General features: G+C 37.5%; 204 protein-coding genes, 8 pseudogenes and 1 riboswitch (2 of these 213 cut by a window edge). Of the genes and pseudogenes, 79 read left to right on the forward strand and 133 right to left on the reverse strand.

The window, feature by feature from the left end; genetic code table 11:
• The 7 genes from rseP to rimO form a co-directional block, all read right to left on the reverse strand.
• Positions 1–1028, reverse strand: partial view of an RIP metalloprotease RseP gene (rseP, locus tag CSB87_RS01685; protein ID WP_004886881.1) — the 5' portion only. Its footprint begins 328 nt before the window's first position; only the first 1028 of its 1356 coding nucleotides appear in the window; the start codon lies at positions 1026–1028; the stop codon falls past the left edge of the window.
• Position 1029: 1 nt separating this feature from the next.
• Positions 1030–2226, reverse strand: a complete 1197-nt coding sequence (gene ispC / locus CSB87_RS01690; protein ID WP_004708403.1) for a 1-deoxy-D-xylulose-5-phosphate reductoisomerase — start codon at positions 2224–2226, stop codon at positions 1030–1032.
• Positions 2227–3051, reverse strand: coding sequence for a phosphatidate cytidylyltransferase (locus CSB87_RS01695; protein ID WP_002049666.1), 825 nt, complete (start codon positions 3049–3051; stop codon positions 2227–2229).
• Positions 3051–3803 (reverse strand): polyprenyl diphosphate synthase, encoded by a 753-nt coding sequence (gene uppS / locus CSB87_RS01700; RefSeq protein WP_004708401.1) that lies wholly within the window; start codon positions 3801–3803, stop codon positions 3051–3053. The genes CSB87_RS01695 and uppS overlap by 1 nt, the downstream gene beginning before the upstream one ends.
• A gap of 4 nt (positions 3804–3807) precedes the next feature.
• Complete coding sequence (gene frr / locus CSB87_RS01705; RefSeq protein ID WP_002049637.1) at positions 3808–4362, reverse strand: ribosome recycling factor; 555 nt, start codon at positions 4360–4362, stop codon at positions 3808–3810.
• 85 nt (positions 4363–4447) lie between these two features.
• A complete protein-coding gene (gene pyrH / locus CSB87_RS01710) occupies positions 4448–5176 on the reverse strand; it encodes a UMP kinase (protein ID WP_000852257.1) in 729 nt (242 codons plus the stop codon).
• Positions 5177–5227: 51 nt separating this feature from the next.
• Positions 5228–6571: a 30S ribosomal protein S12 methylthiotransferase RimO gene (gene rimO, locus CSB87_RS01715; RefSeq protein ID WP_000856678.1), complete on the reverse strand. Its 1344-nt coding sequence runs from the start codon at positions 6569–6571 to the stop codon at positions 5228–5230.
• Positions 6572–6912: 341 nt separating this feature from the next.
• Here rimO and glnL point away from each other — a divergent pair, with 341 nt between their 5' ends.
• The 5 genes from glnL (at position 6913) to CSB87_RS01745 (ending at position 12183) form a co-directional block, all read left to right on the forward strand.
• Positions 6913–8022, forward strand: a complete 1110-nt coding sequence (glnL, locus tag CSB87_RS01725) for a nitrogen regulation protein NR(II) (RefSeq protein ID WP_002049598.1) — start codon at positions 6913–6915, stop codon at positions 8020–8022.
• Entirely contained in the window at positions 8009–9502 is a 1494-nt protein-coding gene (glnG, locus tag CSB87_RS01730) for a nitrogen regulation protein NR(I) (RefSeq protein WP_004708399.1), read from the forward strand. Before glnL ends, glnG begins: the two co-directional genes overlap by 14 nt.
• Before the next feature lie 276 nt (positions 9503–9778).
• On the forward strand, positions 9779–10432 hold the full coding sequence (gene adeN, locus CSB87_RS01735) for a multidrug efflux transcriptional repressor AdeN (RefSeq protein ID WP_004708396.1): 654 nt from the start codon (positions 9779–9781) through the stop codon (positions 10430–10432).
• A gap of 113 nt (positions 10433–10545) precedes the next feature.
• Entirely contained in the window at positions 10546–11466 is a 921-nt protein-coding gene (gene argF, locus CSB87_RS01740; protein WP_004708394.1) for an ornithine carbamoyltransferase, read from the forward strand.
• 192 nt (positions 11467–11658) lie between these two features.
• A complete protein-coding gene (locus CSB87_RS01745) occupies positions 11659–12183 on the forward strand; it encodes a protein tyrosine phosphatase family protein (RefSeq protein WP_004886872.1) in 525 nt (174 codons plus the stop codon).
• Here CSB87_RS01745 and ispF read toward each other — a convergent pair.
• Positions 12180–12662, reverse strand: coding sequence for a 2-C-methyl-D-erythritol 2,4-cyclodiphosphate synthase (ispF, locus tag CSB87_RS01750; protein WP_002049661.1), 483 nt, complete (start codon positions 12660–12662; stop codon positions 12180–12182). The two genes, CSB87_RS01745 and ispF, sit on opposite strands and share 4 nt — an antisense overlap.
• 103 nt (positions 12663–12765) lie before the next feature.
• On the opposite strand from ispF, the gene CSB87_RS01755 reads away from it, so the two are divergent.
• A complete protein-coding gene (locus CSB87_RS01755) occupies positions 12766–13410 on the forward strand; it encodes a hypothetical protein (protein ID WP_004708391.1) in 645 nt (214 codons plus the stop codon).
• A 47-nt stretch (positions 13411–13457) separates the two neighbouring features.
• Here CSB87_RS01755 and CSB87_RS01760 read toward each other — a convergent pair whose 3' ends face one another.
• Entirely contained in the window at positions 13458–14702 is a 1245-nt protein-coding gene (locus tag CSB87_RS01760; RefSeq protein ID WP_004886869.1) for a D-amino acid dehydrogenase, read from the reverse strand.
• A gap of 177 nt (positions 14703–14879) precedes the next feature.
• Positions 14880–14967: riboswitch (glycine riboswitch) on the reverse strand.
• Between the two features lie 146 nt (positions 14968–15113).
• Positions 15114–15605, reverse strand: a complete 492-nt coding sequence (locus CSB87_RS01765) for a hypothetical protein (RefSeq protein ID WP_004708388.1) — start codon at positions 15603–15605, stop codon at positions 15114–15116.
• Between the two features lie 312 nt (positions 15606–15917).
• On the opposite strand from CSB87_RS01765, the gene CSB87_RS01775 reads away from it, so the two are divergent.
• A complete protein-coding gene (locus tag CSB87_RS01775; protein WP_004886865.1) occupies positions 15918–16379 on the forward strand; it encodes a hypothetical protein in 462 nt (153 codons plus the stop codon).
• 182 nt (positions 16380–16561) lie between these two features.
• The gene (locus tag CSB87_RS01780; protein ID WP_004886862.1) at positions 16562–16858 is read left to right on the forward strand and encodes a hypothetical protein; all 297 of its coding nucleotides are present in this window, start codon (positions 16562–16564) and stop codon (positions 16856–16858) included.
• A gap of 117 nt (positions 16859–16975) precedes the next feature.
• Here the strand turns inward: CSB87_RS01780 and fumC are convergent, their stop codons facing one another.
• Both fumC and galE read right to left on the reverse strand, forming a co-directional pair.
• The gene (gene fumC, locus CSB87_RS01785) at positions 16976–18370 is read right to left on the reverse strand and encodes a class II fumarate hydratase (RefSeq protein WP_004708382.1); all 1395 of its coding nucleotides are present in this window, start codon (positions 18368–18370) and stop codon (positions 16976–16978) included.
• A gap of 114 nt (positions 18371–18484) precedes the next feature.
• Positions 18485–19492 carry a UDP-glucose 4-epimerase GalE gene (gene galE, locus CSB87_RS01790; protein ID WP_004886857.1) on the reverse strand — a complete coding sequence of 336 codons (1008 nt, stop codon included), beginning with the start codon at positions 19490–19492 and terminating at the stop codon, positions 18485–18487.
• Between the two features lie 65 nt (positions 19493–19557).
• On the opposite strand from galE, the gene tusD reads away from it, so the two are divergent.
• The 4 genes from tusD to CSB87_RS01810 are packed head-to-tail and all read left to right on the forward strand — an operon-like array spanning position 19558 to position 20954.
• On the forward strand, positions 19558–19926 hold the full coding sequence (tusD, locus tag CSB87_RS01795) for a sulfurtransferase complex subunit TusD (protein WP_000105718.1): 369 nt from the start codon (positions 19558–19560) through the stop codon (positions 19924–19926).
• Positions 19927–19970: 44 nt separating this feature from the next.
• A complete protein-coding gene (locus CSB87_RS01800; protein WP_004886854.1) occupies positions 19971–20321 on the forward strand; it encodes a hypothetical protein in 351 nt (116 codons plus the stop codon).
• A 17-nt stretch (positions 20322–20338) separates the two neighbouring features.
• Positions 20339–20623 (forward strand): hypothetical protein, encoded by a 285-nt coding sequence (locus CSB87_RS01805; protein WP_004886852.1) that lies wholly within the window; start codon positions 20339–20341, stop codon positions 20621–20623.
• A gap of 19 nt (positions 20624–20642) precedes the next feature.
• The gene (locus tag CSB87_RS01810) at positions 20643–20954 is read left to right on the forward strand and encodes a TusE/DsrC/DsvC family sulfur relay protein (RefSeq protein WP_001047539.1); all 312 of its coding nucleotides are present in this window, start codon (positions 20643–20645) and stop codon (positions 20952–20954) included.
• Between the two features lie 4 nt (positions 20955–20958).
• Here the strand turns inward: CSB87_RS01810 and CSB87_RS01815 are convergent, their stop codons facing one another.
• Positions 20959–21822: a DMT family transporter gene (locus CSB87_RS01815; protein WP_004886847.1), complete on the reverse strand. Its 864-nt coding sequence runs from the start codon at positions 21820–21822 to the stop codon at positions 20959–20961.
• 121 nt (positions 21823–21943) lie between these two features.
• On the opposite strand from CSB87_RS01815, the gene CSB87_RS01820 reads away from it, so the two are divergent.
• Entirely contained in the window at positions 21944–23338 is a 1395-nt protein-coding gene (locus tag CSB87_RS01820; RefSeq protein WP_025466830.1) for a PLP-dependent aminotransferase family protein, read from the forward strand.
• A gap of 10 nt (positions 23339–23348) precedes the next feature.
• On the opposite strand, the gene CSB87_RS01825 is transcribed toward CSB87_RS01820, so the two are convergent.
• From CSB87_RS01825 to CSB87_RS01880, 12 genes are all read right to left on the reverse strand, one after another.
• Positions 23349–23831: a winged helix-turn-helix transcriptional regulator gene (locus tag CSB87_RS01825; RefSeq protein ID WP_004886841.1), complete on the reverse strand. Its 483-nt coding sequence runs from the start codon at positions 23829–23831 to the stop codon at positions 23349–23351.
• Between the two features lie 209 nt (positions 23832–24040).
• A complete protein-coding gene (locus tag CSB87_RS01830) occupies positions 24041–25276 on the reverse strand; it encodes a molybdopterin molybdotransferase MoeA (RefSeq protein WP_004886838.1) in 1236 nt (411 codons plus the stop codon).
• Entirely contained in the window at positions 25276–26199 is a 924-nt protein-coding gene (gene moaCB, locus CSB87_RS01835) for a bifunctional molybdenum cofactor biosynthesis protein MoaC/MoaB (RefSeq protein WP_004886834.1), read from the reverse strand. The genes CSB87_RS01830 and moaCB overlap by 1 nt, the downstream gene beginning before the upstream one ends.
• Before the next feature lie 23 nt (positions 26200–26222).
• Positions 26223–26711 carry a molybdenum cofactor biosynthesis protein MoaE gene (locus CSB87_RS01840; protein ID WP_004886830.1) on the reverse strand — a complete coding sequence of 163 codons (489 nt, stop codon included), beginning with the start codon at positions 26709–26711 and terminating at the stop codon, positions 26223–26225.
• A 3-nt stretch (positions 26712–26714) separates the two neighbouring features.
• Positions 26715–26969, reverse strand: coding sequence for a MoaD/ThiS family protein (locus tag CSB87_RS01845; protein WP_001187656.1), 255 nt, complete (start codon positions 26967–26969; stop codon positions 26715–26717).
• Complete coding sequence (moaA, locus tag CSB87_RS01850) at positions 26970–28010, reverse strand: GTP 3',8-cyclase MoaA (protein WP_079377781.1); 1041 nt, start codon at positions 28008–28010, stop codon at positions 26970–26972. It abuts the gene before it with no gap.
• Positions 28011–28239: 229 nt separating this feature from the next.
• Complete coding sequence (locus CSB87_RS01855) at positions 28240–30513, reverse strand: molybdopterin-dependent oxidoreductase (RefSeq protein ID WP_004886823.1); 2274 nt, start codon at positions 30511–30513, stop codon at positions 28240–28242.
• 150 nt (positions 30514–30663) lie between these two features.
• Positions 30664–31293, reverse strand: a complete 630-nt coding sequence (gene mobA / locus CSB87_RS01860) for a molybdenum cofactor guanylyltransferase (RefSeq protein WP_004886820.1) — start codon at positions 31291–31293, stop codon at positions 30664–30666.
• Positions 31290–34070: a nitrate reductase gene (locus tag CSB87_RS01865; RefSeq protein WP_004886817.1), complete on the reverse strand. Its 2781-nt coding sequence runs from the start codon at positions 34068–34070 to the stop codon at positions 31290–31292. The genes mobA and CSB87_RS01865 overlap by 4 nt, the downstream gene beginning before the upstream one ends.
• 18 nt (positions 34071–34088) lie before the next feature.
• On the reverse strand, positions 34089–35711 hold the full coding sequence (gene nirD, locus CSB87_RS01870; RefSeq protein WP_004886815.1) for a nitrite reductase small subunit NirD: 1623 nt from the start codon (positions 35709–35711) through the stop codon (positions 34089–34091).
• A gap of 12 nt (positions 35712–35723) precedes the next feature.
• Positions 35724–38270 carry a nitrite reductase large subunit NirB gene (nirB, locus tag CSB87_RS01875; RefSeq protein ID WP_004886812.1) on the reverse strand — a complete coding sequence of 849 codons (2547 nt, stop codon included), beginning with the start codon at positions 38268–38270 and terminating at the stop codon, positions 35724–35726.
• 11 nt (positions 38271–38281) lie between these two features.
• A complete protein-coding gene (locus tag CSB87_RS01880; RefSeq protein ID WP_006581338.1) occupies positions 38282–38623 on the reverse strand; it encodes a hypothetical protein in 342 nt (113 codons plus the stop codon).
• Positions 38624–39007: 384 nt separating this feature from the next.
• Here CSB87_RS01880 and CSB87_RS01885 point away from each other — a divergent pair, with 384 nt between their 5' ends.
• Positions 39008–39598: an ANTAR domain-containing response regulator gene (locus CSB87_RS01885; RefSeq protein WP_004886807.1), complete on the forward strand. Its 591-nt coding sequence runs from the start codon at positions 39008–39010 to the stop codon at positions 39596–39598.
• The gene (locus CSB87_RS01890) at positions 39599–40609 is read left to right on the forward strand and encodes an ABC transporter substrate-binding protein (RefSeq protein WP_004886803.1); all 1011 of its coding nucleotides are present in this window, start codon (positions 39599–39601) and stop codon (positions 40607–40609) included.
• A gap of 14 nt (positions 40610–40623) precedes the next feature.
• Here the strand turns inward: CSB87_RS01890 and CSB87_RS01895 are convergent.
• A pseudogene (locus CSB87_RS01895) lies at positions 40624–40724 on the reverse strand (hypothetical protein).
• A gap of 219 nt (positions 40725–40943) precedes the next feature.
• Between CSB87_RS01895 and CSB87_RS01900 the strand changes: the two are divergent.
• From CSB87_RS01900 to accC, 4 genes are all read left to right on the forward strand, one after another.
• Positions 40944–42272, forward strand: coding sequence for a Y-family DNA polymerase (locus tag CSB87_RS01900; protein ID WP_006581337.1), 1329 nt, complete (start codon positions 40944–40946; stop codon positions 42270–42272).
• Between the two features lie 235 nt (positions 42273–42507).
• Entirely contained in the window at positions 42508–42963 is a 456-nt protein-coding gene (aroQ, locus tag CSB87_RS01905; protein WP_000099412.1) for a type II 3-dehydroquinate dehydratase, read from the forward strand.
• Positions 42964–42980: 17 nt separating this feature from the next.
• Positions 42981–43400 carry an acetyl-CoA carboxylase biotin carboxyl carrier protein gene (accB, locus tag CSB87_RS01910; RefSeq protein WP_000354611.1) on the forward strand — a complete coding sequence of 140 codons (420 nt, stop codon included), beginning with the start codon at positions 42981–42983 and terminating at the stop codon, positions 43398–43400.
• Positions 43401–43416: 16 nt separating this feature from the next.
• A complete protein-coding gene (accC, locus tag CSB87_RS01915) occupies positions 43417–44787 on the forward strand; it encodes an acetyl-CoA carboxylase biotin carboxylase subunit (RefSeq protein ID WP_002049609.1) in 1371 nt (456 codons plus the stop codon).
• Between the two features lie 54 nt (positions 44788–44841).
• On the opposite strand, the gene CSB87_RS01920 is transcribed toward accC, so the two are convergent.
• Together CSB87_RS01920 and CSB87_RS01925 are read right to left on the reverse strand one after the other, a co-directional pair.
• Positions 44842–45345, reverse strand: a complete 504-nt coding sequence (locus CSB87_RS01920) for a hypothetical protein (protein WP_002049607.1) — start codon at positions 45343–45345, stop codon at positions 44842–44844.
• Between the two features lie 147 nt (positions 45346–45492).
• A complete protein-coding gene (locus tag CSB87_RS01925) occupies positions 45493–46656 on the reverse strand; it encodes an MFS transporter (RefSeq protein ID WP_079377036.1) in 1164 nt (387 codons plus the stop codon).
• A 510-nt stretch (positions 46657–47166) separates the two neighbouring features.
• Between CSB87_RS01925 and CSB87_RS01930 the strand changes: the two genes are divergently transcribed.
• From CSB87_RS01930 to CSB87_RS01965, 8 genes are all read left to right on the forward strand, one after another.
• A complete protein-coding gene (locus CSB87_RS01930) occupies positions 47167–48015 on the forward strand; it encodes a hypothetical protein (protein ID WP_000698499.1) in 849 nt (282 codons plus the stop codon).
• Positions 48016–48031: 16 nt separating this feature from the next.
• Positions 48032–48667, forward strand: a complete 636-nt coding sequence (locus CSB87_RS01935) for an SOS response-associated peptidase family protein (RefSeq protein WP_000332602.1) — start codon at positions 48032–48034, stop codon at positions 48665–48667.
• A 141-nt stretch (positions 48668–48808) separates the two neighbouring features.
• Entirely contained in the window at positions 48809–49309 is a 501-nt protein-coding gene (locus tag CSB87_RS01940) for a LexA family protein (RefSeq protein ID WP_000022553.1), read from the forward strand.
• Positions 49306–50604, forward strand: coding sequence for a Y-family DNA polymerase (locus tag CSB87_RS01945; RefSeq protein ID WP_001216087.1), 1299 nt, complete (start codon positions 49306–49308; stop codon positions 50602–50604). The genes CSB87_RS01940 and CSB87_RS01945 overlap by 4 nt, the downstream gene beginning before the upstream one ends.
• A gap of 153 nt (positions 50605–50757) precedes the next feature.
• Positions 50758–51456, forward strand: a complete 699-nt coding sequence (locus tag CSB87_RS01950) for a hypothetical protein (RefSeq protein WP_001085100.1) — start codon at positions 50758–50760, stop codon at positions 51454–51456.
• A gap of 189 nt (positions 51457–51645) precedes the next feature.
• Complete coding sequence (locus CSB87_RS01955; RefSeq protein ID WP_000235276.1) at positions 51646–52488, forward strand: PAAR domain-containing protein; 843 nt, start codon at positions 51646–51648, stop codon at positions 52486–52488.
• Positions 52485–53126: a hypothetical protein gene (locus tag CSB87_RS01960; protein WP_001232738.1), complete on the forward strand. Its 642-nt coding sequence runs from the start codon at positions 52485–52487 to the stop codon at positions 53124–53126. Before CSB87_RS01955 ends, CSB87_RS01960 begins: the two co-directional genes overlap by 4 nt.
• Before the next feature lie 87 nt (positions 53127–53213).
• A complete protein-coding gene (locus CSB87_RS01965; RefSeq protein WP_000343018.1) occupies positions 53214–54422 on the forward strand; it encodes an IS256-like element ISAba26 family transposase in 1209 nt (402 codons plus the stop codon).
• 157 nt (positions 54423–54579) lie between these two features.
• Here the strand turns inward: CSB87_RS01965 and CSB87_RS01970 are convergent, their stop codons facing one another.
• From CSB87_RS01970 to CSB87_RS02020, 11 genes are all read right to left on the reverse strand, one after another.
• A complete protein-coding gene (locus CSB87_RS01970; RefSeq protein WP_000766538.1) occupies positions 54580–55350 on the reverse strand; it encodes a TIGR02594 family protein in 771 nt (256 codons plus the stop codon).
• Entirely contained in the window at positions 55347–55625 is a 279-nt protein-coding gene (locus CSB87_RS01975; RefSeq protein ID WP_001279706.1) for a holin, read from the reverse strand. Before CSB87_RS01975 ends, CSB87_RS01970 begins: the two co-directional genes overlap by 4 nt.
• A gap of 122 nt (positions 55626–55747) precedes the next feature.
• Positions 55748–55966, reverse strand: coding sequence for a hypothetical protein (locus CSB87_RS01980; protein WP_000887468.1), 219 nt, complete (start codon positions 55964–55966; stop codon positions 55748–55750).
• The gene (locus CSB87_RS01985; RefSeq protein WP_000627462.1) at positions 55959–56654 is read right to left on the reverse strand and encodes a hypothetical protein; all 696 of its coding nucleotides are present in this window, start codon (positions 56652–56654) and stop codon (positions 55959–55961) included. Before CSB87_RS01985 ends, CSB87_RS01980 begins: the two co-directional genes overlap by 8 nt.
• Positions 56654–57466, reverse strand: coding sequence for a hypothetical protein (locus tag CSB87_RS01990; RefSeq protein WP_000030333.1), 813 nt, complete (start codon positions 57464–57466; stop codon positions 56654–56656). Before CSB87_RS01990 ends, CSB87_RS01985 begins: the two co-directional genes overlap by 1 nt.
• Positions 57467–57562: 96 nt before the next feature.
• Positions 57563–58000, reverse strand: a complete 438-nt coding sequence (locus CSB87_RS01995; protein WP_001008603.1) for a hypothetical protein — start codon at positions 57998–58000, stop codon at positions 57563–57565.
• A 123-nt stretch (positions 58001–58123) separates the two neighbouring features.
• Positions 58124–61954 carry a DEAD/DEAH box helicase family protein gene (locus CSB87_RS02000; protein ID WP_031952617.1) on the reverse strand — a complete coding sequence of 1277 codons (3831 nt, stop codon included), beginning with the start codon at positions 61952–61954 and terminating at the stop codon, positions 58124–58126.
• Positions 61955–62029: 75 nt separating this feature from the next.
• Positions 62030–63541 carry a hypothetical protein gene (locus CSB87_RS02005; protein ID WP_009497412.1) on the reverse strand — a complete coding sequence of 504 codons (1512 nt, stop codon included), beginning with the start codon at positions 63539–63541 and terminating at the stop codon, positions 62030–62032.
• Entirely contained in the window at positions 63541–65493 is a 1953-nt protein-coding gene (locus tag CSB87_RS02010) for a hypothetical protein (RefSeq protein ID WP_009497410.1), read from the reverse strand. Before CSB87_RS02010 ends, CSB87_RS02005 begins: the two co-directional genes overlap by 1 nt.
• A gap of 73 nt (positions 65494–65566) precedes the next feature.
• Positions 65567–66220 carry a hypothetical protein gene (locus tag CSB87_RS02015; RefSeq protein WP_031952619.1) on the reverse strand — a complete coding sequence of 218 codons (654 nt, stop codon included), beginning with the start codon at positions 66218–66220 and terminating at the stop codon, positions 65567–65569.
• Positions 66220–67755, reverse strand: coding sequence for a hypothetical protein (locus CSB87_RS02020; protein WP_000098518.1), 1536 nt, complete (start codon positions 67753–67755; stop codon positions 66220–66222). Before CSB87_RS02020 ends, CSB87_RS02015 begins: the two co-directional genes overlap by 1 nt.
• A 159-nt stretch (positions 67756–67914) precedes the next feature.
• Here CSB87_RS02020 and CSB87_RS02025 point away from each other — a divergent pair, with 159 nt between their 5' ends.
• Positions 67915–68109, forward strand: a complete 195-nt coding sequence (locus tag CSB87_RS02025; RefSeq protein ID WP_031952627.1) for a hypothetical protein — start codon at positions 67915–67917, stop codon at positions 68107–68109.
• 52 nt (positions 68110–68161) lie between these two features.
• On the opposite strand, the gene CSB87_RS02030 is transcribed toward CSB87_RS02025, so the two are convergent.
• The 21 genes and pseudogenes from CSB87_RS02030 to CSB87_RS02135 all read right to left on the reverse strand — a co-directional run bounded on the left by CSB87_RS02030 (position 68162) and on the right by CSB87_RS02135 (position 89793).
• Entirely contained in the window at positions 68162–68824 is a 663-nt protein-coding gene (locus tag CSB87_RS02030) for a hypothetical protein (protein ID WP_031952629.1), read from the reverse strand.
• Positions 68824–69144: a hypothetical protein gene (locus CSB87_RS02035; RefSeq protein ID WP_031959198.1), complete on the reverse strand. Its 321-nt coding sequence runs from the start codon at positions 69142–69144 to the stop codon at positions 68824–68826. Before CSB87_RS02035 ends, CSB87_RS02030 begins: the two co-directional genes overlap by 1 nt.
• Before the next feature lie 44 nt (positions 69145–69188).
• Positions 69189–77354 (reverse strand): interleukin-like EMT inducer domain-containing protein, encoded by an 8166-nt coding sequence (locus tag CSB87_RS02045; protein WP_416224451.1) that lies wholly within the window; start codon positions 77352–77354, stop codon positions 69189–69191.
• A gap of 221 nt (positions 77355–77575) precedes the next feature.
• Positions 77576–78031 (reverse strand): annotated as a pseudogene (locus CSB87_RS20235) (tail tape measure protein); the annotation flags it as partial.
• An 82-nt stretch (positions 78032–78113) separates the two neighbouring features.
• A complete protein-coding gene (locus CSB87_RS02055) occupies positions 78114–78377 on the reverse strand; it encodes a hypothetical protein (RefSeq protein WP_000172662.1) in 264 nt (87 codons plus the stop codon).
• Positions 78378–78492: 115 nt separating this feature from the next.
• Entirely contained in the window at positions 78493–79329 is an 837-nt protein-coding gene (locus CSB87_RS02060; RefSeq protein ID WP_023060554.1) for a hypothetical protein, read from the reverse strand.
• 13 nt (positions 79330–79342) lie between these two features.
• Positions 79343–80029, reverse strand: a complete 687-nt coding sequence (locus CSB87_RS02065; protein WP_001085639.1) for a helix-turn-helix domain-containing protein — start codon at positions 80027–80029, stop codon at positions 79343–79345.
• The gene (locus tag CSB87_RS02070) at positions 80030–80719 is read right to left on the reverse strand and encodes a RusA family crossover junction endodeoxyribonuclease (protein WP_000592656.1); all 690 of its coding nucleotides are present in this window, start codon (positions 80717–80719) and stop codon (positions 80030–80032) included.
• A gap of 287 nt (positions 80720–81006) precedes the next feature.
• A protein-coding gene (locus CSB87_RS02075; RefSeq protein WP_085945698.1) for an IS3 family transposase occupies positions 81007–82166 on the reverse strand; the annotation gives its coding sequence in 2 pieces (ribosomal slippage) (positions 81007–81932 and positions 81932–82166; 1161 coding nt in all).
• A 424-nt stretch (positions 82167–82590) separates the two neighbouring features.
• Positions 82591–83124, reverse strand: a complete 534-nt coding sequence (locus CSB87_RS02080) for a hypothetical protein (protein WP_000991091.1) — start codon at positions 83122–83124, stop codon at positions 82591–82593.
• Positions 83121–83885, reverse strand: a complete 765-nt coding sequence (locus CSB87_RS02085; protein ID WP_000994862.1) for an ATP-binding protein — start codon at positions 83883–83885, stop codon at positions 83121–83123. The genes CSB87_RS02080 and CSB87_RS02085 overlap by 4 nt, the downstream gene beginning before the upstream one ends.
• Positions 83882–84925 carry a hypothetical protein gene (locus CSB87_RS02090; RefSeq protein WP_000124477.1) on the reverse strand — a complete coding sequence of 348 codons (1044 nt, stop codon included), beginning with the start codon at positions 84923–84925 and terminating at the stop codon, positions 83882–83884. Before CSB87_RS02090 ends, CSB87_RS02085 begins: the two co-directional genes overlap by 4 nt.
• A gap of 3 nt (positions 84926–84928) precedes the next feature.
• A pseudogene (locus CSB87_RS02095) lies at positions 84929–86407 on the reverse strand (DNA cytosine methyltransferase).
• Positions 86404–86790 (reverse strand): hypothetical protein, encoded by a 387-nt coding sequence (locus tag CSB87_RS02100; RefSeq protein WP_004708298.1) that lies wholly within the window; start codon positions 86788–86790, stop codon positions 86404–86406. The pseudogene CSB87_RS02095 and the gene CSB87_RS02100 overlap by 4 nt, the downstream one beginning before the upstream one ends.
• A gap of 5 nt (positions 86791–86795) precedes the next feature.
• Complete coding sequence (locus tag CSB87_RS02105) at positions 86796–87404, reverse strand: hypothetical protein (RefSeq protein ID WP_000078469.1); 609 nt, start codon at positions 87402–87404, stop codon at positions 86796–86798.
• Positions 87401–87940: an HNH endonuclease gene (locus tag CSB87_RS02110; protein ID WP_000817336.1), complete on the reverse strand. Its 540-nt coding sequence runs from the start codon at positions 87938–87940 to the stop codon at positions 87401–87403. Before CSB87_RS02110 ends, CSB87_RS02105 begins: the two co-directional genes overlap by 4 nt.
• Positions 87937–88554 (reverse strand): hypothetical protein, encoded by a 618-nt coding sequence (locus CSB87_RS02115; protein WP_000218435.1) that lies wholly within the window; start codon positions 88552–88554, stop codon positions 87937–87939. The genes CSB87_RS02110 and CSB87_RS02115 overlap by 4 nt, the downstream gene beginning before the upstream one ends.
• Positions 88551–89006: a hypothetical protein gene (locus tag CSB87_RS02120; RefSeq protein ID WP_000575726.1), complete on the reverse strand. Its 456-nt coding sequence runs from the start codon at positions 89004–89006 to the stop codon at positions 88551–88553. Before CSB87_RS02120 ends, CSB87_RS02115 begins: the two co-directional genes overlap by 4 nt.
• Complete coding sequence (locus tag CSB87_RS02125; protein WP_000200037.1) at positions 89003–89188, reverse strand: hypothetical protein; 186 nt, start codon at positions 89186–89188, stop codon at positions 89003–89005. The genes CSB87_RS02120 and CSB87_RS02125 overlap by 4 nt, the downstream gene beginning before the upstream one ends.
• Positions 89185–89385, reverse strand: coding sequence for a hypothetical protein (locus tag CSB87_RS02130; protein WP_000290738.1), 201 nt, complete (start codon positions 89383–89385; stop codon positions 89185–89187). Before CSB87_RS02130 ends, CSB87_RS02125 begins: the two co-directional genes overlap by 4 nt.
• A 33-nt stretch (positions 89386–89418) precedes the next feature.
• Complete coding sequence (locus CSB87_RS02135; RefSeq protein ID WP_000818521.1) at positions 89419–89793, reverse strand: hypothetical protein; 375 nt, start codon at positions 89791–89793, stop codon at positions 89419–89421.
• A gap of 7 nt (positions 89794–89800) precedes the next feature.
• Here CSB87_RS02135 and CSB87_RS02140 point away from each other — a divergent pair.
• The 3 genes and pseudogenes from CSB87_RS02140 to CSB87_RS02150 form a co-directional block, all read left to right on the forward strand.
• A pseudogene (locus tag CSB87_RS02140) lies at positions 89801–89941 on the forward strand (DNA-binding protein); the annotation flags it as partial.
• A 137-nt stretch (positions 89942–90078) separates the two neighbouring features.
• Positions 90079–90690, forward strand: coding sequence for a hypothetical protein (locus CSB87_RS02145; protein WP_000365984.1), 612 nt, complete (start codon positions 90079–90081; stop codon positions 90688–90690).
• Positions 90691–90726: 36 nt separating this feature from the next.
• Entirely contained in the window at positions 90727–91809 is a 1083-nt protein-coding gene (locus CSB87_RS02150; RefSeq protein WP_001099514.1) for an XRE family transcriptional regulator, read from the forward strand.
• An 11-nt stretch (positions 91810–91820) separates the two neighbouring features.
• On the opposite strand, the gene CSB87_RS02155 is transcribed toward CSB87_RS02150, so the two are convergent.
• Positions 91821–93083: a tyrosine-type recombinase/integrase gene (locus CSB87_RS02155; protein ID WP_031952659.1), complete on the reverse strand. Its 1263-nt coding sequence runs from the start codon at positions 93081–93083 to the stop codon at positions 91821–91823.
• 613 nt (positions 93084–93696) lie between these two features.
• On the opposite strand from CSB87_RS02155, the pseudogene CSB87_RS20240 reads away from it, so the two are divergent.
• A pseudogene (locus CSB87_RS20240) lies at positions 93697–93777 on the forward strand (hypothetical protein); the annotation flags it as partial.
• Here the strand turns inward: CSB87_RS20240 and CSB87_RS02160 are convergent.
• The 3 genes from CSB87_RS02160 to CSB87_RS02170 all read right to left on the reverse strand — a co-directional run bounded on the left by CSB87_RS02160 (position 93761) and on the right by CSB87_RS02170 (position 96059).
• Entirely contained in the window at positions 93761–94471 is a 711-nt protein-coding gene (locus CSB87_RS02160) for a molecular chaperone (protein ID WP_106105017.1), read from the reverse strand. The pseudogene CSB87_RS20240 and the gene CSB87_RS02160 sit on opposite strands and share 17 nt — an antisense overlap.
• 91 nt (positions 94472–94562) lie before the next feature.
• Positions 94563–95093, reverse strand: coding sequence for a spore coat U domain-containing protein (locus tag CSB87_RS02165; protein WP_031952669.1), 531 nt, complete (start codon positions 95091–95093; stop codon positions 94563–94565).
• Positions 95094–95627: 534 nt separating this feature from the next.
• Positions 95628–96059, reverse strand: coding sequence for a hypothetical protein (locus tag CSB87_RS02170; RefSeq protein WP_004886671.1), 432 nt, complete (start codon positions 96057–96059; stop codon positions 95628–95630).
• A gap of 525 nt (positions 96060–96584) precedes the next feature.
• Between CSB87_RS02170 and CSB87_RS02175 the strand changes: the two genes are divergently transcribed.
• From CSB87_RS02175 to CSB87_RS02190, 4 genes are all read left to right on the forward strand, one after another.
• Positions 96585–98258 (forward strand): FMN-binding glutamate synthase family protein, encoded by a 1674-nt coding sequence (locus CSB87_RS02175; protein WP_031952671.1) that lies wholly within the window; start codon positions 96585–96587, stop codon positions 98256–98258.
• Positions 98259–98468: 210 nt separating this feature from the next.
• On the forward strand, positions 98469–99524 hold the full coding sequence (locus CSB87_RS02180; protein WP_031952673.1) for a linear amide C-N hydrolase: 1056 nt from the start codon (positions 98469–98471) through the stop codon (positions 99522–99524).
• A 56-nt stretch (positions 99525–99580) separates the two neighbouring features.
• Positions 99581–100045 (forward strand): hypothetical protein, encoded by a 465-nt coding sequence (locus CSB87_RS02185; protein WP_079377783.1) that lies wholly within the window; start codon positions 99581–99583, stop codon positions 100043–100045.
• A 54-nt stretch (positions 100046–100099) separates the two neighbouring features.
• A protein-coding gene (locus tag CSB87_RS02190) for an IS3 family transposase (protein WP_085944219.1) occupies positions 100100–101244 on the forward strand; the annotation gives its coding sequence in 2 pieces (ribosomal slippage) (positions 100100–100364 and positions 100364–101244; 1146 coding nt in all).
• Positions 101245–101429: 185 nt separating this feature from the next.
• Here the strand turns inward: CSB87_RS02190 and CSB87_RS02195 are convergent.
• From CSB87_RS02195 to CSB87_RS02215, 5 genes are all read right to left on the reverse strand, one after another.
• On the reverse strand, positions 101430–102458 hold the full coding sequence (locus tag CSB87_RS02195) for an alpha/beta hydrolase (RefSeq protein ID WP_002052112.1): 1029 nt from the start codon (positions 102456–102458) through the stop codon (positions 101430–101432).
• The gene (locus CSB87_RS02200; RefSeq protein ID WP_106105018.1) at positions 102458–103588 is read right to left on the reverse strand and encodes a YdcF family protein; all 1131 of its coding nucleotides are present in this window, start codon (positions 103586–103588) and stop codon (positions 102458–102460) included. The genes CSB87_RS02195 and CSB87_RS02200 overlap by 1 nt, the downstream gene beginning before the upstream one ends.
• A gap of 4 nt (positions 103589–103592) precedes the next feature.
• Entirely contained in the window at positions 103593–104627 is a 1035-nt protein-coding gene (gene murB, locus CSB87_RS02205; protein ID WP_031952677.1) for a UDP-N-acetylmuramate dehydrogenase, read from the reverse strand.
• A 19-nt stretch (positions 104628–104646) separates the two neighbouring features.
• Entirely contained in the window at positions 104647–105150 is a 504-nt protein-coding gene (locus tag CSB87_RS02210; RefSeq protein WP_031952679.1) for a low molecular weight protein-tyrosine-phosphatase, read from the reverse strand.
• Between the two features lie 300 nt (positions 105151–105450).
• Entirely contained in the window at positions 105451–105678 is a 228-nt protein-coding gene (locus CSB87_RS02215) for a tautomerase family protein (protein ID WP_004886667.1), read from the reverse strand.
• Between the two features lie 62 nt (positions 105679–105740).
• Here CSB87_RS02215 and CSB87_RS02220 point away from each other — a divergent pair, with 62 nt between their 5' ends.
• Positions 105741–106214, forward strand: coding sequence for a winged helix-turn-helix transcriptional regulator (locus tag CSB87_RS02220; protein ID WP_002052120.1), 474 nt, complete (start codon positions 105741–105743; stop codon positions 106212–106214).
• A gap of 308 nt (positions 106215–106522) precedes the next feature.
• Here the strand turns inward: CSB87_RS02220 and CSB87_RS02225 are convergent.
• The 3 genes from CSB87_RS02225 to CSB87_RS02235 form a co-directional block, all read right to left on the reverse strand.
• Positions 106523–107667, reverse strand: a protein-coding gene (locus tag CSB87_RS02225; RefSeq protein ID WP_085944219.1) for an IS3 family transposase whose coding sequence is annotated in 2 segments (ribosomal slippage) — positions 106523–107403 and positions 107403–107667 — 1146 coding nt in all. Because the reading frame shifts where the segments join, the coding sequence is not laid out codon by codon here.
• Between the two features lie 54 nt (positions 107668–107721).
• A complete protein-coding gene (locus CSB87_RS02230; protein ID WP_106105019.1) occupies positions 107722–108243 on the reverse strand; it encodes a cysteine hydrolase family protein in 522 nt (173 codons plus the stop codon).
• Positions 108244–108524: 281 nt separating this feature from the next.
• Positions 108525–108884 carry a YcgJ family protein gene (locus tag CSB87_RS02235; protein WP_212752011.1) on the reverse strand — a complete coding sequence of 120 codons (360 nt, stop codon included), beginning with the start codon at positions 108882–108884 and terminating at the stop codon, positions 108525–108527.
• A 294-nt stretch (positions 108885–109178) separates the two neighbouring features.
• On the opposite strand from CSB87_RS02235, the gene CSB87_RS02240 reads away from it, so the two are divergent.
• Both CSB87_RS02240 and CSB87_RS02245 read left to right on the forward strand, forming a co-directional pair.
• The gene (locus CSB87_RS02240) at positions 109179–110336 is read left to right on the forward strand and encodes an iron-containing alcohol dehydrogenase (RefSeq protein WP_031952688.1); all 1158 of its coding nucleotides are present in this window, start codon (positions 109179–109181) and stop codon (positions 110334–110336) included.
• Complete coding sequence (locus tag CSB87_RS02245; protein WP_031952689.1) at positions 110336–110770, forward strand: acyl-CoA thioesterase; 435 nt, start codon at positions 110336–110338, stop codon at positions 110768–110770. The genes CSB87_RS02240 and CSB87_RS02245 overlap by 1 nt, the downstream gene beginning before the upstream one ends.
• Positions 110771–110819: 49 nt before the next feature.
• Here CSB87_RS02245 and CSB87_RS02250 read toward each other — a convergent pair whose 3' ends face one another.
• The 5 genes from CSB87_RS02250 to amvA form a co-directional block, all read right to left on the reverse strand.
• Positions 110820–113048, reverse strand: coding sequence for a phosphocholine-specific phospholipase C (locus CSB87_RS02250; RefSeq protein ID WP_031952690.1), 2229 nt, complete (start codon positions 113046–113048; stop codon positions 110820–110822).
• A gap of 325 nt (positions 113049–113373) precedes the next feature.
• Positions 113374–115527, reverse strand: a complete 2154-nt coding sequence (locus CSB87_RS02255) for a DNA polymerase III subunit gamma/tau (RefSeq protein WP_106105020.1) — start codon at positions 115525–115527, stop codon at positions 113374–113376.
• 123 nt (positions 115528–115650) lie between these two features.
• Positions 115651–116265: a metalloprotease secretion chaperone CpaB gene (cpaB, locus tag CSB87_RS02260; RefSeq protein ID WP_031952701.1), complete on the reverse strand. Its 615-nt coding sequence runs from the start codon at positions 116263–116265 to the stop codon at positions 115651–115653.
• A 22-nt stretch (positions 116266–116287) separates the two neighbouring features.
• A complete protein-coding gene (gene cpaA, locus CSB87_RS02265; protein ID WP_031952703.1) occupies positions 116288–118069 on the reverse strand; it encodes a metalloendopeptidase CpaA in 1782 nt (593 codons plus the stop codon).
• Positions 118070–118325: 256 nt separating this feature from the next.
• On the reverse strand, positions 118326–119804 hold the full coding sequence (gene amvA, locus CSB87_RS02270) for a multidrug efflux MFS transporter AmvA (protein WP_106105021.1): 1479 nt from the start codon (positions 119802–119804) through the stop codon (positions 118326–118328).
• 126 nt (positions 119805–119930) lie between these two features.
• Here amvA and CSB87_RS02275 point away from each other — a divergent pair, with 126 nt between their 5' ends.
• The gene (locus CSB87_RS02275) at positions 119931–120509 is read left to right on the forward strand and encodes a TetR family transcriptional regulator (protein WP_002053659.1); all 579 of its coding nucleotides are present in this window, start codon (positions 119931–119933) and stop codon (positions 120507–120509) included.
• Positions 120510–120562: 53 nt separating this feature from the next.
• On the opposite strand, the gene CSB87_RS02280 is transcribed toward CSB87_RS02275, so the two are convergent.
• From CSB87_RS02280 to CSB87_RS02290, 3 genes are all read right to left on the reverse strand, one after another.
• Positions 120563–121822: a serine hydrolase domain-containing protein gene (locus CSB87_RS02280; RefSeq protein ID WP_031952709.1), complete on the reverse strand. Its 1260-nt coding sequence runs from the start codon at positions 121820–121822 to the stop codon at positions 120563–120565.
• 71 nt (positions 121823–121893) lie between these two features.
• Positions 121894–122748, reverse strand: coding sequence for a MaoC family dehydratase (locus CSB87_RS02285; protein WP_031952710.1), 855 nt, complete (start codon positions 122746–122748; stop codon positions 121894–121896).
• A 74-nt stretch (positions 122749–122822) separates the two neighbouring features.
• On the reverse strand, positions 122823–124214 hold the full coding sequence (locus tag CSB87_RS02290) for a 3-oxoacyl-ACP reductase (protein WP_004886646.1): 1392 nt from the start codon (positions 124212–124214) through the stop codon (positions 122823–122825).
• A 235-nt stretch (positions 124215–124449) separates the two neighbouring features.
• Here CSB87_RS02290 and CSB87_RS02295 point away from each other — a divergent pair, with 235 nt between their 5' ends.
• Positions 124450–126018: an acetyl-CoA C-acetyltransferase gene (locus CSB87_RS02295; RefSeq protein ID WP_031952713.1), complete on the forward strand. Its 1569-nt coding sequence runs from the start codon at positions 124450–124452 to the stop codon at positions 126016–126018.
• Between the two features lie 67 nt (positions 126019–126085).
• On the opposite strand, the gene aceI is transcribed toward CSB87_RS02295, so the two are convergent.
• Positions 126086–126520 carry a chlorhexidine efflux PACE transporter AceI gene (gene aceI / locus CSB87_RS02300; protein ID WP_004701059.1) on the reverse strand — a complete coding sequence of 145 codons (435 nt, stop codon included), beginning with the start codon at positions 126518–126520 and terminating at the stop codon, positions 126086–126088.
• A gap of 90 nt (positions 126521–126610) precedes the next feature.
• Between aceI and CSB87_RS02305 the strand changes: the two genes are divergently transcribed.
• The 3 genes from CSB87_RS02305 to leuE all read left to right on the forward strand — a co-directional run bounded on the left by CSB87_RS02305 (position 126611) and on the right by leuE (position 129347).
• On the forward strand, positions 126611–127504 hold the full coding sequence (locus CSB87_RS02305) for a LysR family transcriptional regulator (RefSeq protein WP_031952717.1): 894 nt from the start codon (positions 126611–126613) through the stop codon (positions 127502–127504).
• Positions 127505–127634: 130 nt separating this feature from the next.
• The gene (gene tal / locus CSB87_RS02310) at positions 127635–128624 is read left to right on the forward strand and encodes a transaldolase (protein ID WP_005123786.1); all 990 of its coding nucleotides are present in this window, start codon (positions 127635–127637) and stop codon (positions 128622–128624) included.
• Between the two features lie 72 nt (positions 128625–128696).
• Positions 128697–129347, forward strand: a complete 651-nt coding sequence (leuE, locus tag CSB87_RS02315; RefSeq protein WP_031952719.1) for a leucine efflux protein LeuE — start codon at positions 128697–128699, stop codon at positions 129345–129347.
• 36 nt (positions 129348–129383) lie between these two features.
• On the opposite strand, the gene CSB87_RS02320 is transcribed toward leuE, so the two are convergent.
• Entirely contained in the window at positions 129384–129857 is a 474-nt protein-coding gene (locus tag CSB87_RS02320; protein ID WP_000344224.1) for an Lrp/AsnC family transcriptional regulator, read from the reverse strand.
• Positions 129858–130044: 187 nt separating this feature from the next.
• Between CSB87_RS02320 and CSB87_RS02325 the strand changes: the two genes are divergently transcribed.
• On the forward strand, positions 130045–131217 hold the full coding sequence (locus tag CSB87_RS02325) for a benzoate/H(+) symporter BenE family transporter (protein ID WP_004886636.1): 1173 nt from the start codon (positions 130045–130047) through the stop codon (positions 131215–131217).
• A gap of 73 nt (positions 131218–131290) precedes the next feature.
• On the opposite strand, the gene CSB87_RS02330 is transcribed toward CSB87_RS02325, so the two are convergent.
• From CSB87_RS02330 to CSB87_RS02345, 5 genes are all read right to left on the reverse strand, one after another.
• The gene (locus tag CSB87_RS02330) at positions 131291–132010 is read right to left on the reverse strand and encodes an MgtC/SapB family protein (RefSeq protein ID WP_002053619.1); all 720 of its coding nucleotides are present in this window, start codon (positions 132008–132010) and stop codon (positions 131291–131293) included.
• A 15-nt stretch (positions 132011–132025) separates the two neighbouring features.
• On the reverse strand, positions 132026–134782 hold the full coding sequence (mgtA, locus tag CSB87_RS02335; RefSeq protein WP_031952721.1) for a magnesium-translocating P-type ATPase: 2757 nt from the start codon (positions 134780–134782) through the stop codon (positions 132026–132028).
• A gap of 560 nt (positions 134783–135342) precedes the next feature.
• Positions 135343–135786 (reverse strand): RDD family protein, encoded by a 444-nt coding sequence (locus CSB87_RS02340; protein ID WP_002053613.1) that lies wholly within the window; start codon positions 135784–135786, stop codon positions 135343–135345.
• Between the two features lie 257 nt (positions 135787–136043).
• Entirely contained in the window at positions 136044–136217 is a 174-nt protein-coding gene (locus CSB87_RS20030; RefSeq protein ID WP_022575551.1) for a hypothetical protein, read from the reverse strand.
• 175 nt (positions 136218–136392) lie between these two features.
• Positions 136393–136620, reverse strand: coding sequence for a hypothetical protein (locus CSB87_RS02345; RefSeq protein WP_000774578.1), 228 nt, complete (start codon positions 136618–136620; stop codon positions 136393–136395).
• 288 nt (positions 136621–136908) lie between these two features.
• On the opposite strand from CSB87_RS02345, the gene CSB87_RS02350 reads away from it, so the two are divergent.
• Both CSB87_RS02350 and CSB87_RS02355 read left to right on the forward strand, forming a co-directional pair.
• Positions 136909–137352 carry a universal stress protein gene (locus CSB87_RS02350; RefSeq protein ID WP_002053669.1) on the forward strand — a complete coding sequence of 148 codons (444 nt, stop codon included), beginning with the start codon at positions 136909–136911 and terminating at the stop codon, positions 137350–137352.
• 262 nt (positions 137353–137614) lie between these two features.
• Positions 137615–139198: an ATP-binding cassette domain-containing protein gene (locus CSB87_RS02355; protein ID WP_031952724.1), complete on the forward strand. Its 1584-nt coding sequence runs from the start codon at positions 137615–137617 to the stop codon at positions 139196–139198.
• Positions 139199–139257: 59 nt separating this feature from the next.
• Here the strand turns inward: CSB87_RS02355 and CSB87_RS02360 are convergent, their stop codons facing one another.
• Complete coding sequence (locus CSB87_RS02360; RefSeq protein WP_002053610.1) at positions 139258–139692, reverse strand: hypothetical protein; 435 nt, start codon at positions 139690–139692, stop codon at positions 139258–139260.
• A gap of 382 nt (positions 139693–140074) precedes the next feature.
• Here CSB87_RS02360 and CSB87_RS02365 point away from each other — a divergent pair, with 382 nt between their 5' ends.
• The gene (locus CSB87_RS02365) at positions 140075–140776 is read left to right on the forward strand and encodes a hypothetical protein (RefSeq protein WP_031952726.1); all 702 of its coding nucleotides are present in this window, start codon (positions 140075–140077) and stop codon (positions 140774–140776) included.
• A gap of 44 nt (positions 140777–140820) precedes the next feature.
• Here CSB87_RS02365 and CSB87_RS02370 read toward each other — a convergent pair whose 3' ends face one another.
• Positions 140821–140952, reverse strand: a complete 132-nt coding sequence (locus CSB87_RS02370; RefSeq protein WP_002048661.1) for a hypothetical protein — start codon at positions 140950–140952, stop codon at positions 140821–140823.
• Between the two features lie 451 nt (positions 140953–141403).
• Here CSB87_RS02370 and CSB87_RS02375 point away from each other — a divergent pair.
• Positions 141404–142536, forward strand: a protein-coding gene (locus CSB87_RS02375) for an IS3 family transposase (RefSeq protein WP_223235881.1) whose coding sequence is annotated in 2 segments (ribosomal slippage) — positions 141404–141656 and positions 141656–142536 — 1134 coding nt in all. Because the reading frame shifts where the segments join, the coding sequence is not laid out codon by codon here.
• Positions 142537–142598: 62 nt separating this feature from the next.
• Here the strand turns inward: CSB87_RS02375 and CSB87_RS02380 are convergent.
• The 6 genes and pseudogenes from CSB87_RS02380 to CSB87_RS02405 all read right to left on the reverse strand — a co-directional run.
• Positions 142599–142853, reverse strand: a pseudogene (locus CSB87_RS02380) (hypothetical protein); the annotation flags it as partial.
• A 169-nt stretch (positions 142854–143022) separates the two neighbouring features.
• Positions 143023–143304, reverse strand: coding sequence for a hypothetical protein (locus CSB87_RS02385; protein ID WP_004708208.1), 282 nt, complete (start codon positions 143302–143304; stop codon positions 143023–143025).
• A gap of 159 nt (positions 143305–143463) precedes the next feature.
• The gene (locus tag CSB87_RS02390; protein ID WP_228131592.1) at positions 143464–143817 is read right to left on the reverse strand and encodes a hypothetical protein; all 354 of its coding nucleotides are present in this window, start codon (positions 143815–143817) and stop codon (positions 143464–143466) included.
• 182 nt (positions 143818–143999) lie between these two features.
• Positions 144000–144470, reverse strand: a complete 471-nt coding sequence (locus CSB87_RS02395; protein WP_004708205.1) for a hypothetical protein — start codon at positions 144468–144470, stop codon at positions 144000–144002.
• A 412-nt stretch (positions 144471–144882) separates the two neighbouring features.
• Positions 144883–145134, reverse strand: coding sequence for a hypothetical protein (locus CSB87_RS02400; RefSeq protein WP_002048677.1), 252 nt, complete (start codon positions 145132–145134; stop codon positions 144883–144885).
• A gap of 309 nt (positions 145135–145443) precedes the next feature.
• Positions 145444–146679, reverse strand: a complete 1236-nt coding sequence (locus CSB87_RS02405; RefSeq protein WP_002048675.1) for a mechanosensitive ion channel family protein — start codon at positions 146677–146679, stop codon at positions 145444–145446.
• Between the two features lie 605 nt (positions 146680–147284).
• On the opposite strand from CSB87_RS02405, the gene sbnA reads away from it, so the two are divergent.
• The 7 genes from sbnA (at position 147285) to CSB87_RS02440 (ending at position 158923) form a co-directional block, all read left to right on the forward strand.
• Complete coding sequence (sbnA, locus tag CSB87_RS02410) at positions 147285–148289, forward strand: 2,3-diaminopropionate biosynthesis protein SbnA (RefSeq protein WP_004886616.1); 1005 nt, start codon at positions 147285–147287, stop codon at positions 148287–148289.
• A gap of 21 nt (positions 148290–148310) precedes the next feature.
• Positions 148311–149324: a 2,3-diaminopropionate biosynthesis protein SbnB gene (sbnB, locus tag CSB87_RS02415; RefSeq protein ID WP_002048660.1), complete on the forward strand. Its 1014-nt coding sequence runs from the start codon at positions 148311–148313 to the stop codon at positions 149322–149324.
• A gap of 71 nt (positions 149325–149395) precedes the next feature.
• Positions 149396–151036 carry an IucA/IucC family protein gene (locus CSB87_RS02420; RefSeq protein ID WP_079377841.1) on the forward strand — a complete coding sequence of 547 codons (1641 nt, stop codon included), beginning with the start codon at positions 149396–149398 and terminating at the stop codon, positions 151034–151036.
• Positions 151037–151039: 3 nt separating this feature from the next.
• On the forward strand, positions 151040–152245 hold the full coding sequence (locus CSB87_RS02425) for an MFS transporter (RefSeq protein ID WP_004708197.1): 1206 nt from the start codon (positions 151040–151042) through the stop codon (positions 152243–152245).
• Positions 152242–155769 carry an IucA/IucC family protein gene (locus tag CSB87_RS02430; RefSeq protein ID WP_106105022.1) on the forward strand — a complete coding sequence of 1176 codons (3528 nt, stop codon included), beginning with the start codon at positions 152242–152244 and terminating at the stop codon, positions 155767–155769. The genes CSB87_RS02425 and CSB87_RS02430 overlap by 4 nt, the downstream gene beginning before the upstream one ends.
• Positions 155762–156535, forward strand: coding sequence for an HpcH/HpaI aldolase family protein (locus CSB87_RS02435; RefSeq protein ID WP_031952731.1), 774 nt, complete (start codon positions 155762–155764; stop codon positions 156533–156535). The genes CSB87_RS02430 and CSB87_RS02435 overlap by 8 nt, the downstream gene beginning before the upstream one ends.
• A 153-nt stretch (positions 156536–156688) precedes the next feature.
• A complete protein-coding gene (locus tag CSB87_RS02440) occupies positions 156689–158923 on the forward strand; it encodes a TonB-dependent receptor (RefSeq protein ID WP_031952734.1) in 2235 nt (744 codons plus the stop codon).
• A 65-nt stretch (positions 158924–158988) separates the two neighbouring features.
• On the opposite strand, the gene CSB87_RS02445 is transcribed toward CSB87_RS02440, so the two are convergent.
• Together CSB87_RS02445 and CSB87_RS02455 are read right to left on the reverse strand one after the other, a co-directional pair.
• Positions 158989–159543, reverse strand: coding sequence for a TetR/AcrR family transcriptional regulator (locus tag CSB87_RS02445; protein ID WP_031952736.1), 555 nt, complete (start codon positions 159541–159543; stop codon positions 158989–158991).
• A gap of 968 nt (positions 159544–160511) precedes the next feature.
• Entirely contained in the window at positions 160512–160850 is a 339-nt protein-coding gene (locus CSB87_RS02455) for a hypothetical protein (RefSeq protein WP_002048670.1), read from the reverse strand.
• A gap of 42 nt (positions 160851–160892) precedes the next feature.
• Here CSB87_RS02455 and CSB87_RS02460 point away from each other — a divergent pair.
• Positions 160893–161715, forward strand: a protein-coding gene (locus tag CSB87_RS02460) for an IS5-like element ISAba27 family transposase (RefSeq protein ID WP_076611894.1) whose coding sequence is annotated in 2 segments (ribosomal slippage) — positions 160893–161273 and positions 161275–161715 — 822 coding nt in all. Because the reading frame shifts where the segments join, the coding sequence is not laid out codon by codon here.
• Positions 161716–162393: 678 nt separating this feature from the next.
• Complete coding sequence (locus CSB87_RS02465) at positions 162394–162879, forward strand: Lrp/AsnC family transcriptional regulator (RefSeq protein ID WP_031944456.1); 486 nt, start codon at positions 162394–162396, stop codon at positions 162877–162879.
• Positions 162880–162907: 28 nt separating this feature from the next.
• Here CSB87_RS02465 and CSB87_RS02470 read toward each other — a convergent pair whose 3' ends face one another.
• From CSB87_RS02470 to pepN, 11 genes and pseudogenes are all read right to left on the reverse strand, one after another.
• Positions 162908–163465: a chorismate mutase gene (locus CSB87_RS02470; protein WP_031952738.1), complete on the reverse strand. Its 558-nt coding sequence runs from the start codon at positions 163463–163465 to the stop codon at positions 162908–162910.
• 78 nt (positions 163466–163543) lie between these two features.
• Positions 163544–164227 carry an SDR family NAD(P)-dependent oxidoreductase gene (locus tag CSB87_RS02475; protein WP_031952740.1) on the reverse strand — a complete coding sequence of 228 codons (684 nt, stop codon included), beginning with the start codon at positions 164225–164227 and terminating at the stop codon, positions 163544–163546.
• Between the two features lie 9 nt (positions 164228–164236).
• Complete coding sequence (locus tag CSB87_RS02480) at positions 164237–164998, reverse strand: SDR family NAD(P)-dependent oxidoreductase (RefSeq protein WP_031952742.1); 762 nt, start codon at positions 164996–164998, stop codon at positions 164237–164239.
• A 7-nt stretch (positions 164999–165005) separates the two neighbouring features.
• A complete protein-coding gene (locus tag CSB87_RS02485) occupies positions 165006–165692 on the reverse strand; it encodes a glutathione S-transferase family protein (protein ID WP_002049028.1) in 687 nt (228 codons plus the stop codon).
• 250 nt (positions 165693–165942) lie between these two features.
• A pseudogene (locus CSB87_RS02490) lies at positions 165943–166620 on the reverse strand (DUF4882 family protein); the annotation flags it as partial.
• Positions 166621–166679: 59 nt separating this feature from the next.
• Positions 166680–167812, reverse strand: a protein-coding gene (locus CSB87_RS02495; protein ID WP_223235881.1) for an IS3 family transposase whose coding sequence is annotated in 2 segments (ribosomal slippage) — positions 166680–167560 and positions 167560–167812 — 1134 coding nt in all. Because the reading frame shifts where the segments join, the coding sequence is not laid out codon by codon here.
• A 353-nt stretch (positions 167813–168165) separates the two neighbouring features.
• Positions 168166–169188, reverse strand: a complete 1023-nt coding sequence (locus tag CSB87_RS02505) for a spore coat U domain-containing protein (protein ID WP_031960006.1) — start codon at positions 169186–169188, stop codon at positions 168166–168168.
• Positions 169179–171638 (reverse strand): fimbria/pilus outer membrane usher protein, encoded by a 2460-nt coding sequence (locus CSB87_RS02510; protein ID WP_031952749.1) that lies wholly within the window; start codon positions 171636–171638, stop codon positions 169179–169181. The genes CSB87_RS02505 and CSB87_RS02510 overlap by 10 nt, the downstream gene beginning before the upstream one ends.
• Before the next feature lie 9 nt (positions 171639–171647).
• Positions 171648–172352 carry a molecular chaperone gene (locus CSB87_RS02515; RefSeq protein ID WP_031952751.1) on the reverse strand — a complete coding sequence of 235 codons (705 nt, stop codon included), beginning with the start codon at positions 172350–172352 and terminating at the stop codon, positions 171648–171650.
• Positions 172353–172426: 74 nt separating this feature from the next.
• Complete coding sequence (locus CSB87_RS02520) at positions 172427–172963, reverse strand: spore coat U domain-containing protein (RefSeq protein ID WP_209701231.1); 537 nt, start codon at positions 172961–172963, stop codon at positions 172427–172429.
• 536 nt (positions 172964–173499) lie between these two features.
• Positions 173500–176106 (reverse strand): aminopeptidase N, encoded by a 2607-nt coding sequence (pepN, locus tag CSB87_RS02525; RefSeq protein WP_004708165.1) that lies wholly within the window; start codon positions 176104–176106, stop codon positions 173500–173502.
• A gap of 319 nt (positions 176107–176425) precedes the next feature.
• On the opposite strand from pepN, the gene CSB87_RS02530 reads away from it, so the two are divergent.
• From CSB87_RS02530 to thiM, 3 genes are all read left to right on the forward strand, one after another.
• On the forward strand, positions 176426–176683 hold the full coding sequence (locus CSB87_RS02530) for a hypothetical protein (protein ID WP_000420541.1): 258 nt from the start codon (positions 176426–176428) through the stop codon (positions 176681–176683).
• A 151-nt stretch (positions 176684–176834) separates the two neighbouring features.
• A complete protein-coding gene (locus tag CSB87_RS02535) occupies positions 176835–177992 on the forward strand; it encodes a hypothetical protein (protein ID WP_031952753.1) in 1158 nt (385 codons plus the stop codon).
• A gap of 33 nt (positions 177993–178025) precedes the next feature.
• On the forward strand, positions 178026–178853 hold the full coding sequence (thiM, locus tag CSB87_RS02540) for a hydroxyethylthiazole kinase (RefSeq protein WP_031952755.1): 828 nt from the start codon (positions 178026–178028) through the stop codon (positions 178851–178853).
• Positions 178854–178881: 28 nt separating this feature from the next.
• Here thiM and CSB87_RS02545 read toward each other — a convergent pair whose 3' ends face one another.
• From CSB87_RS02545 to CSB87_RS02555, 3 genes are all read right to left on the reverse strand, one after another.
• Positions 178882–179733 carry an AraC family transcriptional regulator gene (locus CSB87_RS02545; protein ID WP_106105024.1) on the reverse strand — a complete coding sequence of 284 codons (852 nt, stop codon included), beginning with the start codon at positions 179731–179733 and terminating at the stop codon, positions 178882–178884.
• Positions 179734–179814: 81 nt separating this feature from the next.
• Complete coding sequence (locus tag CSB87_RS02550; protein WP_213065513.1) at positions 179815–180174, reverse strand: 5-carboxymethyl-2-hydroxymuconate Delta-isomerase; 360 nt, start codon at positions 180172–180174, stop codon at positions 179815–179817.
• A gap of 43 nt (positions 180175–180217) precedes the next feature.
• Entirely contained in the window at positions 180218–181930 is a 1713-nt protein-coding gene (locus CSB87_RS02555; protein ID WP_017393254.1) for an AAA family ATPase, read from the reverse strand.
• Positions 181931–182160: 230 nt separating this feature from the next.
• On the opposite strand from CSB87_RS02555, the gene mdh reads away from it, so the two are divergent.
• Both mdh and CSB87_RS02565 read left to right on the forward strand, forming a co-directional pair.
• Positions 182161–183333, forward strand: coding sequence for an iron-dependent methanol dehydrogenase (mdh, locus tag CSB87_RS02560; protein ID WP_002049024.1), 1173 nt, complete (start codon positions 182161–182163; stop codon positions 183331–183333).
• A gap of 194 nt (positions 183334–183527) precedes the next feature.
• Positions 183528–184496 (forward strand): alpha/beta hydrolase, encoded by a 969-nt coding sequence (locus tag CSB87_RS02565; protein WP_031952758.1) that lies wholly within the window; start codon positions 183528–183530, stop codon positions 184494–184496.
• On the opposite strand, the gene CSB87_RS02570 is transcribed toward CSB87_RS02565, so the two are convergent.
• A complete protein-coding gene (locus CSB87_RS02570; RefSeq protein ID WP_016804419.1) occupies positions 184493–185683 on the reverse strand; it encodes a helix-turn-helix domain-containing protein in 1191 nt (396 codons plus the stop codon). The two genes, CSB87_RS02565 and CSB87_RS02570, sit on opposite strands and share 4 nt — an antisense overlap.
• A gap of 141 nt (positions 185684–185824) precedes the next feature.
• Between CSB87_RS02570 and CSB87_RS02575 the strand changes: the two genes are divergently transcribed.
• The 5 genes from CSB87_RS02575 (at position 185825) to CSB87_RS02595 (ending at position 192107) form a co-directional block, all read left to right on the forward strand.
• Positions 185825–187336 (forward strand): aldehyde dehydrogenase family protein, encoded by a 1512-nt coding sequence (locus CSB87_RS02575; RefSeq protein ID WP_022575525.1) that lies wholly within the window; start codon positions 185825–185827, stop codon positions 187334–187336.
• 221 nt (positions 187337–187557) lie between these two features.
• Positions 187558–188994, forward strand: a complete 1437-nt coding sequence (eat, locus tag CSB87_RS02580) for an ethanolamine permease (RefSeq protein WP_031959717.1) — start codon at positions 187558–187560, stop codon at positions 188992–188994.
• A 14-nt stretch (positions 188995–189008) separates the two neighbouring features.
• Positions 189009–190394 (forward strand): ethanolamine ammonia-lyase subunit EutB, encoded by a 1386-nt coding sequence (locus CSB87_RS02585; protein WP_031952761.1) that lies wholly within the window; start codon positions 189009–189011, stop codon positions 190392–190394.
• Between the two features lie 10 nt (positions 190395–190404).
• Positions 190405–191220 carry an ethanolamine ammonia-lyase subunit EutC gene (gene eutC, locus CSB87_RS02590; protein WP_031952762.1) on the forward strand — a complete coding sequence of 272 codons (816 nt, stop codon included), beginning with the start codon at positions 190405–190407 and terminating at the stop codon, positions 191218–191220.
• Positions 191221–191384: 164 nt separating this feature from the next.
• Positions 191385–192107: a glutamine amidotransferase gene (locus CSB87_RS02595; RefSeq protein ID WP_002048996.1), complete on the forward strand. Its 723-nt coding sequence runs from the start codon at positions 191385–191387 to the stop codon at positions 192105–192107.
• 662 nt (positions 192108–192769) lie between these two features.
• On the opposite strand, the gene CSB87_RS02600 is transcribed toward CSB87_RS02595, so the two are convergent.
• Entirely contained in the window at positions 192770–194497 is a 1728-nt protein-coding gene (locus tag CSB87_RS02600) for a glutamine--tRNA ligase/YqeY domain fusion protein (protein ID WP_031952764.1), read from the reverse strand.
• A gap of 167 nt (positions 194498–194664) precedes the next feature.
• Here CSB87_RS02600 and CSB87_RS02605 point away from each other — a divergent pair, with 167 nt between their 5' ends.
• Together CSB87_RS02605 and CSB87_RS02610 are read left to right on the forward strand one after the other, a co-directional pair.
• Complete coding sequence (locus tag CSB87_RS02605) at positions 194665–195174, forward strand: peptidylprolyl isomerase (RefSeq protein WP_002049022.1); 510 nt, start codon at positions 194665–194667, stop codon at positions 195172–195174.
• 15 nt (positions 195175–195189) lie between these two features.
• Positions 195190–195909, forward strand: coding sequence for a UDP-2,3-diacylglucosamine diphosphatase (locus CSB87_RS02610; RefSeq protein ID WP_031952766.1), 720 nt, complete (start codon positions 195190–195192; stop codon positions 195907–195909).
• A 7-nt stretch (positions 195910–195916) separates the two neighbouring features.
• On the opposite strand, the gene CSB87_RS20035 is transcribed toward CSB87_RS02610, so the two are convergent.
• Positions 195917–196147 (reverse strand): hypothetical protein, encoded by a 231-nt coding sequence (locus tag CSB87_RS20035; RefSeq protein WP_031952768.1) that lies wholly within the window; start codon positions 196145–196147, stop codon positions 195917–195919.
• Positions 196148–196285: 138 nt separating this feature from the next.
• On the opposite strand from CSB87_RS20035, the gene nfsB reads away from it, so the two are divergent.
• The gene (gene nfsB / locus CSB87_RS02620; protein WP_002048986.1) at positions 196286–196939 is read left to right on the forward strand and encodes an oxygen-insensitive NAD(P)H nitroreductase; all 654 of its coding nucleotides are present in this window, start codon (positions 196286–196288) and stop codon (positions 196937–196939) included.
• A gap of 36 nt (positions 196940–196975) precedes the next feature.
• Here nfsB and CSB87_RS02625 read toward each other — a convergent pair whose 3' ends face one another.
• The 5 genes from CSB87_RS02625 to tsaE all read right to left on the reverse strand — a co-directional run bounded on the left by CSB87_RS02625 (position 196976) and on the right by tsaE (position 201936).
• The gene (locus CSB87_RS02625) at positions 196976–197833 is read right to left on the reverse strand and encodes a DMT family transporter (RefSeq protein WP_022575520.1); all 858 of its coding nucleotides are present in this window, start codon (positions 197831–197833) and stop codon (positions 196976–196978) included.
• A 129-nt stretch (positions 197834–197962) separates the two neighbouring features.
• The gene (hfq, locus tag CSB87_RS02630) at positions 197963–198469 is read right to left on the reverse strand and encodes an RNA chaperone Hfq (RefSeq protein WP_000033651.1); all 507 of its coding nucleotides are present in this window, start codon (positions 198467–198469) and stop codon (positions 197963–197965) included.
• A gap of 94 nt (positions 198470–198563) precedes the next feature.
• A complete protein-coding gene (gene miaA, locus CSB87_RS02635; RefSeq protein ID WP_031952771.1) occupies positions 198564–199508 on the reverse strand; it encodes a tRNA (adenosine(37)-N6)-dimethylallyltransferase MiaA in 945 nt (314 codons plus the stop codon).
• A gap of 6 nt (positions 199509–199514) precedes the next feature.
• Entirely contained in the window at positions 199515–201470 is a 1956-nt protein-coding gene (gene mutL / locus CSB87_RS02640; protein WP_031952773.1) for a DNA mismatch repair endonuclease MutL, read from the reverse strand.
• Positions 201463–201936 carry a tRNA (adenosine(37)-N6)-threonylcarbamoyltransferase complex ATPase subunit type 1 TsaE gene (tsaE, locus tag CSB87_RS02645; protein WP_002049012.1) on the reverse strand — a complete coding sequence of 158 codons (474 nt, stop codon included), beginning with the start codon at positions 201934–201936 and terminating at the stop codon, positions 201463–201465. Before tsaE ends, mutL begins: the two co-directional genes overlap by 8 nt.
• A 119-nt stretch (positions 201937–202055) precedes the next feature.
• On the opposite strand from tsaE, the gene CSB87_RS02650 reads away from it, so the two are divergent.
• From CSB87_RS02650 to CSB87_RS02660, 3 genes are all read left to right on the forward strand, one after another.
• A complete protein-coding gene (locus CSB87_RS02650) occupies positions 202056–202964 on the forward strand; it encodes a pseudouridine synthase (protein WP_213065514.1) in 909 nt (302 codons plus the stop codon).
• 111 nt (positions 202965–203075) lie between these two features.
• Entirely contained in the window at positions 203076–203384 is a 309-nt protein-coding gene (locus CSB87_RS02655; protein WP_002049033.1) for a type II toxin-antitoxin system RelB/DinJ family antitoxin, read from the forward strand.
• A gap of 97 nt (positions 203385–203481) precedes the next feature.
• Positions 203482–203925, forward strand: a complete 444-nt coding sequence (locus tag CSB87_RS02660; protein WP_002049009.1) for a GNAT family N-acetyltransferase — start codon at positions 203482–203484, stop codon at positions 203923–203925.
• Here the strand turns inward: CSB87_RS02660 and CSB87_RS02665 are convergent.
• Positions 203918–204622, reverse strand: a complete 705-nt coding sequence (locus CSB87_RS02665; protein ID WP_031952777.1) for a pseudouridine synthase — start codon at positions 204620–204622, stop codon at positions 203918–203920. The two genes, CSB87_RS02660 and CSB87_RS02665, sit on opposite strands and share 8 nt — an antisense overlap.
• A 100-nt stretch (positions 204623–204722) precedes the next feature.
• Positions 204723–204941, reverse strand: a complete 219-nt coding sequence (locus CSB87_RS02670; RefSeq protein WP_000351255.1) for a hypothetical protein — start codon at positions 204939–204941, stop codon at positions 204723–204725.
• A gap of 253 nt (positions 204942–205194) precedes the next feature.
• On the opposite strand from CSB87_RS02670, the gene CSB87_RS02675 reads away from it, so the two are divergent.
• Positions 205195–205647 carry a DUF441 domain-containing protein gene (locus CSB87_RS02675; protein WP_031952780.1) on the forward strand — a complete coding sequence of 151 codons (453 nt, stop codon included), beginning with the start codon at positions 205195–205197 and terminating at the stop codon, positions 205645–205647.
• Positions 205648–205709: 62 nt separating this feature from the next.
• Here the strand turns inward: CSB87_RS02675 and CSB87_RS02680 are convergent, their stop codons facing one another.
• Positions 205710–206630, reverse strand: a complete 921-nt coding sequence (locus tag CSB87_RS02680) for a LysR family transcriptional regulator (RefSeq protein ID WP_002048985.1) — start codon at positions 206628–206630, stop codon at positions 205710–205712.
• A 271-nt stretch (positions 206631–206901) separates the two neighbouring features.
• Positions 206902–207330, reverse strand: a complete 429-nt coding sequence (locus tag CSB87_RS02685) for a hypothetical protein (protein ID WP_004708124.1) — start codon at positions 207328–207330, stop codon at positions 206902–206904.
• A gap of 230 nt (positions 207331–207560) precedes the next feature.
• Here CSB87_RS02685 and CSB87_RS02690 point away from each other — a divergent pair, with 230 nt between their 5' ends.
• A complete protein-coding gene (locus CSB87_RS02690) occupies positions 207561–208760 on the forward strand; it encodes an MFS transporter (RefSeq protein WP_031952782.1) in 1200 nt (399 codons plus the stop codon).
• Positions 208761–208788: 28 nt separating this feature from the next.
• Here CSB87_RS02690 and CSB87_RS02695 read toward each other — a convergent pair whose 3' ends face one another.
• The 7 genes and pseudogenes from CSB87_RS02695 to CSB87_RS02725 all read right to left on the reverse strand — a co-directional run.
• On the reverse strand, positions 208789–209772 hold the full coding sequence (locus CSB87_RS02695) for an ion transporter (protein WP_031952784.1): 984 nt from the start codon (positions 209770–209772) through the stop codon (positions 208789–208791).
• 138 nt (positions 209773–209910) lie between these two features.
• On the reverse strand, positions 209911–210345 hold the full coding sequence (locus tag CSB87_RS02700; RefSeq protein ID WP_031952786.1) for a hypothetical protein: 435 nt from the start codon (positions 210343–210345) through the stop codon (positions 209911–209913).
• Positions 210346–210574: 229 nt separating this feature from the next.
• Positions 210575–213214 (reverse strand): bifunctional aconitate hydratase 2/2-methylisocitrate dehydratase, encoded by a 2640-nt coding sequence (locus CSB87_RS02705; protein WP_002049011.1) that lies wholly within the window; start codon positions 213212–213214, stop codon positions 210575–210577.
• Positions 213215–213471: 257 nt separating this feature from the next.
• Complete coding sequence (locus tag CSB87_RS02710) at positions 213472–213834, reverse strand: hypothetical protein (RefSeq protein WP_002048992.1); 363 nt, start codon at positions 213832–213834, stop codon at positions 213472–213474.
• A gap of 133 nt (positions 213835–213967) precedes the next feature.
• The gene (locus tag CSB87_RS02715; RefSeq protein ID WP_002049019.1) at positions 213968–215203 is read right to left on the reverse strand and encodes a lactonase family protein; all 1236 of its coding nucleotides are present in this window, start codon (positions 215201–215203) and stop codon (positions 213968–213970) included.
• 256 nt (positions 215204–215459) lie between these two features.
• Positions 215460–219965 (reverse strand): translocation/assembly module TamB domain-containing protein, encoded by a 4506-nt coding sequence (locus tag CSB87_RS02720; protein WP_031952788.1) that lies wholly within the window; start codon positions 219963–219965, stop codon positions 215460–215462.
• A 26-nt stretch (positions 219966–219991) separates the two neighbouring features.
• A pseudogene (locus tag CSB87_RS02725) lies at positions 219992–222451 on the reverse strand (autotransporter assembly complex protein TamA); the annotation flags it as partial.
• A gap of 432 nt (positions 222452–222883) precedes the next feature.
• Here CSB87_RS02725 and CSB87_RS02730 point away from each other — a divergent pair.
• Both CSB87_RS02730 and coq7 read left to right on the forward strand, forming a co-directional pair.
• A complete protein-coding gene (locus CSB87_RS02730) occupies positions 222884–224206 on the forward strand; it encodes an MFS transporter (protein ID WP_079377785.1) in 1323 nt (440 codons plus the stop codon).
• A gap of 3 nt (positions 224207–224209) precedes the next feature.
• Positions 224210–224845 carry a 2-polyprenyl-3-methyl-6-methoxy-1,4-benzoquinone monooxygenase gene (gene coq7 / locus CSB87_RS02735; protein WP_004708107.1) on the forward strand — a complete coding sequence of 212 codons (636 nt, stop codon included), beginning with the start codon at positions 224210–224212 and terminating at the stop codon, positions 224843–224845.
• Positions 224846–224889: 44 nt separating this feature from the next.
• Here coq7 and CSB87_RS02740 read toward each other — a convergent pair whose 3' ends face one another.
• Complete coding sequence (locus CSB87_RS02740) at positions 224890–225438, reverse strand: DUF2799 domain-containing protein (protein ID WP_031952794.1); 549 nt, start codon at positions 225436–225438, stop codon at positions 224890–224892.
• Between the two features lie 398 nt (positions 225439–225836).
• Between CSB87_RS02740 and CSB87_RS02745 the strand changes: the two genes are divergently transcribed.
• Positions 225837–227261 (forward strand): glutamine synthetase family protein, encoded by a 1425-nt coding sequence (locus CSB87_RS02745; protein ID WP_031959334.1) that lies wholly within the window; start codon positions 225837–225839, stop codon positions 227259–227261.
• A gap of 77 nt (positions 227262–227338) precedes the next feature.
• Here CSB87_RS02745 and CSB87_RS02750 read toward each other — a convergent pair whose 3' ends face one another.
• Complete coding sequence (locus CSB87_RS02750) at positions 227339–228055, reverse strand: response regulator (RefSeq protein WP_000625753.1); 717 nt, start codon at positions 228053–228055, stop codon at positions 227339–227341.
• An 11-nt stretch (positions 228056–228066) separates the two neighbouring features.
• On the reverse strand, positions 228067–230686 hold the 3' portion of the coding sequence (locus CSB87_RS02755) for a sensor histidine kinase (RefSeq protein ID WP_031952799.1). The gene runs 35 nt beyond the window's last position; 2620 of the gene's 2655 nt are visible here — the last part of the coding sequence; its start codon lies beyond the right edge, outside the window — the gene reads right to left on this strand; its stop codon occupies positions 228067–228069.

Consider the following 230686-nt stretch of genomic DNA (forward strand, 5'->3'; position numbering starts at 1 on the left):
AAAATCATGCTAGAGATTTGGCCAGTTTTATCAAGTGCCATTTCAAAAGCTTGTATTGGAGTATATTGAATTGTTTGCTTATATTCGTCAGGAATTGTAATTTTTCCAGCATCACTTTTTACACCAAGTACACCATTGACCTGTCCCATATTATCCCGCTTTCCTTGCGGCATAACTTGTAAATGTACTAATTGCTCATGGCGTAAAACATCAATATTAAGCAATTTTTCTGGAGAACGCTGTACGACTTCAACAACATCAAACCAATCTTTCATAGGCTGGCCATCAATCGCAACAATACGATCACCTACTTTCACTCCTTGACGAATAGCCGCACCATCTTCTGTTAAATCTGTTACCACAGCAGGAATTACAGGACGATAAGGCAAGAAGCCTAATATATCCAATGCAGATTCATTCTGGTTTTTTAAAAAATCTTTAATGGGTAAGACAAAATTTTTCTCTGTACCTGCACGATCAATATCGATATTTACAGTACCTGTCTCACCTACACGATCAATTAAAGCAAAATTTAGTTTTTCCCAAGTTGTAGTCTCTTTTCCATCAACAGCAATAATTTTGTCACCCACATGCAATTGGGCCTCTGCAGCTGGAGAATTTGGAATAATTTTACCAATTTTGGTATTTAATTGTTGTTGTGCTGGTAAAAACAAAACCCAAAAGAGAAGTACAGCAAAAATTAAGTTAATTAGTGGCCCTGCAGCAACAATAGCTATACGTTTCCATGGTTTTTGTCTATTAAAAGCATACGGTAGATCTTGTTCTGCGACATTACCTTCACGCTCGTCCAACATTTTGACGTAGCCACCTAAAGGTAAAGCAGAAAGCTGATACTTGATACCCGATTTTTTAGAGGTCCATTTCAATAAAGTTGGACCAAAACCAATTGAGTAAACTAATACTTTAACCCCAAGTTTGCGTGCAACCCAGTAATGGCCAAACTCATGAATTGCAATTAAAGGACCAAGTAAAAGAGCTGCTGCTGCAATCATAAAAAGCGCATTCATTTCAGCCTCCAATACTTGATATATATTTCTGAGCTATAGATCGAGCCACTTTATCTTTATCTAAAATGCACTCAATGCTTTCAGCTGCGGCATTCTCTAACTCTTGCAAAGTATGCTCTACCACTTGTGGAATATGTGTAAATCCAATCCTTTCCTTTAAGAATGCTTCAACAGCAATTTCATTTGCCGCATTCAAAATGGTAGGTGCCAAACCTCCTGCACGCATTGCTTGTCTTGCTAAATTTAATGCAGGAAATTTTTGGGTATCGGGCGCCTGAAAATTAAGTTGAGAATACTCAAATAAATCTAAAGCAGGAACACTTGTTTGTAAACGCTCAGGCCATGCTAATGCATGTGCAATTGGCGTACACATATCAGGATTACCCATTTGTGCTAATGTTGAACCATCAACATACTGCACCATAGAGTGAATAATACTTTGTGGATGAACAACAACTGTAACAAAATGTTCAGATATTGAAAATAAATGACACGCTTCAATTAACTCCAACCCTTTATTCATGAGAGTAGCCGAGTCAACTGAAATTTTTTGCCCCATTGACCAATTTGGATGTTTACATGCTTGTTGGGGTGTTACATGTTCCAACTGTTCCAAGGAATGATTTAAGAATGGGCCACCAGATGCTGTTAGCAATATTTGAGATACGCCTAGTTGTGGTTGTCCAGTTCTCTCAACTTGTAAATAGTTATGAGGTAATGACTGAAAAATGGCATTATGCTCTGAATCCACTGGTAATAATAATGCCTGATGATCACGAGCAGCTTGCATCATGATTTCACCAGACATAACCAATGCTTCTTTATTTGCAAGCAATACTCGTTTACCAGCTTTAACAGCTGCCAAAGTAGGCAACAGTCCCGCTGCCCCGACAATTGCTGCCATAACAATATCAACATCTGTATGTGATGCGATCTCAACCAGACCATCTTGCCCAATTAAAATATCAATACCTTGTATATTTTGTTGAGCAAATAAGGTGGTTAGTTCAACTATTTTCTGTTCAGGAACAACGACCACTTTAGGGCGGAACTGTTTGCAGATTTCAACAAGTTCAGAAATTCGACTATGTGCCGAAACTGCAAAGACTGAATACTTATCTGGATGTTGGCTTAAAATTTTTAATGTACTTTGCCCAATAGAACCAGTTACACCCAATATGCAAACAGATTGTGTCATCTATAAATCTACACCAATAAGCTTTAATATATACATTCCCGTTGCAAAAATCGGGGCTGCCGCGAGTAAAGAATCAATACGATCCAACACACCACCATGACCTGGCAAAACACGGCCAGAATCTTTAATACCAGCACGGCGTTTAATCATCGACTCAAATAGATCACCTAATACTGAACCGAATACTGTGACTAAAGATAAGATCAGGAATAAAAGTTGTTGAACCCAAGTTAAGTTTAAATATTGATATTGCACTACAAGCATTACAATAATTGTAGTGAGAATACCACCATATAAACCTTCTACTGATTTATTAGGGCTTACCGTAGGTGCCAATTTTCTCTTACCGAATTTACGACCTACGAAGTAAGCTCCACTATCTGCACCCCATACAAGCAAGAACAAATACATCAACCACCATGGTGAGCTTTGCCATACTACAAAAATTGCAGTCACTGCTGCACAGATAAGAATTAAACCAATGACATAAAGGGTCGCGTTATACCACCCATCAAATTCAGGAAAGGACTTAACCCAATATACACTAACGAGCCAAGTTAAAATTGAAGCAGACCATAGCAGTAATGCAATGTCGTGAAAGAACAAGGCAACGCCCGAAACAAAAGCAACAAGTAGACCATAACCCCATGCTTTAGGTTTTACTACGGCGCCAGCTTCATGAGGCATCAACTTATACCATTCATACCCCGCAACCGCTGCTGCTACAATCATAAGTACCAACATTGGATAATGTGATTGCGTAGCAAACATACAGCTTAAAACAACTGCAACAAGTACCAATGCGGTAACAATCCGCTCTAACATTATAATTTCTCGATTTTCTCTTGCTGAATTTGTTCAGATGTTTTACCGAAACGACGTTCACGCCCTGAAAAAACATTCAGTGCATGATCGAATTCCTCGACTGTAAATTCCGGCCACAAAGTATCCGTAAAATACAGTTCCGCATAAGCTGCTTGCCATAACAAGAAGTTAGATATACGGAAATCTCCACCTGTACGGATCAACAAGTCCACAGCTGGCAGATCGTTTAGACTGACATATTTTTCGAACAAATCAACATTTATTTGATCAGCGTCAATTTCACCACGTGAAACTGCTTGGGCAACTTGTTTAGCTGCATTTGCAATATCCCACATACCCCCATAGCTAATCGCAATGGTTAATGTCATGGTGTCATGATGTACTGTTTGTTGCTCTGCATCTTCCATTAAGGCAACTAAATGTGAAGGTAATCTAGAACGATCCCCTATAAAACGCAAAGCAATATTGAATTTCTTCATGCGAGGTATTTGCTCATGAATGGTTTCTTCAAGAAGCTTCATAAGCAGATCGACTTCATATTGTGGTCGATTCCAATTTTCACTCGAAAATGCAAAAACAGTTAAAGCACGGACACTAGTTTTTATACAATGTTCAACAATAGGATCAAGAATATTTTTACCTTCTCGATGCCCATCACCTTTTTGCATTTGATTTTTCTTTGCAAAGCGGTTGTTGCCATCCATAATGATGGCAACATGCTTAGGAAGATGATACTCTTCTGATTCGGTCATAAAATTAGACCTTCATCAATTCTGCTTCTTTCGCTGCAAGACGCTTATCTACTTCTGCAACATATTTATCAGTGATTTTTTGGATATCATCACCTGCACGACGCTCATCATCTTCAGAGATTTCTTTCTCTTTCAATAATGCTTTGATATCACCTAAAACATCACGACGAATGTTACGAATAGCAACTTTTGCATTTTCAGCTTCACTGCGTGCAACTTTCTGCATATCACGGCGTGTTTCTTCAGTTAAAGCTGGTAAAGGTACACGGATTGAATCAGCAGTAATTGGATTCAAACCTAAATCACTTTCACGAATTGCTTTATCAATTGCAGATACCATTGTACGTTCAAACGGTTGAACGATAAGCGTACGAGAATCTTCAACACCAACGTTCGCTACTTGGTTTAAAGGCACATCAGAACCATAGTAAGGAACCATTACCCCATTTAAAATTGATGGGTGTGCACGGCCGGTACGAACTTTAGCAAACCCTTGTTCCAAAGACTCAAGAGTTTTCATCATACGCTGTTCGCTGTCTTTTTTCAGATCGTTAATCATATGATCTTCCTTACTTATTTATTCAAGGATGTATATAACAAATTTAATTTAGCGCTAGTATAAAGAGCTTTGCGGCACACGTACATTATTTAGTAACGCGTGTACCCTCTTTTTCACCCATTACAACTGATAAAAGCGCACCAGATTTATTCATATCAAATACTTGCAATGGCACATTGTGGTCACGGCATAAGCAAATTGCTGTTAAATCCATAACACCTAACTTCTCATCTAACACCTGATCAAATGTTAAATGATCGTATTTCACTGCATCTTCATATTTGCTTGGATCTTTATTATAAACACCGTCTACTTTGGTTGCTTTCAAAATTAAATTTGCTTCAATTTCAATACCACGTAGACATGCTGCTGTATCAGTTGTAAAGAATGGGTTTCCTGTTCCCGCAACGAAAACACAGACCTCGCCTTGGCTTAAATGACGAATTGCATCACGACTTGAGTATGACTCTACAACAGTACCAATTGGTAGTGCAGACATAAGACGAGTTCTGATGTTACGACGCACCAATGCATCACGCATTGCCAAACCATTCATGACAGTCGCAAGCATACCCATTTGGTCACCTGTTACACGGCCAACCAAACCATCTTTTTGCAACTGGCTTCCACGATATAAGTTACCGCCACCAACAACGATACCTACTTGCACGCCCAAGCCTACCAAATGCGCAATAGAAAGTGACATCTGATCTAAAACTTGAGCATCAATACCCATATCTTTATTACCTGATAAAGCTTCACCAGATAATTTTAATAAAATTCGTGAATAACGGGGGCTGATTGTTTCCGCCATGATTTTGCTCCAAGACCTCTTAAACTGAATGCTTTTTGAATCGCGATTCGATTAGACCGATTTAATTTTAATTAACTTTGCAAATAAGTCGTATTCATCCGCATCGGTAATTTCGACTTCCAACATATCGCCTGGTTGAATCGTGCTCTTATCGATATCTTCTACAAAGACATTACCGTCAATTTCCGGGGCATCGGCATAAGAACGTGCAACAGCAACAGGATATTCATCTTCCAAACTATCGACTAATACAGTCATCGTTTGACCAATACGTTTTTGTAATTTGGCAGCAGATATTTGCTGCTGCACTTGCATAAAGCGCTCGTAACGCTCTTGCTTAATTTCTTCTGGCACATGATCTGGTAAATCATTTGCCGTAGCGCCTTCTACTGGTGAATAGGTAAAGCACCCTACACGATCAAGTTGAGCTTCAACCAACCAATCGAGCAAAATCTGGAAGTCTTCTTCAGTTTCGCCTGGAAAACCAACCACAAAAGTAGAACGGATTACAAGATCAGGGCATTTTTCACGCCATAATTTAATTTTTTCTAAAGTATTTTCACTATGTGCCGGACGTTTCATTAATTTAAGAACACGTGGGCTTGCATGTTGGAAAGGAATATCCAGATAAGGCAGGATTTTACCCTGAGCCATCAAATCGATTACTGCATCAACATGTGGATATGGATATACATAATGTAGACGAACCCAGATTCCAAGCTGTCCAAGTGCTTCACACATGTCAAAGAATTTGGTTTTTACAGGTTGGCCATTCCAGAAGTCCAGCTTATATTTAGTATCTACACCATAAGCTGAAGTATCTTGTGAAATAACCAAAATTTCTTTCACACCTGCGCGTTTTAATGCGGCAGCTTCTTCTAATACGCTACCAACCGGACGTGATACTAAATCACCGCGCATGCTTGGGATGATACAGAAGGTACAACGATGGTTACAGCCTTCAGATATTTTCAAATAAGCATAATGTTTAGGTGTTAAACGGATACCTTGCTCAGGAACAAGATCAATAAACGGATTATGTTTAGGCGGTGCTGGCACATATTCATGTACAGCTTCCATAACGTCCTGGTAAGCTGCTGCACCAGTGACTTTTAAAACATTAGGGTGCATTTGACGAATTTTATCTTCGTCTTTACCCAAACAACCTGTAACAATAACTCGGCCATTTTCACTCATGGCTTCGCCAATTGCATCTAACGATTCTTGTACTGCAGATTCAATAAAACCACAGGTATTAACAACAACTAAATCAGCACCATCATAATCTGATGCAACTTGATAACCTTCAGTCTTTAACTGAGTTAAAATTCGTTCAGAATCTACCAATGCCTTAGGACAACCTAAAGAAACAAAACCGACTTTGGGGGTCTTCATGAATCTGCGCTCCACTTGAATGCGCGTATTGTATGTCTTTTCTCGTCTCAAGCATAGGTGGAAACCCCACTCTTTGTGTAATGCACCAAAATACAACCAATATTTGCACCAAAACTCAATATTGCACCAAGTTGGATCATGATATCATTGGTATATACATCCATATTTTTGACCAAAAGATATTAAGAACGATTTTAGAGCGCTTTAACTACGCTTAAAACCTTAAAATAATCCATAAACAAAGTTGGCGTACATTTTGCATCATGCATGTTCTATAACGGTGAAAACCGATAACTAATGAAGATGCCATTGCGCCATTTTAAGACAGGAACGATTCGCTAATGGATCAACACACACCTATCGACTATCGCCTCTTGGTAGACAACTTAACTACTGCGATTTTACTAATCGATAGTAACTTTAATATTTTTTATTTAAATTCTGCTTGTGAAGCACTTTTTGACATTAGTTTGCTTCGCGCTTCTGGGCAACCGGTTTTAAATTTACTTCATGCCCCTGATGATACTTTTAATACACATGAAGCGTTACTCAATACTCTAAAAACAGGACAGCCTTATACACGTCGTGAAGCTGTAATTAATGTCAACTTTAAAGACTTACATGTTGATTATACGGTTTCACAGTTAAATGCAGGCAAAAGCTACCACCCGCTCTTACTTATTGAGCTAAATCCAATTGATCGGATGTTGAAAATTTCTAAAGAAGAAAACCTAATTCAACAACATCAGGTGGCTAGACAACTGGTTAGAGGTGTGGCTCATGAGATTAAAAATCCTCTGGCTGGTATCAGGGGTGCAACTCAGTTACTTGCTCGTAGTTTAAATGACGAGAGTTATGCTGAATTTACAGATGTCATTATTAATGAGGTAGACCGTCTCACCAATTTAGCAGACACTATGCTAGGTTCAAGACAACTGCCGAGTTATGAAAACGTAAATGTGCATGAACCTTTGGAACGTGTACGCTCTTTAATCGCAAATCAAACCAAGAAAAAAATCAAAATTACGCGTGACTATGATTTATCTTTACCGGATGTAAAAGCCGATCGAGATCAACTTATCCAAGTCATGCTCAATATTAGCGTTAATGCAATTCAAGCCATCACAGAAAATAAATCTTTTTTTATAGATCAAGAGCCTGAATTAATTTTACGTACCCGAATTCAACGTCTAGTCACTATTAATGGTGTACTCAATCGCTCTGCGGTACGAGTCGATATTGAGGACAATGGACCGGGTATTCCCGAAAGCATTTTAGAGTCTGTGTTTTATCCTTTGGTTACAGGACGAGCAAAAGGCACAGGCCTTGGCCTGAGTATTGCACAGAACATCATGCATCAACATAACGGAATGATTGAATGCCAATCAGTTCCTGGAAAAACAATGTTTAGCTTATATTTACCTTGGGAGTCAGACCGTGTCGCGAAATAAAATATGGGTTATTGATGACGATCGCGCCATGCGATGGGTACTTGAAAAGACCTTTAAAGAAGAAGGATTTGACGTCACCAATTTTGAAGAAGCTCAAACAGCACTCGAACGTTTACATCATGATGCGCCGGATGTCATCTTAACTGACATCCGTATGCCAGGCATTGATGGGTTAACTTTCTTATCTAAAGTAAAAAACTCTCATCCTGATTTGCCTGTGATCATTATGACAGCGCATTCGGACTTAGAGTCTGCTGTATCTAGCTATCAAACTGGTGCATTTGAGTATTTACCAAAACCGTTTGATATTGATGAAGCTTTAGCTTTAGTCAATCGAGCAATTTTACATATCAATAAATTGCAGCAACAAGAGGCTACAAAAACTGCTTCTCCGCTACAATCGACAGAAATTATTGGTGAATCTCCAGCTATGCAAGAGGTTTTCCGAGCAATTGGTCGCTTATCTCAGTCGCATATTACCGTTTTAATTAATGGTGAGTCAGGAACAGGTAAAGAATTAGTTGCACATGCTTTACATAAGCATTCACCACGCAGAGCCAAACCATTTATTGCTCTAAACATGGCAGCAATTCCGAAAGACTTAATTGAAACGGAATTATTTGGCCATGAAAAAGGTGCTTTTACTGGCGCTAATACTCAACATCAAGGTCGCTTTGAACAAGCCAATGGCGGCACTCTCTTCCTTGATGAAATTGGTGACATGCCATTTGAAACACAGACGCGATTACTACGTGTACTCGCAGATGGTGAGTTTTACCGCGTTGGCGGGCATATCCCTGTTAAAGTTGATGTTCGGATCGTAGCGGCAACACACCAAGATTTAGAAAAATTGGTAAATGAAGGTCGCTTCCGTGAAGACTTATACCACCGTCTAAATGTAATTCGTATTCATATTCCTAAGCTTGCACATCGAAGTGAAGATATTCCGATGTTAGCTCAACATTTCTTGGCTCGTGCTGGTAAAGAGTTAGGCGTAAGTCCAAAGATTTTACGTACCGAGACAACTGACTATATGCAGCAATTACCATGGCCCGGTAATGTTCGTCAGCTTGAAAATACCTGCCGCTGGTTAACCGTCATGATTACTGGCCGTGAGGTTTACCCAGAAGATTTACCTTCAGAACTTAAACAAGTTCCACTCCAAAAAAATAGTGAAGCTAGCCAACCTGCTCCATCTTTTGAGCGTATTTCTTTACATCATTGGGATGAGCTACTAAGTCAATGGGCAATTCAAAAACTCAAAAATGGCGAAATGAAGATTTTGGATATTGCTACACCAATGTTTGAGCGTACTTTAATTAATGCTGCACTACAGCAAACTCGTGGGCGCAAACGTCATGCAGCCGAGCTATTAGGTTGGGGTCGTAACACTCTAACCCGAAAGTTAAAAGAACTAGGTATGGATTCTGCTGATGACGATGATGAGGATGAACACAAAGTAACTTTGTCTGAAGCTTAATAATCATTCGTAAAAGAAAAAGCGACTAAATCTATTAGTCGCTTTTTCTTTATCTTGATTTACATTGAAAAGACATGGTTAAACTAAAATGTGAACATACAGTTACATCATTAAAAACCTTCAAAATATTTCACAAATACTTGTATTTTAAAATATTTATTCAAATTAAATTTTATATTGCTGTTTATCAAGCAACCTAAAAATATAGCGATGACCACCCTTAAAGATAGTTTTGTTATACTAGTTAAGCAGTATTAATTGTCGTTATTAAATTTTATGCATGATCCAGTCCTTGAGTCATATCCTCCTATATGTGACAAGCCTCAAACACGTCGCGGTGTAGAACGTCGTTTAGCACTATTGCTAAGCGCAACCGAACTGTTTTTGGAAAAAGGATATGATGCTGTCTCTTTAGATGACATCGTCAATCATGCTGGTGGTTCAAAAGCTTCTATTTATAAATACTTTGGTAATAAAGAAGGTTTATTTACTGCAATTTGCGATTACCGCCGTGAGATGTTCTTTAAAGATATTTGTATTGCATTTCAACCAGATCAGGCTTCTTTAAAAGAATACTTAATTCAAACTCTCATCCGTTTTTATAACCACATTATTCAACCTGAGCATATTGCTTTTTTACGTTTGGTTATTGAACAAACCCAGTGTAATGCAACTTTGAGCCAATATTTATACGAAAAATGCGCTCAAGACGTACAAAATACCATTGCTCAAGCACTACTTATTTCTCATCAAGCAGGTGAAATTACTTGTACCTCTCCCGATCACTCATCTCTCATGTATTTTGGGATTTTACGTGATATTGAGTGGCGTATGATTATGGGCATGCCACTACCAACCAATGAATATGAAGTAATTGATTATATTCATTATTGTGTAGAAATTTTCTTAAAAGGCCACCATAAAGTCTAATTCTTTTGCATTTTGAAATGCTTATAGTATAGTAGACTTCTTTTTTCCCACATCCACCCAGCCAACAACAGATAATTGTTGTATTTCAAAGACAATTATTATGGAGTAGCTACATGGCTTTAAGACATTTCCTGACTTTACGTGATCTATCTACATTAGAACTCCATCGCGTTTTACAGCGCGCAAGCGAACTAAAAAAAATGCAACAAAGCAATAAGGTGTATCAACCTTTTGTTGGTAAAGTATTGGGAATGATTTTTGAAAAATCGAGTACACGTACGCGTATTTCTTTTGAAGCCGGTATTAATCAATTTGGTGGTAGCGCTATCTTTTTATCACCTCGCGATACACAGCTAGGTCGCGGTGAACCTATCGAAGATTCAGCACGCGTTATTTCAAGTATGCTTGATATTGTGATGATTCGTACGTTTGGTCATGACATTGTTGAACGTTTTGCATCTTATTCAAAAGTTCCTGTGATTAATGGCCTAACTGATGACCACCACCCTTGTCAGCTACTCGCAGATTTACAAACTTACATTGAACATCGCGGTAGTATCGAAGGTAAAACCGTAGCGTGGATTGGTGATGGTAATAATATGTGTAACTCATATATTGAAGCTGCACATTTAATGGGTTTTAAATTAAAAATTGCTTCACCCAAAGGTTTTGAACCTAAACCTGAATTTTTAGCAGAATTTGGTCATTGCGTTGAGCTTTTTGATAATGCTGAAGATGCGGCTGTAAATGCTGACCTTATCGTTACAGATGTTTGGGCAAGCATGGGGCAAGAAGAAGAACAAAAATTACGTAAGAACGCATTTGCGGCTTTTCAGGTAAATGAAAAACTGATGAGTCTTGCACATCCAGATTGTTTATTTATGCATTGTTTACCAGCCCATCGCGGTGAAGAAATTTCAGAAACAATGCTTGATCATAAAAACTCTGTTGTATGGGATGAAGCTGAAAATCGTCTACATGCACAAAAAGCTTTAATGGAATTTTTATTGAATGAAAATTTAAAAAAAGCTTAATCTTGATATAAAAGCAGCACCTTTAAGGTGCTGTTTTTTTTACTTCTATAAAATACTTATTTTTCTAGTTTATTTTTTTAAAATTTTTCATGATGTTGCTGAATATATAAACAGTCTATATTTCAACTACACTCTAGAATCGTGTATAACATTCTACACAATAAGCCAAGCCTACTCTTGTAGAGTGCGATTATGACAACCCTTGAAGAATCACTATCTCAAATCCCTGCATTTTCAATTATTCATGAACATTTGTTTAGTTCAGCACAACCTTCTATTGAACAGCTTAAACTTATTAAAGAGTATGGTTGTAGTACCGTTATCAATTTAGCTTTGACAAACTCACCAGATTGTATTGAAAACGAAGATCGGGTTTGTCTTGAGTATGGTTTAAATTACATTCATATTCCAATTGACTGGGAAACACCATCTTCTGACCAATGCTTACTGGTTTTAGATTTAATTGATCATTTGGTTCAAAATGAAATTGTTTGGTTACATTGTGCCAAAAACAAACGCGTAAGCTGTCTTATGTATGTCTACAGACAATTTTATATGAATATGGACATGCCTACTTCCCAAGATTTACTGCACGAAATTTGGGAGCCAAATGAAACTTGGACAGGTCTTATCCATAGTATTACCTTACAGCTACAAGGCCGTAAGGCTACTTTAGAACTCCAGCAGTCTTTGCAACAAGCTGATGATTTAGTCTAATTAGAGATTAATACCGTCGCTGTTGCTAAAATTCCTTCTTGGCGACCAGTAAACCCGAGTTTTTCGGTAGTGGTCGCTTTGATGCTAATTTGATTTAAATCCACATTCAAAACATCCGCAATGCTTTGTCGCATCTCTAAATTATGTTTCGCTAATTTAGGACGTTCGCAGGCTACAGTAATATCAGCATTATTCAAACGATAACCACGGTCTAAGATTAGTTGATAAACGTGTTTTAGTAGTACACGACTATCTGCACCCTTAAACTCTGGATCGGTATCTGGAAAATGCTGACCAATATCTCCAAGCGCTAGTGCACCTAATAAAGCGTCACATAGTGCATGTAACACGACATCACCATCAGAATGTGCTTTCAGGCCATGCGTATGCGGAATCTGAATGCCAGCTAAAGTTACGAAGTTACCCTCTTCAAAGGCATGCACATCCATTCCTTGACCAATACGAATTTGAGCAACCATATAAACTCTTTCCTTCTATTATAAAAGCTTAAGAAATCTTGTATTCAACCGTTGTGTTTCGCTATAGTACACTTAGCAAAGTAGACTGAAAGTATAAGCGATCATGCCGTCGAATACTGATATGAATCAATTGAAAAGATTAAGTTTTGTCGTGACATTGAGTTGTTTATGCTCATCGCTTGTTTTTGCAGAATCCATTGACTGCTCCAACTCAAAATCAGAGCTCAAAATCTGTTCAAAAAACTTTAGCGAAGCACGAAAGCAACTTAATAACAAATATCTTTCTGCATACTTAGTTACAGATGCTCCATTACAGCTTCTACAAGATACTCAAACATTGTGGTTTAAACATACGCAACAATGTAAAACCAATTCATGTATTCAACAACAGTTTGACGTACGTGGTGATGATTTAAATTTTTATGCTTCACTTAAGCAAACCCTAACACAGCATTACCTTAAATTTGAAAATGGGCACATTGCAGCCCAACCTGTTCATTTACAAATCCATCAACTTGCTAAAGATAAAATCAAAATAGAAGGGTTAGCTTACCGTAATCCGAATAACCGAAAAGAAGCCCAAACTATTTCATTAATGGCTTATAGCTCTCCTGAGCAAAAAAGTGAAATTTTAGATAACGAGCATAATTGCAAATACAAATTTGATTTTCAAAAGGCCTTACTTGTTGTAAAGACTCAACAAAAAGGCTGTGAGCGATTTACTGGCGTTTATCGACTATATGATTAATTGATATAAAATAAAAAAAGCCAGTGCATCTACACTGGCTTTTCTTTTTAAGCTGGATATTTTTGCAGGATATCCTGACTCACCAAAACAGCTGTTGCTGCTGACAAAGTCCAACCTAAATGGCCATGCCCGGTATTATAAAAAACCCGTGATTGCTTAGACTGTTTCACTACAGGCAACATATTAGGCATCATTGGCCTTAAACCCGCCCAAGGCACAACATGCTCAGTTGAAATGTCAAAATTGCGGTTCACCCAATTAACCAAAGGCTGAATACGATCTGCACGAATGTCTCGATTGTAACCATTAAACTCAGCTGTACCTGCTATACGTAAACGGTCTTGTCCTAAACGAGAGGTTACAATTTTGGCACTCTCATCAAGCAAACTTACCCACGGCGCATTTTTAATGCTTTTCTCATCTTTCAATTGGACAGTAATCGAATAGCCTTTTACAGGATAAACATTTACACGCTCACCAATCATGTCAGCCAATTGATAACTTCCAACACCACCACAAACCACCAGAACATCACCTTCTAATTGAAAGCTATCTGTTGGGGAAAGATGCGGATGCTCAGCACTTGGCTGACAATTCAGTACGACTTTATCTATATGACACTTAATATCAGTAACTTCTAAGCCAAACTTATACTGCACCCCATATTGTTTAGTCTTTTCAGCTAAAGTGGTTGAATATTTATGAATATCTCCAGTTGCATCGCTTGGTGTGTAATAACCACCAAAGTACTCACCCGTTAAAGAAGGTTCGATTGACTTCATTTCCTCAGGTGAAACGGAGTAACGTTCTAAAGTCCCTTTATTCAAGACATCATTAACTCGCTTGGCAATATCATAGTCATCCTTAGTATGATACATATGAAGAATACCGCGTTTCTCCAAATCAAATTGAAGCTGCTCTTTTTCAGCGACTTCAAATAAGCGCTTACGAGCAAGCAATGCTAAACGAACAGTTTCTATCGTATTAGCCTCATAATTTTTAATATGAGATAAAAACTCAACTAACCAGCTATATTTGTGCAAACTAAAAGAAGGATTAAGTAATAGAGGAGCATCTTTTTTCCTCATCCATTTAAAACCTTTTATAACGGTCGCTTTCTGGTTCCAGACTTCTGCATTACAAGCAGATAATTGCCCTCCATTTGCAAATGATGTTTCCATAGCTGGATAAAGATGACGATCAATCACTGTGACTTGGTAACCTAATTGAGATAATTCATAGGCTGAAGTAACCCCTGTGATTCCTGCACCAATCACAATAACATGTGGCATAACAGACTCCTCTGAAATGCAAAAACATTTCATCAGTACAGCCCATCTGTCATTTGTACCTGAGAGTTTCGACCTAAATACTACCTTTTAGCATTTCGATCTTCCCCTTCGGTGAGTTTATGACTTATAAGTTTTTATTCTTCATGCTTATAAATCTTAAGCTGCTCTCCAGATTTTTTAATTATTACAGTCCTTTTGCCTGAGAGTTTCCGGGCCTGTTGCTCCTTCGGCGGGTTCTTAAGAACCTCTCTCCCGCAATAATTTTGTATTTATATAAGCAATGTATCTGCCACTTTTAAAAAAACGCATTCTTTTCTTGTAAACTTTTGTACAGCAATTCAATTAAATATGAAATTATTTGATTTAATTACAAAAAAAGGTGAATTATTTAAATTCACCTTTTGCCATTTATTAAAGCTTTCCTTCAAGCACTTGGTCTGAAACATGACCTTTCCACTGCTCTCTCAAGGTTGGTAAATAAAACTTCTCACCAATTGTGACCAACTCAGCATCAATGAGTGCATGAATTTCGTGCATAAAAATGTAATCTAAGGCAACTAAAGAGAGTTGATGATTTTTTTGCGCTACTTTTTTTCGCTTCACTTGAGCTTGTTTAATTAACTCATTTGCAAAATTTTTATCTTTATATGTGGTGATTGCATTTAAACGAAGCTCAATAACACCCCAACCGGCCAACAATTTTTTGAAAATTTCAAAATCTTTCGTCGTTGATTCCCAAGTGACATTTTCCAGATTATTATCTTCAGGCAAAACAGGTAACAGCAAATCACCAGTACTTGGAAAAATCTTTTTAAGATTTAACAGAAATTTAACAGGCTGATCACTCGGGTAATCATTAAACTGCACATGTTGTTCGGTATCTGTTAAATAAATCGAGAGCATTCAAAAATCCTTAGCTAAACAACTGTTTATTATGTGTTTAATTTCCATATCGCAAAATAAATAAAAATTAAAAACAATAGAAAAACAGGATAAGGTGGGCATTTTAACAATTATGGCAGCTTATTCAACTCTAAGTTGGTTTGATAAAGCTTAATCAAGAAATAATTACAACCTAGAAACTTGCAAATAAATCTCATACAACTTCAAAAATTTAAAAATGCATATATTTTAAATATATTATTTTTTAGTCTACTTTTAAATTTAATGTTATAATACATTGATTTACTCAATTTCATCTGGGCTTCCAAAGAAATGAATAGATCAAAATTAATTTTATTATTTTTAAGTATTAGTACTTTTTCTTCTTTGGTATTTTCTGAAACGATTACTTCCCCAATTAAACAAGAATTTTATGACCAAGAATCGAACCGCCATAGAAGTATGCTTGAGGTAAGTAACACTTCAAGTCATAAGTTTAGTGAATCACAACACAATTCTTTTCACTCCGATTCTAATAAGCAAAGAGTAGATTTTTTTGAAATTGCCAAACAATATCAAGATGAGAAATCACAAAATACCTACTCGCATTTTCCTGACCCGACAGTGAACATGAGCGATCATGAGCGAAGTCTCTACTATATTAGAAATCATGATGATATAAGCCTTAAAAGGGATATTCGTATTCAACAATATAGATCATTAAAACAGCAATACGATAAAGGAGTCATTTCCAATGATGAATACAAAGAGAAAGTTTATAAAATTTTAAAATAAGCTTTTATATTTTCTGAAGCCTTCTTTCTGATGGAAGGCTTCTATAATAGTTTTGATATAGATTGTTAAAAAAACTTTAAATAACAAAGATCCATAGTAAATAAGCAATAAAAATTAAACAGTTTTAACTGCTAAAAGACGCCAGACTATACAAATCTTCTCTACAAATAAAGGAGAGATCAATGAAGATCCGCGCTTCACGTACCTATTCAACTTATTCAAACCATTACTTTATTTCGAAAGAATATGAATGTAGCGTTATACCAGTAAAAGGAATGTGCTTTACTGATCTTGGTTTAACCGAAAATGGTGTGATTGAACCTGTAGAAATTAGTGAGGTCACTATAGACCCAGCCTCTAATTCTTATCATATTCTTTTAGCAAAAGATGCTCATGAATACACGAAAGAAGAACTAAAAAGAAAATTTGAAGAAATGAAAGTAAATGGTTGGGAATATATAGAAGATCTACTGATGTAGCTTTTATTCTCAATCTATAAGTTAAAGTTCTAGATTTAAGGTGTAAACATAATAGCCATCAGTAGTTTATCTGTACACTCAGTACAAAATGGCACTACTGATGGCTATATAGACTGCTTATTTACTATTTGGTGAAACCATTTTTTCAGGTTTAACGACCTCATCAAATTGTTCTGCTGTAACTAAACCAAGCTCAACAGCTACTTGTTTTAAAGTTTTATTCTCTTTATAAGCAGTTTTCGCCACTTTTGCAGAGTTTTCATAACCAATAACCGGATTCAATGCAGTAACCAGCATGAGAGAGTTATGCAAGAAGTGATCAATTTTGTCACGATTAGGCTCAATTCCTACTGCACAGTGGTCATTAAAGCTATTACACGCATCACCAAGAAGCTGAATAGATTGCAGTAAGTTATAAGCGATTACTGGCATAAATACATTAAGTTCGAAGTTACCCGAAGCACCAGCGACATTAATAGTCGTATCATTACCAAGCACTTGTGCAACCACCATAGTCATTGCTTCACTTTGGGTCGGGTTCACTTTACCCGGCATAATGCTTGAGCCTGGCTCATTTTCAGGAATGCGAATTTCACCAAAACCACAACGTGGTCCGCTTGCTAACCAACGAATATCGTTAGCAATTTTATTTAAGCTTACTGCTAAAGTTTTTAATGCACCTGATGCAAAAACAGCTGCATCACGTCCTGCAAGTGCTTCAAATTTATTAGGAGCAGTAACAAATGGCAAACCCGTTAAAGCTGCAAGCTGAGCTGCGGCTTTAACAGCATAGTCAGGATGAGCATTTAAACCAGTTCCTACCGCTGTACCACCCAATGGCAACTCATACAAACCACTTAAAGCTTGTTGTAAGCGTACTAAACCGTGCTCAAGCTGAGAAACATAACCGCTAAATTCTTGGCCAAGTGTTAGTGGCGTCGCATCTTGTAAGTGGGTACGGCCAATTTTGACAATCTCTTGAAATTCATCTGACTTCTTCTGCAAAGTCGCTTTAAGCTGCTCTACAGCTGGAATCAGTAATTCATTAATTTGCAAACTTGCCGCAACATGAATAGCCGTTGGAAATGAGTCATTAGTAGATTGTGCACGGTTAACATGATCATTTGGATGTACTGGCTTTTGTGCTCCGAGCGCTTGGCCTAGCTTTTGATTTGCAATATTTGCAATCACCTCATTACAGTTCATGTTACTTTGCGTACCAGAACCTGTTTGCCAAACTACGAGTGGAAACTGTGAGTCCCATTTCCCTGCAATCACTTCTTCGGCAGCACCTACAATGTACTGACTCAAATCTTGTGGTAACTGGCCCAACTCTGCATTGGTTATTGCCGCAGCTTTTTTTACCAAGCCCATCGCTCGAATCATGGCACGGGGTAAACGCTCCTGCCCGATTTTGAAGTTCTGTAAGCTACGTTGGGTTTGTGCTCCCCATAGCGCTTCATTTGGAACTTCAATCTCACCCATAGTGTCATGTTCAATTCGTGTTTGCATAGAAACCTCGGTTATGTGGCTAAAGAACTCACGGGCTGAAGCAATTTTTGCTTTGGCTAGTTAATTTTAATATCGTACTCAAGCATTTCATTATTGTAAATAAGAATCATTATCTTATCTTCCATTTAATGTATTTTGATAGAATCTCCACTCATCTTCAATCATTTGCTTTAAAGTTCGTTTCGGATTCCATTGTAATAAAGTTTTTGCTTTTCCTATATTTGCACCCAATTGAGCCAACTCTTCATGCTTATAAATTGCCGATTGCGTCGGAATTTCGGCTTGGGTAACCTGTGAAATTTCATCTAATAATTGACGAATCGATTGCACTTGCTCATGAGCAATATTAAAAGCTTCACAGCAATGGGTTTGATCGCGTAACCAATGTAAAGTTAAGCTTACTGCTTCACATACATCTAATACATGTAAAAAGCTACGTTCTACTGTATGGTCTTCGGTCGAAACCTGATCTTGTAATTCAATTAAATCACGCTGCATCGCTGCAACTTGTAATGCAAGCGGTACAATATTTTTAGGGAGCTGTGCAACATATTCACCTAATACACCATGCTCAAAAGCACCTACAATATTTGATAGGCGTAGGATTGCAATTTTCCATTCATGATCAATTTTATGAGTATCTCTAATGATTTCTTCAATCATCTGTTGAGATTTAATATATGGATTAGGATAAGCATAGTTGAAGTCTTCTGTTTCGCTTAACTGCAAACCAGATTTTCCATAGACTGCCAAGCTAGATAAATGGATAAAATGACGAACACCAGTACGCTGCATTGCACGTAACAGGCTCATAATGCAACTGACATTGTCATTGTAATATTCGAGCGGTTTTAAATTAGACTCTTCAATAGATTTAAAACCAGCTGTGTGAATAACTGCATCGATTGAGTACTGTTCAAATACTTTGTTCAATGCAGGTGTATTACGTACATCAAGTTTAACAAACGGAACGTACATACCAGAGATGTATTCTAACCGCTCAAGCGTTTGCAAGGTCGAGTTAGCCAAATTATCGACAATAACCACTTCTTGGCCTTGAGCCAATAGACTCAATGCAATGTGTGAACCGATAAAGCCTAAACCACCTGTCACTAAAATCATTGTATACTTACCTTTCTCTTAATGTATCTACGCCCATTTAGACGTATGACCATAGTGAATTCTCAATGAGTACATTACTACTAATAACCTCTGCTCCTACTTCGATCCATGCTTGGCATGCGCTAGGCCTTGCTCAGGCACTCAAAAGTAAAAATGAAGACTTTCGTGTATTCTTTTACCAAGATGGCGTTCAAGTTGCGAATGATTTTCAATGGGTTCCTGACGACCAGCGTAATTTAACGCATGAATGGCAAAAGCTCGCGATCCGACTTCCTGTCTGTGTCAGCGCAGCTCTTGCACGTGGGATTACCGATGCAGAAAATGCGAGTCGTCATCAACTTAGTCATCACAACCTAGCGAACAACTTTGAGTTGGTTGGACTAGGTGAACTTGCTGATGCAGTACAGTCAGCCTCTCGTCTTCTTCAATTCTAAGTTACTTTATTAACTTAGATTGTTGCTTTTAAAAGGTATATTGTGTGAAAACTGTACTCGTTATTTTGACCCAAGCCAATTTAACCAGCCTACAAGTCAATGAAAGCCTCGCCGCTACTATGGTTTTAGCAACCTTTGGCTCACCAGTCAAAGTATTATTAAAAGATGCGGCTCTTAGTCTTTTACAAAATGAACGTAACTTTGACCAATTGCAGCATGCATTTAAAATTGCTTCAAATATGGTAGATAGCTTTGAGTTTTATGACTTAAGCCCAATTCTTATTGAAGACAAAAATAAACAGCATCCTTTTGTTCAAAACAGTGAGCAGGAACTAGAATTTGTTCAGCTAGATACGAAACTCATCCAATCTTTCGATCATGTCTTATATTGGTAGATAAAGGTGTAATTTTAATGACGCAATCAACTCTTTATCTTGTGCAAGCTTCTTATCACCATACTCCTCGCATTATTGAAGAACTTGCAAAACTGTTCCATAAAGATGATCAACTTATTTTTATGGGTGACTCAACTGCTCAACTTACAGTAAGTATTTGTCAGCAGTTTGGCTCAGTTTCTTGCTTGTCTCATGAAAAAGATTTAATTGATGCAGAAACCTTGGCTCACGTTAAGGTATTGAACTATGACCAGTTTGCGGATCTGGTTTTACAATTTAATCGATGTATTTCTTTGAAATAATATAGTTAGGCTCATTTTTATGAATTTAGAATTAGATCAAGATGGTCATTTAGTCGACTATACGATTTGGAATCCCGAAGTAGCACAGGAACTCGCCAAATCTCTCGATCTTGAATTAACAGATTGGCATTTTGAAGTTTTAGCTGCGGTTCGCCAATTTTATCAGCAATTTGGGCATTCTCCTGCAACACGTCCTTTGATTAAGTTTTTAATGAAAACCGTAAGTCCAGATATTAATAATGCTGTTTTACAGCAAAAATTTAATACCGGTTTAGTTGCTCGCCATCTCAGTCGCTTAGCAGGTATTCCTAAACCGGCAAATTGTTTATAAATTTTTATGCGAATTTTTTAGCGGCAGCGACACATAAAATTGTTACTGCCGTTACCATTAACATCGACCAACTTACATGTTCATGTAATAAAAGTGCAGCAATCGCGAGTCCCATTAATGGTTGTAAAAGTTGTAGCTGGCTAATTGCAGCTATACCGCCTTGAGCAAGACCTTTGTACCAGAAAAAGAACCCGATGAGCATACTAAATAAAGATACGTAAACCAGTCCTGCTACCGCCGATGTAGATACATCTTGAAAGGAAACGGGCATATAAAAAAGAGTAGCGAGCAGCATAATCGGTAAAGCTAAAATAAGCGCCCAACAAATCACTTGCCATCCACCTATTTTTTTCGAAAGCACTCCACCTTCTGCATAGCCAAATCCACACAAAATAATTGCAATAAGCATGTATAAATCGCCAATGCCAAAAGATGCTTCACCGGACAAAAAGAACATATAGGTAAAAACAACTAAACTGCCTAAAATTGCAAATATCCAAAAAAATAAATTTGGTTTTTCTCCACCTCTCACTACTGCAAATATGGCAGTAGTGAGCGGTAGAACGCTAACAAAGACAATCGAGTGGGCTGCGTTCATATACTGCAAGGCAAGCGCCGTAAATAATGGAAACCCAACTACAACGCCTAAAGCCACAATAGCCAGCGGCCACCAGTCTTGTTTAGCAGGCTTTTTTTCCTTAAGTAAAAAGATAAGAATTAAGCCCAAGACTCCTGCAATGACAGCTCTTGCTGCTGTTAGAAAACCAGGCTCAAAACCTGTTACCGCAACACGGGTAGCGGGTAACGAGCCTGCAAAAATTGCAACGCCAATAAAACCATTTACCCAACCGTTCATAAACTTTTGCATATTATTCTCCGCAACTATACGAAGAATTTAAGCTGTGATATGGTGTCAAAACCAGATACAAAGCAGTACAATTTTAAAAAACTGTTATGTATAAATAAGCAGTACAGTAGAGATGATTAACGTGAACCAGACAAAAACAAAAATCGAACTTGTTATTTCACAGATTGAACAACAAATTAAGAATCGCTCTTTGACTCCGGGAACTCGACTCCCCTCTGTGCGCAAGCTGGCCAAAGATTTAGGTTTTTCAGTTTCTACGATTGTCGAAGCTTATGAACGATTAATTGCCCTAGGTAAAATTGAATCACGTAGTGGATCGGGCTTTTATGTAGTGGCACCACTTGCTCCTTTAGACTTAAGTGAATTAGGACCCAAACTAGATCGCTCAATAGATCCGTTATGGATTTCACGTCAGTCTTTAGAGGCAGAACCTGATGCGTTTAAGCCCGGTTGTGGTTGGTTACCTAATGACTGGATGCCACTTGAAAGTATTCGTAAGGCATTAAGATCTGTTACACGAAGTGAAGATGATAGTTTAATGGGTTATTCTTCACCGTTAGGGCTGCCCGTATTAAGAGATTTACTGGCTAGGCGAGCACAAAATAAAGGTATAGAGGCAAATCTCAATCAAGTTGTTCTAACCGATTCAGGCACTCAAGCTATTGATCTGGTTTGTCGTTTTTTACTTAAACCAGATGATGTAGTTCTAATTGATGACCCATGTTACTTTAATTTTCATGCTCTACTTAAAGTTCATCAAGTTAAAGTTATTGGTATTCCATACACTCCAAATGGCCCAGACTTAGAGGCATTTAAAGAAGCGATTGAGATCTATAATCCTCGGCTTTATATTACAAATTCAGGAATACATAACCCCACTGGCGCAACGCTTTCACTCTCGACAGCTCATCAATTACTGAAGTTGATTGATCAATCTAATTTAATTGTGATTGAAGACGATATATTCTCGGATTTTGAATATACTCCAGCTCCACGACTTGCAGCCCTAGACAACCTTTCACGCGTGATTTTTATTGGAAGTTTCTCTAAAACGCTTTCTGCCTCTATTCGCTGCGGCTACATTATTGCAAAACCAGAATGGATTGATCAGATTACCGATTTAAAAATTGCTACCAGTTTTTCTCACAATGGACTCTCAGCCAAGATTTTACACACAGCTTTAACCGATGGTTCATACCGTAAGCATTTAGATTTATTAAAAGTTCGTTTAGCTCAAGCCATGCAAGAAACAATCACGAAGCTCAAATCGATTGGGATAGAACCGTGGATTGAACCCAAGGCTGGAATTTTTGTGTGGTGTCGTCTACCAGAAGGTGTAGATGCAGCGAAGATTGCCCAGTTTTGTCTGAATCGGCAAGTGATTCTCGCCCCGGGTAATGCCTTTAGCCAAGCACAATCAGCAGGTCAATTTATCCGTTTTAATATTACTCAATCAAATCATGATTATATTTATAAGACTCTTGCAGAAGCACTTCTACAAGAGTCGTTAGGTTAGAGAACCGAGTTTAAGCCTGTTTTTGCTTTTGTTGCATATAAGCAAAATAGCCCGGCCCAGCCGAAACCTGAACTTGCTTTGCATGTAATGGCTCACGGCATACTGAACACACCATAACAGGTTCAAACTTATGTCCACATGTTTTGTGACGATATTCCAAAGGTTTACCTAAACCTTGATCCATCCATTTATCTGCCCAGTTCGCCATAGATAAGATAATTGGATAAAGCTCAAAGCCTTTATCCGTGAGACGATATTCAAAACGCTCCTGACGGTCAAAATAAGGTGCTTTTACTAAAATTTCGTATTCAACCAACCTTTTTAAGCGATCAGAAAGGACATGACGAGTGACACCTAATGATTTTTGAAAATCATCAAAACGGCGAATTCCCATAAAAGCATTACGTAATATTAACATCGTCCATCGATCACCAATCACTGATAGCATGCGGGCAACTGAACAAGGCTGATCACCGATGTCATCCCATTTCATCTTTATGCTTTCCTCAATATAAAACTGGCCTATTTGCCATATTATTTATACCCTAAACCACTTAATATGTTATATGCAATATAGAGCTTAGAAATAAGTTTTCAGTATATTTATAAAGCTTATTTTTTTAAAATAACAGTCACTAAAAATAGATATAAAATATAATTAATCCATCCGTATGGATTAATTATATTCAGCTTATTTATAAGTTAATTTGAAATAAAGATTCCCTTTAGCACAGTTCCTGATGCTAGTTTTGTACTCGCAGGAATACGGACTAGACAATTGGCTTGCATAAGATTACTCAGCATATGGGACTGCTGCTTGGCCAAACCTTTTACCCTAAGTTGTCCTGCATCAAAATAAGCATACATTCGTAAAAAACGCTCACGTGCATCTTCTTTTAAATCATGCTCTAAAATTGCGGTAAACCATTCTGGTCCGCGTCTATTGCCCTGCAATGCATCAAGCAAAGATTTTCCGTAAATTTGCATTGCGACATATACCGCAGCTGGATTGCCCGGTAAGCCTAACAAATAGCAAGAATGTTGGGTTTGTGAATTATGGTATTCGGCAAAGAATAAAGGTTTACCCGGTTTTTGTTTAACTTTCCAAAAGATTTGTTCAAACCCAACTTCGAAAGCACAGGGCCGTACAAAGTCGTAGTCTCCTACCGACACTCCGCCAGTCGTTATAACAACATCATGGCTGTCTTTTAGTTGATTAAAGTAATGGGTGACCTGCTCTGCTTCATCTGCTACGTGAATGAGTTCGATATCTAAACCATAATCTTCAAACCAAGCTTTTAGTAATGGGCCATTTGCATCAAAGACTTTACCTTCAGCTAGATCTTCTGCTGTTTCGGCAACTTCATCACCCGTGATCAAAACAGCGACTTTCGGTGCACGATAGACTTCAACGGTTTGCACACCCGCCATACTTAAAGCAGCCAAACTTCCAATATTCAAAAGTTGTCCTACTTGAGCAAGCAACTGCCCTTGCTGGATTTCCTCTCCGGTAAAGCGGATATCGGCTTGAGGACGTATATGTTCCGTTAAACAAATTTCTTGGGCCGAAATAACCGATACGATTTCTTGTCGAGCTACATGCGTTGTCCCTTCAGGAATTTTGCCGCCCGTAAATATACGAATTGCCTGACCTTCACCGAGTATATCATGACTCTCGCTTCCGGCACGAATCTCACCTGTGACTTGGAACTTTTGATTATTTAAATCTTCTGCATGGCTACAAAGTGCATAACCGTCAACTGCACTTTGAGAGAAACTTGGTAAATTAATTTCAGAGTAAATATCTTTGGCAAGATAACTACTTAGGCTATTTGTTAGAGTCTTTTGAATAGAGCTTAAGTTTTTAGGCTTATTAATAACTAAATCTAGCGCTTCATCTATACTGATTAATCCACGCTCAGCACCACAACCTGACATTATTCATAGCCTCCTGGATGTGGTAAATCACGGCAAACATCAAAAATATGGACTAATGCGGGTAAAATAGCGGCCATTGATTCGCTTGCGCCACCACGGCTTCCCGGTAATGTCACTACTAACGAACGGTCAATAAACCCTGCTACTCCGCGTGACATAGCAGCATATGGCGTGCGTTTTTGTCCAAATGAGCGAGCAGCTTCCATTAAGCCATCTAATTTACGTTCTAAAAGAGGCTCTAGCGTATCAACTGTAATGTCACGCTTACCAATTCCTGTCCCACCCACAGTCATAATACAAGCATACGATTTGGTGAGTTCTAAAACCAATTCTTTGAGATCATCTGCTTCATCGGGCAAAATTTGGTAATGGATCGGATCAAAGCCAGCTTCAGTTAAAGTTTCAACCACAGATTTTCCAGCAGTATCCGGCTTTCTACCCGCTGCTACGGTGTCTGACAAGACAATAACCGCAGCCGAAACAGGCTGACGCAATACCCGTTTAAAATGGGATTTTCCGCCTTTTTTCTTCAGTAGTTTACATTGATCCATCCAGAGTTCTTCTGGTTCACAATGAGGCTTTAACATGTCATAGATAGTTAAGCCTGCAAGGCTTGCCGCCGTTAAAGCTTCCATTTCTACGCCAGTTGGACCAATAGTTTCAACAACAGCAATAATTTTTACAAAGTCATTTTCCAATTCATATTCAACATCTGCCCGATAAATCGGTAACGGATGACATAGTGGAATTAGCTCATCAGTTCGTTTTGCTGCCAAAATTCCTGCAACACGTGCTGTTTTTAATGCATCACCTTTTTCCGTGTTTCCTTGTCTTAATAGTTCAATACAGGCGGGTGGTGCATATAAAATCGCTTGTGCTTCGGCAACACGATAACTTTCCGGCTTCATTCCTACGTTTTTCATTATTTATCCTAGTGTTACATATTTCAGTGTGAGTGCTCATGGCCGGCATGATGATGGTGATGTTTGTGGTCGTGCGGCGCATCCTTACGAATACAACAGCCCTCTACATAATGACTTGTGCCATCTGTAAAGAACTCTTCTTTAAAGACAGGCACTTCATGTTTTACCCGTTCGACTGCTTCCTCACATGCTTGAAAAGCTTCACGGCGATGGGCTGCATACACAATCGCAATAATGGCTGTTTCACCAACATCTAGATATCCAATTCGATGAACCACTCGCACATAAGATACCTGATACTTTTTCTCAATTTCTAGTTCAATTTCACGTATCATTTTTTCTGCAAGCGGTTTATAAGATGTATATTTCAGCGCCTTTACCGCTTTACCTTCGTGGTGATTACGAACCGTACCCATAAAAATATCGATACCGCCACATTCAGGAAAAGATTGAATCGGATCAAAAGTATCTAGGCTTAAAGCCTGCTCTTGTATTCTTGCAAACTCTTTCATGATTCATCCTCCAGCAACGGGTGATAATAAAACCAAAGTGCATGGCTCACTTAAGACAGTTTGTCTAGTTATGACATTATCACCAATTGCACATGCACATTTTTCCATGGCTTTTGTAGATTCCGGATGCAATAAAACAATTTCATCTAATACATCTTTAACCAAACTATGGTTAGGACAAACTAACAAAAGATTTTCAGGAAGCAATTTTTCAATTGCACCAAATGCTTCGACTTTAATTTGGATAGATTGTTGCATTTATCCCCCAAGCATATGCATGCTGATTTTACGGGTTTGTTGATGTTGTAAGGCATGGAAACCTTTTGCTTTATGCCAGATATAAGGATGAACCAAATTCTTTAAATTTTGGATATATATACCGTATTCTGGGCTATGTTGTTTGCTTACCAGTGCTTGAAGCTGAGGCTTAATATTTAAACCTTGCGGCGCAAATAAACAGTTATATAATTCGCCTTTTGCGGTAAGCCGTATACGGTCACATTGGTGGCAAAATGAATGCGTAATTGTGGAAATAATTCCTAAATGGTAGCTACCATTAATTAGATATTGACGCGCAGGCTCATGTTGCTGCTCGATCACTTGTACCGAATAATACGGTCGCAATACCTTTAAAATTTCAGCCTCGCTTACCACATCTTTATTTGACCAAAGTGCATCACCATCAAGCGGCATAAACTCGATAAAACGTAAAGGAATATGATTAGAAATTGACCACTTCACCATAGGTAAGATTTGATTATCATTTTTATCTTTCATTAATACGCAGTTAATTTTAAAAGGCAGTCCTTCATCTTTAGCAGCTTGAATACCCTCAAGAACCGGTTCTAACTTTTTCTTAGTGATCTCTTTAAATTGAATTGAATCAAGACTATCTAAACTAATGTTTAAATCATCTAATCCAGCGTCTTTTAGTTGTTTAGCGTATTTAGCAAGGTAATGACCATTTGTAGTCATCGATATACGTTTTAAACCTAATGCTTTTAAGGCCTGCAAATCACGAACAAAATGAACAATGCCTTGACGCATTAATGGTTCACCACCCGTAATGCGAATACTCTCGATACCTTGCTGCACCATAAAATGACAAAATTGAAAGAGCGCTTCAAAACTAAGCAAGTCCTGTTTATTTAACCATTCTGGATGCTCAGGCATGCAATATACACACTTAAAATTACAGCGATCAGTTACAGAAATTCGTAACTTACGCTTGATACGCCCATATTGATCTTGCAGAAGGCTTGGCGCATTTTCAGAGTGATATTGTTTCATCATTTGCACTCATATCGAGAACATTTCAAATCTTGCGAGCACCGATTATGAACAATCAAATACAAAAAATTGCATCTTAATAGTGCTTTGTTCTTTAATAGCAAAATTTGTTCCAGCTCTACTTATTTTCCATAATATTTAAATTTTTTATAGACTTTTCACCGCACTACCTTAAGAACAATTAAAAAATAAATCTCAAGTTAGCGCGGTAAAATCTATGTTTTACTTGATTCTATTTCTAACACTTTTCTAAACGGATGGGTACATATTTATGGTACGGCGTTTTCGACAATGGATCACAATGTTCAGCAGAAATAAGTAAGTTTAATTGTGGCCCAATCGGTTCTCCATTTTGAAAGCGCATACCGTAGCCATGTGGCAGTGACACAACACCTCTTCTCATCCCATCATCCAACTCAATAGTTACCTGAATTTCTCCATGTTGTGAGATACATTTAAGCTGCCCTCCTGTATCTACATTTAAGTGCCTTGCATCTTCGGGATGAATACGTAGTGCACCTTCTGCATCTACTTTTCGCCAAGCAGGGTCACGGTAAATTTGGTTGGCGTTGTAACTACGGCGTTCACCTGACAAAAGGATGAAAGGAAACTCTTCAACATTAACGTTATGGCTTTTCAAGCTTGCGAGTTCACTTAACATCTCGGGAATTGCAAGACGTATTTTCTTATCTTTATAAGCCACCAGTTTCCAGACTTCGTCATATTCATGTTGCGATAAAACCATACCTGAACGTTGCTTTAATATCTGCTCAAATAGTTTGACACCTTGTGTTAACGGATTACCTTTATAACCTGCACGGCGTACCGCTTTGGTATGTAAAACAGCATATTGAATAGATAGCGGCAGTAAAAAAGCAACTGAATCTGCAGAATTGCCAAGTCGTTTGCCAAGAGTTCGATAAATAATAGAAGCAGCAAAAGGGATATATTTTTTATGTCGTGCCAAGGTAAGTCCTAACGCCGACAAGTATGGTAAGTAGGCAGTTTTTTTCGAGTCGACCGCAGCTATTTTTTCTAAAACTGGGAAACTCTTCGGAATAGCATTCATCGCTTCCAGTAATCGAGTATAAATTTCGGCTTCCGGTAAAGTATTTGCTTGAGCAACCAATACGGGATGACGCAGGTGAAAACCATTCTTAGGAAATTCCAAGTTAAAACCGGTAAATTCCCATTTTTCAAACTGAGTATGAGCAGGCAAAATATAGTGTGCAAATCTCGCGGTTTCTGTCATCGCAACATCAACTACCACCAACAAATCTAATGCTTTAAAGGCTTCCTCAAAAGCTGGTGTATCAGGGTAAGTTAATAGTGGATTACAACTATCTACAAACACAGCACGAATTCGCTTTTCCCCTGCTTTTAAGATTTCATCGGGTAAAATATTAGGCGGGAAAAACCCGGAAATCGGGAACATTTTATGGTAAACGCTACGTCGATATTTTGGTTTTCTTTCATCCGTATCGGTCAAAATTGGAATAAACATGGTATGCAAATTATTGGTACCCTGTTTTCCAAAGTTCCCTGTCAGCAAGTATAAGAGCTTTTCTAAATAACCATTTAATGTTGTATTCAAAGTATGTTGAATACCTAAATCGATACGTACACAGCCTCTTTTTGCTTTGGCAAACTCTCGAACCACTTGATAAATCAAATCGATAGGTACATCAGCTTTAGCAATATAGTCTTCAATCGGGACATGGTTAAATGCAGCTTTTACTTCTTCAAACCCATGTGTGTGCTGCTCAATAAACGCTGCATCATAAAGCTTTTCTTTAATAATGATCGCAATCATGGCCGACATTAAAAAAGCATCTGTTCCCGGTTTTAGCTGTACGTGAATGTCTGCTTGTTTTGCCGTTTCGGTAACACGCGGGTCGAACACCACCATGGTTCGGTTCGGATCTTTTTTAATATGTTTTAGCGTGTCTCGTGCGTTAGGAATACCATGTGCCTGAAACGGGTTCGTCCCAATAAAAAGTACGTAATCTGCATGCTCAACATCTTCTGTCGTATGGCAAGCCTGACTACCGAACAGGCGGCCATTGAGCCAGAAATCACCTGTTTTTTCTTGGGCAAGTGAGTTATATGCATAATAACTTTTCATAGCCAGTAAAAGTTGTCGACCATAAGCTGCACCGAGGTGGTTACCCTGTCCACCGCCCCCAACCGAAGCAAAAGCAGTACCGCCAAATTTATCTCTAATCTGAACCAATTGATCAGCAATTTCTTGTATCGCCACATCCCAACTAATTTCTTGAAATGAGCCATCTGGTTGGCGTTTTAAAGGTGCGGTTAAACGGTCTGCATGTTTCTGGTAATGCTGTAATCTTGCGGCTTTTTGGCAAATGTAACCTTGAGAAAATGGATGCTCAGGATTACCTTTAATTTTGACAAATTGGTTATCTTTAATTTCTACGCTCAAACCGCAGTTTCTTGAACATAAAATACATGCGGTCACATCTGTTTTACTTTGCTGAGCTGCGTCCATCATTTTTCTGGCTCCGTTTATTTTTATACATCTGGCTAGAATGAAAACAACAAGTTCCAAAATAGAACTTAAATTCTAAACAGTCAATAACTCAAAATTTAAAAAATGATTTCAGATTATCAATGTAAATTTTAAATCGATATGATTGAAGTTCTAATTTGTCGAAAAAATCTCTTTAAATGCTTTAATTTGTTTGTATTGTTGAAGTTCATCTAAAGAATTAATGCTATGGAAAAATAAGTTTTGCTTTTGAAAAATGGCTACTTGTGCGTGTAAAAGTTTAAAGCAATTTTTTAAACTCAATTGTTGCTTATCAATTTGCTGCTCTAAAACCTCTAGACTTTCACGTTTTAACAAACAAAATGGGTATAAAGCATCTCCATTAATTGAAACGTAAGCTGCCTGGGCCTGTTTATTTTTGCGAAGTGCGCTGTGTAATTTCGCAACGACTTGCGTAGGTATGTAGGTCACATCACAAGGGATAAACAAAACATAATCTGCTTTTACATGTGACCATGCGCTTTTCATTCCCATGAGTGGGCCAAAAAAGCCTGCTGCATCATCTTGAAAACATTTAATATCAGGCACAATACTTTGATAAATCGAATAATCACGATGACTATTCACCCAAATTTCAGATACAGATGACTTTAATTTTTGATGAATTTTGAGTAGTTGTGTATCGCCATCGAATTGCTGCAACAGCTTATTTAAACCATTCATACGGCGGGCTTGTCCACCCGCCAGAATGACCAGATCAGTTACGGGATATCCCTTATTCACACTTCCACCTCTTGCTGGCAAGCTTTAATCAAGCCTCGGATTTCAGGTAAACATGAACCACAGTTTCCACCTGCTTTTAAACATGCAGTAACCTGTTTTTCATGGGTAATGTTTTGTGTTTTTATTGCTTCGATAATTTTATTCTTACCTACTTTAAAACAACTACACACCAAAGGCCCATCATTATTGGTAGCCGACATTGGCATACCTGCTAGTAAAGCTTTACGGTGCAAGGCGCTCAAACGTTCGCGTTTAAACAGACTTGCTACCCAGTCACGGTCTGGCAATAAATCTGGCGGTGCAATATATAGACTTGCAATTACAATGCCATCTTTCAAAATAACACTATGGCTCAGTTGTGAAGAAATATCTTCTATGCTTAACCATTCAAAGGTTTCATCGGCAAATGGCAAAAAGCTTTTCAGATTCTTTTGAGTATCATGAAAAGTTTGGCGGTCTGCAAGTTCATAGCGGCTGGTTTTCACCATTTTGACTTTGGTCCACCATGCACAGTGATGTAGCGATTCTTGAATATGAGAATCGTATCCTTCACGAATATAGAGCACACCTTGCCAAGTGGTATAGAACGGTTGAATAGTTACAGGCGTATGTTTGAACTCGGGCTCACCTGAAATTGCATCAACTTCTGGATTAACGACTTTACCAATACGGGCATCGGATGCGACCTGTTCAGTCCAGTGAATCGGTGCAAAAATTTGCCCACGACGGACACCTGATGAGAAGGTTACACGTAGTACACAACTGCCCCATTTCGAACGAACTTCTACTAAACCTTGATCACGTACACCAAACTTTAATGCATCACTTGGATGAATCTCACAGAATGGTTCAGCACGGTGACTGGTTAAATTTGGCGACAAACCAGTACGGGTCATGGTATGCCATTGATCGCGAATACGCCCCGTGTTCAAAATGAGCGGATAATCTTCTGAAATTGCATGTACCGGATTAATTGCAACAGTCGGAATTAGTTTTGCCTTGGTGTTTTTGTGACTAAACTGGCCCTTGCCAAACAGTTGTTGAACAGCTTTAGCGTCTTGATTTTTACTCCAGACTGGCCATTGCACTGGTTGCAGAACATCGTACTCAGCAGCACTTAGGTTCATTAAACCTTTTAAGTTGAAATAACGAAACGTATCAGTTTGCTCACGTGCTTCAATGTCCGCATTATCTTGTGCTGACAAAGCCGCATGTTCATTGAAAATATCAACAGCACTCGTAAAGTCAAAACCTTTAAAGCCTAATTTTTTCGCAACTTGGCTCACTGACCACCAATCTGCTTTTGCTTCACCCGGCGCAGGTAAAAAAGCACGTTGACGTGAAATACGACGCTCAGAGTTAGTAACGGTTCCGTCTTTTTCACCCCAACCTAAAGCTGGAAGCAAAATATCGGCGTAAGCCGTAGTATCCGTATCGGCACAGATATCTGACACAACGACCAATTCGCATTTTTCTAAAGCACGTTTCACCTGATCAGCATCTGGTAAACTTACCACCGGATTGGTTGCCATAATCCAGATGGCTTTAATTTTTCCAGCTTCAACAGCACGGAATAAATCAACTGCTTTTAAGCCAGCTTGAGTTGCAATAAATGGGCTGTCCCAAAAGATTTGCACTACTTTTTGGTGCAAGGGATTATCTAAATCCATATGGGCAGCCAGCATATTAGCTAAGCCACCCACTTCTCGGCCACCCATAGCATTGGGCTGGCCTGTCATTGAAAATGGTGCAGCGCCGAGCTTTCCAATTTTGCCTGTTAGTAAGTGACAGTTAATAATGCTGTTGGCTTTATTCACGCCCTGACTTGATTGATTCACACCCATTGAAAATAGCGTAATTACCTTTTCAGTCTGCGCAAATTTCTCAAAGAACTGTTGCATCTTATCGAGTGCAATTCCTGTACGCTTTGCCACATATTCCACATTAGTTTCTGGCTCGCTGCTTGCCAAAACCTCTTGCAAACCTTCGGTATAAGCATCAACAAAAGCCTGATCGGCATGACCATTTTGATATAAATATTGGAATAGACCGTTGAACAATGCGACATCTTGGCCCGGTAAAATCGGTAAATGTAAATCCGCTTGCTCACAAGTACTGGTAAAACGTGGGTCAATCACCACAATAAACATATCTGGATTGTGGCTTTTAGCCTGCATAATCCGTTGATACAGTACAGGATGGCACCATGCGGTATTGGAACCAACCAAAACCACCATGTCTGCATGTTCAAAATCTTCATAACTTGCAGGCACAATATCTTCACCGAAACTACGTTTGTGACCTGCCACCGCAGATGACATACAAAGCCGTGAGTTGGTATCGATATTTGCAGTGCCCAAATAGCCTTTTACAAACTTGTTCACCACATAATAGTCTTCAGTCAAAAGCTGACCTGAAACATAAAATGCAATGCTGTCACGACCATATTTGTCGATACAAGACTGGAATTTATCGGCAATTTTATTGATTGCTGCATCCCATGTCGTTACAGTCCGATGTGGCTTACGACCAAACATGGGTTGAAGTAGACGTGTTTCCAACCCCAAAGTATCCGCAAGACGGCTACCTTTAATACATAAGCGTCCAAAGTTGGAAGGATGCTCAGCATCCCCCTCAACTTGCACCACAGGTCCTTGAGGTTTTTGTTGGACGTTTACGCTAACACCGCAACCTACACCGCAATATGGACATGTTGTTTTGATTGTTTTTGCAACATGATCGGAGCTATCGACTTCAACGCTTGGAATACTATTCATAACTGCTCCTTTCCCTATTTAGCCTGCATTTTTTAATGCAAAATCTCGACCAAATAGCAGTTTATTTCTAAATGAAGAAACAGGGGTTTGGTCTGCAATTAACTCTGCATACCACATACCATCTTCAGTATCACCAAACAATACTGCACCGATTACTCGATCGCTTTGAATAATAATGCGTTTATAAATCTGGCGTTTTTCATCGTTCAGGATAATGTCTTCATAATCATCTTTCGGCTCAAAATTGCCCGCCGAGAATACATCGACACCACTGACTTTTAACTGAGTCGGTACAGTGGGTGCTTTAAAAGTTAAGCTGCCGTGCTCTGCTAAATGGGTCGCGCAAATAAAAGCTTGGCCCCATAGTGGCTCAACCAAACCAAAAGTTTGACCACGGTGTTCAATACACTCACCCACCGCGTAAATACTTGGGTCAAATGTTTGCATGGTGTCATTCACCAATACACCACGATTACAACGTAAACCAGCACTTTGTGCCAAAGCAATATTTGGACGAATGCCCACAGCGAATACCACAAGGTCAGCATCTAACACTGTGCCATCTTTCAAACGGATTTGCTTCACATGTCCGTTTTCATCACCAATTAACGCTTCTGTATTGGCTTCGGTAATAATATGAATACCTTTTTGTTCAATGCTATGACGTAATAACTGGCTCGCACGACCATCAAGTTGGCGTTCCATAATACGGTCCATCAAATGCAATACTGTGACATTCATACCGCGTTGTTTTAAACCATACGCCGCTTCTAAACCCAGCAAACCGCCACCAATCACGACTGCATTAGTTTTTGAATCGCAGTATTCAATCATGGTGTTAACGTCATAAATATCGCGGAAAGTTAACACACCTTTTAGGTCAACACCTTGAACTGGTGGAATAAATGGTGCCGAGCCTGTTGCCAGAATCAAACGGTCATAATCAACTGTCTTGCCTTTTTCGGTGTAAACCACTTTACGTGGGCGATCAATTTTTACGGCTTTATCACCGGCAATAAATTTAATGCTTTTATCGTCATACCACTTTGGTGGATGCAACATAATGTCTTCAATGGTTTTCTCACCCGATAAAACCGGAGACAACATAATACGGTTATAGTTACCCCATGGTTCTTCACCAATCACCGTAACTTCATAACGGTCTGGTGCCATATCAAGTAAATCTTCCAGACAACGCATCCCTGCCAAACCATTCCCGATCAGCACCAGTCTAAGTTTGTCTTGTGATACCCCTGTATTGGTAATATAAGTTTTTTGCGGCACCGCATTGATCCAAACACGGCCATCAACAATTTTGCTCGGGTAAACCGCCAATTTTTGGTCTTTATCTTCTAAACAACGGCCCGTAGCTAAACTGAAATGTTGTTTATAAATTGGTGATGCAACCACGCGTTCGCCTTGTAAATCACCAATAATCCCGCGACTCATCACATTTGCTAAGCTAAACGGATCTTTATTGCTTAGTACATAAACACGTTTTTCATGCCCCACACGGAAGATTGCAACCGCTTGACCGCTCACTAGCGCTCCTGCACCAGTGTTTGGAGTTAAATCATCGAGTGCACAAACGTCAATCCACTGATCATCAGGAAGCATATTTTTGTCTTGTACAATATTCATATAAGTTCCCCTTTATGCTTCAACCATTGGAATACGGTCTTCTGAACGTTCAGCTTCGGTTAATGGGCGGATTTGACCACGTTCAGTTGTAAATTGAATGTGCGGATCAGCTTGTTCATTCGCTCCTGCATTGATATAGGTTTGGAAGCGTTTACGAACTTCTGGGTTCTCGACAGCTGTACGCCATTCGTCTTGATATGTACCAATAATGTGTTCCATACGGCGCTCAAGCTCGGCGGCTAAACCAAGAGAGTCATCAACGATCACAGATTTAAGGTAGTCTAGACCGCCTTCCATGTTGTCACGCCATACACTGGTACGTTGTAAACGGTCTGCCGTTTGAATGTAGAACATAAAGAAACGGTCGATATAACGAATCAGTGTTTCTTTATCAAGGTCAGATGCAAGTAATTCTGCATGACGCGGTTTCATACCACCGTTACCACATACATAAAGGTTCCAACCCTTTTCAGTGGCAATCACGCCTACATCTTTACCTTGCGCTTCTGCACACTCACGTGTACAGCCAGACACTGCCATTTTCAATTTATGCGGTGAACGCAAACCTTTGTAGCGGTTTTCAAGTTCAATCGCTAAACCAACCGAGTTATCTACCCCGTAACGGCACCAAGTGCTACCCACACAAGATTTCACTGTACGTAACGACTTACCGTAGGCATGACCAGACTCGAAGCCCGCAGCATTTAACTCTTCCCAAATAAATGGAAGTTCATGAACTTGGGCACCAAACATATCAACACGTTGACCACCAGTAATTTTGGTGTATAAGTTATATTTCTTTGCAATTTGACCAATCGCAATTAAGCCATCCGGAGTGACTTCTCCACCTGCCATACGCGGTACAATTGAGTAAGAGCCATCTTTTTGAATGTTACCTAGGTAGTAGTCGTTACTGTCTTGCAAGCCTGCATGACTTGGCTTAAGTACGAAATCATTCCAGCAAGATGCCAAAATATTTGCTGCCGCTGGTTTACAAATATCACAACCTAAACCGTGCCCATGTTGATGAATCAAATCATCAAATGTCTTGATTTCATTGACACGGACCAAGTGATACAACTCTTGACGCGAGTACGGGAAGTGTTCGCAAATATGATTGTTAACAGTCACACCTTGACGTTGTAACTCTGACTTCAATACTTGAGTCACTAATGGTGCACAACCACCACATGCTGTTGCTGCTTTGGTGCATTTCTTTAATGCACCTAAAGAGGTCGAACCATCGCTAATTGCTTGGCAGATGTCTGCTTTTGATACGTTGTTACATGAACAAATGGTCGCGCTGTCTGGCAGTAAATCGACTCCGCTACCACCAGATTTTGCTGCTGATTGCTCAAAACCCAGCATAATTAAACTTTCAGGCACTTCCGGTAAAGCCAGACCATTCAACATCATTTGTAAAAGTTCGTTGTATTCTTTGGCATCGCCCACTAAAACCGCGCCAAGCAATTTGGTTTTGTCGGCATTTACAACAATCTTTTTATAAACCAGTGCATGTTCATCTGCATAGAAATAGCTTAATGCACCTGGGGTTATGGCATGTGCATCACCGACCGAAGCAACATCAACACCCATCAGTTTCAACTTGGTGCTCATGTCTGCGCCAGCGAAGCAATGACACTCTTCATCTAAAATATGTTTTGCTGCAATACGCGCCATGTCATAGCCCGGTGCAACCAAGCCATAAATTTTATTTTGCCAAAGCGCACATTCACCAATGGCATAAATGTTTTGATCAGATGTTTGGCAATAATCATTAATTACAATACCGCCACGCTCACCAATCGCAAGCCCGCTATTTCGCGCTAACTCATCACGTGGGCGGATCCCCGCAGAGAATAAAATCACATCAGTTTCGAGTTCACTACCATCGGCAAACTTCATCACATGAGTGGTATTTACACCAGACTCAATAGACTGAGTCGCTTTTTGTGTATGAACTTTTACACCTAAATCTTCAATTTTACGGCGTAAAACTTTGCCCCCTAAGTCATCAATTTGAACTGCCATCAAACGTGGTGCAAACTCAACAACGTGCGTTTCTAAATCTAAATCACGTAAAGCTTTGGCTGCCTCAAGTCCAAGTAAACCACCGCCAATTACTACACCTGTTTTTGCATTGAGACTCGCTGCACGAATCGCGTCTAAGTCTTCAATAGTACGGTAAACAAAACAGTTTTCACGGTCATTACCCGGAATTGGCGGAACAAATGCATATGAACCAGTCGCCAGCACCAACTTGTCATAACTAATCACATCACCATGATTGGTTGTTACGGTTTGTGCAGTTGTATCAATCGCCACTGCTTTAGTATTTAAACGTAGGTCGATGCCATACGCATCGGCAAAATCAAAACGTGCTAAAGATAAATCTTTTGCCGATTTCCCTGAGAAGTATTCAGTCAAATGTACGCGGTCATATGCGATACGAGGCTCTTCTGCGAGAATTGTGATTTCCAGTTCATCATCTGCTTTTTCTAAAATGGCTTCGATGAATTTGTGGCCCACCATACCATGACCAATCATTACCAATTTCATAGTGTTTCTCCTCAAATCACGTTGCTTTTAAGCTGCGTTCTTACGTTCTCAAATAGACATTGTTGTTTTGCCTTGTGCTCTACCGAGAAACGTATCAACATCACAAAGCGTATAGCTGCTTGGAATCCATTTTTTCCACTCGTTGACGACACCCAATGCATAGCAAAGTCATAAAAACAAATAAAAAAAGCGAGCCCCCTCATAGAGAAGGCTCGCATCGCTGGAACTGAAAAATTAGTTAATTCAGATGTAACTTTTTTATGCAATAAAAATAAAGACATAACCTTCACTCCGACTGAACGTAAATTCTTTATGTGTGCAGTTGCACTCACAAATTCGATCAGAACGGACATCGTTGGCCGTCTTTAAAACTTATGGTCGTCTTCGACCTGTAATTAACTAAGCATTTTGCATGCCAATTCTTTTTAAGATTAATATTAATAATTTTTTATTATTATTTTCAATTATTTAAACTAAAATACCTTTTCATCCATAAAGAAGATTTAATTTTTCCTGCACTATTGCTGCTCCTCTATATGGTTTAAACAAAAATAAGTTTTGCCACAAAATGAATCGTATTTTTGCACCAATATCGATCAAAACAATGCTTTAACATAGTAAAGGACCACTCATGCCTGATTTTTTGTTTAAATTTGGATGGCACTAATCTTGCTTAAAACTTAATAACAAAAAACGCGTCGAATTGGCGCATTTTCTTAGCCTGATTTTCTGAACTTATGCCAAAACTCAAAATAGCTCTTATCGATGATGATCATGCACGGGCCGACTATATAAAAAACAGTCTGCTTGAAAATGACTTTGAAGTGGTGGCCTGCCTTACTTTGGACCACTTAAATATTTTCTGTCTTGAAGATTTACAAGCCGATGTCATCTTGCTCGACATGGATCATCCTCATCGTGACATTATTGAAAGTTGTGTGAGTAGCTATGACCTACCAACTGTTCTATTCACTAAAAATTCAGATAAAGACACCATCAAACAAGCGATAGATGCAGGTGTAACGGCTTATATTGTAGACGGCATAGACCCTGCCCGCTTACATACCATTTTAGAGATTTCAATTGAGCAATATAAAAAACATAAAAAGCTCGAAGGTGACTTAAAAGAAGCTCAAACCAAACTGGCAGATCGTAAAGATGTTGAAAAGGCCAAAGTGCTACTCATGCAACTGCATGGCTTACCTGAAGATACGGCTTTTCAATTACTCAGAAAAAATGCCATGAGTCACCGTATAACGATTGGAGAAATGGCACGGCGTTTACTTGACGCTCAAAAATTACTAAATGATCAACTAAAGGATGAATAAATGAGCAAATTAGAAAAGACTCAATTGCAACTCGGCTATATTCCTTTACTTGATTGCATCGCTTTACTGTGGGCAAAGCAGCAAGGTTTCTTCGAAGAAGTCGATTTAGATGTTACCCTAGTCAAAGAAGCATCATGGGCAAGTCTACGCGACCGTTTAGCTTTTGGTTTATTAGATGCTGCACATTGTTTATCTGCTATGCTACCCGCTGCAGCTGTGGGTGCAGACCAAATTGGTATTGCACTGCAAACCCCTCTTATTTTAAGTAAAAACCGTGCCTTTATTAGCTTAAGCCAAAAATTAACCCATCAACTGGCTATTCAAGAGAATGATAATGCACAAACTACCGCCCAAAAAGTGACGAGCTACATTAAAGAAGATAATGCTCTATCCTTAGCCCATGTATTTAAACATTCAATCCATCATTATTGTTTAAGAGAATGGCTTGCGTTGGCAGATTCTAAAATAGCTCAAACGCTCAAACTCAAGGCACTTCCGCCACCGTATATGGTCGAAGCTTTAGATAACCATGTGATTGATGGTTTTTGTGTGGGAGAGCCGTGGAATACACAAGGAGAACTTTTAGGCTTAAGTAAAATGGTTTGCTCAAGTCAGGACATTATTCCCAATGTGGCAGATAAAGTTCTCGCAGTAACTCAAGAATGGGCCGAACAACACCCTCAAACCTTAGTTGCACTTACAGGGGCAATTATGAAAGCCCAAAAAGAATTGAGTAATTTAAAAGATTTTACGCCTGTCTTAAAGTTATTGGTCGAGTTTGGGATTGTCCGATTTCATTGCTCGGAAGAAGTACATGTCGATAAATACTATATGATTCAAAATATTGTTAAGTATTTGGTTAAAGAAAATGCTGCCCCGCAACCAGAAGACTTTTATTGGTTATTTGAACAAATGCAAAAATGGGAAAAACTTCAATTAGCCCCTGCTCAAATCATAGAACTGAGTACACAATGCATTAATCTCGATTGCTACAATCAAGCCAAACTCTAAAAAACTTAAGCACATTATAAAAAAAAGCTGTCTTTATTAACAAAGACAGCTTGAAAGACCCATAAGACAAATGCGTTATACGCATTACTACATTTAAAAGACTCAACTCATCCATTAAATATAGTTCTTATGCTTCCGATCATAACCAACTAAAACTTATCATTTTCAGACATTTCCATATCAATAACTGACAATTCAGCAGTCTTGCATCCTTTTTATAATTTCGACGAACAACCTGAACTCCCCTAGATATTAGTCTGTAATTTTGTTAACTTGATTATGTTACAAATTCAAAATATGTATTTTGGATTAATAAATTGGGGGCAAAGAAATGATGAGAGAAATCTCACACCGCGAAGTTTATGCACTGGTTGATATTAACAATTGTTATGTCAGCTGTGAGCGACTTTTCAACCCTAAACTCAATGATAAACCTGTAGTTGTTTTATCTAACAACGATGGCTGTGTTGTTTCACGTAGCGAAGAAGCAAAACTTTTAGGTATCAAGATGGGAATACCTTGGTTTCAAATTGAAAAAGATGCTTTAAAAGCTGGTGTTCAAGTTTATTCAAGCAACTACACTTTATATGCCGAGATGTCTCGTCGCTTTTTTGCTGTCCTCGGTGACTTTTTCTCTCCAGATGACTTAGAAGCTTACTCTATAGATGAATGCTTTATTCATCTCACCCCTTACCTTCAGTCTATTGATATATCAGATTACTGCAGTGAAGTGAGAAACACCCTCCTAAAATGGTTAGGCTTACCTTGTTGTATTGGTATTGGATATTCAAAGACACAAGCAAAACTTGCCAATCACTATGCTAAGAAAATTAAAAGTTTTAGGGGAATTTGTAATTTTATCACCTTAGATCCATTAATTATGGAAGATCTCATGCAGCACACATCAGTCAAAGAAGTGTGGGGAATTGGCTATCAATTGGTCAAACAACTACAAAGTTATGAAGTGTACTCCTGCCTAGACTTAACTTTTGCCAATGAACACCATATGGCAAAAGCATTTTCTGTGGTCATGGCACGTACCATTCGTGAGCTAAAAGGCCAATCCTGTATTCAACTTGACGATCCCGCTATTCCGACTAAACGGATTTTAGCATCACGAAGTTTTGCTCAAGCTTTATCCAGTATTGAGATTATTAAACAAGCACTTATCTTTCACCTTAACCGGGCACATCGCCGTTTAATGAAACAAGAACAACTTTGTGCCTGTGTTCAAGTTATGCTTTATGAAAAAACCGACAAACCACCCTATAAAAAAGCCACATCTCAGGCAATTGGCCTTCATTATGCAACAGATGATTTATGTATACTAACAAAAGCCGCAATGCAGCAAATCGATGTTTTATATAAAGAAAATAAAAGCTACATAAAAATTGGCGTGTTATTTTGTGGTCTACATGCACGTCAGCAACATATTGATGATTTATGGCAGCCTTTAGAACTTATTCATCAAAGACAACAATTGATGGAAACTTTAGGTATAGTCCGTAAGCGTTTTGGTAGTCATTACTTACAAGTCGGCTATCACTCACGTAACCCATCTTGGCAAATGAAACAATGCCATCGCTCAAAAAATTACCTAACTCGCTGGAATGAAATGTTAACGATTGAAGATGCTCACGACCTCGTTACACAAAATACATGAACTGTTTTTGTCAATTCGGTTTAAAATAAGCTCCGTTAAATTACTTGAAATTTTGTCATTTTTTAACATTGCTAATTCGTCGCAAAATTTACAATATATAAGCCGAATTTGGTGTACCCTTTCTGCGACAATTAAAAGAAATTATAAAAAACTTGTAGAAACATATGCCATAATAAGCAAACTTTGCAGACATCTTGCAAAGATTATTTGCAACTTTAGAGCTGGAGCAATCTGAATGAGTTCGACCATTTTGGTAATTCATGGACCGAATTTGAATTTGCTGGGAAAACGCGAACCAGAAGTATATGGTCATCTTACCCTAGACAATATCAACCAACAACTTATTGCTCAAGCTGAACAAGCCTCTATTACACTAGATACTTTTCAAAGCAACTGGGAAGGTGCCATTGTTGACCGTATTCATCAGGCACAAACAGAAGGCGTAAAACTGATTATTATTAACCCTGCTGCTCTCACTCATACTTCAGTTGCTTTACGCGATGCCTTACTGGGCGTTGCTATTCCCTTTATTGAAGTACATTTATCAAATGTCCACGCACGTGAAGCTTTCAGACATCATTCTTATTTATCAGACAAAGCAATTGGCGTGATTTGTGGTCTAGGCGCAAAAGGTTACAGCTTTGCTCTCGATTACGCTATTGAAAAAATTCAACCATCTAACCCAAACTAGTTCAGGAATAGTCGCCCATGGATATCCGCAAAATTAAGAAACTCATCGATTTAATGATTGAGTCTGACTTGCAAGCGATTGAAGTTAAAGAAGGTGATCAATCGATCGCTTTAACTCGTCGCAATCCTGTCGTTGCTGCGGCTGGTGTAGCACTTCCGGCAGCTCCTGTTGCTGAAGCACCTGTTGCAAAAACACCACGTGGAGCAGTTGAAACTTCTCCTATGGTTGGTGTGTTCTATGCTGCTCCAAGCCCAGGCGAAGCACCATTTGTTAAAGTAGGTCAAACAGTATCTGCTGGTGAGACTTTGGGTATTATCGAAGCAATGAAAATCATGAACCCGATTGAAGCAACTCAAAGCGGCGTGATTGAAGAAATTTTAGTGAAAAATGGTGAAGTGATCCAATTCGGTCAACCTTTATTCCGTTATCGCGCGTAATACCTCGGGGACAACTATGTTGCAAAAAGTTTTAATTGCAAACCGTGGTGAAATCGCTTTACGAATTACCCGGGCTTGCAAAACATTAGGAATCAAAACTGTCGGTATCTATTCAGATGCTGATAAAGATTTGATGCATTTACGTTTCGTTGATGAAGCAGTATGTATTGGTCCGGGTGCAAGTAGTGACAGCTATTTAAATATCCCGGCAATTATTACTGCTGCAGAAATTACTGGTGCTGATGCAATTCACCCAGGCTATGGCTTTCTTTCAGAAAATGCCGAGTTTGCTGAAATTGTAGAAAGCTCAGGTTTCACATTCATTGGCCCTCGCCCAGAACATATTCGTTTAATGGGTAATAAGGTTTCTGCAATTGTTGCAATGAAAAAAGCTGGTGTACCGACAGTACCTGGTTGTGACCATGCAGTAACTATCCACAATGCTTTAGCTGAAGCTAAAGAAATCGGTTTCCCGCTTATTGTTAAAGCGGCAGCTGGTGGTGGTGGTCGTGGTATGCGTATTGTTGAACGCGTAGATACATTACTTGAGTCAGTTCAAGCAGCTCAACGTGATGCAGAAATGTGGTTCGGCGATGATACCGTGTACATGGAACGCTTCTTACAAAAACCTCGCCATGTCGAAGTTCAAGTTTTAGGTGATGGTAACGGCCATGCGATTCATTTATATGATCGCGACTGCTCATTACAACGTCGTCACCAAAAGGTGTTAGAAGAAGCTCCTGCTCCAAATCTACCAGAACAAGCACGCGCTGATATTTTACAAGCTTGTGTTAATGCATGTCAGTTAATGCAATATCGTGGTGCTGGTACATTTGAATTCTTGTTCGAAGACGGCGAGTTCTTCTTTATTGAAATGAACACTCGTGTTCAGGTTGAGCACCCTGTAACTGAAATGGTGACTGGTGTTGACATTATTGAACAGCAATTACGTATTGCAGCTGGTTTAGGCTTAGAGCTTCAACAAGAAGATATTGAAGTTCGTGGTCATGCCATTGAATGTCGTATCAATGCCGAAGATCCAACCACTTTCTTACCTTCACCAGGCAAAATTGAAAGTTTTTATGCGCCAGGCGGTGCAGGTATTCGTTTAGATTCTCATATCTATCCTGGATATAGCATTCCACCTTATTATGATTCAATGATTGCAAAATTGATCTCTCATGGTAAAAATCGTGAAACTTCGCTTGCCCGTATGCGTCAAGCGTTAGACGAAATGATTCTTACAGGAATTAAAACCAATATTCCTTTACATAAAGATCTTATCTTGCAAGATAAAAACTTCTGCGAACAAGCAATGGACATCCATTACCTTGAAAAACACTTGTTGAAAAAAGTGGAAGAAGAAAAGAAAGCTGAAACTGCATAATATGCATAATAAAAAAAGCCTCTTACATAAGAGGCTTTTTTTATTAATTCAAATTTATGGCAACATGCGACGTAGTGTTGCAAAACATTGCTCGCCTTTAGCAGTTGAGCAGAAATTGATGGTATGGTCATTTTTCCATTGCACAAAATACTGGGAAACATCACCAGTCTGATCTTGCTGCTGACCAGAACAATCAACTTTATTATTATCAAACTTAATCTGCATCACTAGAGCTGATAACTGCTCTTTAGGGTCATCAGATGGTTGATATTCATAAATACCATATGACCATTCTTCACCGCTTTTAATCACCACATCATTACTACTACGGAAATTATAGTACTCTACACATTTTTTATTATTTGGAATCTCCATTCCCCACAATCCCATAATTTCAGGACGCGTAACAATACGTATAGCGTTAGGATTACTAGCAGTGCGTACGGGCTGTTCAGTTGGCTGTTGAGTCACTGTCTCAGCCATAGCAAAACCAGAACAAGCCAATAATAATCCCATAATATAAATATTTTTCATAGATTTATTAATCATTAAACGCATGGGTTTAAGTTAGCACATTTTTTTAGAAAAACATTGTTTCATAACCATATAAAAACAATATTTTTCAACCGTAACGAACCGATACTTCTCATCAAACAATTTTTATCTTTAACTACTCATCCCTAACAATTTTTAGCAACATTTGACTTAAGAAGCTGGCTTTTCAATCTGTTTTGGTAGCCAAAATACAAAGCACAAACCTAGAAGCACTACTAATGCAGCAATCATAAAAATATACTCACCAGTAAGAATTTTCCAATAATGACCAGCTAGAATACTTCCAAAGGCAACTCCAAGTCCCCACATGGTGCTATAAAAAGCCTGACCTCGACCTTGCTGCCCTATTGAAAAGTTCTGAAAAATGAGACGCATTGCAATAAGATGAAACAAGCCAAAACTAAAAGCATGTAAGCACTGTGCAAATAACTGACCTATAAAATAATGAGAGAAGAGAGCCACCAACAACCAGCGTATGCTTGTTAAAACTAAGCACATGGCAACAAGACTACGCCACGAAAAATATTTAAAAAACGTAGCGGCATATGCAAACATCACAATTTCAGCAATCACTCCCATTGCCCATAAAAAGCCAATTTCAGTGGTACTGTAATTTAAAGATTTTAGAAAATTGCTATAAAAACTATAAAAAGGGGCATGTGAAAAAAGAAGAATAAATTCAATAGTAAAAAAAGCAGCAACTTCTGGACGCTTTAACACAGGCAATAAAGGTTCTAAATACTTTTGTGAAGTAGGAGCCCCTTCTGGTTCACGAATCGTAAAAGCCCAAATAAATGCAAGCGATGCTATTATGAGTAATAAAATAGGCAACATAGAGATTGGAATAATTTCTAAAATTGCACCTATGGTAAACACACCTACAATAAAACCGACCGATCCCCATTTTCGAATTTTTCCATAAAGTTTTGCCCTTTGGTCGCCCAACCAAAATAAGGTTACCCCTTCAAACTGAGCCAAAATTGCATTTTGGAAAAAGCTAAAAATAAGCATAAGTAAAGCGACAGATTGAAATGTATTGGGAACTATAAAGATAGCCAACCATATACAAGCTTCCATCCAAGTTGCGAGCCGCACCAAAAGCATTCTTTTACCAGATTTATCTGCGATCCAGCCCCAAACTAAAGGCGCAAAGAATCGCGTCACAATAGCAATAGATGATAAGATACCTATCTGCTGATAATTAAACCCTTGATCTTGAAGATATAAATTCCAATACGGCATGAATGTGCCAACGATGGAATAGTAAAAAAAGTAGAATCCTGACAGTCTAGCTGTAATTGTTAATGGTTGCATTCGGTTGCTTTATCTTGCATTTTCAAATAGTTAAACATAATTAAAGTTGCATCCGCTTGTACCACAATGCTGTATTTTGCATTTCATTAGTCTACAAATCAGTCTACAAATTTATTTTTCAATTAATTTAAAAAAATTTGTAGACTGCATGCTTTTTAAGCAAAACACACCCAACTTTCAAACCTAAGTAATTCTATCATTTTGAATAGGATAGAAATGAATTATTATCAGTCCATGGTTGAGTTTGGCTTCTTAACAGGAATATTGAGTAAAGTAAGGTTATGAAAGACTGGGTCTATTTTTACATAGAGCACACAATCAAATATGGTGAGCCATTCTATAAAGAGATCGGCTGGTCATTAGGCTTGCAGAATAATTATATAGTAATGAGTATAGTTAAAAGTTAAAAATAGATGATGTAATGGTGGGCAGATCATGTAGATAGTTGGGCCAAACTGATTTAAATATTAGCTTTTACCAAATTGATTTTTATACAGTGAAATTAGCTTAATGAAAATATTAAACTTTTTAAAAAATAAAATTACGTCAAATGAACTAGCTGAAACAATTGCACTTAGTTTGATTTTCTATATAGTCTTGGTCTGCTTCGCTTTATGTATTGGCTTAGCACTTACAACGTTTTGTGAAACAGATAAAAAAGAGATACCTAGTGTTGTTTCAAATATGTTTGTTTGGTCCGCTACACTGATTGCACCTATTATAGCAATCCTGTTATTAAATTCATGGAGATACCAAAAAAACTTTGAAGCTGATTCAACATTGTTGAACTCTTGTGAGGAAAATTTAATTAGATTTAAAAATAAAATTTATCCAATTTGTCAAGCAGTAATAAAAATTCATGAGGTAGGTAGTCAAGATCATACATATTATCTTGCTCACTCTTTATTCCGCCGTCCCCTTAAAATTTCAGATGAATGTCTTAATGACTTTTATTTACACATGGAAAGGTATCTAAATTACAATGAAGATACTGAGTTAAAGAAACTTTTTAATGAATATTATGGAATTGCAAATGATTTTCTATATATAAATAAGCAAATTATTAGTGATTGCTACTCTCTTATCTATTATCAATTAAAAGAGCAGCCTTTAGGTAACGGATGGGTTGACTCTAATTTTACTATAATCTTTCCAGAAGGATCTCCACAAAAAAGGCAAATTGAAAGCCAATATTCTAATTTTAATTATCATTATGATAATACTGGTATTAATATGGAAATGGATAAGGAATCAGGAGAAATGATATCTGTACGTAAAACATACAAAGAATATTACGATTTAATGGATAGTTATTATAAGCAATTAAGCGCTAAGATTAGTGAAATTAATAGAGCATAAATAGTGAGTAAATACTATGTGCGCTAATTACGAACCAATATCAAAAGACCGAGTACATCTACTAGATCTCTTCGAACCTACGTTCGACTATAAAGCCGATGTTTATCCTGGTTACGACTGCCCTCTTATATTTTCCAAAGATGGCCATATCGAATGGCGGCAAGTAAAGTTCGGTATGATTCCGCCTTGGAACCATGACTTAAAATTCTCAAAGTATACATATAACGCTAGAACTGAGACGGTAGATAAAAAGCCGAGTTTCCGACATGCTTGGGCTAAAAGCCAATTCGCGTTAATACCTGTAGAAAAAATTTATGAGCCTAGGTATGTGAATGGTAAAGCGGAAAGATGGGGGATTTTTCGAGAGGATGGCTTACCTTTTACAGTAGCTGCTATTTACGATTCTACTGTCATTGATGGGCGGCAAGTTAGATCAATGTCTATGCTGACTATCAATGCAGACGACCACCCATTTATGTCACAGTTTCATAAGCCAGAAGATGAAAAGAGATCTATCATCGTAATTCCTGAAGAGTATCGAGAAGACTGGTTGAACTGCAAAAAAGAAGATGCTGATCAATTTTTCTTTGAAATGCCCTTAGGTGAATTTACTGCAGACTACTTCCCAAAACCAAAAAAAAGTGCAAATTAGCACCGTTGAATTTCCGACCAAATGCACTAACTAACGCGACAAGTAATGACTAGTCATTATTTATGCACAATTTTTTTAATTTGAATTTAAACCAAGCTCTAGCATATCATCTTGATTATGTAACGAAATCAAGGAGTAACTATGAGCATTATCCCCAATTCCATTATCGAAATTAAACCACATCTCAATGCTGGCAAGGTATTGAGTGAGGTTGAATCCATAAAATTAGTTTCACCTACTACTTTTTTTTCAATACCTTTAGCTATAGAAAAAGTTTCAGCTGGTTTTCCCTCTCCTGCTCAAGATTATGTTGATCGAACTCTCGACATGAATGAGCACCTAATTAAAAATGAAGAAGCAACATTTATTGTTAGAGTGGCATCACTTTCGATGCTTAACGCTGGCATTGATATTGATGATGAGTTGATTGTTGATCGTAGTCTTGATGCTAAACACAACGATATTGTTGTTGCACTTATAGATAATGATTTTACTGTTAAACGCTTAATGATTGATGAAAATGAGCGTTGGTTAAAAGCTGAAAACCCAGATTATGATGATATTCATCTTCATGACGGGCAAGAACTAATAATTTGGGGCGTGGTTACCTATATTCTAAAAAATGCAAGAAAAAAATCATGAGGCACAAAGATAAAGTCTTTTTTCTCATAGATGTAAATAACATGTATGTCTCATGTGAAAGAGTCTTTAATCCAAGCTTAAACAATAAGCCGGTCATCGTTTTATCAAATAATGACGGCTGCGCCGTTGCGCGCAGTAATGAAGCAAAAATCTTAAATATAAAAATGGGTGTGCCATTATTCCAAATCAGAGAAATCGTACAAAAGCACAATGTAATTGTTCTCTCTAGTAATTATGAACTTTACGCTGAAATGTCGCGCAGATTTCATAAAATTCTTGCATCGTATGTAACTGACGAAGATGTTGAGAAATATTCAATAGATGAGTGTTTTGTTGATTTTTCAGCTTATGAAAAAAATTTTGACCTAGAAAAGGTCGCTCAAGATATGCGCTTAAAAATATGGAAATGGCTTGGATTACCTGTGTGCGTTGGAATCGGTAGAAGCAAAACAGAATCGAAGATTGCTAACCATATAGCTAAGAAAAATCAATCGTTTAATGGCGTTTGCGATTTGGTAAACATGGACCCTTGCAATAAAGAATATTACTTCGCGCAGATTGATGTTTCTGAGGTTTGGGGTGTTGGCCGTAAGCACGCTAAAAAGCTTCAATCAATGGGAATTAACACTGTATTTGATCTCGCATGTAGTGAACCCAGGGAGATGCAAAGAAGATTTTCTATTGTGATGGCTCGTACAATTAATGAGCTGCAAGGCATCTCTTGCCTTGAAATTGAAGACACCCCACCCTCTAAAAAGCAAATTATTAAGTCATGTTCTTTTGGTGCAAAAGTTACAGAACTCATTGACCTTCAAGAAGCGATAGCGATGCATGCTCAAGAAGCTTGTAAGAGATTGAGAGATGATGAGTCATTATGCGGGTGTCTTATTGTTTTTGTTCAATCTAGTCCTTTTGATGAAAATGTACCTTTCTATAGCAAGTCAATAACCGGCTCATTTTCACAGCCAACAGATTGTGCGTTAGATTTCGTAAAAGCCGCTACAAAAATGGTATCTCACATTTATAAAGAAGATATTAAGTATAAAAAATGTGGTGTCATATTAACTGGGCTAGAACCCAAGGCTGGCCATACATATGACTTGCTCACAGATTTTGATGCAATAGAAAAGAAAGAACAGTTGATGAAAACACTAGATAGCGTGCACACTAAATTCGGAAAGAAAAAACTCGGTATAAGTTCGTGTTATGTACCAGGTCGCAACTGGTCAATGTCACGAGACAAATTAACTAGGAATCCATTTAAATGGGATGAACTACCACTCATAACTAAATGAGCAATTTTTTGCTCACTTTCGTCGGATTTTAAAATTTTTGAGCAAATTTCTGCTCGTTTCACTATCAAAAACTTAAAAGAATTTTCCATTTATTCGACTAGATTAATATTTATGATTATCTAAAATAAGCTAATCTCAGAAGTACTCAAAGTTATGAATTCAAAAATTAAAGTTTTATTAATAGATACCATTGGTTGGATTACTTCGATTTGTATCATATTTTTCTTTTTCACTCTTTGGCTATATTCCTATAATCAAATTGATAACCCATTAAAAGAAGCTTGGTCTCTAACAGTAAGTATACTTTCAGCTTTAGCTACTATTGGGGCAGCAATAATTGCAGCTAATTTATTTAATGATTGGAGAGAATCTCAAACTGGCATAAATAGATCTGAACTTGCTAAAAATACACAAACATCTTTATATAAACTTGTAAGTTACCTTGATTATTATCATCAGTATGTAATGACACAAAAACATATATTTATCGCAAAAAGCTTCCCTGAAATTAGTCAGAATTTCATCGATCAGGCAGAAAAAATAGCTAACGAATGTGAAGAAAGAAGAAGTATTTTTCGCAATGAATGCGAAGAGCTCTATAAACAATTTCTAATCGATTTAAAGATTTATGAAAAGACTTTTGACACTGATCTTAATCTAGATTTATCTCGAATCCGATATTACAGAGGATCTATTGGAGGAATGCTAAGAGACTTATCACAATCAAAATCAGTTTTTGAATTAAATAGAATGACAAATCATATGAAGACTTCTAAAAAATTATTTAATAAAGAAATACTTGATATCGTAAATTCTGAAATGTCTCAATATATTAATTTAAAAGTAAAATAGTATTTTTATAAATACTGAGCTTTAAAAATCCTCAATTGAGGATTTTTTTATATTACTTTCACTCAAATACATAGATTCACATTACTCTTGATCGTATGAGCTGAGCATCCAGATAAATAAAACTATACAGCACTGTCTATCCCTCTTTGTTAACATTGCTCTGCTTCATGAAAATAAGAAGGTATAGATTTGGCTACCCCATACATAACTATAGGCTGTCCAACTACAGGAGGCGGTCAAGTAATCTCAGGGAACAGTTTGTTTCTAATTGATGGCATTGCCGTTGCTTGTGTCGGTGATAAAGCAACCTGCCCAACACATAAAATTGTCGCAACAATTGTATCTGGCGATCCGAATATGCAAATTTTCGGTAAAGCTGCTGCTCGTGTTAATGACTCTCTTTCATGTGGTTGTAAACTTCTACCAAAACAAAATTTGGTCGTTCAAGACAACGGCGGTGGAGCCGCATCTTCTGCTGCTAAATCATCACCAGCCCCTATGTCTCAAAAACAACCAGCAACAGACACCTTTGTAAAAGATGAGTACGAGAATTACTACATAGAGAATACTAAAACCACAATGGTTCCTTTTAAACCTTGGCTATATCCATACGATCAAGATAAAGCAACATTATTCGGTTTAGCTATGCAAGCTATGTCCGGTGCTTGTACATTTGAAGTCTCATATAAATTTGAAAAACAAAATCTATTCGTGACTGCAACTTTACTACCTCCTGCTTTAAAAGGGGATGCAACAATTTACCCTCAAGCAGCATTGCGTCTGTTTAAAGACAAAAAGCAGATAGGTGATGTTGTGAGATTGAAAGTGGAAAAGGGATATTGGAATACGGAAAATGATAGGCAACCTGTCGGTAGTTGCGAAATTAAACTACCTCCCCCAGACTTATCAGTAATCACAGTTCAATTGACAATGAAATATGATGCCAAGTTTGATGGTGGAACAGTTGTTACAAATCCACCTCATGTAGTGCATGAATTTACAATTACATCAGCAGCAAGACGGAAGAAATGAGAAAGACACTTACCTTAATTATTCTTGGCACAGCACTTCTGGGTGGGTGTAGTAAAGCTTCTGAAAGCACAAATCAGTCGGCGGCAAAAACTGAAACTCCAGCGCCTAAAAAACTATCTGCTAGAGATCAGCAGATTTTGGAAAAACATAATGAGTATGTGCAGAAGTATTCTCTTGAGAGCCCAGACGTTCTAAAAAAACGAATGCAAGAGTTACTGCCTGAAATCAACACAATGGAAGATCAGGGCAAGCGAGAAATGCTTCAAATGAATGTGTACTTAGCTGCACAGATGTATGATGAAGCATTGGCTTTAAATGAGAAACAAATTGCAAGAAAGCCTGAAAATCCTGCTTTGTATCTAGCTAAATGCCAAATCTTTACTATGCAACAAAAAGACAAGCAAACAATTAATCAATGCTTTGATACAGCAGCAACTGTTCTGAAAACAGCACTAGATAAACCAGAAAACAAGACAGATCCTGACTATAAACAAGGCGAGTTTTCATACTTACTTGCTAAGTACAAAGCTGGTCATCTGGAATACAAAGAGAAAATGCAAAAGTTCATCGCGGATACGCAAGATGAAAAACTGAAGAACGCATTCAAAACAATTTATGATGCAGAAGTTCAAAACTGAATTCAAAAAGCCGGGACTGTTCTAAATTTTGTGTAAGTACTTAATTTTCATTTATCCTTCAGAGGATAATTACAAAAGGTACTTCACATGGATGAAGCAACAATCAAAAGTATGGCTGCCGAATTGGCTAAAGGTCTAAAAACACCAGAAGACTTAAACCAAATGACAGCAGTCTTTAAAAAATTCATGATTGAAACTGCACTCAATACTGAACTTTCAGACCATCTCGGTTATGAAAAGCATCAGCCCAAGAAAGGCTCAAATAGCCGTAATGGGTTTAGTTCTAAAACCATTACAACTCAAGATGGACAACTGGCTTTAGATATTCCCCGTGATCGAGAAGGTTCATTTGAGCCACAAATTATCAAAAAGCACCAAACACGCATCACCAGTATGGATGACCAAATCCTCTCACTGTATGCAAAAGGAATGACTAATAGGGAAATTGTAGCCTTCTTCAAAGAAATGTACGATGCCGATGTGTCAGCATCTCTCATCAGCAAAGTTACCGATGCTGTGATTGAGCAAGTGACTGAGTGGCAAAATAGAGCCTTAGATAGCCTTTATCCTGTTGTCTATCTTGACTGTATTGTTGTCAAAGTCCGTCAGCACTCCAATGTGATTAACAAGTCCGTATACCTTGCTTTAGGCATCAATATGGATGGGCAAAAAGAATTACTGGGTATGTGGATTGCTCAGACAGAAGGTGCCAAATTCTGGCTGTCAGTCATGACAGAGCTAAAAAATCGAGGAGTACAGGACATTCTTGTTGCCTGTGTAGATGGATTAAAAGGCTTCCCTGACGCGATAGCCTCTGTTTACCCTCATACTGATATTCAACTGTGTATCGTGCATGTTGTACGCAATAGCCTGAGATTTGTAAGCTGGAAAGACTACAAAGCTGTTACGTCGGGTCTGAAAGCGATTTATCAGGCAAGTACAGAGGAAAATGCTTTAAAATCCCTAGACATCTTCTGTGATCAATGGAATCACCAGTATCCCAAAATTGGAGAATCCTGGCGGGCCAATTGGGAAAATATCCGAACGATCTTTAGCTATCCAGCCGAAATACGTCATGCAATTTATACAACAAATGCGATTGAGTCGTTGAATAGCGTAATACGCCATTCAACGAAGAAAAGGAAAATCTTTTCATCTGATGACTCAGTAAAGAAGGTCATTTACTTAGCAACATCAAATGCTGCGAAGAAATGGACGATGCCAATTCAAAATTGGCGTTTAGCAATGAATTGGTTTACGATTCAGTTCGATGATCGATTAAAAGATCATTTATAAAAAATGGAACTTACACAAAATAATTTACAGGCTCAAAAAGCCCTGATCATTCAGGGCTTTTTTTAAATCGCTTTAACGCAAATTGTGACATTTACATTGCTATTAATTGTATGTGCCGTACAACCACATAAAAGAAAGCTCAGTAATAGTAACTTCATTAGGCTTCAGAAACCCTAGTAGCTGTTACGCCCTTTAATTGCGGTAAAGAATAACGCTTACTTGCTGGTTGAGGTGTACGTCCATACCAACGGAACTCTTGGAAATCTGAGTCATTATATAGGGCGTAACAAACTTTATTGGATTGGTTACCACCAAGGCAAACAAGTTTTCCAGTAGACTTATCACGTCCTACAACAAAACAAACATGGCCTCCTCCCTTACGGGTTTTAATAGCTACACAACCGTAAGCTGGTTTAGCTAATTTGGTACCATAATTCACATAATCCAATGCACGGTACCAATGCTTAGGATAAGCAATTCCAGCTGATTTCAAGCAATGAGCAACGAAAGTACCGCACCATGCTGTTTCATCATCCGCCCACCAAGCTTTAAGCTCCTTTAACCATTTCAAAATAGTTGGATTGTGCTGTTTACCTGGTATTTCTTGCAGACCAATGTGTTTTTTTGCTTCAGCCATCCAAGCTAATTCGTCAAACTTTGTCGTTGTAGGAATATTCATTAAAGTGTTGATTCCTACTAACTGGCCTGTTAATTGCGGGCCGTTGAGTCGTGGTTGAGAAATTTTCTTACCAATCCATGACAGAACAAGCATTAAAGTACCAGTAACAAATGCATGATATTTTTCAGGAATAACTTCATAATCAACACCCCATTGTAGTGCTGGCAATAAAATTAGCATGATGAATGCACCTACGGCGGGTAACTTAACAGATAGATACTGCCAAGCATTATTTTCAATTAACTTCATTCATCCTTCCTCTCTCGTTCAGTATCTTGCTCTAAAGCTTTAATACGTAGCTTGCTTTCTTTTTCACGCAATTCGCTCTCTCTACGTTCACGGCGATCACGTCTAAACTGAAAAATAAAGCTTATGAATAGGCCCGCTACAGCTACAATTGCACCCGAATAGCTCAACCAATTAAAAGATGCTAAAGACGCTAAAGCACTTGTTACACCACTAAGAATTGTTGTTTTATTTGCAAAACTAGTGATTGTTATTTCAAGTGTCTGATGATCAGACATGACCTATTCCCCACGTTTCATTTGTGGTTATTTTTGCAAGTGTTGTTGTTCTAATTGGTGTATGGTTCCAAATACAAAGAGCGAAAAAAAGCCCGAATTACTCAGACTTTTCTATATGAAAACTATCGGCCTCTACTTGCTAGGGCATTTAATCCTTTAATGACTTCTTGACCTAATTTTAAGAATACGTTGTGACGTTCAATTTCGTTTTCTAAATACTTCTTGCGGTTTTCCCATGCAGATGAATTGAAGTAAGTACTTTCAAAACTCAAAGGCATTTTTAATGCATCCGATAAAGGCATTGGGCAGTTTTCAGAAATACTACTTGCTGTATCAAGCAAAAGATCGGTCCAACTCTTTGATGATTCCTGTAAAGACGGAAGCGGTGCGAAATCGTGCAGGCGCGTCATCTGCACCTCTTTCCACTAAAATACCGTAGTTATCAACGCTTAACCGTAAATGAGTAAATAACTCATTGTTTAAATTATTAAAGTCTTGATAGCACAAATCAAAATCACTAGCTGGCATTTTCTTAATGAAATCTAGCCGCTGCTTAAATTGTTCTTCAAATAATTGAGGATTTGTTCTATCCGGCAATAAAGCTAAGTGCTCATGATTAGAATAACTCAACTGAAAAGCCATCATGCAGGCAATCCATTCAGCGACATTCTTACAATTTGCCTCTAAGAACTCCACTTCCATTCCAATAAGCTGTCTAACTGTAATTCCATTTTGAGTAATTTCAGTTTTCCAATTATTTTCTGATTGAAGGAAAACTTTAGACCAGTCTGTGTTCACCTCCAACATAGTATTACTTTGTTTTTCAAGATATTTAAGCAGCAATAAATACCGTTCCTGAACTGATAAAAGTAAAGGATCAACATTGTCTAATGCTGATTTCAGAAAAGCTGAAAGTCTTTTTTCATTAAAATTTGGAGCAATGATAGATATTTTGAGACATTGCTCAAAACTAAGCTCTTGCATTTGGTAGGTATTTTCACCAACGTACACAGGGTCAAAAGTAATCATTAGTTGCCTCCATATAATGAGTAAATATCCTTTGAGTCCCATGCAGTTCGACTCATTAAACTAATATTGACAGCTAAACTTAACCGGTTACCTTTTTCATCAATTGGCGCGACTATTGGTGCTGAAACACTTTCAAGAATAAAGGGTTTATAAGTTTTGCCATGAGTAGTGAGAGATACGAAAGGTGGGATAACCCCTGAAAACAAGCCTTCTAAGGTTGTATTTGAATTATTAATGACATTTTGCAGCGTAGAATCAGACGATAATGATACTGGTACGCTCCAAGCCTCCAACTGCATGATCTTGTCTTCAACTTCGGATTTTGCATCACTAAAGGCCAAGAAAAAGATTGATAAATTAAGACGTACTGATGATGTTGAAAGGAATACTTGAGTTGTATTTACTTTGGTTAAATTAGTTCGCCCTTCAACGCTCTTAAGCGCATTTTCAGCCGTTGCTAAAGGTCCTGATGCCATATCGCTTAAAGCAGAAATAAAGGGTGAGTTTTCTCCTAGAGTAGCTGCAGCTTGAAGCATTTGCCCGGTTTGCAAGTTAGCCATCAACATAGGCATCTTTAGTTCTGGATTGCTATTTTCAAATGGAGTTTGCCATTGGCTCTCAATACTTTTGTCGCCGTCTGTCAACAAAGCACGAATTACTGGTGAAGCTATAGGGTTACCATCCTTATCACAAAGAGAAAATTCAGCATATTTATGCTTTGAAATTGAGCCATAAAAAGGATCTGATTCAGTACTGGGCAACTTTGTTTTAGCTGTATTAACAGCTGGTGCATAAGCTAAAGCTTTGGACATAAAAAAGCCCTACCGTTAAAGTTAGGACTATTATTGAAGATAAGTTTATTAGCAGAACTCTACAGTTCCAATTAGGAGTAATTGAATAAACCGGAATTAATCATCTGTGCATCGAATAATTAAATTCAATGCATACTTATCATTTAAAGCATGTATTAAAGCTTTACTAAACATATCAATCTCTGTCTTATCATCATTAATGCTAGGATGGACTGTAAAATAAACAGAGATAGGCTTCATAGAACCATGGCGGTGCACATGACCTGAGAACTTATATAATTTAAAATTCTCAAGTTTTACTGAGTTGTATTCAAATGCACCGCTCATCTCCTCAATTTTAGTGATTTGAGCAAGCTGGGATAAATAACCATCAAAAGAATGTAAATTTTTAGGTAAATTAAAGTATTCAATTACGGTTTCTTCACCTAACCAAAAACTTAAATAAACGTCATCTTTAGAAATATATCGACGCTCCCCGTTAACTTGATGCCAGTCATTTTTTTCACGCAAAGATTTAATATTTTCAAAGTTCATAGATGTACCATTGTCTAAGAAATCAATTTAGTTTTATAAGATTAAGGCATAACTCTACACTTTCAAGTCCTTTAAATAATTAAAAAAATACGCTCTTTGTGAGCGTATTTTTTTATACTAATCTTATGCAGCTAAATTAATATTGTTTTCTTGCTCAAATTCATCAATCTTCTTAATGATTTCAGCAGACTTGTTATATGGCATAACAATCTCATCAAACTCATTTACTTCTGACCCCCAGAATTTGAGCATGATATTCTTGATCTGAGGTTTATCAACGCCGTCGCCATTGAATACATACTTGCTACGTTCAGTTCTGACATAAAGATCGTACTTAGCAAGCTGCTCATCAATACGTAGTTTTCTAGGAGGCATTGCGATATCACGAATTTCTGAAAATAGATCCTCTACACTTGTAAGGTGCGTAAAGTCTAATTCTCGTGTTATTGGAACATCATTAGAGCCTGCATGTTTTTCAATAATGATGATACGAGTTGAAACGGCGGTACCAGCATTTTTAAAGGTTGATTGAGGCAACCAGATTTCAGCTGTCAAAATTGCACCAGGTGTACTATCAATAAATTCGTCCACTTTAGAATCCATAGAACCACGTGGTACTAAGGCCACAATCCGACCACCATCATAAAGATGACCAAAAGCTTTCTTGATATGTTGAATTGCCAAAGTGCCAGCATGACCAAATGGCGGATTCATCACAATTGCATGGTACTTATTCAATGATTCTAAAGATTCGAATGTATCAACAATTACTTTTGCACCTGTATTTGCCATTTGAGCACGACTAGCTAAAGACTCAGTGGGTTCAATCATTGTCAGCTCTATATCTTGCGGAACAAAACGACCAATAGCTCCATCACCAGCACTAGGCTCAAGCACAGAATCGCCAGTGTGTACCCCTGCCCATTCAATCATTTTGAATCCTAGAGGTTCAGGCGTTGCATACCATTCCTTACCTTCGCGGTTATCACGACTTTCAGAACGTTTGCCTTTGGCATAGTAGAATGTTAGTGCTTGATCAAATGGGGTTAACTTAGCAATACGGGCATTTTCTTCATCATATGCTTTACCACCAATACCATCATTTAGACTTGGCTCTTCATATTTAGCTTCTTCATAAGCCTGAATTAACGCTTCTTTGATACTTACTACAGCATCAGCACCTTTTGCAAAGTTATCTACTGTTTCTGCGCGTCCAGCAATCGTGTCTGCAAATGCAGCCCGTTCCCATGCAGTACCAGTAGTCAAGTATCTCTGAATAGCATTTGATGCTTGTCCGGTTCGATAGATACGCCCTTCCGTCTGTCTCAACTTTGCTGGCTTTGTTGGTTGACCAATATTAATGAGTACTCGCTGGTGTTTACCAGTTGTATCATGCAAGCTAATCCCAGTAGAACCAGCATCTGACTGCAGAATGAGAATATCGTGCCCGCTATCATCAGTATTAAATAACGCTACATTAGTTTCACGTTGTTGCTTTGAAAGACGGCCATTAAATAAAAGAGCATTAGGAAATGCATTCTTTAAAGTTTCAACAGGTGAATCATAATCAAGATTGAGATTTACTAGATCCGGTCTATTTTCTTTGAATGCATTATATTCAAGCTCAATATCTTCTCTAAGTGGGCTTTCATATTTTTCGATATCAAGCTTACTAATCAAGAAAGGTGCAAAACCACCGCCCTCGTTATAGTCATGAAAAATTACTACTTTACGACCTAATGCTAAGTGCTTTTTCACCATATCAACACAAGCTTCAGCTTTAATAGCTTCTAACAAACGGCGTCTTGCTAAGTAATCAAAGCGTTTTGCAATAATTTCGTATATGTTTTTAAATCGGTTTCCAGTGAATAACCGATCATATTCTTGCATAGATGCATGACGCCCCCAGCCTGTGGTTGGTTTACCAGTCTGAGCAGCCCATTCTTCAAAAGTTCGTGTTTTGTGCCCTTCTATTTCTTTATAACCATTGCGAAGATAAGTTAAACCTTCATCAATAAGTTCACCAACACGAGAGCCAATTAGAATGAATTTACGATCATAGTCAAAATTTACTTCTAAATCCCGCCCAGACATAGCACCAGTGTTTTTAAGATTTTCGGCGAACTGTCTTTCAAGTACACCTGTATCCACCTTAGCTTCTGGTCGCGTCAACTTACCATATCGCTTTCGATATCCAAGATTTCCCATATAGAAGTGCTCTCGAGCCTTACTAAAGCCTTCAGCTAAATTACCTTGGTCATCAACAGATACTGAAGGAGACATATAATCAAATAAATAGCCTTCCGCCCAATCAAGTGAAAAGTGATAGCTAAATGGCGTAGCAGATAAGAAAACAACTTTGACCTTACTTTTCTGGTGTTTCCAATTCAAATTCCAGATCTTTCGTTGTTCATTTCGAAGGACCTGCATTTTGTTATAAGCGCTTAGATATTGTTCTGTTTCTTTACCATTTTCATCAAATTCTTCAATTGGCATCTGCTCAGCAAACTTATCTTCAAACCACTCACTAAAACCATGCAAATGCCCGGTTAATGCTCGTAGTTTGTTTAATGCTGCAGTTGCTTTACCATCGGATGATTGCGATAGAGTATGGGCCTCATCAATTAAAATCAGATCCCAATGTTTGTGAACCAAACTTTTATTTTGACCAAAATTAGCAAAGGTTGTGACCACGACTGAGTGATCCTCACCGCCATTTTCTTTAATACTTTTTAATTTGTAAGCCTTGATATTTAAAGGGCTTGAGCTTTTGACAAAGTCATTAGCAATTTTATCGTTTAGAGTAACAATTAAAATATTCTTAAGGCCAGCATTGATAAACCGTTTTGCTACACCCAGACCAGTAAAGGTTTTTCCAGTACCTGTGCCATTAGTAAAAAGAATACCTTTCTGATTTTCCTCTATTAAGCGCTTTTCAGTCTTAAAAACATCACCACGCTGTGCAGATTGTAGATATGGCAAAGCTTCGTCAATATTTGAAGCATCACTCCATATAGTTTCTACCTTATCTGCTTTTAATTGAGCATCTAGCTTTTCATCTATGGCAGCTCTAACTGATTTAGCAGATTGTATAATTGATCGATCTCTTGCTCGTTTAAGAGATGATCTCTTACCAGATAGTTCACTGCTTCCGCTGCTGTTAATCCGGTTAGCACTGGTTCCACTATCTCCATTTGAAGATTCATTTCTAGGATTTCGGCCGCCAAGTAAACTTGCATCATCACTTTTTGGTAAGCCAGAATTACTGTCTCTGAGTACCCCAACTTCTCCATCATTTCTGACTGCTTCTGAAGCCTCAAGTTCATCTTTTCCTGATCCAGTTGTAGAAACAATTGGTCCTCTGGATCTGAGACGAAATTCGCCAACTGATTCCACATCTGAATTGGTATTTGATACATGTAAGAATAATCCTTTTACAAGTTGCTGATCTTCAGAAAGAAGAGAGTCTGGAATAGCTTTAAGATGTTTTGAGCGTACAAGAATTTCACCCTGATAATAAAAGGCATAGGGGTCAAACTCTTTAGCTTTGGTTAATTTGATGCCTTTAAGACCAATAACCTGTAGTGTTTTATTCTTTTTAGTGGTGTATGGCTTCAGCTCTTTATCGCAAGCAAAAAGACTGACAATAGTCTCTAGCTGTTCAATAACATTTCTGGAACTGTTATTAAGGTGTTGGATAACTGATTCATCAATGTTTTTGATAGCCTCGTTATATAAGACTTCAATAACTTCATCCAATTTTGGAAAGTCACTTTCTTGACGGGCAAAAGCTAAAGCTTGCTTTGCTACAGACAAGTTAAGTTCTATTTGCTTATGGATTATAAGAAGGAAAAATCGAGCAATATTGCTCTGATAATGCATGAAATCAATCATGTAATAAATCGCAACCAATACTGTGTCTTTAGTGATTGGTTTGAGCTTTAAGATGGACATATATCCCTCAACATAGGAACTTTACATTCCTATGTTGAATGATCGTAAGTATCTAATTTTTAGTAGGTTCCAGATCTAAACATCTAATTCTTCAAAAAGAATGTCATTAATTTTGTTCCCTTCTTGATTTTCCTTGTCATTACTTTGATCAATTTTAACTTTCAAAGCACTGTGAAAACGTTCAGCTCCCTCTTTCGTTAATCGAATTATTTTAGGTTTACTTGAACTGCTGGAATCAACCAAGGAATCGTACATTTGCACACTAATGAAATCATCACCAAGCACTTGTTGTGCATATTGGATAGCATCTTTTACACTTACTGGTTCAGGTTCACCAAACAAGCCTACATTACTACTATCTAAAGCCTGTTTCTCTGCAAATTCAGCTAATGCTTTAAATAACATACTCATTTTTTTTGAACTGCGGCTATTCTTGGCGAGAAATACGGCGAGCTCAGCAACACCTTCTCCTAGATCCTCAAAAAGCCCTTGCTGCTTTACAAACTCAACAATATCTTGATCATTTTGCTTTGCAGATAAAATGGTATTTGCTGCATCAATAATTGCATTAGCAACACGTTGATCAATGGCTTGCTCCATTCCATCAACGATTTGATCTGATATATCTTGAACATTTCCACGACTTATAGCTTGCGCTTCAATAAATTTAGGCGCAGCAACACCAAGCGCATTAAGCATATTTTGAAGATCTGGTTTTGTATGATCAGCCATCATTTCTAGCAGACGATCATCATTGTACGCTTTACTAAAAATTGCGGCCTTGATTCTGTTTATCAGTGCTTGTGTTGGTTTTTTATCTTTCGTTGTGTACTGGGCAGCTTCTGTATCACCTAATTTACTTAAAAAACCTTGAATAAACTTTTGATTACTTACTGCTAATAAATCGCCATCTTCACTCGGGTTAAAAAGAGCCAGTAAATTCTCATCTAAACGTTTAGCATCAGCTTTAGCACGTTCAGTTGCTGTAAAAGACAACTTATCATCTTGGTTAGCATCTATGGCAAATTGAGCTCTATCAATCTCAGTTGTACGAATACGTATCAAGATTGGTTGAGCTATTGCTTGGACCTGCTCACTGCTAAAGCCAAAGTAATCAGCTTCATCAATCAACCATTGTTTATACTCATCTGCGGTACCGCGCTCATAGGCAAGCTTGATTGCCATTGTTCGGCCATTTCCTGATTCAACAACTAAATCATCACCAGTTATCGGTGCTCCCGTGTCTGCCCGACCTGAGCGGCCTAGGCTTTCTGGGTCTAAATCATTAGCAGTTTTCTGTACCCATGCTTGTGAGGATTCACGACTACGATCTCGTGGCTGCAATTCTTGCGGATAATTAGGGTTTTCCGCACCAGTTGCTGTATGAGATGCAATTACTTGATTAATATCAACTAAAGCGAATACAGTAGAAATCTTTTGTCCTTTGGCTGTTTTCACATTATTAGTTCTACCCTTCAATAGCCCAGTAAAGGGCTGTTTAGGTTTAAAGAAACTAATCATTTGATCAATTACAACTAATGGATTTTTAGCAATATCTTGAATAGAAATTAGATTTAAAGTTGTCATTAGATATTCTCCGCTTCCATTTTTTGCACTTGATTCAAGAGTTCTGTCACCGCTGGAATAAGAAGTGGATCATTTAAGTCTTTTTCTGCTTCATCTCGAATTTGCTCTAATAACTCAAGATTAACTTTAACCTGCCCTTCAATTACTGAACGATAAAGTTGATTACCTTCATCATTTGTCGTACTAGGCTGAAGATCTTCAACTTCTGTCGGAGCATTTAGTTCTTTAGATTCATCATTATCTGAATTTTGGGCTGGCTCTTTATTACTGAGGCGATCCGCTAAATGTTCATCTGCCCATGCTCTTGAATATTCATAAAATGCTGTTAAATATTCTGGTGAACCTTCGGCCCCATTCCAGTTTTTTAAGAATTCACCACGGCGATCTGAAACCCAAGCCATAAAGTCTATGTTGTTAGTATCTTCAGGCTTTTCCAAAGTGTCTAACCATGCTTGCATCATTTTGTTTTCAGCTTTACCAGCTGCACGTGCTGCTAAAACTTCTTCATCTCTTTTTTGTTTAGCTTCATTTTCGGCATCAATAAGTTTTTTTGCTTCTAATTCTGCTTGCTGTTGAGCCAAAGCCTGGTCATCTAGTTCAGAAATCCATTCACGAGCCCAAACTACCGCATCAGAGTCCCCCTCTAGAGCCTTATTGATACGTTCAAAGAATGCTTGGTAACGTAAACCATCTTCACCTGCCCATTCAGGATCAGCATTTAAACGCTTTAAATCGGCTTTTAAACGTTCGGCTTCTTCATCAGAAATACTATCTGGTAACTCATTATCAAGACTATTCTCTTTAATGATTCCTTCATTTTCCTCAGATTGCTTGGTTAACAATGTATTTTGCAACTGATCCAATTCGTTTAATAAATTGGAAATTTCTGCACTTAAAGAATTTAATTGACTTTGTTTTTGCTCGAGGCGTAGTTCAGCATCTGCTAAAGCCTTGGCCTTTTCTGCTTTCTTAGATTGTAACCGCTTAAAACGATTACTATTTTGGTTAATTAACTTCATAATTCGACCAGCGAGAACTGGAATTGAAATTCCTTCTCCCTGATTAGGCTGGATTGCAGCAGTAATATCCCGATTGTTCATTAAAATCTTCCATGAAATTAATGAATCTGCTGGACTAATTTTTTTTGATAATCGATCTGGCTTATGAAAAAGGATTGTGAAGTTTTGGCCGTCATCAAAATCATAAGTAAGGGCAATTTGAAGGACTTTTTTATGCTTAAAGGGCTTACTTTCCGTAACGTTAACGATTTTGACGCCAGTTTTTGAAAACTGATCCATAGAGTGATGCAAAATTGCAGACAGCTGCTCTAAATGCTGGTAATCAACGATAATAGAGTCATAATGCGCTTCTTCGACGCCTAGACTAGATAAAAGCGTAGGTAACCCATCAAATTTACTTAATAATTGGCTGTGATCATCATTTCGTTGCATATCTAAAAACAACTTAGAAATATCACCCTCATGAGAAATTAAATTGATTCCATCCCATTCAGGTTTTTCAGCTGCGACAACATTTTGTAATTGTTCTAGTTGCCATCTTTGAATCGGTTTTGCACCCGTCAAATTAAATTGTTGTGAAGATAAATGGCGCTTAAGTCCAAATTGATTTGTTTCAATAACATCTGTAACACAAGCATCAAACATTCGGCCAAATTGCAGTATCGCTAAATCAGCTGCATGCTGGTCATCGATAGCGCCTAATACCGCAACAGAATCAAACGCATCTATCCCACCCTTTTTACCTTTTAAATTTACAACACGCCAGAAATCATTTTCAGTGTAATCTTCAGTGACTAAAGCATTAATTTGACGGTAATCACCCTTAATAAACCCAATTGAACAAGCACCACTATTCACCATGGAGTCAAAACCATGTACTAATCGGCTTTGATGTGGTGCGTGTGTTTGAATGAAAATTGATTTAACACTCACGGAGTTATCCTCATTTTAGTTTGAGGATATTTTCTCAATTAGGTGAATCTATAAAGGCAATGAGTTCCATAGCTTATTTTAAGTTGGGAAACATTTTTATGAAATTTAAAGTAACAATGGCATGTGCTTTATTAGAGGCATCAAGGGGCAAATTGCCTGCTTGAAGTGAAACTAGATGCTCAATTTCAAATTGGTTCTGATTTCTTGCAGCTTTATCAAAAGCATATATTTTTAATCTCATTAAGTATTCAATTGGTGGCGACTGAGTACCATCTTTATTAAACATTATTTCTTTTATAGCTTTAGCACTATTCGCAATAGCTGCTTCTTTAGTCTCAATAAATGAAATGCTCAACTCATTTGAAGCATTACCAGTTACATGGTTGAGTTGAAAATGCCCCACATGCACTGCATCGGTTTGGGCATCTAGTAGTGATACCTCTACATTATTGGCTAACCAAGCAACTTTGTTTGAAGGATCAAAAATTGGAATATTTGCTTGAGCAATTTTACTGTTTGCACGGTACGGGCGAATTTCAATTCCAAAATGGGCCGCTGAAAGTGTCCCTAATGCGTAAAGTTCCTGATAATGTGAAACAGCTCGATCAACAGTTAGCCCAGACCACAAGACAGGATTCTTAGCAAAACGTTCTTTAAACGGATTTAAAACGTTTCCAAAACTGTTATTTATAGTTTTATTCTGCGTTTCGTATTCAAAGAAAGCCATTATTCTTCATCCTCTGGAAATTTACGGCTCTTAGCAATACTTTCAGCTAATGTTAATGCTTCCTCATATTTCATACCTGTATCGCGCTCAAGAATGTACGCCATAATATCTACATCTAAATTTGATTCTTTCAATGATGCGATTACTTGTGTTTTAAGTAATGTTGTATTCATTCTTGATTGAGCATTGTTGATTTCTTCTGTAGCTGCTGCAGTTTGGTTTGAATAATATTCAACTTGCCAAGGGTAATCTTCAGGCTCAAATTGTTCGTTGTAAGCAAACCCCCAATCCAAATGAAGAATTTGATTAATCCCTTCGGAAGCTGCTGTTCGAATATCTTGTGACCTACGCATGATTTGTGCAGAAGTATGGAATGCTCCACCTTCTCCTATACCACCAGTTAACATATCAGCCCAACCGACCATGCTTGGATCTAGACCAATTCCACCCATCAGCAAACGGACATTAATCATGAACTGTTCAATATTAATAGGTGAGCTTCGTTGATTCTTGATATCACCCACTGGATTTAGAACTTGTTTTTCATCAAATACCGGAAGCATGTGAAAAGCAGTATTCCAAACTGCTTCTCCACCTGATAAAGCATCACGGACATAAGCCTCATGATTTTTAAGTAAACCTTCTAAACCACGGATATAAGCTTGACGTTGTGCTGGTGGCATTCCCGACATATTTACTGTCAAGAACATCTGATTTACGGTATCTGCAATTTGCTGGCTGTTCATAGATGCCAAAGCAAGGATTACATCATCATAAATGTCTTCAATTTCGTAAAGGAATGAGCCGCCCAAATGCGCAGGTAAGATAGGTAGCTCATCTGGATCATCCCCCTCTAACATTTTCGTGACAAGACCAGTTTCAACAAGCTCATATTGAGCAATATTGCTCATACGGGGCATTTTGAAACGTACCATTTGAATAGTATTCAGTTTGGTAATAGTTTTCTGCCAATTACGAGGATCTAAACAAAAAAAGGCGACAGTCTTACTGCCTTGTTCGAAAGGTTGTATTAATGGTGGATAAGTATACTCATTACATACGAGGTCAATTACACCTTTATCTTTTTTCCCGTAAATACGTGCATAAGAATCACCAAATGAAATTGCATCTCGGGCTAGCTTGCTTAAATACTTATTGATCAGCTTTTCCATCTTTACACGGCGCTCATCTAGTTGTTTTTTTAGTTTTTCAGCTGCTGGTCCATTCGCCTTTTTTAACCGTTCTGCGGGCGTAATAAAGACTTGTTGGCCGCTATAAGAATCTCCGCCTAAGGCTGCAGAAACATGAATCCCCATACCCTCTGCTATAGGTGCAAAGCGTAACATTCTCTCCCATTTAGTAAGAATTTCTTTTCGAGTACGCTTCTTATTGGCTTTGGTTTGGTTAGTCCCAAGTGAAAACGGAGCCATAGTTTCATAAAGCTGCGCTGTTGCATCCTGATTAGACGTATCGAATTGCTGATCATATGAATTAACATTTTCACCGAGTAATAACGATAAGAACCGAGAAGACATAACGAAGCCAAAATACCTAAATAATTATGTATTTTGAAGGTTGTTATTTTTCTACTTTTAGATGGGTTCCAAATTGAATTGGAACCAAACAGATTTAATAAATATGCAGCATGCAATTCTATCTGAACAAACTTACTTTACTGTTTAGAGGATTCGCTAATGACTGATGTAAAAGTATTCACTGATATGGATATTGAATTAGCTCAAAAGACAAAAGATATTGTAAATAGTCAGCGTTATAATAATCGTCCAGCTTTCAAAACTTTAAACCTAGGCTGGGACCTTGAAACTGGTTCCATTGCAGTTAACTACACTTTTGTAGAAGAACCTCAAAGTACTGATCAACCTGCATAACATGCTTTAATAAGAAAGCCCCTAAAAGGGGCTTTCTTATTATCTAGGAACCTTATGATGCAAAAGAGGTAATATGAACAGGAAGAGTGCCATTAGGCCCTAGATTTTCAATTATCCTTGAAGAGATATCATTTAATTTAGCAGCAGCCGCAAACTTTAATTGTAACTGACCATTAGAGTACCTACCAAACAAGCCCCCTCTATTTAAGTTATTCATAGGTCCCGGTCTAAACCACGAAGGCAAAGTATTTAATAAGATACCCACATTAGAACCAATGCTAAGTATAATACCGTTTAATAAGTTATCTGCTGTTAATTGATATGTTTGCACAATCCTTGGAATATTTTTAGCAGATATAGCAGACCAGATTAAATTACCTTGCTCATCATATACATCTAAATAACCAGAGATTTTAGAGTAGTCATAACTTAAAAATGAAATATTATTGTTATGCACACTATGCCAATATTTCCCACAAAACTCAGTACCTTCAGATAGGTTTAAAATATAAAGAGTCTCTTTTGGTAAATCATTACGAAAAGAAGGATATACCAAACTAGGGGTTTGAATAAAACTAGGTGCCCAACCAGAAGATGCACCTATTGAACTAGGTGCACCACCATCTAACACTTGTACAGAATTCACACCTAAATGTCTGTAAGTGTCGCTAACAATAATTTCACCTTTATCATTACTTACTTCAAAGCCAGACATTATCCATACCTATAAATATCAACAGTAAGAAGGGCTAAACCAGTCAATGCACTCACTCTTACTACATTAGGTGTATAAATAGACGCAAAAGGTCCACCATGGTAAGCAAGTGTAGGGTATTGCTGAGTCATATTACCTAAGCAGTCTTCTCTAACAATTGCTATATGAGTTTCAGATGTAATACCGTCATAAACATAATCCTTATAATACTCATTAGAACCTAAAGAGACTTCGAAAGTATGTATTAAGTGCATTTGACGATCTGTAACATCAACAACAATCTTCCCAGTTTCATCAAAACATTGTAAGCCTTGTGGCATATTGTCCTCCAAAAATAAAGGGCTAGATATCTAGCCCTTCTTCACTACCACAGCCCTAATTTAACCCTGACAACATTATTATCGTCGTAAACCGTAATTAAACTGCCGCTTAAAACCATCCTTGCACCATTGGGTTTAGCCGGATCCTTGTAGGTAGTTAATGTCCCCAACTCACCAGCAATCGCGCTCAATTTATCGACTTTAAACAGTTCAGCTGTTAAAGACTTCGCTTTGAAGTTTGCTGCGGTCAAATTCTTAATAAATACATCACTATTCATAATGACTTGATTGTCTTGGACTATGAACGGCATGTATTTAGTAGAAGAAGTACCTGTTGTGAAGAAAATTCTATCAGCTTGGAAACCTATAGAAGTTTGGACAGTTCCATTATTTTGTTCACTTACCATGGATAAACCAGAGAAAACACCGTTGTTATCCATTCCCATTACATATTTACCTTTCATCCCGTTGATCAAATCAACTTGAGACTTAAGATTAATTGCATTTGGACCATATACTGAAGTGAGAGTTTGAAGTGAACCAGCGTAAGCTCCTACATCCGTGGTATATGTAGTTTTAAAACTCTCAAATTCAGCAATATTGTCTGCATCTTCAATATCGATGTAATCAAGATCTACTTCGCCTGCTTGAGCTGCATAATTGCCGATAAAAACAGGAGTAAAGAAAGCTGCTTTATTTGCAAATGTTTTGGGGTTTGTAAGCGTTCCAGCCCCACTACTTGCACCAGCAGATCTACCTTTGAAATAAGCAACACCCGTCATCCATGTACCCAAGGCAGGTGCAGCACCACCCACCACATAATGACTTGAACCGATATCTCCATTAATGTAATTAGCATCTGTAATAAATGCAGTTTTTGCGGCATTAAAACAGGTGGCCCCCACATAAACTACACCAGCACCTGACACCCTTCTGTAGCGGTATTTAATCCGGTACATCTTATTATCATCAATTGGTAAGGTAGAGAACCAGTTTAGCCAGATTTCATCGTTGCCAGAATTATCACCCATCCGTAATGCATAACCTCCCCGACATGTTTGATCTTCAATTAAACGCATATCTATTCTTGAGCCGCTAGGCGTTCTGTTAATCCAATCTATCTCAAAAGTTTGCAAAGCAGACGCCATAATGGTTTGGCTATTTGCTGAATAGAGGGCTGATAATCGTTCACTGGATGAAGCAACTGCCTCATTCAATTTTGAAGAAGTCACATAATCTCTTTGTATGTCAGCAACTGTTCTAGATGCTGCAGCAGCTGTGTCTTGAGCTTTTACAATTTCTGCAAAAATTGGTACTGGTACAAGTGACGAATTATATTGAATTGGTTCAATAGATTGTCCCAAAGCTGTGAAAGACTCAGTTTTAATAAGTGGTGTAATCGTTTTATAGTGTGAAATATCATATCTCGCCCCACCCCGTAAAAAGACAGTTTCAATTGAAGAGTTAGGCATTTGTTTAATGTTTATTAAAGGTGATTGTGCAGTCCAGCTAAAAGAGAACTTATCAATAATTCTATTTTCTGCTTGAGTACCCCATCCATTAGCGGTAACACTCCATTCACAATTAAGACCGAAAGAGCGTGTACCATGTGTAGCCCAAGGCACATTACTATTATTTTGGCCGCCCAAAGTACAAAATACTTTAAAATCATACTTTTGCTTACCGGTAGCCAACTGAAAGATAACAGGATAGTAAATATCTGGATTCAAACCTGATAAGTCAATATTCGTTAAAATATTTTCTTTTAAGCTTTCAGTATTTTTCTGTAAGGGATCAATATATTCCGACTTTAACTGATTTGACGATGCAGCAATTGCTCTTTCAATATTTGTATTAGTTAGGTCAGAATTAAGAATATATGCACTATTTGTTCTATCTAATTTAGAAGACATTTCAGTAAGTTTACTTGCCCATGTTTCCTTAAAATTAGTTAATGTCCCTAATGATTCTGTAGCTGTAGAAACGAAATCTTGTAAATTAGGATCTGCAGATGCATAGTCAGTTACGTCATAACATTCAATTTGAGCTAAAGTCCAGAATAGAGGGCTTTCAGGTGTTGGGGCTGGTCCACCCGCTACATGTACGAATCCAGAAGTATCGAATCTTCCGGTGGCACCGGATTTAACCATACGAACATAAACTTCAAATCTCCCCGTCCCGTCAGTGCTACCAATGAATTTATCTACTGATCCATCGCCCATTAAATTTGCTGCAGGATATAACTTGTAGCCGATAGGTAATTTAATCAGGTATTTAATGATAAAAATAGCATTTGAACGTGTGAAAAACTGTTGATGAAAACCACCGAAATTCGGGCTTGCTGAACCAGTTGTAACGATTCTAAGTTCATGAGTTGAAGTTGTCGGATTGTCAGCACTTTTAGCTTCACGAGTAACACTAACTGTACCATTGCCTAGATTGTTATAAGTGCCGACGTTGTTCATTCCTTTCTTGAAATTTACATCACCGTAAAGCAACTTACCGTTAGTAATCATCATTGCAAGCTTAGTTGTATTTTCTAATGCTGAACCCAGATTGTCGGTGCTTGTTTGGAGCTGAGTAATATCATTATTACGAAGATTAATTAAATCTTTTGATGTTTGATCCGCTGCTGCTTTAGTAGTTTTTAATACCGTTGAAAGTCCACCTGGCACTGAAGCATCATATTGCTGAATTTGTTGTGCAATAACACCTTTGTTAACATCAGCATTGATAAATGTATCTTCCACAAATTTCGCATTTTGTTTAAGAGTAGTTTTAAATCCTCCTTTGAAATTAGGAGCAGAATTTCCTCGGCTAATGAAAATATTCGAAACTGAAAATGTGCCCGCTGAAGGAGCATTATCAAATCGTAAACCCAGAGGAACAAATTCAAAATTCGTAGCTTTTACATCACTTGGAAAAATCCCCGTTAATTCTAATTCTCCACTTGTTTGAACAGTAAATAATGGTAAACCAAGCCCATATACCGCGCCGTGAAATTGGATGGTACAAACTGCACCAATTAGACCTACCGAAGCATTATATTTGATTCGTATAACTACAGGATCACCTTTAGCGATTGGTAGTTCTTTAATTTTATATTGTAGTTCCCAGACTGGAAAAGTTTGATTTGTGCCTGTTGAAACATTTAATGTTTTGGTTTCATCTCCTAATAAAATCCAATTGTCTTCTGCGTATTGAATAGTATCCAGTTTTGCTGAAAAGGATTTTATTTCTTCTGCAAATACTTCTTTTGCATCAGATCGAGTAATTTTTTGACTTAAAATTTGAGCATGATTTTCTAAAACTTTTTGCAAATTACCACTGTTATTAGCTAATCCTAATGGAATACCACTAACGACCTGAACAGCAACCATAATCTGTTTTGCGCCATTCAGACCAGAGTCAGGAGTTGCATGAAGTTCAATACCTCTTCCCGCTCCGATTCCCTTCTGCCCAATTAAAATATAAGCATCTCTGCCTGTAATCTGATCGAGAGTAAATTGATTTGCGCCTAATGAAAGTAATGCTGGTTTTACACTATTCAAATTCATTGCAATGTAATCATAGTTAGTGATAATCACAAAAGTATTTTGAGGTAATGACTGAATTGCATTACTCATTGCTACTGCATTAGCTGGGTCAGCATATGTATCGTATCTCGTAGAGGTTGCAATCGAGCCATCTGCTGCTAAAACATGCACAGAAAAGCCGCGGTTAGAAGCTACAGATATAGTCTCACCTTTTAAGTTCTTGATTCCAGTAAAATCATTATTCCAGCCTGAAGAATAAACTCTGTAATTAAAGACTTGTCCTAGATCTTGATTTAACTGCTTGTAATTAGAATCTAAGCTATTAATTGATTGGGTTATATTTTGTTGATTATCACTAATTGTAGAGTTTATTTCCTGAAACTTCCCATCAACTGTTAATTTATTCGTATCAACAGTAGATTTCAGAGTTGTATAATTTTCAGTTAGTACTTGGATCTTTTCTAAATTTTTCTGAACATCTGTTTTAGTACCTGTAATTGCTAATGAGTTAGCTTCTAAACCTTTCTCAATTTCACGAGGATTTTTTCTAAATCCTGTTGCTAACTCACCTTTCTCTAATTGAACTTCTCGAATTAAGAAATCAGGAGCATACCCTACTTGAGCACATAGGATAATATTAATATACTGTAAGTTATTGATATTTGTATCAAAATTATAAGTACATAATATTTCTTTATCTGTTGCAATATTCCATTCATTAACAACCTGATTATTACAGCTACCATCATATCTATGGATGATTAATAGCAAAGTTTTTTGTGCTGCAGTTAGAGCTTTGGCTTTAAGTGACAACGTATAGGTTTGATTTATTTCTAAACCATCAGCTATCGTAATTGACTCGATAAAACCTTTAAAATATGTAGACGAATTCGTAGAGCGGAATCTCCCCCAGTTTGCGCCATAAGCATCCTTAAAAACTTCTAGAACATTACCTTCAACAACAGCATTCTGACGCCAGTTAGAGATTGAAAAAGGCGCATAGAAATCACCATTCTTGATTAAATTGTCTCCACCACTAGACGAAATTGTTGCTTTTAGAATTTTACTTTCTTCAGCAATAGCTTTATTTGTTTCTGCTTTTGTATAACGGGTGCTATCCAGTGTTGCTGAACTATCTGTCCATAAATTCCCGAACTTCTGCTTAAATTTTGCTTCCAAGGCATCTGTAGCTGTGGCAACAGCTTTAGTGGTGTCAGCAGTAGTCGAATAATTTTGTAGTTGTGTAGCGCGAACAAGTGATGTGTCTACATCTTTGTCTGTTAAAACGCTATTTACCCGATAAGCTTGTAACTCCCACCAACCGCCACTGCCATTGTGTCCAAGTGCAAAACCTAACTTCATTTGTGGATGAGTATTAAAAGTTACAACCTGTTCGATATATACCCATTCTTCGTTTGCTGGAATTCTATTTAAAGCAATCACTGATGCAGTGATTGTAGCATTTGAAAAACTACCATCTGCTTTGCCATACATAGCCGTAATGCTGCAATCACCTGTAGAATCTGCACTTCGGCGAACCCAAAAGCTAACTTTATAAGAACGATTTGTCGGTAAAGCTTTGCGGCTATATATCCAACATCCTGCTTGATTCGAAGAATCTTTTCTAAAGACAGTATTGCCAACTTTTCCTGTAATTGTTGTTTTAAAGTGGATTTTCAAATCATAACTATAGTAATTAATCCAATCTTCAGGGTTTTTTAAATTAAAATCTGGCAGTAAAGAGTCACTATCGTTAGCAGATTCAATAGATGCTTTAACATTTTTAATTTGAGCATTAAGCTGATTTGTTTGATTTGCTGTAGCTTCGTCTAACTTTGCTGTGGTTGCATAGTTCTGCAGTGCTTTTGCGGTGTTGTCGATATTTTTTTCAGCATTTGAAAGTCCAGTTTCAAGACTTGATGTTCTCTTTGTTAGTGCCTCCTTTTCAGTCACATATGTTTGTTTGAAATCATTAAAGTTTGCATTAACTTGGTCTACTGCAGCGTTGTAGTCATAAGCACTGGGGATCCACGATTCAGTAGTGATCAAGTCACCCCTGACAAGCACTGCCCAATAAACCGTTCCGACTGAACCTTGAGCAGCAGTAGGACTGTTAATTATGTAAAAATTTAAAGCACGTTTTTCAATAACTTGATTATTTTTAACAAAGGTTATTTTATTAATAACTTTGCCATTTGTATTAACAACGGATTGTAAGGCTTGCTGACCTCCCCCAGCATAAACTGCCAAATTAGAGTTTGTATCCGCACCATTTCTTTGATGTTCGGCACACCACATTAAAGTGTATTTTGCGCCTACCTCCCAATCCTCGCCTAGCTTATATGAAAGATGAGGATATGAAGTTCCGTTATATTTACCCACAACATTTGACTGGATAAGCAAATTCGAACCAGCAGCTGCGGCTCTACTCAAACTTGCAGAGAGTGCTGTTGCTTGCTCTGTAACTGCTTTAATCTGTCCAGCTTGTTCTGTTACATCTGATTTCGTTGCTTCCAATGCTTCTGACGAAGCCTTTTTATTTACTTCATTATTTGTTAAATTTAGATCATTTCTAAGCTTAGAAATATCTAAACTTTGAGAAGACAATGTTTCGCCGTGCTTCTTAACTTCCGCTTGAGTGATCTTAATCGCTTCTGCATTAGCATTTAATGAGCTTTGCGTATCCCGAGGGCTTGGGCTCCATGCTGTAGGTTTATTGCCGGCTTCGATCTGTAATTTTTGAATTGTTGGAATTCGGCCTGAGCCATAAGTACCGTAAAACTCAATTGTAGATTCAGTTGAACTGTCAGTGTTTAATTTAGGAAAAACCGTCACTGCAAATTTTTGAAATTCATTTGCTTTAGTTACTGTAACTGAAGTTGTGAAAAAGTGGGCAGAACCATTAGATGAGTAAACCTGAACCGAACCGGCAACAGGTACACTCACTTCAAATGAAATGGTAACCGGCTTATCTAAGTTTTCGTCATAAAAAACTTTTAACTCTTTGCTTCGTTCATACATTAAGTATTCACGACTTGTTGTAGCTGTCGATGTTCTAGGAGCTTCTGAATTAGCAACTGCATTAACACCACCGATTTTTAAATTATCTACAGCAGCTGTTATATCAGTCGATACACGGCCCATTGCACTTTCGAGATCACTCTTTGTAGCTGTTTTCAATAAAGCTTGAGCATTGCTCTGAATACCTGTTTCTGCATTCTGCATTCTTGTTTCAAGCTTACTGGTCCTTTCAGCTTCAGCTTCTGTTCTGTTAGTTGCTGTTTTGAATAAATCATTTGCAGTTGCAGTTGCATCATTAGCTGAAGCTAATGAGTTGTTATCTTCAACAATAATGTAATTAAGCTGACAAATTCCTGTCTGGAAGTTGTAGTTTGCAATAAAGATTGGGGCATAAAATTCAGCTTGCGCTGGGAAAGTACGCGGATTATCAATTGTCCCTAAGCCAGTTGCTGCCCCAGTAGATTTACCCTTCATGTATAGAACTACTTCTTGCCATTCACCTAAATTAGGTTTAATGGCCGACAATAAGTAGTTAGAAGAACCCATATCTCCTGCAAGGGTGTTTGTAGTCGTTACGTATTTACTTTGGTCTGCATTTTTACATGCAACACCAAGATAAATAGATCCATTTTCACCGAGTACACGGCGGAAACGTGCACGAACCCGATAAAGTGTATCTGGGTTAATCTTTACAAACTCATTCCAATGAACCCATGTTTCATCATTATCAGCATTATTCCCAAGCTCAAGAATATAACCACCTAGTGCATCAGAATCTTGAATTACTTTCACTTCTGCAGTGGTACGCCAACGTGTCCAGTCATCAATACCTTTTGTCGTAACGACTGCACGTACCCCAGAAGTTACTTGAGTTTGAGATTTTAGACTTAATAAATTTTGAGAAAGGGCTTCGGTAGCTTTTACAGCTGTTGTTCCTGTTTGCTGCGCTTCTGCTGCATTATCAAAAGCCAATTTTGCAAGATCATCAGTAGTTTTAAGTGATGATGAAAGGCCATTTATGCTTGTATTTGTATTACTTTCTAAGGTCGAAACACTTTTTTGAACATCAGTAATTTGCCCTTGTACCTTTAAGTTTTCTTTAGAGATACTTGTATCAAGTTCACTAAATTTTGAAGCAGTAGACTGTTCCAACTCGGTAAGTGACTCAGTAACTTCTAAAATATTTGCATTAGATTTCCGATCAGCTTCTTCCAAAGCTGCTTTCGTTTGGTCGATACGTAAAGATAAGGCTTTATCACCATCAGAAACTGATTGAGCAATTGTTGCTATATCCGACTCTGTTTTAGTTTTATTCGAATTAAAGTCAGTTTTTAGTTCTTCAAGTTTTTTTGCTTCTGAAACAACCTTCTCATCAACAAGTTTCACTGAAGATTCTACTTTTTCGATGTTTGCGGCATTACCTTCTATTTGTTCTTGTGAGTTTTTAAGAGTAGATTCAATTTGTGAGGTTTTCTCAGCAATAGATTGATTCAAATCACTTACAGTACGTTCGACTTTGTTAATAGCAGTTTTGTTGTCACCAATTTGTGATTGTGCGGTGCTAATTTGCTCAGTAAACGCTTTATCTTGAGCTGCTAGAGTTTTTATTTCTTCTGAAATTAGAGCGTTTGACTTACCGAATTCGTTTTGCATTTCAGCAAACTTAAGCTCAAAACTTTGAGTTAAAGCCTCTTTATCATTTGCACGTGCTTCAGCTTCAGCTAGAAAACCAGAATCAACTTTCTTATCAAGATCAATATACTGAGCTGCAATTTGATCTACTTTTTTAACTGCAGCTTCAGTTTGGGTTACAACCGGTTCAATTTTTTGATTAATGAGTGTATTAGTTTCTTCACCTAATGCTAATTTAGCGTCCGTTCTGGTGTAGATGAGCTTACGACCTTATTCAAATCTTCATGGCTATTAATTTCTATAGCTGACTTTCGTGCCTTAGGTCGGTTGATTTGTTCTTTATTTACTGTATTAAGATCATTAACTGATTGCTCTAAAACATCAGCAAAGTCTTTGACCAGCTTGTCTGCTACAACAAAAGATTGAGTGATTGGATTAGCTTTTTCTTTTAATAAATCTTCGAAGTCTAAAGCTGGTCTATTATTGACAGCATTAAGCATCTTTTGAAATTCAGTAAGTTTTGGCTGAGGCTTAGCAAACTGTGCTTTTTGCTCTTCAAAGCTTTGCGTAAGAATATCTATGATCTTCTCAATATTTGAATCAATCGTACTTACTTTTTTTTCAACTCGTTTCATACCAATAATGAAACCAAGTTCATCATAAGATAAAACTGGATTATTGTGATTTGAATCTGTCATAACAAAAATGCCCCATACTGATATAGGGCATTTTGAATCATAATTATTTTTGAATTTTTAAGTGTTCCAACCAAAAATTTAATTAAAACTTAATCTTTAGAAAATAATTATTATGATCCAAAACATCTAATTCAATTTGGTATCCTAGATCGATTAGGGACTGTTGTAACTCATTGACTACTGCCATTGTAGCTCTTGATTTTGATAAGGTGAAAGTCATTTCTTTCTGTCCTTTTGCGGCAAGAGAAGTAATAAATACACCTACTTCTTGTTTCAATTCCTCAAGTGTAGATGGCTGTGCAGATTCTGAGATTTTAGCTGCTTCTGCTGCTGAAATAAGGGTCATAACTTAATACTCTATTTAATTAATGATTTTAAGCACTTTGTAAAATATAAATGCCACATGCATTATAATTAATAGAAAGATAATAATTTCAATGGTGTAAAGTTTTATATAAAATCTATTCATTTTTATCATCTGGCTCTACTTCACCTGCTTCAATTAGCGCTAACTTACGCATAAACGCCTCTTCTTTTTTCTTCTTCATATTAGCTTTAGCGATTGCCATTCTTTCTTCAGCACCCGAAATAACAGAACTACGCCGTGCTTGAACTTCCGACTGGTCTTTAAGATCATCTACATCTAAGCCCCAGAACATTGCTTCTGTCTTGGCAATGTTAGAAATGCTGATACTTTGCTTAACGTTTAAATCTACAACTTGACATATAAGTCCCATCTTGAACTTGACTAATGCTAATTGTTCCTCAGTTGGATTATTTAAATTCAGTACTTCATCTCTAATATGAATAACACTATCGATAGTGTCTGTAATTAACTCTCCAAGCTTATGAGCTCTTATACGGTTGTTTTTGACAACCAAAGCTGACTTTAGATAGTTCTCGTTGACTGTAGAACGGCCACCGTTGTTATGACCACTATTTTTTGAGTTTTGACTATTAAATTCAGCAATATTTGACGTTTTTTTGACAGAATTTTGACTATTACTTTTTTCAGTTTTTTCAGTATCTTGTGTATCTTCTTGACCATTGTTTTTTTTGGTCAATTTTTTAATCTCTTTATTAAGCTCCTGAGCTGTCTTTTTGACTAGAGATTTAGCTTTCTTTTTCCATTTCTCCGCAAGTGCTTTACGGCGTACAACGGATGGCGAAGGCATCTCACAACCGAGTTCTTCGCCAACCTGATCAACTAAACCTTGCCACGTAATCTTAGGAGAAGATTCATAGACTTTTTTTAGCCGGTTCCAAATTTCTTCCGAGTATTCAATCTTGCGAGCCATTAAAGTCTATCCCTTATTCAGTAAATAGACCTATTTGTTTTACTTCAGCTATAGCTTGTTGCTGTAAAGAAGCCTTGCTAAAACGTTTTTTATTTTGGATCAGATCAATTAGAGCTTTTTGCTGTAAATCGTTCTCTTCGCGTTGGAATACATCATCGATAGCCATTTCTAAGTTACGGATTTGTTTCGCACGATTTTGTTCACACTCACGCACTATACGCATGAGGGTGTGAAGTTCAGGTAAAACCTTTTCTTGGATAGACTGTTCTTGAGATAAACATGCTTGAATAAGCCCCTTTGAGGCTTCAAGTAACTCAACCGTTAAGGCTTTAGGGAAAGAAGTAATATGCTGTGCCGCAGCCATACTCAATTGAAATGCCATAGCTTGAGTATATTCACTCATCATTTCACCAAGACTGTTAAACAGAATACCTGCTACAGAAGCTGTTTTATCTAGTTCCGGTTCAATCGTAAAACCAAGAATCCAGTCAGCTGAAACACCATATTTTTGACATAGCAAAGAAAGTAATTCTGCATCTGGCATTAACTTACCATTTTCGATTTCACTCATTCGATTTTTATGCGGTGTACCGAATATTTCTAATGCTACGTCTTCTTGACGTAATTGAGCCATGTCACGCGCCATTGCAAGTTTTCTTCCGATAAGTACTCGACGTTGCAAATCGCTCTTTTTCGCCATTTAAATGCTTCTCCCAGCTAACCAATCAAAATCTACAGTTTTTGACAACCAATCAGTTTCATCAGTAAAAACGCACGAAAGCCAGACACAACCCTCTTCACATGGTTCTGCCAGCTTAATTTGTTCACTTATGAAAATATTGTCGTCTTTGAATAACAAGCCATCACCTTTGACACTATCAATTAGTAGTTTTGGATAGTTATCAATATCAAATCGTGGATAAGTTTTAGCGCTGTAAGAACGAGTTTTAAGTGGTGGCTGAACAATTAACCGTATTTCACAAAGTTGATCGATAGCTTTTAACTTAAGTGCTCTAAACATAGGTCCATATTGTTTTTGAACCTTGTCCTTATACTTTTTAGCACCTACTGAAAGACTATTTCTTTGCTTTCCGTTCTGATCAATTGTAGCCCGCCAAATCTCGTTAGCGCTTAATCCATAAGGCAATTTGATTGTGATGTATTGCTTACCAAAAATGATAACACCACCTGTACTTCCCCTATACACACTATTTTCACCATCATTTTCTTTTTCTACATGGCACGGGAAAAACACATGTTTATTTGAGCTAGCTTTATGCTTTTTAACTTTGTCATTACCTGATGAAACACTGAAATCCTTAAAGAATTCCTGTCTTTTATTATTGGAGAAAAACTCGCTCCACTGACGGCGGTTACTTTTTTTAATCATAACGACCTCAAATCAAGCAAGTAAGATTTACATAAACTTGAAGCTCTTCTTGCATGACATAATCCTTAAAAACACTTAGTTCCAGAATTATTAACCGTTAGATTTATTTAGAAGTACCCTTGTTCCAATTCATTATTTTTGTTTGTAAAAAAATGCTCTCTTTTATATATGCAAAATATATTGATCCTCAAAAAAACATCGAGCTGGTCCTACTTACCAATGTGTCAGCACTTTTAGGATAGGGGCCCCTATCATTTCCTTCTTTTTAGTAATTTAATATCCTGATCCTAGACAGTATCGTGGACAACAAATCCCTCTAAATTCTTAAAATATTTCTTCTCAAAGGCTTCAGGGCTTAACCAGCCATTTGCAGAATGTCTTCTGACCCGATTGTAATAAATCTCAATATAGTCAAACAAGACAGCATTCGCTTCTTTTCGAGTGGCAAACACACTGCCATGGACCACATGACCTTTCAATGTATGAAAGAAGCTTTCAGTCACTGCATTATCCCAACAGTTTCCACGTCTAGACATACTCTGAGTACAATCATTTGTCAGTAACAGCGCTCTAAAATCACGACTACAGTACTGTGAACCTTGGTCCGAATGAACCATAACACCAGTTGGATAACCCTGACGAGCCATTGCATAGTTAAACGTATCACACACCAACTGGCGGTCTATTCGATGGCTGGTTTGCCACCCCACGATACGACGACTAAATAGATCCAGCATCACACATAAATACAGCCAACCTTGCTTGGTACGGATATAGGTAATATCCGTTGTCCAAACCTTGTTAGGCTGAATGACTGTAAATTGACGCTCTAACAGATTGGGTGCTGTAGGCAAACGATGGTTTGAATCAGTCGTATGCTTGTATTTACGCGCAATCCTGCTGCGTAAACCCAGATTTTTCAGCATTCTTCCAACAGTGCGTTCACTCATGCTGTAACCTAAATCATGCATGTCATGTACCAATGAAGGTGCACCCAATCGTGCATGATGCTGCCAATATACGGCTTTTAAATCATTATATTTCTCTACCGTATTGGCCTGACGTTTTCGCCAGGCATAATAGCCTGAAGTGCTGACACCTAGGTATTTACAGGCAGAAGATACCGTGACTTCATTCATATCTAGATCTTGAATTACCGTGTACTTTTCTTGGCATGATCTGTTAGAAAGTACACATGCGCTTTTTTTAAGATGTCATTGGCTTCCTTGAGCTGTTTGACTTCTTTCTCTAATTCCAAGATCCGCTGTTGTTCTGGTGAAAGTTGACGTTTGCTTGAACCCACTGGATTGGTTTCACGAATCCATTTGTCTAAAGTTGAATAACCCACACCTAATTTCTGGGCGATTGCAGCTATAGGCTCGTGTGAGTTTGAAAGTGCATAATCAATTGCTTGCTGTTTAAATTCAGCACTAAAACGTTTGGCCATTTCTTGGATCTCCAAAGTTAACGTTACGTTATCTTTAGAGGGAAGTACTGTCCATTATTTTGGCTAGGATCAAATATCAAAATATTAAGATAGTAATTCCTAATAAAAAGGTCTATTTCTTTTTTAAGAAATAGACCTAGCGAAAAAAGCGCTCAAACCTAAAAATGGCTGATTTAGTATTAGCTGCCCTTATTCAAGTTGGTACTATTAAGTAATTTAGAAAATGCTCAATTAACCTCTCTCTTTAAATTTCTCTGCTTCCATCTAGTCCCTACATCTTATGAAATGGACCCCATATTGCATTCATATTCTTGAGCTGCTTCTCTTCGTAGTTAAGCCTTTTTCTGATTAGCTTGAACTTGGGTCGGGGTTAGCTTGTTTGGATTGTATTTTTTTGAGCGTTTTTTGCTGGTTGCTTTAGATTTCATTTGCACCCACCCCCTTTAGCTCTTAACTTTTCAGCAACTAAACGATCAGCTACACGCTTAACTCGATTCCAAACAAAGTTGTGATCAATTTCAGAACGACCTTGATAAATACGTTCAAGTTGAAATGCCGTAACTGAATAATCCACTTCTAAGGCCAGTAAATCCCAATCTTCATTAAAAGCTGTAGCGTAGGGGGTCAATTGGCTTTTCTGTGCCAAAATACGCAATTGGCGAGCATCTGGACCACGTTTTACAACTGGTTTTGGCTTAGATTTGATTAAACCAGTTGAAAGCGCCCATTCGACACAAGTTTCGCAACGACAACATAAACGCTTATACATAGGTCCGGTGCCGTGAGGCATATTGAGATCACGCCCTATAGACTCAACGTGTCGAATTTTATTACCAGGATGTTTCAGCCATTTCTTAACTGCTTTTTCTAATGCTTTTCGCTCCTTAGATTTAGCTGCTACGTTTGAGTAAGCAACTAATGCGTATTCAGATTTTTTCATATCAACAAATGCGTTCACTGTGCTTTACCTCCACCTATACGAGCATCATCCCAATCACATTCCACAATATCTAAGCCATCATGTTGAAATCTTGACCAAAGCCGGTCCCCAAGATCATCGCGAACCTCAGAAAGGCTTAGGTTTGAAATCACTACTGTTGGCTTCATCTCGTCATAACGAGTAAGTAGAACCTTATGAACACTCTCAAGCAGGTGAGGACGTTTTTCAGCACGGTCATGTAAGCCATATTCGTCAATAATTAATAAATCTTTGCCCACATAACGTTTTAGTGCTTCATCTTCGCTATCACCGCTACGGCGATAGGCACCCGCAATATCTTCAGCTAAGTCTGCAGACGTAATGTAAATAGCCTCCCAGTTTTTAATGATGATATTTTTCAGAATAGATGAACCTAGATGGGTTTTACCTGTTCCAGTACGACCAACAAGGAGTAAATTTCTAAAAACACCTGCATTGAAATCCATAGTGAACTTTTCACAAGTTTTACGAGCTTTGTCTTGTCCTTTGTGAGTTACTGCATAGTTGCTAAAGCCGCTATTTACATGTCTTTTAGGGATACCAGCTCGAGCCATTTTCAAATTTAAAATACGAATATTCTTATCGCTTTCATATTTTTCATTTGACTGCTTCATGATTTTTTCAACACAAGACTGACAAACGATTCGACCATGTACATTGATCATTTGTTCTTTGTGGATCTTACAGATCTGGTTTGTATGGGAAATTTTATATTCCAATTTTTGAGGCACTGCGTTCATATCAACTCACCCTTCACAGCTGTGTGAGCAACCGGTTCATATTTCTTTGGCGCTCCCCATTGATCATTTACGTTGCGTGGTAACGATTGATGGTTTGACTGTTGACCAGTAGTCATTTCGGGTTTTTCGTTTAGGTACCAAGATGCTTTGAAGGCACCCCAAGGATTTTGTCTTTTCAAACAATATTCGACGGCTTGCTGAAGTGTGATTCCTGCTTTTTGGGCTTCATTCAAAAGTGCGTCAAAAGCGTTTTCGGTGTTTTGAGCTTTCTTGGCTTTACGTACTTGTAAGAACTCAGCAGCGTCTTTCTCAGGTACACCATTTTTTTTCAAAGCACTCTTGAAACTAAATTTTGCTTGAGTCGATGAATCAACTTCGCCAACGGCGGAGTTGTTATTCCCTTCTGGATTCAGTGAATCAGGATTCAGATTAAGGGAATCAGGATTCAGATTAAAGGAATCAGGAATCAGGGCGTTTTGGTCTGAGATAGAAACAGTTTTAGAACCGTTATCTAACTGTTCTTGTGTGTTTCCACTACTGTTTGCTTGATTCGATTCACTTTCTTGATAACTGTTTTCAACAGCAGAACCAGTATTTTGAGGGGCAAATGGACCTGTTTTATCGTAAAAATGCTTTAAATCAGCTTTATTTAGCTGAATTGCCTTTCCAACAATTGTTTTGTTTTTTGGATTACGTTGATAGACAGTGTAGATGCCATTTCTGTCAGGTAGCTCACTATCTTTCTCAAGACCATGTGGGTTTTGATGTTTAACAAAGTTAACGATATGGATAACATCAATACCATCAGCGTTATATAACTCGATAAAACCAAACTTAGAAATGTTCTCTAACTGTTCTGCAACGTTTATATCGTCTGCAGGAAATAAAGACATTTTGATTTTCTTAGGTCGATTTTCGAGTCGGCCTTCGCGATCTGCTAAAGTCCAAAGCCCTATAAATAGCAATCGTGCTTCATAAGGTAATTCAATAATGTCTTCATTCATAAAGAATGAGGGCTTAATATTTCTAGATCTTGCCATTTCTTAAGCTGCCTCATATAAGTGTTCATGTGCAAAATTTGCACGTACTAAAGCTTCAGAGAATTGAGGAGGTACAGAATTACCTACCATTCTTCCCTGTTCTGTCTTAGTTAATTTGATAGTGTTTCCATGTTCATCGATCCCATGATCAATGATGTAAGTAGGTTCAAAACCTTGTGCAGTGAATAGTTCTCTTGGCTGAAGCATACGGAAGCCAATATCAACAATTTGGTGCAGCTCACCTTTAACCATTACAAGGCCAAAACGATCACGTGTTGGTATCGTACGAAGTGGCTCATGAATGCTATTTCCGTCTTTCTCACTACCGTAGAAGGCAGTTAAAAATGCTTGTACCAATGCAAAATGACCCGCACTTGTAGTAATGGTGTGTAATGGTTCATCTACTGGTTGACCAATGTTGTTATTACGCAGTTTCACCAGGTTGCTGACGACTAAACTGTTATGATCTTTTGCAGTAATCGTATGAAGTGGTTCACGAATATCACTACCAACTACACCCGTATAATGCTTAGCAATGAACGCAGTAACTAACGCATGATGCCCACCTTTCACCCCTGCGCAAATTGTGCGTAAAGGTTCATCAATAGGCATACATCTTGGGCTAGATGCATTTGCACACTCAGTAAGTACTGGGGCAACGCTTTTAACCTTATCCATTGGAACAATAAATGGTTCTGGATTATTGATCACATAACGGACTAAACCATTTGCTATACGGCGACAAGTTGCCTCAACTAGAGGTTTCTTACGAGTAAAAATACTTGGGCAAGGAATCGACCAATCTATACATTCTGCAGTGATTCGCCATGGTTTTAATTTCCCAGCTTTAACTGCTTTGCTATCTGGTGCAGCATGCGTAGGCTTGGGCCAAACTATAGGAAAATTGTCACGGCGAGCAACAAGAAAAAACCGTCTTCTTAGTGTTGGAGATCCTTAATCCCGAGCACTCATTACTCGCCATTCAACTTTATAACCTTGATGACGTAATGCATTAACAAAGCACCTGAATGTTTCACCTTTGTGCTTTTTACTCGGGAATCCATCTTTTCCTAGTCTGCCCCAAGTTTTGAACTCTTCAACGTTCTCGAGCATGATTATACGTGGTCGTGTAAAGTCAGCCCATCTAAGAGCAATCCAAGCTAAACCACGTATTTTCTTTTCAACCGGTTTTCCACCTTTTGCTTTAGAAAAGTGTTTGCAATCTGGACTAAGCCAAACCAGTCCTACAGGCTGATTGTTAGTAACTTTTACAGGGTCAACATCCCAAACATCCTCACAAAAATGACGAGTATTTGGATGATTAGCACGATGCATTGCAATTGCTTTAGGATCGTGGTTAATAGCAATATCAACGGGACGGCCAAAGGCTTTTTCTAAGCCAGTAGATGTTCCACCACCACCTGCAAAATTATCAACAATCAATTCATGAGGTAATAAGTTAAGATTGAGGCACATATTCATAATGCACCACCATTAACTTTTTTAAGCGTTAGTAAAACAGTGAATAATTGACCTGCAGAATATTTAAATGTCTTAACTTCAGTGCACTCAACTAAAAAGCGATGTTCACCAAAATTAACCCTACTTCCTGGTCTATCAAGTGTATAACGGCTCCAACCTTCAGGAATCGGATCACAGGAAAAATGGCCGTAGAATTTTTCAGGTCCACATTTAATGCTACAAAGGGGTTCAGCTACCCAAAAAACTTGATTGAGAAATTTTTTTCTCGCACGAAATTGATTGTTTTCCCCTTCCTTAATTCGCATATTTACCGCTATTTCGCATAATTCCCTATCGCGGATATTTTTAGCTTGGTTGCGGTCAACGATGAGTTTATTTTTCATATCGCTCACCCATCCAATCCAATTAAATTCTTAAATTCAGAAATCACATCTACCAGCATTTTTTCGAGGTATACGTAATCAGGATTTAATTTGGATGGCCCACTTTCCCAAAGCCAGTCTTCACCAAACAGTTCACACATGATTGATCGGTCTTTAAAAGTGAGCTGGTCAAAGAAATTTGAAAAACATTCGAATTCAATTTCTTTAAGGTGTTCATAAAAATTTCTAAGATCTTTTTTGGAAATTGCGCCACTTGATCGACCATCTTTTAATTCAGATAGCTTATTGATAGCTATGTATTCAATTACTTCATTACCATCCTCAACATCTACCCACTTTTCAATTTTAGGAAAAAGTTTATTAAGTAAATAAGGAGCATGGCATTGGGCAATGAACTCTTTAAAAGTTGGTTGACCAACATGAGAAAAGAAAGCGGAACCGGTAAAACTACTTAAAACGACTGTTAGACGTCCACCGCCAGCACTATATAAATTATTTGGATCAACATAAGCTAAAGCCCAGTCTGACTTATATTCACCTATTTTTTTAAAGACGAACTTTTCCATTAAAAGTTCCCCAATGAAATTGTCTTCTCTATATACAATCTGGCTCATGAGGCGCCACCTTGGTTAACTTTATAAGACTTGCCATAGAGGACCGACTCAATAGTGCTAGTACTTACAGCAAATTCTTTTGCCAAATCTTTAACTTTTGAGCCTGATGCACGTTTTTTCCTAACGCTCTCTACTTGCCCTTGATTAAGTTTTGCATTTATATGTGATGCCCCCTGCTTATATCCACCATGCTGAACCCTATCATTTGCATTATCTTGTTTTGTGCCATAAGCTAGATTTTCGTAACGATTATCGGATGGAATCCCATTTAGATGGCGTACTTCTTGATTTTCTGGAACAGGCCCAATAAATGCATCTGCAACAAGTTGATGAACACCAATTGGTCTTGATTTGCCATTACCGATATATACAGAAACGGTGCGATATCCTTTTGAAGTGGTAAATTGCGATAGTTCTTTTGAGTATGAAAAATCAACTCTATTTAGCCCTTTGGCTAACCTACCCTTGCGACGGTGTGTAAAAACTTTCCCATCTGCAGTGACTGAGTAACTGTTAAACGATGGACATCTTTTCATTGATCAATCCTCCGAAAAGAAATACACCAAACCCAAGGGTTTTCATTCCAAGATTCTTTACCTTTTATTGCTTCCCAATGTTTTTGAAAGTTAAGAACTGGGTTATGAGAATTATTGCTTTGCATAGTTGAATCAGTTTTAGGTTTATCAAAACCTTCAGCCTTAGCATCTACATCACTAATTTCATGTAAACGCTCAACACGGATATCAACTATTTCAAGCAAAACACGTGATGCTTTACGAGGCATACGAGAAGATGGCTTCCATCTAACTGGATAACCCTTTCCCTTACAGTCGTAATAAGCAATTTCATTTGGGTTATCTGCTTTGTAGACAAATGACTCATGAGGAGTTCCACCTAAACTTCTAATTTTGGTGCCATACGTCTCTTGAACAAAAAGCTGGTCGCCAATTGCTCCAAAAGGACAAATTTTCTGAAAATAAGAAGATATTTGTGATTTAGAATCTTCTAAACCAAAGAACTCTCCAAGATGTTCAGCTATATCAATTTTTTTTTGAACTTTACTCTTAATAATTCGGCGTGTTTGCGTCTTAGATCCATTTAAAATGGCCCTAACCATTTCTGAATTAAATAAAATTGGACGTACCGTCATGCTGCACCTTCCTGAGCTGGTTTATACAAGCTCACTTGTTCAGCAAAATTCCATGCACGTTTACAGATATTATTTAAAGACGAGCGGCGTTCCTCTAACCATTGTTCACGCCATTTATTTTTCTCAGCTGGATCTTGAATTAAGTCATAAGCTTTATAGAAAGCAGTACGGTCAAGGTAAGAACCTAACAAAACACTGTTAAAGCTATTTACCAGGTCAAACTTTTCTTCATTTCGAACTTGAATATAAGTTTCTTTAAAATTCAACCCAAAATTAGAAACAAACCATTCGTCATGCCCACCAAAAATAAAGAATGGAACATCAAGGTCGTTTTCAATTCCTTTTGCAGAGTATTGACCGTTTCCAAGTACACAAGTAACTAAAGCAGCAATTTTTAAATTTGGCGCTTCAAATGTACATTTATCACTAGGATTTATTAATTCAAAAATCATTGTTCAGTCCCTACCTCAAATCGTAAATCTAAGAAAGCTTGGTTCACTGGACCTACGTAGCGTGACCAGCCAAAGTTTTCTTGCCAAAACCACCAATTGTTCTGCTCGTCACGCTTCCACGGCGTTCCCTCAGAATCAGTGTGATTGGTTCCTAACGGCCAAACCTTTTTTTCTGAAGTCATGAAATCTCCTTTTGTGCATTGAATGCACGATCTAGAAATTTCTCTTCATCGGTTTGAGTGTTTACGATTTGATGCGGGGCATCTTGATTAATAAGACAAGTTGAGCACTGTTCTTCTTTAAAATCAGTGCATTTGCCTGAGCAGGGATGATTTGCTAAATTACTCACGTTCATTCTTCCAAGGGTTTGAACAGCCATAGACCATTTCCTGTTGGCGCAGGGAGTGGTTTTTTATTTCCAGCTAAGTAGATCAAGCTGGACTGATTTATCACTAGCATTTGTATGCCGCGATTTTTCGGCCCGTAAAGGCACTAATTCGAAGGTATCTCTGGTATACCCGTTATCTTTTGACCCACAAAAAACATTTCTGAGAAACTGATATTCAGATTCAGCTTCTGAGACTTTTCTAGTGCAAATGTTTTTTATTACCTCGAGAGAGCTTTTACCTGCCATCTCACCTTCTACTTCTGAAATCTTTTTCTTACACATAGAACGGATGAGATTAGATAAGGAATTCTTGCCTTCAAGTTTGGCAATCCATTCCATCTTTGCTTTTTCTTCTAAAGTTAATTTCGATGATGCATTTGCAAGAAGTTTTTCAGCCATGGTTAGGACATTAGCTAGAATGCGTTGTGATCAATCATCACTGCCTTTCTCGAAAATTGGAAGACGTGTTTCATATAAAAAGAAAGACGTTTTAAAGTATGAGCAAAGCAGGACTGTGCTTAATACAGCGCAACTTGCAACTGTATAAGGATTCAGTTAAGAAATAATTGTAGTTTCCATGATAAATATTGGGTGACAAATAATTAAAATTGCAAAAAGTTTTAGTTGACACTTTTCAAAATTTGCAATAAATTTTGATTACCCAAATCTCTTTAGGACTTAATTATGGATTTATCGAAGAATCCCCCTCCAAGCTATTATGATGCATCACTGAATGATGAAACATTAAGCTTTTTTGCTAACCATATGTTAGAAGTTTTTTCACAAACTACTCAAGATCTTAGTAGAAAAGATGATGATAATTACACTATCAGTTGTGCAATTTTTGGAAGATGCCGTAATAGGTTTGCTCGTGAAATTCGTAGTGGTAATGCCCCATCTCCAACATATTTAGAAGATTCTTCAAATAAATTCACCTTTAAAATTGGAAACACACCTGGTATCCGTTTTTTTAAAGAATCTGATCATTTAAAACCGAAAAGACCAAACTTTTTTAAGCAAAGTTACAATCTAGAATTATTTGAATCTGATTCAAAAGTTCCTGTTTTTTGGCGATTCATTTTGGTTCCAGCTAAAACTGATGACGAAGAAACATTTATCGCTTTTGTTGGTTTTAACCAGAAATTACAGCCGATTACAGCTTGGACATCTAATAAGACTTCTAGATTTATTTTTGATCCAGCGGCTATATTGCCAGAACCAGCAGAATTGAAACGCTATAATATTGATGATCTATTAGCTGATGATGATTTAGATGATGCAAGCGGAATCAAGTAAATCTTCAACAGCAAATAGGCAAAAGTTGATGAGAAAATGAATACTTATTTTAATGGTCTAGAATTGCGGCTCTTACGTCAATTTAATCATTTGTCTTTAGAGGACTTATCAATTCATGTTGGTAAGTCACGCCAATTCTTGCATAAAATTGAAATGAACCAAGTTGTTCCTACACCTGATTTAATTGATGTACTTAGCAACTTCTTCAATGTAAAAACGGATATTTTTTACAGTTCTCATCCGATTTTACAAGAAGAACAAATCAATTTTCGAAGCAACAAAACTGCCAAAATTTTTACAAAGCAATCAGTGATCGCTCAGGGTGAATATTTAAAAAGGTTAGTAGAATTTATAGAGGCAAATTTAAGGCTCCCTAAGTATTCAATACCTTCTGTTGAATCTGTAAAGAATTTTCAAGATATTGAAAATGCTGCGCTTCAATTTAGAAAATATTTTAATTTAGGGTTGGGACCTATTAGCGATATGACTCAATTGACTGAAATGCTTGGAATTTTTGTAACTACTTTTCCAAGTGTTTCAAGCGAAGTCGATGCTCTTTCTATTGCATCTAAAAGACCAATCTTTGTTAATAACGAAATTAGTAGTACTTGTCGCCAGCGTTTTAATTTAGCTCATGAATTAGGACATCTTGTACTACATGATGGTTGTGTTACAGGTGACACTCTCACTGAGTCGCAAGCGCATCGATTTGCTAGTGCTTTACTTATTCCACAAGAAATGATGATTTCTCATTTCCGTAATTGCTTTAATGGTAGATTTAATTGGAATAAATTAAGTGAGATGAAAACAAATTGGAAAATAAGTAAGGCAGCTTTGCTCTATAGAGCTAAATCTTTAGATCTTTTAAATGAAACAAGTTATCGTAGTGGCTTTATTCATTTGAAGCGTACTGGTGAGGCTATTTTAGAGTCAGAAGATCATGAAATACCTAAAGAAGTTCCAACTTTACTAAATACATGTTTCAAAGCTTTAAGTAAAAAAGGAATTTCAGCAATTGATATAGCTAATGAATTAAATATATCTCTAGATCTATTAAATAAAATTACGCAATTAGATTTACAGCCACAAAATCCTTCTAAACTTAAATTAGTTATTTGATTAAAGGCGGTTTAGACCGCCTTTATTTCTTTTAATCTTTCTGCCCAGACAGATTGGTAATTAAAGCAATCAATCTTGCCTTGATAAACCGCCTCAATCATATTCATCGAAGCTCTTAATTCCTCATCTGGAATTTGAACATAACCACCTGTCACATCAATTCTTGGTTTAGCCGTGTGATTAAGAAGTCTTTTTGTCACATAAATATTAAATCTTAAAAGGTTGCATATAGTGGCAAATGTACGGCGGAAATCATGCATTGAAACGTAATAGTCAACTTCCTTACCCACTCTATTCAATAATGTATCTACCTTAGTCGCATGCATATTCCACGAAGTAGGCATCTTAGTAGCTGGGAAAACCCAATCGTTTTCTCTTAATAACCAACGTTCACGCAAAATACTGTGTAGATGATCACCAATAGGAAAAGTATGATCTGAACCATTTTTGGTATCTCTAAAAGTTAAGGTACCATTTTTAATATCTACATCAGCCCACTTTAGACAACATGCCTCCTGTTTACGGCATCCCGTATACATGCACATCAATACGATATCCCGATGCGTGTTTGACCTAGCAGTATTTTCCAGATTCAACTCATCTTCATAATGAAGCACCGCATTGTAATATTTGTGAATGATGTCTTTATGGAGATGTCTATCCCTACTTGCTATTTTATTCCAACCTCTTGTTACGGAAATAATGTCAACTGGATTACTTTTAAGGATCGGGTTCTCATCTGTTGAATAAAGAACATGAATATACTTCCATAAAGTACCTAAAAGAGATACAGCACCATTTGCTGACGACTCACTTACTTCTGATACCTCAATAAATCGATCCAATACTTCTTGCTTAGATATCTGGAAAAGCTTTTTGTTGCCCCACCCTAAATATAAATCAAAGTATTTATGGTATTGCCTAATTGTTTTCGGCCTAAAGTCATTTCTATCAATATAAATTTGAAGAGCTTCATTCACTGTAATATCTAAAGGATTAGCAACATTCTTTAATTTGATAGGCTTTTCATATTCATTGTTTGAAATTTTCGCCAGAATCATCTGAGCTTTTGCTCGAGCATTTGTTGCAGGAATATCGGTGGTTTTACCAATTGTCACTCGATAGAGTTCACCTTTATGCCTCCTTTCAACAATATAGGTTTTACTTTTATTAGTTACCCGAACAGCAAAACCGATCAGTTCTGCATCTCTATATATTTTTTGACCTTTTTCAGTTAATGGAATAGCATCAACAGTAGATTTGTTGAGTTTCATGTCTTAAACCTGTTTTAGCGAACTTTGATTTAACCATGTTTCTCAACAGTCTACAAATAGTCTACAAGCGTTTTTAGTTAACCATAAAATACGTCATTTTCTAACAATAAGCCTTTGTTTTAATTCACTTTAATAAAAATACAAAAACCACAGGCGTATTATAAAAAAAGTAGAATCCACCGAGTCTGGTTTGAATTGTAAGTGATGGGAGCAACTGATAAACCTTATATCTTCAATAAGTTAGAATTTCAGATAGTTGTATGTATATCTACATTAGCACTTACTCGCAACTCAACAATCTACACACAACCTCAAAAGGATGCATCATCAATTGCATATTAAGTAAGAATACACATCAATTTACTGACCGGCGCAATTCTATCATCTAGATAAAAAACTAATAGCTTTATTGCTTTTTAAAATACAAAGCATAAAGCTATCACTATCAATCTTTAATCAAATTTTAATCTCACTTCTTCAATTTTTAGGTCTAGATAATCAATTTATTAAAAGGCTTTTATGTGAAAAGTTTGGCTATAGATAATTAAACAATGGGTAACTTTATTTAAAAGTAGATATACTTCACGCCAAAGTTTGTTCGATACTTCTCAAAATGCCTAACCCCCCTAGCTTTTGGCGCAGTCTTTTCCGTCTCATACATATTTACGCTGGTATTTTTATTGCCCCGATGCTGGCTTACCGTTAATATTCAATGAAATATTATATTTATGATCAGCTTGAAATTTAAAATCAGAACTAATATTAAAGTTTCTTGATTTTCCGGAAAGAATATAACCATTTACGGTATTTACTTTAATCGGATAACTTTTGTTTGAAGTAGTATCTACAAGCGTTAAATTATTTAACAGTGCATGGCGATTGCCAATATTATTAATAGAAAGATAAGCACTATTTTGTTCTTGTTGTATTGACCAAGTCAGCTTAGTCATCGCATCTTTATTGACTACAAACACAGGCAATGATGAGCGAAGCAATACATTTACACCTTGAGAAGCTTTTCGGCTATCAATAGGCTTGGGTAATTCATCAATAATAATACGGTAGGTTTTCTCACCAGAAATTGGTTCCGGCTTAATTCTAACTACCCGTAAATTATAAGAGTCATTAGGTTTTAATTTTAAAAAAGGTGGGCTAATTGCAATATCATCTGTAGGAATTAATTGATCTTGCCCAGCATTTTGGGTCCATTCAAATATACGTACCTGTAAATCAGCACTTTCATTTGACTGGTTATACAAGCTAATTGAAGATGCAGTCTGATCACTCAATATTTCAACATTTACAGGAGAAAGACGTATTGAGGCAGCATTTAACATACTAGGCAAAAATAATAATAAACTTGTAGCAACAAAGATATTTTTTCTCATGATTTGCCCAGAATTACTTTTCTCAAATTAAACTTAAGCTAGCTCTTTCAAATAAGAGCTAGCGTCAACAATGAATAGAACTTATTTAAAATTAATAAGTAACAGTCACAGTCACAGTATCAACATAACTACCAGCACTTGGCAAAGTTGAGCCAGCAGGAATACGGCCATACACGTTCACTGTTTGTACTGCGCCAGTACCTGTACCACTATAGGCTGTTGTTGAAATACCGATTGCTGTTGCACGGTTAGTGTCAGAGAAAAGGTTATAAGGGATATATTCGTTACTTGTTGCACCACCAATCATACGGCGTTGAGTTGTTTGAGCATTTTTGCCTGCATCAAAAGCTAAAGTCCATGGCACAGTATTGTTACATAACACTTTAATAGCTGTACCGCCCGTAGTAGTCGTATCTGCATCTACATTGTTAGCAAGAGAGCTTAAAGTACCAAAATCTAAAACTGCATTAGCAGTTGTACCCGTAGCTGATGTATTCAATACACAACTATTTGTAATTGTTGCTTTAACAGTTAATGTACCTGTAGCCGTTGCAGCATTTGCGACATTGATAGACATTAACCCTATAGCAATTGCTGATAAACCGATGAGAGATTTTTTCATGATTGAAAACCTTTTTACATTACGCCAATAAGAATTAATAGATGTAAAAACTAGCCTTCCCCAATCCAATCACTAGCTTTTCTGACTGTTTTTTCAAAGCGTCTTTTTTTTTACTCTACTGTGCGCGCATCATACAAAAAAACAACAAAAATGCTGATATTAGTTTCATTTTAAATATCTATTAACAATTCAAAATCCGATGGATTTCTCAATTATGTATTTTTATATGGTCTATACCACTTTTTGTAGAAATTTCCGGTAATTTTATTCACTTTTTTATTAGTTTTAATAAAAAATCATAAAATTTCATTAGTTAAATTTTACCATCATTTTTTATAGTTTATCATTTATTAAAATTTCCCTTCCACTAGGAGAGCAAAATTTAAGCTTTTGTTTGTTCTATATATTTTAAATGAATAAGAAAATAATATTCTATGAATAAGAATTCTAAGGAAGTGAAAGGTGATTTAATCACTTTTCCCAAAATTGAGGTAAGAAATGTCATCTAGCTTTAGCAAAAAAGATAAATATGCTTTAAGTATTTCTAAAGACTAAATGAAAAATGAATCCTAAAATTCCCCCTACCATTGCAAAGCCCAGTTGTACATAAGCTTTACCATACCAAGCAAGTCTATTTAATTGATAATTTCCTTCATTCACATTAATCATCCACATATTTTTAATATCCCAACTATGGAATCCTTTTGGTCGTTCTGCAAAAAAATCAAGAATAGGTGTAAATCCTAAAATGAATAAAATGCCCAACAATGGATAGACGATACAACCAGGAAAAATAGGTTTCTTCTTTTGTTCCATGGAATCAAATATTAGGGCAATAATAACTAGTAAAGTTTCAGCTAAAGCTACTTTTTTAAAAGTTTCGAAGTCATAGCCAAGATAGAACATTAAAAACAATAAAAAAATATCAGTAAAAAAAACAGAAAATGTTAAAAATTTCCAGCTCATTTCAAACCCTTACTTGATTTTTTAGAATGCTATATAGTTGTAATAAAATCTATTGAAAATATCCTTTCAATTGACAAATACTATCAAAAAATGTTTAAAAAAACATAAAGCCATTAATTTAAAAGCTAGATTTTTGATCAAACTCATACAAGCAAATTTCAGACTTGATTAAATTTATAAAGTTAAAAAACTTTTTAGATTAATTCCCAGATTTATTTAGATTTTTTTATTAACTAGCTTTTTAAATAATAGTAAGCTTATTTAAAACGTCTAAACCATAAAAAATTCTCATATATTTTATAATCAAAGCAATGATTATAAAAGTTCGTTATTTATAAAACCAACTTTATCTTAAAATTATTACGCCACAACTTTTAGAAAATTAAATACCCTCTATTCAATTTAATCTTAAATATAATCATTTACTATTGATATAAACTCTTACAGCTAACAATTCCCTACTTGTAGTTTAAGCTGCTTCTTGGCAAGGTATGTGCCAGTAAAACATTAGGAATTTGTTCACATATGGCGAGTCCAGCACAAATCATTCGACATAAATTTCTCAATACATTCTTTTCACGCCATTCACTCTGGTTCTTGTGTATTTTTACGGCACTTAGTATCACGTGGTTTAGAACCGTATATACCCCTCATAGTATCTATTATTTTATTTCAGATACTCTACTCAATGGTTTATGGGTCGTTACTGGTGCATTAAGCTTATTGGGTTTATATGACGTCTTACAAAATAGACACTCTATCTTAAGAAATTACCCAATTATGGGTCATTTTCGTTTTTTATTTGAAGATATACGTCCAGAAATTCGCCAATACTTTATTGAAGCCGATCAAGATGCTCTACCTTTCTCGCGTATGCAAAGAAGCTTAGTTTATCAACGTGCAAAAAATGAAAATGCCGATAAACCTTTCGGGTCAATCATAGATGTCTATCAACAAGATTATCGCTTTATTGTTCACTCAATTAGTCCATGCCTACCAGCAGATCCTAAGAGTTTTCGTATTCAAATTGGTAATGCACAATGCCTTCAACCCTATAGTGCATCTATTATGAATATCTCTGCCATGAGCTTTGGTAGTTTAAGTGCAAATGCAATACGTGCATTAAATAAAGGTGCACAGTTGGGTGGGTTTTATCATGACACTGGTGAAGGAAGTCTCAGCCCTTATCATTTAGAAAATGGTGGTGATATTGTCTGGCAAATTGCCAGTGGCTATTTTGGTTGTCGAACTTTAGATGGAAAATTTGACGAACAAAAGTTTGCTAAACAGTCTCAATTGCCACAGATCAAAATGATTGAGTTAAAGCTTTCACAAGGTGCTAAACCCGGGCATGGCGGTATTTTACCTAAGCATAAAATTACTGCTGAAATTGCCGAAATTCGTGGTGTTTCACGTGATCATGACTGTATTTCACCAGCAAAACATTCTAGCTTCTCTACACCAATTGAAATGATGCACTTTTTGCAAAAGTTACGCACTTTATCTGGCGGCAAACCTGTTGGTTTTAAACTATGTATTGGGCAACCTTGGCAGTTTATGAGTATTGTAAAAGCAATGCTTGAAACAAAAATTGTGCCTGATTTTATTGTGGTAGACGGTTCTGAAGGTGGTACTGGTGCAGCACCAATTGAGTTTAGTGACTATATTGGTACTCCCTTACGTGAAGGCTTACGTTTTGTACACAACACGCTTGTAGGTGCTGGACTAAGAGACCAAGTTAAAATTGGTGCAAGCGGTAAAATTATTAGCGCATTTGATATTGCTAGTACTTTTGCATTAGGTGCAGATTGGGTTAACTCAGCGCGCGGTTTTATGTTTGCAGTTGGGTGTATTCAAGCGCAAAGTTGTCATACCAACCAATGTCCTGTAGGTGTAGCAACCCAAGATAAAGACCGTCAAAAAGCACTCCATGTACCTACCAAAGCAGAGCGCGTATTTAATTTCCATAAAAATACATTACATGCTTTATCAGAAATGATTGCTGCTGCCGGTTTACGTCATCCTTCAGATATTAAAGCCCATCATTTGGCTCAACGAGTCAATGACCGTGAAATCAAGAACTATGCTCAATTACATTTCTTCTTGAAAGAAGGAGAACTTTTACAATCTGAACTAAAAAATGATGATGATAATTTTTATTATCGTATGTGGAATATGGCTGATGCCAATCATTTTTAATTCATACTAACTTAATAATTTGAGCATCATATTTAAAATGTGATGCTCTCTCATATTTTAAATTTATATGTGATTTTTGCTTTAAATAGCCTCTTCTTTTAGTTTGTATTTAATATATTTTTCACCTACTATAAAAGTATAAATAATATACATGCTTTAATTTTATTAAATAAATATCCTCAAACTGTAATAACAAGAAGGTATTCACTCATGTTTAAAAAAACATTCATTCCAACTTTTGTTGCTTTTGCTCTAGGATTAAGTAGCTATGCATCGGCTTGTACACGTGCGGTATATTTAGGCAACAATCAACATATTATTACAGCTCGTTCAATGGACTGGAAAGTTGATACTGGCACAAATTTATGGATTTTACCGAGTGGTGTTGCTCGTGATGGAAGTGCAGGACCAAATTCAATTAAATGGACTTCTAAATATGGCAGCGTTATTGCAACAGGTTATGAAGTCTCTACGACCGACGGAATGAATGAAGCTGGTTTAGTCGCTAATGTCTTATGGTTAGTCGAATCTCAGTATCCAGATGTAAAAAATTCTAATAAACCATTATTAAGTATCGCAGCTTGGGCACAGTATGTACTCGATAATTTCGCCACCGTTGATGAAGCCGTTAAAGCTCTTGAGAATGAACCCTATACAATCGTAACAGACAGCGTTCCTGGCGAATCAAGACTCACAACACTTCATTTGTCTATTTCCGATAAAACAGGTGATAGCGCAATCATTGAATATATTGGCGGAAAACAAGTGATTCATCACAGCCGAAGTTATCAAATTATGACTAACTCTCCTACATTTGATAAACAGCTTGCACTTGCTGAATATTGGAAACAAATCGGTGGTACCGTTATGCTTCCGGGTACTAACCGCGCTTCTGACCGTTTTGCACGAGCATCATTTTATATTAATGCAATTCCAAAAAACGACGATATGAAACAAGCTCAGGCTTCTGTATTTAGCGTTATTCGAAATGCCTCTGTTCCATATGGATTAAATACACAAGAAGAGCCTAATATTTCATCGACCCGTTGGAGAACTGTTGCAGACCATAAACAGATGCTTTATTTTTTTGAATCCGCTTTATCCCCCAATGTATTTTGGGTGGACTTGAAGAAAATAAATTTTAAAGATGGTAAAACCCGTAGACTGGATCTCGGTCCCGAGCAGAGCCATATCTATGCTGGAGATGCGACTTCTGATTTTAAAATTGCAAAACCATTTGCTTTTTTAAGCCCAAAAACTCTTTAATAAAGGGTAAAATTTATCACCTATAAGATAAATAATATCTGCTTTCTTGGAATTACATTATGAAAAAAGCCCTATTTTTATTAGGTACTTGTTTGCTTACAACAGCTTGTAGCACGACCTCATATAAATCTACTACCACGACAGCAACATCTGAGCTAAAAACAGCTGGTCAGCTCAATTGCCTACCTACAGAACTTTGTCCAAGCTTACTTGTTAAATGGAATGAGAAACAGAAAAACCAAGTCCGTGTAGATGTACATTTAAGCAGTAGTTATAACTTCTATGATATTAATTCATTAGTATTTGATATTGATGGAAAACAATTTAGCTATAACCCAGCTCAAGCCACTGAGAAAACTACTGTTAGCAGATTTGTTCCTAAACACTCGACCACGTACTTTATTATTCCAAGTCAGTTCTTACAGGAATTCAAAAACGCGAAAAACATTAATGTGTTAGTTAAGACTGATAAAGGTATTATTGAGCGAAATATGTATTCAGAGGTGGATCAGGAAATTTGAACAACACTTATAAGTGATATTTTGCTCCCCAAATGATGTTATAAACATCAATATATGGAGTATTTTATGGCACGTAGACCAAGAAGAAATCATTCAAATGATTTTAAAGCTAAGGTAGCACTTGCTGCGATTAAAGCAGAAAAAACACTTGCTGAATTGAGTGCTGAATTTGATGTTCATCAAAACCAAATTATCGACTGGAAAAATCAACTGATTTCAGCTTCCTCGCAAGCTTTCGATCAATCAAAAGCTCCAACAGAACCACCCATCGATCTAAAAAAACTACATGCAAAAATCGGTGAGCAGGCATTAGAAATTGATTTTTTAGAAGGTGTGTTGAAGAAACTGGGCCGCTTCAACCACAAAAGTTAATCGATGACTCACTTCAGATTTCAGTATCTAAGCAAGCTCAGCTGCTGAAAGTCTCCCGTGGTTGTTATTACTATCGCCCAAAACCTGTGAGTGCATCAGATCTGAAGCTGATGCGGTGTATGGATGAGTTACATATGCAATACCCTTTTGCAGGTAGCCGTATGATGCGTGATTTGTTGAATCGTCAAGGACATCATATAGGACGACGTCATACACGTACTTTAATGAAGAAAATGGGCATTAATGCGTTATATTGCAAACCAAATTTAAGCCAGGCTAATCAAGCTCACCGCAAATATCCATATCTGCTCAAAGGATTGGCTATTCAGCGCAGTAATCAAGTGTGGTCTACGGATATAACGTATATCCCTATGGCAAAAGGCTTTGTTTATTTATGTGCTGTGATTGATTGGCATAGCCGCAAGGTACTTGCGCATAGAGTATCGATTAGTATGGAGGTTACATTTTGCATAGAAACATTAAATGAAGCTATTGAAAAATATGGTCGACCTGAAATATTTAATACAGACCAAGGCAGTCAGTTTACCAGTGATGCATTTATTGATGTATTGAAATCAAATGACATCCAAATCAGCATGGATGGTAAAGGTCGATGGGTTGATAATGTGATGGTTGAACGATTATGGCGGAGCGTTAAATATGAAGAGGTGTATCTCAAAGCCTACAGCAATGTTTTGGATGCGAAGAAGCAATTAAACGCATATTTTGAATTTTATAATTTGAAACGACCTCATTCGAGTCTGGACAAAATGACTCCAGATGAGTTTTACTATGACCAGCTACCACAACAAAATAAGGTAGCTTAACTAGAGCAGAGTATCACTTATAAATAAGCTTTTAGTTGTTCAAACATGTGGGACCACCTCTTTCACCGCAAAAGCAATCTTCTGTGTATAAAAATTTCGTAGAACTTTATCAAAGTTTAAAATAATCATCTGATTTGATTAACTGATGCACTCAATCTATTTACTAGAATGAGTGCATTAATTTTTTAATAATAAAAATGCTTTGGCTTAGCATGTAAAAAGGCTGGAATTAAACCCGTTAAAGCTGCACGTATATCTGCACGTTCATTAATTAATTGATGAGACCCCTCTTCAAGCATTAACAAGGTTTGAAGTCTAAATTTACGGCGAATAAACTCAATGTTATAGCGCCAGTCTACCGTTTGATCTAATGCCCCTTGTGCTAACCAAACAGGAATACGACAAGCTGGACGCTCTTCCATTTCTTGCATCCATTTTGACATTGCTAAAATCCAGTCCATCCCCATCATGCGTGGTTGTAATGGATCTTTTAAACGAACAAAACGTAAAAATTCAGGATTATGATTGTTACGTCTAAAGTGTCTTGGTACTTGGCGTTTAATACGACGAATAATGCCGAGTCCCACTGGGTTATGCCACCATGCTGTTTTAGCTGGTCGAATTAAAGGTGAAAGTAACAGAACTCTATCAACAATTGGATCTTGTCTTTTTTCAGCATACTCGAGCAAGTGATGCATCCAAATTGCTCCACCCGTGCTTTGGCCGATACCCACCCACGGTTTTGGTAACTGATCTGCATGTTTGACATACTGATAAACAGCCATTAGAACTTGCTGGTAATGATCAAAATTTTGAATACTTGCAGGTGAACCATTACTTAAACCATGACCAGGTAAATCATAAGTAATTACACTGAAGCCTTGTTCAAGAATTTCACGGATAATAGGTTGATAAATCCCGCTATGTTCAAGATAGCCATGCAACAAACATACAGTCCCCTGTACTTTGTCTAATTTAGGCTTAAAAACTTGGACATGCAGACGAAATAAAGGCATTTGAACATAGCCTTGCCAATGGTCACAGTCGAGTAAATGCAAACCGTATAATTTGCGGTATGCTAAAAGTTCACGAGAAGGCTCTTCTAATGTATTTAAATTGAGTGGACTTAAAACTTGTGGAGTGAGATCACGGTTAGGTACCGGTAAATCTAATTGTTTTAATACGGCAGGATTGAGAAATGGAATCTCAGACATTAAGGCACCTCTCGACAATCACTTGAACCAAATAACATGTCACGAATTGTCGCAAGTAATTCATAATTTGCACGACGACTATGATCGTAGTTTTGTATACTCGGTTGCCAACGTGTAAGCGGTGTTGGCATAGGGGCAATAACTGGAATCGTTTCGATACCATTCAGAGCAAATAAACGGCGCGTACGTGGCATATGATATTCATCTGTAACTAACATTACTGTAGGCGCACCGCCTTTCTTTTGAAGCAGTAATGAACTAAAACGAGTATTTTCACAAGTATTCATACTTCTTTGTTCTAATAATTTTGTATCGACACCACGTTTTTTTAACCATGCTTGCATATATGGTGCTTCAACACCACTTAATACAATTGGTAGATGGTTTTGCTTTTCAACTTCTAACGTTTTCTCTAGTCTTAAGCGGGTATAACTATTAACTACAATATCTTTGCCATTTTTATCTAAAGTTAAACCGCCACCTAGTACTACAATAGCATACGGTTCTGTTAACTTTTTAGGTTGAGTTGGCAAAGGATTTTTACGGACATATTCAACTTTTTGCTCAGGCTCACTTACCGCTTTTTGATGTTCAGGTACTACAGGTTTTCTTGCTAAAAACTCGGTATATTGTTCAGTAAGAGCCTTGTTTTCAGAACTGTTAATAAAAAGCGCTTCATCTATAGGGCTACTTGTTTCATCAGCTGCATCAATTTCTGAGTTTTTCGCGACTAATGGAACACTTACAGCTGAAGTTTCTTCCTCTTCTTCCATCTCTTGTTCTTTTTCTTCTAAAAGAATAATTTGCTGCAAAGCTTTATAGTTTTCTTGTATGTAGCCCAAGTCTGCTGTCTTTTTTTCACGTATAGCATCTTCGGTAAGCTTTAAATAAGCCTGACGAGCAATCCATAAGTTTGAACCAGGCTCTAAGTTATCACGTTCACTTAATGCAGCTTTTCGCTGGCTTTCCGCTGCCACTTCATTCACATCTACTGGAACAAAATAGTTAAGTCCAGCTACAATAAGTTTTGAATAAAATGGCGAATATAGAAAAACCACGAAACAGCCCAATAGTACAAATAGCACAGTAACTACTTGTACAAAACGTACCATCAAGTGTACTTTTGGCATAGAACTATTCCGTATGATTTTCAATTAAACCTAAACTGTTATAAAGCACAGGTTCTGGTTCTAACATAACATGGAAACGCTGATCAACATCGTGTTGTACAGCTTGATAAGTTTTCTTTACATCAGCAAGAGATGCATTGGCATAATTCACCAAAACCAAGGCTTGTTTATGAAACATCCCCACCACACCAAGTTGTTTACCTTTCCAACCTGCTTGATCAATTAACCAACCCGCTGCAATTTTAACGTTACCGTTGGCTTGAGGATAATGTGGAATTGTTGAAAATTGTGTGATTAAGCGTTCAAATTCTTGAGCACTTACAATCGGGTTTTTAAAGAAGCTTCCTACATTTGGATATTCTTTTGGATCAGGTAATTTACTTTGACGAATACGGATGACCTGATTTTGTAAATTTTCAGCAGTGAGATTGTCTCCAACTGCTTCCTTTAAATCACCATAATTCAACTTTAAATGAGGTTGCTTGAGTAATTTAAAGGTGACATGCGTGATGATGTAACGCGTCGGATCATCTTTAAAAATGCTATGTCTATAAGAAAAATGACAGTCGGCCGCTAAAATTGATTGTGTCTCTCCAAGTTTACGGTCATAGACCTGTACTGACTCAATAAACTCACCAACTTCAACGCCATAGGCGCCAATGTTTTGTACTGGTGAAGCACCCACTAAGCCAGGAATAAGGGCTAAATTTTGTAAACCAAACCAGTTCTGCTGTGTACTATATAAAACAAAATCGTGCCAAACCTGTCCTGCACCTACTTTGATACGAACAAAATTCTGATCTTCAGATAAAACCTCTATACCTTGAATATCAAGGTGAATGACTAACGCATTAATTTGCTGTGGCAGCAACATATTACTACCGCCAGATAAAACAAGTACATTTAGCTCATGCTGTTTAGCAAAATTCAAAGCTTCTTTAATATCTTCAACAGACGTAATCTTAGTATAATGAGAAGCTGTTACATCTAAACTTAAAGTATTGAATGGCTTAAGCTGTACTTGATTTTGAATTTGCATTGTATTGATAAACCTATTCTTAAACTTTCAATTGTTTTTTCAAAACATTAATCCATGCGAGAGTACTCGATTCACATTGGTCAAGTACACGCTCGAAGCCGTCATCACCACCATAGTAAGGATCAGGCAAAGCTTGCTTTGGATATTGGGGATCATGTTCACTCATTAATGCGACTTTTGCTCGAATTTGATGGCTACCAAACTGAAAGATAGCGTTTTGCAATAAATCATAAATATCTTCAAAGTTTTGATGGTCCATTGCCAAAATCAAGTCAAAATCTAAAAAATCTTGAGTTGAAAGTTGTCTAGCACGTAAAGATGACAAGTCATAGCCTCTTTTCTTAGCATGCTTTTGGCTACGCTGATCAGGGGCTTTATTTGGGTGATAATTACTCGTTCCAGCCGAATCAACGATTACATTGAGTTGATGCTTATCACAATAATGTCTGAAAACCACTTCAGCGGTGGGAGAACGGCAAATATTTCCTAAACAGACACATAAAACCTTATATTGTGTTTCCATTAGAAATTAGTTCCAAACATTTGAATTACATAGAAATAAACAGGTTACTTGCAAAGTTACTGCAAAATGCTAACAAACTATAAATCTGGCCAAGTCTGTATTGATCCTGATGACCTGTTGCATTTTGTCAAAACTCACTTGTGTTGAAAAGGAAAATAATGTTTATCAATAGATTAAAAGTTGATAAATCAGTCGATAAACTAGCTAATTTTGTCTTTTTATTTTAAATAGTGGTATCAAAAATATTTTGAGCAAAGCCCGCTCAATTATAAAAGCCCTACTTAAAGGGCTTTAAACAAATCATTTTGCTGAAGTCATTAACTCAATCATTTGTTTTGTTGGACTTAAGCTACCTAATTGCCACTGTTCAGGTGGATATTCATCAATTCTTATCCAAACATGCTCTCGAAAAGCAGGATTACCCTTACCCTCTATTTCTACAAATAAGTCTGTTATCCGTTTAAAAAGTTCGGCCTTACTGTCTTTATCGAGTAAACCTTCTATAGTTTGTATATTTATAAATGGCATAATGCTACCTGAATTAATGCTAGGTCTAAATTATAGACCCATCCTAATTGGAGCTTCCTCTAATGTCAAATCAAATTATTCCAGACCATAAATTTCCCGCAGATGTATGTGGAATCTTTAAAATTACTGAAATAATGAATGACAGATGGACAATCCTCTTGTTAAGAGAAGCTTTCTATGGAGTAACAAAATTTAATGATTTTTTAGTAAATACAGGAATATCAAAACAAATTTTATCTAATCGTCTCAAACATCTTATTGAATTAGAAATATTTGAGTTATCTATTTATAAAGAAATAGGTGTAAGGGAACGTAAAGAATATTTACTTACCAAAAAAGGTAAAAGCCTAAATATTGTTTTGCTTGCTATGCTTGAATCTGGCGGTAATTTTATTGAAGCAGATCGGGATGTCGTTAAAGTTTTTAAGAAAAATTCAGATGATGAACTCAAATTGAAACTTGTTGATTCATCTGACCAAGTTATAGATTTTAATCATTTGGAACTGAAACTAACTCATCGTAGCCATAAGAAATAAATTTTTGTATGTCCTCCTCTTTTATGTTTAAGCCTTAACCAAAGATATTTATAGATAATATAAAAAAAGCCTACTCTTTCAAGTAGGCTTCCCCTTATGACTTTGCGCTGATCATTAAGGTTTATTGTTGTTTAAGGCAACATCTCAATTTTACAGAAATACTTAACAATTAAAACCCTACCAATAGCTAATAATCATTATTTAATGGAAAAACTCTTCAGTACTTTTTACCTTAGCAAAAGCATTGAGAGGTGGTCCCACATGTTTGAACAACTAAAAGCTTATTTATAAGTGATACTCTGCTCTAGTTAAGCTACCTTATTTTGTTGTGGTAGCTGGTCATAGTAAAACTCATCTGGAGTCATTTTGTCCAGACTCGAATGAGGTCGTTTCAAATTATAAAATTCAAAATATGCGTTTAATTGCTTCTTCGCATCCAAAACATTGCTGTAGGCTTTGAGATACACCTCTTCATATTTAACGCTCCGCCATAATCGTTCAACCATCACATTATCAACCCATCGACCTTTACCATCCATGCTGATTTGGATGTCATTTGATTTCAATACATCAATAAATGCATCACTGGTAAACTGACTGCCTTGGTCTGTATTAAATATTTCAGGTCGACCATATTTTTCAATAGCTTCATTTAATGTTTCTATGCAAAATGTAACCTCCATACTAATCGATACTCTATGCGCAAGTACCTTGCGGCTATGCCAATCAATCACAGCACATAAATAAACAAAGCCTTTTGCCATAGGGATATACGTTATATCCGTAGACCACACTTGATTACTGCGCTGAATAGCCAATCCTTTGAGCAGATATGGATATTTGCGGTGAGCTTGATTAGCCTGGCTTAAATTTGGTTTGCAATATAACGCATTAATGCCCATTTTCTTCATTAAAGTACGTGTATGACGTCGTCCTATATGATGTCCTTGACGATTCAACAAATCACGCATCATACGGCTACCTGCAAAAGGGTATTGCATATGTAACTCATCCATACACCGCATCAGCTTCAGATCTGATGCACTCACAGGTTTTGGGCGATAGTAATAACAACCACGGGAGACTTTCAGCAGCTGAGCTTGCTTAGATACTGAAATCTGAAGTGAGTCATCGATTAACTTTTGTGGTTGAAGCGGCCCAGTTTCTTCAACACACCTTCTAAAAAATCAATTTCTAATGCCTGCTCACCGATTTTTGCATGTAGTTTTTTTAGATCGATGGGTGGTTCTGTTGGAGCTTTTGATTGATCGAAAGCTTGCGAGGAAGCTGAAATCAGTTGATTTTTCCAGTCGATAATTTGGTTTTGATGAACATCAAATTCAGCACTCAATTCAGCAAGTGTTTTTTCTGCTTTAATCGCAGCAAGTGCTACCTTAGCTTTAAAATCATTTGAATGATTTCTTCTTGGTCTACGTGCCATAAAATACTCCATATATTGATGTTTATAACATCATTTGGGGAGCAAAATATCACTTATAAGTGTTGTTCAAATTTCCTGATCCACCTCTTTGTTTAAAACTTGGTTATGATGATCAATTATGTGCTGCGTATCTAAAACCGTAGAATCAAATGTTGTATGGGCATCAGAGATTAAAGTTACTTTGTATCCAAACTCTGAAGCAGCTCTAATAGTCGTATCTATACAATATTCCGTTTTCATCCCAGTCACTATGATTTCATCAATATCAAGTTTCTCTAATAATTCTTTTAAGACAGTATGCTTGAAACTGCTCGGGTAGGTTTTCTCAATGACAATATCTTTATCTGGATTGCAAGATAACTCTGTTATCAACTGAGTATTTAGACTATCGGGATCTAAAGGCGTATCTTTTTCGCCAACATGACGGACAAAAATAATTGGCTTGTTATTGGAACAGTGATAATTAATCAACTTAAGAATATTTGAAAGTACAAATTGATGGTTATATGGCGTCGACTTTGCTTTGAATAGTCCATTTTGCATATCAATGATGAGTAAAACTGATTTTGAGTTATAACTTTGGTCCATAATCTTTCTCTGAAAAAAGCCAATAATGAGCAGAGAAAAATAAACCCAGCCATTATTGGCTGGGTTGAGGTATCTTATTAAGTCGCTCTAATAAAAAATCACACGCAGCCTTTTTTAAAGGTCGTGGTGGTGGTATTGATTTTTTTTGGTAGACAGTTCATGAATTAAACTTGCTCATCATTAAAGCGTATTTAAACATAGCATAATTTTTTCTTAAAACACAAAATTTTGTCTTTTAAGTTATTGATCGTTTTAGTCAAACCTTATTTAAGACGGGGAAATTATTTATTTTTGAATAATTTATCAGTCATATTTTTATCAATTCTGCTACGATGCCCATTTTGAAAGTATCGATCGACATGACATAGCTTTGTTTTGGTATCACAAAACACACCATTTGAGAATGTAAATGCTGAAGTATCTAAATCGCCTTGAGAGAAAGCTTTATTCGCTTTATAAGGACCTAAATATTTAGCTGTAAGTTTTTTAGAGACGCCTTTTTTGTCCGCACAAATGTATTTATCACAAATGACACCCTTTTGAGGTGAATATACACCAGAGTTAGTTTTCGCCATCGCTGCAGAGCTAAGCATGAAGCAAGTACATCCAATAACACTAAGTAAAGTTTTAGAAATTTTCATTTTTAGAACCGAATAAAATTATAAATTGTTAAGACATTATATAAAATTACTAGCCTGCTCGAAAATCTACACAAGGCCACAAATAACAAAAAGCCCACGGTTCAATGGCCTTTTAAATAACTTGTACACCTGTTAAATATTCCTCTTCGAGCACATACAAACAGTGCTCACCTCACACAACCCTCAACATAATTGCCTCAGAACTACTTTATTTTAAAGCGTCTTATGCTAAGTTACTTAAAGATTGAATAGAACCGTTCAACAATAATTTTCAAGAATAAGGAAATAATGTATATGAGCCATTTTCAATTTCAAACTGTTCCAAATATCATCTCTGGCTTAGGCTCTATACAAGAATTACAGAATGTTTTGTCTCCAAAATCTTACCGTAAGTTATTGCTAGTCACAGATGCTGGTATGGTTAAAAACCAATTACACCGTCCCATCCTGCAAATTTTAGATACCCTCAATATAGAATATGTCATTTATGCAGATGTGCAGGCTGATCCGCCAGAACAAGTCGTTTTAGATGCGGCCAATTATGCAAAACAGCAAAATGTAGATGTCATTATTGGTTTTGGAGGTGGTAGCTCTTTGGATGTGGCAAAAGTAATCGCTTTGCTCTCGCATCCTGATCAAACTCAAAGTTTGCAAGAGATGTATGGTGTAAACCAAGTAACAACCACTCGCCTACCACTTATATTGATTCCTACTACTGCGGGCACAGGTTCAGAAGTAACGCCTATCTCAATTGTAACTACTGGCGAGACAACAAAAATGGGGATTGTTTCCCCAGTACTATATGCTGATACAGCAATTCTTGACGCAACTTTTACTCAAAACCTTCCAGCACATATTACCGCTGCAACTGGTATCGATGCGATGGTCCATGCCATTGAGGCATATACTTCTAAACACAAAAAAAATGTTTATACCGATATTTTAGCCAAACATGCACTGAAATTATTGAACCATAATTTACCGAAAGTTCTTAAAGATGGTAATGATTTAGAATCACGTCAGAACATGCTGTTCGGCTCAATGCTTGCAGGTCAGGCATTTGCTAACTCACCTGTTGCAGCTGTGCATGCTCTAGCTTACCCACTGGGTGGACATTTTCATTTATCGCATGGACATACCAATGCTTTAGTGCTGGTTGAAGTTTTAAAATTTAATGCGCCGAATGCAAAAAAATACTATGCAGAACTTATGCAATGGCTAGATCCATATAGTAATGGCAGCACCGATGGGTTATGTGATCTGTTTATTGACCATATGCAAAATCACTTAGACCGTAGCGGTTTGACTTTAAAACTTAGTGATTTGGGTATTGAAGAGTCTAGCTTACCAAGACTTGCTCAAGATGCCATGTTGCAAACCCGCTTACTACAAAACAACCCACGTGATATGACAGAAGCCGCTGCTTTAGCAATTTATCAGGCGATTTATTAATGACTAAACCCGTTTTAAAAACCCGTGATCAATTTAAGTTCTTTTTAGATATTCAAACTCGTTGGGCCGATAATGATATTTACGGTCATGTAAATAATGTGACTTACTATAGCTACTTCGATACCGCTGCCAATGCTTTACTCATTCAAAAAACAGGTTTTGATATTCATAAAGCGAAATCAATTGGTTTAGTCGTCGATTCAGCATGTAGCTTTTTTCAAGAGTTATCATTTCCAGAAGTTATTCAAGTAGGCGTTGCGATTGGTAAAATTGGTACAACCTCTTTACGCTATGAATTGGCAATCTTTAAACAAGGTCAAGACCAAGCCTCAGCTCAAGGACATTTTGTGCATGTGTTTGTTGATCGCGAAACGCGCAAGACTGTTCCAATATCCGAGTCAGTTCGTAAAGTTTTAGATAATTTTTTATTATAAAAAGATGAGGCAAAAAGAAAATAATTTGCTCTTTTTGCCTCGTCTTAACTTACATCATTGCAGGATCACTAAAAGAGTCTTCCCCTGTTTCGACCCGGCCAGCAAAACGTCGGTAATAATATGGATCACTCTGATTAGTTACTTCAAAATCATACCAATGCCCAACATCAGCCAAGGCCCAATGTTGTTTAACAACTTCTCCCGCTTTTACGGTCAGTTGTAATGGCGCATCTTGTCGATATGCACAAGGTTTTACCGTCAGAATTGTATCCTTGGTCCCCTCATTTATGAGTTCGACATACACATCACCATTCGCGATGTCATAGCACACTCGAATTTCAGGTTTAACGCCACTATCGATAATACGTTGAGTATCCCCTTTAAAATGACGATGGTAGCCATTTGGACCAAGTACCCATAGGTCATAACGGCCTAAGTTATCTTTTAAAGCATCCCATTCATCATCTAGTGTTTTATTCGGCTCGACAATATACCGCTTTGGAATACGGTCTAAGTTAAGTTTGTCATAAACATGAAAAACCGCTGCTTGCGTACCTGTATTAGAAAAAATCAATTGCACTTTGCCATCAGTGCTACAACGTGCACTGGTATGCAACTCATAAGGTAGCGCTCGCGATAGACGTATGCCACTTTGCTGAATTGGTAATTTAATGTCAGTTGGTACGGGAACAGCTGGCAAAGCTTCTTGATTTTCCCTTAGCGCATCTGCCTGCACACGGGTTTGCTTACCATTAAGCTGCGGTAAAACATCTGCATTTGGTGTTTTAAAGTTAAATGCACTGGTCAAATCACCACACACTGCACGGCGGTATGGACTGATATTCGGTTCTTTTACACCAAAACGTTTTTCTAAGAACATGAGCACGGACGTATGGTCAAACACTTGCGAGTTTACCCAACCACCACGGCTCCATGGAGAAATCACATATAAAGGAACACGCGGGCCCGGACCATAAACACGTCCATCAGGTGTAGGCTGAGAATGGCTTCCTTCAGGCGCAGCATGATCAAAATATTCATCCTGCATATCAGCACTACTTAATGTTGATTTACCAGCATATTGTCCATTTGCAAGTCGTGATGGAGCAGATGGTGATGGCATATGGTCAAAGTAACCATCATTTTCATCGAAGTTAATAAGTAGTGCTGTTTTACTCCACACCTCTGGTACAGCAGTTAAAGCATCAATAATTTCTTGAATAAACCATGCCCCTTGAACCGGGCTTGAAGGGTCCGGATGTTCACAGTAAATTGATGGCGCATTAATCCAAGAAACTTGAGGTAACTTCCCTTCACGAATGTCTCTTTTAAAAGCGTCAAGATACTCTTCTGGTTTATTGCCCGGTAGCGTATTGGCAATGCCTTTATATAGTGGATTTTTGGCATTATCAGTAGCCGCATCATAGGCTTTATACGGTAGTTTTTGACCCGTATCGGCATACGGTTTATTCGGCTCGCCACCGCTTGAAACGGGATAACCGGATGCAATGTTGGCCTTTCTAAAAGAACGGAACGCACCCAACATATTATCGCCCCATTCATCCGGCATATTTTGATAGCAAATCCAGCTAACACCTGCTTCTTCTAAGCGTTCAGCATAGGTTTTCCATGTATAACCACGATCTGCCGTAGCGGGATTACCATCAATCCAGTCCCATTCATTATTTACAAATGAACGCTTAGTCGGTGTTGCCCCATTGGTACCAGTTAAATGAAAAGATCGGTTCGCATCTGTTCCAGTGTGCATGGAACAATGGTAGGCATCACAAATCGTAAAGGCATTGGCAAGTGCAAACTGATATGGAATTTCTTTTTCTTTAAAATAGCCCATGGATATATCAGTTTTATGGGTTGGCCAGTTCGCCATACGGCCATTGTCCCAAGCCAACTGACTATCATTCCACGTATGCGGCGTACCATCTGCGCGCTGTGCATTATTGGCTGTACCGTCTAAATGAAAAGGCGTTAAAACTTGCCCATTGCGTCTAAGCTGCTCCCAAACCTTACGACCATTTGGCAAAGGAATTGTAAAGCGGTCAGCAAAACCTCGAACGCCTTTTAACGTACCAAAGTAATGATCAAAAGATCGGTTTTCCTGCATCAAAATAATAACGTGCTCAATATCTTGAATGGTGCCCGTTTTATTATTTGCAGGAATTGCTAGAGCCTTTTGAATACTTGATGGGAAAGCCGCCAACGCTGCAGCACCAAAGCCCATATTTAAAGAGTAATTTAAAAATTTACGACGTGTAATCATGATCAAATTCTTTTTATTATTTAAGGTTATGGAGCACAGCGCATTACAGGCTTTTTACCTGTGTCTGGTGTATTCGAATTATCATTTGCAGAGTCGTTACAACCACTCAGTAAGAGTGCACCGATTAGTAAGAAATATGAATATTTAAAGGAAGTTATTCCTGTACATTGCCTTTTCATGACGATATATAGTCCATTTTAAAATCTAAAATGGCTAACATAGAAAAGTACAATGACAGTGGCGTGACCTGAATATTTCAATCCAGTGAAAAATATGAAAATTCTATTATTTCCATATTTTTCACCAAATCAAAACTCAATTGGAATTAAGGCTTTAATTGAATATTTTGTAATTCACCATCAAAAGTCTCTATAAGGCTTTTAATAACGGGTTGTTGCTGTAATAGCTCTGTCGCTCTATGGAAAGCTTTTTCTTTACGAATGCTTTGCATAACATAAGGTGTAGATGTATGAACTGCACCATATTCAACTGTAAACTGTGTATCTGCCCATTGTTGCTTTAAAGCGTCAATTAGGCCTTGCTGTAATTGGGTTAACATATTTTCATATTCTTGAGGAATATGGAAAATCGTATTGCCTCCAATTTCACCAGTCATCACACCATGTTGAGCAAGTTCTTGAACGGCTGGGGAAAGCTGACTATTTCTAAACCAATATTCCCACTTTTCAAGTGTCCACTCGCCTTCTAAAACTTGAGCAGAAAGCTTCAAAATATCCTGAGGCATCAATTGCGCGTTATCAGTTGCACTAGACTCTTTGATAACTGTAGCAGTTTCAACAACCACTTCGGCTTGCACCAATGTTTGCTGCTCAATAACAGGCTCAGAAACCAAATCATGAGTTACAGGTGCATCTTGACCCAGAGAAAATTCAGTATCAGATGTTTCAAACAAACCTTGCGACTCAGCAGTAAATGTTGGCTCAGGTTCAGTTTGCTTGGCTTGGGTTTCAGCCTGAACATGTACTGCCTTTTGTTCTGGTACCGGAATAAAATCTTCCTCTAGAACACTAATCGTTTCTTGAACAGGTACTGACTCAAGCCCAATCAGCTCATGATGATTTGGGTCAAATACCATTAAATCCTGATTAGACTGCGGTTCAGGTTCAGGTTCAGGTTCAGGTTCAGGTTCAGGTTCAGGTTCAGGTTCAGGTTCAGGTTCAGGTTCAGGTTCAGGTTCAGGTTCAGGTTCAGGTTCAGGTTCAGGTTCAGGTTCAGGTTCAGGTTCAACCATAGCGGGTTGGCTAATAACTTCAACAGGCTGAACAGCACTCACAGGAGTAATCTCTTGAGCAGTTTGCTCAACTTGTTGATTTAGCCCTACCACTGCTTGCTCATTTTGTTGAACAGGCTCTGAAACTAAAATTTCATTTGGTGCTAAAGGACGGAAAGCCAATAAGCGTAAAATACACATTTCAAAACCTTGCTCTTGCGTTACGGCAAGTTGCAAGTCTGAACGGCCTTTACATGCGATTTGATAGTAAAGCTGCAAATCTTGAGCAGAAATTAACTTAGAAAGTTGAAGAATTTTGGCATTAATTTCTTCACTATACTTTAAGCCAAGCTCTGGTAAATACTGTAATAAAGCTAACTCATGTAATGTTGAAATGAGCTGATCAAGCACTAACGATACATCTAAGGCTTGATATCTAAATTGGAGTAATAACTGACTTACTTTTTCACGTTGGTTTTGATGAACCGCTAAAATCAAATCATAAATGATCGTACGGTCAATCAAGCCAAGCATTTCTTTCACATCTTGGTGATGTATAGAACCCTGGCCATAAGCTATGGCTTGGTCAGTTAATGATAGCGCATCACGCAGTGAACCCTGAGCAGATTCAGCAATTTGCCAAATTGCATCTTGATCAGCAGTAATCTGTTCTTTTTCAAGAATAGCGCCAAGGTGTTTGGTAATTTCATCTACCGCTAAAGGTCTTAAAGTAAATTGTAAACAACGTGAAATAACCGTAATTGGTAGCTTTTGCGGATCAGTCGTTGCAAACAGAAACTTAACGTGTTCTGGTGGTTCTTCTAGTGTTTTTAATAACGCATTAAAAGAATGCGTAGAAAGCATATGTACTTCGTCAATCAGGTAAACTTTAAAACGACCTTGCGTTGGCGCATAAGGAACATTATCTAAAAGTTCACGCGTATCTTCTACTTTTGTTCTTGAAGCAGCATCAATTTCGATTAAGTCAATAAAACGGCCTTCATTTACTGCCTTGCAGGTTGCACAGACTTCACATGGTGTAGCAGTCACACCTGTTTCACAGTTCAAACACTTGGCTAAAATACGGGCGATTGTAGTTTTACCTACACCACGCGTTCCTGTAAATAAATAAGCATGGTGAAGACGACCGCGTTCCAATGCACTACTTAATGCACGAGAAACATGGTTTTGTCCCACTAACTCATTGAAATTACGTGGACGGTATTTTCTAGCAAGTACTTGATACATGTATGCTCCTTGTTACAGGCATAAGCATACTTTGTTTTTAAAAGAGTGTGAACGCATAAAGCTCATATCCGTACAGATAAACTGCGAACTGGCTTCTTTTCTCTACCAAAATCATTTATTCCTTTATGGATGATCATGATGTAATTCTTGATCCGTAACACCCTCATCCATAGTTTGTACCAACCCGACACCATCTTTAATTTCAGCCGAATAATTTCCTTTCTCGGTAAAAATTTGCATGATCGTATAGTGGTCTTTTTGACTTTGAGTAATGGTAAAGAAATTTTGGTTCGGATCGCCTTGATCAAATCTACCAGTCCATCGAATAATATCCTGATCAACAGGTTCGATCTCTACAATTTTCCCTGTACGATTAATGCCATATTCCAACATCTGAAATTTAACAGTGTCCCCGACTTTTTTAAGTTCGATCACATTTGGATCATATTTAATGGCCATACCTTTAGCATTTTTAAGCAAGGGAAAATTAGCTTTAGAATGCAATTGATCTTTTTCTACTTCATTAAAAACAATTTGTTGCTGAGACAACCTTTCTTTTTCTGACGGACTCAAATTCAGAATATTTTGACTCTCTATCATTTTTGCCCCAGATTGTTGCCGACTTTCTGGAGAGAACGTTAAAGCAGAAGAGCTTTGCTGTGAAAAAGCAAACCAGACTAAAACTGCTAACGCCACACAAGCGATAGCAGTTCCTATTAACAACTTATTTTTCTTCATTATTTACAGCTAAAAATAGAGATTAGTTATATAGAGAAATTTTTTGTGCGTTCAGGTTAATCACACTAACCGCATCAATTTTTCCTTCTTCACCCAAACGAACACCATATTTAGGATTGTAAAGGTATGGACTAGAATAAAAATTAATATTATTGCCACCCATTGCAGTACTACCTAAGGGATGAGCAAAACCTGAACCGATATTGGTTGAGCCATTATGATATAGACCAAGATTATGCCCAACTTCATGACGCATGGCTGCAAAAGAACAACCTGCAATATCATTTGCACCAATCATGTTATATGCCGAAGCATTAATCCAAGCCCAGCCACAACCGCCATCCCCTGGTTCATTACCTTGATAATAAACACCGTCTGCCAATACACGTTTACGCTCATTTTGTACCGTCGTGTCATCTCGTCCAGTCGAGATTGCTTCTTTTAAAGTAGTAGCTGGGATTTTATAAGTTAAATAGCCCACATCTCTTAAGTAAAAACGTGCATTTGAATTTTCAGCGGTTAAGTTTGTTAAATTTACGCCTTCAATCATTCTAAGTTTTGCTGCACTCTCACCTAAAATTGAGTTTACTTCTGGGCTAGAAACCAACAACATATCAATTGTATAACTATCTACTGTCCAGCCTTGAGCAGTATAAATAAAACGGCGGTTTTCACCATTTTTAATTGCTGTCGACAAACCATTAGCAGCATTAATATAGGTGTCGGCCGATGCATTCGACACAATAACCACCTTATCTCCGACTTGAGCTTGAGCTGGTAGCTGCAAGGTCGGCTGCCAATTGGATGTAGACAGTTTTACCTTTAAAGTGGGTTGGGTCATATTCGGTAAAATTGCAGGAATTGTTGCCGTTGAATCAATCACTTTTGTTGGTGAAGAGATGAGCTGCCAATAGCCTTTGTCGCTTACATACATAAACTCATACTGATCGCCTGTTTTAAGGGTTAAGGTCGCCTGGCTATTAACATTGGTATTATTAATTTTTGCAGACCAAGTTGCAGTAGACTTGATAATAATCCTATCCCGATCATTTGCAGTGGTAGGTAAAGTGAAATTAGAAACCCAATTTCCATCTCCAAATGCAATTTCGGTAAGTGGGCTATTTACTGCTGCTAAAGATGTTCCAATTTGCTGAACATTTAGCTTCTGAGGTTTTATATATTCTGGCACCCATTTTCCTAAAGCAGAATAATATTTAAACCAATATTCAGAGCCATTTTTTAATATAAAACTGCTCGGGAATAGTAAGTTGGTTTTATCAATATCCGAACTTACACTTGCTGTAGAAACAACTTGTACGGTTGTTCCGTCACGCACATCACTTGGTAAAGCTATGGTTTGTGCCCATTTGCCATCTTGAATAAGTACTTTTTGCATGGTTGCAGTCGTTAACGGTATTAACTCATAGTTAGCCCCAGTAGTAGGACTAACCGTCGCTAGCTGAGCAATCCATTTATTTTGACTGCTATTAAAAATGAATTGATAGATATCTCCGCTATTTATCTTCAACACTTCTAACGGAATATTCGTATTAGAAGTGTCTAAATAACTACTATAAGCAGCACTAGAACGAATTGTAATTTTGTCTGAATTATTAGCATTTGTTGGTAAAGAGAGATTTTTTACCCAATTTCCATTAGCTAAAGAAAACTCTAAATCTGAATAACCCGTCGGAATTGATCCACTATTATTATTCTGATTTGGTGAGAGTACGGTTGCAGCATATACAAGTGAAGATGCAACAATTGCACCAATAATAAGTGATGTTTTTAATTTAAAATTCACAGTAGCCTCTTTTATTTGTTTTTAGATTTTCGAATAGCAGGTTAACAAACCATTTTTTTGCAGTCAATTTTCAAATCATTAATTTTTTATTAAATTTCAATAAGATGATGTTTGAATCATTTTGAAATAAAAACATGAAATTTATTAAATAATAGTTTGTTTATGAGAATTAAATAACTAAATTGAATATAAAGAAAATATTAAAAAGACATTTGAGGGTAAAAAGAAAGATAAATCTCTCTTTTTACCCTTTATTTTAGTTTACTTTCTTAGGAAAACTAAACCAGACAAATACAGTTAACAGGAAGAAACAAATGGCTGAGATAGTAAGCACCCAACTATGTGCATAGCTAAAAGCTTGCTGCGCAACCGCAACTAATTGCTCTCCTAAAGGTTTTTCAAGGCTAGATGCTAATTGCATAGTTTCACCAATTGAAATACTCGCTTTTTCAATTAAGTTTGACGGAAGCTCGGCCGGTAAACTAATTGAGCGACTATAAAACCAAGACAACATCAAACCAAAAATAGCGACGCCTAAACCAGCGCCAAGCTCATAGGCCATACCTTCAATCGCACCTGCTGCACTCGCCTTTTGTGGGGGTACAGATGACATAATGGCAGCAGTTGAAGCCAGTAAGGCAATCTCAATACTAAAGCCTAAAAAGACCATACACGTCCACGCTAAAAAGTGATCAGTCGAAAAGTTAAGTTGGGCAAGTCCCCAGAGACTGAGTGCACTTATTAAAATACCAACAGCAGATACAAGTCTAAGTCCCCATTTATTTAAACAGATTCCTGCTAGTGGACCACCTAAACTAATTGCGGTCATAAATGGAATAATAAACATGGCTGCCTGTAATGGAGAAAATCCATAGACAAACTGCAACTCTTGAGACAGTAGTAATTCAAAGCCAACCAACGCAATCATGGAAACAACTGCCATGACAATGCTGGTAGAAATCACTGGATGTTTAAACAATTCCAGATCAATCATTGGCGTGGTCGTTCTTTTTTGGCTTCGAATGAAGTGAATTAAAGTACTTATGCCCACCACAAACATCACGACTGTAAGTACCGAGAAGTTATACATAGCCGATTTGATTGAATAGATGAGGCTTAAAATGGCTACCACCAAAACTAAAGCTTGTCCTAAGTTAATTGGCTGATCAGTTTTTTCTTGCTGTTTAGGAATGATCATTACAATCATAACCAGAACGACTAAAATAATCGGGATATTAATCAGGAATACAGCTCCCCAATGGAAATGTTCCAGCACAAACCCACCAACTAGCGGGCCAAAAGCTGCTCCACCGCCACCTACTGTAGACCAGAGACCGAGTGCAAAATTTCTCTGCTTTTCTTCGGTAAAGGCATTACGAATGCCTGATAAAGTGGCTGGAATAAGCATCGCTGCCCCTAGGCCTAAAACAGCACGTGAAGCAATTAAGGCATAGGCCGTTGGAGAAAAAGCCGCAGCTAGAGAACCAATACCAAAAACGGCAGTTCCTATAAATAATAATTTTTTAAAGCCGATACGATCACCAAGTGCACCCATCGGCAAAATTAAACCCGCCATAATCAGTGAATAGATATCAATGATCCATAAAAGCTGATTGGCAGTTAAATTTAATGCTTCACTTAAAGTCGGTGTAGCAACATGCATCACTGTTGCATCAATTGTCACAGGTAAATAAATAAGGACGATAATTGTCAGGATTAACCATTTCTTTTGCATAACATTCTTCTAATATCCAAAAATTGGACATGTGTTCAAATCATGGTTATTATATACACAATTGGACACTTGTCCAATTTTTAAATTTAATGTAGTTTGTGTCGAATTCAGTCAGGTGAAAGAAACATGGCCTATCTTAATCGCGATCAACGCAGAGAAATGATTTTGCAAGCTGCCATGCAAGTTGCTTTGGCTGAAGGTTTTACAGCCATGACGGTACGTAGAATCGCAACAGAAGCACAAACCTCAACCGGACAAGTTCATCATCATTTTTCTTCGGCATCTCATTTAAAAGCTGAAGCTTTTTTAAAGCTGATGGAACAACTTGATGAAATTGAACAAACCCTCCAAACAACCAGCCAATTTCAAAGACTCTTCATCTTATTAGGCGCAGAAAACATAGACAGACTTCAGCCCTATTTACGATTATGGAATGAAGCAGAACTCTTGATTGAACAAGATGCAGAAATACAAAAGGCCTATAACCTTGCCATGCAAAGTTGGCATGAATCTATTGTGCAAGCAATTGAACTCGGTAAGAAAGAAGGCGAATTTAAAAATATATCTAATTCAACAGACATAGCATGGCGACTCATTGCTTTTGTGTGCGGATTAGAAGGTATTTATCAACTTGGATTACAAGGTTTAGCTGAAAACGACTTTAAGCGTCATACCGAAGCAATTATTCGTCTAGAATTATTATAAATATTGAAGCTGGCATTTATTAAAAACACCAGCATTTATTGATTATATAAAACTTAGAACCAGCCTTTACGTCCTTTTAAAACTTGATCGGTGCAACGTAAGGCTTCTTGAGTAAGCCCCCACAAACGGTAATCGCCCGTGATTGAACCAATCTGGAAGTTATGTGTATAAGCAAAGCTAAGATCACGCTCAGGGTCACACCATGCCCCTGAACCATTGTAGCCAATATGCCCAAAGCCATTTTTAGCACGTTTACCCATCGTAATAATACGGTGATATCCTAAGCGCCAATTCATCGGTATTGGCATGACACGATCACGTGCATAACTTTGAATGGTACTCAGCTCTTTAAATACTTCTGGGCGAATGAGTTGCTGTCCATCCCATTCGCCTTTATTTGCCAGCATCGCATAAATTTTAGCAAGACTATTCGCAGTAAATGTGCCATTTGCTGCTGGAATAACAGCTTGCAATCCTTCATCACTAAAGAAACTAAAATTCTTCATTCCTTTTGGAATCATAGCATCCTGAAAATCTTGCGGGTCTTGTCCAGTCCAAGTAATCATTTTTTCAGAAAGTGAACTTTTGCGCGGCTGAGGTTTGTTAGGTTTTTCAGCTTGAGTAGGTGCTGGTTTTTCTGGTTTTGGTTGAATAATTAATCGTGCTACTCGATCCAATTCGCTTGCAGGTGTACCAAAATAAACACCGTCTAACTGCAACGGTTCAACGAGATATTTTTGCATGAGCTGATCTAAAGATTGACCAGTTGCTTTTTCAAGCACGCCACCGACAAGCCAACCAAATGTTAAGGCTTGATATGCATTGCCCTGTCCGACAATGAATCTTGGCTTGGAAATAGCCATTACATCCAACATATGTCGCCAGTCGAGCATTTCCCTCGCACTTTCAATAATATTTCGAATATCAAACATACCACTTTGATGGCTCAACACATGACGCAAAGTCATTTGCTCTTTACCATTCTGAGTAAACTCAGGCCAGTAAGTCGCAATCGGTTTGTCATAGTCTAAAAAACCTTTACTGACTAAAATATGTGCTAAGGTTGCAAGTACACCTTTCCCTGTAGAGTAGCAAACTGCCAAAGTATCAGGTTGCCAAGCTTCAGTTTGTGATTTTAGACCGGTGTAGATATCTACAACTTTCTGACCTCTAAAATAAACCGCTAAAGCAGCTCCACCTTGTCCTGTTCTAGCATCTTGAAGACGGCTGAACTGGTGAGCTAAATCAATAAAACGTTCATCTAAAATACCGTGATAGTTATGGGTATCGGCCAGTAAAATCTCTTTAATCACATGAAGTTCCTTGCATTTTTTGTTATTTTGCTCAAAAGCAGCCCAAACCTGTGTTCAGGCTGCTGATATTTTTATAATGCTTTTACTGTTCCTGCAACATGCGGTTTTTGCGATTTTGCATTACGAATCAAAAAGTCAGTCTTTTTGTCTGTATTGGCAGTTAAAAACTCAACTTTTGATGGTAGGAACATTGGTAGCTTAAACCAGACATCTGCTTCATAAGCATTAGGTAATTCAAGATTCGCTAGTGCTTTAGCTTTGCTCCACATACCATGTGCAATTGCTTGCTTAAAGCCAAATGCTTTTGCAGTAATGGCATGAATATGAATTAAGTTAAAATCACCAGACACTTTCGCGTAACGGCGGCCTGTGTTTTCTAAAATATCCCACTGGGCCTTTGGAACATAAGCTGGCGCTTGTTCTTCTTTAGCTTTCTCACCTACTCTTTTCTCGACTTTTTGACGAGATAAATAAGTCGTTAAGCCTTCCATCACTACTTCATTGCCAACTTTTGCCGTAGTAATAAAGTCAAACTGAACACCTTTATCATGTGGTTTTAGTTCCCCAAATTTACATGACAGAGTGAGTTTTTCAGTTACACCAATTGGTCTGGTTTGTTTAATCTGGTTACGGATATGCACTAAACCTAAAATTGGAAATGGAAAGGCTTCTGCTGTCATCATGTGCATTTGCAAACTTTGAGAAAGCACAGCCAAATAAATTGCCGGTACAAAGCCATTATTTTGAAAGCCACATACTTCGTTATAAGCTTTGAGATGGCTTTGATCAATTTCAAGATGGTCTACCACATATTCAACTTGTGGTAAGATTTTTGGCCCCTGCGGCTTTTTAAAAATTAAGCCTTGTACTACTTTTGGATAAGCCAATGCCGCTTTTGGTAGTTGGCTAAAATGACGAGTATTCATACCTAACCTTTTATAATTTATAGATTCTTGAATAAAAAAGGGATGCACAAGCACCCCTATTTAGCTAAGAGTGCTTAAGCGCCCAACAAGCTTTGACCACACACACGTACAACGTTGCCATTTACACCTGTAGAAGCAGCTGATGCAAACCATGCAATTGTTTCTGCCACATCAACAGGTAAACCGCCTTGTTGCATTGAGTTCATACGACGACCTGCTTCACGAATTGCAAACGGAATTGCCGCAGTCATTTGAGTTTCGATAAAGCCAGGTGCTACTGCGTTAATGGTAATACCATTTTTTAAGATAGGTGCAGTAAATTTCACTAAACCGATTACACCAGCTTTTGAAGCAGCATAGTTGGTTTGACCAAGGTTACCCGCAATACCGCTAATTGATGATACACAAACAATACGGCCATTTGCATTTAGACCATCGTTTTCTAATAAGTAGTCATTTACACGTTCAGCAGCAGACAAGTTAATGTTAATGACCAAGTCCCAAAGCTCTGGCTTCATGTTTGCCAAAGTTTTGTCACGTGTAATACCTGCGTTATGAACAATAATATCTAAACCGCCTTGTTTTGCCGCAGCAGCTTTAATTTTTTCGCCCGCATCAGCAGCTGTAATGTCAATTGCCAATGTAGAACCACCAATGTCAGCAGCTACACGGTCAAGGTCAGCTTGTTGTTGTGGTACATCTAGACAAATAACATGAGCACCGTCACGTGCCAACACGTGTGCAATTGCCTCACCAATACCACGGCTTGCACCAGTTACTAACGCAGTTTTTCCAGCAAGTGGTTTTGCCCAATCAACATCCACCACATCTGCTTTAGATACACGAATTACTTGGCCAGATACATACGCTGAACGTGGAGAAAGCAAGAAACGTAATGTTGATTCAAGATTTGCAGCAGCACCTTCATCAACATAAACAACTTGAGCAGTAATACCCTTTTTAAATTCTTTACCTACAGATTTGATAAAGCCTTCAAGTGCGCGCTGAGCAATTGCCTGTTTTACAGTTTTTGCAGTTTCAGGTGTTGTACCAATCACAATCACTCGACCAGAAGTCGCAACTTGACGTGCAATCGGATTAAAGAATTTATAAAGTTCGTTTAACTGTTCTGAGTTTTGAATACCAGATGCATCAAATACAACTGCTTTGAATTTTGATTCTTTATCGCCCGCATTGAATGGACGTAAATTTAAACCAACTTTTGCAGCTTCTTGTTGTAATGCAACATTATTGCCTACATAGCTGTCAGCATGAATATTGCTAAGTACTTGTGCAATCGCACCAGACAAAACACTTGACGGCGCTGCGCCAACCAATACTGCACCATTCACTACTGGCTGAGCACTTTCAAAACGCTCTAATACAACTGGCGATGGTAAACCCAGATTTTTAACAACGAATTTACCAATAGGAGATTGCGTAAATGCTTGGTATTGATCAGTCATGATTATTATCTCTCAAAGAAATGAATTTTCTACGACAGGCTTCATTATGTTATGAGATGGAAAGAAACAATATGAAAGCAGTCGTTCATTAGAGTTACTCCAAATCATACTTGAGTTCATCTTTTGATGTCTTGACCTGAATGCTATCTACAATGTCATTCTAGTCAATACAGGTCTATTTGAATTGTGTTAAGGTAGCTTACAAGAATATCGTTATTATGCTTGGAAAAGCCTTATGAGCAAAACAACTCAAGAAAATCCAGCAGTCGAGAATTCTGCTCAGGAAAAAGTGTCAAATACATCAAAGTCGGCTTCTAACACGGCTAAGCGTAACAGCACTACTCCTAAAGCAGCAACTAATACATCAAAAACGACACGTACTCGTTCAACGACTGCACCTGCACGTAGCCCTCGTAGTAAGAGCGCTGCTTCAGCAACCCCGTCTACATCTTCAAATGTAGCTGCAGCACCAAAAGCAACAAAAACCAAAACTTCTGTTCAACAGGATAAAACCATGAGTCAAAACACTGTTCGCCGCGTTGCAATCCTTGGTGGCAACCGTATTCCATTTGCACGTTCAAATACTGCTTACTTTAAAGCGTCTAATTCTGACATGCTGACAGCAGCATTGAATGGTTTGGTTGAGCGCTTTAATTTACAAGGTAAGCGTATTGGTGAGGTTGTTGCGGGCGCTGTTTTAAAACACAGCCGTGATTTCAACATGACTCGTGAAGTTGTATTGAGTACAGATCTTGCTCCTGAAACTCCTGCTTATGATATTCAAATTGCATGTGGTACAGGTTTACAAGCAGCATTTGTCGTTGCCAACAAAATTGCCCTTGGTCAAATCGACGTAGGTATTGCAGGTGGTGTAGATACCACTTCTGATGCGCCAATTGCTGTAGGTGATGGTTTACGTAAAGTTTTACTTGAGCTTAATGTTGCTAAAACTGGTAAAGACCGCCTTAAAGCTTTAACAAAAATTGATTTTAAAAAGCTTCTTGATGCACCAAGCAATGGTGAACCACGTACTGGCCTTTCAATGGGTGAGCACCAAGCAATCACTGCTTTAGAATGGGGTATCACTCGTGAAGCACAAGACGAACTAGCTGCAAGCAGCCATCAAAAACTTGCTGCTGCTTATGACCGCGGTTTCTTTGATGACTTAATGACTCCATTCTTAGGTCTTAACCGTGACAACAACTTACGTCCGGACAGTACAGTTGAAAAACTTGCTAAGTTAAAACCAGTTTTCGGTAAAGGCGAAACTGCAACAATGACAGCTGGTAACTCAACTCCGTTAACTGACGGTGCGTCTGTTGTATTGCTTGCTTCTGAAGAATGGGCAAAAGAAAACGGTCATGAAGTTTTAGCTTACCTTTCTTTCTCAGAAACAGCAGCTGTTGATTTCATTGGTAAGAACGGTCCTAAAGAAGGCTTATTGATGGCTCCTGCTTATGCAGTACCTCGTATGCTTAAGCGTGCTAACCTTAAACTGCAAGACTTCGATTTCTACGAAATCCATGAAGCATTTGCATCTCAAGTACTCTCTACTTTAAAAGCTTGGGAAGATGAAAAATTCTGTAAAGAACGTCTTGGCTTAGATGCACCTTTAGGTTCAATTGACCGTTCTAAATTGAACGTAAATGGTTCATCTTTAGGTGCGGGTCACCCATTTGCTGCAACTGGTGGTCGTATCTTGGCTACTGCAGCTAAATTGATTAATGAAAAAGGTTCAGGCCGCGCATTAATCTCGATCTGTACAGCAGGTGGTGAAGGTGTGGTGGCGATTGTAGAAAAATAATTTCTATTTATCGACCTAATAAAATAAGCACCCATCTGGGTGCTTATTTTATTTCAATCTATGTGAATTAATGAAGTGATGCCGCTTTAGCATTAGGGAAAAACTTATCTTCAATATGGTCATAGCACCACTGGAAAATAAAGGTATAAACCAAAATACATAAGGTTAAGCCAATATCTAAAATAAATGCATCAATCACTGTCATCTGCATCATATATGCAATCATTGGAACAGTCGCAATCAGCAAACCACCCTCAAAACCAATCGCATGTAAAATCCGTACAGGGATCGTTCTTTCCCAATTATATTTATGCTCTACTTTTTCGAAATAGTGGTTAAAAATCATATTCCAGAAAACTGAAACCACTGCCATAAACACACCAAGTGTTCCGGTCACTTCCATCGGCATGTCAAAAATAAAACTTAATGCAATCGCAATGATGACCAACAAAATTCCTTCATAACTGATTGCATGAATGAGTCTTCTCTTGGAAATCAACATTTTTAAATACTCAATAATAACTTGGATAATGTGCATTTTATTTTTATAATTTTGATTAATCCAATCAGGTTCTTTCAATTTTTTTGACAGATGAATATTAATCAAGAACAACTTCTCATGTTCCAAGCCGTTATGGAAACAGGTTCATTTTCAGCAGCGGCAAGGAAACTCGGTAAAGTCCCCTCTGCTGTGAGTATGTCGATTGCTAATTTAGAAATTGATCTGAACCTGACTTTATTTGAACGTAAAGGCCGCGAACCTACTCCTACAGCCGAAGCACGAGTGCTATATGAAAAAACGGCGCAACTATTGATTGAAATGAATCAATGGAAACAGCACGCGCATGCATTAAGTACTGGGCTGGAACCTAATCTTACTATTGTTGTGGTGTCTGAGCTGCTACATACCAATTGGACCGACTATGTTTGCCTGCTAGAAAGTCGCTTTCCCGATCTACAAATTAATATTGTGTCTGCCCCTCAAGAAGATGCGCTTCAAATGTTGTTAGATGGATCTGCCCAACTGGCCCTTATGTTTGAACGTGAGCATTTAGACAATAGAGAACAGTTTGTTGAACTCAAACGTGAAGCCTTAATTCCTGTTATTTCAAAAACCCATCCGCTCGCAAGCCAAGAGCATGTTTCATATGAGCAGATTTTAGGTACAAGACAAATTGTGGTGGCAAGTCGAGATGAAACATTAAAACCCGAATTATTATTTTCAAAACATTACTGGCGTACAGACAACCACCACTCTGCTTGCTTAATGATTTTACGTAATTTAGGTTGGGGCGTACTTCCGCAAGAGATGTTTAAAGAAAATCCTGGGTTAAACAATAAGCTTAAAGCATTAGATGTATTTGATTTTACGCCTCGATTTGAATATTACGTTGATTTGGTCTGGAGCCGCGAAAGTGAACTCGGTGCTGCTGCACGGTTTTTGATTGACTATATTCGTAATAAGCGAATGCAACCAGCTCCGTAAAATCATTTCAATTTAGATGCAGAACCTAAACGTTTTTCTTTGAAACATAACAATTGATATATCGACAGTATGGATAGAGTTTGTGCTATAAAGAAAACATAAGATTTTTTATTGAAGATGTTGAATATCAATGACTCATACAGCACTTGACCAATTAAAAACATTAACGACCGTTGTTGCTGACAGTAGCGACCTTGAAGCAATTCGTAAATTTCGTCCCTTAGATGCTACAACGAACCCTTCGTTAATTACCGCTGCGGCAGAACAACCTGAAAGTAAAGAGCTCATTGAAGACGCTTATTATCAAGCCAAAGAAGAAGGCTATAAAAATGATGAACTGATTGAAAGAACCATTGATATTTTAACCGTAAAATTTGGTGTAGAAATTTTAAAACTCATTGAAGGCCGAGTTTCAACAGAGGTTGATGCTGCCCTTTCATACGACACCGAAGCGACCATTCAAAAAGCACATGAATTATGCGAGCTTTATAAAGGTTATGGTATTGATCAGTCACGTATTCTTATTAAAATTGCATCGACTTGGGAAGGTATTCAAGCGGCTAAAGTCTTAGAAGCTGAAGGGATTGCTTGTAACCTCACTCTCCTTTTCGGTTTACATCAGGCCCAAGCGTGTGCAGATGCCAAAGTTACTTTAATCTCACCTTTTGTAGGCCGTATTTTAGACTGGTACAAAAAAGCTGAAGGTGTAGATTCTTACCCAATCGAGAAAGATCCAGGTGTGGTTTCAGTTAAGAAAATCTACACTTACTACAAGCAGCAAAATATTCCAACTCAAGTCATGGGCGCGAGCTTCCGTAGTATCGACCAAGTGCTTGGCCTTGCAGGATGTGATTTGCTTACGATCTCACCAAGCTTACTAACGCAGCTTGAACAAGATACGCGTACAGTCGATGCAGCACTTGATGCAAACAAAGCAAAACAGGCAGAAGCGATTGTTAGACCAGCTCAGAACGAACAAAGTTTTAAAGACGAACTCAATCATGACTTAATGGCTTTCCAACTTTTACAAGGTGGTGTTGATGGCTTCATTAAAGCGCGAGATCAATTAAGCCTTTTATTACGTCAATCCTTTGGAATTGATGCAGAAATTAAATCTTAAAAAACTGCACTTTTCATACAAAATTACCGATTTTTGTTATCATGACAAAAATCGGTTTTTATTGGGTTTCTCGTGTTCGGCATAACAGATCTAACAACATATATTATTGGTACACTCCTAATTGTGTTATTACCCGGACCCAATTCCCTTTATGTGATGTCAATTGCTTCACGCTATGGTATTAAAACTGGATATATGGGTGCACTTGGTATTTTTACTGGTGATCTTATTTTAATGTTATGTACCGTATTAGGTGCAGCTTCTTTATTAAAAGCATTCCCTTGGGTTTTTATTATTCTTAAACTCGTTGGTGCACTTTATCTGTCCTATTTAGGGTTTAAACTTTTACAAGGCAGTATTCAACGCTGGAAATTACGTAATCAAACACAAGCCGAAATGGCTGATTTACCTACTTTAGATAAAATTCACCCTTACAAAACTGCCTTAAGTATTAGTTTACTTAACCCTAAAGCAATTTTATTTTTCTTATCTTTCTTTGTTCAGTTTATTAATCCAGATTACGCTTATCCAGCTTTAAGTTTTTTAATCTTAGCGGTAATTTTACAAATTATTAGTTTTAGCTATTTGACAGCGCTCATTTTCTCTGGAATTAAACTCTCAGCATTTTTTAAGCAAAATCATAAAATTGCAGCAAGCGGAATTTTCTTAGTTGGTATTTTATTTTTTGGGTTCGGTTTAAAGCTGGCCACTTCAACCATGTAAATTACTAAGGCAATAAAGTTAAAACTTATTAAATTATTAAAATGCCAGCATGCCATCTGTTTTGACTTCATTAAGTACAAAGAATGTTCTCACCTGCCTTACTCCCGGTAAGGCAATAATTTTTTCACTATGAAATCGGTTAAAAGCAGCTAAGTCTTTAACACGAATTTTTAGAAAATAATCGACTTCTCCGGCAACTAGATAACACTCTAGAACATTCTCCAAATCACCTGCGGCTTGTTCAAAAGCTTGAAAGCTATCCGGTGTTGAACGGTCCAGCACTACCCCAACCAAAACGATGGTCTCACGCTGCACCATACTTGGATTGATTCGAGCACGAACATCCAAGATTGCTCCAATTTTAAAAAGACGTTGCGTATGATTCCAACATGACGAGGTACTAATACCAACAAGTTTTGCTAGTTCGGCATTACTTAAGCGTCCGTTCTCTTGTAAACAACGCATAATTTTCAGCTCAAGCGGTGTCAAATTTTCAGCTTGTTCATCCATAAGAATAATATCCAGTATTCATTAATTTTTATGAAATGAATAATAGCATTTATAGCTATTTAAAAAATATTATTTCATTTTTACACCCAAAATAGAAAGCACCTTCTTAAAAAAAATTGTTAGATTTATCTGGCTGAAAATATAGGCAGAAACATATCAATTTTTCAGGGACTTAGAACATTTAGCCATGCAAAAGATTCTTCAAGATTTTTCTATTCCAGCCGTATTCGCGGGTTTCATTACCTTTCTAATTGGTATTAGTGTTTCGGCTATTTTAGTGATTCAGGCAGCCCAAGCTTTAAATGCTTCACCTGAACAAATCACCTCATGGTTTTGGGCTTTAGGTTTGGGTCTTGGTTTATCAGGACTCATCCTTTCTTGGAAATTTAAATACCCTGTAGCAACAGCTTGGTCTACTGCCGGTCTCGCTTTAATTATTGCAACTGGCGGTGGATATAGCATAAATGAAGCAATTGGTTCTTTTTTAGTTGTTGGTGTACTGACTGCGGTTTTAGGTTTTTCAGGAATATTTCAAAAGGCGCTTTCATATATTCCTCAAAGCTTGACCAGTGCCATGCTTGCAGGCGTTTTACTCAAATTTGGTATTTCACTTTTCGCAAGTTTGCAAAATGATTGGGCATTCGTTTTATCTTTACTCGTCATTTATATCATTACCAAAAGATTATGGCCGCGTTATAGCATCGTGTTCACAGCACTTGCTGGTGTTGTGCTCTGCCCTGTGTTTTTAGACTTTCATATGCCTACACTTCACTGGTCTTTGGCTAAACCTGTTTGGATTAGTCCTGTTTTTAGCTGGTCAGCAGTTTTAGGCTTAGCGCTACCACTGTTTGTGATTAGTATGGCTTCACAGTATTTACCCGGTATTGCCATGATTAAAAGTTATGGCTATAAACCACATGTCAATCAACTCATTGGCTGGACTGGTTTAACCCAAGTTTTGCTTGCGCCTTTTGGTTGTTATAGCGTCAATATTGCCGCGATCAGTGCGGCTGTATGCCTTGATGATCAAGTTCATCCTGACCCAAGTAAACGCTATATTGCTGGCATAAGCTCTGGTTTTTTCTATGCATTGATGGGACTCTTTGCAGCAACACTGACAAGCTTACTCATGTCTTTTCCTCATATTTTTATTGTAGCTTTAGCAGGTATTGCATTACTTGGCACCATTAGCCATAACATTGCGCTTGCCTTTGGCCCAATTGAAGACCGTGAAGCAGCACTATTTACCTTTTTATGTAGTGCTTCGGGTATTCAATTTTTCGGTATTGGTTCGGCATTTTGGGGATTAATTGTCGGTATTATTGTATTTGTAGTCCTTAAATTTAAGGTTAAAAAATAACACCTAAAATAGAAACTTTGCGCTTAACCATTTAGAGCATTTCATAAATAATTAAGTGCAAAGTCTCATTAAATTAATTAATTGCGTTTTTATCCCAAAAAGCCTGTCTTATTTGTGGCATCGCATTTAAGTGGTTAATAATATGCTGCGCTTCTTCCGCTTCAATTGAAGTCGCAATTAAGGTCACTTCTATTTCAACCTCTTTCTCTCCAAAAGGTGTTACATCAATGTCTTTGGGAGGGTAATTGTGGTGCTTCAACGTTAGATTTAATTCATCCATAACTACTTTGCTCTGACTTCGGTCACAGATAATATAAATTACATGTAAAACCTCTGTATCATCGTCTAATGGACGACGATCAATGATATGAACAATCGGTCTTAACAACGTATTGGCAGATAAAATAAAAGCTGTTGCCAGTATGGCTTCAATAATTAAGTCAGAACCCGCAGCAGCCCCCACCGCAGCAGAACACCACAAAGTTGCTGCGGTATTTAAGCCATGGATGTTACCTTCTTGACGCATAATTACACCTGCGCCCAAGAAACCAATACCCGAAACCACATAAGCAATGACCCGAACAGCGCCATCTGCTCCAGTAAGATTTGTTGCAACATCCACAAAGATTGCAGCACCTACAGCGACCAGCACATTGGTCCGAAGACCAGCAGTCCGTTGCCTATATTGCCGTTCAAATCCAATTAAAGCACCTAAAATAAAAGCAACTGAGAGACTAATTAATGTATCAACAATATTAGATAAATCTGCATGTTGTAGAAATTGCAACTTCATCTTGCACCTATAATTTTATTGCCAGCCGTAACGGCGGATATAGATTTTTTTCACCCATTGAGTAATACACATATAAGCAATTAAAATTAAAGGCAAATATAAGAAATAACTTAATGGTAAAGCTTGCAGTTTTAAATAACTTGCTAAAGGACCCATTGGTAAGAAAATACCAATACACATAATCACTACTGTCATAACTAACAATGGGGTTGCAGCACGACTCTGAATAAATGGAATCTTAGCCGTACGGATCATATGCACAATTAACGTTTGAGTGAGTAACCCCACTACGAACCAGCCAGACTGGAATAAAGTCTGATGTTCAGGTGTATTTGCTGAAAACACAAACCACATTAAACAAAAAGTGATAATGTCAAAAATAGAGCTAATCGGTCCAAACACCACCATGAAACGGCCAACTTCTTCAGGTTGCCAACGCTGCGGTTTTGCAATTAACTCTTCATCAACGTTGTCAAATGGAATCACGATTTGTGATACATCATAAAGTAAGTTTTGAATGAGTAAGTGAATAGGCAGCATTGGTAAAAATGGAATAAAAGCACTCGCAATTAATACCGAAAAAACATTACCGAAATTTGAACTTGCCGTCATTTTGATATATTTCAACATATTGGCAAAAGTTCTACGGCCTTCAATTACACCTTTTTCAAGCACCATCAAGCTTTTTTCAAGCAAGATTAAATCTGCTGATTCTTTAGCAATATCTACTGCCGTATCTACTGAAATACCAATATCGGCAGCGCGTATAGCCGCGGCATCATTAATACCATCTCCCAAGAAACCAACTACATGTCCGTTGGCTTTTAACTGCTCAACAATACGTTCTTTATGTACAGGGCTAAGCTTTGCAAAAATGTGGTATTGCTCTACTGCTCTTTTGAGCTGCTCATCGGTTAAGGTTTCAATTACACCGCCCAATAGAACTTGATCATAGTTCAGGCCAATTTCTCGGCACACTTTTTGAGTGACAAATTCATTATCACCAGTAAGTACTTTTACGGTTACACCATGAGCATGCAAACTTTGTACTGCTTCTCGAGCAGACTCTTTAGGTGGATCAAGAAATGCGATGTAACCAATTAAAATTAAATCACTTTCATCAACAACCGAATAATTTTCCTGATTATTATCAAACTCACGATACCCTACAGCAACAACACGTAAGCCATCTCGGTTATAACGTTGAGTTAATGCTTCAATTGCAACTTCACGTTGCTTTGTTAAAGGCTCTACTTTGCCATTTACCTCGACATAACGGCAAACCTTTAACATTTCCTCAACTGCGCCCTTGGTAATCATACGCACTTTTTCTTGAGGTGTTTTTACAACAACCGACATACGGCGGCGATCAAAATCAAAAGGAACTTCATCTAACTTCTTATAACGTAACTTTTGCGTTTTGATCTGATCATCAACAGCTTCTAACACAGCCACATCAAGCAGATTTTTCAAACCTGTTTGATAGTAACTATTTAAAAATGCCTGCATGAGTACAAAGTCTGATTTTTCACCATGAACATCAATATGTTGGGATAAAAAGATTTTGTCTTGAGTTAGCGTTCCAGTTTTATCGGTACACAGAACATCCATTGCACCAAAGTTTTGGATCGCATCTAGACGTTTAACGATTACTTTCTTTTTAGATAAGAAAACCGCACCCTTGGCTAAAGTTGAAGTCACAATCATCGGTAGCATTTCTGGAGTAAGACCAACAGCAACCGATAATGCGAATAAAAATGCCTCTGTCCAATCACCTTTAGTAAAGCCATTAATGAAAAGTACAACAGGTGCCATCACCAACATGAAACGAATAAGTAACCAACTGACTTTGTTGACACCCATTTGAAATGCCGTGTTACTTCGATCAGTAGCTGTAACTCGGTGAGCGAGTGCACCAAAATATGTTTGAATACCCGTACTTAAAACAACTGCCTGAGCCGAACCAGAAACAATATTGGTCCCCATAAATACAATGTTATCTAGCTCTAAAGCACTCGTTTCTTCGAGATTTTTCTGCAATGGAAATTTCTCGACAGGCATTGATTCACCAGTCATTGCAGCTTGAGAGACAAACAAATCTTTGGCATTTAAAATTCTGCAATCAGCAGGAATCATGTCACCTGCAGATAATAAAATCACATCACCTGGCACCAAATATTGAATTGGCATTTCAAATTGGTGATTGGTTTGGTTTTTAATATCAATGTCATAACGCTCATGTATAAGCTCTAAATCTTCTGCACTAACTTGATGACGCAGTACTGTAGCGGTATTACTTACCATTGCCTTTAAAGCATCTGCAGCTTGATTTGATTTTGCTTCTTGCCAATAACGAAGTAACGTCGAGAGAATAACCATCACGCTAATAATGGTTGAACCCGTTAAATCATCGGTAAAAAAAGCAATTAATGCCAAAAGGCTAAGCAAAATATTGAACGGATTGCGGTAGCAATACCAAAGATGTTGCCACCAAGTTAATGGCTTCTCATGAGTAATCTCGTTGAGCCCCACTGCCATTTGCTGTGTATGTGCTTGTTCTTCTGTAAGCCCTGTGAAATGAGTATTGAATTGTTTTAATAAATCACTTGATTGGGCTCTTGATGCATCGAGCAAACGCATAGATAAATTTTTGCTAATTTCTTGAGCATAGCTAGATTGATGTAGCTCTTTAAAAGATCGATTACGACCAAAAAAACGCATCAAATGAAATCTTTGTAAAAATGCTGTGAAGAGTCGTTGCCAGAATTTCATCGCGAAATCCTCCATTTTTTAGGCGTACAAAGCTCTCGACCTTATTGATAAATAAAGTCTATAAAAATTTAAAATTTAGAAAGGGATAGGAGATCGTAAAGTTACGATGAAGAAGAGAAAATTAGCCCAAAGCCGAACCAACGCTGACGGAAAGTCACGCGCTTGAACATAGCTCGAATACTTTGAATCGTATGAGACGAATTATTTACCAAAATTGAATTTTGGTAGTTATAGCAGTGTGTGGAAGCATATAAGAACATTGGCTTCTCCCCATTTCTAGCGAGAAACTAAATAGATAAGTGCTTGAAGTACTTAATTACAAAAAGTAATTTGTATAGGTTTAATCTAATTTTTTACAAAGCTATCTCATTGCAAGATAGCCCTTCCTAATGGTTATCTTGCTCAGTATTGGCTTTGGTTTAATTGATAATTAAACTCGAACCTCGAACAACTACCCATTTAGGATCTCCATTAAATAAACTCGCGGCAAGTATATGTTTTACTCTATAACACACAAGAATTTTTTTGTAATTTTTTATTAACAAAATTCCAGCTTAAAATCACAGCTCTTTGACTACCACAGTTTTCGCCATTTTGTCATGCCAGCCTTGTTTTTTAGGATCAAATGCCACCCAAATAAGACCAATACAAAATACTAAGATGGATGGAATATATCCAATATAACGAATGATGGATTGCATCAAAGTTAACTTATTTCCCGTTTTTTCATCGAGAACTTTTAAACGCATAAGGCGTTTACCTGGTGTACCTGCAAAGTAGAGCCAACATAAAACGGTATATAAAAATGGAAAAGCATAATTTACAATCAGATCAAACCAATAGTTTTGCGGTTTACTACTCATTCCTGTCGCAAATATCAGATCATAATCTCCACGATAAAAAACCCATGCAGCTGGAATAATTGCTAAAAAAAGAATAAGTGTATCAATAATCATTGCACCAAATCGTAACCAGAACCCTGCATATTCGTATTTATAGCTCATGCGTACACCTCTGTTTTGTTATCGTTTGCCTTATACTAAAGAGACAACTTCATTTTACTTTAATCCTAAAGGAAATCTTTTTATTTTTAAATACTTGAAATAATTTTTAATTTTCTATTTTACTTAGAATTGTAATAAGTACTGTTGAGACCAATAAATTATAACAGCATATATAATATTTAAGTATTTTATATACACCTCACTCTAGATGAGGTGGTTTAATTATTTTTATTGAATTAATAATATATAACGGCTGATTATTTCCAAAACAAAACATCAATTTTAAATTCTTTCTTCAATAGTAATGCAGCACAGATTAGTCCTAAACCAATAATTATCAAAAAGAAGCTTAAAGTTAATACACCGCCTAGTATAGATAAAACACCTAGAATAGTGAGTAGATAAAATAAAATTATAATTAACTTAAACATTTAGTTTATTCAACCATTTACGATAAAATCAACTCATTCTAGCGCTTTTAGCAATAAATTGTTCTCAAATGTTGAATACACACCTTCTTTGTATTAACTCAAAAACAATATGTTAATAATTCTTGCTAAATGTTAATAATAAAAAATAAACTGTGACAAATATCACAATTATAATTTATTTAACTTCAAAATAGTGCTTTTCAGTAATAAGTTTTATTTTCAGATTTTTATATAAACGATCTTTTGAATTTTCCAGTGAAGGTACTACTTTTTCAGCAAACTTATCGTCAGCCATAAGTCTTGCATAAGTTTTATATCCAATTACTAATTTTTCCGGTTCTTTACCTGTTTGGCGAAATTCTTCAATAAGTTTACTTACTTTCTTTGCTGTTAAATCTGCCATACTTATACTCCCCCACTGAATATACTATTTGGTTATACGAGTTCTGTATGACAAAAATATGAAAAGTAATTTATTGTAAAGTTCATCTAAAAAATAAAATTTTCACTCTACTCTATATCGATCAAGCAATTTCATTTTAAAAGCAATAAAAATCAATTATATATTTCATTTTTATTTAATTTAATGACAACTTAATTGAATTGATTTCTACCTTTAAACAAATGTGTTAATCTTTAAGTAAGAAAAGCTTCATACATATAACAACTTGTAAATAAGAGGAATAACATTATGAATTATCAACATATTATTGTACCTGTGGATGGTTCCGAGATTTCTTTGGCAGCAGCCCGACAAGCTGCCCATATTGCTAAAGCTTTTGGTAGTAAACTTACAGCAATTAGTCTTGTTGCAGTAGATCCATTTAGTGGTGTTGATTTTTATTACATCTCTCCTGTTGTAAAAGATTATTTTGTTGAAGCGCGTGCGAATGCTGAAAAAACGCTTGCCAAGGTAAAAGCCTTATGTGCTGAAGAAGGCGTTGATATTGATACACAAATTATTCAAGGTGAAATCTCATCTGATGGCATTTTAAAAGCAGTAGAAGACTTAAAATCAGACCTGATCGTTATTGGTTCTCATGGTCGCAAAGGTTTCCAAAAACTTATTTTAGGTAGTTTTGCACAAGATGTTCTAAACAGCACTAAAATCCAAGTTTTGGTGGTAAAAGAATAATTGCTTAGTCAAATAAAAGCCTAATCTAGTGATTAGGCTTTTCATCATAAAAAAATGCATAAGTTTTACACAGCTTAAAAACCGTTATAAACTATTAGTCTCTTTCCCCTTCTATTTTGTGAGTCACGCCAATGAAGTAAGTCTTTTTTCTCATCAATTTTCTCTTTTTTGATGTGCAAAATAGACTATTTTTAGTGACTTAACGTCTTTATTTAAAGCTTAACTTTCCTATTTTGTACATCCTGTATTTATGAGGTTTTTTATGACTCAGCAGGCATGTGTAGTATCGCAGCTCACTTTAGAATTTCCTTCAAAAGTGATGTTTAAAGAATTAAATTTTTCACTTGAGCATCATCAAGTATCAGCTTTAATTGGCCGCAATGGTCAAGGTAAGTCTTTACTTATGCAGTTGCTCCAAGACATTTCGCCCACCAAAGAAATGCACATTAGTGGTCAAATTACTTGGCTGTCTAAGCATGCGTATTTAGCTCAATTAACGCGCCTTTCTTCATCCACCATTGCAGAAGCTTTAGAGATTGACCATCTTTATAAAGCTTTGCAAAGAGTAGAACAAGGCGAAGCTGAATTCGATGATTATGATTTATTAGAAGGCAATTGGGATCTCCCTTCTGTTTGGGAAGCCTTATTGCGATCGGCTCACTTACCAACCGATTTAAACTTTCCGGTGAAACAGTTAAGTGAAGGACAAAAAAACAAGTTAGCGTTAGCAGCATTATTTTTAAAAACCGACCACTATCTATTGCTTGATGAACCAAGTAACCATCTCGACCAAGATGCTAGACAGTGGTTAATTCATCACCTCAAGAAACATCCGGCGGGTGCTCTTATCATTAGCCATGATCTAACTTTGTTAAATGAAGTGGACCATATTTATCACTTAAATGAACATGGCTTACAGCACACTACAGGAAACTATGAAATTTTTTATGAGCAATATCAAACACGAGTTGAGGCTTTAGAACAGTCTGTACATCAACATCAACGTGAAGTTAAGCACATGAAGCAGAAGCAACATGATGTTTTAATGAAAGCACAAAAACGTGAGCGTGCTGGCAACAAACTTCGTGATTCAAACTCACAAGCTAAAATTTTACTCGACTTTAAAAAAGAACAGGCTGGACAAAGTTTAGGAGCAATCCAGTCTCAACATCACCGTCAAATTGAGCAAAGCCAGCAGGATTTGAAAAATAAAAAATCACTTCTGGAAACTGTTAAACCTCAACAATTTATATTCCCCTCTTTTCAAAAACGTTCAGGAGAAATTCTTAGAGTTCATGACTTAAAACTCCACTATGGAACACAGCAACCCATCAATTTTGCCCTCAAAGCTTCTCAAAAAACTCACTTAGTTGGTCGTAATGGTGTCGGTAAATCAACCTTGCTTAAACAGATTGTTCAATCTGCTGTAGCGCCTACAGATGAAATTAGCCTATTTGTAAATTGCTTCTATCTAGATCAGAACTTCAGCTTTTTGTTAGACCATCTCTCTGCTGTTGAGAATTTAAGAAATATTAATCCTGATATTTCTGAGTTAGAGTGGAGAAATCTACTAGGTCAGCTTAGGCTTCGTGGTGAAAAAGGGACTTATCCTTTAGCTCAACTGAGTGGTGGTGAGAAGTTAAAAGTCGCATTGTTAGGTTTAAGTCATGCAGAGACTATGCCTGAACTTTTATTACTCGATGAACCAGAAAATCATCTAGATATTGAATCAAGAGAGCTATTTGCAAATGCTATTTCTAGCTATAAAGGTGCTGTGTTATTAGTCTCTCATGATTTAGCTTTTGTTGAAAAGTGCGGAATTCATGAGTCAATTTATTTAAATTAATATTTTTTAATCTTCTATAAAAGCTCTAATTATTAGAGCTTTTATATAGATGGTCTTAATTAGTATTTTATATTTTTATTATTTACTATTTGAAGATCTAAATTAAATGATACGGTTCTATTTTTTCGTGCACTATTTCTCATTTGATAAACTTGAATAATATAGTCACCATCAACGGGTAGTATTACTTCTCCTGAAGAGCCTGTAGTCGAGCCTACCAATAATGCCTTATCTTTGCCTGGCTTTTGACCTGGAGCAAAAACATTAATATAAGCTAAGTTACTATAACTATTAATGTTAAATTTTAAAACCTGTCCACTTTTTGCAAAAACTCGATACCTTACATCATCATAGCCCTGAAATTTTCCTGTTAAAGTTGTTTGATCAGAACCTTTTAAAAAGCTTACTTTGGTTTCAACATTTTTAGCAACAACAGTTAATGGTAAAGTTGCAATTAATCCTGTTAATAATAAAATTTTAATATTTTTTTTCATTTTTAACCCTCAAAATTCTTTTAAATAATTATAAAAAAGATACTTTTTATTAAATTTTACTTTATGTATAAATTTGATGAGTAACGTTTGAGTTTGTAAGTCTTTTAATAGTTGTTCAAAAAATATATGTCATGAAACTTTAACTTGCCAGCTCATAAAAACCACCTTAGAATCCGCGCAACGAATTTTTAGGGGCTTCATTGTGAGTACTTGCTCGATTGATAAGAATAAATCATCGACTCAGATTTAAGTATCCACTAAAGCCCACTGGCTCTCTTGTGGATTTAAGAGAGTCCTTCCCTTTTGCTTTATTTCTTATTTATCAGTTATTTAAAAAACAAGTAAATACTTACATATGCTCCTTGTTGTTTTGGAGTCATCCATGCTATTTCTTAATTTTAAAAAATCTATCGTTTTTTTTAGCACTTGCTTGGCATTTATTTGTAGCTATGCTGGACGACCAATGGTCGTTGATGATGCTTCTTTAGTCCCAGCCCATTCTTGTCAACTTGACTCATGGATGCAGAATAATTCTAAAGATAAGGAATATTGGGTTATTCCTTCTTGCAATATTGATGGCAATTTTGAGTTTGGTGTAGGTTTGGGGCGTCATTTTTCTGATGAGGCAGGTAATATCACTTATACAACTGTTCAAGGGAAAACGCTTATAAAACCACTTGAGACCAATAACTGGGGAATTGGTGTTTCATTTTCTAGCCAAATTAATAATAACCACACTTCTGAAAAAGATTGGACTGTGAATGTACCCTTAAGTATTTCTATGTTGGATGACCATTTCTTATTGCATACTAATGTGGGCTGGCTTAGAGAACACACCACTCACCGCGAGCAAACTACTTGGGGTATGGGTACAGAAACATTCATTACGAAACCCTTAACGGTTACTGCTGAAGTGTATGGAAATGATCGAAGTGATTCATTTTATCAAACCGGTATTAAATATATGTTGTACAAAGAAAATATACAGTTCAACGCAAGTTACGGTAACCGTTTAAATCAGACTAAAGATGACTCATTTTTTTCAGTCGGTTTAGTCTTTGTGAGTAATCCATTTTTTAAGTGAAAATAAGATTAAAAAAGCCCATCTATTGATGGGCTTTTTTAGTTTTATGAGTCTTTATCTAATGAGTGCGGCGTTGTGGTTTTATCTTGCTGTTTGGTATCGTTCTCGCCTTGGCATGCCGCAACAGAGACTGAAATAATTGCTGCTAAACCTAGGGTAGCTATAATTTTAGTCATGTCTTACCTCATATAGTTTCCATTGATTAGGTTATAAATACTGACTATCCATATTACGATCAGCATAGGTTTATAGACTTTTTTGTACTTCTCGCATAGAAATGTAAATTAGAATGGAGCACACATAATTAAAGCATTGATAATTAAATAGCAGCAGTTTTAGAGATGAGAGGGATACTTAACTAGTTTTCGCTCATTACTTTAATTATCACTCTTAGAGGTAAGCTTTTGTTAATTGTAGGAAACACAAAAATCTAACCGATCATGCTGTTGCTTAAAGCATGTCCATGAATCTTTTTCAGGTGCTTCAATAATCTTTTTAGTTTTAAAATCACGATAATAAATAGTCGCATCTTTTAAATTAGAGGTGGATCAGGAAATTTGAACAACACTTATAAGTGATATTTTGCTCCCCAAATGATGTTATAAACATCAATATATGGAGTATTTTATGGCACGTAGACCAAGAAGAAATCATTCAAATGATTTTAAAGCTAAGGTAGCACTTGCTGCGATTAAAGCAGAAAAAACACTTGCTGAATTGAGTGCTGAATTTGATGTTCATCAAAACCAAATTATCGACTGGAAAAATCAACTGATTTCAGCTTCCTCGCAAGCTTTCGATCAATCAAAAGCTCCAACAGAACCACCCATCGATCTAAAAAAACTACATGCAAAAATCGGTGAGCAGGCATTAGAAATTGATTTTTTAGAAGGTGTGTTGAAGAAACTGGGCCGCTTCAACCACAAAAGTTAATCGATGACTCACTTCAGATTTCAGTATCTAAGCAAGCTCAGCTGCTGAAAGTCTCCCGTGGTTGTTATTACTATCGCCCAAAACCTGTGAGTGCATCAGATCTGAAGCTGATGCGCTGTATGGATGAGTTACATATGCAATACCCTTTTGCAGGTAGCCGTATGATGCGTGATTTGTTGAATCGTCAAGGACATCATATAGGACGACGTCATACACGTACTTTAATGAAGAAAATGGGCATTAATGCGTTATATTGCAAACCAAATTTAAGCCAGGCTAATCAAGCTCACCGCAAATATCCATATCTGCTCAAAGGATTGGCTATTCAGCGCAGTAATCAAGTGTGGTCTACGGATATAACGTATATCCCTATGGCAAAAGGCTTTGTTTATTTATGTGCTGTGATTGATTGGCATAGCCGCAAGGTACTTGCGCATAGAGTATCGATTAGTATGGAGGTTACATTTTGCATAGAAACATTAAATGAAGCTATTGAAAAATATGGTCGACCTGAAATATTTAATACAGACCAAGGCAGTCAGTTTACCAGTGATGCATTTATTGATGTATTGAAATCAAATGGCATTCAAATCAGTATGGATGGTAAAGGTCGATGGGTTGATAATGTGATGGTTGAACGATTATGGCGGAGCGTTAAATATGAAGAGGTGTATCTCAAAGCCTACAGCAATGTTTTGGATGCGAAGAAGCAATTAAACGCATATTTTGAATTTTATAATTTGAAACGACCTCATTCGAGTCTGGACAAAATGACTCCAGATGAGTTTTACTATGACCAGCTACCACAACAAAATAAGGTAGCTTAACTAGAGCAGAGTATCACTTATAAATAAGCTTTTAGTTGTTCAAACATGTGGGACCACCTCTAATTCGATAAATTACTTCCCACAGAAATACATGAATCCTCATGAGAACAAATATTTGATTCTTTTATAAATACTTTACTATTTGGAAAAGTTAATCTTTCAAAGTTAGAACTTAAGTTATTCGTAGAAGAGAGTAAGCAAGTCTCAGTACTATTTTTACCATTCACAACAAAACAGCTTTTACTGACTTCGAAGGGCTCCTGAGCGAATGTACCCGTAGCATAAGGCAATAAAAATAATGTAATAAGGCGCTTCATGTTCTTTCTCACTATGCAACATTTAGTCTAAAACTGCCTATAAATATTCAGACTACATCTAATTTAGCTGTCTATAATACCTCTATTAAGTTTAGTTAAATATTTACTATTTGATAAATTTTACAAAATATTTAAAATTAACTTATAGACTATGTTTTCATTTTAAAAACTATTCATCTAAAACCTTCCAATTTGTTCCAATCTGTGCCAAAGCTGGTAACTCATCACTATTAAAAACATTACAATTATCATCAACAGCAAATCGATAGATGGGTATTGAATCTGCCTGTGTTTTCTTAAAAAAACTGAAATCTTCGGTAATATGTATTAGGTCTGCCGACCGATTATTCCCGGCTATTTTGTTTACTCCTGCACCGGATGGTATATGTATGTAACTTTCACAAGTTATTTCAACACTGTTTCCATCCAAATCTTGATATGAACATTTCATGTTTCAGTCCTTCTATAATTTATATATGTGTAGAAAAACTTAACATGCTATACAGATAAGTTATGGATTTTTTTATGATCCAATTGTTTAAGTATGTAATGTATATCGTATTGAAAATAAAAAAATCCTTTTAAAAAGCACCGTTATCGGTGCTTATAGTTATTTACACTTTCCATTAGGACCATTTATTTCTTCTTTTAAAGAATCAATATCCATTTGAATTAACTCTTTATCAGCAGCTACTACTAGACCAGATCTTTTCATGAAAGTTTTATATTCTTTAAATCTAGAAATAAGAAATTCATTATATTTTAATTCGGATTGCATATAGCTACATTCTATTGAATCTAGCTTTTTCCTTTGCGAACTGGTTAAATTTTTATTCGCATTCTTTTTGATAAAAGCATCTCTTTGTGCTTGATCTATATGGAATTTTTCTAAAAGACTATAATATTCATCTTCAAAGCTTGTGTTTGGTGCCGCCGTAGTGTTAGTACAAATAAGTAAACCCAAGATAAAAAATCGTAATTTCATAATATGTAATATTCGCTTATGATAATTAAAAAGTGCATATTATAAGACTGTCACCATCAAATAAAGTAAATAAATTATATAAAAGAAAACCGCCCCAGAAGGCGGTTGCTGAAATTTATCAGCAATTATAAAAGTGCGGTGGACACACACTTTTATAGGTTTTAAACCAGATTTATTTTTTTATTATTTTTTTTATACTCTTCGGAATTAAAATAGTTCACGATCATCTTGGCATTTTCTTCTGATACTGCCTTTTTACTTTCAAGTACGGATTGAGGTTCTTTTTTAGTATTAAAGTCAGCAGGTACAATACTTGAAAGTGGTGGAAGTTTTGGCTGACCACCTGTTGTAATTCTTTCAATAAAGCTTGCTAACCACATAATATATTCACCCTTATTTTTATATTTAGGCATTAAGCTCATGTCGAGTTTAATTGAACATTCATTTAAGGGTTTGCTTAGACATTCTTCAAAGTCTATAAAATTATATTTGAGTTTACAGGGGGTTCCCTTTATCTCTTTTCGAATAATGCTGACCAAATTATTTAATTGTTCAATCAGGTTATCAGAGAACAATTTATCTTCTTCGAATTTTTTATACACCTTCTCGGCGATTATTAGAAATTTTGGCATGGTTCCTTCCCTCTTATTCTGACTTTGGTGATTGATCAGATTTTTAGGGAAGTATGATGGATATATTATTGCAGTATGTAAGTGTTGAAATGCCAAATGTAATCAATAAGAGGGTTGTGAAACTGCCTTCCATAATAAGCCACAGCAATTAAATAAAATGCAAAATTCGTCGCATTTTATGTGCGGAAAGATTTTATAGTTGGTAATAATTTTCTGAAAAAAATTAAGCTCATCAATAATATTATTTGACTTATATTTTTTGTGCTGTCTTATCTAAAAATAGAATATAGAAATTTTTGAATTATTTTTTATTTGCTGCCTTGCTGAATAACGAGTTTTTAGTCGAGGGACTGAAAAGTTAACCGTGTCTTCAGCAAGGTCTTCTATAATTTATGTTTTAGCTTGATGGTACTCATGCACCGCTTAAAGCTGCTTCAAACATTTCAATTATTGCTTTGGCTCCTTCAGCCTTTTGCCTTGCGTCTTGATCGTCAAAGATAATGGTTTCGTCATTTAGTTCACTCACATATCGCCGGGCTTCGTCTAGAGCTCTCCTTAGTTTTTGGACTTTGTGTTTGTTTACATCTTTGGCAATGGTTGGCGCATATCCTCCACGTTTTGCGTTTTTAAGTTGTCTAGCTCGGTTCTCTATTGCTGTAGCCATTCAAACACTCCAACTCACCTAACAAATTTTAGTAAAGCAACTTTATTGTTTGTTATTCTTAAACATTTAGTATTTTCTTTGTTCAAAGTGTCAAAATTGTTACTTAAGCCTTACTCCTGAAAAGTTATAGATCGAGTTTGCTTAAAAATTAATCTTTTTCAAGTTATGAAAAGCACATAACTTGGTATAGTCAATTTATACCGCTATTTAATAATAATTTTCCAAAAATAATTATTAATTAATGTATAAAATTATTAAAAGAATGCTATCTATTTGAAAAATCAAGAAAGATAGCATTCTTCTATTTAGTTATTCTACTGTTAGTTTTTGAAAATCATGGCCTGAAGGCGCTTGATACACTCTTAAGCCAAACTCTGGCAATATCGCGATGAGATGATCAAATATATCAGACTGAATTGCTTCATAAGAAACCCACGCCGTAGTATTGGTAAAAGCATAAATTTCTAAAGGTAGACCTTCACTCGTTGGTTGTAATTGACGAACAATAAGAGTTTGGTTTTGAGCAATGCCCTTATGCTGACGTAAATAGAATTCAACATATGCTCTGAATGTCCCAATATTGGTTAAACGTCTTTTGTTATAGCGTGACTGACTCCCTAAATGCTTATTGAATTCTTCAATTTCAGATTGCTTGGCATTGAGATACTGATCTAATAATAGAAAATCTTTAAGTTTTTGCTGCTCTTCTTCAGTCATGAAGTGAACGCTAGTTTGATCAATATAAAGAGAACGCTTCATACGGCGACAACCGGCATTACTCATACCTCGCCAGTTTTTAAAAGTGTCCGTTACGAGTTTATTGGTTGGAATGGTGGTATAGGTTTTATCAAAGTTCTGGACTGTGACAGTATGCAATGAAATATCAATCACATCACCATCGGCATTTAACGATGGCATTTCAATCCAGTCTCCTATACGTACCATGTCATAAGAAGCAATTTGTACACTCGCGACCAATGACAAAATGGTATTTTGGAATACCAGCATTAATACGGCTGCCATCGCACCGAAGCCAGCCAGTAAGGTAAATACATCCTTTTTAAGGAAGGTACCTAAAATCATCAAACCACAAACAACAAAAATGATGAGTTTAACGAGTTGTAAATAACCTTTAATCGGCTTATTTCTAGATTTTGGATTACGCTGATAGATTAAGTTAAATATATTTAATAATTCACTAATAGTGAGCGCAATAGTCAGGAAAATAAATGCCTGTGCGCCCATCTGTACCAAAGCAATGGCTTTTTCAGATAAGTGTGGAACAGTGGTAATACCATTCATAATCACAATGGCTGGCACAATATTGGCAAATCGCTTAATAACACTATGCTGAGCAAAAACAGATTGATTAAGTGACTTGATTTTAGTCACTAAATGACGGATTCCCCGAACAATAATTCGCTTAGCAATAAAGTTTGCCAACGCAGCAAATAAAATCAAAATTGTGAGTGAAACTATCATTTCTAGCCAAGGATAGTTGCTTAACTCAGCTTGAAGATCACGATAATAATTAAAAAAATCCAAACCCTTACACCTTACAACTTTATTTTCAATAATTTTAAAGTGTTCGTATGTTATAGATTAAGGCTTGTTTACATATGTCGTCATAAATACAACACGTCTATAATACTTAATCGCTAAATTAGATTAATTTTTAGAAAAATGATTCAAGTAGGCAATAAGTAGATTTTCATTTTTAAAGTAAGACTAGTTATTCAACACTGGTTTATCTACTTAGCTCCTTCATAGGGAGTACTCTTTTTATCAAATTACAGCTTTTTTGTTTCAATAGACTTACCTTGGTATGAAGAGTTATGAATGAAAAAACTTTCCTCATCACCTATTTTTCTTCATTTTTTCGTCAACTCACTTATTTTTTCACTGTGTTTAATTTTTATAAAATAGTAAGTTCCTGCCTATCTGCTTATATTTAAAAAGTTTATTAATTTAACCTTTTGTAAAATATAGATTTTATTATTCAAAGAATTAGAACAAAAAAATTAGTGAAAATTCCTATAACTCCCCCTGTTTTTTCTTTACAAACAGCAACAATCTTGGAATAAATCGTAATAATAATTTAATTAATAATAATTATCATTTACAACACATAAAACCTGAGAAGATCTGCCATGATCCATGAAAATATTCTCGAATGCATAGGTAAAACGCCACTATTACAACTATCAAGGCTATTCACGCATCAATCAGTCTCAGTGATTGCGAAAATGGAATTGTTAAACCCAGGAGGAAGTATTAAAGACCGTCCAGCATTATTCATGCTACAGGAAGGCCTAAAATCTGGAGTGATTAATAAAGACAGTCATATTGTTGAAAGTTCATCAGGGAACTTAGCTATTGCGCTTGCAATGGCTTGCAAAATATATGGATTAAAATTCACTGCCGTGATTGACCCGAAAATTGCCTCAGCAAACCTACAAATGCTGAAACTTTATAAAGCCAATATCGAAATGGTCTCTGAGAAAGACCAAAACGGCGGATATTTAAAAACCAGAATTGACACTGTAAAACGGCTATGCCAACAACTGCCAAATGCGGTTTGGATTAACCAGTATGCAAATCCAAACAACTGGAAAAGCCATTACTTTGGTGAAGCAGAAGAAATATTAAATCAAATTGATCGGAAGATTGATTACCTCGTAATTGGGGCAAGTACCTCCGGCACGATTATGGGCGTATCTCGTCGTCTTAAAGAGAAGTTCCCAGAATTAAAAGTCATCGCGGTCGATATTGTCGGTTCGGTATTGTTCGGTGGCACATCTGGTCCACGTGAAATTCCCGGCATTGGAGCAAGTACTGTCCCACCACTGCTCTCTCCTGATGAAATTGATGATGTCATTTATGTAGATGACTATGAATCGGCACTCGGTTGTAGAGAACTTCTTGAACATGAAGGAATCTTTGCAGGCGGTTCGAGCGGCTCGTCCATTTCAGCCATAAAAAAACTGATTCCAACCATTCCCGAAGGTTCATGCGTCTTAACGCTGCTGCCTGATCGCGGCGACCGCTATCTCGATCTTGTTTATGAAGATGAATGGTTCGAAATGATCAAGAAACGTCACTTCAATCGAAACTTACGACGTCAAGAAAACCTTACTTTACAAAATGTTGTTTAACTTTCTCCTTAGGACATATTCATGAGCAATTTGGCTACCCTTCGCTATTTAAGTCAATCAGATTTATTAAATCTTGGTGCAAATCATAGTAATTCATTTATTGAAGCGATTACTGAAGGTTTAACCCTGCATGCAAATAAACAGTTTGTACAACCTTTAAAACCTTATCTTCGCTGGCAAGGTGCAGACCATATTGCGGACCGTATTATTGCAATGCCTTGCTATTTAGGTGGCAACGACCCGATTGCCGGAATCAAATGGATTGGTTCAAGACAACATAACCCTAAAAAATTCAATATTCCGCGTGCCAGCGCACTGATTGTTTTAAATGATTCAGAAACAAATTATCCGGTTGCAGTGATGGAAGGCAGCCTCATCAGTGCCATGCGAACTGCGGCAATTACGGGTGTTTCTATTAAGTATTTAGCGAAAAAGGACTTTTCAGACATTACCGTAATTGGCTGCGGTCCAATTGCTCAAATGCAGATTAAGACGGTACTTGAGCAATACGCTCAAGTGAAAAAAATACATTTATTTGATGTAAACCCTGAAGCGGCTGAAAAACTCAAAGCATTGTTCTTATCAGAATATCCAAATCTAGAAATTGAAATTCATGACAGCGCCAAGTCTGCAATTGTGCAAGCCGATGTCCTCATTACCTGTACCGTTTCAGATAAGCCTTACATTCCATTTGATTGGCTTAAAAAAGGCTGCTTTGTTTCAAACATTTCAATTATGGATATTGAGCCTGAAGTCTTCTTAAAAGTAGACAAAGTGATTGTAGATGACTGGGACCAATCAAACCGAGAAAAGAAAGTCATCAACGTGTTGGTTGAAGATGGCTTGTTCAGTCGTGAAAAACTGCATGCTGAACTTGGCGACATCATTATTGGTCATAAAAACGGCCGTGAACACGAAGATGAAATCATTTTGCTCAACCCAATGGGCATGGCGATTGACGATATTGTCTGCGCGAAGTGGTTCTTCAATGCTGCACAAGAACAAAACGTTGGCACGGTTCTACCGCTTTTATAAGAATAGGAATAACTAAAATGTTAGATCGGATTTACACAGCACAACTACAAAAAACGATAGATGCCCTCTACATGGAGAATTATGGAGATTTTAAAGATCATATTTCCTATAAAAAGCCTTATCTGGCAATTACTCTCAATGATGAGTTGGAGCTCTATTTCAACTGTTTAAAAGTAGATGGTGTAAATCCTTTCTATGTTACCCAACCCGAAGTTTTACTTCATAACCTCTTAAGCCATACAACATCTAAAGTTTCGATTTCTGAAATTTTTAACTATTTAACTCAAGCAACTTGGTGGCCGTCACCACACCATCAAAAAGCGATTGATTATTGGCTAGACAACTTAGTTACGGCTGAAAAAATTCCTCAAATTTTACAGTCAGCACTTTCATTTTCTTCACCTTTAATCAAAAGTGAGCTGCTATCGCTGGTCGCTGATCGTCCATTTCATCCGTTCGCTCACTCAAAAGGTGAACTTGCCCCACTCACAACTCAAAAAGAAATTGAGGTGTATTGGTGGGCATTTAAGAAAGATGACGTGATCAACAATATGAAGTCGATTCCTCACAAAGAGCTTCTATTATCAGATGTTGAGGAACGTCTGATTGCTGACAAAATGGCTCAGCTTTCAGATGACTACTTAGCCCTGCCTCTCTTAGAGACTCAACATCGCTATTTAAAGTTTGATGAAAATAAGTACGGCGGTATTGACCTAAACCATGTCACCACAATTGGTTTACCGACTTCTTCTTTAAGAACCCTTATTCACAACGCAAACCCTACTCTACATTTAAAACTCTCAACCAATGCCAAAACATTAGGTGCAATCCGCTCTATGCCAGGCCGTTATTTAATGAATGGTCATACGGCTTATGATTTTTTAAATGACGTCATTAATGAAACTGCTTTAATAAAAAATCGTCTCTTTTTAAGTAATGAAACGCACTGGTGGGTGCTGGGTAAACAAGAGCCGATTGTAAAGAATTTAGGTGTAATTGGTTGCCAAGTCCGACATTTACCTGACTTTTGCCAAGACAAAAATGTCACACCAATCACTATGTCAGCTTTAAGCTGTACCTATGTTGACCCTTGGGAAACTTTAGGCATTAAGGGTGACAAATGGACATTACTAAAAGACTTAAGCGTTCATTTTATTCAAACATTCTTAACACTTTGGGCAAAAGGAGTCATGCCTGAATGCCACGGGCAAAACACCATGGTGTGTTATGAAAATAACAAGTTGAAATGCTTTATTTTACGTGACCACGATACCTTAAGAATATGTACCACAGCCATTGAAGAAAGCGGTTTTACACCTCCGGTTTATACCATTGATACCAGCACGCCAAATAATCTTATCTTTACTCAAAATGAAGACTTATTTAATTACTTCATTACCTTAGGGATTCAAATTAACCTCTACCCAATTGCTCTAGCTGCCTTGAAATATACGGATCGAACTGAAAGCGATTTTTGGGAGATGGTACAAGACATTATTCAAGATTTTGTAGAAGCCCAACCCATTTCAGAACAAACAAAATCGCAAATTCAAACTTATCTTTTCGACAATAAAACTTGGCCATTTAAACAACTCCTTACACCTTTACTTGCGCAAGAAAGCGACTCAACAGGCATGCCAAGTAAAATCGGAAGTACGCCAAACCCTTATCACAGCTTATCTGTTTCTAGCTATGAGACCATGGATATCTAAATCATGCGCTCATCTCGCCTAGATCATTTCATTATTTTGCTCTGTCAGTTTTTTTCCACTTTTGGGCTCATGGTGCTGATTCCAATCATGCCGCTCTATATGGAAAAACTGACGGCGCATATGAGTGCTCCCACTATCTGGGCAGGTTTAGCACTCGCGGCTCCAGCTATTGGCAGCTTATTTACAGCACCGATTGTGGGACACCTATCCGACACATTTGGTCATAAAAAAGCATTATTACTTTCACTGGCTGGTTTCTGTATTTCAATATTGCTCATGGCGAGCGCCCAGCATTTATACCTATTTATTTTCGCGCGAATTTTACTCGGTTTTTGCGGTCTTTCCGTGATTTTAAATGCCTATGTTTCATATCTTTCCAATGAACAACAACGAGGTGCCGCTTTTGGGCAACTACAAAGTAGTGTTGCGCTCGCTTGCCTATGTGGCCCCGTGCTCGGCGGGATATTTATGGATCAATGGCGGGTTGAAGTATTACTCAACGCGACAGCATTTGTTGTGATGACCTTAATTTTGATTGCGTCATTTGTATTAACCAATCCCGTTAAAGCAGAGGTCACAAAAACCAAAGAGAAATCTAAGCTTCCAGCTTTCTTTGATAGAACGATTTTTTCATGGTTAAGCGCCGGCATTTTGGTTCAAGCGGGTGGCTTTGGTTTGGTGTCTTGCTTCGTTTTGTACATTAGCGAAATAAGTCAAAGCAGTCACTCTTCGTTATCTGCCGCGAGTTTAACGGGAACCATTCATGCGCTTTCATGGGGAGCAGCCTTTATTGCTGCGACCTATTGGGGAAAAAGAAATGATGATAAAGGAGACTCTTTTAATAACTTTGTTTACGCATCTTTAATTTGCGGCATCACGATTTTTGCATTGATCTGGGTTTCGAATATCTGGCTCGTTCTTGTATTACGACTCATACAAGGCTTTTGCTTTGCAGCCCTTATTCCTTCGATCTTACACACAATTTCTCTAAAAGCTGGCGCTCAAAGCCAAGGAAAAGTGATTGGTATTTCTAACAGTGCCTTTGTCTTAGGGCAACTTATTGGCCCAATCACCATCACGCTCACTTACTCATTTTTCAATATTACCGCGGCATTAATCTGCACCTCACTATTTTTTATCGGTGCGGGATTAGTGGTGATTTTGAACAGATTCTTAATGGATACAATTTTAAAAGAGGCACAAGAATGAACTCAATTATTACAACAGATGCATGGTCTTATAAACTTTTCGAACAGTACCTGAATACTTTCTTTCGTGAACTCAAAGTGAATCTTGAAGAATGCATTATTCCAGCTCAAGACTCTCCTTTATTCACCCTATATGCAGAGCAACCAGACACGCTATGTTTTGCTTATACATTTCATGCATCTAACACGGTTGCTTATGGCGCAGTTCAGCATCTATCCACCACTGGTTATCATAGATATCAACGTGGTTTTGTTCTGCAAAACTTAAACGACAATACATTTGACTCGCTCACCGACCCTAAGCAGTTAGTGAGGCTGATTACAGATGAACTGAATAGCTTATTTAAAGATAAAAACCAAAATAAGAATTTGTACTCAGATATTGTAAATAGTATCGAGAACACAAAATTCTTTTTAGAAAATAGACCTTCCAAAACAACAGCTAAAGCATTAAGCGGTTTTCAGGCTACTGAGCAAGGCATGTTATATGGGCACCCTTTTCATGTGACCTCTAAAGCCAACTTAGGTTTTTCTAAAGAGGACATGAAAAAGTATAGCCCTGAGTTAGGTGCAAGTTTCCAACTCCACTACTTTGCAATTCATTCTTCTTTAATCCAAAAACTGGTCAGTGAACAACAGCCTTCTCACCATATTGAAGATGAAGTTTTAGAAACTGTAAAAGAACGTTTGCAAGAGAACTTCACTAATTATGAGCTCATGCCAACCCATCCGTGGCAAGCTAATTTCTTAATTCAACATTCATCTTTAAAGAAACATTTAGATAGCCAAGACGTAATCTATCTGGGCGCTTTGGGTCAAACGGTATGGCCGACCTCATCCGTTCGCACGGTTTGGTTACCTCAATCGAATCTATTCTTAAAGCTTTCCATTGATGTGCGAATTACCAGTTTCATTCGTAATAACCCAATGGATGAAATGGAACGCGCGATTGATGCGAGCAAAATCATTATCAATCACAAGATTAATGAGCAATATCCCGACCTTGTGATTCTGCCGGAGTTAGAAGCAAAAACAGTCAAAATTCCAGAATTAGAAAGTTCATTTGGCATTATTTATAGAGCGGGGCTGACTCCTGCTGTACTAGAAAATACCCGAATGCTCGGTGGCTTGGTTGAAGAAAACGAAAACCATGAAATCCCGCTTTTAAGCTTTATTCAGCAAGCGGCACCGAATCAAAACTTACAATCGAACGATGCCAAGGATTTCATTACTTTTTGGTGGAAACAGTACGTTAAAGTTTCGCTTATTCCATTAGTTGAGTTGTTTGCAAACAAAGGCATTAGCGTAGAAGCGCATATGCAAAACAGCTTAATGGAATTTAAAAACGGTTATCCGCATCGCCTTATTCTTCGAGATATGGAAGGCATTAGCATTGTTCCAGAAATGATAGAAGACGACTCATCTATTTCTGAAGATAGTACTGTTTGGTTCTCTCAAAAAGATGCATGGACGTTTTTAAAATATTACCTCGTGATCAATCACATTGCTCATCTCATCAGTGCAATTGCACGCGTTACGGCCATTGAAGAATCTGAACTTTGGCAAGCCACCCGTCTTACCCTCACACAAGAAAAATTTAGCACCAAAGGTCAGCAGTACCGCGACTTATTAATTCATTCACTCACATTACCAATTAAGGCAAATATGTTAAATACGCTCTACCACAGTGGTGGCAATCCTATTTGGATTGAAGTTGAAAACTCTATTTATAAATATCGCGGTGCAGAAGCGCTTTGCCCTCTTCAACCAACACAACAAACCAATTATAAAACCCTTGCGGAAAATCGCGTGATGGGTCAGTTACTAGAAGCGCTCATTTTTGAAAATACTTTTAAATACGAGTTTTCTAAAGGTCAAATCAAGTTCTATATTTCCGATACCGTTTTCTATACCTGCGCGGCCAAACGACATTTTAGTTTTAAACGAATTAAGCTAGATCCTTCAAGCTTAACCCGTTCTGATATTACTTTAGGCACTGAAACTCGCCCTAACTTAAAAACGCTACTTGTTGACCTAAAAAATATTATTGAAGCTGACCCAGTTAAATGGCAAAACTTTAATGATGAACTCAACTTAACTTACGTTAAACATGCGCAGACTTTGAGCCAAGTGCCTGCTCAACCTTTAAGAAACTTGCCTTACCTAGAACAAGAGGCACGCATCACCAACGCCCATTTATATCACCCAAGCTTTAAGTCACGTATCGGCTTCGATTTAAAAGAAAATAAAAAATATGCACCTGAGCTTTCTGAAGGTTTTACGGTTCAATGGGCGGCGACTCATAGTAGTTTGTGCAAGCTGGTTTTAAGCGAGACCATTAACCTAGATCAGCTTTATAAACAGCATTTTTCAGAAAAAGATCTACAAACTATTAATGAGCAATTGAAAGAGCAAAATGTAAATTTTAAAGATTATATCCTCACCCCAATTCATCCGTGGCAGTGGGATAAAATTATTGAATTGTATTATCAAGATGCGATTAGCAACCAACTGATCATTCTGTTAGATATTGAAGGTCCAACTTATTTACCACAGCAGTCGATTCGAACTTTATCAAATATTAGTGATATCTCGGCGCTTTCTCTTAAGTTGGCAATGAATTTGGTCAATACCTCGACCTCTCGCGTATTGGCACCACATACCGTTCAAAATGCGGCAAAAATGAGTGACTGGCTGTATAACATTGTTGAGCAAGACCATATTTTAGAAAAACAGCGCAAGCCTGTTATTTTAAGAGAGATTGGCGGTCTTTCAGTGAATCAGCCACTTGCCCTTCCTGTTCAATACGGCGCACTCGCCTGCATTTGGCGAGAAAGTATTTACAGCTACTTAAAAGAAGGTGAATCGGCAACGCCAGTAACAGGATTGATGCAACTTGATATTGACCAAAAACCTCTCATTGATGATTGGATTCAAGAGTACGGTATCGAGTTCTGGTTAGAAAAATTACTCACCAATGCTTATTTACCAATCATGCATATTTTATGGTGCCACGGCCTCGCTTTAGAGTCACATGCACAAAATATGGTTCTGATTCATAAAAATGGTTTACCAGTCAAAGCTGCATTGAAAGATTTCCACGATGGAATTCGTTTTAGTCGTCATCTTTTACGCGAGCCGAATCTTTTACCTAACTTGCAAGATGCACCTAAAGAACACGCCAAAATTAACCCGAACTCGTTCTTGGAAACCCACTCTCCAAATGAGTTAAGAGACTTTACTCAAGATGCGCTTTGGTTTGTAAATCTCGCAGAGTTAGCGATTTTCTTAAATGAACATTATGACTTCGATGAAATCAAATTCTGGACTATGTTAAGAACTATCATCAATCAACACAAAGAAGCTCACCCAGAGTTTGCCGAGCGATATGAATTGTTTAACTTTACAGATGACACCATCGATATTGAACAGCTCGCAAGCCGCCGTTTTCTTCCGGAAATTCGTTTAAGAGTACAAACCACGCCAAACCCGCTCAGCCTCATTAAGGAAATTGAATATGAATAAGCATTCGATTTCTTTTAAGAAACGAATAGCAAATGGTGAGATGCTCTACGGAATATTTTGTTCCGTAGCTTCTCCGATTAATGTCGAGCAACTGGCACTTGCGGGCTACCACTTTATTATTATCGACTTGGAACATACTTTATTTAGTACGTCTCAAGTCGAGACCATGATTTTAGCCGCTAGAGCTATGAGCCTTGATGTGTTTGTGAGAGTGCCTTTAAACGCTAACCATTTAGTTTTACCTCTGCTCGATGCAGGGGTAACGGGCATTGTGTTTCCGCGTATTGAAAATGCGGAGCAGGCTCAACAGGCTGTGAACTATTGCCACTATATGCCACTTGGACAAAGAGGACTCAACTCAACAAGATTAAATCGATATGGCATGGACGATTTAGCGAGTTTTGTTCAACAAGCCTCAAACGAGACTGTTGTCATTGCTATGATTGAAAGCTTAGAAGGACTACAACAACTAGATGAAATTTTAAAAGTCGAAGGTATAGATATTATTCTGGAAGGTGCTGCCGACCTTTCTCAATCGATGGGAATGCCGTGGCAAACTAGCCATCCAAAAGTGAAAGAAAAAGTTCAAGAGATGTATTTAAAGACTAAAAATAGTCAAAAGCATTTCTGTGCTATTCCGCGACAACCTGAAGATATCGCGGCATGGAAACAACAATCTGTTCAGCTTTTTGTACTCGGCGATGACCGCAGCATTATACGCCGTGCCCATCAAAACCATCTAAATACCTTTAAGAGCATTTCATAACTATTCACATCTTTTTAGGGGAATAAAAGCCTATTCCCCTAATTCATTGAATAAATTTCAAATATATTATTTTAAAGCAATTAATAATATTGTTAATTACAATGATTCTCATTTATAATTCGCTCAATTTAAAATCACTCTCAGGGCGAGACAATGGCAAATAAGAAAAGTAATAAACTTTTTACAAGAAAGTCTGAAGTTAAAAATATCATTCCACTTCTTTCATTTGGAGGAGCCATTATTCTTTCAAATTCAGCATTTGCCGCTTCACCTGCTGAAACCACTGAAACAGAAAAAAAGCCTGAAGCCCTTCCTACTATTACCATTACCGCTTCACGTGCAGATGAGCTCTCTACCTCTGCCAAACAAGTCACCAAGTTAGATGAAAAACAAATTGAGCTTTTAAAAAATGGATCGTCTGGAAACATTGCGACTGTTTTAGCCAAAGCCGTACCCGGCCTATCCGACTCAAGCCGAACCATTACCGATTATGGTCAAACCTTACGTGGCCGTAATGCGCTTATTTTGGTGGATGGCGTTCCAATGAACCTTACACGTGATACAGCGAGAGGACTTTCAGCCATTGACCCTGAAAGTATTGCCAACATTGAAGTGATTCGTGGTAGTAACGCAATTTATGGTGGCGGTGCTGCGGGCGGTATTATTTCAATTACAACGAAAGCGGCTGGCGGTGAGCCTACGGCTAAAACGGTCGTTGGTCTACAAACACCCCTCACAAATTTGCGTTCTAATGCTTTAAGTGGCGATATTCACCAGTATTTTACGGGCAGTTTTAACGCCTTTGACTATGCGCTCGACTTTGGTTATCAACGTATTGGTAGCCCCTACGATGCAAGTGGTGACCGTGTTGCACCAGAACCAAGTCAGGGCGACCTTTACGACTCAAATGGTTATAGCATCGGTGGTAAGCTGGGTTATCACATTGATGACAACCAATATCTTCAGTTTGCTGCAAACTACTATAATGCCGAGCAAGACTCAGATTATGCATCTGACCCAAGTGTAAAAAAAGCTCCAGCAGGAACTGTCCCAGCTAAAGCCATTAAAGGCTTAAAGCTCAAAGACCAAAATAAAAACGAAAACCAAATCTACAATTTGACCTATAACCATAAAGACTTTTTTGGTAATAAGGTTGATGCTCAAATTTATTACCGCGACTTCTTTACCCGTTTTTCACCGTTTGATGCCCGTGCAAATGCCAACCGTGGTAAACAAGTCGACCAGATTTATCAAGAAAATAACGTACTCGGTAGCCGCCTAACGGTTACCACTCCCCTTGAGTTTTTAGGTGACACATCTTTAGTTTGGGGTGGTGACTTTAGCCGCGAAAAAAGCGAAATGCCTTTAGATATTTTCGATCAAAAAATTTATGATCAATCGGGCGGCTTAGAATTTGTAAAAATTGGCAAACTGATTTATTTACCTGAACTCACCACGCAAAGTGTGGGTGGTTTTGTACAGCTAAAACACCGCTTTAATGACCAATGGTCAGCAGAAGCTGGTACACGCTATGAAGACAGCTATGCGCAAATTGACAGCTTTGTTCCCTTATCACAATTAGGCAAAACCAACCCTTACACAGTTCCAGGTGGAAAAGTGAAAGCTGATGCATGGTTATACAATGCCAATGTGACTTTCTCACCAAACGACCAGCACTCAATTTATGCATCGTTTAACCAAGGTTTCCAGTTGCCTGATGTTGGCTTGATTATTCGTAATGCTGGTGAAGGTTTTAACCTTGGATCATCATTCTTAGAGCCTGTAAAAGTTGATAACTACGAACTTGGCTGGAAAGGTAACTTTAATAACTTCTCTTCAAGCTTAGCTGTATTCCACTCTACTTCTGACTTGGGTGCTGTTCAATCATTCAATAATGGTTTAGTGCTGGCTCGAACTAAAGAGAAAGTCACAGGTGTTGAAGCAACTTTTGACTATCTTGACGATGCAAATGTTTGGGGAACTGGTGGTAACGTAACGTGGATGAAAGGCCGTGAGAAACCTCAAAATGGTGCTGAACAGGACATGACGGGCTTCCGTATTCCACCATTAAAACTAACAGGTTATATTTCTTATAGCCCAACTGAAACTTGGACAAACCGTCTACAAGCTACTTACTTCGGTTCAGAAGATTACCGTTTGAATGGTGTAAATAGTTTTGGTCGTTACGATGTAAAATCTTATACTACGGCAGATTTAATCAGTAGTTTTGCGCTTAACAAGAAAGACACCATGACCATTGGCCTAGAAAACATGTTTAACCGCAAGTACTACCCGCTTTATAGCCAATTATTAAGAACGAACGATAACACCAGCCACTTAGTTGCAAATGGTATAACGCTTAAAGTGACTTATAGCCATAAGTGGTAAGAGCTTTGCTTAGCCCCTAATACAGTAAAAGCCCCAACCTCGGGGCTTTTATTATCTTGAGTATTTTATAAAAACATCGCTATAAAATATTCGAATTGTTTGTCCCGCTCATCTACATCGTTATGACTGAGCCTTTGGATAATGGTTCCTTCAATTATATGCAGAAATAGTTTGGCATCATGAAATGAGGCATCAGCTTTTAGCACGCTAAGCTGACTATAAATTTCATTGGTTATCCAAGTTCTATATTTAAGTGCGACCTGATAAGCATTTGAATAGGTATTTTTGGTTTCAAAAATGGCTTTAAATAATAAGTAATACAGCCCTTCCAAGTCTGTATGTACGTCATAAAGTGCTTTAAGTTTATCCACCAAGCTTGTGCTGTGATCATACTCAAGCATAGCAATGACTTGGTCTTGCAGCCGTTCTTTTTGCACAAGTAGGCAAATTTCGATAAACCGTGCTTTGGATTGGAAGTAATGATAAAAAGTCATTTTTGTAATTTCAGACTCTTTGATAATTCTGTCGACACCTACTAAATGGAATCCGTGATGGTGAAATAAATCAATTCCCTTATTCACAACTTTTAAAGCACGTGTAGAAAGTACTAAAGGTGGCATATGTGTACCGTTTAAAATAATTTTTTGTTGTATCTAAAAGAGATAGAAATGCCGTCACTCTTAAATTGAGTGCTAAAAACAGGCATGTAAAAGCGGCACAATAAAGGTGTGCTCGCCTATCTCGGGTTTATTGTTGCTATGATTTTTGAGTCGTAACGATTCTTAAGGTGCAGAAAACCTAGAGTCGATTAAACCGTTTTATAGGATGTTGAAATGGTATGAATAAAGAAATTTTGGCAAAGACCAATAAATGAAAAGAAATAGTACGCATAGCAGACTCCTAGATGAAATAGAAGTTCTACCCAATCACTGTCAAATGATTATGGTGGTAGAACGAAGGCGGGTTGACAGACCAGTCATCTAGGAACTGGCACGCCCGAAGGCGTCCCTCCTCCGTCCTACCGCTACGAAGGGGGACGAACGAGTTCAACACCAAAAAATTACTTTTTTGATGTTCTAGATGATGGCGACCTGTCAAAGTCGACTGGCAATGTAGGCCAGCAGGCAAAGGATAATCGTAGAGATTTTGGGTGTCAATGTGATATTGGCTAGAAAATGGATAAATAATTTTTTGTTTTTCATTAGATTAGATTCATTAATCTATTGAATAGAATATATTATATTTGCTTAACGCACATTAACTTATAAATATGAATACGATCTACTCTTTTATATAAACATATGAGTGAATGAAGGCAGGTTGACAGACTGACACACAAGAATCAGCACGCAAAAAGCGTCCCGCCTCCATTCTACTGCAGAGAATAATAAGAGAGATTTTAAGTGTCAATGTGATATTGGCTAGAAATAAATCATTAAAATTTTTAGTAAAACGATTTATTAATTCATACATAATCTTTTATTTTTTGAGATTTAAAATTATCACCAATATTTAAAGATATACCGATAAAATGAATCATAAAATCCATTTTATCGGCTTGCCTACAGAGGCTTTTTAAGATTCCATTTTATTTTCTAATATAGTTTGGAAACTCTTTTAAAACTGTGCTACATAATTGGCCTTTCATATCTTCACGTTTGCGTGCTTCAAATTGGTCCATACCTAATCGCATAACTTCTTTACCATACTTTTCACCTAGTTCATGTTTGGTACATTTGTCAGATTCATGAACTAATTCTTGTGAAGTATAGTGATAATTACAATCAAGTTGAGCACGGCTTAAAAAACCATGTAGTTGTACTGTTCTCTCGCAAGTTGTTCGCTGTATATAAGTTTTAGGCTCTTGAGCAGCATAAACTGATGACCCTACCAATAAAGTGAAAGCTGTTACTAAAAAATTACGCATTAGACCTCTTGCGAAAGTAAAAACCACCTCAATCTAAATTTCATGAGATATCAGAAATTAAATCGTTTTTCAGATTCTGAATTCCAGCGCTTGGTTGGTGTACCTCGACCAGTTTTTAGTGAAATGATCGAAGTTTTAAAAGAAGTAGAATCACTTAAAAAGAAATCTGGGCGTCCTCATACTTTAGCTATAGAGGATCAATTATTATTAACACTCAATTACTTACGGAATTACAGCACTCAATTGGAGTTGGCTGCAAATTACCATATCGCTGAAAGTAATGTGAATCGAACCATTAAAAAGGTTGAAGATGCATTGATGAAATCAAGACGGTTTACTCTGCCAAAACGAAGCATTACCACAGCAGACGAACAGTTTAACTGGGTCATTATTGATGCGACAGAATGTTCAATAGAACGTCCGAAAAAAAAATCAGAGTAAGTTCTACAGTGGTAAAAAGAAGAAACATACGCTAAAAGCACAAGTGATCTATCATCCGAACAGCAAACAAATCATAGGGCTAGATATATCGAATGGCAGTCAGCATGACATTAAATTGGCAAGAAGAACGGTTAAAAAATTCAAACATTGTAAATATGTTATGACCGATTTAGGGTACTACGGATTAGAGCAAGATGGCTTTAAATTATTGATGCCAATAAAGAAAAAGAAGAATTTACCCTTATTTGATGTTGAGAAAAAGTACAATAAAATGATTGGAAAAATACGAGTTGTGATCGAACATATTAATAGTCAATTGAAAACATTTAGAATATTAAGTGAACGCTATCGAAATAGACGGAAAAGATTCGGTTTACGCATTAACTTAATCGCTGCACTGGTAAATCGGATGAACTTGCAATAACGACTTTCGCAAGAGGTCTATTATTTCCCCGATAAAATTATTAAAAGTATAAGTGGCAATGTTGCGGGTGTATTAAATAATAATTGTTTATAAGTGTCTATTAATAATAAGAAAGTTAGATAAATCCTCTTATCTTTTGAATATTTCATCACCTTATTAAAATTATGGGATTAGTTTTATATGCACTTATAATGATTAAATTAAAATTTTGATGTAGGTTTAAATAACATACTTTATATTTTTTCAATGAATGAGATTATAAAACCATATAAGAATAATTGTAAAATAAAAATGAGAATTAACTTCATTAAATCGATAGATTTAGTTTATGAGAGTACCTAACAAATGTTTAAATAAATTTGTCAAATATAAAACTAAGCAGCAGATAAAGATAATTTCTTTTAGTGACTTTTCTTCAAATATAAAAGCAGTTTTCGAATCAAAAATTTCTAATATCTAATTTTTTATAAGATCCGCAAAGAGCACTGTTTAGTCACCCTTACTGAAACAGTGCTCTTTGCTTCATCACAACTCCTATCCAGTAGAGTTCGATGCATAGAAATAGTGTATGGCTGTGTCACTCAAAATGTTTACTGTATTTTCAGTTTTTTTAAATGATCTCAGCATAAAAATCACGTATATTAAAAATTAACAGAAGAATCTTCTTTGGTTTATATTTTGAACAGCACAGAATACACACTAGATCGCATAGATCGGAAAATATTATCTGCCCTTCGTGGAAATGGACGCTTAACGGTTGCACAGCTCGCCGAAGAAGTTGGGCTTTCATCTTCGCCCTGCTGGACTCGACTCAAGCGTTTAGAAACTCTAAAAATTATTGAAGGCTATACAGTAAACGTAAACCCAAAAGCGATTGGTATTCACGAGTTGTTCTTTATTGAAATTACGCTAGAACGACACGATGACGAAATGCTAGAAAACTTTAGTGAGGCTTTGGCAGACATTCCTGAAGTAGTCGAGGCGCATTTAGTTACGGGTGATTATGATTACTTGGTAAAAGTGGCCGTAAAAGATGCCGAACATTACGAACGGTTTTTACGTAAAAAGCTGTATTCGATTAAAGGTATTCGGCATACGCGTTCAACCTTTGCCTTACGACCACTTAAATCTGCCAATACTGCCGACTTAATGTTAATTGAGTGATTTACTTATATAGACAGCTTTGGGCGTTTCATTGTTTTAATTTGATTTTATTTAATGTTACACATAAAGCTTTCTTGTCAGCTTCTTTAAGTTGAGGGTGCTGAACTGGCCACATATAGCTACAGCCATGAGGCGCCTTGTTATTATTTTTCTTAAGTTCATAGGCAATATTTTTTAGAAGTTCGGTGTTTAAAGAACTAATTTTTAAACGCACTTCACTTAAGTCTTGAGGCTTCCAGTTGGTTTCAGGGCTAGACAACCAATCTGCTCTATATCGGTACTGAATTGCTTTAGCTACATCCATTTGCGCCACTATAAATGGCTTTACTGTTTCACTGTTCAGTCCAAAAGATTCGGCTTCAGAAAGTGATTGGTCGAGTACTTTCTTTTCTTGTGTTAAAACTTCAATCGGTAAATGCTGCTCTGCTTTATAGCCTGCGACATCTTTCATATAAGATAAACGTTCGTTAATTAAACGTGCTGTTTGCTCATATTGATAAGCTTGTGCCAGTGAAGAAAAGCACATCAAAGCTGCCACTGTAGTCGCTACCTTAACCGTTTGTTGAGCATTCTTAATATTTAACATTTGAGTACCTACCGAAATTATTGTTGTGCTGTCATTCCAAAGCAGTACTCTATTTTAAGAACACTCGAAAGTAAAATCTCACGATACGCTGAGCTCTTGGCTCCATGCAGAATCAGATTGGTGATAGATGTGCTGACACACTTGTTTAACAGATGAAATAAAGTGCGGGTTTTGTCCATCCCATTTTTCTACCATGCAATACGTGACATGTATACCTTTGGGCTGAAATTCTCTTGCCAACGACTGCGATAACGCTCGAATACTCGCAAACATACTTTGGCTTAATACATCGTGGTGAGCAGAATGATGAGATGGCGCTCCAAGAAAAATAACTGTACCCCGCTGCTGCTTTAACATGGGTTTAAGTACTAACTGCGACATGCTCACAGCACTTAAACCTGTGGTCTGCCAACTGTGCTCAATTTCTTCTAAAGATAAAGATTCAATATTTGGCGCAGATGAAAAATTTGGCTGAAACACGCATAACTCAATGGTATGACGATGCTCTGTTATATATTTCAGCAGATTTTTTAAATGCTTAGTTTTTATCAAGTTTAAGCGGACACTTGTCATGCCATCATTTACGAAACTTACTTGTATGTTCTGAACAGTAGAATCATGTACGACTTGATAAACATGTAATGGAGCTTGATGGTTTTTATCCAAAATTACAAAGTCATGATTAAGTAGTTCTATATCATGGCCGGCAACCACAACACAGCCCTGCTTTTTTTGAAACTTCTGAAATATTGTTTTTAGCATATGAGTCTCTCAAAATTTTTCTTGGTATGGGCGTAAATCTAACTCATGTGTCCAGAGTTCAGGGCTTTGCAGGTAGAGCATCCAATAGTTTTCTGCTATTGCATCAAGATTAAGCCCGCCTGTTCCACGTGTAAGACGCGCCAAACGGCCTAGCCCAAATAAAGCTTTATTAATTCTGTCACCATTTACCATTCCATCAATAATGACATGAGCAATATGAATGCCTTGTGTTTTATAAATTTGAGCTAGATTTAATGCATAAGCTCGCAAGGCAGATTTACCCATGGTAAAAGCAGCGAAAAACGGTTTTCCGCGCAAAGAAGCACTCGCCCCAGTAAAAATAAGTGTGCCGTGATTTTGTTCTTTAAAAATTTTTAGGCAGCTTTGAGAAACCAAATAAGCTGATAAAAATGTGGATTGCCACATATCATTAAAAAACGATAGCGGGCTGCGTAAAAAAATTGAAGGTATATTCCCTCCAACATTATGAATAACAGCGGTAATACGCTCGTTTTGACTAGTAATGGTGTCAAATAAGGCTTGTACTTGATGTATATCTTCGGCATCTAAACGAAATGCGACAGCTTCACCTGCATTTGCATGGATTTCAGCAGCCACAGCTTCAATTTTCTGGAAAGTTCGTCCTGCAACGTAAACTTTTAATCCTTCTTTTGCAAAACGATGACAAACGGCTGCTCCGATCCCCTGTGAAGCCCCAACACCAATAACAACTGCACATTCTCGTGTTTTATTCGGTGGTTCTAATGACATAGCCGTTTCACCCTGTTTGTTTTTTATACCATAAAGCAATAAACGGTCGATTCAAAATTTCTTTACTAAACTTTTTGCTTGTTCGAACCACCTCACCGAGTTGGGCAACTACGGCAATGTCTGCTATCGTCTGTTTATCTCCAACCAACCATTCACTTTGTGATAACACCTGCTCAATACGGTCTAAATGTTTTAAAAACTCTGCTTCTACATTTTCAGCTTTCATTCGGCCCAAACCCTGAAAGAAAAGTTGTGTTTTTAATTCGGCTAAAATAAAAGCTTTTACCATTGGCTTTTCATAAGCTGGGCGACCAATGCTACTAATACGGATTGCTTCTTCTAATGCTTCCGAGTCATTTACCCTTAAATACACCTCATAAAAATAAAGAGACTCATCTGCCCAGTCTTCCCACAGTTCGGCAAGTGCTTTTTGATTTGGATCTTCGGGATAAAGTCGCGGTGTATCTGGATAGGCTTCATCTAAATAACGAGCAATACGGGTACTGTCTTGTATACGTTGCCCTTTATCATCTATAACGGGCACTTTCCCCACTTTACTCAGCAAAGGAACTTTGGCACCAAGAATGCCGTTATAGTTTACTGTATCAAATGGAATACCCTTAAATTTCAAAGCCCTTGAAATTTTTTGACAAAATGGAGAAATTTCCCACTGATGCAAAATAATATCTGACATTTATTCACCTTTATTTTTTAATTGCCTGTTTTACTTACTAGTTCCTTTTTAGAACTAATCAATAAATATACAGAATACTTTTTTAAGTCAAACCATTTTTGATGACGGTCAAGTTTCGAAATCTAAGAATTATTTGATTTTTATTATGATTAAAAAGAGCTTTAAGTTTTTACGTTATCTTTTAATTTATAGTATTTTACAAAGACTATGTACCCTAAAAACTGAGATACATAGTCTTGATAGTTTTCTCTTATAAAGCGACACCACAAATGTCTTTAGACCCTGTTGGGTAAGTTTGAGTCATTTTAGAATGATCAATTAAAAACTCAATCGATACATCTTTGTTGATATCAACCGCAGCTAAATCCATGTGATTTGAGGTTAAGGAATAATATAAATTATCTAACTTAGATGGGAATGTCGCAAAATAACCTTTATTCATGCCATTAAAGACTAAACCAACTTGATTAGAGTTTTGATTTATATATATACCAATTTTTTGATAACCATCAATTGTAGCTTCAAGAGGTAAACTAAAACCATTAGAAACTAAAGTATTATCATTTGAAGTTGTCTGAATATAAAAATTATTAGTCGTAGGTCCATGTTGATAAGCAACTATAATATTTAAAGCTTTACCATTTTGCATAATACCCGCCGCGAGTGCTGGGAAAATATTTAGATAGCCCGTATTACTTATTTCTGGAACTTTAAATTTATATTCAAAAGCCAGTATTCCACTCGTAGGTATTGCTTTGTCACCACGAGTATATAGCATGGCAGACGAGTCATTTGCTGCAATAAATCTAGATAAGTATTCTTGGCTATATGCCATATAAATTTGATTTTGCTGAGATGTTTTATAAGAAAACTTAGTTCCACTTATTGTCGGAAACTTCTGTGCAGAACTATTTCCCAAAGACTGTAGAGGTGGTCCCACATGTTTGAACAACTAAAAGCTTATTTATAAGTGATACTCTGCTCTAGTTAAGCTACCTTATTTTGTTGTGGTAGCTGGTCATAGTAAAACTCATCTGGAGTCATTTTGTCCAGACTCGAATGAGGTCGTTTCAAATTATAAAATTCAAAATATGCGTTTAATTGCTTCTTCGCATCCAAAACATTGCTGTAGGCTTTGAGATACACCTCTTCATATTTAACGCTCCGCCATAATCGTTCAACCATCACATTATCAACCCATCGACCTTTACCATCCATACTGATTTGAATGCCATTTGATTTCAATACATCAATAAATGCATCACTGGTAAACTGACTGCCTTGGTCTGTATTAAATATTTCAGGTCGACCATATTTTTCAATAGCTTCATTTAATGTTTCTATGCAAAATGTAACCTCCATACTAATCGATACTCTATGCGCAAGTACCTTGCGGCTATGCCAATCAATCACAGCACATAAATAAACAAAGCCTTTTGCCATAGGGATATACGTTATATCCGTAGACCACACTTGATTACTGCGCTGAATAGCCAATCCTTTGAGCAGATATGGATATTTGCGGTGAGCTTGATTAGCCTGGCTTAAATTTGGTTTGCAATATAACGCATTAATGCCCATTTTCTTCATTAAAGTACGTGTATGACGTCGTCCTATATGATGTCCTTGACGATTCAACAAATCACGCATCATACGGCTACCTGCAAAAGGGTATTGCATATGTAACTCATCCATACAGCGCATCAGCTTCAGATCTGATGCACTCACAGGTTTTGGGCGATAGTAATAACAACCACGGGAGACTTTCAGCAGCTGAGCTTGCTTAGATACTGAAATCTGAAGTGAGTCATCGATTAACTTTTGTGGTTGAAGCGGCCCAGTTTCTTCAACACACCTTCTAAAAAATCAATTTCTAATGCCTGCTCACCGATTTTTGCATGTAGTTTTTTTAGATCGATGGGTGGTTCTGTTGGAGCTTTTGATTGATCGAAAGCTTGCGAGGAAGCTGAAATCAGTTGATTTTTCCAGTCGATAATTTGGTTTTGATGAACATCAAATTCAGCACTCAATTCAGCAAGTGTTTTTTCTGCTTTAATCGCAGCAAGTGCTACCTTAGCTTTAAAATCATTTGAATGATTTCTTCTTGGTCTACGTGCCATAAAATACTCCATATATTGATGTTTATAACATCATTTGGGGAGCAAAATATCACTTATAAGTGTTGTTCAAATTTCCTGATCCACCTCTCTGTATCTGTGTAGATGTTGCATCAAAGCTATAGGTACACTCAGCAAAAGAGTTATTCATACCCGAGATACCTATTATTGTTGCTAAAATTATCTTTTTCACGTCATTATCCTTTTTTATATTTGAACGTTTAGTATATATAAATACATAAATAATTTAATTAAATCCGATAAATGGAATACTTATCATTTCCTAATAATTAAAAAAACTAAATCTTATAATTAATCAAGCACTACCTCTTTTAAAGAAATAGTGCCTGAAATAATTAATAAGTCACTGTAACCACAACATTATCGGAGTAACTACCGGGTCTACTTGCAATCGTAGTACCTTGCGGAATTTTTCCATAAACTGTAGTCGTTTGAGCATTACCTGTTCCAGTACCAGACACTCCACCTGCGCCACTAATACTAGATACTCCACCCGTAGCATCCCACACCGAACTATAAGCAGCATCTTTATATAACTGGTAGGGAATAAACTCATTATTACTATTGGCCATACGCCTGAATCCTCCGCTTATACGGTTATTGCCATCCCCCAAATAAATCGTATAAGGCGTTCCATAGTTACATGTCGTATTTACAGCACCTTGTGTTGTGTAATCACGACTAGCCGTGCCAATATCGTTAATATTGCCAAAATCTACATTCGAGGTTGAGTTTAATTGGCAAAGTGTCGGCACTACAAAATTTGCTGTTAAAATTACACTTCCAGAGTCCCAGCTGAGTAAATCACCTAAACATAACACTGATAGAAGATCCATATCCCAAAATAGTTGAACTGTAGCTGTATATGTTCCTTGAGGATAAGCAATTAGTGATCCTGTACGTGCGGGTACCTTCACATTTACCGAATAGCTAAGAACATTGTTTGAAGCGATAGTTACCACTGGACCATACCAAACATTGGAGGTTTGGTTGGTGGTAGAAGAACCTGCTCCACCTACAGTTGCAGTAACCGTATAGGGTAAGGTCACGTTATTATTCGCAGTGGTTGCTCCTGTAAATACGGTCTTCATACACATAAACGGAGAGATCTGAGGTATTATCCCTCCATTCGTACAAGTAATTGTTCCTGAAAAGTTTACCGTTGCATCACTATTAATATTTGCTGCCGTGTAGGTAAACGTATTATTGGTCGTTCCAGCTACCGTACAAGCAGCATGTGACGGACTAAAAAATGCATAAATGATATAAAATAAGCAAATACCTATAAAATATTTTAAAGACAATGAAAATTTTTTATAGCTCTCTCTTTGAGCCTTATTAATACTATTTACTGACATATATAAGGTCCCAATTTTTTAGTTGAGTACTGATTACTGTTATAAGTGAAGTTAACCTGGCATGAACCATGATCGAGAAGATCTACTTCAAGTTTGTTTTGTCTTAATAAGTTTGGAACGAATACTTCACCATCGTAGCCCACTAGAGCATCTTGCTGTCCATTAATTCGAACGCTATAGCCTGGTAATAATGGCATGTTGTTTTTATCAACTATTCTCACCAAGCCTGAAACAACCTGATGTGCGCCAAAGTCAACTAGCGTCCCTTGGCGATAGCCCACGACTGTTTTTTGATCTGTAGATTTAACATTCCAATTTAAAGGAAGATATGATGGATCTAAATAAATATGGTTCTCTCTATATGGCATAAGACGAGGAATAAGAAATCTTCCAGACTTGTCAGTTGTTCCTAGATTTATCCCACCATTTATAATTTGGCTTTGCGGTCCGGCATTGGTGACAACAGCATAACCATCCCCTATTTCATTGGCCGCAAATATACGTCCTGCCGCCGCAACCAACGATCCTGTCGCTGAAAGTGCAACCTGGTCATTATCCCCAATTCGGTTATAACGACCTGTCAGATACGCAGCCCGTGCTCGGTAAGAACCATAGATCGATGCATTGTTAGTATGCGCATCCTGATCTCGCTCTACATATCCACCCCATCCAAATGAATTAATTTTTGGTTCCGATAAAACAAATACTTCTTGTCGGTAAGTCAGCCTGCCACTATCGCTAGATACGCTTGTAATCGCATTAGTTCTGGTAGACGGCGTATAGCGCAGCGCAAAGTAAATGCCATAGTCCTTATGGTTTTCATAATCTTTATAAGCTGAACTATAAAAACCCCAGTTCTTGTTTAAACTTCCGCTTAAGTTCGCAGACAGTAACTTATACGAGTTATCACTGTACTTGATCTGGTTATAACCGACATAAACACCATAGCCTGCATAAAAGTTATAGTTAATCCCTGCCCTAATAATCTCATCTGCCAGCGCGCTATAGCTAAGATAGTTCTGTGGCTCAGCACTAATCTGGTTTTCTTTTAAATATCGGATTTGAGATACACGGGCCAGATCAAAGTAGTTATCAAATACTTTGCGGTAACTGGTGTTAAATGAAATATTCTTGCTAATACGCCCTTCTAAACCGACCAGAGCCGAATAGCCGTTTTCATCCTTATACTGACTGGCGGCAATGTCGGCATTAATCACCCCCACACCAAACAAATTCTTGGCAAAACCTGTGCCGAGATTCGTCAAACCATCTGTTGAGGCTTCCACACCCCCACTTAAGGTCAGTGAGTTGCTATAACCATAACGAATTGCACCAGAGGCAAAGGTGGCATCATCATAATCGTTTGAGTACAGCCCATAGTTATAGCGTGGAACCCCAACATCTACTGAAAACTCATTTATGCCTTTTGCCAGAATCTTCGATGAAAAGTAGTAAGGTTTTTTAGTAATGATTTGCTGACCTGTGGCATCAGTCGTCACCAGTGTAACTTCATTTCCGGAAATAAACGGCAGTTGCTTAATGTCAAACGGGCCTGAAGGCACAAGTCCTGAATAAATCTTTTGCTGGTTAACGTATAAGTCCAGTGTTGAAGGCAGTGCCGCCGAACCGGAAAATTGCGGCAACGCCGAGGTAACAATATCACCACGCTGGGTATAGGCACTCGACCACTGGAAACCGGCAAGACGTACACTACTGCCCCAGTCAGAACTGTTGGAAACAAAGTCACCTAGGGTATATATCCTGACTTTTTCAGGGTCTACATATTGCCATTTACTTTCCAGACGCACCCACTTCTCATGGCTATAGCTCGTTTCATTACTACCGTTATATAAAATGCCTGATGAAAAGTTACCGAGTGCACTATTAAAAATTCCTTCAGCTGAACCTGAGAAAATACTCTCATCATTGGTTATGGTGTGGTACAGGCTGTAGTTCAGGATTGCAGCATTTAAGGGTTTCATTTTTAGCAAACCAGAACTAGTAGTTTGCTGACCACTTAACTCAACTGAGTAACCAGTTAACATGCTGGCGGGAACTTGCAAGTTTAAAGATTGCTCATTTTCCAGATATTTAAACTGGATTCCTTTAAGTTCATTAATACATACCCATTGGCTATCTGGAATATGCTCATCCATTTTCACTCTTAGCGTTTTTAAGTCGCCAGAACGAATATATAACTTTCCGTCCTTAGATTGTTTTACGGAAAACAAATCTTCTGAAGGATTAGAGTTAATAGAAATATTTAAAAATAACTGAATAAAATTAAGATTTTGCTCCTGTCCATTTGTCTTTTCCTGCGTATATTTATTATTGCCATCTATAGATTCAGGAACACTTGGAATCAAAGTATTCGTATGATCTACTAATTGTTCAGCAAATGAATGCGCTGGAAAGTACGCAACACATAAGACACCTATAATATATTTCATATAAGCCTCTTAAAGTGTGGTTTTCTTACCATTTACTGTCAGAGAAATACTATATTTATGATTTGGCTGATATGTAAAATTACTAATTGAATAACTTTTTTCTTGCTTTGCAAGAATATAGCCATTCACTGTATTTACCTTAATCGGATAACTCTTATTCTCTGTGTTATCTACAAGCGTTAAATCATTTAACAGTGCATGTCGATTCCCAACATTATTAATATTTAGGGAAGGTTCTTTTTGATGAGTATCAATTTTCCAATTTAGTTGAGTAATCGCATCTTTATTGACAACAAATACAGGTAATGACGAACGAAGCAATACATTTACACCTTGAGAAGCTTTTCGGCTATCAACAGGTTTGGGTAATTCATCAATAATAATACGGTAAGTTTTTTCACCAGAAATCGGCTCTGGATTAATTCTAACTACCCGTAAATTATAAGACTCATTAGGCTTTAGCTTTAAAAAAGGTGGACTAATATTGATTTCATCTGTAGGCGTTAATTGATCTTGCCCATTATTTTGAGTCCATTCAAATATACGTACCTGTAAATCAGCACTTTCATTTGACTGATTATATAAACTAATTGAAGATGCTTTCTGATGGCTTAAAACTTCCACTGTTACTGGTGAAAGACGGATTGTAGCTGCGTTAATAATGGTAGATAAAGATAAGAATAATCCCGTAATAATAAAAATATTTTTTTTCATGTTTTACTCAAATATATATCTTTTAATATATTAGCCCTTTCAAAAGGGCTAACAGTTTTTATAATTTATACAAATTAATAAGTTACCGTTATTGTCACCGTATCAACATAGCTACCCGCACTTGGCAACGCTGAGCCAGCAGGAATACGACCATATACGTTTACTGTTTGCACTGCACCACTCCCTGTACCACTATAAGCGGTTGTAGCAATTCCAATTGCAGTAGCACGTCCTGTATCTGAATATAAGTTATAAGGGATATATTCGTTACTTGTTGCACCACCAATCATACGGCGTTGGGTCGTTTGAGCATTTTTGCCGCCATCGAAAGCTAGAGTCCATGGCACAGTATTGTTACAAAGGACTTTAATTGAGGTACCTCCGGTCGTGGTGGTATCAGCATCTTCGTTAGTTGCGAGAGAGCTTAAAGTACCAAAATCCAAAACGGCATTTGTGGTTGTACCTGTTGCAGATGTATTCAGGACACAACTATTTGTTACTGTCGCCTTAACAGTTAATGTCCCCGTTGCTGTAGCGGCGTTTGCTGCATTAAAAGAAAATAATCCTACAGCAATTGCCGATAAATAAAAAAAAGTCTTTTTCATGTCCAAAACCTTTTAAACTAAATTGTCGAATTAATAGATATAAAAAAATTAACTCTTATCCTTACAATCATTTTTATTTGACTGCTCTTTTAAAGCTTATTTTTTATCCTATTTTAGTCATCATACATAAAAATAATTAAAATGTATGAGTATGTTTTTATTTTTATTTCTATTTAACAAAATACCATTACCCCAACTAACAAAACATAAACAAAAGTTAACAATCAAAATTACAAGATTTTGATTTATTTAAAATTAATAAATTACTATTAAAATTTATTTCCTAAATTTTAAATAAATATGTCAAAAATTTAGGTCTTTTAGATAAAAAACCATAAGGATTAAAATTTAGCTATACTATTTTTTGTCACATCAAAAGATATATTTAAAATAAATCATTAAAAACTCACCTTAACTAAAACAAATTATAGAGCGTATATAATTTTAATTTTTATGATGGGTAATATTGAACACTCTTTATTATGAAATTTATATAAAAATAAAGGCCTCTTAAGAGACCTTTATTAAGTATATTTAAATAATTAAATACTCAACATACTATTTAAAGTTTCAGAAACATTTTTAGATTTCACTTTAGGCTGCAAGGCTTGTAAAGCCTGTTGCACTTGAGTACGTTGAGGTTCTGCAAGCGTATACCAACGAGATAACACTTGTAATAAGCGTGAACCTAAAATTGGGTTTTTCTCGTCCAGATATTCTGCAAGATGAATAAAGTGAGCTACACCAAAGCCCCAAGTATTTTCAGGGTTATTTGACAAACCACCACTCACGGCGCGAATACGGTTTGGCGTAGTTAAGTCATAATCAGGATGTTGAGTTAAGTACTCAATTGTCTCAACTGTGGCATTTGGGTTTGCTGCCTGAATCATAAACCATTGGTCTAAAGACAATGCTTCGTCTTTAAAGCGGTTATAGAAATCAGCAAGGGCTTCTTGTGCTTGAGGCGCATTTTGCCAAACTAATACACGTAGCGCACCTAAACGTTCAGACATATTGCCTGTGCTTTGATATTGCTCGTAAGCCAATTCAAACGCACTTTGGTCGCCCTGACGCGCCATCATCATAAGCATAATGTTCTTTAATGCACGTACACCCATCGCTAAAGAAAATTCTTTTTGCAAGTCTGGGTCCAGGGTAAGGTAAGTCTCTTTCCAGAATGAACCCAAATCTTGTGCTAAACGATTCAACAGGGCTTCACGTTTTACATGAATATCGGCTGGTGCATAGTTTTGATCAATACGACTACCCAAATAACCTTCAGTTGGTACATCAAATAAACGGGATGCTAAAAGTGGATCACGACCAACTAAATCAGGCAATGTACTTTGAATAGCTTGAATATAGGTATCCGCTGAGTGATCTTCTAACAAAATACGTTCAAGCAAGGTTTGTGTTGCTTGCCATTGGTTAAAACCATTTGTTTCATGCTGAATCAAGAATGCTAATTCTTCATCACTGTAATCGAATATCAGATTTACAGGTGCAGAGAAGTTACGTAATAGCGATGCAACTGGTTGCTCAGTCACACCTGTAAACTCTATAGTAGCTTCATCTTGGTCAAACAAATACACACCATCTTTAACACCATTTACAAATAGACTGTCGCTATGAAGTGTATATTGCTCACCTGTTTTAGCATTAAATAGCGCCAACGCTACAGGAATCGGAACAGCTTTTAAGTTTGGATATTTCGGATGCGCTTTTAGGCTTTGTTTAAAGCTTAAACGATAAGTTTGTGCTGCTGCATCATATTCACCTTTCGCTTCAAGCTTTGGTGTACCCGGTTGGTTATACCAAGTTAAGAATGCAGATAAATCAACACCTGAACCCGCAGAGAGTGCAGCAACCCAGTCTTCAACAGTTACGGCTTGTCCATCATGACGGCGGAAATATTCATCCGTTCCCTGACGGAATTTTTCTTTACCCAGTAATGTCGACATCATGCGGTTAATTTCCGCACCTTTTTCATAAACAGTCGCTGTATAGAAGTTATTAATTTCGACAAAGTGGTCTGGGCGTGGAGGGTGTGACAATGGGCCTGCATCTTCTGGGAATTGATGCGATTTAAGAACAGCGACATCGTCAATACGTTGAACCGCAGCAGATTGCAGATCTTCCGAGAAAGATTGATCACGGAATACAGTTAAACCTTCTTTTAAGCACAACTGGAACCAGTCACGGCAAGTAATACGGTTACCTGTCCAGTTATGGAAATATTCATGGGCAATCACAGACTGTACACGCATAATCGCTGCGTCAGTTGTATATTCTTCATCGGCAAGTACACATGAGGTATTAAAGATATTTAAACCTTTATTTTCCATTGCACCCATGTTGAACTGGCTCACCGCCACAATCATATAGTTGTCGAGATCATAAGCACGGCCGTAGTGTTCTTCATCCCAGCGCATAGAATGCTTTAAAGCTTCCATCGCGATATGGCATTTTGGAATATCTTTCTCAATCGCATAGATTTCTAAAGCGACATCACGCCCTTCTGAAGTGGTATAACGATCTTTAAGAACAGCTAAATCACCAATCACACAAGCAAACAAATAGCTTGGCTTTTTAGTCGGGTCTTGCCAGATCGCAAAGTGGCGGTTTTCACCAACTTCACCGGTTTCAAGCAAGTTACCATTCGCAAGTAATACTGGATATTTTTTGTCTGCTTCTACACGTGTCGTAAAAACTGAAAGTACGTCTGGACGGTCTGGATAGAAGGTAATTTTGCGGAAACCTTCAGGCTCATTTTGCGTTACAAATAAGTCACCAGCTTTATATAAACCTTCAAGCTGAGTATTGGTTTCAGGGTGAATAATAACTTGAGTTTGTAAAATGACTTCATCTGGTGCATCAGTGATCACCAGTTGTTCACTATCGAGTGAATATTGTGCAGGAGTAAGATCTTGGCCATTGAGCTGAATAGATTGCAACTCAAGATCACGGCCCAATAGCACCAAGTCTCCGGCAGTTTGACGCTTCATGACCAATGTTGAATCAACAATTGTTTTATCGTCATAGACTTGAATATCAAGATTAATTGATTCAACCAAGAACGCAGGTTTTTGATAATCTTTTAAATAAACTGTTTGATCTGCCTGAACTGGAGGCTGCGCCGCAATATTCATCTTTATTCCTTATATACTTTTCGGAAACCGTAGTAAGAATTTTATGAATTTGATCATACACATTCATACATACTATGTTTGTTTACCTTTATAAAATTAATGGGACTTCATTTATACATTTCAAATTAGAATCGTCTTTTATTAGCACAGATTAGACCAAAATTACGATAATCGCTGTTTATATAATCAATCTATACAATAAAAATAAAACTCCTTTCGCTTTTAACATTTTTGAGGAGCTGCTTACATTTTGGGCATGGTTCTTGCCTTATCCAATATACCAGTATAAGTATTTCAATCAGAACAAGAGGAACTCACTATGGAATTAAAAGCTTATTTACATCGTTTAGAAAATATTAAAGCGATTCATGATCTAGATGCAGCAGGACTCGACCATCATGTGATTGCTGTGTTCTTGTCTGCCGAAGGTATTTCAATGACTGCTCAGGAGGTAACTACTATCGTTAATACTTATGACGCCTTAGGTAAAGTGAAATTACCAAGTAAAAAAGTGCAGGCACTTATCAATGCCAAAAAACTTGGACAAAATGATGAGACTTTACCGTGCCCTGTTTAATCTTAACTTTTAACCGCTTATGAAAACCTAAAGTCAAAACAAAGACTTTAGGTTTTCTATTTTTGCACCAAACAAAAAGACAATCACAGCTATCGGCCATGCGGCTGTGTATAATAGGTCAGTCGTGATTGATTTAAACGCTCGGAGCAAAATGGCCTTACAAATTCTACAAAAACAGCTAGATGAAAGTAGCCATTGCCCTCTCTGCCAAGCGTCGATGTATTGGGTAGATGCCGAACAATTTGAGCAAGACGTTCAATTTCATGAATGTAGCCATTGCCAACATCGTGTATTTAAAGACACAAAAATGACGTGCCACTGTGACCAATGCACAAAACAAAGAAAGAAACTTTTACAGCAAACCCGCCTACAAGAACAACGCCAGTTTAAGTCAAAAGATCAGCCACAACGCAGTCTGGAACAACTGAGTTTTTTACATAAACTTTTTTTACTAAGCCTACTTGATGACTACGCACGAGACGATGTTGCTCATGACGAATATATTCACTGGGATCAGATAAAATATCAGCCGATTACCCCCAACTGGATGTTCCAAAGCCATCTGATTAAACAGCTTCATAAAGATGGGATTTTAAATGCACAAGATCAAACCGATGAACCACAGTGCTTTTATTTAAATATTCGTCTAGATGGTTATAGTGACCCGAGTTTATTTAGTGTAGCTCAGCAACTACGTCACTGGTTTTATGAAAACCTAAGTCTTGGTATTCCATTTCGTAGTGCCGATGAAGTGAAAGATGTGCTGTTTCAGGTGCTCTACCAAGAAATTATTCAGTTCACCCAGTTCTATTGCCGAACTTGGGGTATCCAAATTGCAGGAAGCTCTAATTTTCAAACTTTTTGCTACCGTTTAATGGACTCATTGGCAATTGGACAAATTTATTATCTTATTCAGACTGCACTTGAATACCTTTATAAACAAAAGGCGTTACAGCCACGAAATGAAAAGTTTATTAACACCAATTTATTAAAGAAAACTTTAGAGCAATATCGGGAACGGGCTTTGGCCGAAAAGTGGGAAACTTCAATGTTGCCACGCCCTTACAATATTCCTTACAGTAAAATGAGCCACATATTGTTTAACCGCTTTTTAGGTTATGACGAACAGATTTTTGTACAACCTGTATGGAAAGCATGGCGAAAAATCGAACCTCGGTTAAACTTTTACTCGGTTAAACGTTGTATGTACTGTGGTTCAAATGATCTAAGTGTTGATTATGATGCAGCAGATTATGTGTCGTTGATTTGCCAAAACTGTAAACATCAAGATCACTATTTTACCCGTTAAATTTCTTATCTCTGGCTTAATAAGGATTATCAGATGACTTCGACATCCAACCTCATTGAACAGGTGATTGAAGCTTGGCAAAACATGCAGGCAAAAACGCCTCTTGTGCAATGTATTACCAACAGCGTTGCTGCCAACTATACAGCCAATGTGTTACTCGCTTCCGGTGCTTCACCTGCCATGATTGATAATCCTTATGAAGCAGAAAGCTTTACCAAAATTTCATCGGCTTTAAGCATTAATTTGGGTACACCGACTTCAGAGCAAATGCAAGCCATGCAAATCTCTGCTAAGACCGCACAGCTTAATGAAGTACCGTGGATACTCGATCCGGTGGGCTACGGACCAATTTTAGCTTGGCGCAGTCAAATGACAGACGAGCTTTTGCAGTTCAAACCAAACGTTATACGTGGTAATGCCTCAGAAATTAGCACGCTTGCAGGCAATCAGGTTCAATCAAAAGGTGTAGACAGCACTTTAAGCAGTGACCAAGCTTATCAACAAGCTTTTTCACTCTTAACGCATGCAAGCTGTATCGCTATTTCAGGTGAATCAGATTACATTTTATCTAACGAAATAGATGCTGTGATTCAAGTAAATGGTGGAAGCCCGTTACAACCCAAAATTACCGCAACTGGCTGCGCTTTGGGTGCATTAATTGCAGCCTATAGCGCTGTGACGACACCAACTATTGCAGCTCTTTCAGCTCATATTCATTTTGCAATTGCAGGTAAACTTGCTGCAAATCAAGCACAAACGATGGGTAGTTTTAGTAGCATATTTATGGATTATATCCATATGCTAGATGACAATCTGATTGAGCAATATGCAGATATCAAACTTTTAAATAAACAGGCATAACCTAAGTTATGCCTGAATGACACTAGACTCACTTTAAAAGTAAGTAGATATCTGTCACAAGGTCACATTCATTCACATCATGCACAAAGTTATGATAGTGAAAGAAAACCGGATAATCCCCTGCCTCTTCTGGTTGCTCAGGTAACCAGTTTCTAAAGATGTAATAGACGCTATCTTTAATCTGGTCATGGCTACCCAAATGTCTTACGGTTGCATAACGCCCCGCAGGAATTTCACCTGTCTGTACACCATAAGTATTTTCAGATACAGCCTTTTCAATTGAACCGGCAATATCAAATCGAAACTCATCAGATGGTGTCTGCTCAGGGTCAGCAAAAGGAATACCATAAGTTCTAGACTTGGTCACTGGTGACAAACCTGTTTCTTTGCGCCAAGCAATAAAACGTGCAGCCGTTTCAAAGACTTTATCAGGGCTTCCTAAATGCGATAAATACGCAATCTTTTCAGCAGGTCGCTCAACAATATTTACATTCATTTTTAACTCACTTTTTGGAATCGTAAAAACAAACTTCTGGTGCCAAGATTCCCAGTCCGGTTTATCTCTAAAAGCTCGAGGAGTTTGATCAAATGAACGCTTAAATGCACGAGTAAATGCCTCTGGACTATCAAACCCTGCTTGTAATGCAATCTCAATAATCTTGAGATCAGGTTCAAAAGCCAATTGAAAAGAGGCCCGCTTTAAACGAGAAAGTTGAATAAACTTCATCACATTTAAACCAATATGAATGGCAAAAATGCGATGAAAATGGAACTTAGATAAAGCTGCGATCTGGCTCAATCGATCAACATCTAGGTCTTCATCTAGATGTCTTTGAATATAATCGCAAACCAGTTGCAGCTTTTGTGTATATACAGCCATACATTCATGTCTGTTCATTCGATAGCACTACTTTTACATAATGCTCATCGCTATTCTTGATCGAAATTGCGTTTTTTAGAATTATACAACTTGCTTAAAATAATCATCTCTTGGCATGTCGATAAGCTCAACACACAATTGAATTTCTTTATTAAACTCTTGTGGTAGATATTTTTTGTTGCTGAGCGCCGCCAACAATTGCTCCCCCATAAGCTGTTTTTGTTCAGCAGTTCTTCCCGACAAAATATAGGCTTTTACATGGATATAGGCTTGATCAACCCCTAAGCCAATCAGAAAAACTTCATCTTTACGTGCACGGCTTTTGATGTCTTCTGGACTAAACACCTCTGTTTCAATCAGCGTGGTATTAATTTCTTCAAGTAATTGTTTTGCATTTAGTCCAGTTAAGTTATCTGAATAATCAACTACAACGTGCGGCATAGCCACCTCAATTTATATAATAAGTCATTAAGCCCATTAAACTTTATTCAATAAATAATAAAGCTAATCGAACTTGATCATATCCCATTCGAGGGCTAGTTGCTTCAACAATTGGTCTTAGTTTGATCGAACCATCATCAGAAAAATGATCTGGATTTTGACGCTTTTTCAACTTCTTATAAATTTTACGCACTTCTTCAACAACTTCCTCACCTGGGTGGGCAACTGAAATATCTAGTTTTTGCTCTTTATGAAGTCGAGCCAAGTGATTAATAATAGTTGCTGGTGTTAGACCACGTTCGTGCGCGATGTCTTCAATTTCGTAACCTTCTTCAAATAAGACACGCGTCTCGTCTAGCGTTGCCGTAGCATAATTTTGCTTACCACCTTTTGCGAGTTTCTTCTCATTACGAGAAATCTCGGTTTCATTTAAGGTGCCCCCACAGTGACGGATAAAGGCTTTGTGCTGGGCGGTTAAATCGACATCAGCAAAATTATCTTCGGCTTCAGCCGATAATTCCTGAAAACGGCGATCGGCTTTTACAGCGAGACTATCTAACTCTAAGGCCTGCTCATTAAATCCTAATAATTTTAATCCTGTTAAAGATTTCAAACGTGAGAGCGCAACATAACCTTGCCCTTTTTCAAAGGTGTGCATCAGGTTAATTTCAGCAGCTTCCAAAGTCATACCTTGGCTTTTATGAATGGTAATCGCCCAAGCTAAACGAAGTGGAATTTGCTGGAAACTTGCAATGACTTTTCCGGCTTCATTTTCAATTGACCATGTTTCAGGTGCTACCAGCAAAGTTGTACCGTCGGTTAATTTTACCTTTGGTAGTAACCCGTTTTCATCATCTTCCTCAAAGCCGATCACCTCACCTAAACTTCCGTTGATATAACCCATATCAAAGTTGTTTTTTACAAACATGACTTTGGCATGTTTTTTCAAAGTAAGTTCTTCTGGTGCACGAACTGAGGATTTTAAAGTTTCTAATAGTTTTTCATTACCATCTAAAACTGCATTAAATTGATGTCCTTCATTATCAATTTCATTTAAGTGCTGATAATTGATATTGTCGACATCCATATTGTGCGTATAAAGACGAGTAAATGTCTCACCAATGTCATGTGCACGTGATTGATGTAAAGCTTGCAAATGTTCAGCTTGAATACTTTGCGCACGGATGGCATTTAAAATCTGATTTAAAATTTCATCGTCTTGGCGGTGCTGTTCTGTTAAGTAGCATACGCGGAATTTGGCTTCGACCCATGCATCTGACATAAAACAGAACTTATCGCGATTAGCTTCACCATTACGGCCTACAGGTGGCAACTGGAAAAAATCTCCAGCCACAATCACTTGAATGCCACCAAAAGCTTCATCACTTTCTTTAAAATATTTTAAAACCTGATTGACCAGATTGAGCTGCTTCGCATGTAGCATCGAGATTTCATCAATGACGAGAACTTGCGCATTTTCAAGGTGTTCCTTGAGATATTTACGCTCTTTCATACGTTTTAGATCGTCGTCAGTTAACTGATCTTTAATGCCGATGCCCGCCCACGTATGAATGGTCATACCGTTCATATGCGTTGCAGCAATACCTGTCGATGCTGTAATCGCTACAGGCACTTTACGTGCTTTTAGATATTGGATGTACTGATTGAGTGTATAGGTTTTCCCTGCACCAGCCGAACCGGTTAAAAAAACATTTTCACCTGCTTTGAGCAGTTTAAGTGCAGTTTCCTGTTTCATAATCTCATATGTACATCTTCAACAGCCCATAGCTTAACGATTTTCCCGAAAAATTTAAATGAATGAACCAAACTTTCTATAAAAACAATATAAATCAACTACTAATATCAAGTTTGTATTTGGTAGGTTTTTGGTAGGTAGGAAAATAATCTACACATCACAATACTAAGCCCATGGTGAGGCTCACCTGTAATAACAAACAATGGATTTATGGAAAAAGGAATCACTCCATGGCTTTTAAAAATATTGCAGATCAAACAAACGGTTTTTATATTCCTTGCGTATCACTCTTTGGTCCAGGATGTGCCAAAGAAATTGGTACAAAAGCACAAAATCTCGGCGCAAAAAAAGCATTAATTGTGACCGATGAAGGGCTATTTAAATTTGGCGTTGCAGATCTTATTGCAAGCTATTTAACCGAAGCAGGCGTAGCGAGCCATATTTTCCCGGGCGCGGAACCTAACCCAACCGATATTAATGTTCACAATGGCGTGAAAGCCTATAACGACAATGGGTGTGACTTTATTGTTTCGCTAGGCGGTGGTTCATCTCATGACTGTGCGAAAGGAATTGGTTTGGTCACTGCAGGTGGTGGTCATATTCGTGACTACGAAGGCATCGATAAAAGTAAAGTACCAATGACACCACTGATTGCAGTGAATACAACGGCAGGTACTGCATCTGAAATGACTCGCTTCTGTATTATTACCAATACCGACACTCACGTAAAAATGGCAATTGTTGACTGGCGTTGTACCCCACTTATTGCTATCGATGACCCGAAACTCATGATTGCAAAACCAGCGGGTTTAACAGCAGCAACTGGTATGGATGCGTTAACCCATGCGGTTGAAGCATATGTGTCTACGGCGGCAAACCCAATTACCGATGCGTGTGCTGAAAAAGCAATCACCATGATTAGTCAATGGTTACAGCCTGCTGTCGCAAATGGTGAAAACATCGAAGCACGTGATGCAATGAGTTATGCGCAGTACTTGGCTGGTATGGCATTTAACAATGCATCTTTAGGTTATGTCCATGCAATGGCTCACCAGTTAGGCGGTTTCTATAACCTACCTCACGGTGTATGTAACGCAATCTTGCTACCACATGTTTGTGAATTTAACTTAATTGCTTGTCCAGATCGTTATGCAAAAATCGCAGAGTTAATGGGTGTAAATACGCAAGGACTCACCGTAACAGAAGCTGCGTATGCCGCAATTGATGCCATCCGTAAACTGTCTTCTTCAATTGGTATCCCATCTGGCTTAACAGAATTGGGCGTAAAAACCGAAGACCTCGCGGTTATGGCCGATAACGCTCAAAAAGATGCATGTATGTTGACCAACCCTCGTAAAGCAAACCATGCACAAGTTGTGGAGATTTTCAAAGCCGCTCTTTAATACTGATGTAACTCTATGTTCCTGTAGTAAGTCAAATCCCTCCGACCGTTGACTTACTTTTTGGGAATACTTAGCTCCAGCGGTATTCCCTTTTTTTTAAAACCTATACTCCAACCTTCTCTAAACCTGATTGACAATTTGCCCATTTCATTGAAGGATACTCAACATGACTTAATGACAATAGCTCGATAAAAATGAATACATCTACAGCTAAACACAATTATGCCCCAGATATTTTAGGTGCCGGCTACGAACAGCTAACACTCAACTTTCCAGATGATTATGAAGGTAAAGTTATAGCCACCTTAGTTCGTAAAAAGACCACTCAGCCAACTCAAAAAGCCGTACTTTATATTCATGGTTTTTTAGATTATTTCTTTCAAACTGAAATGGCCGAGCAATTCAATGCGCATGGCTATGACTTCTATGCACTCGATTTAAGAAAATATGGCCGCTCAAAGTTGCCTCATCAAATTTTCTATAATGTGCTTGATTTAAATGAATATGATGCCGAAATTACTCAAGCATTAGAGATCATTGGCGAAGAGCAGCACACCCAAGTATTACTTGCAGGTCATTCGACTGGCGGTTTGACAGCAACGCTTTATGCTACTCATCATCCAGATCATCCACTTATTAAAGCACTATGGGCCAATAGTCCGTTTTACGACTTCAATTTAAGTTTAGTTGAAAAGAAATTTGGTATCCCAATGCTCAGTCGAGTAGGAAAATATCTGCCTAAAGTTAAATTTCCAAGCAAACTTAACAAATGGTACACCACCAGTCTTCACAAACAACTTAAGGGTGAATGGGACTTCAACCTGGATTGGAAACCGACCTCTGCCCCTACAGTTCAACTTAGCTTTCTACATGCGATTCATACAGCACAAAAAGAAATTCACCACGGCGTTAAGCTAAACGTCCCCGCACTGATTATGCATTCGCATCAAACTAAAAATCCACGTAAATGGGGGCCAGATGCAACCCAAAGTGATGTTATTTTAGATGTTAAAGACATTGCGAAATTCGGTAAAAAAATAAAGGGCGATGTTTCGGTTGTCTCTATTCACAATGGCTTACACGATTTAGTCCTTTCGGCCCAGCCAGTGCGGAATCAAGTCTATCAACAACTATTCCAGTGGCTGGATCAAAAAATCACCTAACTTAGCTTAGGTGAGTCAATATATTTCACCAGCAGTTGATGCGCAGGATGTTCACTCGGTAATAGCTCCATAAGACGTTCTACCGCATCGATTGCTTCGGGAAAATGAGCTAAATGCTTAAGTAATAAATCCGTTTCTTGGGTTTTAAAAATTGCATCGCTCAAGCGTGACTCAAGGCAGTCGCGCCATGCACACAGAAACGGACTTTCGGTTTTTGCCAGAAAAACACCGGTATAAAGCTGTAAAGCAGAAGCCGCATATCCTGCATCGAGTGCTTGTTCAGCTTGTAAGAAATCGGCTTCAACATGCACAAGTAGCCGATATGGGCGTGAACCAAGCAAACCTCCTAAAATATCTCGCAGTTGAGACATTTCAGCTTTAAGCGTACCCATGCTGACTTTGCGCTCACCATAGAGTGCCTGATAAAGATGTTCTAAAGTTAAGCCATGTGGACATAGTGCCAATATGGTTAAAATTTCAATTTGCCGCGGTGTTAATAATAAACTTTTACCATTAAATTTAACTTGTGGCGTCGAAAATGCCCGAATATGTAATTGTTGGCGTTGTTGCTCTAGCAAAGCAGATTGAATAATGGATGCACAACGTTCGGCAGCCAATATTCCTAAGCTATTATGATTCTTCCATGTAGTTGATAAATCAACCACACCTAGTGTTTGTTTTGAATATGGATCGATAATTGGTGCGGCATAACATACCCAATCATGAATCGACTCCATGTAATGTTCATTTGAAAAAACACAGCTTGATTGTTGAGTTTTTAAAGATAAAGCTAAGGCATTTGTACCGACAAATTCTTCACGCCACTGCCCGCCTTGTACAAAATGCACGCGTTCAGCAGCACTTTGCATTTGGGCACTGGGTGCAGTCCAAATAATGGTACTGCCGATATCACCGACAGCAATCACCATTGAAGATTGCTCTGCAATATGACGTAAGTCGTCACCACACTGACTTAAAGCCATATCTAAAGCATTTTGTGAGGCAGATTTTTTTTCGACTAATGGAGCCGCAAAGCGTTCTTTAGGAATCGCAGCAGAAGCTGATCGCTCCCATGAGCTTGCAATACTTTGGCCGAGTTTGGCAGCGTTTTGAGGAGAGAGACTATTTTGCGTGCGCAGTTGATCAATCAACATCCGTTGCTGCAATAAATCCTTTTTTGTGAACATTTGTAAATTCCTTATATATCCACATTTCTATTCCAACCTTTCTCCAACCTTCTTCTTTATATCCTAATTATACAAAGTACGAAAGTACCTACGACAGGGTTCTTGTTAGTCTTTAGTCCTAAAAAGCAAAGGAATATTTATATGCGCTATATCGATCCAAATCAACCAGGCTCAAAAGTTCAATTCAAATCACAATATGAAAATTTTATTGGCGGTGAATGGGTCGCACCTGTAAAGGGTGCGTACTTTGACAATGTATCTCCCGTTGACGGAAAAGCCTTTACACGTATTCCACGCTCTAGTGCCGAAGACATTGAACTCGCGCTAGATGCAGCGCACAAAGCTAAAGCAACATGGAATAAAGCATCTCCAACGGTACGCTCAAATATACTTTTAAAAATTGCCGATCGTTTAGAAGCAAATCTTGAAATGCTTGCAGTTGCAGAAACTTGGGATAACGGTAAAGCAGTCCGTGAAACTTTAGCCGCTGACCTTCCACTTGCAATCGACCATTTCCGTTATTTCGCTGGATGTATTCGTGCTCAAGAAGGCGGCATCTCTGAAATCGATGAAGATACTATCGCTTATCATTTCCATGAACCGCTAGGTGTGGTCGGACAAATCATTCCATGGAACTTCCCGATTTTAATGGCTGCATGGAAGCTCGCTCCTGCTTTAGCGGCTGGTAACTGTGTGGTGATTAAACCAGCTGAGCAAACGCCAGTGGGTATTTTACTGGTTGCCGAACTCATCCAAGATATCTTACCGCCGGGCGTACTCAATATTGTGAATGGTTTCGGTTCAGAAGTTGGTCGTCCGTTAGCTACCAACCCACGTATTGCAAAAATCGCATTCACAGGGTCAACACAAACTGGACAAATGGTGATGCAATATGCGACCGAAAATATTATTCCAGTTACGTTAGAGCTTGGTGGTAAGTCACCGAACCTTTTCTTTGAAGACATCATGGATAAACAAGATGACTTCTTAGAAAAAACACTTGAAGGTTTTGCCATGTTTGCCTTAAACCAAGGTGAAGTATGTACTTGCCCTTCTCGTGCTTTAGTACAAGAAAGTATTGCTGATCAATTCTTAGAGTTGGCCGTTGAACGTGTAAAACGCATTAAAACTGGTCATCCTCTCGATACTGAAACCATGATTGGTGCTCAAGCATCTTTGCAACAACAAGAGAAAATCTTACGTTGTATTAATACAGGCCGCGAAGAAGGTGCAGAACTCTTACTAGGTGGTAGTGGCCGTAAAGAAGTAGGTGACGGTTTCTATGTTGATCCGACTATCTTTAAAGGCCACAACAGCATGCAAGTCTTCCAAGAAGAAATTTTTGGACCTGTACTTGCTGTGACAACATTTAAAGACTTTGACGATGCAATCAAAATTGCCAATGACACCATGTATGGTCTAGGTGCTGGCGTTTGGTCACGTTCAGCCCATATTTCTTACCGTGCTGGTCGCGCTATTGAGGCGGGTCGTGTCTGGACAAACTGCTATAACATCTACCCTGCGCATGCTGCATTTGGTGGTTACAAAAAGTCTGGTATTGGCCGTGAAAACCATAAGATGATGCTAGATCACTATCAACAAACTAAAAACTTGTTAGTAAGTTATTCAACTAAACCAATGGGCTTCTTCTAAGTTTCGCACCAAGTTGATACCAAACTATCAACGCTAGAAGGAAGCAAGCTCAGTAATTGTATAAAAAGCCAGTAATTTAGATTGCTGGCTTTTTTATTTAGTACAGCCAGCTCTCAAATTTTTACTATCCGGAATAAAAAAGCGTCATCTAATATTTAAAGCACATCATTTAGGCATTGCTTTTGCATTCATTCATACAAACCAACTCGCAGGAGTATTGTATGAATCAACCAGAAACAGCTTCCGTTATTTCTTCAAGTGCAGAAGTCTCATCAGCAGAATATTTTGCTCAGCGTCAACTTAAACAAGGTACCGTAGGTTGGTTACTCCTGATTGGTTTAGGCGTAGCGTATGTGATATCGGGTGATTTTGCCGGCTGGAACTTTGGTATTGCCCAAGGTGGTTGGGGTGGAATGTTCATTGCCACGGTACTCGCTGCGCTTATGTACTTATGTCTATGTCTTTCTATGTCAGAAATGTCTACCATGATGCCGACAGCAGGTGGCGGTTATAGTTTTGCACGTGCTGCCTTTGGTCCTTTCGGAGGCTACTTAACAGGTACGGCGATTTTAATTGAATACGCAATTGCGCCTGCTGCTATTGCCGTATTTATTGGTGGTTATTGCGAATCTCTATTTGGGATTAATGGCTGGATGATTTACCTCGCCTGTTATGCCATTTTTATGGGTATACATCTCAAAGGTGCCGGCGAAGCCTTGAAAATCATGTTTGCCATTACACTAGTCGCTGCTGTTGCTCTTGTTGTTTTTATTACAGCAATGATCCCACATTTTAATGCACAAAACCTTTTAGATATTCCCGTTAGCACAGCAACTGGTGCAAGCCGTTTTCTACCTCATGGCTATTTGGGCATCTGGGCCGCGGTTCCCTTTGCAATCTGGTTTTTTCTTGCAGTAGAAGGTGTGCCGTTAGCAGCAGAAGAAGCAAAAGATCCAGCCAAATCTCTGCCACGCGGTTTAATCGGTGCAATGCTCATCTTAACCGCGTTTGCTATGCTCATTTTGTTCTTGGGTGCAGGCGCAGCAGGTGCAAGTACTTTACAAAACTCAGGTGCCCCTCTGGTAGATGCATTAGTGAAAGTTTATGGCACCAACACTTGGCTTGCGACATTCGTAAACTTTGTGGGTTTAGCTGGTTTAATCGCAAGTTTCTTCTCAATTATCTATGCCTATTCGCGTCAAATCTTTGCATTGTCACGAGCTGGCTACTTACCGACGTCACTCTCGTTAACCAATAAAAATAAAGCTCCTTATCTCGCAATTATTATTCCGGGCATTATCGGTTTTTTGCTTTCACTTACCAAAGAAGGCGATTCACTGATTTTAATCGCGGTTTTTGGTGCAACTATTTCGTATGTGTTGATTCTTTTATCCCACATCAAATTACGTCTATCTAAACCCGATATGCCTCGCCCTTATAAAACACCAGGTGGCATTGTGACCTCAAGTATTGCACTCATTTTAGCAGTCACTGCTGTGGTTGCAGGTTTTGTTGTTAATCCGAAAGTATGGTTTATTGCTGCCGGTATCTATGTCGTATTTATTGCTTACTTCTTGTTCTACAGCCGCTATCATTTAGTGAAAGGGACACCAGAAGAAGAGTTTGCAAATATTAAAGCTGCCGAACAAGAACTATAAAAAGGGATGTAACTATGAGTTATCGCAATATTGTCGCCAATCAACAGTATCATTTTGCTGACCTAAAAACTTTGATGGCAAAAGCTACACCGTTACGTTCAGGCGATGAGCTAGCAGGTATAGCTGCCAGAGATGCAACCGAACATGTTGCGGCACAAATGACTTTGGCCGATGTGCCACTGAAAACCTTTTTAAATGAAGTTGTAGTCGATTATGAATCTGATGAAATTACGCGTCTGATTATTGATGAACATGACTTAACAGCCTTTGCCCCTATTTCACACTTTACAGTAGGTGATTTTCGAAATTGGTTACTTGGAGAAGATGCAACTGCCCAAAGCTTAAAAGCTTTAGCATCAGGTTTAACTCCAGAAATGGTGGCTGCTGTCAGCAAAATTATGCGCAATCAAGATTTGATTTATGTCGCCAGCAAATGTGAAGTCATTACCCAGTTTCGTAACACCATTGGTTTAAAAGGTCATCTTTCTACCCGTTTACAACCTAATCACCCTACGGATGATGTACTCGGTATTTCAGCCAGTATTTTAGATGGTTTGATGTATGGCAATGGTGATGCCGTAATTGGCATTAACCCTGCCACGGATAACCTGCATAATTTGTCAGAGCTACTGAAATTGCTTGATCATGTCATTCAGGAATATCAAATTCCAACGCAATCTTGTGTACTTACGCATATCAGCTCAGGCATTCAACTGGCTGAAAAAAATGTACCGATTGATTTAATGTTTCAATCAATTGCCGGCACCCAACTTGCTAACGAAGGTTTTGGTATCTCGCTCGATTTGCTACAAGAGGGTTATGAAGCCACCCTCGCACTCAAGCGCGGAACCATTGGACACAACGTTATGTACTTTGAAACGGGTCAAGGGAGTGCCCTATCAAGCAATGCACATCACGGCGTTGACCAGCAAACCTTAGAAACTCGGGCCTACGCAGTGGCTCGTAAATATAACCCACTTTTGGTAAATACAGTCGTCGGCTTTATTGGCCCCGAGTACCTATTTAACGGTAAACAAATTATACGTGCAGGTTTAGAAGATCACTTCTGCGGTAAGTTGCTTGGCATACCAATGGGCTGCGACATTTGTTATACCAACCATGCCGATGCCGACCAAAATGATATGGATGTGCTTCTTACTCTATTTGGCGCCGCAGGCATTAACTTCATTATGGGAATTCCAGGTTCGGACGATGTCATGCTCAACTATCAAACCACTTCATTCCATGATGCTCTCTATTTAAGACAACTCCTCGGTTTAAAACCCGCTCCTGAGTTCTCCGCTTGGCTTGAACAACAAGGGATTTTTAAACAGCAAAACTCTCAAATTTGTTGGGCAGACCACATGCCTGACCAATTCTCTCGTCTGCTCATGAACTAGGGGGAACACCATGAAACTGAACCGTGATATTCAATATCCGTCCTCTACCCATCAGGATCAGTGGGAAAAGCTCAAACAGTTTACTGATGCCCGTATTGCTTTAGGTCGTGCTGGTTGCAGTATCCCAACACGGGCCTTACTTGAGTTCCAGTTGTCTCATGCGCAAGCAAAAGATGCTGTTTATCAACATATGGATGTTCCCTACTTGTCTGAACAATTACAGCACAAACAACTTCAAACTCTTCATATTCAAAGTAATGCTGCTAATAAGGAAATTTATCTTAAACGCCCAGATTTGGGTCGTCAGCTTTCAAACCCATCAAAAGAAACCTTAATTAAAGAGTATGCAAAAAACCCACAGCAGTATGATGTTTGTATTGTGGTAGGTGATGGTCTCTCTGCAAGAGCGATTGAAGCAAATGCTATCGCATTTATTGCAGTGCTAAGCGAACATATTCAACAAGAAAACTGGAGCCTTGCGCCAATTATATTTGCAACAGGAAGCCGAGTTGCTTTAGGCGATGAAGTTGCAGAAATTTTTAAAGCCTCCATGCTGGTTATGCTTATTGGAGAGCGCCCAGGTTTAAGTTCTCCTGACAGTATGGGAGTTTACTACACATGGAATGCATATTCAGGTTGCCTTGACTCCAAACGCAACTGTATTTCCAACGTCCGTTCAGCAGGCTTAAGTATTCCAGTTGCGGTACAACGTTTAATGGCACTCATGAAAAAATCGAAGCAGCTTGGCTTTTCAGGAGTAAATTTAAAAGATGAACATCAACTTTCAAATATCGACCATAATGAAAACTCAAAGCTTTTATTTTAAATAGTAGGTTACGCATAGATATTTCTTACCTACAAAATATTTCTGCGTAACAAGATTATCTTAACGAAAAATAGCAATTTTCAGGTATTGACGATTTATATGGATATTTTCTTCTTTATATTTATCGCTATACTCCACCTATTGATCTTCTATGAATCATTTGTATGAGTACTACAAACGCCTTTCCTAAAACTATTTATGCCATTCAGCATCTTGCTTTCGAAGACTTAGGTTCATTAGAAGATGTCTTTTATCAACTTGGTTTTCGCGTCCGTTATTTTGAAGCTGGTGTAGATGATTTAACTCCTGCTTTCGCCCATGACGGTTTAACTATTATTTTAGGTGGTCCAATTGGAGTTTATGAAACTGAAGATTATCCATTTTTAAAAGATGAAATCGCTTTACTCAAACAACGTTTGGCAGCAGATAAACCAACACTTGGCATTTGCTTAGGTGCACAGCTTATAGCTCATGCACTTGGTGCCAAAGTATATGCAGGCCATCAAAAAGAAATTGGCTGGGGAGCTTTAAGCTTAAGTTTACGCCCTAATCAGGTATTATCGCCTTTGCTTAATAATATCCATGTTTTACATTGGCATGGTGATACTTTCGACCTTCCTGAAAATGCAGCCCTTTTGGCGAGTTCAGATATTTATACTAACCAAGCCTTTGAAGTGGGTAATAATATTCTTGCTTTACAGTTCCACATTGAGACGACTCAAGAAAACTTTGAAAAATGGCTTATTGGTCACACATGTGAACTTCGTAATGCTGGAATTTCCATTCCTAAATTGCGTGAGCAAAATATCGAATATGCCCCTGCACTTGAACACGCTGCATTTGAATTAATTCAAAAATTCTTGAAAAGAATTGGTTATAGTGCATAAGTGAAGTAATTTCTAATGTTTAATGAATATTATTTTTTACCACTTGGTATTTTATGACTATTTTTTAAACAAAGAAACTTTATATTTTATTTTTAGAAACATTTCAGAAAAGTTTCAGTGTATTATTAATTTGTAACATAAAATATACGCTGATTTACTATGGATATCTGGAAGTTTCTTAAAAGCTTTAATACGGTCAATACTTACTTAATGCTTTCAACAATGCTTCTCATACTATTAGTTCTTTACTTTTATGTGATTAATCCTACCTAAGCTCTTTTGCCAAGGAAGCGAAATCATAAAGAAAAAGAATATTATGATGAGAAGACCTCCGAAAAAAGCCCAACCTTACAGTTGGGCTTTTTTAATATCTGTTGTTGACTCACAACATGTTGCTCGTCTTGCGAAAAAGTAAGAGATAAGCAATCTCAACTATCTACTCACAACATGTTGTTCGTCTTGCGAAAAAGTAAGAGATAAGCAACCTCAACTATCTACTCACAACATATTGTTCGTCTTGCGAAAAAGTAAGAGATAAGCAATCTCAACTATCTACTCACAACATGTTGTTCGTCTTACGAAAAAGTAAGAGATAAGCAATCTCAACTATCTACTCACAACATGTTGCTCGTCTTGCGAAAAAGTAAGAGATAAGCAATCTCTTACTTTTTCTCAGGTTTGAAGCTGTCTTTCAAATCAAGAACGCGGTTGAAGACAGGTTTTTCAGTAGTATGATCATATTGGTCCGCAACGAAATAACCTTCACGTTCAAATTGGAAACGGTCTTCTGGTTTCGCTTGAGCTAAAGCAGGTTCGATCACAGCTTGAACCACTTTCAAAGAATCTGGATTTAAGTTTGCTAAGAAATCATCACCAGTTTCAGGGTCAGCTTCTGTAAACAATCGATCATAAATACGTACTTCAGCAGGAATACCCTTGCTTGCAGATACCCAGTGAATTACGCCTTTTACTTTGCGGCCTTCAGGATTTTTACCTAAAGTATCCGGATCGATCGAACACTTCAGCTCAACGACTTCACCGTTTGCATCTTTAATGACTTCATCACACTTAATCACATATGCATGGCGTAAACGAACTTCACCATCCGGAATTAAACGCTTAAAGCCTTTTGGCGGTACTTCTTCAAAATCTTTACGGTCAATATAGATTTCTTTAGTTAATGGAATGACACGCTCACCCATATCGACATTTGGATGACGCGCATGGGTAAGGTCTAAATCTTCCGGTAAGTTTGTAAGTGTCACTTTTAAAGGATCTAACACAGCCATACCACGCGCTGCTGTATTCTCCAAAGATTGACGAATACAGAACTCAAGCATTGCAACATCAACAATACCGTCAGTTTTAGACACACCTACACGTTTACAGAAATCACGTAAGCCTTCTGGTGTAAAACCACGACGACGCATACCAACAACTGTTGGCATACGAGGGTCATCCCAACCATTTACATAACCACCTTCAACCAACTTACGTAATTTACGTTTAGAAGTAATGGTGTAATCTACGTTCAAACGAGATGATTCGTATTGGTGCGGAACAGCTTTAGACTTAACCTTTTCAACAATCCAGTCATAGAATGGACGGTGATCTTGGAATTCCAATGTACAAAGTGAATGCGTGATTCCTTCAATTGCATCAGACAATGGATGAGCATAGTCATACATTGGATAGATTTTCCATTTGTCGCCAGTTTGATGATGCTCTGAATGCAAGACACGATACAAAATTGGATCACGCATATGCACGTTCGGGCTTGCCATATCAATTTTAGCGCGTAAAACAGCTTCACCTTCTTTTAGTTCACCACTGCGCATTTGTTCAAAGCGAGCAAGGTTTTCTTCAACAGATGCATCACGATATGGCGAGTTTTTCCCTGGTTCAACAAAACTACCACGGTTTAATTTAATTTCTTCTGGAGACTGCAAATCAACATATGCATCACCTTGCTCAATCAATTGAATTGCCCATGCATAAAGCTGATCAAAATAACCAGAAGCATAGCGAGGTTCACCATTCCAGTTAAAACCAAGCCATTTCACATCATTGGCGATACCATCAACGTATTCTTGTTCTTCTGCATCTGGATTCGTATCGTCAAAACGTAAATTACAGAGTCCATCAAACTCTTCTGCAACACCAAAGTTTAGACAGATTGCTTTTACGTGACCAATATGTAAATAACCATTTGGTTCTGGCGGAAAACGAGTTACGATTTGTTTGGTACGTCCGGCAGCTAAATCATCAGTAATGACTTGGCGAACAAAATCTAATCCAGCCTGTTGTTCTTGCTGCGCAGAATCGACAGAGGCATGAGTATTCGGTGTCGGGTTGTTTGGCAGGTTCGAGACAACATCATTAGGCTTCATAGTGTATCAATCACTTCTTTGTAGATAAAATTTCGAAAAAATAAACGCTATCTTCATTTTTCACAAAGATTTTAACGTTTTTTACTTGCCTTGTAGTTTACAGTTTGCTTATGCTTCTCTCAACCAAAAACCCATGGTCATAAGCCCATGTTTAGGAGATTAATGTAATGAGTTTTCCTCAAGTCGAATTAAACACCAATAAAGGTCGTATTGTTCTTGAACTAAATACTGAAAAAGCACCAAAAACAGTAGCAAACTTTTTAGAATACGTACGTGACGGTTTTTATGACGGCGTTATTTTCCACCGTGTCATTGATGGTTTCATGATCCAAGGCGGCGGGATGGATGAAAACTTCAAAGAAAAAGCAACTCGTGATGCAATTGAAAACGAAGCTGACAACGGTTTAAGTAACGATGTTGGTACAATTGCTATGGCACGTACTCAAGCGCCACACTCTGCTTCTGCACAATTCTTCATCAATGTAAAAAACAACTCTTTCTTGAACCATACTTCAAAAACTGCACAAGGTTGGGGTTATGCTGTATTCGGTAAAGTTGTTGAAGGTATGGACGTTGTAGACGCGATCAAAAGTGTACGTACAGGTAACCGTGGTTATCACGCTGACGTTCCTTTAGAAAACGTTGTTATCGAATCTGCTAAAATTATTTCTGAATAATTTTAGGATAAAGCTGTGACCTATCTGTTTATTTCAGATTTACATTTGTCACCTGAACACCCTCGACTCGTTCGAGGGTTTTTAGATTTGTTGGTACATTATCAAAATAAACAAACACAGCTTTATATTTTAGGTGACTGGTTTAATGCTTGGATTGGTGACGATTATTCAGCTCCTTGGCTCGACGAAATTGTTGAAGCTTTAAAAGCTTTTAATGAAAAAGGTAATCGTGTTTACTTTCAAGTCGGTAACCGCGACTTTGCTCTAAATCAGGTTTTCCTCAATAAGTTTAATGGTGTATTACTCCCCGATATTTATTATCTTAATATTGCAGGTCACCAATACCGTCTAGAACATGGCGATGCGTTATGTACGGATGATATTTCTTATCAAAGATTTAAAAAAATTATTCGAAATCCCCTTTTAGTCGCTTTTTTACGTCGAACACCTCTAAGTTTCCGCACGAAACTTGTCAATGGTTTTCGTAAAAGAAGCCATTCGGACAAACAGCAAAAAAGTTATGAGATTATGGATGTGAATGAACAAGCCGTGCTCTCCGCCCTAAAAGATATAGACATACTTATTCATGGACACACTCATCGTCCAGCTATTCATGAAGTACAGCATAAACAACGGATTGTACTCGGTGACTGGAAAGAAGATCACGCACAAATTTTAGAAATTGATCCCTCTTCAAATACGCAACAGATCGAATTGATTGTCTGGAATTATTAGTTAGAAATTAGTCACTTTTTATTTGAACTTTTAATTCTTTAATTTTTTTATTTAAATCAGAATCGTAAATCACACACATACTAGCAATAAATATAAATTTCCAACTTATATATGCATGATTGTGATAATCAATATATAAAATAAGAAGACTCAATACAAATATAAGAATAATAAAGGCTTTAACAACTCTAATTTCTCGCAGCTTACCCTTTGCATCTTTGGGCATTAAATCAAACATTTTCAATAAATTATTAAAAAATTTATATAAGTATTATATTTCTTTATCACATTAAAATGCAGATGTTTTCCTACAAAATCGCGTATCATGCCAAAGATTAGAACACTTCGATTGTAATAAGATTGATATGGAGTAAGTATGGATTTACTAAATACGGTTAAAAGTCGCTACACCACAAAAGCGTATGATCCTGAGAAAAAAATTCCCAAAGAAAAATTTAATAAATTATTAGAAATTTTACGCTTCACCCCTTCTTCAGTGAATATTCAACCTTGGCATTTCTTGGTGGCTGACAATCTTGCTGCTAAAGAACGCATTGCTAAAGCCTTAACAGGGCGATATGCCTATAATGCTCCTAAAGTTCTTGAGTCATCACATACGCTTGTATTTTGTACAAGAACAGATATTTCACCCGAATATTTAAATCAATTACTTGAACAAGATGATCTAAGTGGTCGATTTAAAGATGAAAAAGCAAAACTTGGTCAAAAAGATACACGTCATGGCTACGTTGAGTTTTATCGCAATGAACAAAAAAATTTATTTGGCTGGATGGAAAACCAAACTTTTATCGCTTTAGGACAACTACTTTTTGCAGCTGGTCTTGAAGGCATAGATGCAACCCCAATGGGTGGCTTCGACGAAGATGTTTTAAATGAAGAATTTGGCTTAAAAGAAAAAGGCTTACGTAGCTCTGTCATTGTCTCACTTGGCTATAGAAGTGAAAATGATTTCAATGCGAAGTTGCCAAAATCTCGTCTGCCAGATGAAGTTATTTTTACACATTTATAAGATTAGCAGAGTTCAAAAGAACAGTCTTTTGAACTCCTATTTCATAGCTAAGGCTAAACAAACCAATCCACTTATTCCCAAAATCGTTCCTAAAATCGTTGGGAGTTTTAATTTTTCTTTATATAAAACTACACCACAAACTATCCCAAGTAATACCACTAGAATATTCATGCTTGCAAAGACAATCGCTGGTGAATCTTTAAGTAAAATATGTGCTTTAACATACAAGGCAATGTTTGAAAAATTAAGTACACCTAGTATTAATCCGGCCACAGTATTTTTAAAATTCCATGCTGACTTTTTTTGGAATAATAAATAAACTATTGATAATACAAAGGCTGTAATAAAAATCAGATTCAAAGTTAACGTAAATTGTAGCCCCAAACTACTCGTGTATTTTAACAAGACATCTACAGCAGCATAACCAAACCAGACACTCATTAACGCAAGAATTGCCTTTTTCGATTGATGGCCTGAAGTGCCATTTATCTGTCCAAATACGATTAAAATAACAGCAAAAATTCCTAAACCAATACCTAATAATTTAAGAGAATTAAACCGTTCTTGAAAAAAGAAATAAGCTGCTAATAAAGAGAGTACCACTGACAATCGTTGAGCAATTTCTGTTTTGACGATACCGGCATGCTCTAAGGATTTCGCAAGACATAAAAAAATACTCGGTAAAATGATGCCTAAAGCAACGATTAGCCACCAAGGCATGTGTTGTATAGAAATATGCTGAATATCTGGCTTAAACCACCAATAACATAACAAGCTAGCACTTGCATAATTCCATGCAATCATTTGCATGGGTTGATAGCCCTTTTTCTTTAAATTTTTTAGTAATACAGACACCAGAACACTGCATAGCGCCGCAGCAAATATTAATATCATTTGCGAAGAACCTATTAAACTGAATTTTCAAGAAAGCGAGATGCACTACAAATAACTGAATATACTTTTTATATTTTTAAAGCCATAAAAAAACCAGCCATCACTGACTGGTTTTTCTAAGCTAATCAATTAACGATTATTTTCGTCGTCTTGACCATCTTCAAATTTAGAATCGTTGTCGAAACCGCCTTGATGACCACCGAAGCCGCCTTGACCACCGAAGCCGCCTTGACCACCGAAGCCACCTTGACCACCGAAGCCACCTTGACCGCCGAAGCCGCCTTGACCACCGAAGCCACCTTGACCACCGAAGCCACCTTGACCACCGAAGCCAGCGCCTTGAGCACCACCAAAGCCAGCGCCTTGACCACCGAAGCCACCTTGACTACCACCCTGAGCTGGGAAACCTGCACCTTGTGCACCTGCTGGACGTGGGTTACGAGCTGGAACAACTGTAGAAATTGCGTGTTTGTAAACCATTTGACTTACAGTATTTTTTAATAAAACAACATATTGGTCAAAAGATTCAATATGACCTTGTAATTTAATACCGTTAACAAGGAAAATAGAAACTGGGATACGTTCTTTACGGAGAGAATTTAAGAACGGATCTTGTAAAGTTTGACCTTTAGACATTTTTAACTCCAAAAAAAAATTTTTAAATCAGCGCAAAAAAACTATCTTTATTTTTCAACTAAAAATTATAAAAAGACAGTGTGCAAATTTTGCTTTATCCATAAGAGTTTCGCAAGTCTTCTTTCGCCTGCTTTATCGTCAAGTAAGTTTTAAAATCGTGTATTTCTTGCAAAGAACGTAACCACGTATATTGACGTTTGGCAAGTTGTCGTGTTGCAAATAAGGCTTTATCCTCCATTTCTTGCTTTTTTTTGAGACTCATATCACTTTTTAATAGAAATTCTAGAGCTTGTCGATAACCAACAGAACGCATAGAGGGTAAATTTTCATCTAAATCGTATTTTTCAATTAGAGATTCAACTTCACTCAAAAAACCGATATCCCACATTTTGCTTAATCTTTGCTCAATGCGTTGATGTAATTCTAACCGATCTGGAAGCAAAGCATAGTTATGAAATATGTATCGATATGGTACGTTTTTTGGTTGTTCTGCCTGCAATTTGGTAATTGGTTGACCTGTAATACGATAAACTTCTAACGCGCGAATAATTCTTTGTTTATCAGAAACCTTGAATTTCACACCAGCTGCCGGATCTACTGCCACCAGTTCATCATAAACAGCTTGCCACCCTTCATTTGCTGCTTTTTCTTCAATTGCTGCACGAACATTTGCATCTGCGCTTGGCAAGTTACTTGATAATCCTTCTAGGAGCGCCTTGAAATACAGCATGGTTCCTCCTACCAAGATAGGAGTTTTGCCGCGTGAATGCATCTCGTCAATTAAAACACAAGCATCTTCAACAAACTGGGCAGCCGAATAGACCTCAAGTGGAGTAATAATATCTATTAAATGATGTGGATATAGCTCCTGCTCTTCACGTGTTGGTTTAGCCGTGCCAATATCCATGTCTTTATATACAAGAGCCGAATCAACCGAAATTAACTCAAAATCTCCACGCTCATAAAGTTCACATGCCAAAGCGGTTTTTCCGCTTGCAGTTGGTCCCATTAAATTGATGACGGGCAATTGATTTGACATGTAAAACTACTCTCCTCGAGCAAATAATTTATCTAGTTGAGATAATGGAAATGCACGCCAAGTTGGACGACCATGGTTACATTGACTGGCAAATTCGGTTTGTTCCATTTGGCGAAGTAAAGCGTTCATTTCTGAGAGGCTAAGTTGTCGATGTGCTCGCACTGCCCCATGGCATGCCATACCAGCTAACAGTTCATCACGCTTTTGCAATAATCCTTGAGCTTCATCATTTGGATCTAAATCATTAAGAAGTTCAGGAATAAGGTTTTCAAAATCTGCTTTTTGCAAAATAGCCGGCACACCACGCACAATGACTTGCTCATCGCCATATAAATCAATTTCTAGCCCCAAACGCTCAAGCTGAGGCTTTAAGTCTTCGACCCGTACTGCTTGCATACGACTAATTGAAATGACTTTAGGTATAAGTAACTGTTGAGATGTCCAAAACTCAGGTTTATCCCAAGCATTTTTCATTTGTTGCAGCAAAATACGTTCATGCGCTGCATGCATATCAACAATAATCAAACCTTCAGTATTTTGCGCCAGAATATAAATTCCATGAAGCTGAGCAATTGCGATACCTAATGGAAATTCATCTACTTTAACGACAGGCTCAATATTTTCATTAACTGAAAAACTGGTAGCAGGTTGATCACGTAATGGGGCCAAGTAAGTCTTTAATGCATTATTTAACTGCGCAGAACCATTATATTTTGGGGTTTGTTCTGCATAGTGAACAGCCTGTGGACGACTGTCATTAAAATCAGTTAAAAGTTCAGTAGAAGGCTGATAACTACTAGGCTTATCTAGTGTTGTATCAATAGCTTGGTCTGTGCGATGCAATGTGAATTGTTCTTGATATTTAGGCTGAGGTTGTACCGAAAGATTTTGAGTATCATCTACTTTCATGGCTTGTGCCAAATCAGCACTAGCGGTCTGAAATTTTGCTAACGTTTCTTTAGCATAATGTCTGACAAACTCATGTACTTCGCGTTGATTTAGGAAACGAATCTCATGTTTCGTTGGGTGAACGTTAACATCAATATTTTCAGGGTCGACTTCTAAGAAAAGCAAATAAGATGAATGCTGATGACCATGTAAAATACCGTCGTATGCCATTCTTAAAGCATGTGAAATAGTTTTATCTTTCACAATTCGGCCATTTACATACACATATTGTAAGTCTGCTTGAGCACGTGCATCAGAGGGATGCCCTAGCCAACCTGACAAACGCATGTTAATACTTTCTGCGTCGATCCAGTAAGCATTTTGAACAAACTGTTGACCCAATAATTGCTGTACACGCTGAAATCTTAATTCACCGCTATCTGCTATTGGTAAATTAATTCGAATATTGTCATTGTGCTCAAGTACAAAACGTATATCAAAATGTGTTAAAGCCAAACGACGTACAATTTCTTCAATATGCCCAAATTCAGTGGTTGGCTTTTTTAAAAATTTACGACGAGCAGGTACATTAAAAAACAAGTCCTGAACTCGAATATGGGTGCCCTTTTGTGCAGCAACAGCTTGGACTTGTTGATGATCAAAGGCTGTACCATTCACCTCGACCTGATGACCAATTCCGCTTTCATCTTGGCTACTGGTTAAAGTCAATCGTGAAACCGCAGCAATAGAAGCAAGTGCTTCACCACGGAAACCTAAGCTAACAATCGCGTGTAAATCTTCTGCTGTTTTAATTTTACTGGTTGCATGGCGCATCACTGCTAATGGTAAATCATCAGGATGAATTCCATGTCCATTGTCAATAATTTCGATTAATGTTGAGCCGCCTTGTGCAATCCGCACAATTAACTCGGTTGCACCTGCATCAATTGAGTTTTCTAATAATTCTTTTACGACCGATGAGGGACGTTCAATCACCTCACCAGCAGCAATCTGGTTGGCTAACGCGGCGTCTAATGTATGAATACGACGTTGTGTTAGCTTTTGATCAGTCATGAAGCTGTTCCTGCAAAGTCTGGTACAAATGCTCTGTTGGTAAAGTTAAGGTGACGAAACGATTGAGTTCATCATCTGATTTTTGAATATCAATGACGATATCTGCCTCAGGGATTTCGTCTCCACCTTTCGAAGGCCACTCAAATAAAAATAGTGCATCCTGAATATCTAAATAATCACGGATTCCCATTAATTCAAGTTCATAAGGATCATTAAGACGATATAAGTCAAAATGAAAAATTTCTTTATTATTGATTTTATATGGTTCAACCAACGTATATGTCGGACTTTTAACCGAACCTTTATGCCCTAGAGCTTGCAAAAAATAACGGGTTAATGTCGTTTTACCGGCGCCCAAATCTCCAATCAGATAAATCACGCCAGCTTGAACATGCTGCGCTAATGCCTGAGCTAAACGCTGGGTATCTTCTTCATGATTTAAGACCATTTTCAATGAATACGACATAACACACATAACATGATTCAAAATAATCGATATGATACCATTGCCCTGCTTTAAAGCCTACTTAAGTGCTTAAAGTTGGCTTTTTTTACATCACATTTATTAAATATTGACACATTTTTATGTCTAGCCCGATTGAATTTTTCCCACCTATGATTGATGGCGTAAGCGCAAGCCAAGTCTATCTTCCTCCACAAACCACTGCACAAACCATCTATCAATTTCTTTGTGAAAACTTTCCTCATATAAAAGCAATAGAGTGGCAGCAACGTTTCCAAGATGGACTTATTTATGCAGAAAATGGCGAAAAATTAACATTAGACAGCCCTTATATAGCAAACACGCATATTTTTTATTACCGATTCCTTGCTAACGAAGTACATGTTCCCTTTGAGCATCAAATTTTATTTGAAAATGATGACTTGCTGGTTGTAGATAAACCACACTTTTTAACCATTAGCCCAACAGGGCAATATGTCCAAGAAACGTTATTGGTGCGTTTAAAAAAACAAACGGGCAATGAGTTTTTAACACCAATCCACCGACTAGACCGTGAAACTGCTGGTGTCGTTTTATTTTGCAAACGACCGCAGTCACGTGGAATTTACCAACAGTTATTTGCAGATCGAGAAGTTCATAAAATTTACCATGCAATCGCTGCCTATAAAGCTGAATTAAAATTCCCTCAGATATTAAAATTGTATTTAGATAAAGGCACTCCCTTTTATACAATGCGCGTTATTCCCCATACTAAAACCAATACCGAAACTAAAATTGAGCTGCTTGAACATAATCACTCATGGGCTAAATATTGTTTAACGCCAACCACCGGCAAACAACATCAACTCCGTGTTCATTTAAATCATTTAGGTATACCGATTAAAAATGATCTGTTTTATCCTATAGTTCAACATAAAGCCGATAATGATTTTTCTCAGCCCTTACAGCTTTTAGCTAAGCAAATTTCTTTTATAGACCCGCTAACAAAACAGGAAATGGTTTTCAATTCACACTTTGAATTGACACTGTAATCTCATCGTAATGACAAAAAGATTATTTTTTATGCTGAAAGACATTGAAATTACATTCCGATGGTTTAAAATAAATCCCTAAAAATTAAAAATCATTTGGTTTTGTTATTCATGCGAAAAACAGAAGTTTATCAGGTTCGACTTGACTCCCAAGAGAAAAAACAAGCTTTTGCTGTTTTTAAACAATTGGGAATTACCCCTGCCCAAGCGGTACGACTGTTCTTTAAACAAGTCGTCTTAACTAAATCTATTCCTTTTGCTATCGAAAATCAGAACATTAATATGGAACAATTATTAAAACTGAGAAAAGCAAAAGCAACTTCATTAAATCAGAACCCTTCAAATTTAAATGAAGATGATGACCATGAAGATTTATTTGAAGAGCTAAATGCTCTATTAGGTGAAAGTGACAAAACTTAACGGTGTTGCATTTTTAAACAACTTTTAACGTCTATTGGCGTCTTTTTTAGTTATGCTCTCTTTGTAAAAATATAAACATAAATACAAGGAGCGCCTAATGATTGTAAGACGAGCGACCTATGAAGATCTAAGTCAACTTGCTGTTCTATTTGATGAATACCGTCAATTTTATGGTGCATCTTCTAATCTTGATGAATCACATCATTTTTTAAAACAACGTTTTGAGAATAAAGAAAGTGTGTTTTTCATCCACATTAAGGATGAAAAAATCACAGGTTTCGTTTTGCTTTATTTAGGTTTTTCTTCAGTTGCTTGCTCTACTTACTATATCTTAGATGATGTCTATGTTACCCCTATGTTCCGACGTCAGGGTTCAGCAAAACAGCTCATTGATACAGCTATTTTATTTGCAAAACAAGAAAATGCTTTACGTATTAGTTTAGAGACTCAAACGAATAATCATGAATCTCACCGTCTCTATGAAAAAATGGGATTTATTCGAGACAGTGAATTTCAGACATTCCATTGCTTTCTTAAATAATATTTTGAGCGAGTTGCTTTTCCTCCTCCGACAAATATACCCAATCCCCTTCCTCAATTTCAGGTAAAACCAATTGACCAATTTGATGTCGATGTAATTTCTCGACTTTATTGCCTACGGCTGCAATCATTCTTTTGACTTGATGATAAACACCTTGATGAATAGTCATCGTTAATTGATGAGTTCCTAGTAGTGCTACATCTGTGGCAGCAAATACCCCCTTTTCTTGGTGTAAATTAACCCCTTGAGTAAGCATTTCAATTTGCTCAGGGGTTACGGGGTCGTAAGTTGTAACGTGATAAACCTTTGGTACATGTTTACGAGGATGAGTTAAAGCTTGTAGATATTTACCATCATCAGTAAGTAAAAGCAGACCCGTTGTGTCTTGATCCAAGCGTCCAACCGCCTGCACACCACGATGAATCATGGTCTCAGGTAGTAGACTAAAAACACTTTGATGATGCTGAGGATGATGAGAACACTCGAAACCTTGAGGTTTTCTTAGAGCAATATAAATTTTTTCTCTATATTGATAATTTTGACCAAAAACGGAAAACTCAAAATTTTCTGGGGAGAACTGCTTTTTGAGATCACTCACAACCTCCCCATCAATACTTACTGAACCATTTTTTATTAACTGCTGACAATATTTACGTGAACCAAACCCTTGTGATTGTAAAATTTTTTCCAGCAGCATAAAGCTTTCTCTTTAAAACGAAACTATTATTTTAACGTAATTTTAGTGTTTTATTATCTTCTGCTTTATCATCTTCGCATTTAACTTCATTAAATTTGCATTATTCTTCAATGACGCGATAAATTTTTTCGTTTTGTTCACTTTCAAAGAGTAATTCTGTAGTGGGTAAGATCACCTCATTATCTACAATAATGTGTTCGATACGCTGACTTAGCTTTAAAGGCTCATTTTCATGTTCAACTAAATTCTTCTTTAATTGAGCTTTCGCATCATGAATTTGATCAAATTGGTCTTTGATCTTGATATCTATAATATCCATAAGATTAATCCTGTACTCACGAGTAGTGATTCTTTTTATATCACACTATCTCAAAAGAATACTTTTTAAGTTGTTAATTTATATAACATTGTTTCCAAGCGTAACTATAGATAAAACTCTTTATCATTGAGATATATACAAGAAAATTTCCACCAAAAAACCTTTGTTTAATCTTTTTCAGCCTTAAAAGCTCTCACATTTTGGCTCTTAATTATTATACAATTCAAATTATTTGCTTTTCTTGCCGCTTCTCATGCTTGCCCAATTCGATGTCAATTTAGTTGTTTTATTAGTTTTACTTATCTGCGGTTTACTAAGTCAAAATGCAGCTGTAACCATCGCAGCAGGTATTTTAATCGTCATAAAAATCACGCCATTAAATCAATTTTTTCCTTATATTCAGGCTCATGGACTAAACTTAGGCATACTTATTCTAACAATTGGCGTACTCACCCCTATTGCAAGTGGCAAGCTTAGTGGAGAGAGTATTTTAAAATCCTTTATTAGTTTTAAATCTTTAGTCGCTATTACAATTGGTCTACTTGTCGCGTGGCTAGGTGGCCGTGGTGTAAAACTTATGTCGAGCCAACCGGATGTTGTGGCAGGTTTACTTATTGGTACAGTTGCGGGCGTTGCTTTACTCCGAGGCGTCCCTGTTGGTCCCCTGATTGCTGCAGGCTTGCTGTCCTTATTCATTGGTAAATAAAATTATAGATATTAAAAAGGTGCTTAATCGCACCTTTTTAACACTTAAGCTCAATTAATTTTTTATCCAGAATAATAGGCATTACGTTTTAAAGAGAACTTTTCTAACTGCTTTAAAAATCCTTCAAAATAGCTCTTCTCTTTTTCTTCAGTTCGGTAGCCTGCATATAATGTACGTCTTAAACCCGTTGCAGAAACACAGTCTAAACGGCGGCTAGTTACCCAACCCTTTTGTTCATATTCATTCACTACCCAGTCTGGTAAAGCAGCAATGCCTCGACCGCTCGCTACAAGTTGAATCAACATTTGCGTTAAATCTGTAGTTCGAATCTGTTTTGGTTGAATATTTGCCGGTATAAATAGTTTCGACATAATATCTAAACGGTGCTTATCTACCGGATAAGTAATGAGAACCTCTTCAGCTAAGTCTTGAACTGTAATATGTTCAGCACGAACCAATCGATGAGTATTTGATAAAACCAAACGCGACTCATATTCAAAAATCGGGAAGTATTCGATTCCTTTTAGCGCGATCGGATCGGCTGTAATAAGTAAATCAAACTCACCATTTTGTAAAAGCTCATGTGGATTTGCTTCAAAGCCCGAAGCAAAGTCTAAGTCTACGTCTGGATACTGCTGTCGATATTGATTTAATAAAGGCATTAACCAGTCAAAACAGCTATGACATTCTGAGGAAAAAATAATTCTGCCTGTTTGCCCATGAACAATTCGCGTAATGTCGCTTTGTGTGATCTGAATTTGTGGTAATACATCATCAGCCAATTTGAGTAAACGCTGTCCAACATTTGAAAAACTAACAGGTCTACTTCGACGATTCACCACTTCTACACCATACCAATGATCTAATTCTTTTAATTGGTGAGAAATAGCAGATGGTGTTAAACACAGATCATTAGCAGCCGCAACAAGTGAACCATGTTCACGTAAGGCAACCAAAGTTTTAAGATGACGAATTTCTAACATGGGCAAAAGCCTGAACAAATAGATTTATCTAAACATTTTTCAACTTATCTGTTGTTTGACAGCAATTAGAGTCAGTTTAAATAAATCACTATTAATGAACAGTATTCATCTTATCACAATATTAATTAATTTGTCTCAACTTGAACTTTTCTTAATTCTTTTTAGAAGAAATGAATTTTCATAAATATAAAGGTAAATATTTTTATTAAATAGAAATTAGTGAACCTTTTATATAGACAAAGAAAAAGGCCTTATGGCCCTTTTCATTTCATCATTGTGCTTTTGCTTTAGGAAATGCCTGCTCAAAATCGATGAGCTTAAAGCTTTTTACCAAGTCATCTTGCCCATACGTTACTTCATAAGAGGTTTCTTTCCCACTAAAATATGCTTCAGTTGGTGTTCCAAATACTTCCCATAACCCAAATGAGGCAACATCTGCTATGCCATGGCCAAATGCTCGGCTTACTTTAGCCCATTTTGGATAACCTTGCTGGAAAGTATAAATTTCGACTCTTGTACCATCACGATATTCGGAAAGTACAGGTGCTCCAAACTCGGCAATAACATAATTGCGAGAACTACCCGGATTTAAAACATTTAAATTTTTTTTACTTGGTTGATTACCCGCCATAAAGACTGAGCAACCAGACATAGATAACATAACCAAGCCCATAAGGCAGGCAATACTTAATTTTCTCACGATTTAGATTCTCTATTTCTTAAATATTTATACAACTTATTGTAATGCATAAAGTATTACGTGCTTATCATATATAATTTAATAAAAACTTTCGATAAATTATTCAATATAAAGATAAAATGTTATTAGTTTAAATATGCAAACTTCCTCTCGAGATTCTAGTTTTTTATTATTTTGATCTCTTTTTTCCCTTATACTTTCTTTTTTGAGTTTCCTTTTATTAATTTATTATGGCGTCACCCCAATCCCCTTCATCTTCTCCTCAAAACTACTCGCTCTTCTTGGCAATTTTTTCACTCGCAGTAGGCGGTTTCTGTATCGGCACTACAGAATTTGTCGCAATGGGTCTTATTCAAGAAATTGCACACAATTTAAAGATCACAGTACCTGAAGCCGGGCATTTTATTAGCGCTTATGCATTAGGTGTTGTAATTGGCGCCCCGATTATTGCTATTTTGGGCGCTAAAGTTCCTAGAAAGACTCTATTGCTTTGTCTCATGCTGTTTTATGGGATTGCTAATGCCTGTACAGCTTTAGCACATACGCCAGAAACAGTTTTAATTTCTCGTTTTATTGCGGGATTACCTCATGGTGCATATTTTGGAGTCGGTGCCCTTGTAGCTGCTGAACTCGCAGGCCCTTCACGAAGAGCTTCAGCAGTTGCACAAATGATGATGGGTTTAACAGTTGCTACTGTTATTGGCGTACCTTTAGCTACATGGTTAGGCCAACATTTTGGTTGGAGAGCAGGTTTTGAATTTTCAGCAACAATTGCATTTTTTACTTTAATTGCCGTAGCTTGCTTTGTACCGAATATTCCAGTTCAAGCTACTGCCAGCATAAAAACAGAATTAGCTGGGCTTAAAAATATAAATATGTGGTTAACCCTTGCAGTCGGCGCAATTGGCTTTGGGGGCATGTTCTCGGTATATAGCTATGTCTCACCAATTCTCACTGAATACACTAAAGTTAATATCCAGATTGTTCCTATTGCATTAGCGCTGTGGGGTATCGGAATGGTGATTGGTGGGTTAGCCGCGGGGTGGCTTGCAGATAAAAACCTCAATAAAACTATTGTGGGCGTACTTATCAGCTCAGCGATTGCATTCGTAATTGCAAGCTTTCTAATGAGTAATATCTATAGCGCAATTGGCTCTTTATTCTTAATTGGCCTAACTGTTATGGGTTTAGGTGGGGCTTTACAGACACGCCTCATGGATGTTGCAGGTGATGCCCAAACCCTAGCAGCTTCACTTAACCACTCCGCCTTTAATCTTGCTAATGCTTTAGGTGCTTTTTTAGGTGGTTGGGTACTGAGCCATCAGATGGGCTGGATTGCACCAATCTGGGTAGGTTTCGTACTAAGCCTTGGTGGTCTTATTATCTTGCTCATCGCATTTGCTGTAGAAAAAGCAACTCAAAAAGCCTGATTCTCATTAGGCTTTTTTAATAAAAATACTAATCTGTTAACTTTTCACCACAGTGTGGACAATAGCATTTCTTCTCTCTCACAGATTCTTTCTCTTCTAATACTTTTTCGCGCATAATTTGGATAATCAGATTATGCGCTTGTTCTTTTGGTAGCCCTACTTTTTGTCGAATACGTTCTATTTCAACTTCATCATGCATGATGTCAATACCACGCACTTGAAGTAACTCACGAAACTCTTGTTCAAGGCGCTGATTCCGTTGGTTAAGTTCATTGGCTAAACCAGAAGCTAAAATACCAGCCGGTAAAGCAGCAATCCCTACCCCTAAAATTGTAATTAAAGCTCCTAGTAGTTTTCCTAAGCTGGTCACAGGTGTGACATCGCCGTATCCAACTGTGGTTAAGGTAACGACCGCCCACCACATTGCTTTAGGAATAGAGCTAAACGCTTCTGGTTGCGCTTTATTCTCAACGACATAAATACCAGAGGCAGTCATAATAATCATAATGATTAAAATAAAAATCACTGCCTGAAAAGAACCTTTTTCTCGCTTAATAACACATAGCAATATTTGCAAAGAAATAAAATAGCGAGTTAATTTTAATAGTCGAAGTAATCGTAAAATTCTAAGCATACGAAGGTCTATTCGTACAAAGAAATTTAGATACGCAGGCAAAATTGCCATGAGGTCAATCAGTGCCTCTCCGCTTTTCATCCACGCTAAACGCTGCTTCCATGCAGCTTGTGTAGGATCACGCTCTACTACACTCCAGAGGCGTAAGAGGTATTCGGCACTAAAAATTGCAATTGAAATATTTTCAAAGTAGTCAAACCATATACGATAGCTGTAATACAGATCATTTACTGTTTCTAGCAATACCGCAATGACATTCCCAATAATTAAGAAAACCAAAAAGTAGTTTATACACCTACTGACTGTTGTTTCGTAATCATGATCATGAAGGTTGTTATAGAAGAATTTACGTAATTTCTTCCAAGCTAAAATTCGCATACAGATCTGAGCCACATGATATTGAATATATATTAAGCTCACATACTTAAATTCACCACTATAAGGACCAATAAAATATTTTATTAATTGTATTAACTAAACAATCATAAATAATATTTCATATTTTCTAATTATATTTTAATGAGCAGCAACATATCTAAACTCATTTTCTTCCCACCATTGCACATCATAAATACCTGCATGTGACTTCAAAATGACATTAATATAATTTTGAAGCAGCATAATATGGTGAGTAATATCTAATTTTCTAAAAAGAAATCTTCTCAAAATTGGCGTATTTGGTGAAATGAATATCGCAAAGCCATTACTATATTCTTCATAAACACTAATACCGATATACATCGTGATCTCAGGTAATGGTACTTCTATTTCCCACCCCCAGCGTTCAGCATTTAATTCAATACTTAAGTGATATCTATTTTTCAATATACTATAAATATACTGTGCAATATCTTCCGTTTTCTGTACTAACATATTTCCGTCTTCTGCTGATAAATTTTGATCATATAGCTGATAATCATCAAATTTAAATTCAACAATTGTCTTTAGCATTTTTAAGTTCCATATATAAAATACCCATGTTCTTTTTAATTATTTTTAAGTTCATTCAATTATTTTAAAGTAAAATCTTCTTTAATATCTAGCGTTATATTTATTTTTACATTTTATAGGAATAAAACTTGATTAATTCATTACTTTAATATTTAAAATATGCACTAATTCTCATTAAAATAAAAAAGGAGCTGAATAATCAGCTCCTTTTTTGTACTAAATCGACTTATTAAGTCAATTGAGCAGCAGCAATTTTCTTAGTATCTACTTTATCAGCAGCATTTGTATATTCGCCCATTTGGTCGAAATTCAAATATTTGTAGATGTCAGCAGACATACTGTCAATTTGAGCTGCATATTGTTGGTATTCTTCTGGAGTTGGTAATTTACCAAGTACAGCAGCAACAGATGCAAGCTCAGCAGATGCTAAGTAAACGTTAGAACCTTGACCTAAACGGTTAGGGAAGTTACGTGTAGAAGTCGAAACAACAGTTGTGTTCGGCGCAACACGTGCTTGGTTACCCATACATAATGAACAACCAGGCATTTCTGTACGCGCACCAGCACGGCCATAAGTGTTATAGAAGCCTTCTTCCATTAACTGATGTTCGTCCATACGTGTTGGTGGAGCCAACCATAAACGAGTTGTTAATGAACCGCTTGGTACTTTCTCAAGTAACTGACCAGCAGCACGGAAGTGACCAATGTTAGTCATACAAGAACCAATGAATACTTCATCAATTTTGTCGCCTTGAACGTCAGAAAGAAGTTTTGCATCATCTGGATCGTTCGGGCAGCAAAGGATAGGTTCTTTGATTTCTGACAAGTCAATTTCATACACTTTAGTGTATTCAGCATCAGCATCAGCTTTAAGTAAGCTTGGGTTTGCTAACCATTTTTCCATGTTTTCAACACGGCGAGCCATAGTACGTGCATCACCATAACCTTGTGAAATCATCCACTTAAGCATTGTGATGTTAGAACGTAAGTATTCAGCAACTTTCTCTTCAGAAAGTGTGATTGCACAACCAGCAGCTGAACGTTCAGCAGAAGCATCAGAAAGTTCGAATGCTTGCTCAACTGTTAAGTCAGTTTCCATTTCTGTTAAGTCGATTTCCAAGATACGACCAGAGAAGATGTTCTTCTTACCTTTTTTCTCAACAGTAAGATCGCCTTCTTTGATTGCATAGTAAGGAATCGCATGTACAAGGTCACGTAAAGTGATACCAGGCTGCATTTTACCTTTGAACTTAACAAGGACTGATTCAGGCATATCAAGTGGCATTACACCAGTTGCAGCAGCGAAAGCTACAAGACCTGAACCTGCTGGGAACGAAATACCAATTGGGAAACGAGTATGCGAGTCACCACCAGTACCTACTGTATCTGGAAGAAGCATACGGTTTAACCAAGAGTGGATAATACCGTCGCCTGGACGTAAAGATACACCACCGCGGTTCATGATGAAGTCTGGAAGTGTATGTTGCATTTGTACGTCAACTGGCTTTGGATAAGCAGCAGTGTGACAGAAAGATTGCATTACCAAGTCAGCAGAGAAGCCCAAGCAAGCTAAGTCTTTTAACTCGTCACGAGTCATAGGACCAGTTGTATCTTGAGAACCAACTGTAGTCATCTTAGGTTCACAGTAAGTACCTGGACGGATACCTTGACCTTCTGGGAGACCACATGCGCGACCAACCATCTTCTGAGCTAAAGTGAAACCTTTGCCAGTGTCAGCTGGTTGTACTGGAGTACGGAATAATGTAGATGGAGCTAAACCTAAAGCTTCACGTGCTTTAGCAGTTAAGCCACGACCAATGATCAAGTTAATACGACCACCAGCACGTACTTCGTCTAAAAGTACTGGAGTTTTAAGTTCAGACTCAGCGATTTGTTCGCCATTTTTGAACGCAGTAACTTTTGCAGCAGCATGATCGATTTTAAGAGTAACTTCGTCACCCATGTTCATGTTAGAAACATCGATCTCTACTGGTAATGCACCAGCATCTTCCATTGTGTTAAAGAAGATCGGAGCAATTTTACCGCCTAAACACACACCACCGTCTTTTTTGTTTGGAATGTGAGCGATTTCATCACCAAAGAACCAAAGAACAGAGTTTGTTGCAGATTTACGAGATGAACCTGTACCAACAACGTCACCTACGTAAGCAACTTGGTTGCCTTTAGCAATGAGTTCTTTAATTTGGCTTAATGGACCAACTTCACCTGGTTTTTCAGGGTTGATACCATCACGCTCGTTTTTCAACATTGCATTTGCATGCAATGGGATGTCTGGACGGCTCCATGCGTCTTGAGCTGGAGACAAGTCATCAGTGTTTGTTTCACCTGTTACTTTGAACACAGTGATTTTGATTTCTTCTGGTACATCTTTACGACTAGTGAACCATTCAGCATCAGCCCAAGACTGTAAAACAGCTTTTGCATTAGCATTGCCAGCTTTAGCTTTATCAGCTACGTCATGGAACGCATCAAATACAAGTAATGTTTTTTTCAATGCTTCAGCAGCTAAGCTTGCTAATTCAGCATCATCTAGAAGCTCAACTAAAGGCGCTACGTTATAGCCACCAAGCATCGTACCTAGTAAATAAACTGCACGTTCTTTAGAAACTAGCGGAGATGTCGCTTCGCCTTTTGCAATCGCTGCCAAGAAAGCTGCTTTTACGTAAGCTGCTTGGTCAACACCTGCAGGAACACGGTTTTCAAGCAAATCAACCAAGAATGCTTCTTCACCTGCCGGTGGGTTTTTTAATAACTCAACAAGTTGAGCAGTTTGAGCATCATCAAGTGGCTTCGGTGGGACTCCGAGTGCGGCACGTTCAGCAACGTGTTGGCGGTAAGCTTCTAGCACGGTGTTCATTCCTCTTTTTTTAAAAAATTACTTGTAAATTCCAGCTTTCACAAAGCTTCACAAGTAATATGGACTACAAAATTTTACTAGAGTTCAAGCCAAAAGTTAATGAGCGCGGGGTGTTTCTCCGTGATGCCCATTATTTTGTAACTAAATACCCCTGTATAAATAATGATCTTAATGACTGGTTTATGATGCGGTATTTTGAATTTAAAGAACACTCCACCTTAGTGGAGTGTTGACGATGTATTAAACACTTAGAACTTTTTATAGTTTGGCATTTTGTCGTGTGGTGTAACCAAGCACTCATCTGCCATTTGTTTTCTAATTTTTTCTTGCAGGGCTTCTGGATTAGTTTTTAATTCATCTTGTGGAATAGCATAAACTTTTTCAATAATATTCAAGATGAATTTTTTGGTGATCTCATCTTCGATTTTATTTGCATGTTCAATCGCTTGAGACTTTTCAATTGCTTGCTGACGGTCAAATACAATACTTCTAGCCGCATTCCCAACACTGGTACAAAAGCCATGCCATTGCTCTTCAGGGGTTAAAGGTTTTTTCTCTGTACAGCCGACTAACAACATTCCCATCAAAACAAATAAAACTTTTTTCATCATTACTCTACACAGACTATGCTGCCAACATCATACTGAATCTGACAGAGTTTGCAAAAACTGCTATAAAAAAACCGAGATATAAACTCTCGGTCCTTTATATGTAGTGTGAGAAATACACATTTCTTAATTTAAATTAATTAAAAAACTTAATATCAGTAGGTGTTGATATTTTTGCAGCATCTCCAACTGATTTTAAGGTACCGTTTTTGGCATCAAAGCGGAACAAACTAATATTATTAGTAAAAACATTTGTTACATACAGATATTTACCAGTTGCATCGAATGAGAAAGCACGTGGTTCAATACCATTAGCTTTATAAACAGTCGGTTGAGCCAGCAATCCATCCTCTTGAATTTTAAATACGAGGAGTTTGTTGTCTGAGCCACGATTAGCAGCGATCACATATTTGCCATCTGGACTAAGAATAATTCCGCTTGCACTCTTAAATTCGGGCGTTTTGTCTTCATGAACTAGCTTTAACTCAGCAGTTTTCTTCAAATAGCCATCTTGCACATTAAAGGTCACAATTTCACTTCGCATTTCGGCGGTAACATATGCATGCTTACCATCTGATGAAAAGACCATATGACGCGGACCAGAGCCATGGTTAAACGTCACATCTCGACCGTTATCCGCTTCGAGTGGTTGCGTTTTGTTTGGGTTATAACGAAAGACATAGACTTTGTCATTCCCAAGATCACTTGCATATAAATACTTACCATCCGGACTAAAAGTTGTCGAATGAGCATGTCCACTCTCTTGACGCCCCTTAACATGACCAGAACCTTCCGAAAAAACAATATTTTGTACCATTTCACCCAAATGCCCATTCGGCAAAATTGGAAAAACAGCCACACCACCACGACCTTTATCAAATGCCGAATAATTCGACACAAACAGGAATTTACCATCTAAACTAATTGAGGCATGAGTTGGATGTCCACCATGACTATTCACCGTGTTCAAAACCTCTACCTTTCCGTTTTGAACCGATAGTGCAGTGACTTCTCCTAAATTTTCTTCATTTGTTGTATATGCAAAACGACCATCTTTAGATTTCACAATCCAAGATGGACTTTTCATTTTTAACACTTTAACCGGAGTTAGAGTCCCGTCAGCATTAACTTGCAATTGATATAAACCTTCACTGGCCTTTTCCGGTTTTTGAACAAGTGGTGCATCAGGAATCGATGTCCAAGTTCCGACTAAAGCGATTTGTTGTTCTGCTGCATTCACTGTGGAGCCCCACCCAAGTGACAAAAAGGACAATGATAATGTTGCTGTTAATTTCTGAATGAGTCCACGATATTTAATATTTGTATCGTTAACCTTGCTATCTCTAATTTCAACACAAGTATCTTTTTCCACTGGCATTTTTCCTTGAAAAATTTACCTTATTTGCAATTAACAACAAGGCATTATCAATCTAATTTCATTTAATGATTCTGAAAATTAATTTATAAAACCGCAATTTTCAAGTGAATTTTCTTTAATCAAAATCCTTTTTAAAGTGGGATTCCTGCCAAAAGTATTGATGATCTAGATGATTAATATTTAATTTTTTAAAATAGTATAGCGTTAATAAAATAAGAGCCCACTTAAAGTGAGCTCTTAATTTATACATCTAGAAACGCCAGTTGTAGAATAAATCGATTGCTCGTTCTAAAGACTGACTTGCTTCTAAATATAAACGGCGATTCATTTGATAACGCAGCGTAAGTTTATTGACTGGCGTAAATACTCCGACACCATAACGAATAAACAAATCAGGCGTAATATATCCAGTTAAGCTTACCTGAGTATCATCACCCGTACCTTGTGCATCTAATGCAAGACCACTTAAGCCGAAAGTACGTCCAATTTGATTCGTGAACGCGCGTGTACCGCCCAAGCCCATACTAATACCAGCAGCAGCGATTGTATTGTTTACATCAGATTTAAAACCTTCCGCATTACTTAAACCACTTGAGCCTTCATTAATACGACCTGTCACTAATGCATTTAATGCTTCTTGTTCAGATAAGCCCGCATCGTTATAAACTTGAATGTTTGGTGATGATGCAGTACCTGTAACACGAACGCCAACCATACTACCCTGAACATTTTTATTTGCATCTATATCTAAAGTTGGGTTTGCCAATGGGCCATTGAAACGGGCAATAGCACGGTTTAAATCTAAGCTTTGACCATAAGCTTCAATTTTCACCTTTTGACTTACACCAATAGCACCCATCGCGCGCATTGCCGTTTCATAACCACGCTGAGTTAAGTTCAAACGACCTACTAAAGGAATATTACTGTTAAAGCCTTGGAAGATAACTTGATTACCAATATTTACCGAAATATCGGCACGGATATCCCAAGGTTTTGCTGCACGTAAAATTGCAAGTGGATCTTGGCCTTGACGGACAATACGAACATCTGAAGATGTATTAATGACAGGTGCTGTTGTTTCAGGCATTGAAATACGTGCACGAGGAACATCTACCGACCCTTTCAAACTTAAACGTTTGTCGAAAGGATACATATCGAGTGTCAAATTCGGATTTGCAATAGCTGTAATTAATGGTGCTTGACGTACGAGTAAGTTATCACCTTTTAAGTTCAACTGTAGACGTGGAGAATCTTTCCAATCGAAACTACCTTTAAGTAAACCTACCCCTTGTCCACTGTTAAATGCGCCATCAATTGTTGCCATATCCTGACGAATAGATGAATACACTTGTACATTGGTTAAGTTCACTGGCAGGGAAATCATACTGATTGCCCCATTTTTCAAACGCATCTCACCCGTAAATTGCGGTTGGGTTAATGTACCATTTACTTTACCTGCCAAGGCTAAAGTACCACTCATTGAACGCACATCTTGAATAAATGGCTTTAAAACTTTTAACTGTACATCATTAAAGGCGACCTCACCATGCATTGGCATAGATGGTTGGTATGGATTAATAATGACATTCGCGTATCCAGTACCAATATCTGGTGTTTTTACATCAACACGGAACAATAGACCATCTGAAATGCTTTTCGCAATTACACTCAGCTCATCATAAGTCAACGTGGTTGGCGGATCTTGAGGGTCTTCTGCTGCTAAACCTAGTTCACCTTTTCTGGTTACTAAGCGTGCATCAAGTTTAGGATGTCCACCATTTACCCAAGACGCTTTAGCATAACCATTGAGTTGACCCGTCATAGCCAAACCTTCCGGCATAAATGCGGCAAAATCTCCTAAATCCAGATTTTGGGTAATAAATGAAATATTGCCTTGTGCTTTACTCACACGTACAGGTTGGTCAAGGCATAACTGACTATTTCTACTTTGCCAGCAATGCTGCCCAACATATAGCTCAGAACGTGCTGATGAAAACACAACAGGCGCATTTTGATTTTGCGCTAAACGAATTCGACGCGAATCAAAACTACCTTTTTGAATTTGGCCCAACCAATCATTATTTTGGTTAAAACCGCCTGCTAACTGCACATAAAATTTAGAAATATTATTATTTGCCTGAACTTTTAATAAGTGTGCTTTTCGTGTTCCAGTTAAATTGACTTCAGCAGACTGGATTAGACGGCTACCACTACGTAAATTATCAAGCTTTGCTGTGAGCTGAGTTGGAGTTGTTTCGGAAGTTGGTAGTTCACCCTGTACACGCAGTTTTTTAACGCTCACTAAATTATTGAAAGCAAAGTTATCAACTGCAATATTAGCTGTAGCCTTCAAACGCGGCTGAGATTGAACACTCAAATCTCCATAAGCACGACCACTTAGACCCGGATATAACTCATAAAGCGCAGGCGCATTGAGCTTGATTTTTAAATTCTGTGCATTACCAGTCGCCTGTAACTGGTTTTGTGCATACACTAAAAATAGATTATTCGCTTCAAATTGCTGAGGTAAAAAGCCCTTTTGGTTCGAATCCATAAGTACAGATAAGTTACCTTTACCTCTCACTGGCTTATTATTCAAAAATCCTGCAAGGTTCAATTGCTGAATATCAATACGCTTTAACTTATCAGACCAAACACCTTGCGTTTTTACATTTCCTGAAATTTCGCCTTTTACACTAGAAACAAAATATTGAGGTTTAAAACGCACAAGCGAACTATTGATATCCCAAGCAATACGATCTTTTAAGTTTAATGATCCAGTCGCGTAGATTTTTCCAGCCACACCATCATGTTGTAACTGACTAATTCGAATAAACTCTGGAGTACCAGCAAGAGAGAACTTTAATAACCCATTAGCCTGATTAAGTGCTTTTAAAGATCCATCATAATTCACTGCAAAACCTTTAAAACCACCACCGGCTTTAACATCATTAAATAATAAAGCTGCCGTACTTTTCCCAGCTAACGCAACCGTTTCTTGGTTTGCTTGAGCCAACTGGCCTTTTAAATCAATTTTTTCAAGTTGAATGATTTGTTGATTTGGCTTGGCAAAACCACTTGCTTTGATTGATCCATTAAGTAAGTTTACCGGTGCAGCTGCATGAATACTTTGTGGATTAAAGTCTTTAGCATTTAATAACGCATTCCATGCCAACTGACGTTTTTCGGTAGGTAATAAAACTTTAGCCTGACCTGTGAGGCTCCCTTTTTGAGCCGCAAAATTAAAACTAGGAACATTAAGAATATTATCTTTAACATTCAATGTTGCTAAATATTGTCCAGCTGGCAATAAGGTTTGTTCATGCTGATATACTTTAGTTGCCACTTTAATATCTTGCTGACCATCCCGCAAAGTCAAATCTACTTGACCACTATCACTGCTTAACCAACCTATATATGGCATAGCACGATCTATTTTGGACCAAGCCACATTCATAAACATTGGCTGTGGTTTTTTATTCTTTTCAGGTGCTTGATTTAATTTAAGTTTCCAAGACTCATAGCGGTCAAAGTCGACATTAGCAAATACTTCCATGCCTTTTTCTAAAGAGCCAGTTGAAGCAACTGCAGCATCTAAACTTGGCGGTAAGAAGTCCTGAACGACTTGAGGGATAGCTTTATCTTTAGGATTAACATGATCTAAACGACCTTTTACATCCCAAGTGACATGATCTTTCCAGTTCACCAAGCCTTTAAGGTTAACTGCACCTTTCATGACCTGACCATTAAAGTCTGTAATATTCAGCTGATGAACCAAATCAGTATTCATTAAGGCGTTGTATTGGCCTTCTGGTAAATTTTCCCCTTTTAAATCTGTCTCAAGCGCTAAGTTAAGTTGCTTAACATCCCCCTGAAACTTGATCACACCATTTTTAGCAAATAATTTTTGTTCAACCAGTAAAGGCAAGTGATAATTTTTAAGTAACAATGCACCTTTCATTGGTACTTCATGGCGAACAGGATGTAAAACGACCCAACCTGTTAATAAATCTGGTGTTGTCGTTGCTACACCGGCTTGCAATGTATCTAAACTTCCTCGAGCTGCCACTTTAATATTTTGGATGTTTAAACTTTTTAAAGAAGGAATTCTTAAATCTGCTGTCGCATTCAGTGGATATTTACCACTAAAGTCCATATTTCCTGTTGCGTTATGAACAGAAAGATACCCCATATCCATACTTGAATTTTCAAATTTCAGTTTTGTCTCTGACCACAAAGCATCATTTAGATGAACATCATGGAAATTTACGACAGAACCTGAATTTTTAATTTCTAAATGATCGACATCTCCCACATCTACACGAAGCACAAATGGTAATTTAATGGGTTTAAACTCAAATGGTTTATCCGATGGCGGAGCTTTGTTAATAATAACTAGGTTACGGACATCTGCATTGCTCAAATGCACTTCTTTTTCTAATATTAAAGAACGCCACCCTAACCGTACATCCGCTCTATCTAAAGTAACGTCAACTTCTTTTAACTGAACAATAATATTTTTAAGAATAATTCCCCGAAGTAAATTACCCCCTTCATATTCATATTTAATGACTTGCTGAGCTTGTAAAACACGGTCTAATAAAAAACGGCTTCCACGGTCAGTCGACATCATAATAATGATGGAAGCAACAAGTAATAAAAGTATGATTAATATTGTCAGCAAAAAGCTACGCAAAATGCGTCGCTTCTTAGGAGAGCTAGGTGCCGAAGTGGGCTGCTGTTCTACTTCCGCCATAAAATAAACCTAATAAAATTTTATTTTTAAAGTTGTGGACCAATAAAGAAATGCAAACGAATCGGATGATTATCATCAGAAATACCTGAAGCCACATCTAAACGAATTGGTCCAATTGGGGACTTCCAACGAATACCGACACCAACACTGTAGGCAGTCGGGTTACTAAAATTCTTATCGTAAGCATTACCAAAATCAGAAAAAACAGCTGCTCGCCAACCCTCTTTGAATTGATAGTTATATTCTAAAGAGCCTACTGCTAGAGCCTGTCCACCAATCTTATATCCATTTTCTTCGGGTGAAAGACTTTTATAATCAAAACCGCGAATTGTCTGGTCACCACCAGTAAAGAATCTTAAATTATAGGGAACTTTATCAAATTCATCGGTAAAAATATAACTAAGATCAGATCGTCCCACAAACTGATGGTTATCATTTTCACCTAGAGAATAAATAAATCTCCAACCCGCTGTAGCAATCGCCATATTGGCATCGGAAAGTAAACTGCTACTTCCCAGTTCTAACTTATAGCTTTGTTTAAATGCTTTCGTTGGATTTAACCTTGTATTACTTGAGGTTTTAGAGGTTTCATAACCAAATAATAACGCTTCTTGCTCTGATGCAGCTGTTTTAAATGCATCTGGCAATTCAGAAATATCGACATTTCCTTTTTGAGTCAGTCGGTCCAGACGGTAACGGACCCCAATAGTGTGTTGCCAATTGCCTAAAGGTTTTTTAATAACTCGCTCACCACCCAATACGGCAGATTCAGTTAATAAACTAACATCAGGACCGATATTATCTCTAGTCTCGCGCTCATAACCACCTACAATGTTAAAGTAATCATTTAATGGATGCTTATAAGGAATACTATAACGGCCATCTATAGACTGTCGAATTTGTGAAAGTTCAAAGTTGGCATCAAAGGAGTGCCCATATTCGTTCACAATCGAACGACGATATTGACTACGTAAACGAGCTCCCGTATCAGTACCATAACCCACACCAGTTTCCAGACTATTCAATTTGTCCGCATTTAAAGTCACAATAACCGGAATCCGTTTTTCTTCACGTGCTTGGGCTTGTAAACGGTCTTGTTCCGACTCTTGCTCTGCATGATCTGCTGCTGCAGTTTTCAAAGAAGCTGGAGCTGCAGCTAATTGTACATTTTCAGTTCCGGCAAATTGTTTTTCGTCTACCACATTTTGACTAACCTCTTTACTAGATGAGGCTAATTGTCGTGCTTTAGCAAGCTGTTGTTGTTCTGGAGAAAGCAATTTTGATTCATCAATAGTGACATTTTGCTGATCGACTAATGCTTGTAAATCTGGGGGTAACTCAAGCGGCTTCTCAATTGGATCAGGTTTAATTGAATCGACCAAAGTGTAGTTAAAATAGCGAGAGTTCGTCAGGTTGTTGGCTAAAGCATTTACACGCCAGAATGTGTAGTCATCGCCCTCTTTCCAAGGTGCCATACTCTCAAGAATATTTAATTTGATTGGCAAGGGTTTTGAAGGATCACTCATACGAAACTCAACCTTACCTAGCTTATATCGCTCACCCGTTTCATATTTGAGGTTAATATCTGCTTTGTTTTCAGGTTGGCTTACTTTCACATCGTGTAAACGCCAGTAGGCATCAAAATATCCATTATTTGTTGCGGCATCGACAATTCGACTTTTAGTTGTTTCATACAGACCATGATTAAAGATATCACCCACATCTTGGTCTGGAACTAAACGAATAACTTGAAACTGTGGTTGTTTTGCACCCGCTCCACTGAATTCAATATTTTGTTCATTAATTCGTACCGGCTCATTTGGAGTAACTTTAACTCGAACACGGCTTGCACTTAATTTTTCAAAACGAAACTCAGCATTGTAATACCCCACCGCTTGAGCGGCCTGATTGCTTAGGCTCCTAAGTTGAGGCAATGCTGAATTAAAATCTTCAAATGATTCTTGAGTAAATGTAGATAATTTACCTTTGATATTTTTAGCCAAATCGTCTGGAGCACCCGTAACCTCAGCAGTAATACGAGGTATTTGCTCCATCGGAATCACACGCGGTGGACGAATTTTATTAAATATCCGTTTAAAGAAACCTTTTTCTTCTGGCGGTTCTTCAGTAGCAGCTGTAAGCTCAGGTAAAGTTTTTCCAGTTTCATTAGCTTCGACTACAATCTTACTGTCAGATTGAATCTCATGCATGAGTTGGTCAATATTTACAGGCGCCTGATTAATTTCATGTAATTCTGCTTGTGATGCATCATTCACTACCATTTCTGGATGTTTTTGTGTGCCATTTTGGAAGTTCTGAGCTTCAGTTTTTGCCTCTTCTGCTACCCGATAAATCTCATTTGCCATATTCTGGTCAACAGGCATCACGGGTAAATCTTCGAGGTTATCGAGCGTAATTGGCTTAAATTCTTCAATCTGATTTGGAAATTGTTCTTGTTGTTGCAATATAGCCAAGCTATCTTGTTGCTGCTGTGCTTGAGTTACCAGAGTAGCGACATCAGTAATCGGAACATCATTTTGGTTATTTGTATTTGTTTGTTGCAATGATGGATCAGTTACTGACTGGTTTGCTACCGGCGTTACGGTCTCAGCTGAACTTTGAGCATAACAAGGATTAACACATAAACTTAACAATAGGCTGCTACAAATAAGTTTAGGTATACTCTGCATTTTTAGGATTAAATGCATAGAGTGAGAAAGAGTTGACTGTTTAAACTTAATTTTAGAAGGCATGGAAAACTCTAAACTTATTTTTTAATAAACGCACCAATATGAGGATAAAACTCACTCGAAACCATTGATTTTTCATTTAATCAAGCGTTAAAAATATCATACATGGTTTTCGATGCAAATTAACACTCCGTCACATTTTTTAATAAAACTCAATGAAGCTTGTATATGATGAAACAAGATGAATCCCTGATGACATCACGTCGGTTTGTACCGATGTTTTTTACACAGTTTTTTGGCGCATTAAATGACAATGTTTTTAAGCAAGCTTTATTGTTAGTCATTACGTATGGTTGGATTCAACAACAATCTGCCCCTGTAAGTACACTCAATAATTTAGCAGCATTATTGTTTATTTTGCCATATTTCTTTTTTTCAGCAACAGCAGGACAAATTGCTGACAAATACGAGCGCTCACAACTTGTGCGTGGCATAAAAATATTAGAAATCATAATCATGCTTATTGGGTCTGCCGGTTTCTTATTGGGGCATTTATGGCTACTTCTTCTGGCTTTATTCTTAATGGGAACACATTCCACATTTTTCGGACCTATTAAATATGCAATTTTGCCTGAAATTTTAAAACCAAACGAACTTATGTCGGGCAATGCCTTATTTCAATCCGGTACATCGATGGCAATTTTATTCGGCATGATCTTAGGTGGTGCCGTAATTGCATCATCAGAAGGTAATTTACTATGGATTAGTTTGACTGTAGTCGCTATTGCTTGCATAGGCTATTTATTTAGCCACTTCATTTTACCCCAAAAAGTTGCTGCACCCGATTTAGATATAGACTGGAACTTTATTCGTACAAGCTTCCAAACCATTACATATGCCAAAAGTTTACCGTTAGTGTTCACCATTTTATTAGGTAATTCGTGGTACTGGTTTTATGGAGCAACTTATTTAACGCAAATTCCGCAGTTGACTCAACAAAATCTCCATGCATCAGAAAATGTAGTTAGCCTATTACTCACATTCTTCTCAGTCGGTATTGGGGTAGGTTCTCTTCTTTGCCGTAAAATTGGTGGTTCGGAAATTAATATTAAAATGGTGCCGATTGGTGCAATTGGCCTTACTGTTTTTGCGCTTTACCTTGCAGCGAGTCTAGCCTTTGTACCAGAGAAAACTGGAGCATTACTAACCTTAAAAGATATTTTCACTCAAGGTTGGGTTTACTACCATGTCATGATTGCTGTGACTTTATTGGGTATTAGTGGCGGTTTTTATATTGTTCCTTTGTATGCCATGATGCAGGCTTACTCACCGCGCTCACATCGTGCCCGTGTTGTTGCAGCAAATAACATTTTAAATGCTGTATTCATGGTTTCGTCAGCAATTTTCTCAATCTTAATATTAAGTGTTTTAAAAATTGATATTAAAATACTATTTATTATTACAGCTGTACTTAGTGCAATCTTTAGTATCTGGCTTCTTGCCCGACTAAAACCAATGCTTGCCACAGCACATCTTTCTTTGGAGGACTAATTTATGCGCCACTATACGGGAATTGATCAACTTATTAACTCCTTTGATCAGGCATTACGTAGTCTTGTTCCAGGTGCAACAGCAGCACAGCGACAAAATCCGGCTGAAACGGCTGAAACAAAACTTGGAGTTGAAGATGCTCGCCATGTTGCAGGCTTAATGCGTGTTAACCATAGTGGTGAAGTATGTGCTCAAGCGCTTTATCATGGGCAAGCATTAACGGCGAAATTACCAAATGTACGCCGTGAAATGCAACAGGCAGCAATTGAAGAACAAGACCATTTAGCTTGGTGTGAAGACCGTTTAAAAGAGCTAAATAGTCATACAAGTTTATTGAACCCGATTTGGTATGGCCTTTCATATGGTATGGGTGCTCTTGCCGGTATTGCAGGTGATAAATATAGCTTAGGTTTTGTTGCTGAAACTGAACGCCAAGTTAGTCTACATTTGCAAGATCACTTAAACCAGTTACCTGCTCAAGATGAACGCTCTCGTAAAATTTTAGAGCAAATGAATGAAGATGAATTACATCATCGTCATACTGCGCTTGAAGCAGGTGGTGTTGAATTACCTTATGCAGTAAAAATCAGTATGACCGCTATTTCAAAGTTAATGACTAAAACGAGTTATTACCTTTAAAAAACAAAGGATTGATCTCATTCAGATCAATCCTTTTTCAAATATTATTTTAAACCATGATCATATTTGAAACGTTCGATATCTCGAATTGAGTTCCAATAGTTTCTGTTAATACGGTCACGATCAATTTGTAATTCTCTTAAAAGCTTACGATAACGTTCACGCTCTTCTGGCTTTAATTTTTCGTTATAAGCGCTATCAGAATATTGCTTAAACTTCTCGTCATAACGATCGTATTCATTTTTTGCATTGTAGTAATCGGAAGCTGCACGATAATAAGGTCTTAACCGATCACGCTGCTCGATTGGACAGACATTAATATTCCCGTTACCCTCTAAGGCGTTATAAAAAATATTTGATGGCTGGCAATAATATCCTAAGCCCTCTTTATATCCACGTTCATATGACTTTTGATCTGGAACAATATTAGCTTTCCCACACGCTTTATAATATTGATCTAAACGCGGCGAAGAACCTTTTGAACCGTCTTTCTCACCCACTAATGACCAATTCGCAGTCTTACATTCTTCTACGCTCATTGCAGCACAACCTGAAAGGCTGATTGCTAAAATGGCTAAACCGATATTTTTCATATTAAGAGAACTCAAAAATAAAATTTAAAAAAACGCAAAAAATAAAATTCCAGTACATACACTATGTAAGTCCTGCTTTATTCAAGACTTATACATAAATTTTTAACTGGATAAGCGTTTAAGTTTAAAGCAGTTTGACCATCTCACCAAATTTAAGGATCATAAATTCTAATTATGTTTAATTTTTTAAAGCGAAATCATGAACTATCAAATGGCTCTTATACGTTAATTTTACTTTAAAAATTTATTATCAAAACAAAACTCAAGCCACTGATTATGAATACAAAAAATAAAAATTATTTATAAAACTCTCTTTAATCATTTTACTCTTTTTTTACGCGACTTACTTCAAGGGCTAAGGTAGGATTTTAGCTAAATAACCACCAAGGTTTTTTATAATGAGTACGCTTATTTACCCAAATTTAAACTTAAAAGATTCTCACTTTAAGGCATTTAAAATATCAGATGATTTTATTCCACAAACGCACGTACATACGTTCAACTCAGAGCTTTTTTTAAAAGAAGTTGATGAATATTTAAATTTATATCCTCAGACTCAGCACATTGATATTTGTCTACATGACTTAAACGGGCATATTCGTGGTAAACGAATTGACGTTAAAAGCCTCAAAAATCTCTCTCATGGATGTTATTTTCCACTTTCTGTTTACGCCATGAGCCTTGATGGAAAAGTAATTGAAGAGACAGGATTAGGAAAATATATTGGTGAACCAGATAGACTTTGCCTGCCCATTTTAGGCAGCTTGCAACCAAGTGCCTTATCCCCAGAATTAAATGCTCAGCTTTACCTATCAATGCAAGAAGAAGATGGTACAGACTGCCGCTATGAACCACGCAATATATTAAAAAAAATATTAAATCAGTTACATGCCCATAATTACTTTCCTGTCATGGCTGCCGAATTAGAATTTTATCTTTTCTCACCTCAGCATCAGGCTGAAACCTGTATAGAAAACCAATGTTTTGATATAGATGCACCCAATAACTATCAACAAGTCCTAGATGAGGTTGAAAAAGCTGCTCTACTACAATCTATTGAAATTACCGCGATTGTTGCGGAATCATCTCCTGGACAATATGAACTAAATCTTCAACACAGCCATGACATTTTGAAGCTATGCGATCAAATTAATGCTTTAAAAAGAATTGTAAAACAAGTCGCAAGAAAGCATGACTTAACTGCTTGTTTTATGGCGAAACCCAACTTGGCAAAGGCTGGAAGCGGCATGCATTTTCATATGAGTATGCTGAATCAATACCATGAAAATATATTTAGTTCAGAAGAAGAAAAAGATGAGCTTTCTACCAAATTACTCAGTGCAATTAGCGGACTTATTGAGCTAATGCCTGCATCTATGGCGATTTTAGCCCCTAATATTAATTCTTATAGACGCTTTAAAATTGGGCATCATGTACCATTAGAAGCCAATTGGGATACTAACAATCGTAATGTCGCAATCCGCATTCCATGTTCAGATATACAAAATCAACGTTTAGAATACCGTGTTGCTGGAGCTGACTGTAACCCCTATCTCGTTACAGCCACTATTTTAGCAGGTGTATCTTACGGCTTATCTCATAAATTACCACTACCAAAACCTGCTCATCTTTTAAAATTTCCAGACGAGCATTTTTTATTAGCTAACAACCAACCAGAAGCCTTAAAAATATTTAAAGGAAGTCTTATTTTAAAAGGATATTTAGGCGCTGACTTTGTCGAACATTGGTACACGGTTAAGCAGGCTGAATATCAAAACATTTATAGTCAAATGACTGAAGCAGAACAACATTGGGATATATAAATAAAAAAAGCAAAAAAACTATAAACCACTTTACAAACCCTTAGGGAGAAATACCCTAAGGTTTTTTTTATATCTAATTAATGATTTTTCTGTTTAGCTAAAAAACGCAATCCAACACCAGGTTCAGTTGCAATATAGCGTGGCTGAATTGCGTTATCCCCCAGTTTACTGCGTAACTTGCCCACTAAAATACGTAAATAGTGCGTATCTTCCTGATGGGTTGGACCCCATAGTTCTTTTAAGAGCTGTGGCTGGGTTAAAAGCTGTCCTTGATAGCGCATTAACAATGTCAAAAGTTGAAATTCTTTTCGAGTTAAAGTAATTGGTTGTTGCTCGACCCAAACCAAACGTTGCGTAACATCAACTTTAAGATAACCATCGTCATAGACATGCGCTTCTTGCTGAATCGGTTGGTTTCTTAAAATGACACGTATGCGCGCCAAAAGCTCTTGCACACTAAAAGGCTTGGTCATGTAATCGTTTGCGCCAGCATCTAGCAAAGCAACTTTTTCGTATTCGTCAGCCCGTACAGATAGCACAATAACCGGCACATTCGACCAGCTACGTAATTCTTGAAGCACTTCTTTTCCGTCTAAATCGGGTAAGCCCAGATCTAGAATAACCAAATCAGCCCCTTGTGTTGCTAAAGTTTCTAGGCCTTTGTAACCCGTTTCGCAGAGCGTGGTTTTATATTTTTGAGTTCTTAAAGCAATATCTAAAAATTTACGAATTTGAGGCTCATCATCAATAATCACAATACGTGTTTCTACAGGTGATGTTTCGGAACTTATCATGAATTTACAACTTATTCTTTTACTGGGTGAATGGGTAATCTGATTTGAATTAAAGTACCTTTATTTTGGCGCCCTGAAAATGCTTCTATTGTACCCATATGAGCACCAATAATCGCTTTTACGATTGTAAGCCCTAAACCAGTACCAAATTTTCCACGGTCTCCTCTTTCCATCGTGTAAAACATATCAAAAATGCGATGTCTTTCATCTTCAGGAATTCCCGCACCTCTATCTTCAATTTCAATTTTTACTTCATCTTCTGATGAAAGTTGAGCACGAATCATGACTGGTTCATCTGGAGGTGAAAAGTTTGCGGCATTTTCTAAAACATTAAAAATAGCTTGCTCTACCAGTGCAGGGTGAACATATAAACTAATTTGTTGCTCAGGTAACTGAACCTCTACTTGCGTATCTGGTTTATAGCGCTTTAAACGGCGGGTTGCCGAACCAATTAACTCATCTACCCCAATCCAGTCTCTTTTTAAAGTTAAACCTTCATGGCCTAAGCGTGTCATATCAAGCAAGTTTTGAATATAACGGTCTAGACGCTCACCTTCTAAATGAATTGTTTCAAGTAAATCTTGCTGGTCTTGTTCTGACATATCAGCTTTAAAATTGGCAAGCGTATCTGCGGCTCCAATAATAGAAGCTAGTGGCGAGCGTAAATCATGCGATACCGAAGATAATAAAGCAGAACGTAAACGCTCTGTTTCACTGGTCACTTTTGCTTGTTCAAGTTCATTGACCAATTGGGTTCGAAGTGCTGCCTGTGCAATATACTCAACTACACTTTCAGTTAGTTTTTTCTGCTCAAAATTTAGAGAAACCACGTCACCCTTAAAGTAAATTCCCACTATACCTAAGCTATTTTTTTGCTCTAAAAGTGGTAAAAACCACCAGTTCGATTGACTAAGGGTATCGGTAAAACGTCCACACGGCTGTTGATGTTTCAAACACCATTCTGCAGCTACTTTTTCTTTATCATTTAGTTCTATGTCAGATGAAATAACTCTATTTTGGATAGAAATCCAAACTTTAGTTTGAAGTTGGGTTTCTAAAGTCATACGACCGGTTTGCATAACTTCTTCAAGGTTTACTGCACTAGAAAGCTTACGTGCCAAATCTTGCATCACTGTGGTGTAGGCATTCGCAGCTTTTAAAGATAAAACCTGCTGACGTAATTGAGAAGCCAAACGCCCAGCAATTAAAGCTGCCGCAAAAAAAGCAACTACAGTCACTACACCTTGGTGTGCTGAAATTTGAAATGTAAAACGTGGTGCTATAAAGAAAAAGTTATAGGCTAAGAAACAAATAAGAGCGGCGACTACTGCAGCGAGCATTCGGGTTTTAGTTGCTACAATTAAAACTGAAATAATAAAAATGACAGAAAAGTCTTCAATACCCAATAGAACTTCGGCAAAGTGAGCTATAAAAATACTGACACAAGTAACCGCTAAAACAAAAATACTTTCTTTCAATGATAAAAATGATGGCTTTTCAAGTTGAGTTGTCTTTTTAGTGCCCTGTTCTGGATGCAAAATCGTTAAAGCAATCGAATTTTCTTGATTTAATAATTGCTGAGCTAAATTTTTCTTAAATAACTTTGACCACCACGGTGAAATACTTTTACCAATAACCAGATTGGAAATTCCTCGGTCAACCGCGGCATCCATTAACACTGACGCAACTCGATGCCCATATAAGACTTCTGTTCGACCACCGAGTTGTCGAGCCAGCTCAAATGCGCGGTCAATTTCAATATATTCTTTTTTATATGAATTTCCCGAACTCTGTCCCAAGTCCAAACTTTTAGCAACATTCACTACAGTCCATGTTGCTCCATAGCGTTCAGCTAAACGACAACCTGCCCGCACTAAATATTCAGAAGAACCTTGTCCATCTATCGCAATCATTAATTCATTTTGTAGCGAGATAGACTTCAAACCCTTAGAGGTGTAACTCTGTTTTAAATCTGAATCGACATGCTCAGCAACGCATTGCATTGCTAGTTCACGCAATGCTGTTAAATTTGAAATGCTAAAAAAGCCTTGTAATGCCAGATTCGCTTGCTCTGGCACATAGACTTTTCCTTGATGGAGCCTTTCAATGAGTTCACTGACAGGTAAATCAATTAAACGAATATCTCGAATACGGTCAAACACCCGATCTGGCACAGTTTCATTTACTCGAATGCTCGTAATCTGATGTACCACATCATTTAAGCTTTCTAAATGCTGAATATTCATGGTGGTAAATACATCAATACCCGCATCTAGTAATTCATTGACATCTTGCCACCGTCGTTCATGGCGACTATTGGGTATATTGCGATGAGCCAACTCATCAACTAAAACAATTTCCGGATGCCTGAGTAAAATAGCATCCAAATCCATTTCTTCTAAAGTATGCCCCTGATATTGCATTTCCTTTCTAGCAATTTGAGGCAAGCCTTCCAAAATTTTTAGAGTTTCTATTCTTCCGTGGGTTTCAACAATACCAACAACAACATCTGTACCTTGTTGAAATAACTCTTTAGCGCGGGCAAGCATGGCATAGGTTTTGCCGACACCAGGCGCTGCACCGAGAAAGACTGTTAGTCGACCGGCTTGATATCTATTTACATGATTTAAT

This window comes from Acinetobacter sp. AR_0276, assembly GCF_003000705.1.
Lineage (GTDB): Bacteria > Pseudomonadota > Gammaproteobacteria > Pseudomonadales > Moraxellaceae > Acinetobacter > Acinetobacter nosocomialis.

Excerpts from the sequence above, each read along its gene's own strand:
- CSB87_RS20035 (WP_031952768.1), bottom strand. The coding sequence starts at position 196,147 with ATGTTTGATTTAATGCCCAAAGATGCAAAGGGTAAGCTGCGAGAAATT.
- CSB87_RS01945 (WP_001216087.1), top strand. The coding sequence starts at position 49,306 with ATGAGGCACAAAGATAAAGTCTTTTTTCTCATAGATGTAAATAACATG.
- CSB87_RS01755 (WP_004708391.1), top strand. The coding sequence starts at position 12,766 with ATGCCGTCGAATACTGATATGAATCAATTGAAAAGATTAAGTTTTGTC.
- CSB87_RS02440 (WP_031952734.1), top strand. The coding sequence starts at position 156,689 with ATGGCAAATAAGAAAAGTAATAAACTTTTTACAAGAAAGTCTGAAGTT.
- CSB87_RS02745 (WP_031959334.1), top strand. The coding sequence starts at position 225,837 with ATGAGTACGCTTATTTACCCAAATTTAAACTTAAAAGATTCTCACTTT.
- CSB87_RS02370 (WP_002048661.1), bottom strand. The coding sequence starts at position 140,952 with ATGACTAAAATTATAGCTACCCTAGGTTTAGCAGCAATTATTTCAGTC.
- fumC (WP_004708382.1), bottom strand. The coding sequence starts at position 18,370 with ATGCAAACACGAATTGAACATGACACTATGGGTGAGATTGAAGTTCCA.
- CSB87_RS02710 (WP_002048992.1), bottom strand. The coding sequence starts at position 213,834 with ATGATGAAAAAAGTTTTATTTGTTTTGATGGGAATGTTGTTAGTCGGC.
- CSB87_RS02515 (WP_031952751.1), bottom strand. The coding sequence starts at position 172,352 with ATGAAAAAAAATATTTTTATTATTACGGGATTATTCTTATCTTTATCT.
- CSB87_RS01825 (WP_004886841.1), bottom strand. The coding sequence starts at position 23,831 with ATGAAATGGGATGACATCGGTGATCAGCCTTGTTCAGTTGCCCGCATG.
- CSB87_RS01855 (WP_004886823.1), bottom strand. The coding sequence starts at position 30,513 with ATGATGGACGCAGCTCAGCAAAGTAAAACAGATGTGACCGCATGTATT.
- CSB87_RS02175 (WP_031952671.1), top strand. The coding sequence starts at position 96,585 with ATGGCGAGTCCAGCACAAATCATTCGACATAAATTTCTCAATACATTC.
- CSB87_RS02120 (WP_000575726.1), bottom strand. The coding sequence starts at position 89,006 with ATGATTTTTGAATTAATAAATCCTAGTGATAAATGTACATTTGAAGCG.
- CSB87_RS02530 (WP_000420541.1), top strand. The coding sequence starts at position 176,426 with ATGGAATTAAAAGCTTATTTACATCGTTTAGAAAATATTAAAGCGATT.
- mdh (WP_002049024.1), top strand. The coding sequence starts at position 182,161 with ATGGCTTTTAAAAATATTGCAGATCAAACAAACGGTTTTTATATTCCT.
- CSB87_RS01950 (WP_001085100.1), top strand. The coding sequence starts at position 50,758 with ATGAATTCAAAAATTAAAGTTTTATTAATAGATACCATTGGTTGGATT.
- CSB87_RS02065 (WP_001085639.1), bottom strand. The coding sequence starts at position 80,029 with ATGGCGAAAAAGAGCGATTTGCAACGTCGAGTACTTATCGGAAGAAAA.
- CSB87_RS02720 (WP_031952788.1), bottom strand. The coding sequence starts at position 219,965 with ATGGCGGAAGTAGAACAGCAGCCCACTTCGGCACCTAGCTCTCCTAAG.
- CSB87_RS02625 (WP_022575520.1), bottom strand. The coding sequence starts at position 197,833 with ATGATATTAATATTTGCTGCGGCGCTATGCAGTGTTCTGGTGTCTGTA.
- CSB87_RS01775 (WP_004886865.1), top strand. The coding sequence starts at position 15,918 with ATGAATAGATCAAAATTAATTTTATTATTTTTAAGTATTAGTACTTTT.
- nfsB (WP_002048986.1), top strand. The coding sequence starts at position 196,286 with ATGGATTTACTAAATACGGTTAAAAGTCGCTACACCACAAAAGCGTAT.
- CSB87_RS02700 (WP_031952786.1), bottom strand. The coding sequence starts at position 210,345 with ATGCTAAAGACAATTGTTGAATTTAAATTTGATGATTATCAGCTATAT.
- aroQ (WP_000099412.1), top strand. The coding sequence starts at position 42,508 with ATGAGTTCGACCATTTTGGTAATTCATGGACCGAATTTGAATTTGCTG.
- CSB87_RS01845 (WP_001187656.1), bottom strand. The coding sequence starts at position 26,969 with ATGCAACAATCTATCCAAATTAAAGTCGAAGCATTTGGTGCAATTGAA.
- CSB87_RS02455 (WP_002048670.1), bottom strand. The coding sequence starts at position 160,850 with ATGCGTAATTTTTTAGTAACAGCTTTCACTTTATTGGTAGGGTCATCA.
- CSB87_RS02000 (WP_031952617.1), bottom strand. The coding sequence starts at position 61,954 with ATGTCCATCTTAAAGCTCAAACCAATCACTAAAGACACAGTATTGGTT.
- CSB87_RS02255 (WP_106105020.1), bottom strand. The coding sequence starts at position 115,527 with ATGTATCAAGTACTTGCTAGAAAATACCGTCCACGTAATTTCAATGAG.
- CSB87_RS01920 (WP_002049607.1), bottom strand. The coding sequence starts at position 45,345 with ATGCGTTTAATGATTAATAAATCTATGAAAAATATTTATATTATGGGA.
- CSB87_RS02750 (WP_000625753.1), bottom strand. The coding sequence starts at position 228,055 with ATGATAAGTTCCGAAACATCACCTGTAGAAACACGTATTGTGATTATT.
- CSB87_RS02695 (WP_031952784.1), bottom strand. The coding sequence starts at position 209,772 with ATGCGAATTTTAGCTTGGAAGAAATTACGTAAATTCTTCTATAACAAC.
- CSB87_RS02565 (WP_031952758.1), top strand. The coding sequence starts at position 183,528 with ATGAATACATCTACAGCTAAACACAATTATGCCCCAGATATTTTAGGT.
- coq7 (WP_004708107.1), top strand. The coding sequence starts at position 224,210 with ATGCGCCACTATACGGGAATTGATCAACTTATTAACTCCTTTGATCAG.
- CSB87_RS01940 (WP_000022553.1), top strand. The coding sequence starts at position 48,809 with ATGAGCATTATCCCCAATTCCATTATCGAAATTAAACCACATCTCAAT.
- CSB87_RS02215 (WP_004886667.1), bottom strand. The coding sequence starts at position 105,678 with ATGCCATTTATAAATATACAAACTATAGAAGGTTTACTCGATAAAGAC.
- CSB87_RS02420 (WP_079377841.1), top strand. The coding sequence starts at position 149,396 with ATGGAGAATTATGGAGATTTTAAAGATCATATTTCCTATAAAAAGCCT.
- CSB87_RS02535 (WP_031952753.1), top strand. The coding sequence starts at position 176,835 with ATGGCCTTACAAATTCTACAAAAACAGCTAGATGAAAGTAGCCATTGC.
- CSB87_RS01840 (WP_004886830.1), bottom strand. The coding sequence starts at position 26,711 with ATGAAAGAGTTTGCAAGAATACAAGAGCAGGCTTTAAGCCTAGATACT.
- CSB87_RS02475 (WP_031952740.1), bottom strand. The coding sequence starts at position 164,227 with ATGCTAAAAACAATATTTCAGAAGTTTCAAAAAAAGCAGGGCTGTGTT.
- CSB87_RS02145 (WP_000365984.1), top strand. The coding sequence starts at position 90,079 with ATGGATTTATCGAAGAATCCCCCTCCAAGCTATTATGATGCATCACTG.
- CSB87_RS01695 (WP_002049666.1), bottom strand. The coding sequence starts at position 3,051 with ATGTTAGAGCGGATTGTTACCGCATTGGTACTTGTTGCAGTTGTTTTA.
- uppS (WP_004708401.1), bottom strand. The coding sequence starts at position 3,803 with ATGACCGAATCAGAAGAGTATCATCTTCCTAAGCATGTTGCCATCATT.
- amvA (WP_106105021.1), bottom strand. The coding sequence starts at position 119,804 with ATGCAAAAGAAATGGTTAATCCTGACAATTATCGTCCTTATTTATTTA.
- CSB87_RS02585 (WP_031952761.1), top strand. The coding sequence starts at position 189,009 with ATGAGTTATCGCAATATTGTCGCCAATCAACAGTATCATTTTGCTGAC.
- CSB87_RS02350 (WP_002053669.1), top strand. The coding sequence starts at position 136,909 with ATGAATTATCAACATATTATTGTACCTGTGGATGGTTCCGAGATTTCT.
- miaA (WP_031952771.1), bottom strand. The coding sequence starts at position 199,508 with ATGTCAAATCAATTGCCCGTCATCAATTTAATGGGACCAACTGCAAGC.
- CSB87_RS01990 (WP_000030333.1), bottom strand. The coding sequence starts at position 57,466 with ATGTCCAAAGCTTTAGCTTATGCACCAGCTGTTAATACAGCTAAAACA.
- CSB87_RS02005 (WP_009497412.1), bottom strand. The coding sequence starts at position 63,541 with ATGACAACTTTAAATCTAATTTCTATTCAAGATATTGCTAAAAATCCA.
- CSB87_RS02110 (WP_000817336.1), bottom strand. The coding sequence starts at position 87,940 with ATGAAAAGATGTCCATCGTTTAACAGTTACTCAGTCACTGCAGATGGG.
- CSB87_RS02665 (WP_031952777.1), bottom strand. The coding sequence starts at position 204,622 with ATGCTGCTGGAAAAAATTTTACAATCACAAGGGTTTGGTTCACGTAAA.
- CSB87_RS02295 (WP_031952713.1), top strand. The coding sequence starts at position 124,450 with ATGAGCAAAACAACTCAAGAAAATCCAGCAGTCGAGAATTCTGCTCAG.
- CSB87_RS02160 (WP_106105017.1), bottom strand. The coding sequence starts at position 94,471 with ATGAGAAAAAATATCTTTGTTGCTACAAGTTTATTATTATTTTTGCCT.
- CSB87_RS01925 (WP_079377036.1), bottom strand. The coding sequence starts at position 46,656 with ATGCAACCATTAACAATTACAGCTAGACTGTCAGGATTCTACTTTTTT.
- CSB87_RS02650 (WP_213065514.1), top strand. The coding sequence starts at position 202,056 with ATGTCTAGCCCGATTGAATTTTTCCCACCTATGATTGATGGCGTAAGC.
- CSB87_RS01885 (WP_004886807.1), top strand. The coding sequence starts at position 39,008 with ATGCCAAAACTCAAAATAGCTCTTATCGATGATGATCATGCACGGGCC.
- CSB87_RS02675 (WP_031952780.1), top strand. The coding sequence starts at position 205,195 with ATGCTTGCCCAATTCGATGTCAATTTAGTTGTTTTATTAGTTTTACTT.
- CSB87_RS02555 (WP_017393254.1), bottom strand. The coding sequence starts at position 181,930 with ATGAAACAGGAAACTGCACTTAAACTGCTCAAAGCAGGTGAAAATGTT.
- mgtA (WP_031952721.1), bottom strand. The coding sequence starts at position 134,782 with ATGAAATTCTGGCAACGACTCTTCACAGCATTTTTACAAAGATTTCAT.
- CSB87_RS02345 (WP_000774578.1), bottom strand. The coding sequence starts at position 136,620 with ATGGCAGATTTAACAGCAAAGAAAGTAAGTAAACTTATTGAAGAATTT.
- CSB87_RS01760 (WP_004886869.1), bottom strand. The coding sequence starts at position 14,702 with ATGCCACATGTTATTGTGATTGGTGCAGGAATCACAGGGGTTACTTCA.
- CSB87_RS02130 (WP_000290738.1), bottom strand. The coding sequence starts at position 89,385 with ATGGCTGTTCAAACCCTTGGAAGAATGAACGTGAGTAATTTAGCAAAT.
- CSB87_RS02085 (WP_000994862.1), bottom strand. The coding sequence starts at position 83,885 with ATGAACGCAGTGCCTCAAAAATTGGAATATAAAATTTCCCATACAAAC.
- CSB87_RS02445 (WP_031952736.1), bottom strand. The coding sequence starts at position 159,543 with ATGCCACCTTTAGTACTTTCTACACGTGCTTTAAAAGTTGTGAATAAG.
- CSB87_RS01900 (WP_006581337.1), top strand. The coding sequence starts at position 40,944 with ATGAGAGAAATCTCACACCGCGAAGTTTATGCACTGGTTGATATTAAC.
- CSB87_RS02655 (WP_002049033.1), top strand. The coding sequence starts at position 203,076 with ATGCGAAAAACAGAAGTTTATCAGGTTCGACTTGACTCCCAAGAGAAA.
- argF (WP_004708394.1), top strand. The coding sequence starts at position 10,546 with ATGGCTTTAAGACATTTCCTGACTTTACGTGATCTATCTACATTAGAA.
- sbnB (WP_002048660.1), top strand. The coding sequence starts at position 148,311 with ATGAGCAATTTGGCTACCCTTCGCTATTTAAGTCAATCAGATTTATTA.
- murB (WP_031952677.1), bottom strand. The coding sequence starts at position 104,627 with ATGCAAATTCAAAATCAAGTACAGCTTAAGCCATTCAATACTTTAAGT.
- eat (WP_031959717.1), top strand. The coding sequence starts at position 187,558 with ATGAATCAACCAGAAACAGCTTCCGTTATTTCTTCAAGTGCAGAAGTC.
- CSB87_RS01810 (WP_001047539.1), top strand. The coding sequence starts at position 20,643 with ATGAATTTAGAATTAGATCAAGATGGTCATTTAGTCGACTATACGATT.
- CSB87_RS02125 (WP_000200037.1), bottom strand. The coding sequence starts at position 89,188 with ATGACTTCAGAAAAAAAGGTTTGGCCGTTAGGAACCAATCACACTGAT.
- CSB87_RS01935 (WP_000332602.1), top strand. The coding sequence starts at position 48,032 with ATGTGCGCTAATTACGAACCAATATCAAAAGACCGAGTACATCTACTA.
- adeN (WP_004708396.1), top strand. The coding sequence starts at position 9,779 with ATGCATGATCCAGTCCTTGAGTCATATCCTCCTATATGTGACAAGCCT.
- CSB87_RS01970 (WP_000766538.1), bottom strand. The coding sequence starts at position 55,350 with ATGAAGTTAATTGAAAATAATGCTTGGCAGTATCTATCTGTTAAGTTA.
- cpaB (WP_031952701.1), bottom strand. The coding sequence starts at position 116,265 with ATGAAGAAAAATAAGTTGTTAATAGGAACTGCTATCGCTTGTGTGGCG.
- CSB87_RS02365 (WP_031952726.1), top strand. The coding sequence starts at position 140,075 with ATGCTATTTCTTAATTTTAAAAAATCTATCGTTTTTTTTAGCACTTGC.
- sbnA (WP_004886616.1), top strand. The coding sequence starts at position 147,285 with ATGATCCATGAAAATATTCTCGAATGCATAGGTAAAACGCCACTATTA.
- CSB87_RS02135 (WP_000818521.1), bottom strand. The coding sequence starts at position 89,793 with ATGGCTGAAAAACTTCTTGCAAATGCATCATCGAAATTAACTTTAGAA.
- CSB87_RS02605 (WP_002049022.1), top strand. The coding sequence starts at position 194,665 with ATGAGTTTTCCTCAAGTCGAATTAAACACCAATAAAGGTCGTATTGTT.
- CSB87_RS02400 (WP_002048677.1), bottom strand. The coding sequence starts at position 145,134 with ATGGCTACAGCAATAGAGAACCGAGCTAGACAACTTAAAAACGCAAAA.
- CSB87_RS02090 (WP_000124477.1), bottom strand. The coding sequence starts at position 84,925 with ATGGCAAGATCTAGAAATATTAAGCCCTCATTCTTTATGAATGAAGAC.
- CSB87_RS02235 (WP_212752011.1), bottom strand. The coding sequence starts at position 108,884 with ATGAAAATTTCTAAAACTTTACTTAGTGTTATTGGATGTACTTGCTTC.
- frr (WP_002049637.1), bottom strand. The coding sequence starts at position 4,362 with ATGATTAACGATCTGAAAAAAGACAGCGAACAGCGTATGATGAAAACT.
- CSB87_RS01865 (WP_004886817.1), bottom strand. The coding sequence starts at position 34,070 with ATGAATAGTATTCCAAGCGTTGAAGTCGATAGCTCCGATCATGTTGCA.
- CSB87_RS01745 (WP_004886872.1), top strand. The coding sequence starts at position 11,659 with ATGACAACCCTTGAAGAATCACTATCTCAAATCCCTGCATTTTCAATT.
- CSB87_RS02285 (WP_031952710.1), bottom strand. The coding sequence starts at position 122,748 with ATGAATACTCGTCATTTTAGCCAACTACCAAAAGCGGCATTGGCTTAT.
- CSB87_RS02355 (WP_031952724.1), top strand. The coding sequence starts at position 137,615 with ATGACTCAGCAGGCATGTGTAGTATCGCAGCTCACTTTAGAATTTCCT.
- aceI (WP_004701059.1), bottom strand. The coding sequence starts at position 126,520 with ATGTTGATTTCCAAGAGAAGACTCATTCATGCAATCAGTTATGAAGGA.
- CSB87_RS02480 (WP_031952742.1), bottom strand. The coding sequence starts at position 164,998 with ATGTCATTAGAACCACCGAATAAAACACGAGAATGTGCAGTTGTTATT.
- CSB87_RS02595 (WP_002048996.1), top strand. The coding sequence starts at position 191,385 with ATGAGTACTACAAACGCCTTTCCTAAAACTATTTATGCCATTCAGCAT.
- eutC (WP_031952762.1), top strand. The coding sequence starts at position 190,405 with ATGAAACTGAACCGTGATATTCAATATCCGTCCTCTACCCATCAGGAT.
- CSB87_RS02360 (WP_002053610.1), bottom strand. The coding sequence starts at position 139,692 with ATGAAAAAAAATATTAAAATTTTATTATTAACAGGATTAATTGCAACT.
- CSB87_RS01995 (WP_001008603.1), bottom strand. The coding sequence starts at position 58,000 with ATGAACTTTGAAAATATTAAATCTTTGCGTGAAAAAAATGACTGGCAT.
- galE (WP_004886857.1), bottom strand. The coding sequence starts at position 19,492 with ATGATTTTAGTGACAGGTGGTTTAGGCTTTATCGGTTCACACATTGCA.
- CSB87_RS02740 (WP_031952794.1), bottom strand. The coding sequence starts at position 225,438 with ATGAAAAATATCGGTTTAGCCATTTTAGCAATCAGCCTTTCAGGTTGT.
- tal (WP_005123786.1), top strand. The coding sequence starts at position 127,635 with ATGACTCATACAGCACTTGACCAATTAAAAACATTAACGACCGTTGTT.
- CSB87_RS02210 (WP_031952679.1), bottom strand. The coding sequence starts at position 105,150 with ATGGAAACACAATATAAGGTTTTATGTGTCTGTTTAGGAAATATTTGC.
- CSB87_RS01930 (WP_000698499.1), top strand. The coding sequence starts at position 47,167 with ATGAAAATATTAAACTTTTTAAAAAATAAAATTACGTCAAATGAACTA.
- hfq (WP_000033651.1), bottom strand. The coding sequence starts at position 198,469 with ATGTCTAAAGGTCAAACTTTACAAGATCCGTTCTTAAATTCTCTCCGT.
- mutL (WP_031952773.1), bottom strand. The coding sequence starts at position 201,470 with ATGACTGATCAAAAGCTAACACAACGTCGTATTCATACATTAGACGCC.
- CSB87_RS02435 (WP_031952731.1), top strand. The coding sequence starts at position 155,762 with ATGAATAAGCATTCGATTTCTTTTAAGAAACGAATAGCAAATGGTGAG.
- CSB87_RS02035 (WP_031959198.1), bottom strand. The coding sequence starts at position 69,144 with ATGCCACAAGGCTTACAATGTTTTGATGAAACTGGGAAGATTGTTGTT.
- CSB87_RS02330 (WP_002053619.1), bottom strand. The coding sequence starts at position 132,010 with ATGAAGTTGCAATTTCTACAACATGCAGATTTATCTAATATTGTTGAT.
- tsaE (WP_002049012.1), bottom strand. The coding sequence starts at position 201,936 with ATGTCGTATTCATTGAAAATGGTCTTAAATCATGAAGAAGATACCCAG.
- CSB87_RS01830 (WP_004886838.1), bottom strand. The coding sequence starts at position 25,276 with ATGTCAGGTTGTGGTGCTGAGCGTGGATTAATCAGTATAGATGAAGCG.
- CSB87_RS02200 (WP_106105018.1), bottom strand. The coding sequence starts at position 103,588 with ATGCCAAAAGTACACTTGATGGTACGTTTTGTACAAGTAGTTACTGTG.
- CSB87_RS02060 (WP_023060554.1), bottom strand. The coding sequence starts at position 79,329 with ATGGCTCGCAAGATTGAATACTCGGAAGAAATTTGGAACCGGCTAAAA.
- ispF (WP_002049661.1), bottom strand. The coding sequence starts at position 12,662 with ATGGTTGCTCAAATTCGTATTGGTCAAGGAATGGATGTGCATGCCTTT.
- CSB87_RS02055 (WP_000172662.1), bottom strand. The coding sequence starts at position 78,377 with ATGACCCTTATTTCAGCAGCAGAAGCAGCTAAAATCTCAGAATCTGCA.
- CSB87_RS02340 (WP_002053613.1), bottom strand. The coding sequence starts at position 135,786 with ATGAGCTATAAATACGAATATGCAGGGTTCTGGTTACGATTTGGTGCA.
- CSB87_RS01965 (WP_000343018.1), top strand. The coding sequence starts at position 53,214 with ATGGATGAAGCAACAATCAAAAGTATGGCTGCCGAATTGGCTAAAGGT.
- CSB87_RS02220 (WP_002052120.1), top strand. The coding sequence starts at position 105,741 with ATGTCAAATCAAATTATTCCAGACCATAAATTTCCCGCAGATGTATGT.
- CSB87_RS02660 (WP_002049009.1), top strand. The coding sequence starts at position 203,482 with ATGATTGTAAGACGAGCGACCTATGAAGATCTAAGTCAACTTGCTGTT.
- CSB87_RS02015 (WP_031952619.1), bottom strand. The coding sequence starts at position 66,220 with ATGGCTTTCTTTGAATACGAAACGCAGAATAAAACTATAAATAACAGT.
- glnL (WP_002049598.1), top strand. The coding sequence starts at position 6,913 with ATGGATCAACACACACCTATCGACTATCGCCTCTTGGTAGACAACTTA.
- CSB87_RS02240 (WP_031952688.1), top strand. The coding sequence starts at position 109,179 with ATGAGCCATTTTCAATTTCAAACTGTTCCAAATATCATCTCTGGCTTA.
- CSB87_RS02320 (WP_000344224.1), bottom strand. The coding sequence starts at position 129,857 with ATGGATGAACAAGCTGAAAATTTGACACCGCTTGAGCTGAAAATTATG.
- CSB87_RS02385 (WP_004708208.1), bottom strand. The coding sequence starts at position 143,304 with ATGAAATGTTCATATCAAGATTTGGATGGAAACAGTGTTGAAATAACT.
- CSB87_RS02070 (WP_000592656.1), bottom strand. The coding sequence starts at position 80,719 with ATGATTAAAAAAAGTAACCGCCGTCAGTGGAGCGAGTTTTTCTCCAAT.
- CSB87_RS02195 (WP_002052112.1), bottom strand. The coding sequence starts at position 102,458 with ATGTCTGAGATTCCATTTCTCAATCCTGCCGTATTAAAACAATTAGAT.
- CSB87_RS02030 (WP_031952629.1), bottom strand. The coding sequence starts at position 68,824 with ATGTCTGGCTTTGAAGTAAGTAATGATAAAGGTGAAATTATTGTTAGC.
- CSB87_RS02305 (WP_031952717.1), top strand. The coding sequence starts at position 126,611 with ATGAATATTAATCAAGAACAACTTCTCATGTTCCAAGCCGTTATGGAA.
- CSB87_RS02485 (WP_002049028.1), bottom strand. The coding sequence starts at position 165,692 with ATGTCAGATATTATTTTGCATCAGTGGGAAATTTCTCCATTTTGTCAA.
- CSB87_RS02470 (WP_031952738.1), bottom strand. The coding sequence starts at position 163,465 with ATGTTAAATATTAAGAATGCTCAACAAACGGTTAAGGTAGCGACTACA.
- CSB87_RS01985 (WP_000627462.1), bottom strand. The coding sequence starts at position 56,654 with ATGATTACTTTTGACCCTGTGTACGTTGGTGAAAATACCTACCAAATG.
- CSB87_RS02505 (WP_031960006.1), bottom strand. The coding sequence starts at position 169,188 with ATGTCAGTAAATAGTATTAATAAGGCTCAAAGAGAGAGCTATAAAAAA.
- accB (WP_000354611.1), top strand. The coding sequence starts at position 42,981 with ATGGATATCCGCAAAATTAAGAAACTCATCGATTTAATGATTGAGTCT.
- pepN (WP_004708165.1), bottom strand. The coding sequence starts at position 176,106 with ATGAATATTGCGGCGCAGCCTCCAGTTCAGGCAGATCAAACAGTTTAT.
- CSB87_RS02690 (WP_031952782.1), top strand. The coding sequence starts at position 207,561 with ATGGCGTCACCCCAATCCCCTTCATCTTCTCCTCAAAACTACTCGCTC.
- CSB87_RS02325 (WP_004886636.1), top strand. The coding sequence starts at position 130,045 with ATGCAAAAGATTCTTCAAGATTTTTCTATTCCAGCCGTATTCGCGGGT.
- accC (WP_002049609.1), top strand. The coding sequence starts at position 43,417 with ATGTTGCAAAAAGTTTTAATTGCAAACCGTGGTGAAATCGCTTTACGA.
- CSB87_RS02430 (WP_106105022.1), top strand. The coding sequence starts at position 152,242 with ATGAACTCAATTATTACAACAGATGCATGGTCTTATAAACTTTTCGAA.
- CSB87_RS02575 (WP_022575525.1), top strand. The coding sequence starts at position 185,825 with ATGCGCTATATCGATCCAAATCAACCAGGCTCAAAAGTTCAATTCAAA.
- CSB87_RS02395 (WP_004708205.1), bottom strand. The coding sequence starts at position 144,470 with ATGCCAAAATTTCTAATAATCGCCGAGAAGGTGTATAAAAAATTCGAA.
- CSB87_RS02290 (WP_004886646.1), bottom strand. The coding sequence starts at position 124,214 with ATGACTGATCAATACCAAGCATTTACGCAATCTCCTATTGGTAAATTC.
- CSB87_RS02105 (WP_000078469.1), bottom strand. The coding sequence starts at position 87,404 with ATGAGCCAGATTGTATATAGAGAAGACAATTTCATTGGGGAACTTTTA.
- ispC (WP_004708403.1), bottom strand. The coding sequence starts at position 2,226 with ATGACACAATCTGTTTGCATATTGGGTGTAACTGGTTCTATTGGGCAA.
- CSB87_RS02275 (WP_002053659.1), top strand. The coding sequence starts at position 119,931 with ATGGCCTATCTTAATCGCGATCAACGCAGAGAAATGATTTTGCAAGCT.
- CSB87_RS02025 (WP_031952627.1), top strand. The coding sequence starts at position 67,915 with ATGACTGATGTAAAAGTATTCACTGATATGGATATTGAATTAGCTCAA.
- CSB87_RS02680 (WP_002048985.1), bottom strand. The coding sequence starts at position 206,630 with ATGTTAGAAATTCGTCATCTTAAAACTTTGGTTGCCTTACGTGAACAT.
- tusD (WP_000105718.1), top strand. The coding sequence starts at position 19,558 with ATGAGTACATTACTACTAATAACCTCTGCTCCTACTTCGATCCATGCT.
- CSB87_RS20030 (WP_022575551.1), bottom strand. The coding sequence starts at position 136,217 with ATGTTTAAGTTAATTATAATTTTATTTTATCTACTCACTATTCTAGGT.
- CSB87_RS01765 (WP_004708388.1), bottom strand. The coding sequence starts at position 15,605 with ATGCTCTCGATTTATTTAACAGATACCGAACAACATGTGCAGTTTAAT.
- moaCB (WP_004886834.1), bottom strand. The coding sequence starts at position 26,199 with ATGAAAAACGTAGGAATGAAGCCGGAAAGTTATCGTGTTGCCGAAGCA.
- CSB87_RS02170 (WP_004886671.1), bottom strand. The coding sequence starts at position 96,059 with ATGAGCTGGAAATTTTTAACATTTTCTGTTTTTTTTACTGATATTTTT.
- CSB87_RS02115 (WP_000218435.1), bottom strand. The coding sequence starts at position 88,554 with ATGACGGTACGTCCAATTTTATTTAATTCAGAAATGGTTAGGGCCATT.
- CSB87_RS02245 (WP_031952689.1), top strand. The coding sequence starts at position 110,336 with ATGACTAAACCCGTTTTAAAAACCCGTGATCAATTTAAGTTCTTTTTA.
- rimO (WP_000856678.1), bottom strand. The coding sequence starts at position 6,571 with ATGAAGACCCCCAAAGTCGGTTTTGTTTCTTTAGGTTGTCCTAAGGCA.
- CSB87_RS02510 (WP_031952749.1), bottom strand. The coding sequence starts at position 171,638 with ATGAAATATATTATAGGTGTCTTATGTGTTGCGTACTTTCCAGCGCAT.
- CSB87_RS02150 (WP_001099514.1), top strand. The coding sequence starts at position 90,727 with ATGAATACTTATTTTAATGGTCTAGAATTGCGGCTCTTACGTCAATTT.
- nirB (WP_004886812.1), bottom strand. The coding sequence starts at position 38,270 with ATGAAATTGGTAATGATTGGTCATGGTATGGTGGGCCACAAATTCATC.
- pyrH (WP_000852257.1), bottom strand. The coding sequence starts at position 5,176 with ATGGCGGAAACAATCAGCCCCCGTTATTCACGAATTTTATTAAAATTA.
- CSB87_RS02020 (WP_000098518.1), bottom strand. The coding sequence starts at position 67,755 with ATGTCTTCTCGGTTCTTATCGTTATTACTCGGTGAAAATGTTAATTCA.
- CSB87_RS02250 (WP_031952690.1), bottom strand. The coding sequence starts at position 113,048 with ATGATTACACGTCGTAAATTTTTAAATTACTCTTTAAATATGGGCTTT.
- CSB87_RS02425 (WP_004708197.1), top strand. The coding sequence starts at position 151,040 with ATGCGCTCATCTCGCCTAGATCATTTCATTATTTTGCTCTGTCAGTTT.
- CSB87_RS02180 (WP_031952673.1), top strand. The coding sequence starts at position 98,469 with ATGTTTAAAAAAACATTCATTCCAACTTTTGTTGCTTTTGCTCTAGGA.
- CSB87_RS02100 (WP_004708298.1), bottom strand. The coding sequence starts at position 86,790 with ATGAAAAATAAACTCATCGTTGACCGCAACCAAGCTAAAAATATCCGC.
- CSB87_RS01975 (WP_001279706.1), bottom strand. The coding sequence starts at position 55,625 with ATGTCTGATCATCAGACACTTGAAATAACAATCACTAGTTTTGCAAAT.
- CSB87_RS02165 (WP_031952669.1), bottom strand. The coding sequence starts at position 95,093 with ATGAAAAAATCTCTCATCGGTTTATCAGCAATTGCTATAGGGTTAATG.
- thiM (WP_031952755.1), top strand. The coding sequence starts at position 178,026 with ATGACTTCGACATCCAACCTCATTGAACAGGTGATTGAAGCTTGGCAA.
- CSB87_RS01880 (WP_006581338.1), bottom strand. The coding sequence starts at position 38,623 with ATGTCCGTTCTGATCGAATTTGTGAGTGCAACTGCACACATAAAGAAT.
- CSB87_RS02155 (WP_031952659.1), bottom strand. The coding sequence starts at position 93,083 with ATGAAACTCAACAAATCTACTGTTGATGCTATTCCATTAACTGAAAAA.
- CSB87_RS02730 (WP_079377785.1), top strand. The coding sequence starts at position 222,884 with ATGATGAAACAAGATGAATCCCTGATGACATCACGTCGGTTTGTACCG.
- CSB87_RS02545 (WP_106105024.1), bottom strand. The coding sequence starts at position 179,733 with ATGGCTGTATATACACAAAAGCTGCAACTGGTTTGCGATTATATTCAA.
- CSB87_RS02600 (WP_031952764.1), bottom strand. The coding sequence starts at position 194,497 with ATGAAGCCTAATGATGTTGTCTCGAACCTGCCAAACAACCCGACACCG.
- CSB87_RS01890 (WP_004886803.1), top strand. The coding sequence starts at position 39,599 with ATGAGCAAATTAGAAAAGACTCAATTGCAACTCGGCTATATTCCTTTA.
- CSB87_RS01805 (WP_004886852.1), top strand. The coding sequence starts at position 20,339 with ATGACGCAATCAACTCTTTATCTTGTGCAAGCTTCTTATCACCATACT.
- CSB87_RS02045 (WP_416224451.1), bottom strand. The coding sequence starts at position 77,354 with ATGCAAAACGAATTCGGTAAGTCAAACGCTCTAATTTCAGAAGAAATA.
- CSB87_RS01815 (WP_004886847.1), bottom strand. The coding sequence starts at position 21,822 with ATGCAAAAGTTTATGAACGGTTGGGTAAATGGTTTTATTGGCGTTGCA.
- CSB87_RS01780 (WP_004886862.1), top strand. The coding sequence starts at position 16,562 with ATGAAGATCCGCGCTTCACGTACCTATTCAACTTATTCAAACCATTAC.
- CSB87_RS02550 (WP_213065513.1), bottom strand. The coding sequence starts at position 180,174 with ATGCCGCACGTTGTAGTTGATTATTCAGATAACTTAACTGGACTAAAT.
- CSB87_RS01960 (WP_001232738.1), top strand. The coding sequence starts at position 52,485 with ATGAGAAAGACACTTACCTTAATTATTCTTGGCACAGCACTTCTGGGT.
- CSB87_RS02570 (WP_016804419.1), bottom strand. The coding sequence starts at position 185,683 with ATGTTCACAAAAAAGGATTTATTGCAGCAACGGATGTTGATTGATCAA.
- CSB87_RS02670 (WP_000351255.1), bottom strand. The coding sequence starts at position 204,941 with ATGGATATTATAGATATCAAGATCAAAGACCAATTTGATCAAATTCAT.
- nirD (WP_004886815.1), bottom strand. The coding sequence starts at position 35,711 with ATGAATATTGTACAAGACAAAAATATGCTTCCTGATGATCAGTGGATT.
- CSB87_RS02230 (WP_106105019.1), bottom strand. The coding sequence starts at position 108,243 with ATGGACCAAAGTTATAACTCAAAATCAGTTTTACTCATCATTGATATG.